Source organism: Stenotrophomonas sp. NLF4-10 (assembly GCF_022359915.1).
GTDB lineage: Bacteria > Pseudomonadota > Gammaproteobacteria > Xanthomonadales > Xanthomonadaceae > Stenotrophomonas > Stenotrophomonas daejeonensis.
The window spans coordinates 900,001-1,126,096 of record NZ_JAKSEE010000003.1 but is presented as its reverse complement, the minus strand read 5'-3'; the positions used below and the strand labels follow the sequence as shown (position 1 = coordinate 1,126,096).

Genomic DNA, 226,096 nt, shown 5'->3' with positions numbered 1-226,096 from the left:
TCCAGCCCAGCACCGGGCGACCGACGCACAGTGCCTCCAGCACGGTGCGACCGAAGGCCTCGGGCTTGTCGGACAGTTGCAGTACCAGGTCGCTGGCCGCATAGGCCCGGGCGATGCGCACGGTGGGCTCGGTGATCGCCAGCGCCGCGCCGATGCCCAGCGTCGCGGCCTGCCGTTCGAGTTCGCGCACGTAGGCCTCGCGCCCCGGCTCGCGTGCGCCGGGCATCCACAGCCGCGCCGGCAGGCCATCGGCATGCAACCGCGCCAGCAACTGCAATGCATGGGCATGGCCCTTCAGGCGCGTACCGCGGCCCGGCAGCAGCAACAGCGGCCCATCACCGGCCAGTTGCGGATGCCGTTCTGCCACCGCCAGCCGCGGCCGGCGATCGCTGCGGGCCACGTGCGGGAATTGCGCCGCATCCACCCCTCGCGGGATCACCCGCAGGCGTTCCGGCGCGGTATCCGGGTAATGGCCGAGCAGGTAGTCGCGCACCGTCCGCGACACGCAGATCACCCGCTCGCCGCTGGCCATGATGGCGCTGTAGCGGCCCGGCGAATTCAAGCCGTGCATGGTCGTCACCCAGTGCGGCCGCCGTGCCTGCGGCAAGCCACGCAGCGCATGCCAGCCCAGCCACGCCGGCAGCCGCGAACGCGCGTGCACGATGTCGGCGCCGGTTTCGGCGAACAGCCGCCGCAGCGACGCCACGTGCCGCAAGGTCAGCAGGGATTTACGGCCAATGTCCAGCGTCAGGTGCTCGGCGCCGCTGTCCAGCAACGGCTGGACCAGGCGGCCGCCGGCGGAAACGACGATGGCGCGGTGGCCGGCCGCCGCCAGCGCCTGGGCGATTTCGAGGGTGGAACGCTCGACGCCGCCGGAGTGCAGTGCCGGCAGCAACTGCACCACGGTCAGGCGGCGCATCGTCGCGCTCAGTCGACCAACACGTACACCGCGCCGCAGTACGGGCAGGCGGCTTCGCCGCTGGGCTCGTCCTCGATCGGCAGGTAGACGCGCGGGTGCGAGTTCCACAGGGCCATTTCCGGCGTCGGGCAGCTCAACGGCAGGTCGGCGCGGTGCACGTCGTAACGCTTCTCGGCATTGGCGGGCGCGGTGGCGGTATGGCTCATGGCGTCATTCACACGGAAAATCGGGACCGGGCAATTCTAGCAGCGCCGGCGCCGGCAATATGCCGCCGCTACGTGCAGCTGCGGTTGCCCCGCGTCACAGCGGAACGGCCCGTCGCCGGGCGGTTGGGCACCCGGCCGGAAACGACAAGGCCGGCATCGGCCGGCCCTGTCATTGCGATCGCCTCTACCCGCTCAGCTGCCGCGTTCGGCTTCCATCTGCTTGCGGATCTGCGCATCGACCGCGGCGATGGCGGTCATGTTGAGGATGCGGCGGGCGCTGGCGCTGTTGGTCAGGATGTGCACCGGCTTGGAGGTGCCCATCAGGATCGGGCCGATCGCCACGCCGTCGGTGAACACGCGCACCAGGTTGTAGGCGATGTTGGCCGCCTCCAGGTTCGGCAGCACGAACAGGTTGGCGCGGCCCTTGAGGCTGCTGTCGGGCAGCAGCTTCTCGCGCAGCGCCTCGTCCCAGGCGGTGTCGCCCTGCATTTCGCCGTCCACGTTCAGCCGCGGGTTGCGCTTGAGCAACTGCTCGCGCACCTGCCGCATCTTCAACGCATCCCTGGAATCATGGCTGCCGAAGTTGGAATGCGACAGCAGCGCCACCTTCGGCTCGATGCCGAACAGCTTCATGCGGTAGGCCGCCTGCAGCGTGGACTCGACGATCTGCTCGACGCTGGGGTCTTCCTGCACGTGGGTATCGACGAAGAAGAACACGCCCTGCGAGTTGATCACGCCGGTCATCGCCGAGGTCGAGCTGACCCGCGGCTCCAGCGGGATCACGCTGCGCACGTAGCCCAGCTTCTTGTGGAAGCGGCCGACCACGCCGCTGAGCATGGCGTCGGCCTCGCCGCGGGCGACCATCACCGCGGCGATCAGGGTCGGCCGCGAGCGCAGCAGGTTCTTGGCCGCGGCCACGGTGACGCCCTTGCGACCGGTCAGGCCGTGGTAGTACTGCCAGTAGTCGTTGAAGCGCGGGTCGTCGTTGATGTTGGTGATCTCGAAGTCGACGCCCGGCTTCATGCGCAGGCCCATGCGCTCGATGCGCGCCTCGATCACGTCCGGGCGGCCGATCAGGATCGGGAAGGCCACGCCTTCGTCGATCACGTTCTGCACCGCGCGCAGCACCACCTCTTCCTCGCCCTCGGCATAGGCCACGCGCTGCTTGTCCGCGCGCGCCTGGTCGTGCACCGGCTTCATCAACAGGCTGGTGCGGTAGACGAACTGCGCCAGCTTCTGCCGGTAGGCAGCCATGTCGGCGATCGGCCGGGTGGCCACGCCCGAGTCCATCGCCGCCTGGGCGACGGACGAGGACAACTCCACCAGCAGGCGGCGGTCGAACGGGCGCGGGATCAGGTAGTCGCGGCCGAAGCTCGGCGTCTCGCCACCATAGGCCGCGCCAAGGTCGGAAGCCTCCTTGCGCGCCAGCGCGGCGATCGCGCGCACGCAGGCGATCTTCATTTCCTCGTTGATGATGGTCGCGCCCACGTCCAGCGCGCCGCGGAACAGGTACGGGAAGCACAGCGCGTTGTTGACCTGGTTCGGGTAGTCCGAGCGGCCGGTGCCGATGATCGCGTCGGCGCGCGCGGCGCGCGCCTCCTCCGGCATGATTTCCGGGGTCGGGTTGGCCAGCGCGAAGATCACCGGGTCGCGGGCCATGCTCCGCACCATGTCGGCGCTGAGGATGCCCGGCGCCGACAGGCCGAGGAAGATGTCCGCGCCCTCGACGACCTCGGCCAGAGTGCGCTTGTCGGTGTCGCGCGCGTAGCGCGCCTTCTCCGGGTCCAGCCCCGGGCGGCCGGTGTGGATCACGCCGTCGCGGTCGAAGGCCAGCACGTTCTCCGGCTTCACCCCCAGCGACACCAGCATGTTCACGCAGGAAATGCCGGCTGCGCCCATGCCGGTGGTGGCGACCTTGACCTCTTCGATCTTCTTGCCGGTGATGTCCAGCGCGTTGAGGATCGCCGCGCCGACGATGATCGCGGTGCCGTGCTGGTCGTCGTGGAACACCGGGATGTTCATGCGCTCGCGCAGCTTGCGCTCGACCACGAAGCATTCCGGCGCCTTGATGTCCTCCAGGTTGATGCCGCCGAAGGTCGGCTCCAGCGAGGCGATGATGTCGATCAGCTTGTCCGGGTCGTTCTCGTCGATCTCGATGTCGAACACGTCGATGCCGGCGAACTTCTGGAACAGCACGCCCTTGCCTTCCATGACGGGTTTCCCGGCCAGCGGGCCGATGTTGCCCAGGCCCAGCACCGCGGTGCCGTTGGAGATCACCGCGACGAGGTTGCCGCGCGCGGTCAGCTCGCTGGCCTGCTGCGGGTCGTCCTGGATCGCCTGACAGGCATAGGCCACGCCCGGCGAGTACGCCAGCGACAGGTCGCGCTGGGTCAGCATCGGCTTGGTCGCGGCGACCCGGATCTTGCCCGGCGGCGACATGCGGTGGTAATCGAGGGCGGCCTGTTTGAAATCTTCTTTGGACATCGACGTCAGGGGGCTGAATGGGCAAGAGCGGGACGCAGGATGATACCCCCGTTGGCTGAGCGGGACCTGTTGCGGTCATGTTGCGAACGCACAATCCGGAGGCGCATGTCATCGCCGTGACCGCGGGTTGTCCCGTGGGCGTGGTGATGCGTCATTGCATCGCTGATGGATGACAGCGGGATGCATGCGCTGCGGTACGGGAAACCACCCGCGTGGCCGCAGGTATGCGCATGGACAATGCGGACAGCGCCTGTCCCCACGGCAACCGGGAAGAATCGGATTTCCTCGATGACCGCCCAATTATAAAGAAAATAATTTTCATACATTCCCATATCGTGCTAAATAGTGATCTTCCGAGAAAACAGCACCCGGGAACGCACAAGGAAAGTCCACGATGGAAAATTACTTTCAAACGGATCGACCGCTGTCCGGCAAAGGGTTGCCGGCCGGCGGCCCGTGGACGCCGTCATCCATCGCCGCGGCGGGCGGGTCCATCCTGGCCGAGGACGTCAGCCTGCCGGTCGCGGTGCTGGAGGAACCGGCGCTGCGCCACAACCTGGAATGGATGCGCCGCTTCACCGCCGCCTACGGCGTGCAGCTGGCGCCGCATGGCAAGACCACGATGAGCCCGGCGCTGTTCCGCATGCAGCTCGACGCCGGCGCGTGGGGCATCACCCTCGCCACCGCGCCGCAGGCGGTGGCGGCCTTCGAGCACGGCGTGCGCCGCGTGCTGCTGGCGAACCAGTTGGTCGGCAAGGGCAATTTCGAGCTGATCGCCGATCTGCAGGCGCGCGATGCCGGGTTCTGGTTCGCCTGCGTGGTCGATTCGGCCGACAACGTGGCCGCGCTGGGACGGTATTTCGCCGCGCGCGGGCAATGCATCAAGGTGCTGCTGGAAATCGGCGTCGAAGGCGGTCGTACCGGCGTGCGCGATGATGCGCAGGCGCAGGCGGTGCTGGCGGAAATCACGCGCTGGCCGGGTGCGGTCACGCTGGTCGGCGTCGAAGTCTATGAAGGCGTGGCCAGGGAAGAGGCCGGCGTGCGCGCGGTGTTGCAACGCACGCTGGCGCAGTGGCGCGCGATCCGCGATGCCGGCGGTTTCGCACAATTGCCGGCGATCCTGTCCGGCGCCGGCTCGGCGTGGTTCGACGTGGTCGCCGAGGAATTCGCCGCGCTGTCCGGCGATGCCGATGCACAGGTGGTGCTGCGCCCCGGCTGCTACCTCACCCACGACGTCGGCATCTATCGCCGGGCCGCCGCGCGCATCCACGCAGGCAACCCGGTCGCGCGCGACATGGGCGAAAGCCTGCGCCCGGCGCTGCGGCTGTGGGCCTGCGTGCAGTCGCGGCCGGAACCGGGCAAGGCGATCGTCGCGCTAGGCAAGCGCGATGCCGCGTTCGACGCCGGTTTCCCGGTACCGGCATTGCATTACCGGCCCGATGCGGCGGCGCCCGCCGAAGCGCCGGCGCACTGGCAGGTCACCGCGATGATGGACCAGCACGCCTTCCTCGACGTGCACGCCGGCGACGACCTGCGCGTGGGCGACCTGCTGTGCTTCGACATCTCCCACCCCTGCCTGACCTTCGACAAGTGGCGCCACCTGCTGGTGGTCGATGCCGCGCACCGCGTCGTCGGCGCGGTGGACACCTGCTTCTGAGCCGCGCACGGAGCCTGCCTACTACATGAGCAACGGGAACCTGCTGCTGGTCTACGCGGTGTTGTCGATCCTGGCGCTGGTCGTGCTGATCGCGCGCTTCCGGCTCAACCCGTTCATCAGCGTCACCGTGGTGTCGGTGGGGCTGGCGCTGCTGGCCGGCATGCCGGCGCCGGAGATCCTGCCGGCCTACGAGCAGGGCGTGGGCAAGACGCTGGGGCATATCGCGCTGATCGTGGCGCTGGGTACCATGCTCGGCAAGATGATGGCCGAATCCGGCGGCGCCGAGCGCATCGCGCGCACGCTGATCGCCCGCTTCGGCACCCGGAACGTGCACTGGGCGATGATGCTGGTCGCCTTCTGCATCGGCCTGCCGATCTTCTTCGAGGTCGGCTTCGTGCTGCTGATCCCGATCGTGCTCAACGTCGCCCGCCGCACCGGCGTGCCGCTGCTGCTGGTGGGCCTGCCGATGGTGGCGGGGCTGTCGGTGGTGCACGGGCTGGTGCCGCCGCACCCGGCAGCGATGCTGGCAGTAACCGCCTACGAAGCCGACGTCGGCCGCACCGTGTTCTACGCCTTGCTGGTGGGCCTGCCCACCGCGGCGCTGGCCGGGCCGCTGTTCGCGAAGGTCGTCGCGCCGCGGGTGCAACTGCCGGCGCACAACCCGATGGAGGCGGCGCTGCTGAACGAAGGCCACGGTCGCATTCCCGACGAACAGCTGCCGGGCTTCGGCATCACCATCGCCACCTTGATGCTGCCGGTGGCGCTGATGCTGCTGGGCGGCTGGGCCGACCAGATCGCCACGCCCGGCTCGCCGCTCAACCACGGCCTGCGCTTCCTCGGCCACTCGGTGGTGGCGCTGCTGCTGGCCACCCTGCTGAGCTTCGTCACCCTGGGCCTGATGCGCGGCTTCGACCGCGAGCAGATACTGAAGTTCTCGCAGGAATGCCTGGCCCCGACCGCCGCCATCACCCTGCTGGTCGGCGCCGGTGGCGGCCTCAACGGCATCCTCGTGCACACCGGCGTGGCCGCGGAGATCATCAACCTGTCGCAGCGCTTCGAACTGTCGCCGCTGCTGATGGGCTGGACGATGGCCGCGCTGATGCGCGTGGCCACCGGCTCGGCGACGGTGGCGATGACCACCGCCTCGGGCATCGTCGCGCCCATCGCCGCCGCCACCGGCTACCCGCACCCCGAACTGCTGGTGCTGGCCACCGGCGCCGGCTCGGTGGTGCTGTCCCACGTCAACGACGGCGGCTTCTGGCTGGTGAAGGAGTACTTCAACATGTCCGTGGCCCAGACCTTCAAGACCTGGACCGTGCTGGAAACCCTGATCTCCGTCACCGCGCTGCTGCTGGTGATGGCCCTGGCCACCGTGCTCTGAAACCGAAGAATCCCACCATGTTCGACATCGTCTACGAACTGCGCCAACGGCAGCACGAATTCAGCCCGGTCGAGGCGCGCATCGCCAGCACCATCCTCGCCGACGTCGACGCCGCCGCCCAATACGGCGTGACCGAGCTGGCCGAGCGCGCCGGGGTCAGCGCCGCGGCGATCTCGCGCTTCGCCAAGGCGCTGGGCTGCGAGCACGTGCGCGAACTGCGCGCGCGGCTGGCCTCGGCCAGCGCGGTCGGCAAGCGCTTCCTGGAACAGCAGAACGCGCCGCCGGTGTCGGCGCTGTTCGCGCAGATCTGCGACGACATCCAGACCTGCCTGCAGCACAACCTGGCCGGCCTCGACGAAGAGGTGGTGCAGCAACTGGCCGACGCCATCTGCCGGGCGCGGCGCGTCCACGTGTTCGGCATCGGCGGCTGCTCGACGGTGTTCGCGCAGGAAATGCAGAACCGGCTGATGCGCTTCGGCCTGCCGATCGTCGCCTGCAACGACGCGGTGGTGATGAAGATGACCGCGGCCATCACCGGCCCGCAGGATCTTGTATTGGCGCTGTCGGTCAGCGGCATCACCCCGGAAATGGTGTCGGCAGTGGAGATCGCCCGCGGCTACGGCGCCCGCATCGGCGCCATCACCCGCGCCGGCACGCCGCTGGCGTCGTTGAGCGACTGGCTGCTGCCGATCAGCATCGAGGAGACCGATTTCGTGTTCAAACCTTCCGCGTCGCGCTACGCGATGATGCTGGCCATCGACGTGCTGGCCACCACCACCGCGCTCAACGGCGCCGGCGACAACCACGAGCACCTGCGCCGCATCAAGCTGGCGCTGGACCGCTACCGCGGCGGCGACTCGCGCCTGCCGCTGGGCGACTGAACGGATGTACGACGTACTGATCCGCAACGCGCTGGTGCTCGACGGCAGCGACCGGCCCGGCACGCACGGCGACGTCGGCGTGCGCGATGGCCGCATCGTCGCGGTCGGCGCGCTCGACGGCGGGGCCGTGCAGGTCATCGACGCCGCCGGCCGCGCGCTGGCGCCGGGCTTCATCGACGTGCATACCCACGACGACATCGAAGTGATCCGGCAACCGGCAATGACCAGCAAGCTGTCGCAGGGCGTGACCACCGTGGTGGTCGGCAACTGCGGCATCAGCGCCAGCCCGGTGCGCATCCGCGGCGAGGTGCCCGACCCGATGAACCTGCTCGGCGATGCCGGCGACTTCCGCTACCCGGACTTCGCCAGCTACCGCCGTGCGGTGGAAAACGCGCGACCGGCGGTGAACGTGGCCGCGCTGGTCGGCCACACCGCGCTGCGCCAGAACCACATGGACCGGCTCGACCGCGCCGCCACCGCCGACGAGATCGGCGCGATGCGCGCGCAGCTGCGCGAAAGCCTGCAACAGGGCGCGCTCGGCCTGAGCAGCGGCCTGGCCTATGGCTCGGCCTTCCACGCACCATCCGCGGAAGTGGCCGAACTGGCGCGCGAACTGCCGGCCGGCGGCCTGTACGCCACCCACCTGCGCGACGAGTTCGCCGGCATCCTCGACGCAATGGAGGAAGCCTTCGGCGCCGCACGCGCGCCACGCGCCGCGGTGCGCGTCTCGCACGTCAAATGCGCCGGCATCGGCAACTGGGGCCGCAGCCGCGAGGTGCTGCGCCATCTGGACGATGCCGCGCATACGCAGGACGTGGCCTGCGACTGCTACCCGTATGCGGCCAGCGCCTCGACCCTGGACCTCAGGCAGGTCACCGACGCCTACGACATCCTGATCACCTGGTCCGAACCGGAACCGGTGCAGGGCGGGCGCCTGCTGGCCGACATCGCCGCCGACTGGGGCGTGCCGCTGCTGGACGCGGCAACGCGCCTGCAACCGGCCGGCGCGGTCTACCACTGCATGGACGAGGCCGACGTGCGCCGCTTCCTGCTGCACCCGCTGACGATGATCGGCTCGGACGGCCTGCCGCGCGACCCGCGCCCGCACCCGCGGTTGTGGGGCACCTTCCCGCGCGTGCTGGGCCACTACGCGCGCGACGAGGAGCTGTTCCCGCTGCACACCGCCGTGCACAAGATGACCGGCCTGCCGGCCAGCCGCTTCGCGCTTGGCGCGCGCGGCTTCATCCGCCCCGGCGGCTGCGCCGACCTGGTGCTGTTCGACCCGGCGCGGGTGCGCGACATGGCCAGCTTCCACGACCCGGTGCGGGCCGCCGAGGGCATCGATGCGGTGTGGGTCAACGGCGAGCTGGCTTATGACGGCAGCGAAGTAATCGCGCGTCCGGGGCGGTTCATCGCGCCGAACAACTGACCCCTTCTCCCTCCGGGAGAAGGTGCCCCGAAGGGGCGGATGAGGGTACGGGCGAAGCTCCATGCAATCAGGTTATTGCGAGGCTTCGCCCCTGCCCTCTCCCCAACCCCTCTCCCGCCGGGAGAGGGGCTTTGACCATCGCATGAAGGAGCATTCATGACCGACATCAAACGTTACGGCGCCGAAGGCGGCGTCGGCCAGGGCAAGCAGCACATGCCGTTCTCGCGCGCGGTCGAGGCCGATGGCTGGCTGCATGTGTCCGGGCAGGTACCGATGCGCGACGGCGAGCTGGTCGGCGGCACCGTCACCGAGCAGGCGCACGTGGCCATCGGCAACCTGCTGTCGATCCTCGCCGAGGCCGGCTACGGCCCCGAGCACGTCGTGCGCTGCGGCGTATGGCTGGACGACGCCCGCGACTTCTACGCCTTCAACACCGTGTTCAGGCACTACTTCGGCGAGCACCCGCCGGCCCGCGCCTGCGTGGAAAACCGCATGGTGGTGGACTGCAAGGTCGAGGTGGACTGCATCGCCTGGAAGCGCCCGCAGCGCTGACCCGGCAACAACCCTCGCAGGAGCGACGCCAGTCGCGATGGGGCTTTCCCGGTAGAGCCCGGTCGCGACTGGCGTCGCTCCTACCGATCCTTGGAGGCGAGCGGCAAAGCCCCATCGCCCACCCTGTCCATCCGTATCCGGTTGGCGAACAGCGAGAACGCCAGCGCACCAGCCAGACCGTTGGCGCGCTGCAGCCACGGCGGCAACCAGCGCGGCGGCGCCAGCACCCCAGCCTCGAACAGCGGCGCCAGCGTCTGCGCATCGTCCAGCGTCATCTTGCCGGCGAACAGCCAGTGGCAGGTCTTCAATTTCTCGTCGCGCAGCATCTGCCGGAAGAAGGTGTGCACCGACACCAGCCCGCGCAGGTACACCGTGTCCTTGTTGAACGCGCCGCCACCGGACGTGGGCACGCCGCGAAACACCCGCTGCGCCGAGGCGAAGCTTTCCTCCGGCGTCTGCCCGGCGTCGCGGAAATAGCGGAACACCGCGATGAAGTCGGCGCCGTCGCGCGCCATCGCGATGGCCTCGATGCGCAGGCTGACGCGCTTCAGGCGCTGGATGTCGATGCTGCCGGTGATCTGCTCGGCGAAGGTCGCCAGACCTTCCTGGGTCGCGGTGGTGCGCGGCGAGGACAGCGCCAGGCTTGGCAGCACCGTTTGTTCGCGGCCATTGAGCGCGGTCAGCGAATGCACCAGCGCCTCGTGGTGGAACAGCTGTGCGCGGTCGTAGGCGCTGAAACCGGCGCCGCTGCGCAGGCGGATGCGGGTGGCGCCGGCGGCGGCCTTGGCCACCAGCGCCGGGTCCAGCTCCACGCTGATGACGCGCGCGTCGAAGAAGTCGTCGAGGTCGTTCTGCAACTGCAGTTGCAGGGCCACGGCCGACACCGGCACCTGCTCCTCCGGCGCCAGCAGTTCGTGGTCCAGCTCCTGCGCGATGTCGATGAAATGCCGCGCCGCCTCGCGCGTGGCCGGGCCATTGCCGGGCATGGCTTGCTCCGGCGTGCCGAACAACTGCGCCGACAACGCATCGACCTCGTGCGTCCCCAACGCTTCCAGCAGGCGCGCGGCCAGTTCCCAGCTCTGCACCGAATCGCGCAGGTAGCGGCCCAATGGATGCGAGGCATCGGCGGCATCGGCGATCGCGGCCAGCTCGCGCCGCGCATCGGCGAAATCATGCTTCGGGTAGTCCACCCGCGGCAGCACCGGGTTGCCGCGCGCCACGCTGTCGAGGAACGGCGCCTGCGTCGATGCCGGCCAACTGGCCAGCGTCAACAGCCTGATGCCGCGCACCGCCTTGACCAGCCGCGCATCGAGCGCGGCGTGGTGGGTGATGGCCGGGTCGGAGGCAACGGCATTCATGCCCGCACCATACCGTAGGTCGGGGCTACGCCCCCGACACATCGCTTGCCTCAAGCATGCGCGCGTCGGGGGCGTAGCCCCGACCTACCGACACTATGTCGACGGCCTCCCTGCAGTTGCCGGCCAGCGGCCGGCACTATCGCTCAACGCCGCTTCGGTTTTCCCGCCGGCCGCCACTGCGCGCCACGCCCGGCGCTCCGGCGCTCGCTGGCCTGCTCGGCCTGCCGCTGCGCCAGCTTGGCCGCGGCCGCGGCCACTTCCTCGCGCAGCTTGAGGTAGTTCAGCAGGCGGCTTTCGTCGATCTCGCCACGCTCGATCGCCGCGCGCACCGCGCAGCCGGGTTCGTGCTGGTGCGAGCAGTCGCGGAAGCGGCATTGCTCGGTCAGCGCCTCGATATCGGCGAAGCCGCCTTCGGCCAGGGTTTCCTCGCCGGTGGGCTTGAGCTCGCGCATGCCCGGCGTGTCGATCAGGCAGGCGCCGGCCGGCAGCGGCAGCAGCGCGCGGTGGGTAGTGGTGTGGCGCCCGCGCGAATCGCTGCCGCGCACCGCGCCGGTCTTCATCCGGTCATGCCCGAGCAGGGTGTTGGTCAGCGTGGACTTGCCGGCGCCGGAGGAACCCACCAGCACCACCGTGCGGCCCGGCCCCAGCCACGGCGCCAGCGCGGCGGCGCTGGCCGGGTCCTTGCCGTTGATCGCCAGCAGCGGGATGTCCTGCGCCGCCAGGTCCTCCAGCACCGCCAGCGCATCGGCGCCGTATTCGGTCTGGTCGGCCTTGGTCAGCACCACCACCGGCGCGGCGCCGCCGCTGCCGGCCAGCATCAGGTAGCGCTCGATGCGCCGCGGGTTGAAGTCCGCATCCAGCCCGCAGACGATGAACACCGTGTCGATGTTGGCCGCGATCACCTGCTGGTGGTAATGCTCGCCGGCCGCACCACGCTTGACCGAGCTGCGCCGCGGCAGCAGCGCGACGATGCGCGATTCCTCCAGCAGCACCCAGTCGCCCACCGCCGCACGCTCGTGGCTGGGAAAGCGGGGCCGCTGCCACTCCGGCAGCGACTCGGCCTTGCGCGCGGCATCGGCGGCATCGGCCACCACGTAGCCGGAGCGGTGCTGCTCGACCACCCGCGCCGGCCGCGCTGCCGGATGCGCGGTGAAGGCGGCCTGCCACGCCGCATCTTCCGGCGGGCCGGGCCAGGGCCAGCCGATGGGGCGCAACGCGGCGAAATCGATCATGTCCGTCATCGGCCAATTCTAAGCGGCGCGACGGCCCCAGCCGCCTGCCGGCGGCCACTCGGTTCCGCCCGGAACCATTGCCCCGCAGCGCAGCAATTCCGCTACCATGCGGCTTCCACGCCTGTACGGCCCCGCGCAAATGTCAAGCCCCAAACCGCTGCCCACCCGCGAACGCCTGTCCGAAGTGCGCTACGAGATCCGTGGCGAGCTGGCCCGGCGAGCCCGCGAGCTGGAGGCGCAGGGGCGCAGGCTGATCAAGCTCAACATCGGCAACCCCGGCAATTTCGGCTTCCGCGCGCCGGAGCACCTGCAGCACGCCATCGCCGACGACATGGGCCGCACCGACCCCTACACCCACCAGCAGGGCCTGCCGGTGGCGCGCGACGCCATCGCCGCGGCCTATGCCCGGCGCGGCATGCCCGACGCGCAGGCCGAGCGCGTGTTCGTCGGCAACGGCGTGTCCGAACTGATCGACCTGTCGCTGCGCGCCCTGCTCAACCCCGGCGACGAGGTGCTGGTGCCCTCGCCCGACTACCCGCTGTGGTCGGCCGCCACCATCCTCAACGACGGCCGCCCGGTCTATTACCGCTGCCGCCCCGAGAACGGCTTCCAGCCCGACCCGGTGGAGATCGAGACGCTGGTGTCCTCGCGCACCCGCGCCATCGTGCTGATCAACCCCAACAATCCCAGTGGCGCCAGCTACCCGCGCGAGCTGCTGGAAAAGATCGTCGCCGTCGCCCGCCGCCACAACCTGCTGCTGCTGGTCGACGAGATCTACGACCAGATCCTCTACGACGGCGCCGCCTTCCAGCCGCTGGCGCCGCTGGCCGGCGACCACCCGTGCCTGACCTTCAGCGGCCTGAGCAAGGTGCACCGCGCCTGCGGCTGGCGCGTGGGCTGGATGTTGCTGTCCGGCAACGCCGCGCAGCTGGGCGAGTTCCGCGCCGCGCTGGACCTGCTCAGCGCGCTGCGGCTGTGCGCCAACGTGCCCGGCCAGTACGCCATCGACGCGGCGGTCAACGGCCCGGACACCATCACCGCGCTGTGCTCGCCCGGCGGCCGCCTGTACGAGACCCGCCGCGCGGTGATAGACGCCTGCGCCGCGAGCGAACACCTGGAGCTGGTCGCCCCGGCCGGCGCGCTGTACGCCTTCCCGGCCGTGACCGGGCCGGCCGCGCAGGGCTTCGACGACCACGGGTTCGCGCTGGAACTGATGGACGACGAGGGCGTGCTGGTGGTGCCCGGCTCCAGCTTCAACGTGCCCTACCGCAACCACTTCCGGGTGACCCTGCTGCCCGACGCCGACACCATGCGCGACGTGTTCGGCCGCATCGACCGCGTGCTCGCGCGCCGTGCCGAACGGGTGACCAAGGTAGTGCCGCTGAAACCCCGCAGCGCGGTCGGCTGATGAGCGAGGAACGAGTGGAGAGGAACGAGGAACGAGTGAAATCCGGAGCAGCGACGGCTGTCGCCTTCCCTCGTTCCTCGTTCCTCTCCACTCGTTCCTACCTGGCCCTGGGCGATTCCTACACCATCGGCGAAGGCGTGCCGGCCGCGGACACCTGGCCGTTCCTGCTGGCCGCGGCACTGCGCGGGTGCGGCATCGCGCTGGACGACCCGCAGGTGATCGCCACCACCGGCTGGACCACCGACGAACTGGCCGCCGCCATCGACGCCGATCCACCGCAGGGAACGTTCGCGCTGGTGAGCCTGCTGGTCGGGGTCAACAACCAGTACCGCGGGCGGCCGCTGGCCGAGTACCGCCAGCAGTTCGAGCAACTGCTGCAGCGGGCCATCGCGCTGGCCGGCGAAAACGCGCGGCGGGTGCTGGTGCTGTCGATTCCCGACTGGGGCGTGACCCCGTTCACGCAGGCGCAGGCGCGCGACGCCGCCACCGTCGCGCGCGAGATCGACGACTTCAACGCCGCCGCCCGCGCCTGCTGCGGCGACTACAACGTCGCCTTCGTCGACATCACCCCGGCCAGCCGCGAACGCGGCGCCGAAGCGGCGATGCTGGTCGATGACGGCCTGCACCCTTCCGCGGCGATGTACCACCTGTGGATGGAGCAGGTGCTGCCGGTCGCGGCGGACATGCTGCTGGCTGCCCCCCACGCTTGAGCCGACAATGGCTCCCTTCCCGCCGTCCCACCCGGGCCGGCGCCATGACGAGAATTCCGTGAGAAAAACCTACCGCCTCGATATCGAAGGCAAGCATCCCGAACGCCTGCTGGAAGCCGGCAAGCACGACATCCGCAGGTACATCAAGCGCGAGCGCGGCAAGGCGCTGCCGGCGGACGCCGATTTCTGGGACTTCGACAGCAAGGCCGGCATCGACGAAGCCAGCGCGCAGCCGGTGCCGTTGGCCGGACTGATCCGCGCGGTGGATGCGCTGGTCGCCGCTGGCAACACGCAGTTCTACGTGGAAGTGCTGCGCAGGCCCGGCAAACGCGCCCCGCGCCCGATGGTCGAAACGGTCGTGCCAGCGGAAAGCGATTTCGAGGATTGACGGCAATGCCCGGCGGCAGCGTTACCGCTGGAACCATCGCCGGGCGGATCCTGCCCTACGGAATGCGGATGCCGGGACAAGCCACGCTGCGAAGCGGCGTTGGCTTGGATGAATTGTCAGGCCCCACTCGCAGTTCCCCCGACTGATGGCCCTTTGAGCTCGATCACGTTGCCATCCGGGTCCAGGAAGTACAGCGATAAACCGTCGCCCTCTGCGCCAAAATTGATCCCGGCGCTGCCCAGCGGCGCAAGACCGTGGCGCTCGAGATGAGCAACCAGATCGGATTCATCGAATGGCTCGATGCGCAGGCACAGGTGATCCACGTTCCTCGCTTCCTTCCCGGGCGCAGCACCACCGCGGGAGCCAAGCGTCCCGTCCACGCTCACGAGATCGATCATCGAAGCGCCTGCCCGCAAGTGGACAAGACCAAGGTGCTCACGTTGCCTGACGACGTCACAGCCAAGCACGGATCGATAGAAGTCAACGCTTCTGCCCAAGTCACCGACCCGAAGGACCACATGGTCGATGCGTTGCACGGAGAATGGTTTTGTCATTGGCGACTCCATGAGATTTCCGTGGGGCCCGGAGCATCCGAACAAGCCGCATTGCGAAGCAACGCCGGCCTCCATGGACTCCGGAGCTTACCCGACAACACCGACGCCCCGGCGCCTGCGGGTCCCGGCTGAACCCTCAATCTGCCGCCGCAGCCGCAGCGCGCAGCCGGTCCTTCCTGCTGGGCCGGCGACCCTTGATGCCGCCGCTGCCATCGGCCACCCGTGGCGTCGGCGCGGCCATGTCCATCGGCTCGAAACCGGGCCGCACGGCAGGCTCCATTTGCAGGCCATTGCGCTTGCAGATCAGCCGCCAGTGCGCCAGCCCGGCGGCATCGACGAAACTCACCGCCAGCCCTTTCCCACCGGCCCGGCCGGTACGGCCGATACGGTGCGGATAATCGACCGGCGAGCGCGGCAGTTCGTAATTCACCACCACCGGCAAACCGGCGACGTCGATGCCGCGCGCGGCCACGTCGGTCGCCACCAATACCTGCAACTCACCGTCCTTGAACGCCTGCAGCGCGCGCACGCGGCGGCCCTGCGAAAGCTCACCATGCAGCGCCTGCACGCCGATGCCGCGCTTGCGCAGCACGCCTGCCAGGCGGTCGCCCTCGCGGATGCTGCCGACGAACACCAGCACCTGCCGCCATTGCGGGTCGTCCAGCAGCGACAACAGCAGTTCGCCGCGACGGCCGGCATCCACGCGGATGGCGCGTTGCTCGACGTCCGGCTGCGCCTGCGCGACGGCCTGCAACCACCGCGGCGCACGCAGGCCGGCGGCGGCCAGTGCCTCGATCTGCCCGGGGAAGGTGGCCGAGAACAAGGCCGTCTGCCGCCGCGTGGGCAGTTCGGCGAGGATCTGCCGCAATTCCTCGCCAAACCCCAGTTCCAGCAGGCGGTCGGCTTCGTCCAGCACCAGCAGCTGCACGTGCCGCAACGACAACGCGTTGTGCGCCAGCAGGTCGAGCAGGCGCCCCGGGGTGGCCACCACCACGTCGGCACCGCCACGCAACGCCATCATCTGCGGGTTGATCGACACCCCGCCCACCGCGCACACCACCCGCGGCTGCCGTGGCAGCTCGCGGCCCAGCGTGGCGAACACGTCGGCCACCTGCAACGCCAGCTCGCGCGTCGGCACCAGCACCAGTTGCCGCAGCACCCGCGGCTTGCGCGGCGGCGCGTCGAAGAAGCGTTGCAGCGCCGGCAGCACATAGGCCGCGGTCTTGCCCGAACCGGTCGGCGCCAGCGCCACCACGTCCCGTCCCTCCAGCAGCACCGGCACCGCCTGCCGCTGGATCGGCGTGGGTGCCCCATAGCCGGCCTGCCGCAATGCCCGCTGCAATGCCGGCAACGCACCAGGGGACAAACCGAGTGTGGAAAAAGGCATCGTGCGGTTCCGGGAGCGGCGGCGTGGCGGGGGCGAGTCTATGCCGTTTCCAGCGGCAGGCGCGCCTGCAGGCCACGCGCCTGCAGTTGCCGCAGCACCGCCTCCACGATGGCGGCGTTGTGCCCATGCGCCGCGCCTTCATGCAGCAGCACGATCGCGCCGGGTGCGAGCCCGCCGGCAATGCGCGCCACCACGGTTTCCGGCGTGCAGCCGACGCCGTCGAATCCGCGCGCGCTCCAGCCCACCCGCGCCAGCCCATGCCGATGCAGCACGGCGGCGACGAACGGGTTGGTCATGCCGACCACCGAGCGGTACCAACGTGGCGGCGCGCCGGCGATGGCCGCCAGCACCTGCTGGCAGTCGCCGATTTCCCGCGCCAACGCCCGCGGCCCCAACGCCCAGAACCGCGCCTGCGGGTGCGACTGGCTGTGGTTGCCCAGCCCGTGCCCGCGCCGCAGCACCTCGCGCACCAGTTCCGGCCGCGCCGCCGCCCGCGCGCCGACCATGAAGAACGTCGCGCGGGCATCGTGCCGGTCGAGCGCATCGAGGATGGCGAGGGTGTCGTCCGAAGGGCCGTCGTCGATGGTCAGCCACACCGCCGGGCCGGGCAGCCGCGCCAGTACCGGCGCGTAGAAACGGCTGTTGGGCAGGAACACCGGCAGCAGGAACAGCGCGTGGCTGGCCAACAGCAGCGGCAACCCGGCCTTCCAGCCCAGTTGCCACCAGACCAGCGCCACCAGCGCCTGCGACGCCAGCAACCACGGCACCCAGCGCCAGGGATGGACCGGAATGCGATGCAGGGTTCCCGTGGCGGTCATGCCCCATGATGCCATGCGGCGTAGAATCGCCTTCCGTCTCCGACTACTTCCACGAGTTCACGATGTCCCTGGATCCCGCCCTGCGTGCGCGCATCGAATCCCTCCTCGGCGCCAACCGCGCCGTCCTGTTCATGAAGGGCCAGCCGTCGATGCCGCAGTGCGGCTTCTCGGCCAAGGCCGTCGGCGCGCTGCAGGACCTGGGCGTGGACTTCGCCCACGTCAACGTGCTGGCCGACGGCGAAATCCGCGAAGGCATCAAGCTCTACGGCGACTGGCCGACCATCCCGCAGCTGTACGTGGACGGCGAACTGGTCGGCGGCAGCGACATCATCCTGCAGATGGCCGGCAGCGGCGAGCTGAGCACCCTGCTCGGGCTGGCGCCGCCGGACCGCACCCCGCCCAGCATCACCATCACCCCGGCCGCCGTGGAAATGCTCAAGGGCGCGCTGGCCGACGCCCCCGGCGCCGCGCTGCAGCTGGGCATCGACGCCCGCTTCCAGCCGAACTTCCAGCTGGCCCCGTTCGACGCCAACGCCATCGCCGCCGAATCCAACGGCCTGCGCGTGCAGTTCGACACCGCCAGCGCGCGCCGCGCCGAAGGCATCACCATCGACTGGGTGGACGACATCCGCGGCAAGGGCCTGGCCATCGACAACCCCAACGCGCCCAAACCGGTGCAGGAACTGGACGTGCGCAGCGTCGACGACCAGCTGCGCGCCGGCACCCTGACCGTGGTGGACGTGCGCCCGGCCGACGAGCGCGCCATCGCCGCCATCGGCGCGCCGTTCGAGACCTTCGACGGCGACAACCGCGCCCGGCTGGAAGCCCTGCCCAAGGACACCCCGCTGGCCTTCCTGTGCCACAAGGGCGGGCGCAGCGCGCAGGCCGCCGAGGCGTTCCGCGCACTGGGCTTCACCCGCGTCTCCAACGTCACCGGCGGCATCGATGCGTGGGCGCAGGAAGTGGACAACGGCGTGCCGCGCTACTGATCGCGGGCACGCCCTTGCACCACGGGAAGCGCCGGCGAAAGCCGGCGTTTTCGTTCCGGTAGTGCCGGCCGCCGGCCGGCATCCGCAGGATGTAGGCCGGGGCCACGTCCCCGGCGCTCCGTAGCCATGGCGTCGGGGGCATAGCCCCGACCTACCCGGCGAACCCGCCCTCAGCCAGGTAGTGCAGCTCTTCCGGCGTCGGGATCCGCCCCAGCACCGCGTTGCGGTGCGGGAAGCGCCCGAAGCGGCGGATGATGTCACGGTGCAGTTCGGCGAAGCGCAGGTACTCCAGATCGCCGAGCACCTCGAACATCGCCACCGAGCGCTCCTGGTCCTGCAGGTTCTCCGAGTGCTCGAACGGCAGGTAGATGAAGGCGCGCAGTTGCGGCGTCAGCTCGCGGTCCAGCCCTTCCTCGATGGTGCGCATGGCGTAATGCCGCGCCAGCCCGTCGGTGGCATAGGCATGGGCGGTGCCGCGGAAACAGTTGCGCGGGAACTGGTCGAGCAGGACCTGCAGCGCCAGCGCGCCCTCGCCGCTGTGCAGCCAGTCCTCGCAGCCGCGCTCGGCGGCAGTGAAATGGGCATCGAGGAAGCGCAGGCGGAATTCGTCGTCGAACGCGTCGTCGCGGGCAAACCACCGCCGTGGCCCCGCCGCACGCCAGAATTCCACCACCGCCTGTACTGCTTCCATCACACCGCCTCTCGTCGCAGGGTCCCGGCCATCCGGAGCGCCGGCGCAGCTTAACCCGCGCGGGGCGCCAGACGGCGTGGCCCGCGGGCCCGGCACGGCCCCGCATGGGCGCGCCGCCGGCCCCGTTTTCGGTTAGGGTTGCCGGTGGATACGAACCATCGGGGAGAACCGGCCATGCGCATCGGGATCGTCGTGGATTCGGCCTGCGACCTGCCGGCCGACTTCATCAGGGAACACAACATCGTGCTGCTGCCGATCACCGTGCGCATCGGCGAAGCAGTGCTGGCCGACCACCGCGAGGAAGACGCCACCCTCAACTTCCTGCACACCCACGTGGCCGAGCGCGGCGCCGAGGCCGAAACCATCCCCTACAGCGTCAACCAGATCCGCGACCTGTTCCTGGACCACCTGGTCATCGACTACGACCACGTGTTCTGCATGACCATCACCAAGACCCGCAGCCCGATCCATGACAACGCGCTGCAGGCCAGCTTCGCCATCCTCAACGAATACCGGCCGATCCGCCAGGCCGCTGGTCACAATTCGCCGTTCGCGCTGCGCGTGATCGACACCCAGAACCTGTTCGCCGCGCAGGCGGTGACCGCGGTCGAGGCGGTGCGGCTGCGCGACGAGGGCGCCAGCGTGGCGCAGATGCGCGAGCAACTGGAGAAGCTCGCCGGCAACGTCCACGGCTACATGATTACCCGCGACCTGTACTACATCCGTGCCCGCGGCCGGCACAAGGGCGACCGCAGCGTCAGCCTGTTCAGCGCCGCCCTCGGCAGCGCGCTGGACATCAAGCCGGTGCTGCATGGCTACCGCGGCGAAACCGCGCCGGTGGCCAAGATCAAGGGCTTCGACAATGCCGTGCAGCAGTTGTTCGACTTCGCCAGCCGACGCGTGGTCCACGGGCTGCTGACGCCGGTGGTGTGCATCAGCTACGGCGGCCCGCTGGACGAACTGCGCGCCCTGCCCGGCTACGCCGGCCTGCGCGACACCTGCGGCGCCAAGGGCGTGCAACTGCTGGAAAGCGTGATGAGCCTGACCGGCATGGTCAATGTCGGCAAGGGCGCGGTGACGATAGGGTTTGCCGACGAGCCGCACGAATTCGACGCCTGAGCCACGCAACCCGGCGCCGCCACGACGCTTTCCAGGAGAACACCACATGCCCGTGCACTACTCGATCTCGCTCCCCGACCCGGCCGCCGCGCGCGGCGCCGACCCGCGCCTGTCGTTCACCGCCAACGGCGCCGACACCTTCGCCGAACAACTGCAGGACGCGCTGCGCACGCCGGCGTTGTTCGAGCGCTGGAAGGCCACCCAGGACGAGCCCGACGACGTCGACCCCGCGCTGGGCATCACCGATCCGGAGGCCACGGTGATCGGCCGGCAGTCGGACCTGCGCATCGACCTGGTCGCCATCACCCGCATCCCCGGCGACGTGCTCAAGCAGCGCCTGCGCCTGCTGGCCGGGCGCCACTGGGAACTGCGCGACGTGCGCTGACCCGTGCTTCCGGTCCTGTTGTGCTGGAGCGGCGGCAAGGACGCAGCATGGGCCTTGCACACGCTGCGCCAGCGCGACGACACCCGCGTCGTCGCACTGCTGAGCACGCTGACCGAAGGCCACGGCCGCGCCTCGATGCAGGGCGTGCGCGAGGATGTGCTGCAGGCGCAGGCCGATGCCGCCGGGCTGCCACTGCTGCGCGCGTGGATACCGCAGGCCTGCGACAACGCCGTCTATCTGCAGCGCATGGCGCAGGCACTGGCGGCGGCGCGGCAACGCTGGCCGGCATTGCGCACGCTGGCGTTCGGCGACCTGCTGCTGGAGGACATCCGCCAATGGCGCGAGCGGCAGTTCGCCGGGCTGGGCTGGGACTGCCGGTTCCCGTTGTTTGGCGACGACACCGGCGCGCTGGCGCGGCGCATGATCGACGGCGGCCTGCGCGCGCACCTGTGCTGCGTGGACACGCAGTTGCTGGATGCCGGCTTCGCCGGCCGCGCCTTCGACCATGCCCTGCTCGACGCCCTGCCCGCCGGCATCGACCCCTGCGGCGAGAACGGCGAATTCCACACCTGCGTCGGCGCCGGGCCGATGTTCGCCACGCCGCTGCGCCTGCAACAAGGCGAAAACGTGCTGCGCGAGAACCGCTACGCCTATACTGATTTCATGCCAGCCTGATTTGGCACCCACCATGCAATCCCGGTTGCCCCACAGCGACGCAAGTCGCGATGAGGCTTTGCCGATAAAGCCCCACCGCGACTTACGTCGCTTCTACACGCACGCGCGCAGGAGAGCCCGCTGACTGCCGCAACACACTTCGCTTTCAGTCGCGCAATGCCGCGGCGTGGTGAGCGATGTGCTCGTCGATGAAGCTGGCAATGAAGTAGTAGCTGTGGTCGTAGCCCGGCCGCAGGTGCAGTTGCAGCGGATGGCCGGCGGCCTCGCAGGCAGCCTGCAGCAGCTGCGGGCGCAGTTGCGTGTCGAGGAATTCGTCGGCCCCGCCCTGCTCGACCAGCAGCGGCAGGCGTTCGCTCGCACCGGCGATCAGGGCGCAGGCGTCGTACTGCTTCCACGCCTCGCGGTCCTCGCCCAGATAGGCGGCGAACGCCTTCTCGCCCCACGGCACCTGCGACGGCGCCACGATCGGCGAGAATGCCGACACGCTGCGGTAGCGGCCGGGATTGCGCAGTGCGATGGTCAACGCACCATGCCCGCCCATCGAATGCCCGCTGATCGCGCGCGCGCCGCTGGCCGGGAAGTTGGCCTCGACCAGCGCCGGCAACTCCGCGGCGACGTAGTCGTGCATCCGGTAGTGCCGCGCCCACGGCTGCTGCGTGGCGTTGACGTAGAAGCCGGCGCCCTTGCCCAGGTCGTAGCCTCCGGCGTCGGCCACATCGTCGCCACGCGGGCTGGTGTCCGGCGCGACCAGGATGATGCCGTGCTCGGCCGCATGGCGCTGCGCGCCGGCCTTGGTGATGAAGTTCTGCTCGCTGCAGGTCAGGCCGGAAAGCCAGTACAGCACCGGCAGCCGGGCGCCGGTTTCCGCCTGTGGCGGCAGATAGACGGCGAAGTCCATCTCGCAGCCCAGCACCTCGGAGCGGTGGCGATACACGTCCTGCCAGCCGCCGAAGCAGGCGCGGTGTTCGATGCGTTTCATGTTGGTTCTCCCGTCTCGCGAAAAACCGGTAGGAGCGCACCTTGGTGCGCGATGGGGCCTTACCGGCGAAGCTTCATCGCGCACCAAGGTGCGCTCCTACGGATCATCAGAAGTGGACGACGCTGCGGATCGACTTGCCTGCGTGCATCAGCTCGAAGGCTTCGTTGATCTTCTCCAGCTCCATCGTGTGGGTGACGAACGGCGCCAGCTCGATCTCGCCCTTCATCGCGTCCTCGACCATGCCCGGCAGCTGGCTGCGGCCCTTGACCCCGCCGAACGCGGTACCCATCCACTTGCGGCCGGTGACCAGCTGGAACGGGCGGGTGGCGATTTCCTGCCCGGCACCGGCCACACCGATGATCACGCTCTGGCCCCAGCCGCGGTGCGCGCATTCCAGCGCCGCGCGCATCACGTTGACGTTGCCGATGCACTCGAACGAATGGTCCACGCCCCAGCCGGTCATCTCCACGATCACCTGCTGGATCGGCTGGTCATGGTCCTTCGGGTTCACGCAATCGGTGGCGCCGAACTGGCGCGCCAGCTCGAACTTGGACGGGTTGGTGTCGACGGCGATGATGCGCCCGGCCTTCGCCTGCCGCGCGCCCTGGATCACCGCCAGGCCGATGCCGCCGAGGCCGAACACCGCCACCGAATCGCCTTCGGCCACCTTCGCCGTGTTGTGCACTGCGCCGATGCCGGTGGTGACGCCGCAGCCGAGCAGGCACACGTGCTCCGGGTTCGCCTGCGGGTTGACCTTGGCCAGCGACACCTCGGCGACCACGGTGTATTCGGAGAAGGTCGAGCAACCCATGTAGTGGTAAATAGGCTCGCCGTTGTACGAGAAGCGGGTGGTGCCGTCGGGCATCACGCCCTTGCCCTGGGTGGCGCGCACCGCGGTGCACAGGTTGGTCTTGCCGCTCTTGCAGAACAGGCACTGCCCGCACTCGGCGGTATACAGCGGGATCACGTGGTCGCCCGGCTTCACCGAGGTCACGCCCTCGCCGACCTCGACCACGATGCCCGCGCCTTCATGGCCGAGCACGCAGGGGAACAGCCCTTCCGGATCGTCGCCGGACAGGGTGAAGGCATCGGTGTGGCAGACGCCGGTGTGGGTGATCTTCACCAGCACCTCGCCAGCCTTGGGCGGGGCGACGTCGATCTCGACGATCTTCAGTGGTTCGCCAGCGGCGAAGGCGACGGCGGCACGGGATTTCATGGGGGTTCTCCTGTAGCAGTTGTTCGTATGCGTGCATGTAGGAGCGACGTGAGTCGCGATGGCTTTCCCGGGAAAGCCCCCCCCTGTGCGCCGGTGGGGCTTGCAATGGAGGCCCCATCGCGACTCACGTCGCTCCTACTTGAGGTAGGAACGGATCAGGCCGGACATCTCGGCCACGCGCGCGCTGCGCTGCGCCTCGGACTGCGCCGGCTGGCCGAATTCCTCGCGCAGGTGCGCTTCCATCACCTCGGACATCAGCCCGTTGACCGCGCCACGGATGGCGGCGATCTGCTGCAGCACCGGGCCGCAGTCGGCGCCGGCTTCCAGCGCGCGCTCCAGCGCGTCGCACTGGCCGCGGATGCGCCGTACCCGCGCCAGCACCTTCTTCTTTTCCTCGGGGGAATGCGGCATGCGCGCCTGATCCTGCATGTACTGGGGGGTAGTATATGGCAAGCCCCGCCGCACGCAAGCAGGCCGATGCCCCGTCCCTCCCGGCCACACTGCGCCCGCCGCCACACATGCCCTAAAGTAGGCGCCCCTTTCCGCGGAACCCGCCATGTCCTACATCGCCGATCCCGCCCGCTACGACGGGCGCATGCCGCAACGCCGCGTCGGCCGCAGTGGCCTGACCCTGCCGGCCATTTCGCTCGGGCTGTGGCAGAACTTCGGCGGCGTGGACGTGTTCGAGACCGGCCGCGCCATGCTGCGCCGCGCCTTCGACCGCGGCGTCACCCATTTCGACCTGGCCAACAACTACGGTCCGCCGTTCGGTTCGGCCGAGGAGAACTTCGGCCGCTGGTACGCCGCCGATTTCGCCACGCACCGCGACGAACTGGTGGTTTCCACCAAGGCCGGCTGGGACATGTGGCCCGGCCCCTACGGCGGCCCCGGCGGCTCGCGCAAGCACGTCATCGCCAGTTGCGAGCAGAGCCTGCGGCGCATGGGCCTGGACCACGTGGACATCTTCTACTCGCACCGGGTCGATGCCGACACGCCGCTGGAAGAGACGATGGGCGCGCTGGCGCACCTGCACCGCCAGGGCAAGGCGCTGTATGTGGGCATCTCCTCGTATTCGCCGGAACTGACCCGGCAGGCCGCCGCGATCCTGCGCGCCGAGGGCGTGCCGCTGCTGATCCACCAGCCCAACTATTCCATGCTCAACCGCGACATCGAGGCCGGCCTGCTGCCGGCGCTGGGCGAGCTGGGCGTGGGCTGCATCGCCTTCTCGCCGCTGGCGCAGGGCATGCTGACCGACAAGTACCTGCACGGGGTGCCGGCCGATGCCCGCGCCAGCCGCAACGGTTCTCTCAAGCAGAGCATGCTCGGCGAGGCCAACCTGGCGCGCATCCGCGCGCTCAACGCCATCGCCGCCGCACGCGGGCAGTCGCTGGCGCAGATGGCCATCGCCTGGGTGCTGCGCGACGCACGGGTGAGCTCGGCGCTGATCGGCGCGCGCAACGTGGCGCAGCTGGACGATTCGCTGGATGCCGCGGCGCGGCTGGACTTCAGCGCCGAGGAACTGGCGCTGATCGAGCAGCACACCGGCGACGGCAACGTCGATATCTGGCGGGTGTCCTCGTCCATCGGTCGCGACGGGGGCTGACCCCATCGGCAGCGCTCGCCGATCCGTGCCGGGCAAGCCCGGCACCTGCGCGAAAACATCGCTCGTGGATGCGGGGCTTGCCCCGCATCCACAACAGCCAACCGTAGGTCGGGGCTATGCCCCCGACGCCGCGTGCGTACCACCGTCGGGGGCATGGCCCCGACCTACGTACTCACGAAATTCGCGACGCAACGACCGTAGGTGCCGGGCTTGCCCGGCACGGGAGCTTCACCAGCAAGACTTCATGCGGGGCTTGCCCCGCATGCCCCTCAGTAAGCGAATTCGCAGAACAGCGGATCGACGCTGCCGTACCACTCGCCGTGGAACAGCTCCAGCTTGCGCTCGGCGGCGGTCTTGCCGGAATCGACGATCTCCTGCAGCACGTCGAGGAAGCGGGTTTCGTCCTGGCCGTCGGCATTGAGCGCGGCGCGGCGGCGCAGGCCCTCGCGCGAGATTTCCAGCGCGTGCCGCGCGAGGTCGCGCACCGTGCCATCGCGGAACGGCAGCTTCATCGCCAGCTTCGGCACGCCATCGCGCAGGGCGTGGCGCTCGGCCATGCTGAAGTCCTTGACCAGGTCCCATGCCGCCTCCAGCGCCGCGTCGTCGTACAGCAGGCCGACCCAGAACGCCGGCAGCGCGCAGATGCGGCTCCACGGGCCGCTGTCGGCACCGCGCATTTCCAGGTACTTCTTCAGGCGCACTTCCGGGAACGCGGTGGTCATGTGGTCGGACCAGTCGCGCAGCGTCGGCAGCGCACCGGGCAGCACGTCCAGCTCGCCGCGCATGAACCTGCGGAACGACTTGCCGCTGGCGTCGATGTAGCGGCCATCGCGGTAGGAGAAATACATCGGCACGTCGAGCAGGTAGTCCACGTAGCGCTCGTAGCCGAAGCCGTCGGCGAACACGAAGTCGAGCATGCCGGTGCGGTCGGCGTCGGTGTCGGTCCAGATGTGCGAACGGTAGCTCAGGTAGCCGTTGGGCTTGCCTTCGGTGAACGGCGAATCGGCGAACAGCGCCGTCGCTATCGGCTGCAAGGCCAGCGACACGCGGAACTTCTTCACCATGTCCGCTTCGCTGGCGTAGTCGAGGTTGACCTGCACCGTGCAGGTACGGGTCATCATGTCCAGGCCGAGCGCGCCGACTTTGGGCATGTAGTTCTTCATGATCTGGTAGCGGCCCTTGGGCATCCACGGCATGTCCGCGCGCGCCCACTTCGGCTGGAAGCCCATGCCGAGGAAGCCCAGCTGCAGCTCGCCGGCCACCTGCGCCACTTCGTTGAGGTGGGTGCCGGTTTCCACGCAGGTCTGGTGGATGCTCTCCAGCGCCGCGCCGGACAGCTCCAACTGCCCGGCCGGTTCCAGCGTCACCGAGGCGCCGTCGCGCAGCAGGGCGATGGTGTTGCCCGGCCCTTGATCGACACGTTCCTGCACCGGCTCCCAGCCGAAGCGGGTCAGGCCGTCGAGCAGCGCGTTGATGCCGCGCGCGCCCTCGAACGTCGGCGGGCGCAGGTCGTCCAGCCTGAAACCGAACTTCTCGTGCTCGGTGCCGATGCGCCATTGCGCCTTGGGCTTCTCGCCCGAGGCGATGCTCTGGACCAGCTGGTCGCGGTCGGTGATGGGGGTATCGGCGACGTGGCTGGGGCTGGACAAGGGCGATCTCGCGTGGATTCGGGTGGGGCCGGATGTGGGGTTGCAGCCCCGTCACCGCAAGCCGGAACTATATCGTGCGGCCCCGTGCGCCACGTTGCCGGCCACGGGTTTCAGCATCCTACCGGCGCAGGCTTGACCCGCATTCGCGAGCGCGGCTGCATATCATTCCGCCACGGCCCCGCGCCCGTTGCCTAAACTGCCCGGCATGCAACGACACCGCCACAAGGAAATCCACCGCTCCGAACGCGTCGGCTGGCTGCGCGCTGCCGTGCTCGGTGCCAACGACGGCATCGTCTCGGTGGCCGGGCTGGTGGTGGGCATCGCCGCCAGCGGCGCCTCGGCGGCCACCATGCTGGCCACCGGCGTCGCCGGCACCGTGGCCGGGGCCATGTCGATGGCCGCCGGCGAATACGTCTCGGTGCAGTCGCAGGCCGACGCCGAGCATGCGGACCTGGCGACCGAGCGCCGCGAGCTGCACGAGGACCCGCACGACGAACTGGAGGAACTGGCCGGCATCTACCGCCGTCGCGGGCTGTCGCCGGAACTGGCGCACGAGGTGGCGGTGCAGCTCACCGCGCACGACGCGCTGGCCGCGCATGCGCGCGACGAGCTGGGCATCACCGACGAACTGCGCGCGCGCCCGTTGCAGGCGGCCGCCGCCTCGGCCAGCGCCTTCGTCGCCGGCGCGGCGCTGCCGGTGCTGACCGCCCTGCTGGCCCCGGCCCCGCTGGTCACGGCCGCCACCATCGGCTCCACCCTGGCCGGGCTGAGCATCACCGGCGCCCTGGCCGCCCATGCCGGCGGTGCCGCGCCGGTACGCGGCGCGGTGCGCGTGGTGTTCTGGGGCGCCTTGGCGATGGCCGCGGCCACCGCCATCGGCCGGTTGTTCCATGTCGCGCCCTGAGCCGGTGGACACCGGCGCACGGCGCGCGCCTGCGGCAACCAACGGCGGTGCCAGCCGCTGAACCGCCGCGTGGGCGGGGGATCGTCAGCCGGCCGGCGCTACAGCCCCAGCCAGCCGCCGATCACCGCGCGCGCTTCCTCCACGCCCTGCTTCGACTCGCCGGAGAAGGCCTGCACGCTCACCGTGTCGCCAAACGCGGCGGACAGCTCCTTGCGCACCTTCTGCAGGGTCTGCATCTGCTGGCCGCGGCCGAGCTTGTCGGCCTTGGTCAGCAGCGCGTGCGCCGGCAGGCCGCGCTGCACCGCGTAGGCCAGCATCTGCCGGTCGTAGTCCTTCAGCGGGTGGCGGATGTCCATCACCACCACCAGCCCCTTGAGCGCCTCGCGGCTGCGGAAATAGTTGTCGATGAAGGCCTGCCAGTGCGCCTGCAATTCCAGCGGCACCTTGGCGTAGCCATAGCCGGGCAGGTCGACGAGGTGGGCCTCGGGGGTGACCTGGAAGAACACCAGTTGCTGGGTGCGGCCGGGGGTCTTGGAAACCCGGGCCAGCGCGTTCTGCCGCGTCAGTGCATTGAGTGCGCTGGACTTGCCGGCGTTGGAGCGGCCGGCGAAGGCCACTTCGGCGCCCGCGTCCGGCGGCAACTGCCGGGCGTTGTGGGCGGAAAGCTGGTAGCGGGCGCGTTCGAGGAGCTGTGACATGCGCATAGGATCGCACGCCGGGCCGTCGCGCGCCGGCCCGCAGGCGCCTGTTACCGGCCGTTTCCGCCCGCTTTCTGCCACCTCCGCAGGGTTTTGTTGCAGCGCTGCGTTGACCCTGCCCTGAATCGGCGCCGATAATTCACGCGATGCCGGCCGAAACCCGCCCGGCCCGGTCCACACGGAGCTTTCCGCATGCGCCACGTTCGCGCTCTTGCCATCACCGCAATAGCAGCCCCCCTCATCGCCATCGTTGCGTATGCGCAGAGCTCGGTCACCCCGATGCCCGAGGAAGCGCAGGTACAGGTCGCGCCGCTGGAGATCGACCTGAGCAAGGCCCTGCCCGGCGATGCCGCGGCCGGCGAGCAGAAGGCGCAGGTCTGCGCCGCCTGCCACGGCGCCGACGGCAACTCGGCCATCGAGATGTACCCGCGCCTGGCCGGCCAGAGCGAGCGCTACATCGCCCAGCAGCTGGCGCTGATCGCCAGCGGCCAGCGCACCGAGGGCATGGTCGCGGTCATGCTGCCGTTCGTCGAAGGCATGACCCCGCAGGACATGCGCGACCTCGGCGCCTATTTCGCCACGCAGAAGTCCGGCGCCGGCGTCGCCGACGATGCCGAGGTCGCCGACGGCACGTATGCCGGCATGAAGTTCTACGAGATCGGGCAGGCGCTCTACCGCGGCGGCGACGCCAAGCGCGGCATCCCGGCCTGCATGGCCTGCCACGGCCCCAACGGCGCCGGCAACCCCGGCCCGGCCTACCCGCACATCGGCGGCCAGCACGCGGCCTACACCGCCCAGCGCCTGCAGTACTACCAGGCCGGGCAGACGCAGGAAACCGACCCGGCCCACTTCCGTATCATGGAACAGGTCACCCATTCACTGACCGAACAGGAAATCCAGGCGTTGTCCAGCTACGTGCAGGGCCTGCACGCCCGCGCCGACGACGTCGACGCTGCGCCCGCGCAGCCCTGAGCCACCCGTCGCCGCCGCGACCGGTGCAGTGCCGTCCCGGAAACGCCGGCCCCCGCAGGCCGGCGTTTCCATTTCCGCTGGAGCTTTCCCGATGAAATTCGCCTCGCGCCTGATGACCCTGCTGCTGGTCCTGCTGCCGCTGGCCGCCTGCGCCGCTTCCACGTCCGAGCCGGTGGAAGGGCGGGACTACGACCTGATCGCCGACCCCGGCCCGTTCGCGCCACTGGCCGGCAGGATCGAGGTGGTGGAGATGTTCGGCTACACCTGCCCGCACTGCGCCCATTTCGAACCGATGCTGGAGGCATGGGCCGCCAAGCTGCCGCGCGACGTGCGTTTCACCGCGGTACCGGCCGCCTTCGGCGGCTACTGGGACGCCTATGCCCGTGCCTACTACGCCGCCGAGCAGACCGGCGTGCTCGCGCGCAGCCATGCCGACGTGTTCAAGGCGCTGCACGAACAACACAGCCTGCCGATGCAGAACGTCTCGCCGCAGGAACTGGCCACCTTCCATGCCGTCTATGGCGTGGAGCCGCAGGCCTACATCGACGCGCTGCGCGGCGAGCAGGTCGAGGCCAGGGTCAAGGCCGCGCGCGAGTTCGCCATGCGCACCCGGGTACCGGGCACGCCGGCGCTGATCGTCAACGGCAAATACCTGGTCAAGGGCAACAACTTCCAGGAACTGCTGCGCAACGCCGACGCGCTGATCGCCCGCGAGCGCGCCGCCGCCCGCCCCTGAGCCACCCACCGCGCGCCACCGGTTCAGCCGGGCCGGTGCAAAGTGGCATCATGCGCACCGGTCGCCGCCCGGTGGCCGCCGTACCGACGAATCCGCTGGAGATCCCCCGATGAAGATCCGCCTCGCCCTGGTCCTGACGGCCCTGCTGCCGCTGATGGTCGCCTGCACGCCGCAGGACGGCTCGGCCGACGCCACCGCACCGGCCACGCCGGCCGCCGCCACCCCCGCGGAGGCCCCGGCCGCCGATGCCGCCGCACCGGCCGATGAAAGCGCAACCCTGGCCGCGGAGCCGGCTGGCGAAGCCACCGCCGCACCCGCCGAAGACAAGGTCCCGGTACCGGCGCAGGCACGCCTGGTCGGCCCCGAACCGGTGGCCGGCACCGACTACGTGGCCATCGAAGGCGGCCAGCCGATCCAGCCGGCCGCCGGCAAGATCGAGGTGGCCGAGGTCTTCAACTACGTCTGCCCGGCCTGCGCCCGCTTCCAGCCGATGGTCGCCTCGTGGAAGGCCGGCCTGCCCTCGGACGTGAACTTCGTCTACGTCCCGGCCATGTTCGGCAGCTACTGGGACGACTACTCCCGCGCCTACTACGCCGCCGAGGCGCTGGGCGTACAGGAAAAGACCCACGACGCGCTGTATGCGGCCATCCACATCGAGCACTCGCTCAACGGCGAGCTGGGCAGCCACGATTCGCCGCAGGACATCGCCAACTTCTACGGCAAGCACGGCGTCGACGCCAGGACCTTCCTCGACACGATGGGCAGCTTCTCGGTGGTCGCCAAGGCCAACCGCGCCAAGCAGTTCATCCAGCGCAGCAAGATCACCGGCACCCCGTCGCTGATCGTCAACGGCAAGTACCTGGTCAAGGGCAAGAGCTACGAGGACATGCTGCGCATCGCCGACCACCTGATCGCCCGCGAGCGCGCCGCCAACGCCCGCTGACGAGAACGAACCCGGGCCCCGCCCCGCGCGAGGCCCGGCTGCATGCCGTGAACGCCCCCACCCGAACCCTGCGACTGCTGACGGCCAACATCCAGGCCGGCTCCAGCACGCGCCGCTACAGCGACTACGTGACCCGCAGCTGGTCGCACGCGCTGCCGGCCGGCAGCAAGCGTTCCAGCCTGGACGCCATCGCCAAACTGGCCAGCGGCCGCGACATCGTCGGCCTGCAGGAGGCCGACCCCGGCAGCCTGCGCTCGGGCTTCACCAACCAGACCCACTACCTGGCCGAACGCGCCGGCTTCAACTACTGGAGCCACCAGCCCAACCGGCGCATGGGCGGCGTGGCCTCCAGCGCCAACGGCCTGCTCAGCCGGCTGGAACCGGTGGAAGTGCAGGACCACGCCCTGCCCGGCCGCATCGGCGGGCGCGGCGTGCTGCTGGCGCGCTTCGGCGACGACCGCGAAGGGCTGACCGTGGCGGTGGCGCACCTGTCGCTGGGCGTCGGCTCGCGGATGGCGCAGCTGGATTTCATCGCCGACCTGCTGACCGACCACCCCAACGCGGTGCTGATGGGCGACTTCAACTGCAAGGCCGAGCGCCCGGAAATGCAGGTGCTGTACCGCAAGACCCGGCTGCAACCGCCGGGCTGCCTGGTGCCGACTTTCCCCAGTTGGCGCCCGGACCGGGCCATCGACCACATCCTGGTCAGCAGCAGCCTGCAGCAACGCTCGGTGGAAGCGGTGCCGGCCGCCTTTTCCGACCACCTGGCGGTGGCGATGTCGATCGACGTGCCAGCCAACGCACTGCGCTGAATGTGCCGGCCGGCGGCCGGTATGCGCCATCGCTGCGCGCTGTCGCCCCACGGTTTGCGCCGCAGACCGCGGGCCCCGTCTTGCGTCATCCACACCCCGCGCCTTCGGCGCGCCCCCTGACTCAGGGGGCTTTGCTCCAGACACATCCGGGAGTGCCGGCCGCTGGCCGGCATCCATACCATGTCGCGTAGGTGCGGGGCTTGCCCCGCACGGGGCTGGACCGGGAAGGCTTCATGCGGGGCAAGCCCCGCATCTACGAGATGTCGGACATACGAGGTTGCCGAGCAACGATCGGGCGCTATCGCGACCGCCGCGCGGTGAGCGTGCTGCCTGCCGAAGCCAGCACCGTGCAGCCGATCGCCAGCCATTGCAGGCCGCCGAGCCGCTCGTGCAGCAGCAGCAACGCCCACAGCGCCGCCACCGCCGGCTCCATGCTGATCAGGATGCCGAAGGTTTCCCTGGGCAGGCGCTTGAGCGCCATCATCTCCAGCGATATCGGGATCGCGCTGGACACCACCGCCACCACCGCCCCGGCCAGCAGCACCCGTGGTTCCAGCAACGCCATGCCGGCATGGGCCACGCCCACAGGCACCACCACCAACGACGCCGCCAGCAGCCCCAGCGACACGCTGTGTCCGGCGTGCAGGTGCCCGGCGCGCTTGCCGAACACGATGTACAGCGCCCAGCATGCCGCCGCGCCCAGCGCATACAGCACGCCCGCCGTATCCAGCGCCGGCCCGCCGGCCACCGGCAACAGCAGCAGCAACCCGGCCACCGCGCAGCCGACCCAGACGAAGTCGATCGGCCGCCGCGAGGACAGCATCGCCACCGCCAGCGGCCCGGTGAATTCGATGGCCACCGCGATGCCGAACGGAATCGTGTCGATGGCCATGTAGAACAGCAGGTTCATCACCCCCAACGCCAGGCCGTAGCGCAGGATCGCGATGCCGTCCGCGCGGCTGGCATGCCAGCGCCATGGCCGCCACAGTGCCAGCAGGAACAGCGCCGAGAAGCCCACGCGCAGCGCGCTGGTGCCCTGCGCGCCGATCAGCGGGAACAGGTGCTTGGCATAGGACGTGCCGATGGCCAGCGACGTCACCGACCCCAGCACCGCCAACACCGGCAGCAGCGGTGCGAATCGGGAAGTTTGCATGTGGAAGCGAGGAACGTAGTGAGAGCAACAAGGAACGAGTGAAGACGGGAGCATCAGCCCTCTCCCGGCGGAAGAGGGACCGGGGCGAGGGGGCGATGGCATCCCGATGGTTCGACCATCACGGACTTCGCTCGCCCCTCGTCCGGCGTAGCACGCCGGGCGTTCGGACGTGTGCGAGCCGGTGGCTCGCAAGCAACACGTCCTCACCTCACAGGAAGAAGGAAGCCCGGAAACCCCCTTCCCACCAACCGGGACCGGATTATCGCCTGTCTCACCCGTCCCCGTTCATCCGCGAGCCGGTATTGCCACGACGACGCCGACAGGGCCCCGGCTATGCTTTGCCGATGAAACGACGCACCCCACTGCTGCCGTTTGCGGCATCGCTGCTGCTGGCCGCCACAGGCGCCTGCGCACAGGACCTGGACGCCCGGCGCCCGCTGATGCGCATGGCCATCGACAACGCCGAACGCGGCCAGTTCGACGCCGCCGCCGCGGCCACGCTGCGCGACCACCCGCTGTACGGCTGGCTCGAATACAGCGCCCTGCGCCGCGGCATCGACAGCCTCGACGGCACGCGGGCGAGCGATTTCCTGCACCGCTACCAAGGCCAGCCGGTGGCCGAAACCTTCCGCGCCACGTGGCTGGCGGAGCTGGCGCGGCGCCGGGACTGGCCGGCCCTGCTCGGCAACTGGCAGCCCAGCCGCGACCCGGCGCTGCAATGCGCCGAACTCAACGCACGGCTGGCCACCGGCAAGGCCGATGCGCAGTGGACCGGCGACGTGCAGACACTGTGGCGCGGCAGCGGCAAATCGCTGCCCGATGCCTGCGACCCGGTGTTCGCCGCGCTGGCCGAACGCGGTGGACTGACACCCGCGCTGCGCTGGGAGCGCATCGACGCGGCCGCCGACGCGCGCCAGCCGGCGGTGATGCGCGCCGCCGCGCGCGGCCTGCCCGCCGCCGAACAGGCGCAGGCCAACGACTACGCCGTCTTCGTCGGCAAGCCCGACGCGCGCGCGTTGAACTGGCCGAAGAACGAGCGCAGCCGCCGCATCGCCACCGATGGCCTGGAGCAGCTCGCCAAGGCCGACCCGGACGCGGCCGAGCGGCAGCTGCCGCACTACGCGCAGGCGCTGGGCCTGGACGCCACGCAGCAGGCCCGCGTGCGATACCAGATCGCGCTGTGGACCGTAGCCTCGTACGGGCCGGACTCGGCACGGCGGCTGGCCGCGGTGCCCGAGGCGGCCTACGACGAGCGCCTGCACGAATGGCGCACGCGCGAGGCGATGGCGCGCGGCGACTGGCCGGCGGCACTGGCCGCGATCCGCAGGATGCCGGCGTCGCAACGCAACGACTCGCGCTGGCGCTGGTTCGAGGCGCGGCTGCTGGACAAGACCGGCAAGCCCGCCGAAGCGCTGCCGCTGTACCGCGCCGCCGCCAACGCAGCCACCTTCCACGGCTTCCTCGCCGCCGACAAGCTGCAGCAGCCCTATGCGCTGTGCCCGTGGACGCCAAACGACGACGCGCAGGCGCGCGCCGCCGTGGCCCGCGACCCGGCGCTGGTGCGCGCGCTGGAACTGTTCAAGATCGACCGCCCGACCTGGGCCGCGCGCGAATGGGCCGACGCCCTGTCGCGCTTCGACGACACCCAGCGCCGGCTGGCGGTGGAGGTGGCCGGCGCGAACGGCTGGTTCGATCGCGCGGTATTCGCCCTGAAAGGCGCGCAGGAAATGCGCCTGTACGCGCTGCGCTTCCCCTTGCACCACGGCGACGGCATCCGCCGCGAAGCCGCGCGCAATGCGCTGGACCCGGCGTGGGTGGCGGCCGAAATCCGCGCCGAAAGCATCTTCAACCCGAACGCGCGCTCGTCGGCCAACGCGATGGGGCTGATGCAGGTGCTGCCGGCCACCGGCGCCAGCGTCGCGAAATCCATTGGCCTGAGCGGCTACGGCGGCGCCGCCAGCCTTTACGACGCGGATACCAACATCGCCATCGGCAGCGCCTACCTGCGCCAGCTGCTGGACAAGTACGGCGGCCTGCCCTACGTCACCATCGCCGCCTACAACGCCGGGCCCACCCCGACCGCGCGCTGGCAGTCGCAGCGCCCCGGCTTCGATGCGGATTTCTGGATCGAGACCATCAGCTACAAGGAAACCCGCGAATACGTCGCCCGCGTGCTGGCCTTCAGCGTCATCTACGACTGGCGCCTCAACGGCAAGGCGGTGCCACTGGTCGAGCGCATGCAGGGCCGGTTGGAAACACCGGCCAAGGCGTTTGCCTGCCCCGGCTGAGGCAGGCATGCTTCCGGCTCTCCGTCCCGGGACCGACAGCATGCCCAAGCTCCGTGCCGTAGTGATCGCATTCACCGCCTGTGCCCTGCTGCCCCTCGCCACACTGGCCGCGCCACCCGCGCGCGGCGAGGCGCAGCGGGCCTACGACGCCGGCGAATACGCCAGCTGCGCCGCGCTCTATGCACAGGTGGCCGACGCCGAAGGCGGCACCCGCGCGGACGGCTACAACGCCGCCTGCTGCCTTGCCCTCGCCGGCAACGCCGACGCCGCGTTCGAGCGCCTGCGCACGACCATCACCACCCATTTCACCTCGGTCGCGGACCTCCAGCAGGACGAGGACTTCCGCAGCCTGCGCGACGACCCGCGCTGGGAACCGATGCTGGCACTGGCGCGGCAGGAGGAAGACCGCCACCTCGCCGGGACCGACCGCACGCTGCGCCGCGAATTGTTCGAGCGCCTCAACCGCGACCAGGAAATCCGCGACCGGCTGATCGCCGCGCCGGAGGACAAGGCGCTGATCGCCGAAGTGCAGGAGATCGACAACGACAACACCACCTGGCTCAAGCAGGTGGTCGCCAGCCGTGGCTGGCCCGGCTACAAGCTCGTCTACAAGGACGGCGCGCAAGCCGCGTGGCTACTGGTGCAGCACGCCGACCAGGACCAGGCCTTCCAGCAGCAAGCACTGGAACTGCTGGAGAAAGCAGTACTCGACAAGGACGCCAATCCTTCGCACCTGGCCTACCTGACCGACCGCGTGCGCACCGGCCGCGACGAAAAGCAGCTGTACGGCACGCAATTCATCAAGGCCGGCGACGACTGGGTACCCGCGCCGATCGAGGACGAGGCACACGTGGACGAGCGCCGCCAGCGCATCGGGCTCGGCACGCTGGCCGAATACGCCGAGCAGATCCGCGCCGCCTATTCGCGGTGACGGCCGAGGATGCGGGGCAGGCCCCGCATTTACCGCGCGCCGTTTTGCCACCGCGGCCTTTGCACGCATCATGTCGCGCATGAAGACCTATCTCGTCGGCGGCGCGGTCCGCGACTCCCTGCTTGGCCTCGAAGCGGGCGACCGCGACTGGGTGGTGGTCGGCGCCACCCAGCAGCAGATGGAGACGCAGGGCTTCAAGGCCGTGGGCCGCGACTTCCCGGTGTTCCTGCACCCGCATACCGGCGAGGAACATGCGCTGGCGCGCACCGAGCGCAAGAGCGGGCGCGGCTACCGCGGCTTCGTGGTCGACGCCGATCCGTCGGTGACGCTGGAGGAAGACCTGCAGCGCCGCGACTTCACCCTCAACGCCATCGCCCGCGACGAGGCAAGCGGCGAACTGGTCGATCCGTGGGGCGGCGTGCGCGACATCGAACAGCGCGTGCTACGCCACGTCGGCCCGGCCTTCATCGAGGATCCCCTGCGGGTGCTGCGCGCGGCGCGCTTCATGGCGCGCTTCGCCCCGCTGGGCTTCACCCTCGCCCCGGAAACCGCCGCGTTGATGCGGCAGGTCGCCGCCAGCGGCGAACTGGATGCGCTGGTGCCCGAGCGCATCTGGCAGGAGCTGCGCAAGGCGTTGCGCGCGGCGCGGCCGTCGGCGTTCCTGCGCACGCTGCACGACACCGGCGCGCTGGGCGCGATCCTGCCGGAAGTGGAGGCACTGTACGGCGTGCCGCAGCGCGCCGAGTTCCACCCGGAGGTGGACACCGGCATGCACCAGGAAATGGTCAGCGACATGGCCGCAAGGCTGGCGCTGGGCGACGACCTGGTCGGCTTCGCCGCGCTCACCCACGACCTCGGCAAGGCGCTGACCCCGGCGGACGAACTGCCGCGCCACGTCATGCACGAACAGCGCGGGCTCAAGCCACTGGCCGCGTTGTGCGAACGCCTGAAGGTGCCGGCCGACCACCGCCTGCTCGCCGAGGCGGCGTGCCGCGAACACCTCAACGTGCACCGCATCGACGAACTGCGCGACGCCACCGTGCTGGAGCTGATCGCGCGCTGCGACGGCCTGCGCCGTCCCGAGCGCATCGCGCAGATGGCGCTGGTGTGCGAGTGCGACAAGCGCGGCCGGCTCGGGTTCGAGGACAGCGACTATCCGCAGCGCGCCACCCTGCTGCGCCTGCATGCCGCCGCGCTGTCGGTCAACGCGCGCGACATCGCCACCGCCGGGTTGCAGGGCCCCGCCATCGGCGAGGCATTGCGCAAGGCGCGGGTCAAGGCGATTGCCGATGCGCGCACCAAGACCCCGTAGATGCGGGGCTTGCCCCGCATGGAGCTTTCCCGGTGAAGCCCGTGCCGGGCAAGCCCGGCACCTACGTGGCGTGGAATCCGGAGTGGATGTGGGGTAAACCCCGCACTTACGGCTGCACGGTCTCGACGATCTCCAACCCATAACCGGCCAAACCAACCTGCCGGCGCGGGGTACCGAGCACGCGCAGCTTGCCCAGACCGAGGTCGGACAGGATCTGCGCACCGGCGCCGTTGCGGCGCCACTGGCCCACGTCCTTGTCCTTGCCGGCCGGGCGCACTTCCGGCTCGCGCCGCAACCGCGCCAGCAGCGCGTCGGTATCGCGCGGCGCCGACAGCACCACCATCACCCCCTGCCCTTCGGCGGCGATGGCGCGCAGCGCGTCGGTGGCGGCCACGCCGAAATCGTCGCGACGCCAGTGCAGCAGGTCGGCCAGCGGGTTCTCCACCTGCACCCGCACCAGCGTCGGCACGTCGCGCTGCGGCGTGCCGCGGACCAGCGCGAAGTGCAGGTCGTGGGCGATGCGATCGCGGTAGGTGAGCAGCCGGAACGCACCGAACTCGGTGTCGATCTCGCGCTCGTCCACGCGCTCGACGGTGTGCTCGGTGGCCAGCCGGTAGGCGATCAGGTCGGCGATGGAACCCATCTTCAGCCCGTGCTCGCGCGCGAACACCTCCAGCTCCGGGCGGCGCGCCATGCTGCCGTCGGGGTTGAGGATCTCCACCAGCACGCCGGCCGGCTCCAACCCGGCCAGCATGGCCAGGTCCACGCCCGCCTCGGTATGGCCGGCGCGGGTCAGCACGCCCCCCGGCTGGGCGATCAGCGGGAAGATGTGGCCCGGCTGGTGCAGGTCCGACGCCCTGGCGTTGGGCTTGACCGCGGTACGGATGGTGTGGGCGCGGTCATGCGCGGAAATGCCCGTGGTCACGCCTTCGGCCGCTTCGATGCTGACGGTGAAGTTGGTCTGGAACTGCGCGGTATTGGCCTGCACCATCGGCGCCAGGCCCAGGTCGGCGGCGCGGGCGCGGGTCAGCGGCAGGCACACCAGGCCGCGGCCGTGGGTGACCATGAAGTTGATGTCGCTGGGCTTGACCAGCTCGGCGGCCATGATCAGGTCGCCTTCGTTCTCGCGGTCCTCGTCGTCGACGATCACCACCATGCGGCCGGCGCGGATTTCTTCCAGCAGTTCGGGGACGGGGGCGAAGTTCATGCGTTGGCTCCTTGGCCGGATAGATGCCGGCCGTTGGCCGGCATTCCGATCAGTTTTTCCACGTAGCGCGCCACCAGGTCGATTTCGAGGTTGACGGCATCGCCGACGCCGGTATGGGCGAAGCGGGTATGGGCGACGGTGTGCGGGATCAGCGCCACCTCGAAGCCCTCGCCATCGGCCTCGTTGACGGTCAGGCTGACGCCATCGACGCAGATCGAGCCCTTCTTCGCGATGTATTTCAGCAGCGCTTGCGGCGCGGCGAAGCGCCAGCGCTGCGCGCGGGCGTCATCGATGACCGACAGCACCTTGCCGATGCCATCGACGTGGCCGCTGACCAGATGCCCGCCGAGGCGGTCGCTCGGACGCATCGCGCGTTCGAGGTTGATCGCCGCGCCGACGGGCAATTCGCCCAGCGTGGTCAGGCCCAGCGTCTCGGTGGAGGCGTCGGCCCGGAAGCTGTCGCCGTCGAAGGCGATGACGGTCAGGCACGTGCCGTTGACCGCGATGCTCTCGCCGAGCCGCACGTCATCGAACGGCAGGCTGCCAACGTGGAAGGTGAAGCGGACATCGCCGCCGAGGGGTTCGCGCGCGGCCAGGCGGCCGACGCCTTCGATGATGCCGGTGAACATCAGTGCACCCCCGGCATGCAGGTGCGGGTATTGCCGTGTTTCTTCATTACGTTTCTCGCGTTGGAGGCCAGCGAAAAACGCCGCAAGGCAAACAGGCGCACGCATGGCGCGATGCCATGCGTGGCCGTCTTCTTTCATCCGGACTATACCGTCGGCTCCGGCATCGGACCGGATCTGCTGACCCTCGGCCAAGCGGAGCCCGCATCATGATGCGCAACCCCCTCGGCCTCGGCGCTCGCGGGCTCGCGCGTGCATTCCATCGGAATGGCCGCGCCTACCGCCGGTGGGGAATCGCACCCCGCCCTGAAGACGTTCGTGGTTGCCGGCGAACCGGCGCGGGCATTGTACCAGCCCGGTCCGGGCGGGCTTGTCCGGTGGATGGATGGCAGTGTTCCGTGGCGTGGTGCAGCGTCCTGCTGGCAAATCGCCGGGAAGCTGGCCACGAGGTAGGCCGGGACTACGCCCCCGGCGACACGTGCGCGAAACGTCGGGGGTGTAATCCCGACCTACGGGCGCAGCAGCAGGCGCAGGTCCTTGCCGACACTGCGCAGGTCAGCCACCTCCAGCGGCCGCGCCTGCGCCATCGTGTCGATGCCCAGCCCGGCCAGCAGCGGCCGCGCGCTCTCGCCCATCAGCAGCGGCGCGAGGTACAGCAGCACTTCATCGGCCAGCCCGGCCGCGAGCAGGGCACCGCACAGGGTCGGCCCGGCCTCGACGTGGACCTCGTTGATGCCGCGCGCGGCCAACAGCGTCATCACCGCATGCAGGTCGAAACGGCCGTCGGCCAGCAATGGCGCGGCGGCGAATTGCGTATCCTCCAGCGCCGGCGGTGCCAGCGCCGGATCGTGCAGGTACAGCGTGGGCGCGCCGCCTTCGCGCACCCGCGTGTGCTCCAGCGTGCGCAGGCGCGCGTCCAGCACCACCCGCAGCGGCGGCAGGAACTCGCCGGCTTCGGCGCGCGCGGTCAATGCCGGGTCATCGGCCAGCACCGTCGCCGCGCCGGTCAGGATCGCCCCGGCACGGGCGCGCCAGCGCTGCACGTCGGCGCGCGCGGCCGGCCCGGTGATCCACTTCGATTCGCCGCTGGCCATCGCCGTGCGTCCGTCCAGGCTGGCGGCCAGCTTGACCCGCACGAACGGCCGCCCGCGCTCGATACGCGACAGGAAGCCGCGGTTGAGTTCGCGTGCCCGTTCTTCCATCAAGCCCACCGCCACTTCGATGCCTGCCTGCCGCAGCAGCGCGAAGCCACCGCCATCGACGCCGGGGAACGGGTCGCCCATTGCCGCGACCACCCGCGCCACGCCGGCCTCGACCAGCGCCAGCGCGCATGGCGGCGTGCGGCCGTAATGCGCGCAGGGTTCGAGGGTGACGTAGGCGGTGGCGCCGCGCGCGCGCTCACCGGCCGCGCGCAGCGCGAATACCTCGGCATGCGGGCCGCCGGCGCGCTGGTGGAAACCCTCGCCGACGACCTCCCCGCCCTGCGCGATCACGCAGCCGACCATCGGGTTGGGTCGCGTCGTCCACGCACCACGCTCGGCCAGGCGCAGCGCGCGGGCCATCAATCGGTGGTCGGTGGCGGTGAAATCGGGCATCGGAAACCTCGCGGGAGCGGCATTGCATGCCACCGGCCGCGGCATGCGTCATCGCCCCTCAGTATAGATACCGGCTGCGCAGCCATTACCGGCGCCGACGGCGTCAGCGGGCAGTCTTCCCGCGCTGCCGCCCGCCGCCCGTATCCAGCAGCGACAACTGCCCTTCGTCGGCGGCATGGTCGCGTTCGAGCTTCTCGATCTCGTCGCGGAAATCGGCCACGTCCTCGAAGCTGCGGTAGACCGAGGCGAAACGCACGTAGCCGACGTGGTCGAGCTTGCGCAGCTCGTCCATCACGAACTCGCCGACGCGGATCGAAGGCACCTCGCGCTCGCCGCTCATCCGCAGCTGGTGCACCACCGCGCGCACCGCCGCCTCGATCCGCTCTTCCGACACCGGCCGCTTCTGCAGCGCACGATCGAAGCCGACCCGCAGCTTGCGCGCATCGAACGCCTCGCGCCCGCCATCGCTCTTGATGATGACCGGCAGCTTGAGCTCGATGGTTTCCAGCGTGGAAAAGCGCTCGCCGCAGGCCTCGCAACCGCGGCGGCGGCGGATGGTGGCGCCGTCGTCGGAAACGCGCGAGTCGATGACGCGGGTATCGGTGTGCTGGCAGAAGGGACAGTGCATCAGAGAGGCTGGGAATGGGGAACAGGGAACGGGGAATGTGACATCCCGGTGTCTTGTGCGTCTTTGCGTTGCAGCGACTTTCTCATTGTCTGCAATTGGATGGAGACGGCTCGCTACTGCTCAAACTGAATCGCTCGTCGGCCGGAAACCCGGCTGCAAGCTCACAAGCTTTCTCGACCAGAACCATCGCCTCTTCCCACACCCGCAGATCGCGGAAATCCGTCGCCATGACAACTCCCTGTCATACGGACAGGCTGCAGCAGCCTGTCATTCCCTGTTCCCACGTACCCCGTTCCCGGCTTTTCAGCCGTAGACCGGGTACTTCCTGCACTGCGCGCTCACCGCCTCGCGCACGCGGGCGATGACCGCCTCGTCGCCCGGCGCGTCGAGCACGTCGGCGATCCAGTTCGCCAGCTCCACGCAGTCGGCTTCCCTGTAGCCACGGGTGGTGACCGCCGGGGTACCCAGGCGCAGGCCCGAGGTCACGAACGGCGAACGCGGGTCGTTCGGCACCGAGTTCTTGTTGACGGTGATGTGGGCCTTGCCCAGCGCCGCTTCCGCGTCCTTGCCGGACACGTCCTTGCCGATCATGTCCACCAGCATCAGGTGGTTCTGGGTGCCGCCGGAGACGATCTTGTAGCCGCGCGCGATCAGCGTGTTGGCCATCGCCTGCGCGTTCTTCACCACCTGTTGCTGGTAGTCCTTGAACGCCGGCTCCAGCGCTTCCTTGAACGCCACTGCTTTCGCAGCGATGACGTGCATCAGCGGGCCGCCCTGGATGCCGGGGAAGACGATGGACTGCAGCTTCTTCTCGATCTCCTCGCCGGCGCCCTTGGCGATGATGATGCCGCCACGCGGGCCGCGCAGGGTCTTGTGGGTGGTCGAAGTCACCACGTGCGCGTGCGGCACCGGGCTCGGGTAGACGCCGGCGGCGATCAGGCCGGCCACGTGCGCCATGTCCACGAACAGATAGGCGCCGACCTTGTCGGCGATGGCGCGGAAGCGCGCCCAGTCGATCACCTGCGAATACGCCGAGAAACCGGCCACGACCATCTTCGGCTTGTGTTCCAGCGCCAGCCGCTCGACTTCGTCGTAGTCGATCAGGCCCTGCTCGTTCACGCCGTACTGCACGGCGTTGAAGATCTTGCCGGAGGCATTGACCTTGGCGCCGTGGGTGAGGTGGCCGCCATGCGCCAGCGACATGCCGAGGATGGTGTCGCCCGGCTGCAGCAGCGCGAAATACACCGCCTGGTTGGCCTGCGAGCCGGAGTGCGGCTGCACGTTGGCGTAGTCGGCATCGAACAGCTGCTTGAGGCGATCGATGGCGAGCTTTTCGGCCACGTCCACGTATTCGCAGCCGCCGTAGTAACGCTTGCCCGGGTAGCCTTCGGCGTACTTGTTGGTCAGCTGGCTGCCCTGCGCTTCCATCACCAACGGGCTGGCGTAGTTCTCGCTGGCGATCAGCTCGACATGGTCTTCCTGGCGCTGGCACTCGGCGGCAATGGCCTTGGCCAGTTCGGGATCGTAGGACTCGATACGGGCATCGCGCGGGAACATCAACGGCTCCTGGGGGTGTGGGCGGGGGGAATGGCCGATTGTAGCGCTTCCTCCCTGCCCCGGCCGCCGGCGCCGGCGCGGGCCATGGCGGCCTGCCCGGAAACGACGAAGGCGCCCGTCGGGGCGCCTTCGTGGCGGGCATCGCGGCCGGCTCAGTGATGCAGCACGATGTCGGCGATGATGCCGGTGGCGATGGCCACCATCAGCAGGTTGCCGCGGTCGTCGCGGATCCAGCGGTGGCCGTAGGGCGGGCGGCGCACGTGATAGCGGCCGTAGTCGTTGACCACGTAGACCGGGCCACCGTAGTAGTGGGTGTAGCGGTAGCCACGCTGGAACCCGTAGGGGTGGTAGACCACGCGCGGCGGCGGGGCGTAGCGGCGGGCATCGCGGCGGCCGTCCCGGTAGCCGGCGTTGTAATGGCGGCGGTCGTCGCGACGGTCGTTGTGGCCGTGGCCACGGCCACGGTCGCTCCAGCCGTGGTGGCCGCGGTCATGGCCACGGTCGCCGGCGGCGAAGGCCGGTGCGGTGGCGCCGAAGGCAAGCAGGGTGGTCATCGCGGCGACAACAAGTCGGTGCATCTTCATGGTGGCCCTCGCGGTGTGGTTGGCGGTTTCCATCATGCTCACGCGATCTGAACGGATTCCGGCTGGAAACGGTTACGCCCGGCGCCGTTCACCTGCCGGCAAGCCAATGGCAGCGGCCCGGCCGCGACGGGCTTGCGGCTATAATTGCCCATTCCCTTTTGCCCTGGGCCTGTCCGCCATGCGGACCGGGCACGGGCGTGCGCTACGGAGACGTCATGTCCTCGCAATACATCTACACCATGAACCGCGTCAGCAAGGTGGTCCCGCCCAAGCGGCAGATCATCAAGGACATCTCGCTGTCGTTCTTCCCGGGCGCCAAGATCGGCCTGCTGGGCCTGAACGGCGCCGGCAAGTCCACCGTGCTCAAGATCATGGCCGGCGTCGATCAGGACTTCGAAGGCGAGGCCCGCCCGCAGCCCGGCATCAAGGTCGGCTATCTGGCGCAGGAGCCGGAACTGAACCCGGAACACAGCGTGCGCCAGGCCGTGGAAGAAGGCGTCGGCGACGTGCTGCAGGCGCAGGCCGCACTGGAAGCGGTGTATGCCGCCTATGCCGAGGAAGGCGCCGACTTCGACGCGCTGGCCAAGGAGCAGGAGCGCCTGGAAGCCATCCTCGCCGCCGGCGACGCGCATACCGTCGAACAGCAGCTGGACGTGGCCGCCGACGCGCTGCGCCTGCCGCCGTGGGACGCGGTGATCGGCAAGCTTTCGGGTGGTGAAAAGCGCCGCGTCGCGCTGTGCCGCCTGCTGTTGCAGAAGCCGGACATGCTGCTGCTCGACGAACCGACCAACCACCTCGACGCCGAATCGGTGGAATGGCTGGAGCAGTTCCTGCACCGCTACACCGGCACCGTGGTGGCGGTCACCCACGACCGCTACTTCCTCGACAACGCCGCCGAGTGGATCCTCGAACTGGACCGCGGCCGCGGCATCCCGTGGAAGGGCAACTACACACAGTGGCTGGAGCAGAAGGACGAGCGCCTGAAGCAGGAAGAGAACCAGGAAAAGGCCCGCCAGAAGGCGATCCAGAAGGAACTGGAGTGGTCGCGGCAGAACGCCAAGGGCGGCCGCTCCAAGGGCAAGGCGCGCCTGGCGCGGCTGGAGGAATTGCAGTCGGTCGATTACCAGAAGCGCAACGAGACCAACGAAATCTTCATCCCGCCGGGCGAGCGCCTGGGCAACTCGGTGATGGAGTTCAAGAACGTCTCCAAGAAGTTCGGCGACCGCCTGCTGATCGACAACCTGTCGATGATCATCCCGCCGGGCGCGATCGTCGGCATCATCGGCCCGAACGGCGCCGGCAAGTCCACGCTGTTCAAGATGATCACCGGGCAGGAGAAGCCGGACTCGGGCGAGATCGTGATCGGGCCGACGGTGCAGCTGTCCTACGTGGACCAGAGCCGCGAGAAGCTGGAAGGCAACCACAACGTGTTCCAGGAAATCTCCGGCGGCCTGGACATCCTCAACATCAACGGCACCGAGATCCAGTCGCGCGCCTACATCGGCCGCTTCAACTTCAAGGGCCAGGACCAGCAGAAGATGGTCGGCTCGCTGTCCGGCGGCGAGCGCGGGCGCCTGCACATGGCCAAGACCCTGTTGCAGGGCGGCAACGTGCTGCTGCTCGACGAACCGTCCAACGACCTCGACATCGAGACCCTGCGCGCGCTGGAAGACGCGTTGCTGGAGTTCCCCGGCAACACCTTCGTCATTTCGCACGACCGCTGGTTCCTGGACCGCATCGCCACCCACATCATCGCCTTCGAGGGCGACTCGCACGTGGAATTCTTCCAGGGCAACTACCGCGAGTACGAAGAGGACAAGAAGCGCCGCCTCGGCGACGACGCCGGTCCCAAGCGCCTGCGCTTCAAGGCGTTGAAGTAAGCAGCAACCGGACGGCCGCAGCGATGCGGCCGTCTGCTTTCTCGAACCCCTCTCAAGCTGCTTCAGCCCCTCTCCCTCCGGGGTGAGAGGGGCAGCTTACGAACCACCGGTTCGTTGCCCCTGGAACGCCCTTGTGTCAGCACAAGGGCCGGGGCGCGAAGCGGGGGTTGGGGTGAGGGGCAATGGAGTCCCGTTGGTTCAACCATCATGGACTCCGTTCGCCCCTCATCCGCCCTTCGGGCACCTTCTCCCGATGGGAGAAGGATTACTTCCCCAGCATCCCAAATTCCCCCATGCTCTTCCTCGACCGCCTGTTCAAGCTCAGCCAGCACGGCACCAACATCCGCACCGAGGTGCTGGCCGGGCTGACCACCTTCCTGACGATGTCCTACATCGTCTTCGTCAACCCGGACATCCTCGGCACCACCGGCATGGACCCGGGCGCGGTGTTCGTCGCCACCTGCCTGGCCGCGGCGATCGGCTCGGCGGTGATGGCGCTGGCGGCGAACTTCCCGGTCGGCATGGCACCGGGCATGGGCCTGAACGCGTTCTTCGCCTTCACCGTGGTCGGCGCCGCCGGGCTGCCGTGGCAACAGGCGCTGGCGGCGGTGTTCATCTCCGGCATCGTGTTCCTGCTGCTCTCGCTCAGCGGCATCCGCGCGTGGCTGGTGGCCGGCATCCCGACCTCGCTGCGCTCGGCGATCGTCGCCGGCATCGGCCTGTTCCTGGCGATCATCGCCTTGCAGAAATCCGGGGTGATCGTCGCCAACGCCGACACGATGGTGGCGCTCGGCAAGCTCGATGCCGCGCCGCCGCTGCTGGCACTGGGCGGTTTCCTGCTGATCGCGGTGCTGGAAGCGCGCAAGGTGCATGGCGCGATCCTGATCGGCATCCTCGCCGTCACCGCCGCCGGCTGGTTGATCGGCGACGTGCGCTACCACGGGCTGGTATCGCTGCCGCCGAGCCTCGCGCCGACCTTCCTGCAGCTGGACCTGCCCGGCCTGCTGCACCACGACGGCGGCGCGCCGCTGGCGGTGCTGCTGCAGGTGGTGCTGGTGTTCGTGCTGGTCGAAGTGTTCGACGCCACCGGCACCCTGTACGGCGTGGTCGGTCGCGCCGGCCTGCTGGACCTGGCCGATGGCAGGAAGCGCTTCGGCCGCGCGCTGCTGGCCGACAGCACCGCAATTGTCTCTGGCTCGCTGCTCGGCACCAGTTCCACCACCGCCTTCGCCGAGAGCGCCTCGGGCGTGCAGGTCGGCGCCCGCACCGGCTTGACCGCGCTGGTGGTCGCCGCACTGTTCCTGGCCGCGCTGCTGTTCTCGCCGCTGGCGGCGATGGTGCCGGCCTACGCCACCGCGCCGGCGCTGCTGTTCGTGGCCGGGCTGATGCTGCGCGAACTGGTCAACGTGGAATGGGGCGACCTGACCGAATCGGTGCCGGCGGCGTTGTGCGCGCTGGCGATGCCGTTCACCTACTCCATCGCCAACGGGCTGGCGTTCGGCTTCATCGCCTATGCCGCGCTGAAGGCGGGCACCGGCCGCTGGCGCGAGGCGCGGCCGGCGCTGTGGCTGGTGGCGGGATTGTTCGTGCTGCGCTTTGCATTGGTGTAAGACACAAGCATCATGGCCGGCACGGCCCCTCCTTCCCATTTCCGTCCGGGAACAGCAAGCATGTCACCGAACCGCGATGATCCAGGCTTGAGTTCACGACAACGGCGCCAGTTGCTGCGTGCGGCCTTGCTGCTGCCGGCGGCAGCGGCAATGGCCACCCTGCCGGGCTGCTCGCCCTCGGAGCGGGTGGATGGCAGCTTCCTGCAACCGTGGCGCGAGCACCTGCAATGGAAAATGGCCGACTGGCAGCGCTCGGTGTCACTGATGCGCCGGATTGGCTGCCGGCAGGTGGTGCTGCAGTGGACCGGCATCCGCGGCGGTGACGACGGCGACTGGGAATTGCCCGACACCAGCCTGCGCATGCTGTTCACCGCCGCCGGCGAAGCGGGCATGACCGTGCGCGTGGGGCTGCCGTTCGAGCAGCGCTGGTGGCAGGCCATCGGCGCCGACGACGCGGCGTTGCAGTCGTTTTTCGACGACAGTCTGGGATACGCGCGGCAATGGCTGGCCCGGGCTCCGTGGCCGCGCCTGCAGGCATTCGGTGGCTGGTATCTGCCCCATGAGCTGGAGCAATACCACTGGGCCACCCCGGCGCGACAACAGCAATTGGCGCAATGGCTGCATGGCCTGCAGCAGGCGGCAGCCGAGCGTGGCGGCGACTGCGCCGTCTCCACGTATTTCAGCCGGTTGCCCACCCAGGGCAGCCTGGTCGCACTGTGGGAATCGTTGTTGGCGCGGGCAAGCCTGCGGCCGATGGTGCAGGATGGCGTCGGCATCGCCGGCATGGACAACCAGCAACCGCTGCAGCCCTTGCTGGAGCTGTTCGCCGCCACGGGCACGCCATTCGACATCATCGTCGAGCTGTTCAGCCAAATCCCCGATCCGGCACGCGACGGCGGCCTCCACTTCCAGGGGGAAAGCGCCGATTTCGAGCGCATCCGCCAACAGTTGCAATGGGCACGCGGCAGCGGCGCGGACCATGTGCTGGTTTACGCAGCGGATCCGTGGCTGTCGCAGGACACGCCACAGGCACGGCTGCTGCGGCGACACTGGGGCATCTAGCCCGTCGATGCCATCGGCCGCTACAGCGCGCGGCCGATGATCTCGCGCAGGATCTCGCTGCTGCCGCCAAAGATGCGCAGCGCACGAGCATCGGCCCACGCGCGGCCGATGCCGTATTCGCTGCTGTAGCCATAGCCGCCATGCAGCTGCAGCAGCGCATCCAGCACCTGTCCCTGGATCTCGGTGGCGTTGAGCTTGGCCATCGCCGCCGTGGTCGCATCCAATTGGCCCTGCATCTGCCGGCCCAGGCACTGGTCGAGGAAGCTGCGCAGCATTGCCAGCCTGGCCGCGGCGTCAGCCAGTACAAAGCGCGTGTTCTGGTGGTCGATGAGGTTGCGGCCGAAGGCCTTGCGCTGGCGCACGTAGGCCGTTGTCTCCTCGAGCATGCCCTCGGCCGAGGCCGCCGCGCGCAGGGCGATGGCCAGTCGTTCGCCCGCCAGTTGCTCGGCCATGTACTCGAAACCGCGCATTTCCTCGCCAACCAGCGATGCGGCAGGCAGCCGCACGTTGTCGAAGAACAGCTCGGAGGTGTCCTGCGCGTGCTGTCCTATCTTGGCCATCGGCGCGCCGCGAGCAACACCGGGCAGGCGCATGTCCACGCAGAACAGCGACAGGCCGCGCGCACCCAGTTCCGGGGCGACGGTGGCCGCAACGATCACCATGTCGGCATTGCAGCCATTGGTGATGAACGTCTTCTGGCCATTGAGCAGGTAATGGTCGTCCTGGCGCTCAGCGCGGGTCCGGATCGCCTTGAGGTCGCTGCCGGCACCCGGTTCGGTCATGGCGATGGCGCCGATCGCCTCGCCCCTCGCCATCGCCGGCAGCCATGCCTCGCACAGCGCTTGGCCGCCGTATTGCATCAGGTATGGCGCGACCATGTCCGAATGGATCGAGAAACCAATGCCGAGGTAGTTGGCACGCGCCAGTTCCTCGATCACGCAGGCGGCATGGCCGTAGTCACCCCCCAGGCCATAGGGCTCGGGCAGTTGGCAGTTGAGCAGGCCCGCATCGCCGGCGGCCCGCCACAGGCTGCGCGGGGTGATGCCCTCGCGCTCCCATTGCGCGTAGTGCGGCGCGATGCGCTCGCCGATGAAGCGGCGCACCTGCTCGCGAAAAAGCATGTGGTCCTCGCGGAAGACGGGGCGCCCGGCCACCTGCTCAACGCCCCACCGCATCGGTGCCACTGAGCTGGCCCTGCAATGCCGGCGCGCCGACGCTGCCGGTCAGGAACAGGCTGTAGTGGTCGCCGGGTTGCAGCGCAGGCAATTCGAACGCCGCGCTGTCCTTGCCACCGCAGCCGGCCACCAACCGTGCCTTGACCGGGTTGATCGCACGCGCGCTGCTCTTGCCCGCGGCCACCGAGGCAAACACCACCGGGCCGTCGGCCGCCATCGCCAACCGCCCCTGTGGGCAACTGGCGGCCAAGTTGTAGAAACGGATCTCGGCCTTGAGCGCATCGCTGCTGCCGCCGCCATCGTCCAGTGCGACCGGCGGCCGTTGCGGGGAGGTGGGGTCCAGCACCAGCGTGGTGAAGCTGCCTGCCGCCACCGGCGGCTGCGCATGCACTCCGCCGGCCACGCGCACGTTGAACGGCTTGCCACCCTCGACGATGGCATAGCGGGTGGCGCGCATGGCCGGGCCGATGCGCTGTTCGGCGCCATTGGCGACGCCAACCGCGAGCGCGCTGCCGCCCGGGTTGACCACCCGCACGAATGCCGAACCCGCCGGTGGGCGCGGCGCGTACAACTGCGCCAGGCGTCCTTCCCCCGCTTGCGGGGCACCTGCGGCCAGCGGGGACAGCGCCGCGGCCAGCACGGCAAGGGCCATCGCGGTCATCTTCATTGCGTTTTCTCCTTGCTGCGGAGCGTGCGTGCCAACTGCTGGTAGCGGTGCTCCAGTTGCTTGCGATCGACCTTGTTGCTGATGGTGGTGGGCAGGGCATCCACTGCGAACAATTCGGACGGGATCATGTAGGGTGGCATGTAGCGCTCGAGCTGTTGTTTCCAATCGTGCAGCGATGCAGGCAGCGATTGCAGTGCACCCGGCCCTGGCTGTGCTGGCTCGACGAAGCCGACCATGCGCACCAGGCTGCCGTCGGGACGGCGCAGCACCACCGTCGCGCCAGCGACCACGCCCTGCAACCGGGACAGGCCCACGTCCACCTCGGCCAGCTCGATGCGGTAGCCATTGAGCTTGATCTGGTCATCCCGGCGGCCGCGGAAATAGAAGCGCCCCTGCGCGTCCACCTCGCCGAGGTCGCCGCTGCGATAGGCGCGCTTGCCGTCATGTTCGAACAGGACGCCCGCGTCCAGGTCCGGGCGTTCCAGGTAGCCGCGCATGACATGGTCACCGGCCATGCATATCTCGCCATCGTCCAGGAACACCTCGGCATAGGGTTTGGCCACGCCGATCGGGAACGGGTTGGGAGCGGCCGCGCGCAAGGCCGGGTCGATTTCCACCCAGGTGGTGGAACAGGTAGCCTCGGTGGGGCCGTAGGAATTGACGATGCGCGCCTGCGGGAAGCGCGCCCACAGTTCTTCGGCCACGCGTGACGTCAATGACTCCGCGCCGAACACGAACACCCGCAGCGCCGGCAGGTACCCGGCGTTGAAGCGCGGGTTGAGCATCTGCTGGCGCACGAACGAAGGCGTGGACGCCCAGACCGCCACGTCCGATTCGCGCAAGTGGTCGATGAAACGTTCGCTGTCGGCAATCACCTCGCGCGGGCACAGCACGCAGCAGCCCCCCGACCCCAGCGCGCCGCACAGGTCGAACAACGAGAAGTCGAAGCTGAAGAGCATCTGATTCATGAACGCCGGCGCCTCTCCCAGCGCCAGGCAATCGCGGATCCAGCCGGTGAACAGCGCCACGCTGTCGCGGCCGATCTGCACCCCCTTGGGGTCGCCGGTGCTGCCGGAGGTGAACATGATGTAGGCCAGGTCCGGCACGGCCAGCGGCCGCGGCGCCGTGGCGCCTGGCAGGAAGGTATCCGCCGCCGCGTCATATACCGCGATGGCGTGCACCAGCTCGGTGATGCGCCGCAACCGCGTCGGCGGGTTGATGGTGTCCACCGGCACGTAGGTCACGCCCATCCGCAGGCAACCGAGCATGGCCACCACGAAGGCGGCCTGCTTGTGCCCGGAGATCGCCAACGCATGGCCGGGCCGCACGCCGGCTGTCGTGGCACGCGCCATCCACCCCTCCGTGGCGCTGCGCAGGCCAGCCCAGTCCAGCGTGCCTTCGGCGGTATGCAGCGCCGGCGCCCGCGGCGCGGCTTCCACGTCGGCGAACCGGCAATTGTCGAAATCGAAACGCATGGCGCGGCTCCGTGCGGGATGGGGGCGGTCAGGGCTTGCGGTGCGTGGCCACGTAGTCGGCCAGTACCTGCACCGACTCGACCAGCGCGTCGATCTCGTCCACCGGCAGGGTCACGCCCAGGCGGTCCTTCACCTCGACCATCAATTGCACCTTGGACATCGAGTCGAACAGCGACTCCATGTACTCGTCGGCCTGCACGCGGGCACCGATCACGGCCTCGACGATTTCGATCAACTGGTTCTGGAGAGCTTGCATGTCCATGGGGCGGTCCACCTTTTGTCAGAACTGGAAATAAAGGAAGCGGGTTTCTTTGTGCAGGTTCAGCAGGCACAGCGCCAGCAGGACCAGCATCGCCAACAGCCACCCGACGTTGGGCTGCCAACGCATCCATGGCCGCGGCGCCGGATCGGGCTTGGCCAGCGAAGCCCCGTACACGCCCATGATCTGGTGCGCGTTGGGAGCCAGCCAGACGATGGCCAGCATCGCCGCGATGTACGCCGCCTGCAGGTGGTGGCCCACCAGCAGCCGCCATCCATCGGCCAGCCCCAGGCCACCCAGGTGGCCGAGGTTCCCCAGGCTTTCCCAACCGCGCACGCCGGCCATGCCCTGCACCAGTTGCCACGCATCGGCCACGCCATCGGCACGGAAGAAGGCCTGTGCCACCAGCACCGCGCCGAAGGTCAGCAGCAGGCAGGCCACGTGCTGCAGGCGCCCGCCGCGCTGCGCCCCCGGCTTACGGCCGTTGCCGAAGATGCGCCAGGCGTGGTTGACGACGAGGTAACCGGCATGCAGCAGGCCGAAGATCAGGAATTGCAGGCCGGCGCCATGCCAGATGCCGGCCAGCCCCATTGCCCATACTGTGGGCAGTACGATCAGCGACGCGAAGCCGTTGGCGGTGGCCACCGCGCCGGGACCATTGGGCAGACCGCCGCGGCTGCGCCAGCGCGACACCGCCATCGCCACCGGGTAGTACAGGTAGGCGGTGATGTAGCGGGTCAGGGTGATGTGCCAGCGTGCCCAGAAGTCGATGATGCTGGTCGCCTTGTACGGTGAGTTGAAATTGAGCGGGAAGCGGATGCCGAACATCCGTGCCAGTCCCAGCGCCATGTCCGAATAACCGGAGAAGTCGAAATACAGTTGCAGTGCATAGCTGGTGGCGGCGGCCCATGCCCCCCAGAACTGCACTTGGCCGGTGGCGGCGAAGCCGGCATCGGCATAGGGCGCGATGCTGTCGGCCAGCAGCACTTTCTTGGCCAGGCCGATGGCGAACAGCATGCCGCCCACCGACAGGTTGTCGGAGTGGAAGCGGTAGCTTTCGCGCTTGCTGAACTGCGGCATCATCTCCTTGTGGTGCAGGATCGGGCCGGCGATCAGGTGCGGGAAGAAGGTCACGAACAGCACGTAGCTGAGCGGACTGCGATCGTTGACGGTGCCGGCGCGGCAGTCGAGCAGGTAGCCGATCTGGGTGAAGGTGAAGAAGGAGATGCCCAGCGGCAGGATCAGCGTGTCCATCGGGCCGATGGCCAGGCCCATGTCGTGGACGAAGTTCACCATCGCCGCGAAATACTTGTAGTGCACCAGCAGCAGCAGGTCGGCGGCCACGCCCAGCGCGGTGGCCAGCAGTTGCAGTCGCGGCCGCCCGGCCAGCGCCAGGATCACCAGGCTGACCAGGTAATTGAAGGCGATCGAGCCGCCCAGCAGCACCACGAACTGCGGGTTCCACCAGCCGTAGAACACGATCGAGGCCACGCACAGCCACAACGCCGCCAGCCGCGGCCGCAGCGCGCCCAGCAGGTAGTGCACGCCGAGCGTGACCGGCAGGAAGATCAGCAGGAACAGGAAGGAGTTGAACAGCATCGTCGGTCGGCGCTCAGTCGATCTCGGCCAGCGTCGCCTGCTCGCCGTCGGTCAACGGCAAGGACAGGGCCATTTCGGAAAATTCCCAGACCACCAGCTTCAGCGAAGGCGGCCATTGCGCGCGCTGCGGCCATGCCGCCAGCAGCGCACCGGAAAACTGGCCGCCGTCCATGCTCTGGTTCCAGACCTCGCGGCCGAGGGCGTTGCCCAAGCGCTCGGCGAACAGGCTGCGGCGACCATTGGAACTGCCCAGCAACAGCACTTCCACCGGCGGCGTGTCGTCGAGCAGGCCGCCGCCGCGGACCGGCACGATCGCCTGCTCCGGCTCCATGTCCAGCGCTGGTCGCCACGCCGGCGGGGCATGCTCCAGCCCGGCCAGCACGATCAGGTCGCCCATGCGCGGCCCGGGCGCACCGATGCCCCCGACGTCGAAGGCCTGCCCGCCCCTGCCGCCCAGCAGCGGCAGGGCCGCGGCCGCCACCGCGTCGGCCGCGCGCTGTGCCCCGACGCCGTTCATGTGCACGTCGGTGCGGAAGAACACCGGCTGCGGCGCACCTTCCAGCGCTTGGCGCAGGTCCACCGAGGGCACCCCGGCCTCGGCCAGCGCATGCTGCCAGGCATCCAGGCGTGCGCGCATCGGCGCCGAATGGCGCAGACCGCAGGTATGCGCCTGCTCGACGCGCGACTTGTCCGGCACCGCCACGACCAGCAATTGCACGCCTTGCGCGCGCAGTTGCGCAGCCCAATGCCGCATCAGTCGCATACGCTGCCCGAATACGTCGCCATGCGCGGCGGGCGAAGGCCGCAGGCCGTCACGGTAGAACAGCCAGCCCGGGCAGCCAAGCGCGACCTGTTCGCCGAGGTCGCCCAGCAGCCGGTAGCGCAGCGCGGCGCCGACCAGGTCGGCCTGCGCCTGCACCGGCAGCTTCAGCGCCTCGTTGATGGCCTTGCCCGCCTGGCCGTCGGCCCATTGCGCCGGCGCCAGCCGCGAGGCCGGCAACTGGGCGCGCGACAGCATCCATGCACCCGAGCACAAGCCCACGACCAGCAACACGACCACCGTTGCCGCGGTAATGCGATGGACCACGGGCGGCACCGGGGGCGGCAAGGGTGCCGGGGCACCGGGACGCGCGTTCATCGGCTCACTGCCCCAGCGCCTTGCGCAGGCGCGCCAACCACTGTTCCGAAGTCATGACCGAGGCGTTGTCCCACAAGCCGCGGGCATCGGGACCTTGCGCATAGGTTGGTCCGAACATTTGCCACACCAGCACCTGCGGCTTGTGCTGGCGGAACTCGCCCGACTCCAAGTATTCGAGCAGGACGATCCAGTGGCCGACGTTGCCCGGCTTCCAGTTCACCGATACCGGCCGGTCGATCAGGTTGGACAGCTTCTGCGGGAAACCGAAGTACGGTTGCACCATGCTGTGGCCAGTGACGTGCACCGGCGCCGGCGCGTCGTCCAGCAGGGATTGCTGCTCGGCCTGGCGGCGCACGGTGAAGGTGTCGCGACCGATGGCCTTGCGTTGCTCCCCGGTAAGGAACAGTTCGGCCAAGTCGCCGAAGCGGCGCTCCCTGATCTCGCTGCCCAGCGGCATGCCGCTGCCGTCCCGGCCGTCCAGGCGCGGCACCTGCTGGCGCACCTGCACGGCGACCTCGCCGGCCACGGCATCGGCCGCGGCCTGGGTCCAGTGCTGGTCGCTGCGGTAGAACACCTCTTGCCCACCCTGCTTGACCCGGCGCAGCACCTGCAGCGCATCGACCGCCGGGATCCCGGCCCCGGCCAGCCCGTCATGGATCAGCGCATAGCGACCGCGCACCGCGTCGCCCAGTTGCCTGCCCTCCGGCAACCGGTCTTCGTAGAACAACGCCTTGTCCGGCAGCACCAGCACCTCCAGCCGTACCCCGACGGCGGCCAGCGCCTGCCGTGCCTGCACCACCAGCCGGGTGTTGCGGTCGATCGCCGCGGCATCGACCTCGGTCAGGCTGCCCCATGCCGGGAACAGCCAGCCGTCCTTGCCGACCAGCACGATCGATGAATCCTGGGCGGCGGCCGGCGCGGGGGCCGCCTGGGCAAGCACAGGCGCGGGAACATGGCAGGCGAGAGCGCACAGCCCGGCCAGCAGCAACGGCCGGAGCCACTCGGAACGGCGCTCTGTACGGGCGTCGGTCATCGGCGATTCCTCATTCGTGGTCAGTAGTACAGGGTGGCGGTAGCGAACAGGCCCTTGGCGCGCTGGTCGTCGCCGCCCCCGAGGGCGAAGCGGTATTGCAGGTTGAAATCCAGGTAGGAGCGCGCGGCGTTGTAGTGGTCCTCGCGGAACCAGTAGCGCACGCCGACGCCCGGGCCGGCGCCCAGCGACCAACTGCGGCGGGTATCGGACAGGGCGAAGGACTGCCGTTGCATCGACGGGTACTCGATGCCGCGCACGCGCGAACGTTGGTCGATCCAGTCGGCGCCGACCGCCAGCGAGGTGGTCAGGACCCAGCGGGTCTGGTCGCCGCCGGGGCGGAAGCTGCGGCCGACGCGCAGCTCGGCGGCGGCGAACAACTGCTCGCGGTGCAGGCGGCCTTCCGACTCGAGCAGGCGCTCGGCCGGCGCACCATTGCCGTCGAGCCGGTCGATGCTGAAGCGCGCGCGATTGTCGTCCCAGCTGTAACCGGCCTGGGCGTAGCCACTGACCGTCCACCACTGGCGCACATCGGTACGCACTCCGGTACCGTGGTAGAAGCCGTAGGTCAGGTAGGACATCCAGCCACCGGCGTCGCTGCCCAGCCGGTAGCGCGCCAGCAGGTTGGCTTGCAGTGGTTGGCTGGATTCCCGCTGGATCCGGCACTGCATATCCGCCGACCCGGGATAGACCCCGCCCTGCCGGGTGGCGCTGCCGAGGAACTGGCGGCGCTCGATGCCGGCACTGATGCCGGTGCGGCCGAAGGCGTAGCGCACGCCGAGCGAGCCGACCGTGGACGGCCATCCGGCGATCGAGCGCGAATGGCCCAGGCGTTCGGCGCGGTTACGGGCATCGGACGTGGCCTCGCCGGTGCACGGGTCCACCGCCAGCAACGATTCGTACAACCCTCCCTCGTCGTACAGGGTACCGGCCAACCGTGCGTAGGCCTCCAGCGTGCCGTGGCGGTTGTTCAACGCCTGCGGCCGCCAGAATGCCTCCAGGGTGCCGAACACCGAATCGCCCGGCGTACTGATGGCCGCTCCACCCAGGCTCGTGGCGGCCTGGCGTGCGCCGCGGAAACCGGCCGAAGTGATCACGCCCCACTCGCGCGAGAGGTTGGCGATGGAACTGCGCGTGTTGTAGCGCTGCGCCTTGTCCAGCGGCAGCGTGCCCAGGTCGGCGCTGTCGATGGCGCCACGCAGCAGGGTCACTGCCTGGGGGCTGTCGCCGGTGGCCGCGTGGGCATAGGCCTGGTCGAGCACCACCGTGGGCGGGGCCTTGCCGGTGGCCTCGGCGGCACGGAAGTCGGCCAGCGCCCGCTCGGGTTCGCCGGCACGCTGGTGCAGGTAGCCACGCTGCATCAGCAGGGCGGTATCATCCGGCCGCGCCGCCAGTGCCGCGTCCAGGCGCTGCCGTGCCTGTATCTGCTGCTCGCGGTCGCCGGCCGCCAGCACAGTGGTCAGCAGGCCCTCCAGCGTCGCATTGCCCGGGGTTTCCTCCACCGCTTGGCGCGCCTGCCGGATTGCCTCCTGGTAATCCTGGCGCCCATAAGCGGCATAGGCGCGCTGGGCGGGGCCGCCATCGCCCTGCAGGTCAGCCGGCATCAATTCGCACTGGGTGCCGTAGGGCGTGTCGCGGCACTGCTGGAACGGCGCCGGGTATGACGCCAAGGTCAATGGCTCATCGTTCCGCACGGCGCGCAACGCCTTCTCGCGGCGTGCCACCGCCTCGCCAAGGAGCTTGCGCGCCTCCTCGTCTTCGTCCACCGCCTGCGTGGCGTCCCGCAAGGACGCAAGCAACCGCACGGCGCGCGTGCGGTCACCCGCGGCGAGCGCGGCATCCACTGCCAGCAGGCGCACGTTGCGCTGTTGCTGGGCATCCAGCCAGTCATGCAGCAGGGCGGCGTCGAAGTCGGCATTGGCTTGCGCGGTGCGGGACTGCCGCTGCCGCAGGTAGCCGCGCATGACCAGGGCCACGGTGTCCTCGTCGTCGTTCTCTAGCGCCTGGGTGGCGGCGGCCTCTGCCTCGACCAGACGGCCATCGAGCATCAACGCAGTGATCAGCAGCAGACGGTGCGAGGCGACGTCCGGGGCGCGTTCCACCGCCTGCTGCGCGAACTCGACTGACGCTTTGAAATCCTGCGCGATCAGCGCCTGGTAGCCATCCTGTGCCGGCTTCACCGCACGCTGCCGGCCCAGCGCCACACGCTTGGCCTGCAGGTCGACCACGTTCGGTGCCCCCAGCCGCAGCGCAGTCGCCACCGCGGCGTCGGCCTCCTCCAGTCGTTGCCCGGCCTCCAGCGCGGCGATCCACAGCATCGCCCAGGCGCCCTGTTGCGGCTGCTGCCGGAACGCCTGCTCGGCCTTGGCTGCGGCCTCGGCCATGCGGTCGTTGTTGTAGGCATCGTAGGCGTCGGTCGCCACTGCAAAAGCTCGCTGGTACGCCTGTTCGGCCGCATCCGGGCGAACATCGTGGGCGGCGACGGCCGGCGCTGCAGCCAGGGCAGGCAGCGCCGGATCGTCCAGGCCATCCCGCAGCGCGCGGCGCGCCTGCGCGCGCGCCTCGTCGGCCCGTCCCAGCTTCTGCAGGGCATATATCTGCAGCAGCCGCAGCCGTACCACGTCCGGGCGCAACCGCGCCGCTTCCGCCGCCTGCCGGTAGGCGGTGGCATGGTCGCCGCGGTCGTAGGCGGCGAAGGCCTGCTCCGCCATGCGATAGGCCGCGCCGGACAGCGGCAACGGTTCCTGTGCCTGCACCGGCAACGCGACGCCGGTCAGGGCGATGGCCATGACGCTGGAAAGCAACGTGGTCTTCATGCCTGTTCCGTTTCTGCCCGGGTCGACTGCAGACGCGCCGAACGCAGCCGCTGTTCCTCCATTGCCCGCGCCACCGCCTGCTCGGTGGCCACGCCCTTGCGCACCAGGTAGTCACCGATGCGGCCGTCGCGCTGCGGGCGGTAGTCGCTCAGCACCATCTCGAAGCGGTCATGGTCGATCAGCTTCATTTCCACCAGCAGGTCGCCGAGCAGTGGCACGCTGTCGATGCGCCAGTTGTCGCCGTTGATCAGGCGCAGCCCGGCGTTGATCTCGCTTTCGCGGGCCACTTCCTGCTCGACCCGGGTGGCGCCGGCCAGTTGCCGCAGCTGCTCCAGCGTGGCCTCGGCCAGCGGGTTGGCCACGGCCACGCGCAATACGTCCGTGGTTTCGGTCGGCAGCGGCAGCAGGCGCCAGTGCACGCAGTTCTCGACCGGCAGCGGGAATTGCCCCTGCCGCAGGTAGTCCACGTCGATGCTGGCGCGGTGCAGGTCACCCTGGAAGGCAATGGCCTCGGCCAGGGTCTCGTCGTCCAGCCAGCCCTGCGATACGAGGATCCGCCCCAGCGGCTGCTGGCGCCCGCCTTCCTGTTGCTGCAGGGCCTGCTCCACGCGCTCGGGGGCAATGGCCTGCCAGGTGGTGAGCAGTTCGCCCAGGCGCTTGCGCGTATGCACCAGCTGCGACGCCGACGGGAAGTCGTGCATGGTCTTGTCCCACACCATGCGCTTGCCGAACAGCAGGTACAGCAGGAACACGCGCCACGCGCGGGCGGCGGCCATGAAGTTGACCACGTTGCCGACCACCATCCGCGGGATCGACATCAACGCGTGTTCCCAGCCGTACAGCCGGTTGACGAAGTAGAAGCGCTGCACCACCCGCATCGCCAGCGCGGCGGTGGTGAACAGGGCGATGTTCATCTGCCAGGTGCCGGCCTGGAAGATGGTCGGGAACTGCAGGCTCCACAGCCCGGCCGCGCGCAGCGCCCAGAACAGCAGCAACTGCAGGAAGATCACGTAGGCGACGATGCTGACGAACGAGGTGACGATGCCCTTGCGGTCGCGCGCCAGCAGGTACTTGGTCGCCAGCGAGCCGCGCCAGCCCAGCGTCTCCCAGCTCTGCAGGCCGATGCCCAGCACCCAGCGCGCCTTCTGCCGGTAGGAGGCGCGGAAGTTGTCGGGGAAATACTCGCGCACGCACAACGCCATGCTCACCGTGCGCTCGCGCACCGGGCCCCAGCCGAACCACGACGGCCGCCGCACGCGGAACTGCACCGGGAAGCGGGCGAAGATCGACTGCATGCCCATCGCCGCCAGGCGCGCGCCGACGTCGTAGTCCTCGGTCAGGCTCTCGGTGTTGAACGGCTGGTTGCCGGTCTGCTCGCTCAGCGCCAGCAGCGCCCGCCGCGAGAAGCAGGTGCCCACGCCGGCCGACGGCACCATGCCGGACACGCTCTCGCGCACCACCAGGTCCTTGGCGTGCCATTCGGCGAACTCGTCCATGTAGACGCCGGCCACCAGTTCGTACCACTCGCGGTCCAGCGAGGTTACCGGCAGCTGGATCATGTCCTTGCGCGGCAGCAGGTAGTTGAAGAACTTCAGCTCCATCGGGTGCAGCACGTCCTCGCTGTCGTGCAGGATCACGCCGGCGAACTCGACGCCGTTGCGCCGCTCGTACTCGAAGATCGCCAGCACCAGCCAGTTCAGGCAGTCGGCCTTGCTGGTCGGGCCGGCGTGCGGCACCTGCACCCGTTGCAGGCGGCGGTAGCGCCGCTGCATGCGCTCCACCTCGGCGATGGTCTGCGCGTCGTTGGGGTAGGTGCCGACGAAGACCACGTACTCGTGGTAATCGAGCACGTCGATCATGTTCTCGACCATCTGCGCGATGACGTCGTATTCCATCCACGCCGGCACCATGATCGCCAGCGGCTGCTCCGGCCGCTGCAACAGGTCCTGCTGGGTCAGCGGCCGGTAGCCCGCGCGCTTCTTCAGCGTCAGCGTGCGCCAGCTTTCGCGGACCCAGTACCAGGCGTCGATGAACAGGTCATCGAGGCTGGAGATCAGGATCAGCACGGCAACCACCACCGCCACCGATTCGAGGGCGGCGTAGTAGTTGCCCAGCCAGACGTTCCAGAACAGGCTGCTCACCGCCGGTCAATGCCCCTGGCTGGCGGCGGCGCGGCGACGGCGCACCTGGGCCACGCGCGCGGCCAGCAGCATGAACACGACCACGCCGACCAGCAGCAGCAGCCACACCATGTGCTGGCGCCACCACGGCTGCGGGTCGCCTTCGGCGGCCATGCGCGCGCCGTAGGGGTCCTGGCTGTCGAAGTCGCTGACCCGGCCGCTGCCGTCCAGCACCGCCAGGTCGCCGCGCAGCAGCCGGAACGGCTCGTCCAGCGACGGCGCGCTGCTGCCCAGGGTGTTGTAGAGCACGCCGGTGTGGCCGCCGGCCGACACCACCTGCACCACGGCGGCATGGTCCAGCCCGGCCAGGTCCAGCAGCGGCTGCGGCTTGCCGGCCACCACCAGGTGGCCGCCGTCCAGCGCCGCCGGGGTGACGCCCGACGGCGCCAACGCGAATGCCACGTACGGGTGTTCCGGCTTGATCGCCGCGCCGGCCTCGGCCACCTGCATGCGCGCCGCTTGCGGCGAGACGCCGGTGGCACTGGCGATGGCGATCACCGTGGACAGCGACGCCGGCGCCTGCTGCAACCAATCCTTGGGCACGAACACGTCGTTCGTGTGCGCCAGCCGGCTGGCGGCGGCGACGAAGCTGTTCCCCAGGTCGCGCTTGGCCAGCTTGAGGTGGCTGCTGGGCAGGATCGACACCGGGAAGGCCGTGGCCGGGTCATGGCAATACGGGCGCGCGGGTTGGCGCAGGAAGCTCACCCGCACTTCGTTGCGGGCCGCCAGCACGTAGGCGGGCACCCGCGCGACCAGCCGCTGCGGCTTGCCGTCGGTGTTCAGGACCCGCGCGCCGAGCAGGAAATCGTTGAAGTAGATCGTCGCCACCGCGCCCTGCCCGGCCGCGTTCGGCGCCGCCGACACGTCGATCACCACCTGCTCGGGCAGGCGCCCGTCGGCCGACAGCGCACCCAGCTCGAAGGTGGCGGTGCGGTCGCCGCGCGCGATGATTTCCAGCGTGCCGGCCATGCTGCCGCCCAGGCGGCTGAGCAGAACGCTGTCCTCGCTCACCGGCGGCGTATTGGCCTGCTCGACCTGCAGCGAGCGGCCCAAGGCATAACTGCGCCACTGCTCGCCCAGCAGGCCGGCCACTTCGGCGCCGGCGGCGGGATTGACCAGCAGGGTCGGCCGGCCGGCGACCGGGGCCACGCCCACCGAACTCTCGCCCGTGCCTTTCTCCAGCGACGACATGGATGCCGCGCGCCAGGCGGCGAAGGCATCGCTATCGGCAGAGGCAATCTGGGCGGCCAGCGCATCCAGCGCCGCGCGGACGGCCGCGCGCAGCGGCTCGCTGTCGATCACCACGTCCGCGGCCAGCGGGCCGTCGCCATGCAGGGACAGCAGCGCGCCCACTTCGGCCAGGTCGGCGATGCGATGGTCGCGGCCGCCGCTGGCCAGTGCCGCATAGGCGGGAATGCCGCGCAGGCTGGCCGGGACCGCCACGCCGCCCAGGTCGACGCTGCCACCGACCACCGGCATCGCCACCACGTCCACGCGCTTGCCGCCATTGCGCAGCGCGGTGCCGATGCGCCAAGCGGCATCGTAGACCGGCGCCTGCAGCGCCTTGCCATCCACCAGCAGGCGCACGCGCGGCGGCAGTGCGCCCCACGCCTTGGCCACGGTGTCCACCGCACGGCTGTCGAAGCGGTAGCTGAAGCGCGAATCCGGCGACAGCCGCAGCACGTTGGCCGGCGCACTCTGGTCGGCGCAACGGTAGTCGGACACCACCGACCACCAGCCCACGCCGACGCGCACGAAACCGTTGTCGCGCGGCAGGCCGTCGATGCCCAGCAACTGGCTGGCGTCGCCCTGCGCATCGGTGATCGAGCGCGCGGCGACCGGGTCGCCGTCCACCGACCACAGCCCCGAGGTGCGCCCGGTGTGGCCGCGCACGTAGCGGCCATCCAGCTGCAGCTGCGCCCCGCGGGTCGGCACCCCGACCGGCACCGGCAGGTAGATCTCGCGCTTGTCCTCCTGCCCGCTGAGCGTCAGCGGCTGGCGGAAACCGAGGTCGCGCAGCGTCATCTGCCGGGTCACGACGTTGTCGCCGGCCCATTCGCCGAACTGCGCCGCGGCCGTGTCGGCGGCGCGGGCCGGCGAAGCGGCAACCAGCAGCGAGGCGGTGGCAAGGGAGAGGAGGAAATGTCGGCCGGTCTGGGTCATGGCGTCACTTCATGCAGGGAAAGGGATGGCGGCAACGCGGGATGCGGGCCGGAACTCGGTGAACGGCTGCTCGAGCAGGGCAGCGACGATGCGGTCGCTGGCGTGGCCGTCGCCATAGGGGCTGGCGCCGGGATCGAACCCGGTGGCGGGCGGCGGCGCGGAAATCGCGTCGATCACCGCGTCGATCACCGCGGCGACGATGCGCGCGGATTCGGTGCCGACCAGCCGCACCACGCCGGCCTCCACGGCCTCCGGGCGCTCGGTGACGTCGCGCATCACCAGCACCGGCTTGCCTAGTGCCGGCGCCTCTTCCTGCACGCCGCCGGAGTCGGTGAGGATCACGTCGGCGCGCTGCATCAGGCGCACGAAGCTCAGGTAGTCCTGCGGCGGCACCAGGTGCACGTTGCGCAGGCCGCCCAGGTGCGCGTTGACCGGCCCCTGCACGTTGGGATTGAGGTGCACCGGGTAGACGACCTGCAGGTCGTCACGCGCCGCCAGCTCGGCCAGCGCGCGGCAGATGTTCTCGAAGCCGCTGCCGAAGCTCTCGCGGCGGTGGCCGGTCACCAGCAGCAGGCGGCGCCGCGGGTCGAGCATGCCGAACGGCGCATCCACCGCAGCGCGCAGCGCGCCGTCGCCATCCAGCCGCGCCACGGTCTGCCGCAGGGCGTCGATGACGGTGTTGCCGGTGACGACGATGCGGCCGCCGAGGTGCTCGCGCTCCAGGTTCGCGCGCGAGCTGGCGGTGGGCGCGAACAGCCAGTCGGAAACCACGTCGATCACCCGGCGGTTCATTTCCTCCGGCCAGGGGCGCTGCACGTCGCCGGTACGCAGGCCGGCCTCGACGTGACCGACCGGGATGCGGCGGTGGAAGGCCGCCACCGCCGCGGTCATCGCGGTGGTGGTGTCGCCATGCACCAGCACGCGGTCCGGCTTCACCTGTCCGTAGAGCGCGTCCAGCCGTTCGAACAAGCGCGAGCACAGCCCGTTGAGGGTCTGGTTGGCGACCATGACGTCGAGGTCATGCGCCGGGACGATGCCGAACAGCGACATCACCTGGTCCAGCATCGCCCGGTGCTGGCCCGTGGTGCAGACGATCGATTCGATGTGTTGCGCTTCCCCGAGCGCCCGGACCAGCGGCCCCATCTTGATTGCTTCCGGACGGGTGCCAAAAACGGAAAGAACCTTCACCAACGATGCTCCGTGCGGAATAATTGTGATGTCCGTCACGCAAATTCTAGGGCAAGTGCTTCGCCTGCGCCAGTAGGCCATACGGCCAGCCCGCTTCTGGTGATAGTGACGCGATCCGTCACTTGCCGTCGGTCCGCAATCGCATGCGGGCGCAACCATCTCCCTTCAGGGTGGCAATGCGCGGATGACGGCGCGGCCACGCGCATGCATGAACGCCCCTTCTCCGGGAAGGGAGTGACGATGCTAGGGCGCCACCGTAAGAGACCGCCGGCGCGCGCGCGGATCGATGTTCCCCACCCGCTTCACCTGGCATCGTCCAGGCCGAACACCTGTCGCAGGTAGGCCAGGTAGCCAAGGTCGTCGCACATGCTCTTGCCCGGCGAGTCGGACAACTTCGCCACCGGCTGGCCGTTGCAGCGGACCATCTTGATGACGATGTTCAGCGGCGTGGGGCCGAGGTCGTTGGTGAGGTTGGTGCCGATGCCGAAGGCCACCTGGCAGCGGCCACGGAAGTAGTCGTACAGCCGCATCACCTTGTCGATGTCCAGGCCGTCGCTGAACACCAGGATCTTGCTGGCCGGGTCGGTACGGTTGGCCCTGAAGTGCGCCAGCATGCGGTCGCCCCACGCGAACGGGTCGCCGGAGTCGTGGCGCACGCCATCGAACAACTTGCAGAAATACATGTCGAAGTCGCGCAGGAAGGCCTCCAGCCCGACCACGTCGGACAGCGCGATGCCGAGGTCGCCGCGGTATTCGCGCGCCCATGCCTCCAGCGCCGCCACCTGCGAATCGCGCAGGCGCGGGCCCAGCGCCTGGAAGGCCTGCAGGTATTCGTGCGCCATCGTGCCGTGCGGGGTCATGTCGTACAGCCGCGCGAAGTGCACGTTGCTGGTGCCGACGAACTGCGCACCGAGCGCATCGCGCAGCAGCGGCAGCATGTGCCCGTGCCAGTGGCGCGAATAGCGGCGGCGGCTGCCATAGTCGGCGATGCGGCAACTCTCGAAACCGGGCGTGTCGCGCAGCAGCGTAGCCTTGGCCTGCAGGCGGCGCTCGCCCTCGGCGAAATCCGGCTCGCTGGTGTTGCGGAACCAGACCTCGTTGATGATCGCCAGCAGCGGCACCTCGAACGGGATGGTGTGCAGCCACGGCCCGCTGATGTCCAGTTCGATCTCGCCGGGCACGCTGGCCGACGGGCGCAGGTCGATGTACTTGCGGTCCAGGTGGAACAGGCCGAGGAAATCGACGAAGTCCGGCTTCAGGTAGCGCAGGCCGCGCATGTAGTCCAGTTCCTCGACCGTGAAACGCAGGCTGCACAGGTGGTCGATCTCGGCGCTGATCTGGTCGATGAAGCGCGCCAAGTCGATGCCCGGCGTGCGGCACTTGAACCGGTACTGGACGATGGCGCCGGGGTGCTGGTGCAGCACCGCCTGCATCATCGTGAACTTGTAGAGGTCGGTGTCGAGCAGGGACTGGATGATCATGGCGGCATTATGCGCCGCTGCCCTGCACTCGCAGGTCGGGGCTACGTCCCCGACGCTTTCGGGCATGGTGCGTCGGGGACGTAGCCCCGACCTACCTTCGCAGCAGCAGCCGCGGCAGCTGCGCCGCCGCATGCGCCCAGATCACGCACCACACCGCCACCCGCACCGGCAGGCTGCGCCGCGGCGCCTCGAACTTGCCGAAGTAGCGCCACAGCCCGCGGTGCTTGTGCCATTCGACGAAGAACGGCCGCGCGCGGCTGGACACGCCGCGCACGTGCAGCACCTTCAGATCGTTGGCGATGGCGACCGTGGCCCCCGCCGCGCGCGCGCGCCGGCACAGGTCCAGGTCCTCGGCATGCAGCCGGTAGCCGGCGTCCCAGCCGCCGAGGCGGTCGAACAACGTGCGCGGCATCAGCAGCAACGCGCCGGACAGGGCCGGCACCACCTGCAATGGCTGCGCCGGATCGGCAGCCAGCGCCAGCCGCGAACCGGCAGCCGGGCTGCGCAGCATCGCCGAGAAATCCGGGTCGCGGCGGCGCACCGCGGCATCGGCCCGGCCCTGTTCGTCCACCTGCTCGACGCCGAGCAGGCATGCTCCCAACGGCTGGCCGAGGTCGCGCAGCCGCGCCAGCGTGTCCGGCTCGACCATCAGGTCCGGGTTGACGAAGACCAGCCACGGCGCGTCGCAGTCGTGCGCGCCCTGGTTGCAGGCGGTGGCGAAGCCGGGGTTGTCGGGATTGGCGATGAAACGCACCCGCGCGTCGGCCAGCGCATGGCGCTGGGCGATGGCCAGCGAACCGTCGCACGAGGCGTTGTCCACCACGCGGATCTGCGCCACGCCATCCGCGGCGCGCAACCGTTGCAGGCATTCGTCCAGCGTGCCTTCGCTCTGGTAGCTGACCACGACGGCGGCAATCGCAGCGCTCATGGCTGCTCCTGCCCCGGCGTGGTGCCGGCATCGAACAGGTCGCGCTGCGGCTCCGGCAACGGCGCCTGCGCGTATGCCTGCTGCAGTTGCAGACGGTGCGCATGCAGCGGGTCGTCCATCAGGAATTCCGCCAGCCGCGCCGTCCAGGTCGGCCAGCGGTTGGCCAGCAGTTCCATGTCGCCCTCGGCGGGCCGGCCCTCGTCGCGGCGGCCGACGAAGGCGTCGTCGCACAACACGTTGCGCCAGCCCAGCCCGCTCATGCGCAGGCTCAGGTCTACCAGCGCCGCGTACCACGAGCCATAGCTGTGCGTGTCCAGGCCACCGGCGCGGGCACGCGCGCTGCCGCGGATCAGCACCGCGTGGGTGATGGCCGAGGGCAGTTCCGGATGCAGCAGCGGCATCGTCGCGCAGGCGTGCGCCAACCGCTCGATGTCGGCCGGCAACGGATTCAGTTCGCCGGCGCGCGGCCACGCCACGGTTTCGCCGGCGTTGCTCCACGGCGTGGCGGTGGCGATGGAGGCATCGCGCGCCAGGCAGTCGGCCAGTTGCTGCAGCCAGCCGGGCAGCGGCAGCGCGTCGGGCGCCAGCACCGCCACGTCGGCGTCGCCGCAAGCCCGCAGCATCTCTTCCAGATGCGCCGATTCGCCGATGGCGCGTGGGCGCCGGGTGTATTCGGCCTGCAGGCGGGTATGCGCCAGCCAGTGCTCGATCACCGCCTGCACGCGCGGGCCGCCCTGCGCATCGTCGGCCAGCCAGATCGGCGTACCCGCCGGGGTGGTGGTTTCCAGCGCGGCGAGGCAGGCATCGAGCGCGGCGTCGTCGACGCCCACCGGCAACAGGATCACCGGCAGGGTCATGCGCGGCACCGGCGCTGGGGAGCATGGCGTGCGATGGAAGATGCGCTGTTGGTCACGACCCTGCTGGCCCGGTTGCTGACCTGCCGAACTCTAGCAGTTCGTGGTTGCGAACATGGCTGGGGCCGAGTGCGGTTTGCGCGGCGGGCATGGCCGGTGCAGTCGAGTGCGGTGAGCACCAACCGTGGGTCAGCACCATTGGTCAATTCCATCGAAATTGCCCGGTGCGTTGTGCTGCTCGGGAATGTTTGGTGGGTCAAGACCCACCCTACGCGGCCGGCATGGGGTGGGCCTTGGCCCACCACTCCACATCACTGCCCGACCATTGGTCGGACGCCACCGCAAACCATGATTTCCGTAGGAGCGCACCTTGGTGCGCGATGGAGCTTTCCCGGTAGAGCCTCATCGCGCACCAAGGTGCGCTCCTACGCCAACCGCCTCAGCCGCACCACACCCGCGCGTTGCGGAACATGCGCAGCCACGGCGAATCCTCACCCCAGCCCTTCGGCGCCCAGCTCAGGTTGATGCTGCGCGGGGTGCGCTCGGGGTGCGGCATCAGGATGGTGACGCGGCCGTCGCGGGTGGTGAGGCCGGTGATGCCGTCCGGCGAGCCGTTCGGGTTCAGCGGGTACTGCGTGGCCACCTTGCCGTCGCCATCGACGTAGCGCAGCGCAATGTTCGCAGCGGCCTGATCGACCGCACCGTCGAACTCGGCGCGGCCCTCGCCGTGCGCCACCGCCACCGGCAGCCGCGAGCCGGCCATGCCGCGCAGCAGGATCGACGGCGACTCCACCACCTCCAGCAACGCGGTGCGCGCCTCGAACTGCTCGCTGCGGTTGCGCAGGAAGGTCGGCCAGTGCTCGGCGCCGGGGATGATGTCCTTGAGCTGGCTCATCATCTGGCAGCCGTTGCACACGCCCAGCGCGAAGGTGTCCGGGCGCGCGAAGAACGCGGCGAACTGCCCGCGCAGCGCCGGGCGTTCGAGGATCGAAGTCGCCCAGCCGCGGCCGGCGCCGAGCACGTCGCCGTAGCTGAAACCGCCGCAGGCGGCCACGCCGCGGAAATCGGCCAGTTGCACGCGGCCTTCGATCAGGTCGCTCATGTGCACGTCATAGGCATCGAAGCCGGCGCGCTCGAAGATGTTGGCCATCTCGATCTGGCCGTTGACGCCCTGCTCGCGCAGGATCGCCACCTTCGGCCGCGTACCCGTGGCGATGAAGGGAGCGGCGACGTCTTCCGAAGGGTCGAACGCCAGCTTCGGCTTCAACCCCGGCGCGTTGAAGTCGCGCGCGATGGCGCGCTCCTGCTCGGCCGCCTCCGGGTTGTCGCGCAGCTTCTGCATGGCATGGGTCACCGACCACCACGCGTCGAACAGCTCCTCCCAACGCCACTCGACCAGGCTCTCGCCCGCCAGTTGCACGCGCACCACCGGCGCGGTGGTCGGCCGCGCGATGCGCTGCGCGCATTCGGTCAGCGCATGACGCTCGACCAGGTCGGCGAAGGCGGCGCGGTCGTCGTTGGCGACCTGCACGATCGCGCCCAGTTCCTCGTTGAACAGGCTGCGGAACGGGTCGTCGCCCCAGGCGTCGAGCACGATGTCCAGGCCGCGGCGCGAGGCGAACGCCATCTCGCACAGCGCGGCGAAGGCACCGCCGTCGCTGCGGTCGTGGTAGGCCAGCAGCAGGCCGGCTTCGCGCGCGTCGCGGATCAGCTCGAAGAACGCACGCAGGCGCTCGGGATCGTCCAGGTCCGGCACCTCACCGCCGAATGCCGGCAGCGACGAATGGTCGGCCTGGGTCTGCGCGAGAATCGAACCGCCCAGCCGTTGCTTGCCGCCGCCGAGGCCGATCAGCCACAGCTCGCTGTCGGCCTCGCGGTCGAGCAGCGGCGTGAGCTGCCGGCGCGCATCGACCACCGGTGCGAACGCGGAGATCACCAGCGACACCGGCGACACCGACTTTTCGGTCATGCCATCGGCCTGCCACTGCGCCTGCATCGACAGCGAGTCCTTGCCCACCGGGATGCTGATGTCCAGCGCCGGGCACAGCTCCATGCCCACGGCCTTCACCGCGTCGTACAGCAGCGCGTCTTCGCCACCGTGGCCGCAGGCGGCCATCCAGTTGGCCGACAGCTTCACCGTATCCAGCGACGTGACCGGCGCGGCGCACAGGTTGGTGATCGCTTCGCCCACCGCCATGCGCGCCGAGGCGGCGGCGTCGAGCAGCGCCAGCGGGGTGCGTTCGCCAATGGCCATCGCCTCGCCTGCATGGGTGTCGAAACCGGCCAGGGTGACGGCGACGTCGGCCATCGGCAGCTGCCACGGGCCGATCATCTGCTCGCGCGCGGTCAGGCCGCCGACGCTGCGGTCGCCGATGGTGACGAGGAAGTTCTTGGCCGCCACGGTCGGGTGCGCCAGCACGCGCAGGCCGGCCTCGCGCAGGTCGATGCCGGCGGTCTTCAGCTGCGGCCAGCGTGGCGCGGCCGGGTGCGCGGTATCGCGGTGCATCTTCGGCGCCTTGCCGAACAGCACGTCCATCGGCAGGTCGATGGGGTGAGGATGAGCCGCTTGCGCGGCACTGCCGCGCGGCTCGTCCGAACGCCCGGCGCGCTGCGCCGGGCCGGGGGTATCAGTCGCGGCAGCGCTGCCATAGACACTTTCAACCGTTGCGCCATACCCCACCACCAGCCGCTCCTCGGCGGTGGCCACGCCGACCGCGGCGAACGGGCAGCGCTCGCGCGCGCAGATCGCGGCGAACTCGTCCAGCCGTTCGGCCGGGATGCCGAGCACGTAGCGTTCCTGCGATTCGTTGCACCACAGCTCCAGCGGCGACAGCGAGGGATCGTCGGTGGGCACCTTGCCCAGGTCGATCACGCCACCCACGCCCGAGTCGTGCAGCAACTCCGGGATCGCGTTGGACAGGCCACCGGCGCCGACGTCGTGGAAGAACTTGATCGGGTTGCCTTCGCCCATCGCCACGCAGCGGTCGATGATTTCCTGGCAGCGGCGCTCCATTTCCGGGTTGTCGCGCTGCACGCTGGCGAAATCCAGGTCCTCGGCGCTCTCGCCCGAGGCCACCGACGAGGCGGCGCCACCGCCCAGGCCGATCAGCATCGCCGGGCCGCCGAGCACGATGACGACGTCGCCATCCTGCAGTTTCAGCTTGTCCACCTGCACGCGGTCGATCGCGCCGAGGCCGCCGGCGAGCATGATCGGCTTGTCGTAGGCGCGGGTGATGCCGTCCTCGGGCAGCTCGAAGCTGCGGAAGTAGCCCAGCAGGTTCGGGCGGCCGAACTCGTTGTTGAATGCGGCGCCGCCGAGCGGGCCGTCGAGCATGATGTCCAGCGCCGGGGCCATGCGCGGGTTCAGCGCGCGCGGCGCTTCCCACGGCTGCGGCAGTGTCGGGATGCGCAGGTGCGACACCGAGAAGCCGGTCAGGCCGGCCTTGGGCTTGCCGCCGCGGCCGGTGGCGCCTTCGTCGCGGATTTCGCCGCCTGCACCGGTCGATGCGCCGGGGAACGGTGCAATCGCGGTCGGGTGGTTGTGGGTTTCCACCTTGATCTGGAACGCGCTGGGCACCACCGCTTCGCTGCGGTACTGGCCAGTGGCCGGGTCGGGGCGGTAACGCGCCGCCGGTTCGCCTTCGATCACCGCCGCGTTGTCGCTGTAGGCGCTCAGCGTGTGCTGCGGGGTCTGCTGGTGGGTGTGCTTGATCATGCGGAACAGCGAGCGATCCTGCGCCTGCCCGTCGATGCTCCAGCTGGCGTTGAAGATCTTGTGCCGGCAGTGCTCGGAATTGGCCTGCGCGAACATCATCAGCTCGACGTCGGACGGGTCGCGGCCCAGTTCGCCATAGCGCGTGCGCAGGTAGTCGATCTCGTCCTCGGCCAGCGCCAGCCCGAGGCGCTTGTTGGCGCTTTCCAGGTCGGCCAGTGCGATGCGCTCCAGCGGTTTGCGCGCCGGGCTGTCGAACAGCGCCTGCGCCTGGGCGATGTCGGCCAGCAGCGACTGGGTCATCGGGTCGTGCAGCAGCTTGGCGACGGCAGCCTGCCGGCCCGGGTCGGCGGGCCAGCCCGTCAGGTCGATGCGGGTACCGCGCTCGACGCGCTGGATCGGCAGGCCGGCGCCACGCACCAGCTCGGTGGCCTTGCTCGACCACGGCGACAAGGTGCCCAGCCGCGGCACCACGTAGCGCGACACCGCGCCGGCGGCGCGTTCGGCCGGCTGCGGCTGGCCCTGCAGGATGCGGCCGAGCGTGGCCCGGTCGACGGCTGCCACGTCGGCGGCCCGGGTGAAATAGACGTGCCAGGCCCCGGTGATGCGCAGATCGGCGGCGATGGACTGCAGGCGGGATTCAAGACGTTCGCGGCGGAACGGCGAAAGGGCGGCTGCGCCCTCGAGGACGATCATGTCCGGCTAACTCATGTGGGAGTCGGGCCGGTCATTGTACCGGAGCCGGCACCGTGAGCTGGAACACCCGCCGGCGACATCTTGCAGATGCGGGGCTTGCCCCGCATGGGGCTCTGCCGGGAAAGCTTCATGCGGGGCAAACCCCGCATCTACGGGGAAGGCGCCTGGCAGACGTGCCGCCGCCATCGCCCACCGATGGCCCGAAGGATTGCCGCCACCGATAGCGACAACCCGAACAGCATCACCCAGCTGCCGTGTCCCGGTTCAGGGGCGGCCGGCCGCGCCGGGCAGCTTTTCCAGCGCCGCCTTGAGCTGCGCCGGCGGCAGGTAGCCGCCCAGCTGCGAGCCATCGGCGGCGAAGATCGCCGGGGTGCCGCTGATGCCCAGCTGCTGGCCGACGTTGTACTGCATCGCCACCGGGTTGGTGCAGGACTTCGCCGCCACCGGCCGGTCGGCCTTGGCGGCGGTCAGCGCCGCCTTGCGGTCGTCGGCGCACCAGACCGAGATCATGTCGGTGTAGTCCTTGCTGCCCAGGCCCATGCGCGGGAAGGCGAGGTACTCGACCGCGATGCCCTGCCGGTTCAGCTCGGCGACATCCTGGTGCAGCTTGCGGCAGTAGCCGCACTCGATGTCGGTGAACACGCTGATGGTGTACTTGGCGTTCGGCGGCGCGAACACGATGCGGTCGGCATGCGGCAGCGAGGCCAGCAGCGTGCGGCGGTGGGCCAGCAGGCCGGTGCTGGTGGCCATCGCCCGCTTCTCGATGTCGTAGGGCTGGGACTGCATCAGGTAGCGGCCGTCGTCGGTGACGTACAGCACCTGCCCGGACACCACCACCTCGCGGAAGCCGGGGAACGGCGCGGCTCCGATGTAGTCCGGCGCGAAGTTCGGGTCCAGCTGCTTGAGGGCCTCGCGCACGCGCTTGTCGGCGGCGCTGTCGGCGGCCGGTGCGGTCGCGCCCGCGGGGGATGCGGGCTGCTGCGCGCAGGCGGAAAGGCTGATCGCGCCCAGCAGCGCGGCAATGGCAAGACGGAACATCGGCAACCCACGGTGGAGGAACCGGCGGATTCTCGCACACCTCGGGTGACGGGACGGTCTGCCGTTCATCGCTGGCGCGCGAAAGCCGTATCCTCGCGCGATGACCGACGCCGCCATCCCCGCCCCCCGCCCCTCGCCATTGCTGATCCGTCGCCTGCTGTCGCTGTTCTACGATTTCTGGCCGTCACTGGCCCTGTGGATGCTCGTCGCGGTGCCGTTCGTGCTGCTGGACGTGGCCGTGAACGGCGGCGACACCCACCACAACATCGCCCCCTACAGCCTGCTGGGCTGGCTGCTGTGGCTGTGCTGCTGGGCGGTGAGCGGGCTGTACGCCACCTTCAGCTGGAGGCTCGGCGGCCAGACCCTGGGCATGCGCCCGTGGCGCCTGCAGTTGCACGCGGCGAGCGGGCAGGCGCCGACGCGGGCCATGCTGTGGAAGCGCTACGCGATGGGCACGCTGTCGCTGCTGTGCGGCGGGCTGGGGTTCTGGTGGGCGCTGTTCGACCGTAACAGGCTGACATGGCACGACCGGTTCAGCGGCACCCGGCTGGTGCGCATACCCAAGGAGGATTGACCTTGCGGGTTTTCGCAGGAGCGACGTGAGTCGCGACCGAAGCTTTCCCGGGAAAGCCCATCGCGACTCACGTCGCTCCTACATATGCGGGTTCGTCAGCTCGAGCGCCGCCGGAACAGCCACCCGGACACGGCCAGCATCACGATCGGCGGCAACGCATAGGCGATGCGGTAGTCGAACTTCAACGCGCCGGCCATGCGCCCGAAGAACATCTGCAGCAGCAGGAAGCCCAGCGCGAACAGCATGCCCAGGAACAGGCGCTTGCCCATGCCGCCGCTGCGCAGCGAGCCGAACGCGAACGGCACCGCCGCCAGGCACAGCGCCAGCACGTTGAGCGGGTAGAACCAGCGGCTCCAGTAGGTGTCCTCGTAGTCGCGCGCATCCAGGCCGTTGCGCTTGCGGTATTCGATGTTGCTGCGCAGTTCGGTGGCGCTCAGGCTGCGCGGCTTGACCAGCCCGGAAGCCAGCGCTGCGGCGTCCAGTTGCGAATCCCAGCGCTCGCTGGCCACCGCCTGCCGCGTCGCCGAACGTTCGCCGAAACGGTCGTGGCGTACCTGCTCCAGCGTCCAGCCATTGGCGTCGTGCCGTGCGGTGGCGGCATGGGTCAGGCTCGCCAGGCGGCCGTCGGCATCCAGCCGGTACAGGCGCACGTCGTGCAACAGCAGGCGGCTCCTGCCGCCTTCATCCACTTGTTCCTCGCCGGTCTGTGCATTGAGGAAGGTATTGCCCTCGCGCGCCCACAGGCCCGAATAGCGGGCCACCGCCATGTCGGTCTGGTACTTGGCGCTGCCCTTGAGCAGGTCGGCCTTTTCCTGCGCCCACGGCGCCAGGGTTTCCCCGTTGACCACCATCATCGCGGTCAGCAACGACAGCGCGATGGCCACCGAAAGCGCGATGCGCCGTCGCGACAGGCCAACCGCGCGCAGCGCGGTCAGCTCCGAGGTCGCCGCCAGCTGCCCCAGCCCCATCAGCGCGCCGATCACCGCCGCCATCGGGAACAGCGTGTAAGCCCGGCGCGGGACGGTATAGGCGGTCCACGCCACGGCATGGCCGAAGGTGTAGCTGCCGGTGCCGATGTTCTTGGCCTCGCCGGACAGCGCCAGGGTCGCGTCCAGCCCCAGCAGCACCAGCCAGACCACCAGCACGGTGGCCAGCACGTTGCGGCCGACGTAGAGGTCGTGGATGCGCGGAGCGAGGGCCAGCCTCATGCGCCGGCCCTCGCGCGGCGGCGGCGCAGGCGGCCGTCGCGGAAGTACAGCCAGGTCGCCAATGCCAGCAACGGCAGCGTCAGCCACCACATCCCGGCCTCCGGCGGCAGCTTGCCGGTCGCCAGCCATTGCCGGCCGCTGATCATCAGGCTGACGCCCACCACGTAGGCCAGGAAGGCCAGCATGATGCTGCCATAGCGCTGCTGCCGCGGTGCGCTGCGCGCCAGCGGCAGGGTCAGCAGGGCAAAGCCCAGCGCCAGCAGCGGCGGGGTGATGCGCCAGTGCAGCTGCGCCTGCGCCGCCGGGCGCTCGTCACCGAACAGGCGCGTGGTCGGCAGCATCTCCGGGTCATCCTGGTTGCGCGGCTCGTCGCGGTCGGGCAGGGCCACCTCGTTGCTGGCGTAGCGCATCAGCCGGTAGTCCAGTTCGCCATCGGCCGGGCCTTCCAGCCGGTAGCCGTCCTCCAGTCGCAGGAAGCGCTGGCGTTCGCCCTCGAAGAACATGGCGCCGCGGTTGGCGGTGACCACGTCGATGCGCCCGTCCTTCTGCCGCTGCATGAAGATCTTGCCCAGCGTCGTGCCGTCCTCGCTGAGCGAGGACAGGTAGACGATGCCGCCACCGGACAGCTGGGTGAACTTGCCCGGCTCCAGCCCGGCCACCACCACGCTGCGGCTGGCGTTCTCGATCATCGTCTCGGCGCTGCGGTCGGCCCACGGCCCCAGCCACAGCGAGCAGGCGCCGATCACCGCCACCACCGGCAGCACCAGCATCAGGATCGGCCGCAGCAGCCGCTTCGGGCCCACGCCCACCGCGGTGAGCACGGCCATCTCCGAATCGCGGTACAGCCGGGCGATGGCCAGCGCCAGCCCCAGCAGCAGCGCCAGCGGCAGGATGATCGGCAGGTAGACGATGAACTGCAGGCCCAGCTGCGACAACAGCAGGCCGGCGGGCAGGCGGCCATCGGCGATGCGGCCGAGGATGTCCACCAGCACCCCGCCCACGCTCACCACCAGCAGCACGGTCAGGGTGGCCAGAAAGCTCTGGACGAAGTCGCTCAGCAGGTAGCGGTCAAGCTTGGACATGGGGGCGGTGGTTTAAACTCCCGGTTTCGTTCGCGGCGCGCCCGGCCGGTTGGTCGGGGGAAACAGTCCGCGATTGTACGGATTTGGCAATGGAATCTGATCAATGGCTCTGCAATTCACCCTGAACCACGCCGCCCCGGCCAACGCCGGCTTCGACTGCATCGTCGTCGGCGCCTTCTCCGACAAGTCGCTGTCGCCGGCCGCGCAGGCGCTGGATACCGCTTGCGGCGGTCGCATCGCGGCGCTGGTGGAGCGCGGCGACGTCGGTGGCAAGACCGGCAACACCGCGCTGCTGCACGACCTGCCGGGCGTCACCGCCCCGCGCGTGCTGGTGCTCGGCTTGGGCGAGGCGGCCAAGTTCGGCGTGGCGCAGTACCTCAAGGCGGTGGGCGACGCCGCCCGCGCGCTCAGGACCGGGGCGACCCGCAGCGCGCTGTTCACCCTGTCCGAGCTGGCGGTCGCCGGCCGCGACGCGGCCTGGAACATCCGCCAGGCGGTGATCGCCGCCAACCACGCCAGCTACCGCTACACCGCCACGCTGGGCAAGAAGAAGCCCGAGGCGCCGGGGCTGGAAACGCTGGCGATCCACGGCAGCGACGAAACCGCACTGGCGCAGGGCCAAGCCATCGCCGCCGGCGTCGAGTACGCCCGCGAGCTGGGCAACCTGCCGCCGAACCTGTGCACCCCGGCCTACCTGGCCACCTCCTCGGTCAAGTTCGCCGCCGAACACGATGGCGCCGAGGCCGAGATCCTCGACGAGCAGCAGATGGAAGCGCTCGGCATGGGCTCGCTGCTGGCTGTCGCCCGTGGCTCGGCCAACCGGCCGAAGCTGGTGGTGCTGAAGTGGACCGGCCTGCCGCAGGCCGACGGCGCCAAGCCCTACGTGCTGGTCGGCAAGGGCATCACCTTCGACACCGGCGGCGTCAACCTGAAGACGCAGGGCGGCATCGAGGAAATGAAGTACGACATGTGCGGCGGCGCCAACGTCATCGGCACCTTCGTCGCCGCGGTCAAGGCCAGGCTGCCGCTGAACCTGGTCGTGGTGGTGCCGGCGGTGGAGAACGCCATCGACGGCAACGCCTACCGCCCGTCGGACGTCATCACCTCGATGTCCGGCAAGACCATCGAGGTCGGCAACACCGACGCCGAGGGCCGCCTGATCCTGTGCGACGCGCTGACCTACGCGCAGCGCTTCGAACCGCAGGCACTGATCGACGTGGCGACCCTGACCGGCGCGTGCATGGTCGCGCTGGGCCACCAGACCGCCGGCCTGATGAGCAAGCACGACGACCTCGCCAACGAACTGCTGGCCGCCGGCGAACACGTGTTCGACCGCGCCTGGCGCCTGCCGCTGTGGGACGAATACCAGCCGATGCTGGATTCGAGCTTCGCCGACGTCTACAACATCGGCGGCCGCTGGGCCGGCGCGATCACCGCCGGCTGCTTCCTGTCGCGCTTCGCCGAAGGCCAGCGCTGGGCGCACCTGGACATCGCCGGCGTCGCCAGCGACGAGGGCAAGCGCGGCATGGCCACGGGCCGCCCGGTGGGCCTGCTGGCGCAGTGGCTGCTCGATAGGGTGGCTTGAAGCGGGGAATGGGGAACAGGGAACGGGGAATGAAAGTTCCCCGCGCCGGTTCCCCAACCCCACCCTTGTGCTTTCATTCCCTGTTCCCCGTTCCCGGTTCCCCGCCTTGACCATCCGCGCCGACTTCTACCTGATCGCCAAGCCCCGCTTCCTGACCGAGCCGTTGAAACTGGTCTGCGAGCTGGCGCGCAAGGCCAACGACGCCAGCCAATACACGCTGGTGCTGGCACGCGACGCGGCGCAGGCCGAGGAACTGGATGAACTGCTGTGGTCGTTCGACCCGGACGCCTACATCCCGCACCAGATCGTCGGCGAGGACGTGGACGAGGAAGAGGCCCTCGTGCTGATCGCCACGCCGGGCGCCGACGCACCGCAGCGGCCGCTGGTCATCAACCTGCGCGATGAACCCTACCTCGGCGCCTGCGAGCGGGTGCTGGAAGTGGTGCCGGCCGACCCGTCCGCGCGCGAACCGCTGCGCGAGCGCTGGCGCCAGTACAAGGCCGCCGGCTACGCGCTCACCAAACACGACATGTAAGGAGCCGCCCATGCGCCTGCTGATTGCCCTGCTGCTGCCGTGGCTGGCCTTCTTCACCATTGGCCGGCCGATCGCCGGCACCGTCTGCCTGATCCTGCAGATCACCCTGATCGGCTGGGTGCCGGCCGCGATCTGGGCCGCCTACGCCGTCAGCCAGTACCACACCGACCAGAAGATCAAGCGCGCCCTGAAAACCGGCGCGTTCCGCTGATCCCTCCCCCAGCATTCCACCCGGTTTCCCCGCATGACCCAACTCGCCTCCAGCTACGACCCGAAATCCTTTGAAACCGCGCTGTACGAGGCGTGGGAGAAGGCCGGCCACTTCAAGCCGTCCGGCAAGGGCGAGCCGTACACCATCCTGCTGCCGCCGCCGAACGTCACCGGCACCCTGCACATGGGCCACGCGTTCCAGCAGACGCTGATGGACGCGCTGATCCGCTACCACCGCATGCGCGGCTACGACACGCTGTGGCAGGTCGGCACCGACCACGCCGGCATCGCCACCGAAATGGTGGTCAGCCGCAACCTGGCGCTGGAAGGCAAGGGCGAAACCCGCGACTCGCTGGGCCGCGACGGCTTCATCGGCAAAGTGTGGGAGTGGAAGGCGCACTCGGGCAACGTGATCGAGGGCCAGATGCGCCGCCTCGGCACGTCCGCCGATTGGTCGCGCAGCACCTTCACCATGGACGAAGGCCCGAGCGAGGCGGTGATCGAGGCGTTCGTGCGCTGGCACGAGCAGGGCCTGATCTATCGCGGCCAACGGCTGGTCAACTGGGACCCGGTGCTGAAGACCGCCATTTCCGACCTGGAAGTGGAAAGCGTGGAAGAAGATGGTTTCCTGTGGTCGATCGCCTACGCGCTGGAAGATGGCGCCAGCTACGAGCATGTCGAGGTCGATGCCGACGGCAACGAGACCGTGCGCGAAACCCGCACTTATCTGGTGGTCGCCACCACCCGCCCGGAAACCCTGCTCGGCGACACCGCGGTGATGGTGCACCCGGAGGACGAACGCTACGCTCACCTGATCGGCAAGCGCGTGACCCTGCCGCTGACCGGCCGCAGCGTGCCGGTGATCGGCGACGACTACGTGGACAAGGCCTTCGGCACCGGCGTGGTCAAGGTCACGCCTGCACATGACTTCAACGACTACCAGGTCGGCGTGCGCCACGGCCTGCCGATGATCAACCTGTTCACCGAAGTCGCCGCGCTCAACGAAAACGCCCCGGAAAAATACCGCGGGCTGGATCGCTACGAGGCACGCAAGGTCGTGCTCGCCGAGCTGGAAGAACTCGGCATCCTGGTCGAAACCAAGGCGCACAAGCTGCAGGTGCCGCGTGGCGATCGCACAGGGCAGGTGATCGAGCCGTACCTGACCGACCAGTGGTTCGTGAAGATGGACGCGCTGGCCGAGCGCGGCCTCGAACTGGTCGAAAACGGTTCGATCAAATTCGTGCCCGGCAACTGGATCAACACCTACCGCCACTGGATGGAAAACATCCAGGACTGGTGCATCAGCCGCCAGCTGTGGTGGGGCCACCGCATCCCGGCGTGGTTCAACGCCGAGGGCAAGTGCTACGTCGGCCGCAACGAAGCCGAGGTGCGCGCCAAGCACGGGCTGGGCGATGACGTCGTGCTGCATCAGGACAGCGACGTGCTGGAGACGTGGTTCTCCTCGCAGCTGTGGCCGTTCTCCACGCTCGGCTGGCCGAACGAAACGGCAATGGCGCAGCGCGGCTTCGACCGCTACCTGCCCTCGAACGTGCTGGTCACCGGCTTCGACATCATCTTCTTCTGGGTGGCGCGCATGATCATGGCCACCGACAGCTTCACCGGGCAGATCCCGTTCAAGGACGTCTACATCACCGGCCTGATCCGCGATGCGCAGGGCCAGAAGATGTCCAAGTCCAAGGGCAACGTGCTCGACCCGCTGGACATCATCGACGGCATCAGCATCGACGACCTCGTCGCCAAGCGCACGCACGGGCTGATGCAGCCGAAAATGGCCGAGAAGATCGAGAAGGCCACGCGCAAGGAATTCCCGGACGGCATCATCGCCCACGGTGCCGACGCGCTGCGCTTCACCATCGCCGCGCTGGCCACCCACGGCCGCGACATCAAGTTCGACATGGGCCGCGCCGAGGGCTACAAGAACTTCTGCAACAAGCTGTGGAATGCCAGCCGTTTCACCCTGATGAACACGGAAGGCTGGGATCAGGGAACCGGGAACGGGGAATGGGCGAAGCCCGCACCCGTCACCGATGCGGAGAAATGGATTCTTTCGCGACTGGCGAAGGTCGCGGCCGAAGCGCAGCAGCACTTTGCCGACTACCGCTTCGACCTGCTGGCGCAGGCGCTGTACGAATTCGTCTGGAACGAGTTCTGCGACTGGTTCCTCGAACTGACCAAGCCGGCGCTCAATGGCAACGATGCCGCTGCTGCCGACAGCACCCGCCACACCTTGCTGTACGTGCTCGAAGCCGTGCTGCGCCTGCTGCACCCGCTGATCCCGTTCGTCACCGAACAGCTGTGGCAGCAGGTCGCCCCGCGTCTGGGCATCGCCGCCGATACGTTGTCGCTGCGCGCTTACCCAACCGCCGACGAGTTCGCCGGCGACTACGCGCAGGCCGAGGCCGACGTCGAATGGTTCAAGACGATGGTCAGCGCCCTGCGCCGCGTGCGCAGCGAGTTGAACGTACCGCCGTCCAAACAGGTGCGCCTGCTGTTGCAGGCCGGCAGCGAAGCCGACCGCACCCGCATTGAACGCTTCGCCTCGCAGCTGCGCTTCCTGCTGAAGCTGGAAAGCATCGACTGGCTGGCCGGCGACGCGCAGACCCCACCGGCCGCGGCCGCCATCGTCGGCGAACTGAAGCTGCTGGTGCCGCTGGAAGGACTGGTCGATCTGGACGCCGAACGCGCGCGCCTGGACAAGGAAATCGCCCGCGTCAGCGCCGAGAAGGAAAAGAGCGAAACCAAGCTCGCCAAGTTCACCGACAAGGTGCCAGCCGCGGTGGTCGAGCAGGAGCGCGTGCGCCTGGCCGACTGGAACAGCCAGTTGGCTGGCCTGCAGGAGCAGCGCGCCAAGCTGTAAAAGTCAGATCGCCGGTGGGTGCCGACCGTTGGTCGGCACTGCCTTTGCCCCGCAGGAGCGCACCTTGGTGCGCGATGGAGCTGTACCGGTAAAGCATCTCGCGCACCAAGGTGCGCTCCTACAACATCCGATTACAGCCCGTAGGTCGGGGCTACGCCCCCGACGGCGACATGCACGAAACGTCGGGGGCGTAGCCCCGACCTACAACGGCGGCATCGTGGCGATATCCGCGTCCACCAGCTCCATCGCCATCACCAGCGCATCCTCGCGGCCGTTTTCGGCCGGGTAGTAGCGCGGGCGGCGGCCGATCTCGTTGAAGCCCTCGCTGTGGTACAGCGCGATGGCCGGGTGATTGGACGGGCGCACTTCGAGGAAGACCCGCACTGCGTCGCGCTGCCGCGCCAGCCATACCAGTTCGCGCAGCAGGCGCCGGCCCAGCCCGTGCGACTGGCGATGCGGATCGACGCAGACGTTGAGCACGTGCGCCTCGTCGGCGGCGATGCTCAGCATCGCGTAACCGGCAAGGCAGCCATCCAGCTCCAGCACGCGCCCGGAGTAACCGGCGCGCAGGCAGTCCTGGAAGATGCCGCGCGTCCACGGGAACGGATAGGCGCGGCGCTCGACCTCCATCACCGCGTCCAGGTCGCCCTCGTGCATCGGGCGCAGCAGCGGCGCCGGTGCCACCGCCAGCGCATTCATTGCCGTTGCTTCCGCCGCAGCGCGCGCAGCTGCGGCCACAGCGCGCGCTTGGCCGCCGGGTTGGCGCGCAGCTCGGCCAGCGGCCAGCCTTCCATCAGCGCGCGGGTCTGCGGATCGTTGGGGTTGCAGCCGGAAGCCCGCAGCAGGGCGATCTGCAGGCGGTCGGGCAGGCGCGGGCCGCCGCCCCGACGCGGCGGCGCGGTGCGCTTTTCCGGTGCGGTGGCCGGCACCTCCGGCGAAACCCGTGGGGCCGGTTCACTGCGCGCAGGCGCGCGCGGGCGCTCGGGCACGGCTTCGGGCGCCACTACCACAGGCACCCCGGCCTGCACCGGCGGCAACGCATCCAGCGCGCCACCCTCCAGGTACACCGCATACCCCATCGCCTGCAGCCACGCCTGCTGCGATGCCGACCACACGGACACGGGCGATGCGTCGTTCATTCCACCGCGGCCGGCTGGCGCCAACGCTGCCACAGCCACATCGCCGGCCCGGACAAGGCGTAGATCACGCCAACGACGAACAGCACCCGCGGCGGGTCGGTCACCATGATGGCGATGACGATCGGCACCAGCGCCAGCACCACGAACGGCACCCGCTCCGAACGCGCGCCCTTGCCGTTGCCGCCCTTGAAGCTCCAGAAACGGATGCGGCTGACCATCAGCAGCGCGGCGAGGATGGTCACGCCCAGCGCCACGTAGCGCAGTTCCTCGCCGTTCCAGCCCAGGCCGCCATCGGCGAACGCCCAGACGAAGGACATCATCAGCCCCGCCGCCGCCGGGCTGGCCAGGCCGACGAACCAGCACTTGTCCACCACGCCCACCTGGGTATTGAAGCGGGCCAGCCGCAGCGCCGCGCAGGCCGCGTACAGGAAGGCGGCCGCCCAGCCCACCCGGCCCATCACGTCGCCATCGAACTTCAGCGAGGACAGCGCCCAGTGGTACATCACCAGCGCCGGCGCCATGCCAAAGCTGACCAGGTCGGCCAGCGAGTCGTACTGCACGCCGAATTCGCTGCTGGTGCCGGTCAGGCGCGCCACGCGGCCGTCCAGGCCATCCATCACCGCGGCCACGAACACGGCGATGCTGGCGTTGACGAACTGACCGTTGGCCGCGGCGATGATCGCGTAGAAGCCGGCGAACAGGCCGGCGGTGGTGAACAGGTTGGGCAGCAGGTAGATGCTGCGCGAACGTGGCGGTGGGCGGTTCTGGTCCATGTCCGGAAGTTTAATCGACTTGCATGACGAGTCACCGGATGCTGCAATCGGCCGATCCCAAGCATCCGGAGCCGCCATGCGCGCCCTGCCCAGCCTCTGCTGCCTGCTGCTGTTGACCAGCGCCACCGCCGTGGCCGGCCCCCTGTACAAGTGGAAGGACGCCAACGGCGTCACCCAGTACTCCGAGCGTCCGCCGGAGGGGCAGAAGTACGAAACCCGCCGCATCACCGACAACGGCGACCCGGTGGCCGAGGCCGAGCCGGCCAAGGCCGAAGCGTCCCCGCAGTGCACCTCGGCGCGCGACAACCTGAAGTTGCTGGCCGGCAGCGGCCCGGTGATGCAGGACACCGACGGCGACGGCAAGCCCGACGCGGAACTGGACGAGGCCCAGCGCGCGGCGCAGAAGCAACTGGCCGAGGCCGCCGCCGCGGTCTACTGCAAGTAGCGGCACGGCTCGCCCCGCCGGCGCCTGCCGGGCAAGCCCGGCAGCTACGGTAAAGTCCGGCGGCCACGGGGAAGTTCCCATGCCCCACCGGGGCTTCTGGCAAAATGGCCGGCCCGCCGTTTCGCGACCCCCGCCATGCGCCTTTCCCGGTTCCACCTGCACACCACCAAGGAAACCCCCGCCGACGCCGAGCTGGTCAGCCACAAGCTGATGCTGCGCGCGGGCATGATCCGCAAGCTGGCCTCGGGCCTCTATACCTGGTCGCCATTGGGCCTGCGCGTGCTGCGCAAGGTGGAGGCCATCGTCCGCGAGGAAATGAACCGCGCCGGCGCGGTGGAACTGCAGCTGCCGACCATCCAGCCGAAGGAGCTGTGGGAGGAAACCGGGCGCTGGGAGAAATTCGGCAACCAGTTGCTGAAGATCCGCGACCGCAAGGAGCAGGAATACTGCTACAGCCCCACCGCCGAGGAAGCGATCACCGATTTCGCGCGGCAGGAGCTGTCCAGCTACAAGCAGCTGCCGGTCAATTTCTACCAGGTCCAGACCAAGTTCCGCGATGAAATCCGCCCGCGCTTCGGGGTGATGCGCGCGCGCGAATTCCTGATGAAGGACGCTTATTCCTTCCATCTGGACGACACCAGCCTGGTCGCCGAATACGAGAACATGAAGGCGGCCTATACCCGCATCTTCACCCGGCTGGGGCTGGAATTCCGCGCGGTGCAGGCCGATTCGGGCGCGATCGGCGGCGATGCCTCGCAGGAATTCCACGTGATCGCCGATTCCGGCGAGGACGCGCTGGTGTTTTCCACCGGTTCGGATTACGCGGCCAACGTCGAGGCCGCCGTCGCCGCCGACCCGGCCCCGCGCGCGGCTGCCGGCGAGGAACTGCGCAAGGTCGAAACCCCGACCCAGAAAACCTGCGAGGACGTGGCCGCGCTGATGGGCATCGCGTTGCTGCGCACGGTCAAGTCGGTGGCGGTGATGACCGCCGAAAACGACCTCGTGCTGGCGCTGGTGCGCGGCGACCACGACGTCAATGAAATCAAACTGGCCAAGGTCGCCGGGCTGGCCGATTATCGCATGGCCAGCGAGGCCGAGATTGCCGACTACCTCGGCAGCGAGCCGGGTTTCCTCGGCCCGCTGAATCCGCGCAAGGCCATCCGCATCGTCGCCGACCGCGACGTGGCGGCAATGGCCGATTTCGTCGTCGGTGCCAACGAAACCGGTTTCCATATCGCCGGCGTCAACTGGGGCCGCGACCTGCCCGAGCCGGAAGTGGCCGATATCCGCAACGTGGTGGCCGGCGACCGTGCCCGCGACGGCGGCGAACTGAAAATCGCGCGCGGCATCGAGGTCGGCCACGTATTCCAGCTCGGCCGCAAATACGCCGAGGCGCTCAAGGCCACGGTGCTGGACGAGAACGGCAAGGCCGCAGTGATGGCGATGGGCTGCTACGGCATCGGCGTATCACGCATCGTCGCCGCGGCGATCGAGCAGAACCACGATGCGGCCGGCATCGTCTGGCCGGCGGCGATGGCACCGTGGCAGGCGGTGGTGTGCATGATCAACCCGAAGCAGGACGCGGCCGTCACCGCCGCCGCCGAGGCGCTGCTGGCCGAACTGCAGGCCGCCGGCATCGACGCGGCGCTGGACGACCGCGGCCTGCGCCCCGGCGCGATGTTCGCCGACATGGAGCTGATCGGCATCCCGCACCGCATCGTGGTGTCCGAGCGCGGCCTGGCCGCCGGCACCTTTGAATACCGCGCCCGCAGCGCCAGCGAGGCGGAGAATCTGGACAAGGCGGCGATACTGCAGAAAATCGCCGGTTAATCCACGGGGCCGGGGCAATACCCCGGCCTTTTCATGTCCGCCCTGCCTTTCCGGAATACGAAGGGGGTTTGTCAAGCGCGCCCCGATGCCGTTATGCTCGCGGCGCCGCCACGGAATGGCGATACCCCCTGCCCCATTATCCGGAGTAACCGATGAGTATTGACCTGAGCGGCCTGTCGGCCAAAGAACTGGCCTCCCTGATCCGCGACGCGCAGAAGCGCAAGACCGTGGTTTCCAAGCGCCAGCCCATCACCAAGGTGCGTGCGCAACTGGTGAAGGCCGCGCAGAAGGCCGGCTACAGCATCGACGAACTGTTCGGCGCGGGCGCCCCCCGGGCCACCCGCGCACCGCGTGCCGCCAAGGCCGCGAAGAACCCCAACAAGGGCACCAAGATCGCCCCGAAGTATCGCGACCCGGCCAATGCCGCCAATACCTGGACCGGCCGTGGCAAGCAGCCGCGCTGGCTGGCCGAATACACCGGCAACGGCCGCAAGGTCGAGGATTTCCTGATCCAGAAGTGATCCGGGGAATACCTCGCTGAAAAAACGCCGGCAAATGCCGGCGTTTTTTTTCGGGACTGGGTTCGGCAAGCCAGCCTGTGCAGGAGCGACGTCAGTCGCGATGAAGCTTTACCGGTAAAACCCGATCGCGACTGACGTCGCTCCTGTGAATGCGTTCCAAGCCTTCAGAGATTCTTCCGCGCCGGAATCAGCAGGTTGCCGAACAGCAACCCGGCCACCAGCGCCATCACCACGTTCATCACCGTCAGCAGCGCCGATTCACCGGCATTCACGTTCTGCTGCTGGACCAGGCTCAATACCCCGCGCAGGCTGATGCTGCCGGGCACCAGCATGATGATGCCGGGCAGCCTCACGATGGCACCGGGGCGCTGCACCACGCGACCGAAGAGGTTGCCGGCCGCGGCCAGCGCCATCGCCGCCAGGAAGATGCCGACCGGGCCGCCCCATTGCTGGCCGCCGTACCGGGAAATGGCATAACCGGCCAGCGAGGCGGCCATCACCCACGGATAATCGCGCCACGCGGCGCGGAACAGCATCGCGAAGGCGAACGACGCCAGCACCACCGAGCCCCATTCCACCCATTCCGGCTGCGGCCGCAGCGCGCGTATCTGCGGCTCCAGCCCCAGCAGCCGGGTAATGGTCACCGCGATCATCGCGCCGACGGTGAGTTTCATGATCGTGGTCAGCGCGCCGGCGAAGCGCGCCGTGCCCGATACCCAGTGCTGGCTGGTCAACTCGTTGACCGCGTTGGTCAGCGTCATGCCCGGCACCAGCACCACCAGCGCGGCGATGATCACCGAGTTCTGGTTCAGCGGGCCGATGAAAGTGGCCACCAGCACCACCACGAAACCGGCCAGCATCGCGGCCAGCGCTTCGCCGGCCTCGCGGGTGGCGACGCGGCGGTCGGCATAGAACAGCAGCACGCCGATCAGCAGCCCGGTGATGCCGGCGGTGACCACGTCCAGCCACGGCAGCCGCCACATGCCCGCCACGCCGGCCGAGCCGAGGCCGAAGGACAGCAGCATCTGCGTGTTGTCGCGCCAGGTCGGGTCGCGGTCGAGCTGGCGCAGCGCGGTATGGCCCTGGGCGATGCTCATCTGCCCGCTGGCCACCGCATCGGCGATCTGGTCGGCCATCGCCAGCTTGTGCAGGTTGTTGTCGCCCGGCCCGAGCCGGATCACGCGGGTGATGTCGCTGGAACCGATGGCCTGGGTCGGGTCGCTGAAACTCAGGATCAGGCCGGTCGGGTTCGACCACGGTTCGCAGTCCAGGTCCAGTTGCTGCGACAGCGCCACCACCGCCGCTTCCAGCCGCTGCGCGGTGGTGCCGTAGCTGTGCAGGCGGCCTGCGATCTCCGAGACGAACGCCACGCGCTGGGCGTAGGTGGCACGGTTGGGAAGAAGGGCGGTCGGGTCGGCGGACATGCGCGTTAGTATCACCCGGAAGCGGCCGCCGTACTCGCCCGCAGACAACGGAATGACAGGTTATGCTCGGCCACGGATGCCCGCGATGAAACAGCCCCGACCGCCCCATTGCGCGATGGACCCCGATGCCGACGGCCAGCTCAGGTTGTCCGGCAACTGGACGCTGTCCACCGCGCTGCAGTCGGCGCAGCTGCTGCGCGCGCTGGACACCTCGCCGCAGGCGCTGGACGCGCGTGGCATCGACCAGCTGGATTCGGCCGGCGTGCTGCAGCTGCTGCGCTTCGCGCACCGCGCCGGGCTGCCCGACGAGGCGCTGCTGTTCCGCGATGACCACCGCGCGCTGGTCTGCACCATCGAGGAAGTGGCCGACGAACGCCCCAAGCCGCAGCGCGACTACGGCGTGGCCGCGGCGCTGGAGCGGCTGGGCCGCTCGATGCACGCCATCGGCGGCAACGTCGTGGTGCTGCTGGGCTTCTTCGGCGAGAACCTGTCCAAGCTGGCGCGGCTGCTGCGCCAGCCGCGGCGCCTGCGGCTGACCGCCACCGTGCACCAGATGGAGGAAGTGGGGCTGGACGCGGTGCCGCTGATCGCGCTGCTGTCCTACCTGGTCGGCGCGGTGATCGCCTTCCTCGGCTCCACCATCCTGCGCGACTTCGGCGCGGAAATTTACGTGGTGGAGCTGGTCAACATCGCCTTCCTGCGCGAGTTCGGCGTGCTGCTCACCGCCATCGTGCTGGCCGGGCGCACCGCCAGCGCCTTCACCGCGCAGATCGGCGCGATGAAGGCGCGCGAGGAGATCGACGCCATCCGCACCCTCGGCCTGGACCCCGTCGACCTGCTGGTGCTGCCGCGGGTGCTGGCGCTGCTGGTGATGCTGCCGCTGCTGACCTTCATCGCGATGATCGCCGGCCTGGCCGGCGGCGTCACCGTCGGCGCGTTCGACCTCGGCATCCCGCCGCAGATGTACATCGCGCGCATGCACGACACGATGGAAGCCCGGCACTTCCTCGTCGGCCTGTCCAAGGCGCCGGTGTTCGCGGTCATCATCGCCCTGATCGGCTGCCTGGAAGGGCTGAAGGTGGAAGGCACCGCGCAATCGGTGGGCGAGCGCACCACCTCCAGCGTGGTGCAGACCATCTCGCTGGTCATCATCCTCGACGCGCTGGCAGCGTTGTGGTTCATGCACATGGATTGGTGATGATGAAGCCGGGAACGGGGAACGGGGAACGGGGAATGGAGGACGCCGCTGCTCCGGCGAAGACCGGGGCTGCCACCGTTCCCGATGGCGACGACGCCGTCATCAAGGTGCGTGGGCTGGCCAACCGCTTCGGCAGCCAGACCGTGCACGACGGGCTGGACCTGGACGTGCGCCGCGGCGAGATCCTCGGCGTGGTCGGCGGCTCGGGCACCGGCAAGTCGGTGCTGATGCGCTCCATCCTCGGCCTGCGCCGGCCCGATGCCGGCCGGATCGAGGTGCTGGGCGAGGACGCGCGCTCGGAACAGCCCGCCGCGCGCCTGCACATCGAGCGCAACACCGGCGTGCTGTTCCAGGACGGCGCGCTGTTCTCCTCGCTCACCGTCGGCGAGAACGTGCAGGTGCCGCTGAAGGAGCACTACCCGGAACTGCCGGAAGCCTGGCACTACGAACTGGCGCTGCTGAAGGTGAAGCTGGCCGGGTTGCCGGCCGACGCCATCAACAAGCTGCCCTCGCAGCTGTCCGGCGGCATGCGCAAGCGCGCCGGGCTGGCGCGGGCGCTGGCGCTGGACCCGCCGCTGCTGTTCCTCGACGAACCCACCGCCGGCCTCGACCCGATCGGCGCGGCCGCGTTCGACCGGCTGATCAAGGCATTGCAGGAGGCGCTGGGCCTGACCGTGTTCCTGATCACCCACGACCTGGACACGCTCTACGCCATCTGCGACCGGGTCGCGGTGCTGGCCGACCACAAGGTGATCGCCTGCGCGCCGCTGCCGGACATCGAACGCCTCGACCACCCGTGGATACGCGAATATTTCCACGGCCCGCGCGCGCGGGCGGCGCGTGAAAGCGGGGAACGGGGAACGGGGAAACGGGAATGAACCGCTCCCGTTGCCTCGCCACCACCGCACCGCTGGAATACTCCGAACACCTGCCCGCCGCAGGTGTGGGGCTTGCCCCACACCGAGCCATCCCGATAACGCCCCATGCGGGGCAAGCCCCGCATCTACTAAACCTGACCCATTCCCGGCCGTGACCCCATGGAAACCAAAGCCAATTACGTCCTGATCGGAGCCTTCACCCTCATCGTCGGGCTGGCGCTGCTCGGCTTCGGCCTGTGGGCGGCCAAGTATTCCTCCGACCGCACCTGGCAGGAGTACCGGGTGGTGTTCGACGAGGCCGTCACCGGCCTGTCGGTGGGCAGCCCGGTGCAATACAACGGCATCGCCGTCGGCTCGATCACCGAGCTGACGCTGGCGCCGGACGACCCGCGCAAGGTCATTGCCAAGGTGCGGCTGAACTCCACCACCCCGGTCAAGACCGACACCCGCGCCAAGCTGGCCATCACCAGCCTCACCGGCCCGTCGATCATCCAGCTCAGCGGCGGCAGCCCGCAGGCGCCGGCGCTCACCACCGCCAGCCGCGAGCCGGTGCCGACCATCCTGACCACGCCCTCGGCGCTGCAGAACATCACCGACGTGGCCAACCGCGTGGTCGAGCGCATGGACGAACTGCTCAGCGACGACAACGTGGACCGCATCTCCAACACCCTGGCCCACCTGGAAACCATCAGCGGCGGGCTGGCCGACCGCGACCAAGGCACCCAGGCGCTGCTGGTCGAGGCGCGCGACGCCGCGCGCAACCTCAACACCACCCTGGCCACCGCCAACGGCACCCTCCAGCACCTGGACCAGAACATCGTGCGGCAACTGCCGGCCACGCTGGAAAAGCTCGACGCCAGCCTGGGCAAGCTCGACTCGGCCGCCGGCAACGCCGACGCCATCCTTGGCGAGAACCGCGCCGCCATCAACAGCTTCGCCAACGACGGCCTGGCCCAGCTCGGTCCCACCCTGACCGAGCTGCGCGGGCTGATCCGCGACCTGCGCCGGGTCAGCGACCGCCTCGAAAACAACCCCGCACGCTACCTGCTCGGCCGCGATGCCCCCAAGGAGTTCGAACCGAAATGAAGCGCTCCCTGCCGACACGCCTGTTCGCCCCGTTCTGCCTGCTGGCCCTGGCCGGCTGCTCGTTGCTGGCCAGCAACGACCGCCACCCCATCACGATCTACGCGCCACAGGCGCGCATCAGCGCCGACCCGGCCTGGCCGCAGGTGGAATGGCAGCTGGCCATCGCCAAGCCGGCCGCGGCGCGGATGGTGGACAGCCCGCGCATCAACGTGCGCCCCACCCCTGCGGAACTTGAGGTCTACCGCGGCGCAACCTGGTCGCAGCCAGCCACCGACATGCTGGAGGACGCGCTGCTGCGCGGCTTCGAGGATTCCGGCCGCATCGCCGCGGTGGCGCGCATCGCCAGCGGCATCCGCGCCGACTACAAGCTGAGCATCGACCTGCGCCGTTTCGAGTCGGACTACGCGGGCAACGCGCGTCCGGCGGCGACCATCGAACTGAACGCCAAGTTGATCCACAGCCTCAATCAGCGCGTGGTGGCCTCGCGCACCTTCCTGCTGGCCGAACCGGCCGCCGGCACCGAGGTGGCCAGCGTGGCGGCGGCATTCGAAACCGCGCTGGGCAGGACCACCACCGAACTGGTCGGCTGGACGCTGGCCGCCGGGCAGGCCGACTGGCAGGCCAGCGCCGACCGGCGCTGAACCGGCGGGCAAGTCCCCGCGCTCATTCCGCCGCCGTCCACTGCGCATGCCACGCCGCATACGGCGTGTTCTTCACCAGATGGCGGTTGTAGTCCGGCGCGCCATCGTCCCACCAGACCGGGCCACGCTCGCCGAGCGCGCGCTTGGCGGCATCGACCGCCGCCCCGGCGCGCGCCAGTGCCTCGCGGTCGCCATGCCGGCGGGCAAGACCCACCTCCCGTCGCGCCGCCATCAACTGCCGCACCCACGACTGGCGCTTCGCCTCCGGCAGATGCGGGTTGGCGGCACGCCACAGCCGGCCGCGCGCCACCAGATAGCGGCCATCGGGCGTGCGCGGTGGGGACGGGGCCATGCGGCGGCTCTCACGGTTGGAAAAGAACCGCGACGATCACCGCCCATGCGTGCACGCCGCGTCGATGCCCTCGCCACCAGCGTGCATGCCATGCATCAGGTCAATGCCGACGTGGATTCATAGGGCAACGGCCGCAGGCCAAGCCCGGCGATGGCCGGGCCGGCGACCTCCAGCACCTCCGGTTCGCCATCGACCACGATCAGGATGTTGCCCGCCTCGATCTCGTCGTCGAACGCCTGCCGCACCGGGTCGGGCACGGTCGCGCCCAGCAGCGCCGCCGCCAGGCTGCCGACCAGCGCCCCGGCCACGCCGACGGCCGCCGCGCCAGCCAGGGTGATACCCAGCGGCGGCACCGCCACGGCGACCAGACCCGCCAGCAGGCCGGTGGCCGCGCCATAGCCGGCACCGCGGCCGGCGGCGGTGATCAGGTCGGTGTCGGCCATCTTGCGCTTGTCGGGGATCACGTATTTCTCGATGTCCGAGCGCGCCACCAGCAGGATGTCGTCGTTGTCCACGCCGGCACGGCGCGCGGCCACCACCGCCGCCTCGGCCATCGGCAGGCTGGATGCACTGAATACATGCCGCTTCTTCATGGCGATACCTCCTCTGTCGGATACGCCGCCAGCGGGCGGCTGTCACGCCGGATTGGCCCTGCACGCGGTTGTTGCTGCACCTGGTCGGTGTTGGGGTGGCGGATCATCACGCGGTCTCCACGACGCGACACCTGCCGCACGCCCAGCCTCCACCGGCAGCGGTTAGGGCGGCGTGGCCATGCGTGGCGGAATGGATACAAAGATGACCGCGTGCCCACTGCGGAAAGGTCGGTTCTTCTCGTCAACCGCGGGAAACGCACGTCCGCCGGGGCCGCCCTTGGGGAGCCCCGTAGGTGCCGGGCTTGCCCGGCACGGGGCTTCACCGGGAAAGCCCCATGCGGGGCGAGCCCCGCATCTACAGGAACACCCGGTCCCATGCGTGCCACGCCACCGCCATTGCTCCGGGCATGATTCCCGCGCCCGGGCAAAGAACCGGGATTCCTTGCCACGGGCAAGGCACGAACCCGCGCAAACCCGGGCGCTGCCGCTACCCTAGCTTCATCACGACACCATCCCGTGCCCTGCCCGTCCCCCAATGAACACCGACCACCGCGTCCAAGGCCTCGACAACGACGAGGTGCCCGCCGACTGGCCCGCGATCAGCGAACGCGAGGTCGCATGGCTGCGCGGGCGATTCCCGCAGCTTGAAGGTGCCGGCGCCACGCTGTGGCACAGCCCGCGCCCGATGTCGGCGGCCGCCATCGTCGAGGGCGCGGCGGGGCAGGTCTTCATCAAGCGCCATCACCACGACGTGCGCAACGCGGCGAGCCTGGCCGAGGAGCATCGCTTCATCGCCCACCTTGCCGGCGCGGGCGTGCCGGTGGTCGATGTGCTGCGGGACCGCGACGGCGCCACCGCCGTCGAGCATGGCGACTGGACCTACGAACTGCATGCCGTGGCCGACGGGCAGGACCTGTACCGCGACATCCCCTCGTGGACGCCGCTTGCCGAGCACGACCAGGCATGGGAGGCCGGCAGGATGCTGGCCACGCTGCACCTGGCATCGGCGAGCTACGGCGCCCCGCAGCGCAGCACCCACGTGCTGGTCGCGCGCGACGACCTGATCCGCGCCACCGACCCGATCGCACGGCTCGAACGCGACTTCGGCGAACGCCCGGCGCTGGCCGACTACCTGTCGCGCAAGCCGTGGCGGGACGGCCTCCGGCAGACCGTGCTGCCATGGCACGCGGGCCTGCACCAGCGCCTGCAGGCCGAACCGCGGCTGTGGGCGCACAACGACTGGCACGTCTCCAACCTGCTCTGGCGCCGCGAAGGCGATGCCATGCGCGTGGCGACCGTGCTCGATTTCGGCCTGGCCTCGCCCACCAGCGCCCTGTTCGACCTGGCCACCGCGATCGAGCGCAACGCGGTGGCGTGGCTGGAGCTGGAGCACGGCATGCAGGCCGTGCATGTCGATACCGCGCTCGCCCTGCTCGACGGCTACCGGCAGGTACGGCCGCTGTCCACCGCGCAGGTGCACCTGCTGGCCGACCTGCTGCCGGTGGTGCATTTCGATTTCGCACTGTCGGAGGTCGAATATTTCCACGGCGCCACCGGCTCGACCGCGAACGCCGACGTGGCGTGGCACACCTTCCTGCTGGGCCACGCCGAATGGTTCGGCACCCGCGCCGGGCAGGCATTGCTGGCCGCGCTGCACGCCGCCGCCTGAACGCGCACGCGGGGCAAATCCGTACCGTTTATGGTCAAATACGCCCCTGAAGCGGGGGTGCCTGACCAGTCAGGCTGAGAGAGTCCCTTGGAACCTGATCCGGTTTGCACCGGCGTAGGGAGCTTTGAGCAGCAGGCACACCGCCTTCGTGGCCGGTTGCGCATGCGCGCCTTCGCTTCGTCTCCCCCACCGGCCGATGACGAACCGAATGAACCGCTGCTACCGACTCTCGCTATTGACCGCTGCCCTGGGCGCGGCGCTGCCGCTGCATGCCAGCACCCCCGAAACCGACGCCAACGACACCCAGACCCGCTCCACCACCGAGCTGGCCGCCGTGCGCGTGCAGGCCAGGCAGCCCGGTGCCAGGGACACCCAATCCAACAGCTTCGGCAGCGGCGACTGGAAGAACACCCCGGCCTCGGTCAGCGTGCTGGACCGCAGCCTGCTCGACAACCGCCACGTGCGCACGCTGTCCGAGCTGGCCAGCAACGACGCCTCGCTGGGCGACAGCTACGCGCCGGTGGGCTACTACCAGAACATAGCCATCCGCGGCTTCGCGCTGGACACCGCCACCGGCTACCGCTTCAACGGCATGACCCTCGCCGGCGAACAGCGGCTGGCGCTGGAGAACGTGCAGCAGGTGGAAATCCTCAAGGGCGAAGCCGGCCTCGCCGCCGGCGTGATCGCCCCCGGCGGCGTCATCAACTTCGTCGGCAAGCGCCCGGCCGAAGTCCGCAGCGTCACCCTCGGCACCGATTCGGAAGGCTCGCGCCACGCCGCCGTGGACGTGGGCCACTGGCTGACCCCGCGCATCGGCGTGCGCTTCAACGCCGCATGGGAAGACGGCAACTCGTATGTCGACCATGCCGACGGCCGCCGCAACTTCTATTCGCTGGCCACCGACTGGCTGCTCGGCGAGCACGGCAAGCTGGAAGTGGACGCCAACTACCAGACCAGCGCGCAGCGCTCGGTCTCGGGCTACCAGCTGCTGGGTGCCACCGCACTGCCGCGCGACGTGGACCGCAAGCAGATGCTCGGCTACCAGCGCTGGCAGCAGCCGGTGGGCATCGACAGCACCAACATCACCGCCTTGCACACCTACGACTTCAGCCCGGCGTGGCAGTCGCGCGTGTCGGCCAGCCACAGCCGCTCGGTGATCGACGACAACGTCGCCTTCGCCTATGGCTGCTACTACGCAGAGTCCTGCTGGGACGGCAGCGTGCTGGGCAACTACTTCGCGCCCAACGGCGACTACGACATCTACGACTACCGCAGCCCGGACGACACCCGCCGCAACCAGCAGCTGCGCGCCGAACTGCGCGGCCGCTTCGCCACCGGTGCGGTGGACCACCAGCTCACCGTCGGCGCGGATTACTTCGATCGCTCCGTGGACAAGCGCCTCAACGTCAACGAGTACGTCGGCACGGGCAACATCCACGACCAGCAGGTGCCGCAGTTCGATCCCTCGCCACTGCAGCCCGGCGCATCGGTGCGGCGCCTGGACAGCCGGCAGAAGGCGCTGTTCGTGCTGGACCGCGTGAACCTCGCCGACGACTGGCAGTGGCTGGCCGGCGGCCGCTTCGTGCGCCTGGACGAGCGCGACTGGGACAAGCGCGGCAATCCCGAGCGCGAGAGCCGCGTGTCGCACTTCCTGCCGCAGACCGCGCTGATCTGGAGCGCGACCGATCAGCTCAACGTCTATGCCAGCTACGTGCGCGGCATCGCGCTCGGGCAGGAAGCGCCGTTCTGGACCAGCAATGAAGGCAACTTCCTGCCTTCGGTGCTGTCGCGCCAGATCGAAGTAGGCGCCAAGTACGCACCATCGGATTCCCTGACGCTGGGCGCCGCGCTGTTCCGCATCAGTCGGCCGTTCCAGTACGCCAAGCCCGACGACAGCGACTACGGCTACACCTTCGTGCAGGAAGGCCAACAGACCCACACAGGCCTGGAACTGAGCGCGCAGGGGCGCGTCGGCGAACGCCTGCAACTCACCGCCAGTGCCAGCGTGCTGCGGGCACGCGCGCACGATACCGGCACGCCTGCCTACGAAGGCCACCCGCTGGTCAACGTGCCGGCCACGCGCGCAAGCCTGCATGCCGACTACCAACTGCCGTTCGCCCCCGACCTCGGCATCACCGGCGGCTGGCGCTACGCCTCCTCCAACGTCGCCACCGTCGATGGCCGCGTGCGCGCGCCCGGCTACAGCGTGGTGGACGCCGGCCTGCGCTTCCGGCACCAGTTGCAGGGCCACGCGCTGGACTGGAACCTGTCGGTGGACAACGTGTTCAACCGCTTCTACTGGCGCGACACCGGCAGCAGCGCCGGCGACTACTACCTGTTCCCCGGCGCCCCGCGGCAGGCGCGCCTGTCGGTAACCATCGCGCTATGAACCCCGCGATCCTCGAATGGTCCGCCGTCGCCTTCAGCATCCTCGGCGTATGGCTGATGGCGCAACGGCGGATGCTGGCCTGGCCGGTCGGGCTGGTTTCCGTCGGCCTGTACGCGCTGGTGTTCTTCGAGGCCCGGCTGTATTCGGACACCCTGCTGCAAGGTGCCTTCGCCGCGTTCCTGCTCTACGGCTGGCTCAACTGGCACCGGCAAGACAAACCCGACGGCCGCATCGTCGTCGCGCCACTGGCGCCTAGCCATTGCGCACGCGACCTCGGCCTGGGCATCGCCTTCGGCCTGGCCCTGGGCGCGGGCATGCACACCTGGACCGACGCCGCCCTGCCCTGGCTGGACGCCATGCTCGCCGCCCTCAGCCTGGTCGCGCAGTGGTGGCAGGCGCGCCGGCACGCCGCCGCGTGGTGGCTGTGGATCGCGGTGGACCTGGTCTACGTGGGCATGTATGCGGTGAAGTCGCTGCACGCCACGGCCGGGTTGTATCTGCTCTTCATCGGGCTGGCGGTGATGGGGTTGCGGGCCTGGACAAGTGCCGGCAAGCAAGCAGCCCTCCCCCGGTAGCGACAGACGCAGGTCGCCTCCCGCCGGGTAATTCCCCTACTTCCAGGGGCCGATAGAACGATCAGGGTCAAAGGCATGGAAACTCGGTTCTTCCCCTGCCTTCTTCCTGCTTTCCCCCCATCGAAGCCGGGCTGGGTAGTATCACCAGCCCCAGAAAGAGCAGCCGCCCCCATAAGCAAAAGCTGGCCCCATGGAAACCCGCCCATGCGTCCTGCTTTTCGTCACCCCATCTGCATCGGGGCATGGGTTTGCGCGACTACGGGCTCACTCTGGGCGGCCGGCGCGCGCTCCTGTTGAGCCTGAATGATCTGCTCGACCTTTACGTATGACTGCTCCACAGGCATCCGCGCCGCAGCATCGACGGCCACTGATGCCCTTACATGGGCCGGATTGTCGAGATCACCCTGCACTACGAACAGGCGCTGTCTTGCGCCATCGCTCGGTGCACTGCCCAGGACCACGTGGTCAACACGCTCCAGCCCATTCTCCTTGGCCACCGCCAGCAGGCCGACAGAAATTCGTTCGCTGGTACCGTCGTACTCTCGACCATGCTGCTGATCGATGCCTGCGACCTGTTCACGGATCACGTCAAGCATCTCGCGATCTTTGTCGGGCAGCTGCTCTTCGCTGATGAGGCGTTGCATGATGGTGCGCTCCGGCATGCGGTTGTAGTGCTCCGTGTTCAACTCGCTGTCGGGGAATGGGGCGCGAATGCTGCGGATGTATTCCACATTGCTAAGTGGTTTGAGCCCGCCCTGAAAATCCTTGTCCTGCACGAACAGGAGGTTCGTACGGTGCAGCCCGGCGTGGTTCAGCGCGCCCCAGGTGAAGTCGATGCAGCTGTTGGTGGCGCCGTGGTATTTCGTGTCGAACCCATGCTCCTCAGGCTTTGCACCAAACTCAGTCAGCTGCGCATATTGTTCCTCGCTGATTTCCATGGTGCGCTGGTAGAAGGGCTTCTGGTACTGATCGACATCATCGTGATAGATCTTTCCCGGGCCGGTCATAACGCCATGTTCGACAGGCGCGAACCCGAAGCTTGTTTGTTCGTCACCATGCGCGACCGTGTAATAAACATGTCCGGCCGTCGAGGTTCCACCCGCGAGCAGCGGCGTTCCTGGCGCGGCGACAAAGACCGTCACTGTGTACTTTTCATCCATGAATAGTCCCTATTTGGATTTGTGTCGATAAGCGACCAGCAGCTCCGACCTGATCGACATCAGCTGCCCGGGAGGATTGAGCAACCTGATGCTCAGTTGGTACTTCCCAGGCTGAACATCCTGAGCCCAAGCCAGCGCCAGCGGTGAGTAATGGCTGTCAACAGATTCCAGCCCGGCCGACTGGAGCGATAGATTGTCCACACCATCCAGCCATCCGCCCGGCACGCGGCCATCGGATCCCACGGCGACGATCCGTGCGGGCACCCCTACATGCGATTCCACACGCACCAGCGGCACATTGACGGCTTCCTGCCCATCGAGCCGCTTCAGTACCAGCTCCGCTTCCAGCCCGGACCTGCGCACCTCCTGCGCGGATTGCAACGATTTCAGCCCATCATTCCCGCCCACGCGAATGCCCAGGAACAGGGTGGCCGTCGCGTTCTTGCCGGGGGGCAGCAGCTCGAAATCGACCACCATGGGTTCTGCCATGGCCACCATCGGAAGCGATCTGACAAAAGGCACAGCATCTTCACGAATGGTGGATGAGGGCTGATCCGGAGTGCGGCTCGTCTGCGCCTGGCAGCTGCCAAGCAATAGTCCAGCAAAACAGATCATCCCGCAGAACAGTATTCTTCCCTGGACCGGCATCGACGCTCCTTGATTACAGTTTCCACTGCTGATTTGGGGGAACGAATCTCCGGACAAATCAAGTCCTGCCAAGATCTCTGTATCTTTATACTCCCCCACAAGCAAGGGGTCCGAGACAGGGTTCACGTGGCAGGGTTCACCCCCGTTTTCACGGACACTTACGAGAAGGCCGATCGAGGCCTGAGGAGTGTTCATGTCGAAGCGAAGGAAGTTCAGCGCCGAGTTCAAGCGCGGTGCTATTGAGCAGGCCAGCCAGCCGGGTGTGAGCTGTGCCCAAGTGGCTCGGGAGTTGGGGATCCGCGACACCCTGTTGACCCGCTGGAAGCGGGAAGCCCAGAGCCAGGGGGTGGTGGCTTTCGGCGGCAGCGGGACGCCCCGGGACGAAGAGCTGGCCCGCCTCAAGCGCGAGCTGGCCCGGGTGAGGAAGGAACGGGATTTTTTGCGAGAAGCGGCGACGTTCTTTGCCAAGGGATCATCCTGAGGTATCAGGTGATCGAACGTTGCCGCGACGCGTTTCCGGTTCGACTGATGTGCCGCTGCCTGAAGGTGTCGGCCAGCGGTTACTACGACTGGAGCCAGCGACTGCCCAGCGCCCGACAGCGCGACAACCAGCGCCTGGCCGCGCGAATCCGCGAGATGCACGAGGACAGCCGTGGCACTCTCGGCGCCGGTCGCATGCACGAAGACCTGGTCGATCAGGGCGAGTCGGCCAGCTTGAACCGCGTGGCGCGACTGATGGCGGCCGAGGGTTTGCAGGGCTGGCCGCGCCCGAAGCGGCGCGGTCAGCGCGGACGGCCGGCGCTCACGCCTCCGGGCGTGCGCAACCTGCTGGAGCGGGACTTCACCGCACTGGAGCCGGAGACCAAATGGGTCACCGACATCACTGAGATCAAAACAGGACAAGGCAAGCTGTATCTATGCATCGTGCTGGATTTGTTCGACCAGCGCGTGGTGGGTTGGTCGATGCACCACAGGCAGGACCGGCACATGGTGATCCGGGCGGTGCAGATGGCGGTATGGCAGCGGCAAGGCGCGGAGCCGGTGATCCTGCATTCCGATCGCGGCAGTCAATTCCGAAGCGGCGACTACCAGCGGTATCTGTCGAGAAACGGCCTGGTCTGTTCGATGAGCGCGGTGGGACACTGCGGCGACAACGCGGCCTGCGAAGGGTTTTTCGGCGTGCTCAAGCGCGAGCGGATCTACCGCACGAAGTACCTGACACTCGATGCAGCGAAGACTGATGTGTTCGAATACGTCGAGCGGTTCCATAACCCGAGGATGCGGCGAAGAGTCGCCAGGCGCGATCGGGAGTTCCAAGCTCTTTCACAACCGTCCGTGATTTCGGGGTAGAACCCTGTTCGGTTTAGGCGTCACGTGCGAAGCGCCTATGACAAGACCTGCGCCGTTACCGGCCTGCGCCTTATCAACGGCGGCGGCCGCCCAGAAGTGGAGGCCGCACACATCCGCCCCGTTGAGAATGATGGTCCAGATACGGTGCGCAACGGCATTGCGCTAACGGGAACAGCGCACTGGCTATTTGATCGTGGCCTGATGAGCTTTTCGGATAACTATGACATCCTGCTCTCGCCACATGGTGTCCCTGATGGCCTAGACAAGCTGATTCGCCCAGAGCGGAAGCTCATCATTCCAGACAACCCTGCATGGCGGCCGCATCCGATCTATCTCCAGTGGCACCGCAAGGAAAAATTCAAATACTGAAAGCAAGAAGGCGACCGATAGGCCGCCTTCTTGCTTACTTTCTTTGAAACCGAATCAAACCCCAACCGGATTCGCCTTCTCCGGATCAATGTTGTACTGCTTGATCGCCCGTGCAACATCCTTCGCCGTCATCTTGCCGTCCTTCGCCAGCGCCGCAATCGCAGCATGCGCGATGTAGTACCGATCCACCTCGAAGAACCGCCGCAGGTTGGCGCGGGTATCCGAGCGGCCGAAACCGTCGGTGCCCAGTACCGAGTAGGTCATCGGCACGAAGGCGCGGATCTGGTCGGCATAGGCACGCACGTAGTCGGTGGCGGCGATCGCCGGGCCTTGGCGGCCTTCCAGCAGTTCGGTGACGTAAGCCTTGCGCTGCTCGCCTTCCGGGTGCAGGCGGTTCCAGCGCTCGGCGTCGAAGCCATCGCGGCGCAGTTCGTTGAAGGCCGGGCAGCTCCAGATGTCGGCGGTGACGCCGAAGTCCTTGTCCAGCAGTTCGGCCGCGGCGATGGCCTCGCGCAGGATGCTGCCGCTGCCCAGCAGCTGCACGCGCAGCTCGCCCTTCTTCGGCTTGCCGGCGTCCTTCAGCAGGTACATGCCCTTGATGATGCCCTCGGCCGCGCCATCCGGCATCGCCGGGTGGGTGTAGTTCTCGTTGAGCAGGGTGATGTAGTAGTACTCGTCGACCTGGTCTTCGAGCATGGCTTTGGTGCCGTGCTGCAGGATCACAGTGACTTCGTAGCCGAAGGTCGGGTCGTAGCTGCGCACGTTGGGGATGCCGCCGGCCACGAGCTGGCTGAAGCCGTCCTCGTGCTGCAGGCCTTCGCCGTTGAGTGTGGTGCGGCCGGAGGTGCCGCCCAGCAGGAAGCCGCGGGTACGCATGTCCGCCGCCTGCCAGGCAAGGTCGCCCACGCGCTGGAAGCCGAACATCGAGTAGTAGATGTAGAACGGCAGCATCGGCACGTCGGACACCGAGTAGCTGGTGCCGGCGGCCATCCACGAGGCGATGGCGCCCGGTTCGCTGATGCCCTGCTGCAGCACCTGCCCGCTCTGGTCCTCGCGGTAGTACATCAGCTGGTCGGCATCGACCGGCTTGTACTTCTGGCCGTACGGGGCGTAGATGCCGATCTGGCGGAACAGGCCTTCCATGCCGAAGGTGCGCGCCTCGTCGGCGACGATCGGCACCAGCCGCGGGCCGATCTCCTTGTCGCGCAGGGTGATGTTCAGCGTCTGCACGAAGGCCATCGTGGTCGAGTAGGTGCGCTCGCCGGAATCCTTGAGCAGGCGCTCGTAGGTTTCCAGGCGCGGGGCGACGAACGACTTGCTGGCCTTGCGGCGGCGCGCCGGCAGGTAGCCGCCCAATTCGGCGCGGCGCTGCTTGAGGTACTGCACTTCCGGCGAATCCGGGCCGGGGTTGTAGAACGGCACTTGGCCGTCCTTGAGCTGCTCGTCGGTGACCGGGATGTTGAAGCGGTCGCGGAAGTGGCGCACCGCCTCGTCGTCCAGCTTCTTGGTCTGGTGGGTGGGGTTGAGCGCTTCGCCGGCGCTGCCCATGCCGTAGCCCTTGACCGTCTTGGCCAGGATCACGGTGGGCTTGCCCTTGGTGTTCACCGCCTGCTGGTAGGCGGCGTACACCTTGTGCGGGTCGTGGCCGCCGCGGTTCAGGCGCCAGATGTCGTCGTCGGACAGGCTGGCCACCATCGCCGCGGTCTCCGGGTATTTGCCGAAGAAATGCTCGCGGGTGTAGGCGCCGCCGAAGGCCTTGCAGTTCTGGTATTCGCCATCGACGGTTTCCATCATCAGCTTCTTGAGGACGCCGTCGGTGTCCTTGGCAAGAAGCGGATCCCAATAGGAGCCCCACAGCAGCTTGATGACGTTCCAGCCGCCGCCGCGGAACACGCCTTCCAGTTCCTGGATGATCTTGCCGTTGCCGCGCACCGGGCCGTCAAGGCGCTGCAGGTTGCAGTTGACCACGAAGATCAGGTTGTCCAGCCCTTCGCGGCCGGCCAGCGCGATGGCGCCGAGGGTTTCCGGCTCGTCGCTCTCGCCGTCGCCGATGAAGCACCAGACCTTGCGGTCGCTCTTCTCGATCAGGCCGCGATGCTCCAGGTACTTCATGAACTGCGCCTGGTAGATCGCCGCCAGCGGGCCCAGGCCCATCGACACGGTCGGGGTCTGCCAGAAGTCCGGCATCAGCCACGGGTGCGGGTAGGAGGACAGGCCGCCGCCGTCCACTTCCATGCGGAACTTGTCCAGCTGCTGCTCGTCGATGCGGCCTTCGAGGAAGGCACGGGCATAGATGCCCGGCGAGCTGTGGCCCTGGATGAACAGTAGGTCGCCCGGGTGGTTCTCGCTGGGGGCGCGCCAGAAGTGGTTGAAGCCCACGTCGTAAAGCGTGGCGCCGGAGGCGAAGGAGGCGATGTGGCCGCCGAGGTCACCGGGCTTGCGGTTGGCGCGCACCACCATCGCCATCGCGTTCCAGCGGATGATCGAACGGATGCGCCATTCCAGCTCGGCGTTGCCGGGGCTCTTGGCCTCCAGCTGCGGCTCGATGGTGTTGACGTATTCGGTGGTCGGGGAGAACGGCAGGTACGCGCCCGAACGTCGGGTCAGCTCGACCATGCCTTCCAGCAGTTGATGCGCGCGCTCGGGGCCCTCGACATCGATAACGGCCTTCAACGACTCGATCCACTCCTGGGTTTCCAGTGGGTTCGGATCGTTGTTCAGCACCTCGTTCAACCAGTTCATTGTCGCTCCCAGTTACTGCACGCACGCGCGCGCTTGTTCGTTAGTTTCGAGCCGCAAAGTGTAACGCACCCGGTTGCCCGCAAAGCTGGCTACGCATACGTATGGAGGCGTGGAAAGCCGCTGTCCGCAAGACATCCGCGACAGGCCACGGACGCCATGCGGGGACAATCCGGGCACCCTGCCCGCAGCCGGCCGATGGCGATGAAGCACACCGTCCCGATGCCGCCGATGGCGCCGGCAGTTGGCCGGCGAAACAGGCGGGACCACGGCATCGACTCCCCAAGCTGAACGGGACCCTTCATGGCTTGATTTCCGCATTGGCATTCCACGCTTTTAGATATATCTTTTCGTCCACACAAATAGATATATCTAAAAATGAAGGACACTGAATCCCATCATCACCACCACGCACATCCCTTCTTCCGCCCCGAAAGGCATCCCTTCCACCGGCCGCATGCCCGCGATGGTGCGGACGCCGATGGTCCGCACCCGCACCATCGCGGGCACCACGCCGGCCACATCCACTGCAGCGGCGAAGGGCATGGTGGCCCGTACCGGCGCGGCATGCGCATGGAAGGCGGCCACCGGGGCCACGGCGAACACGGCCACGGCGGCGCCCATCCCGGGCACCGCGGCGGTGGCGGACGCGGGGGCCGTGGCGGCGACGGCGGCTCGCGCCGGCCACTGGGCCGCGGCGACCTGCGCCTGCTGCTGCTGGCACTGATCGAACAACAGCCGCGCCACGGCTACGAGCTGATCCAGCTGATCGGCGAACTGTTCGGCGGCGCCTATGCGCCCAGCCCCGGCGTGGTCTACCCGACGCTGGCGCTGCTGGAGGACATGGGCCTGATCGCCGCCGAGCAGGACAGCAGCCGCAAGCGCTACGCCATCACCGACGCCGGCCGCGAGCAGATCGACGCCAACCGCGAAATGATCGATGCCGCGCAGGCACGCACCCGCGACAGCGCCCGGCGCATGGCCAAGGCCACCATCCCGCCGCCGGTGCGCGAGGCGATGGAGCAGCTGAAGCGTGCGCTACTGGATCGCCAGGGCCTGTGGACCGAAGAGGAAGCCGCGCGCATCGCGGGCATCCTGATGCAGGCGCACGGCCGCATCGATGCCGACGATGCGACGGCCTGAGCCGGCCACCGCACCAACACCCGCCGCGGCCGCTGGCCGTGGCGCTCCCGCATTCCCCACCCTGCGCAGGATTCCCGATGTCACGCCATGAAACCCGACTGGTCCGCCTCACGCCCCGCTTCCGCCACCTGCAGGTGCTGCGCAGCGAGCGGCTGACGCCCAACATGCAGCGCATCGTCGTCGGCGGGCCGGCGCTGGAAGGCTTCGACAGCCGTTCCCCGGACGACCACGTCAAGCTGTTCTTCCCCAACGGCGAAGGCGAGTTCGTGCTGCCGGAACTGACCGAACAAGGTCCGCGCTACCCGCAGGGCAAGCCGCCCTCGCCCGCCCGCGACTACACCCCGCGCCACTACGACGCAGCGGCCGGCGAACTGGTGCTGGACTTCGTGCTGCACGGCGATGGCCCGGCCACGAGCTGGGCGGCCGCCGCCGCCCCCGGCGACGCGCTGGTGGTGGCCGGCCCACGCGGCTCGCACGTGGTGGCCGACGACTTCGATGCCTACGTGCTGATCGGCGACGAAACCGCGCTGCCGGCCATCGCCCGGCGGCTGGCGGAACTGCCCGCGCACGCCGTGGCCGAGGTGTTCGTCGAGATCCCCGAGGAAGGCGACCGCCAGCCGCTGGAAAGCACCGCGCAGGTCAACGTGACGTGGTTCGAGCGCAACGGCTTCGACGCGGCCGGCAGCACCCTGCTGGAGGACGCGCTGGTGGATTTCGAGGCGCCCGACGGCGATGCGTTCTACTGGATCGCGGTCGAGTCGCGGCGCGCGCGGCTGATGCGCAAGTTCGTCGAAGGCCACCTGCAGGTGCCCAAGGAGTGGATCCGCGCCACCGGTTACTGGAAGGCCGATCCCGACGACGCGGAATAGGCGGCGGGATCGGCAAAGGACGAACGCGGGCTCACACGCCCAGGAAGCGGAACGGTGCGGTTTCCTCGAACTGCGCATTGGCTTCGCCCGAATGGATGGTGCGCTGGTACTGGCCCAGGTCCAGCCGCCGGGTCCTGCCGGTTTCCGGCGAGAAATCGATCTTCTTCAGGTCCACCCAGAACACGTTGGGCGCCAACGCCGACTCGAAGAAATACAGCCTGCGCGTCTGGTCGGCCACGCTGCGCCAGCGCGTGGAGGCGATGTTCGGCTGGTCCGGCGTGGTGATGCCGTAGGGCACCGACACGTTGCGGATCACGCCGAAGGCCGAGGCGACGGATTCGACCGGGTCGGCGGACTTGGGGATCGCGTTGACGTAGAACGAGGCGCGCGCGAAGCGGTCGGCGGCGCGGTTGGTGCCCGGCAGCATCACCGTGCCGCCGATCGCCCGCCAGTATTCGTTCAACGCCAGCTGTTCCTCGAAGATCGGCGAGTTGGTCATCACCTGGTAGTCGCGGCCGTGGTGGATGACCTGCTTGCCCTTGATGTACTCGATGATGGCGCTGTCGCCGCTGGCGTCGGACAGGGACAGGTGCAGCGTGGCCAGGCGCTGTTCGCCCGGCGGGCTGTCGGTGATCAGCGTGAACGGCTCGTCGGCCAGCGCCTTCACCGCCTCGTCGACGCTGGCGAAGTTGTCGAGCATGTACTGCGTCCACGCCGAGATGCTCAGGCCGGGCTTGCCGCTGTCGCGGTCCGGGTATTCCGATTCGGCCAGCCACAGCAGGTTGGCGACCAGCCCGGCCTCGTTCATGCCGTCGGTGGTGGCGATGTCGTAGGCGCTGGCGATGACGCTGCCGTAGCGCGAGGTCCACCGCAGGGAATTCGCGCCGGCCTCGCCGGTGCGCTGCATGCCGCGCGGGAACATCCACAGGTGGGTGCCGGTATCGACCTTGTAGTCCATCGAACGGCCGGTGATGACCTCGTTGCCGGCGCCGCGGTAGACGAAACGGGTGCAGGCGTCCGCCTGCTGGCCCAGGCCGCCGGCGACGAGGGCGATGCACGCCGCGATGATGGATTTCCCCGGATTCTTCATGGCTGCAAGCTCCCCTTCCGCCCTGTTTCGGTGATGGTTCCGGGCGACGCTAGGACAAGTGCCGTCCCGCAGCCGTGAACGCCCGCGCCGTTTCCCCCGTGCCGCGATGTGCGCCGCCGGCCCGGCATGCCCGGGGCCGTGGCTGCTATGCTTCCGGCGGTTCATCCGGTTGCCTGCCATGACCCCACGGTTCCCCCGCCATTTCCGTTCCTGCGCCAGCGCCGCGCTGCTCGCCGCGGGCCTGTCCGGCTGCCTGAGCACGCCCGGCCCCACCGTCGCCGGCGACGGCCAGTGCGATGCCTCGCAGTCGCAGTGGGCGGTAGGCGAGCCCGGCAACGAGGCGAACATGCGCCGGCTGTCGCGCGAGAGCGGCGCCGGGCTGGTGAACCCGGTCGGCCCGACCACGGTCGTCTCCCGCGATTTCCGCCGCGACCGCCTGCGCGTGTACCTCGACGCCGGCAACACCATCACCGCGGTGCGCTGCGAATAAGCCAAGCGGCAGGCAAAGAAACGACGTTCCCTGGCACCCCAACGAGCAACGCCGTTGCAGGTGCCGGGCTTGCCCGGCACGGGGCTCACTGGGAAAGCTTCATGCGGGGCAAGCCCCGCATCTACAAGATGCCTCGTAGGTGCCGGGCTTGCCCGGCACGGGAGCTGCCCCGGTAATGCCCCATGCGGGGCAAGCCCCGCATCTACGGACATGCCCTCGCACTCCAACTGCGTGTCGATGCGACAATCGCGCCCGGTCACGGTGAAACAGGCGATGGCGTGGGCAAGCTGACGATGGCGGGACTGGAAGCCCTGCGCGAGCGCATGGCCGCGGACGCGCACTGCGACACGGCGCTGGCCGGCTTGGTCGGCTTGGTCCGGCCGCAGGCATTGCGCGAGCCGCTGCGTGCGTTGGTGCGCGCGCAGCACCTGCTGCTGCAGGCCGAACATGACGTCGACCAGGTGGCGGACGTGCTGCGCCGCGACCAGAAGTACGCGCCTGCGGGACGGCCGTCGATCCACATCGTGCAGCTGCGCAAGCAGCAGGCCGCGGCCCGGCAGGTCATGCTGGTCGCGCGCCAGCGGTTGGCGCAGGCCGCGCAGACGTTCGTGCAGGCCAGCGGGCTGCCGGTGAAGGCCGGGCAGACGCCCAGCACTGCCGCCGCCGCGTGGCTGCAATCACTGGGCTGAGGCACGGCAGCCGGGCCATGCACCCCCGGAAAGCAGAAGGCCCGCCAATGGCGGGCCTTCGTGCATCGGCAATTGCCGGGCTTACTCGGCCTTCGGGATCGACGCTTCGGTGGTGATGCGCACCTTGACCTCGTCGCTCACCGCCGGCGCATAGGCACCCACGCCGAAATCGCTGCGCTTGAGCGTGGTGGTGGCGTCGAAGCCCACCGACGGCACCTTCATCATCGGGTGTTCGCCGGCGCCGTTGATGGTCACGTCCAGCGTCACCGGCTGGGTGATGCCCTTGACGGTCAGGTCGCCGGTGACGGTGAGCTTGTTGGTGCCAGCCGCTTCCACCCTGGTGCTCTTGAAGGTGGCGGTCGGGAACTGCGCCGCGTCGAAGAAATCGGCGCTGCGCAGGTGCTCGTCGAACTTGGCGGTGAAGCTGTTCAGGCCCGACAGCGGCAGGGTCACTTCCACGCTGGACTTGCCCACGTCGTCGGCGTCGTAGACCAGGGTGCCGTCGGCATCGCCGAAGTGCGCGCTCGGGTTGGAATAGCCCATGTGGTTCCACTGCACCAGCACGTCGGTGTGGCTGGGATCGAGCTTGTAGGTGCCGGATGCCACCTGGAAGGCCTCGGCTTCGGGAACGGCGGCGGTTTCGGCCGGCGCGGCGGTGGCGGCATCGACGGCGGCGGCCGGTTCGGCCGGCTGGGAGCAGGCGGCGATGGCGGTGGCCAGGGCCAGCGGGAGCAGCAGTTTCATGGTCTTCATCGGTCTCTCCGGTACGGGTCTGGATGGGTGGAGGAAGGTGCGGGGGTCAACAGGGCCGGCATCCACGGGCGGCGGCGCCGGCTGCGGCAGTCAGGCGATGCGCGCGGCCTCGTCGAAGGACAGCCGCGGCAGGCGCGGGAATACGCCGGCGGGATCGCCGTAGCCGAGGTTGACGAGGAAATTGGACTTGATCGCGGTGCCGGCGAAGAAGGCCTTGTCGACCTTGGCGTTGTCGAAGCCGGACATCGGGCCGGCGTCCAGCCCCAGCGCGCGCGCGGCCAGGATCAGGTAGCCGCCCTGCAGGCTGCCGTTGCGGAACGCGGCCTCGTGGCGGCCTTCGCGCGGGCCGTCGAACCAGCTCTTGGCGTCGGTGTGCGGGAACAGGTACGGCAGCTTCTCGTGGAAATCCAGGTCGAAGCCGACGATGACGGTGACCGGCGCGGCCATCGTCTTGGCCAGGTTGCCCTCGGACAGCGCCGGCGCCAGCTTCTGCTTGGCCTCGGCCGACTTGACGAACACGAAGCGCGCCGGCGTCGCGTTGGCCGCGGTCGGGCCCCACTTCAGCAGCTCGTACAGCGCGTGCAGCTGGCTGTCCTCGACCGGGCGGTCCTGGAAGGCATTCTGGGTACGGGCGGTGCGGAACAGCTGGTCGAGCGCGGCATCGTCGAAAACGTCGGACATGGAAACTCCAGGGCGAATGGGCTGCGGCCGTGGCATTGCGCGATGAAGGCCGCAACAATGGCACAACGAACAAGTGGCCGCAGTGTAAGGGGCCACGACCGCTGCAACCCCAGGCCCGATTGAAACGAATCAATGCCACACGCAGAACAATCGACACTTCCCTGGACGATTACCGACGGCCGCGCCGGCAACCTGCGCCAGGCCGTGGCGCTGGCATCGGCCTTGCGCCTGGGCGGGCAGCAGCGCCTGCAACTGCAACCGCGCGCACCGTGGCGCTGGCTGGCGCCACGGTGGCTGCCCGGCGCCACGCAGGGCTACGGGGAAGGCTTCACGCGGCTGGCGGCGAACCCGCCGGCGCTGGCGATCGGCTGCGGGCGGCAGGCCGCCGGCGCGTTGCGCGTGCTTGGCCGGCGCGGCACGCACACCGTGCAGATCCTCGACCCGCGCATCGCCCCGCGTCATTGGCAACTGCTGGTGGTGCCCGAGCACGACCGCCTGCGCGGCGACAACGTGCTCACCCTGCTCGGCAGCCTGAACCCGGTGAACGACGAATGGCTGGCCTGCGGCCGCGCCGCGTTTTCCAGCTTCGAGCAACTGCCCGGCCCGCGCACCGCGCTGCTGGTGGGTGGCCCGACCGAGCATGCGCCGTGGCGCGAGCAGGAGATCGCGCCCTTGCTGGCCGAGCTGGCCGCATGCATCCGCGGCGAAGGCGGCAGCGTGCTGGCGACCACCTCGCGGCGCACCCCGCGCACAGTGACGCAGGCGCTGCTGCGCGCCTTCGACGATGTCCCCGGCGTGATCTGGAGCGATGGCGGCGACGGCTCCAACCCGTATGCCGGCCTGCTGGGCTGGGCCGACCGCATCGTCTGCACCCCGGATTCGGTGAACCTGCTGTCCGAGGCCTGCGCCACCCGCGTGCCGGTGGGCGTGCTGCTCGGCACGCGCGCGCAGGCGCGGATGGCGCGCTTCCAGCAGTCGCTGCGCGTGCGCGGCCGCCTGCTCGACGCACGGGATGCACTGGCGGCCGGCCCGCAACCGGCCATCGAGCCGCTGCGCGAAACCCCGCGCATCGCCGCCGAAGTGAAGGCAAGGCTGGGGTTGTAGCTGCGGGGCTTGCCCCGCATGGAGCCTTCCCGGTACCTGATCAGCACCGACTTTCAGCTTTTCCCTTCTCCCTCCGGGAGAAGGTGCCCCGAAGGGGCGGATGAGGGTTCCGGCGAAGCCTGGTGCAATCAAATACCACGCGGCTTCACCCCATGCCCTCTCCCCAACCCCTCTCCCTTAGGGAGAGGGGCTTGAAATTGAAACTTCGTACCAATCAGGTCCTGGCAAAGCCCCGTGCCGGGCAAGCCCGGCACCTACGTGATACAGAGCCATTCGCGCGAGGCATTCGCCTCCACCGGAGGCACACACGATCGCGCCCCACGCCGCAAGCCACCGGCATGCGCCCACGCCTGATTCAGGCCCGGCGTTTACAATGCCCGGCCCCGCGCCTGCCGGTTCCGGCAGGGCGGTTTCCCCTTCCGATCATTCCCCGGTGCCCCTGGTGCCGGCATTGCCGTCCATGTCCCTGCATCCGCCCATCCGTTTCGCCCCGCTGACCCCCACCTCGCTGCTGCTGGCCGTGCTGGCGATGGGCGCGGTGGTGCTGGGCTCGAACGTGCTGGTGCAGTACCCGATCAACGACTGGCTGACCTGGGGCGCCTTCAGCTACCCGGTGGCGTTCCTGGTCAGCAACCTGATCAACCGCCGCTTCGGCCCGCGCGCCGCGCGGCGCGTGGCCTGGGCCGGTTTCGCGGTGGCGGTGGTGCTGTCGCTGTGGATCGCCACGCCGCGGATTGCCATCGCCTCGTGCATGGCCTTCATCTGCGCGCAGCTGCTGGACATCACCGTGTTCGACCGCCTGCGCGCCGGCAACTGGTGGCGCGCGCCGGCGGTGGCCACCACCTGCAGCGCGACGCTGGACACGGCGATCTTCTGGTCGATCGCCTTCGCCGGCTCGGCGTTGCCGTGGCTCAGCTGGGCGGTGGGCGACTGGCTGGTGAAGCTGGGCATCGGCCTGTGCCTGCTGGTGCCGTTCCGCGCGCTGCTGTGGAAGATGGCGCCGGCACGGATGTAACGCCCTTTCTCCCTGCGGGGTGAAAGCATGTTGCTCGCGAGCCACTGGCTCGCACACGCTTGAACGCCCGGCGCGCTGCGCCGGGCCGGGGCGCGGAGCGAGGTGCCCGAAGGGCGGATGCGGGGCAAACGCAGTCAGCGACGCCTGAACCATCGGGACTCCATTGCCCCTCACCCCAACCCCTGCTCCGCACCCCGGCCCTTGCGCTGGCGCAAGGGCGTTCAAGGGGCAGCGAACCCGTGGTTCGCAAGCTGCCCCTCTCACCCCGGAGGGAGAGGGGCTTTTCACGCACCCGGCTCGAACGGCAGCCCTTTGGCGATCGCCGCCGCGGTGATCGCCGCGCATGCGGCTTCGATTTCCGGCGTCGGTGCGGTGATGCGCGGGCGCCGGTCCAGGGTGCAGGACAGGCCCGCGTCGAGCAGGTCGGCATGCGCCGCGTGCAGGGCCGCAGCGGTATCGGCCGGCAGCCAGCCACTGGCGGCCAATGCGTCGACCAACCGCGGCGTCTCGCGCGGTCCGCACAACGCCGGCTGTTGCGCGGCGCCGGCCAGCACGCCGGTCTGCAGCACGAATTCCAGGTCGACCAGCCCGCCGGCACCCTGCTTGAGGTCCAGCCGTGCCGCATCGCTGCGGTCCAGTTCGGCGCGCATGCGTGCGCGCATCTTCAGCACGTCGCCGAACAGCGTATCGGGGTCGCGGGTGCGCGCCAACGTGGTGCAGCGTACCCGCTCGAAGTCGGCCAGCAGGGTGGCGTCGCCGGCGATGCCGCGGGCGCGCACCAGCGCCTGGTGCTCCCACGTCCATGCGCGCTCGCGCTGGTAGTCGGTGTAGCTGGCCAGCGAGGACACCAGCGCGCCCTTGCCGCCGTCCGGGCGCAGGCGCACGTCGATGTCGTACAGGCGCCCGGCGGCGGTCACCGCCGACAGCAGCGCCATCACCTTCTGCGCCAGCCGCGCGAACCAGCGGCTGCTTTCCAGCGGGCGCGGGCCATCACTCTCCTCGGCCGCGGCCGGGTGGTCGTACAGGAATACCAGGTCCAGGTCCGAACCGAAGCCCAGTTCCAGCCCGCCCAGGCTGCCGTAGCCGATGATCGCGAAACGGCCGCCGGGCACTTCGCCATGCGCGGCGGCAAGGTCGGCGCGCGCCATGTCCAGCACCGTCACCACCACCGCGTCGGCCAGCTGCGCCAGCTGGCGGGTGCAGTCCACCGCGCGCTGGCGGCCGTCGTGGAAGGCCAGCGCCATGCGGAAGCTCAATGCCAGCCGGGTTTCGTTGAGCGTGCGCAGCGCCGCTTCCGGGTCGTCGATGGCCAGCGCGGCGGCGCAGGCGGCATGCATTTCCGGCGCCTCCGGCAGCGGCCCGGCCACGCGCGTGTCCAGCAGTTCGTCCAGCAGCAGCGGGAAGGCCATCAGCCGTTCGGACAACAGGGCACTGCGCGCCAGCACGTTGACCAGCCGGGTCAGCGCGCTGGGTTGTTCGTCCAGCAGGGCGAGGTAGCTGGTGCGGCGCAGGATCGCCTGCAGCAGGCCGAGCACGCGGCGCAGCGCGGCATCCGGCTGCGGCGAGCGGGTGGCGGCATGCAGCAGCGCCGGCAGCACCCGGTCCAGCCGGGCGCGGGCATTGTCCGACAGCGATTTCACGCCCAGCGACTGGGCGAACTCGCGCAGCGACTGGTCGGCGCCGTTGGCATCGGCGAAACCGGCCTCGGCCAGTACCGTGGCATCACCTCCGCCGGGCAGCACCCGCCAGTAGCTGGACAGCACGTCCGGCGCGGCCTGGCCGCGGCGCGGCGCCAGCAGCGCGGCGAACTCGGCGCCCACGCAGCGGCGTTGTTCGTCCAGGGCCTGCAGCAAGGCGTCGCGGCCCGGGTAGCCCAGCCCGTGCGCGATGCGCCCGGCGTCCAGTGCATCGGCGGGCAGGCGATGGGTCTGCGCGTCGCGCAGCATCTGCAGGCGGTTCTCCAGCCGGCGCAGGAAGCGGTAGGCCACAGCCAGCGCCGCGCCATCGGCGGCATCCATCTGCCCGGCCGCCACCAGCGCCTGCAGCGCCGGCAGCAGGCGCCGCTCGCGCAGCGTCGGCTCGCGGCCGCCGCGGATCAGCTGCAGCGCCTGGGCGAGGAATTCGATCTCGCGGATGCCGCCCGGGCCGCGCTTGATGTCGTCGAAGCGGTCGCTGCGGGCGACCTCGGCGGTGATCGCCGCCTTCATCTCGCGCAGGCCGTCCAGCGCGGTGTAGTCGAGGTAGCGGCGGTAGACGAACGGGCGCAGCGTCTCCAGCCACGCCTCGCCGGCGGCGACATCGCCGGCCACCGCGCGCGCCTTGATCCACGCATAGCGCTCCCAGTCGCGGCCTTCGCGCTGGAAATACTGGTCCATGCCGGCGAACGACAGCGCCACCCGCCCGGCGTTGCCGAACGGGCGCAGGCGCAGGTCCACGCGGTGGCAGAAGCCGTCGGCGGTGGTTTCGTCCAGCAGCCGCGCCAGCCGCTGGCCGAGCCGGGCGAAGTATTCCTCGGCCGCCAGCGGGCGCGCGCCGTCGGACTCGCCGGCCTGCGGGTAGGCGTAGACCAGGTCGATGTCGGAGGAGAAGTTCAGCTCGCCGCCGCCGAGCTTGCCCAGCCCGAACACCACCAGCCGCTGCACGCTGCCGTCCCCGGCGCGGACCACGCCGTGGCGCTGGGCGAATTCCTGCTCCAGCGCGGCCAGCGCCAGTTGCAGGCAGTCCTCGGCCAGCCAGGTGGCGCCGCGCAGGGTGGCGTCCACCGCGTCCAGCCCGAGCAGGTCGCGCCAGACCAGCCGGGTGGAGGCGGCGGCACGGTGGCGGCGCAGTTGCGCCGGCCAGGCGCTGGGTTGCAGCGGGTCCAGCGACGGCAGCGGCAACGGCGGCGGGTCCGGCTCGGCCAGCAGCGCCAGCAGCTCCGGCTGCCGGCACAGGGTGTCGATGGCGAAATCGCTGGCGATGGCCAGCTGCCGCAGGTTCGCCTCGAAACCGGCGGCCGGCGGCCACTGCGCCGGATCGGGCAGCGCCAGCTTCAAGCGGGCGATGGCGCGGTCGGCCAGCGCAGCGAGGGCTTCGGACACAGGCAGGGTGGAAGTCGTCATGGGCCAATTCTGGCATTACCCGCCCCACGAACCGCGGCGGCGCCTGCAGGCGGGACATAAAAAAGCCCGCTGGCAGCGAACTGCCAGCGGGCTTTGCTCCCTCCCCCACGTCGGGATGCAGGGCGATCCTGCGGGCTCGACCGGCAAGTTGCACGCTGCAGTGCAAAAAGCCGCCGGGAGCAGCTTTTGACATCGCCCGCCGATGGCCCGCAGGGCACCCGCCAGGGATGGCGGGTGCCAAACGATACCCACGGGTATAGTTCCGGCCGGTGGTCGTTGCGCCGGATCAAGGACGCCCGGCCGCATGCATCCGACAATCGCGTCCCCAGGTAACGTCATCGCCATGTCCATCGACCGCATCCTCCACCCCGGCCTGCGCCAGCGCATCGTTTCGGCCGAGGCCGCCGCCACCCTGATCAACCCCGGCGAAACCGTCGCCATGAGCGGCTTCACCGGCTCCGGCTACCCCAAGGCGGTGCCACAGTTCCTGGCCCGGCGCATCGAACAGGCGCACGGGCGCGGCGAGGCGTTCCGCATCAACCTGCTCACCGGCGCGTCCACCGCGCCGGAGCTGGACGGCGCGCTGGCCAAGGTCGACGGCATCGCCATGCGCATGCCGTTCCAGAGCGACCCGGACGCGCGCAGGCGCATCAATGCCGGCAAGCTGGACTACCTCGACATCCACCTCTCGCACGTGGCCCAGCACGTGTGGTTCGGCTTCTACAACGAGATCGACACCGCGGTGGTCGAGGTTTCGGCGATCCATGCCGACGGCACGCTGGTGCCGTCCACCTCGGTCGGCAACAACAAGACCTGGCTGGACCTGGCGAAGAAAGTCATCATTGAAGTCAACCAGTGGCAGCCGGCCGGCATCGACGGCATGCACGACATCTACTACGGCACCGCGCTGCCGCCGCACCGCAAGCCGATCCCGCTGGTGCGCGGCGACGAGCGCATCGGCCAGACCACGCTGCGCTGCGACCCGGACAAGATCGTCGCGGTGGTGCTGACCGACGCGCCGGACCGCAACAGCCCGTTCAACCCGCCCGACGCCGACAGCCAGCGCATCGCCGGGCACCTGATCGAGTTCCTCAAGCACGAAGTGGCGCGCGGGCGCCTGCCGGCCAACCTGCTGCCGCTGCAGTCGGGCGTGGGCAACATCCCCAACGCGGTGCTGGCCGGGCTGGCCAGCAGCGGCTTCCGCGATCTTGAAGCGTTCACCGAGGTGATCCAGGACGGCATGCTCGACCTGCTCAAATCCGGCGTGCTGCGCTATGCCTCGTGCACCGGCTTCGCGCTCAGCCCGGAAGCGAGCGAGGCGTTCATGCGCGACCTCGACTTCTACCGGCAGCGCATCATCATGCGTTCGCAGGAGGTGTCCAACCACCCGGAGCTGGTGCGGCGGCTGGGCTGCATCGGCATGAACGGCATGATCGAAGCCGACATCTACGGCAACGTCAACTCCACCCACGTGATGGGCAGCAGCATCATGAACGGCATCGGCGGCTCGGGCGACTTCGCCCGCAACGGCTTCCTGTCGATCTTCCTGAGCCCGTCCACCGCCAAGAACGGCAGCATCTCGGCGATCGTGCCGATGGTCAGCCACGTCGATCACACCGAGCACGACGTGGCGGTGATCGTCACCGAACAGGGCCTGGCCGACCTGCGCGGGCTGCCGCCGCGCAGGCGTGCGCGCGCGTTGATCGACAACTGCGTGCATCCGGATTTCCGCGCGCAGCTGCAGGACTATTTCGACCGTGCCAGCCATGACAGCCACGGCAAGCACACCCCACACCTGTTGAACGAGGCGCTTTCCTGGCATCAGCGCTGGCTGGATACCGGCACGATGAAGGCCTGAATCAAGTAGATGCGGGGCTCGCCCCGCATGGGGTGTTATCGGCGAAGCCCGTGCCGGGCAAGCCCGGCACCTACGGCAACAACGGCGGCCGGCTGTCGTACCACTGCCGCGCGCCGCGCAGGTGGTACTTGCGGTTGCCGTCCTGCAGCTCCACGCCGATGCCGAGGATGCCCCACTTCAGGTGCAGGTCGCCGTGCCGGCGCGGGCCTTCCAGTGCCAGCCGTGCATCGACGGTGAAGCGTTCGTTCTGCGCGCGCGCCTGGTCCAGCACCAGCCGCTTGCCCTGCCACAGCCACTTGCCGCTCAGCCTCGCCTCGCCGGCATCGACCGCCTTGCCGACCCACGCCGGCAGGTCGGTGCGGTCGGCGAACATCGCCAGCAGGAAGCCGACATCGCGCATGCGCACCCGCAGGTTGCCGCTGGCCGAGGAAGGCGTCTTCCATTCGGCGCGGCCGCTGTCGATGTCCAGCGTCGCCCACCAGCCCGAATGGGTGGTGCCGCCGGGCTCGGTGAAGGCGACGTTGCGCACGCTGGCGCTGCTATCGCCCAGTTCGAATTCGCCCTTGTGCAGGTTGCCGCGTCGCAGCCGCGCATCCAATACCACGTCGCCGCGCAGGTCCATGCCGGCCACCGCCAGCCGCACCTGCCGGCCCTCGACGCGCAACGTGCCGCGCCCCACGTCGCCATCGCCGTCCAGCCGCAGGTCGCCACTGAGCATGCCGCTGCCGCCGGCGAAGCGCAGCGTGTCGTTGGGCAGGTGCGGGTTGAACACCACCAGTTCGGGAATGCGCGCGCGCTCGAAGCGCACCCGCGCCTGCATGCTTCCCTTCATGCGGTCCAGCCGTGCGTCGGCCAGCGTTTCCAGGCGCAGCCGTTCGCCAGTGAAATACGGCTTGCCCGGCGCATCCGAAGGCGCGGCGCTGAAGGCTTCCATCACCACGTCCAGCCGCGATTGCGGGTTGCCGGCGGCGTCGTTGGCGATACTCGCCTGCGCGCGCGCCTTGCCGCGGAAACGGTTGCCCAGCACGTCCGCACGCGCTTCGACGTCGCTCACCTGCAAGCGGCTGCCGTCGAGCAGACGCCCGTCGGCGAGCTTGAGGTCGGTATCGACGGTGCCGCTGCCTTCCAGCCCCATCCAGTCGGCCTGGGTGAACAGTGCGACCACGCCGCCGATGGACGGCAGATGGCCGTGCGCACGCACTTCGCCGCTGGCCGCCATCAGCCGCTCGTGCCAATCCTTCAACGGCAAGGCGATGCCGGGCACGTCGAGCGTGGCGTCGAGCGATGGATGCCGGCCGTCCAGGTCGGGCAGCGTGGCGCGCAGGTGCAGGGCGTCGTCCACCGTCGCGCGCAGGTCGAGCTGGTTGGCGACACGCGTGCCCTGCGCATCCACGTTCGACAATGGCAAGCGCAGTTGCAGCTGGCTGCCGGGCGCCAGCGTGCCGCGGTCCAGCGACAGCTTCGCCTGCAGTTCGCCATCGCCGGGCAGCACCGCGAAATCGTAGCGGCCTTCGCCATCCAGCGTGGACTGCAGGCCGATAGTGGTGCCGTGCAGGTCCAGCGTCGCGGCGAGCAGGTCGAGCTTGGCGAGGCCGGGATGCTCGGCCGATACATGCCGCGGCAGGGCGAAGGTGGAGGACAACCGCACATCGCGCAGCCACTGGATGTCGCCCCGGCTCACCCGCGCCGCATCGAAATGCAGCACGGAAGGGTGCAGTTCCATCGGCCCGCCACGCAGCTGCTTGCCGAAGCCGACTTCGGCGCGGCCATTGCCGGTGACCTGCCAGTCGCCCAGCGTGGCCCTGCGCAGGCTGCCGGTGGCGATGCGCCGGAAGTCCAGCATCCAGCCACCCGGCCGCGGCGGCGGTGCCGGCCGTTCCCGCGCGGCGCGCGTGAGCGAACCGGTGACGCCATCGGCCTCGACCCACGGCACCCGCAGTTCCTTGTGCAGCAGCGGCCACAATGCGATGCGCCCGCGCACCGCATCGGCCTGCGCCGACCATTGCACGCGCCGCACGTGCCCGCGCATGCGTACCTCGCGCAGCGTCACCCGTCCCGGCCAGAAGGTGCGGCCGCCGTTCCATTCCATCGTGAACGCCTCCGGCCTGCGGTTGAGCAGCTCGTGACCGAAATGGCTGTTGAGGAACACGTTGCCCGCCAGCAGGTACAGCGCATACCCAGCCAGCACCAGCAGACCGGCCAACCGCAGGGTTCTTCCATGCCGCGCAAAGAGGGTTTTCATGGGCGCAGGATAACGGCGAAGCCCACGGATCGCGTTAGCCCTTGATGCAGGAGCGATGTCTGTCGCGACAGGGGTTTTTGGGTAAAGCCCATGCGGGGCAAGCCCCGCATCTTGTGTCTTGAAGCCTGCCCCGATCAGGCAGACTTCCCCGGAGTGATCCGGGAGGTTCCGATGATGCCGTCTCCGCACTTGAGCCTTCGAGCTCGCACCGTAGATCCGGCACATCGGAACCCTTTTCCGCCCTGGAGCTTGAACGGTATCTTCGGCCCGCTTTTGCGAGAGCCAGCACGAACAAGGGTAAGCCAGGCGGTCACTGGATCCGGTTCGACAGCAGGAGACAGAGACATGCAGGTGATAGGCATCGACGTGGCCAAGGCCACCTTCGACATCGCCCTGCCACTGGGGCAGGGCAAGTACCGCACCCGGGGCAAGCTCGGCAACACCGCCGCGGGTTGGGAACAACTGCTGGCCTGGAGACAGGCTCACGCCCCGGAAGCGGCGGTGGGCATGGAAGCCACGGGTATCTACCACGAGGCGCTGGCCGAGCGGCTGGTCGCGGCCGGGGTCACCGTCTACGTGGTCAATCCGGCGCAGATCAAGGCTTACGGCCAGAGCGAGTTGCTGCGGACCAAGACCGACCGGACCGATGCCAAGCTCATCGCCCGGTTCTTGCAGTCGCGCCTGCAGGAGCCGGACCGGCTTCATCCCTACGTGCCGCCGACACCGGTCGAGCGCACGTTGCGGGCCTTGGTGCGCCGACGGGACGAGCTCAAGCAGATGCGGCAGATGGAGCTCAATCGGCTGGAGAGCACCCATGCGGCGTTGGCCGCGAGCATCGGCCAGGTCGTGGCGACGCTGGAACAGCAGATCACCCAGATCGAGAAGGCGATCAACGAGCACATCGACAATGACCCGGACCTGCGCGGACGGCGTGACCTGCTTACCACCATCCCGGGCATCTCCGGCACCACCAGCGCCTTCCTGCTGGCGTGTCTGGGCGAGCTGAACCAGTACAGCGACGTGGGCCAGATCGTGGCCCATGCCGGGCTGAATCCAGCCCGCCGGCAGTCCGGCACGCACGAAGGCAAGGTCCGCATCTCGCGTGTCGGCAATGCCACACTGCGCGCCAAGCTCTACATGCCGGCCCTGGTGGGCAAGCGCCACACCCCCGTGCTGGCCGCCTTTGCCCAGCGACTGGCCGAACGGGGCAAGCCACCCAAGCTCATCCTCTGCGCCTTGATGCGAAAGCTCCTGCACATCGTCTGGGGGGTGCTCAAGTCCGCTACGCCCTTCGATCCCCGAAAGGCCATTGCACACGCCTAAGCAAGACGGTATCTACGGTCGGGATTCACCGGCATGCAGCAGCCACGCCAGCTTGCGTTCGCGTGGCTGCTGCTTGATCTGCCATTCGGCGCGCGACGCCGCCGCGCGGTCGGCATACGCGCGCATGCCGAGGATGCGCAGCGGCGGATGCGCGCGCGTGTAGCGCGCGCCCTTGCCGGCAAGGTGCGCGCGGAAGCGGGCTTCCACGTCGGTACTGATGCCGGCGTAGTAACTGCCGTCGCGGCATTCGAGCAGGTACAGGAACCAGTGGCCCATCTTCCCCGCCCCGTCCTGCGTTACATGCTGGCCGCGTCGGCGATCTTGCACAGGCCCTGGCCAACGGCCTTGTTGGACGTCATCTGCCCGCCCTTGATGCTGAAACGCACTTCGACGCGGATGCTGCCGTCGTCCTGGCGGCGCACGGTGGTGCGCAGCGGCACGGTCGAACCACCGCCGCCACGCACCGGGTTTTCCGCGGCGATGTAGCCGGTCTGCTCGTTCGGCGATATCGAGACCATGCCTTCGGCCTCGATCGCGGCCACGGTCTTGGCGAAGGCATCGGCATAGCTGATGCCTTCGTGGTCGGTCGAGGCAAGGAACTGCTTGCCGGTGGTGAACCCGCCGGACACGGCAAGGTTCTGCAGGCAGCCGCTGCCCGAATCCTCGACGGGCTTGCGGGCGGCAAGCGCCAACGACGGCACCAGCGCCATCGCCAGTGCCACGGTGCAAATACGGGTACGCATCACTTCCTTACTCCCTGGAGCGGTGGTTTCATCGGCTTCCTGCCGGGCGAGGCGCTCTCCCTGTCTCCGCGGCAAGCGGGAGGCACGCCGCCTCCCGGCGGGTAAATTACTTGGACCGGCCAACGCATGCCAGTGCGACGCGGCGCGCCGGCATCGTCAGGCGGCGGCTTCCAGCTGCACGCGGCGACGCCCGCGCACCGCCTCGGCCAGCCGCTCCAGCACCTGCACGGTGCTGTCCCAATCGATGCAGCCGTCGGTGATGCTCTGGCCGTAGACCAGTGGCTGGCCTTCGACCAGATCCTGCCGGCCGCCGACGAGGTGGCTTTCGATCATCACCCCGACGATGCGCGACTCGCCCGCCTCCATCTGCGCGGCGACGTCTTCCAGCACCTGCGGCTGGTTCTCCGGCTTCTTGCTGCTGTTGGCGTGGCTGGCGTCGATCATCAGCCGCGCCGGCAGCTGCGACTTGCCCAGCACCTCGCTGGCCGCCTGCACGCTGGCCGCGTCGAAGTTCGGCGTCTTGCCGCCGCGCAGGATGACGTGGCAGTCCGGGTTGCCGCAGGTGGCGACGATGGCGCTGCCGCCCTCCTTGGTCACCGACAGGAAATGGTGCGGGTGCGAGGCCGCGCCCACCGCGTCGGCGGCGATCTTGACGTCGCCGGTGGTGCCGTTCTTGAAGCCGACCGGGCACGACAGCCCCGAGGCCAGCTCGCGGTGCACCTGGCTTTCGGTGGTGCGCGCACCGATCGCGCCCCACGCCACCAGGTCGGCGATGTACTGCGGCGATATGGTGTCGAGGAACTCGCAGCCGGCCGGCAGGCCCAGCGTGTTGATGTCGCGCAGCAGCCCGCGTGCCACGCGCAGGCCCTTGTTGATGTTGAAGCTGCCGTCCAGGTCCGGGTCGTTGATCAGGCCCTTCCAGCCCACCGTGGTGCGCGGCTTCTCGAAGTACACACGCATGACGATCTCCAGCTCGCCGCCGAGTGCGTCGCGCAGCGGGCGCAGGCGCCGGGCGTAGTCCAGTGCCGCCGCCGGGTCGTGGATCGAGCAGGGGCCGACCACCACCGCGAGGCGGTCGTCCTCGCCATGCAGGATGCGGTGCAGCGCGGCGCGGGCGTCGGCCACGGTCTGCGAGGCCGACTCGTCGCAGGGCAGCAGCGAGATCAGGTGCGCCGGCGGGGTCAGCGGTTCGAGCTTGTGGATGCGCAGGTCGTCGGTGTGGGGAGGCATGGGGGAATCTCCGGGTCGTTTTCGTGTGGGGGTTGCCCCGGCGATGGCGGCATGAAAAAAGCCGCCAGGTTCGCTGGCGGCTTTTCGGGAATGCGTCTGAAAGTTTCTTCAGGGTGAGCGCAGTCCTTCCTCCGCCAGCGGCTTCGGAAAGTAGTACCAAAAGTAAAAGCGGGCGCGGGCTGCGTTCATGGGGTGCATTGATAACACGCCCGTGGCGGCGATGCGAATGTTTCAGCGGCAACCGGACGCTTTCATCCGTGATGCAGCGGACCCGATGTAGAAGCCGGGCTTGCCCGGCTGAGGCCTTGCCGGGAAGGTGCCATGCGGGGCAAGCCCCGCATCTGCGGGAAGCACACACAAAAATCCCGCCTTGCGGCGGGATTTCTGCGGGGAGCGTGCCGACCAACGGTCGGCACCCACCCGTGGCTGCGTGCGTGGATCAGAAATCCATGCCGCCCATGCCACCCATACCGCCCATGCCTGCACCGCCGGCGGCCGGCTCGTCCTTCTTCGGGGCCTCGGCCACCATCGCTTCGGTGGTGATCATCAGGCCGGCGATCGAGGCGGCGTTCTGCAGCGCCGAACGGGTCACCTTGGTCGGGTCGAGGATGCCGAACTCCAGCATGTCGCCGAACTCGCCATTGGCGGCGTTGTAGCCGTAGCTGCCGGTGCCTTCCTTGACCTTGTTGAGGATGACCGACGGCTCTTCGCCGGCGTTGGCGACGATTTCGCGCAGCGGCGCTTCCATCGCGCGCAGGGCGATCTGGATGCCGTGGTTCTGGTCTTCATTGGCACCCTTCAGGCCGGCCAGCGCGGTGACCGCGCGCACCAGCGCGACGCCGCCGCCCGGCACCACGCCTTCTTCCACCGCCGCACGGGTCGCGTGCAGGGCGTCGTCGACGCGGTCCTTCTTTTCCTTCATCTCGATCTCGGTCGAAGCGCCGACCTTGATCACCGCAACGCCGCCGGCCAGCTTGGCCACGCGCTCCTGCAGCTTCTCGCGGTCGTAGTCGGAGGTGGTGTCCTCGATCTGCACCTTGATCTGCTTGACGCGCGATTCGATGGCCGCGGCATCGCCGGCGCCGTCGATGATGGTGGTGTTCTCCTTGGACACCTGCACCTTCTTGGCGCGGCCCAGGTCCTTGATCGTGGCCTTCTCCAGCGACAGCCCCACTTCCTCGGAGATCACGGTGCCGCCGGTCAGCACGGCCATGTCTTCCAGCATCGCCTTGCGGCGGTCGCCGAAGCCCGGGGCCTTGACCGCCACGACCTTGACGATGCCGCGGATGGTGTTGACCACCAAGGTGGCCAGCGCCTCGCCTTCGATGTCCTCGGCGACGATCAGCAGCGGCTTGCCGGCCTTGGCGACGCCTTCCAGCACCGGCAGCAGGTCGCGCACGTTGGAGATCTTCTTGTCGTGCAGCAGGATGAACGGGTCATCCAGGTCGGCGGTCTGCGCCTGCGGGTTGTTGACGAAATACGGCGACAGGTAGCCGCGGTCGAACTGCATGCCTTCCACGACGTCCAGCTCGTTCTCCAGGCCCGAGCCTTCCTCGACGGTGATCACGCCTTCCTTGCCGACCTTCTTCATCGCCTCGGCGATGATGTTGCCGATCGACTCGTCGGCGTTGGCCGAGATGGTGCCGACCTGGGCGATGGCCTTGTCGTCGGCGGTGGGCTTGGAGATGTTCTTCAGCTCGGCGACGGCGGCGATCACCGCCTTGTCGATGCCGCGCTTCAGGTCCATCGGGTTCATGCCGGCGGCAACGGCCTTGGCGCCCTCGCGGATCAGCGCCTGCGCCAGCACGGTGGCGGTGGTGGTGCCGTCGCCGGCGTTGTCGTTGGTCTTGGAAGCGACTTCCTTGACCATCTGCGCGCCCATGTTCTCGAACTTGTCGGCCAGCTCGATTTCCTTGGCGACGGAGACGCCGTCCTTGGTGATGGTCGGGGCGCCGAAGCTCTTCTCGAGCACGACGTTGCGGCCCTTCGGGCCCAGCGTTGCCTTGACGGCATTGGCGAGTACGTTGACGCCGCGCACCATGCGCGAACGGGCGTCTTCACCGAAACGGATATCCTTGGCAGCCATTGCTATACCTCAGTGGATCAGGGGTGTAAGGGGTCTTGGGGGTTCGGTCGCGGAAGCGCGGCTCAGCCGATGACGGCCAGCACGTCGTCCTCGCGCAGCACCTTGTACTCGACGCCGTCGGCCTTGTAGGTCGAGCCGGCGTACTGGCCATAGATGACCTTGTCGCCGGCCTTCAGCGCCGGGGCGCGGACGCTGCCGTTGTCCAGCGGCTTGCCGGGGCCGACGGCCACGACTTCGCCCTTGGTGGACTTTTCCTTGGCCGAATCCGGGATCAGGATGCCCCCGGCGGAGATTTCGTCGGCTTCGATGGGCTTGACCACGACGCGGTCGTGCAGCGGCTTGATGCTCATGTAAGACCTCTTGAGTTGTTGATTGGTCCGAAAAGTCCGGTGGTCGCCACCCCGTGCCGGGCAGCGGCGCCACGCGTAAAAACGCCCGTCGACCGGGCTTGGCTGGGAGATGGGGATCGCCGGGTGGCTTTCAAGGGCCCCTGCGCACTTCCGTTCCGGCCGGACCGGGGCAGCGGTCCCACTCCGTCAGCCTTGGGCCGGAGCCAGGCTCAACTTCCGCCCAGCCGGTACCGCACCGGGACCGGCATGGGGCCGGCGGCCGCAAAAGAAAAGGCGCGGACCGCCGGGAAACGGCCTGCGCCAGGCAGGGGAGAGAGCCGCCCCGGCTGGGTGCCGGGGTCTGATGGTTGTTTCAGAGGTAACGCGACCACAGCACCGAGGCAGTGGGCGGGCCGGCCGGGATCGCCGGGTTGCCGGCGCTGCAGACCGGGACGACGTTCAGGCTGCCGTCGCCGTCGGGTACGTCCACGGCGATGCCGCCGGCGGAGATGGTGGTGTCCGAGCGCTCGTTGCTGCCCACGGTCAGGCTGCCCTGGATGGTCACGGTGGCGCCGTTGGTGAACAGCTTCTTGCCCAGCAGCACGCTGCCCTTGATCGTCCAGCCGGCCATCGTCGCGTCCTCCTCGCTGACCACGGCGGTATTGGCGATGGGCAGGCCGGTGTAGACCTTGGGGTTGCCTTCGTCGTCCAGGTCGTTCGGGTTCTCCCAGGTCACGAAGCTGTCGCGGTCGGCGCACAGGTTGGCCGGGTAGAAGGCGCCGCCGCAGACCGCCGCCGCCCCGGCGAAGTTGGGGGCGACCAGGTCGCCGTGCCCCGAACCGGTCAGCGCGATGTCGCCGCGGTTGACCAGGGTGTTGAGCAGGTTGGTGCTGGTCCCGTCCACCGTCAGCTTCGCGTCGAACCAGAGCACGCCCGCGGGCATCTTGTTGACGCCGTGCAGCAGCCAGCTGCCGTCGCCCTGCCTGACGTTGAGGCAGCCCTTGTCGTTGGTGTTGTTGCAGGTCATCAGCTCCTGCAGGACCTGCAACTGGGCCGCGCTCGGGTTCTTCAGCGGGTACACGCCGTCGATGGACGAACCATCGGCGCGCTTGACGTGCTGGATGGTGAGCTGGGGCTGGCCGCCGACGGACTCGAAGATGTAGTTCGCCATGCCCTTGTAGTTGTCCGCGTCGATGGGCTTCACCCGCGCATCGCAGTAGGGCAGGCCCGGCAGGCCCGGGCTGGTGCCGGCCTGCCCGGCCAGCACGTTGGCGACGGGCTTGTTGATCGAGCCCGCCACCCGGCCGGAGCCACCCACCGACACGTCGTTGACCTCGAGGTTGCCGCCGCCGAGCAGGCTGCCGATGGTGCCCGAGACGATATCGATGTCGCCGTTGCCCCACAGCGTGTCGTACTTGCCGCTCCAGCCCTTGACCGAGACACGGTGCCCCCACAGCTGGCCGATGGTGAGGGTGAACAGGCCGGCATTGCCGCCGGTGATGGCGGTAGACCTGAATTCCAGCGCGTCCGGCAGCTGGCTGTCCTCCGCGCCCGCGAGCAGTTCGGCGGCCGCCGCCGCACCGGATACCGCGCCGGTGGCGTCGTCGATGACGACCTTGCCCATGTCCAGCAGGAACTGGCTGCCATCGGCCAGGGTGACGACCACGCGCCCGCTGGCGGCCGGCAGCACGGTGCCGGTGGTCCACGGGATGCCCCCGGTCACCGTGGAGGCGATCAGCCGGCCACCTACCTCCGACGTGCCGATGGCCTGATCGCCGTTGTGCACCGTCACCACGTAGGCACCGGCCTTGACCGCGACGTAGTTGCCACCGCTGACGCCATTGCCGATGTTGACGTTGCGCCCCCACAGCGTGGTGCCGCTGGGGTTGCCCATGCCGTCGATCTGGATGCTGCCTTCGGAATAGATGTGGCCGTTGTCGGTGATGCCGCCACCGCTCAGCTTCACGTCGCCCTTCATGCAGCCGGAGATGCGCGCGCTGGAGCCGCCGCCGACGGTCAGGTTGCCGGCCACCACGATGTTCTCGTAGGTGGTGGAATTGGTCACGTCCAGCTTGCCGCCGCTGTAGTCCAGGTTGCCGTTGAACACCATCGGCGCCGGCGGCAGGGAGGCGCACACCGGCGGCACGCCCGGCCCGCCGGCGCCCGGGCCCACGTCGTAGACCACCTCGACGGTGGCGGTGGTCAGGGCGCTGCCGACGCCGGCCTCGCCGGTGACCGTGGCGTTCACCCGGTACCGGTCCACGCCGTGGGGCGCGACGCCGACGATGGCCGCCGACCTGACGCCAAGCGCGCCCATGCCCTGCACGGGCCCTTGCAATGCTTCCAGCTCGGCCTTGTTCAACTGCAGCAGGTACAGGCGCAGCGCCTCCACGCCGCGCCAGGCCGCGGCCTGCGCGGCGGTGGCCGAGTGCGTGGTCAGCTGCCGCGACTGGGTGCCGCGCAGCGAATACACGGTGGCGGCCACCGTCACCGAGACGGCCAGGCCGACCACCAGCACGATCAACAGGGTGGCGACGCCGCGCTGGCGGCGGCGCGGCGGGGAGTACGGCTTCCGGTTCCTGTTCATGCGCGGGTTCCTTGGCGGTGTCGCGTGCCTGTCGGCAATGCGGGGGAGACGGTCGTCAGGTCAGGTTGGGCAGGCATACCGAGAACAGCTGCTTGCCGTCCGCATTCGCCAGCCGCACCCGCTGCGCCGCCGGCGCGGGCGTGCTGGCGTAGTCCTGTTGTCGGTAGGGCAGGCACGCGGCGGGTTCCTGCCTGAAGGTGTAGCCGGCCAGCGATGCGCCGCCTTCCTCGTCGGCGGCGAACGCGATCAGGTTGCCGTCCGGCGTGGTGGGCATCAGCGCCAGCGGCTCGCGCTGGTTCGCGGCCCACGCCGCGGCGGCGGCATCGACGCAACCCATCACGGGACGCAGGCGATAGATACCGTTCGCATCCACCCACAGGCCGGCGCACACGTCGTTGGCGCCGTCGTTGTAATGCCATGCCACCTGCTTGCCATCGTTGGAGATGGACAGGCGGTTGGCGAGCGGCGCGGCGGCCGGGTCCACGCCGAATCCGGCGGACTGCAGTTCGATCTGCGCGGCCAGCAGCCCGGCCGACACCTGCCCGTCGCGGCGGGCCGCCACCGATGCCTCGTTGGACACGCCCACCATCGTCTTGTACAGCGTCAGCATGGCGGCAATGGTGATCAGCGAGATCACCAGCCCCACCATCATGCTGACCAGGCTCTGGCCGGTCTGGCGCAGGCGCGGGGGGGCGGGAACGGGGCGCGGCTTCATGGTCATTGCCTCGACGACACGATCAGGGGCGCGTTTTCATCGCCGATGCCCAGGTCGGCGGCAGCGACCCGCAGCTCCACCCGCTGCGGCGCATCGATGGCGCGCGCGATGCCGGCCACGGTGATGTTGGCCGCGGCGACCTCGCAGTCCACGTCGACGATCTTGTCGCCGCCGGGCAGCCTGATGGTGACGGCGCCGCCGTCGCACAGGCTGATGCCGCCGCTTTCCAGTTGCGCGCGCAGCTGCTCGACGGCGATGTTCTCCACCTTCGCATCGCGCTGGCCGCTCAGCACGCGGCTGGCCACGTGCGCCAGCCCGGCACCGATGATGCTGGTGATCAGCACGCCCACCAGCGCTTCGAGCATCATGTCGCCGCGTTGCCGGCGGCGCGGATCAAAGCAGGTCGACATAGAGCGGCTCCTGGTCGTTGAAACCTATGGCGATGCGGGGGGTGCCAGCGGCCGCGGCGCAATCCGCGCCCGCGACCACGCGATGGCCGCGGTTGTCGAAGGCCACGCAGGTCCAGTCAGCCGGATTGATCACGTTGGCCGCGGTAGCCAGATGCAGCGTGCTGGTGTCGCCGCCGGGAAGGACGACGCTCTTCCACACCACCCGATCCGGGTTGGCATCGGGGTCGGGGACGCACGGAATGGCAGCGCCATCCGGCGCAACACCATCGACGCATGCCACCTGCAGGACGCCGGCGCCGGTGCGCTCCAGCCGGGCTGCCGGGCCGGCAGTGGTGCCGCCGGGGTTGCGCAGGGCCACCGCGCGCGACTGGGCAATGCCCTCCCACAGCAGGTTGCGGGCCTGCATCTGCCGGTTGCTTTCCATCCACGACTTGGCGAACGGCATGCCGGCCAGGGCCAGCACGGCCATGATCGCCACGGTCACCATCAACTCGATCAGGGTGAAGCCGGCCGCGCGCTTCATCACCACCCCGCCAGGCAGCCGGCGTCGCCCGTCGTGCCGTCCTGCGCCAGGGTCAGCGTGCAGCCGCTGAGCTTGCCGCTCGCGCCGCTGGCGGTGAGGGTGTAGCCATTGGCGTCGGAATTGGCCGAGAAGCCGAAATCGACGGACTTGGCCGCCGGGTTCCATGCCGGGAAGGCGGCCTTGACCGCGGCCGTGTCGGCGGGCGCCTCCACCGGGTAGAGCAGGGTGCGTTGGCGGTGGTTTTCCAGTGCCGCGGACAGCGCGCGCAGGTCGGCCTGCGCCGTGCGGATCTTGCTGCGCGCGACGTAATTGGCATAGGACGGCAGCGCGATGGCCGCCAGGATGGCCAGGATGACCACCACCACCATGACCTCGATCAGCGTGAAGCCCCGATTGTTGCGTCGATCCACGACATTCCCCCCTTGGATGCCATATCGGCGCGGGCAAGCGCGATCACTGTCACACTAAACCCGCCGCCTACTTTGCTCCGCAATCCTTGTCCAGTGATGACAACGATGTCAAATAACCAGAAGTAATGTAGGAAAAGAGCCCGCCGATTTCTGCGAAAATCCGGTGATGGACGCCCATGACGCCCGCCTGGTCTTCTGCACCTGCCCCGACACCCCCACCGCACAGTCGCTGGCCCGCCACCTGGTGGAGCGGAAACTGGCCGCCTGCGTGAACTTGTTGCCGCCGATGCAGTCTGTGTATCGCTGGCAGGGCCGGGTGGAACAGGCCGGGGAAGTGCAGTTGCTGGTCAAGACCTGCGCCGACCGGCTGGACGCGCTCACCGCCGCCATCACCCGCCTGCACCCCTACGAAGTGCCGGAGATCCTGGCGCTCACCCCCAGCGCCGGATTGCCGGCCTATCTGGACTGGATTCGGGCACAGACCCGTGAGGAAGACCCACGTTGAAGAGGTTGTTGCGACATTTCACCGCCCTGCTCGTGCTCGCCGGCTGCGCCCTGCCGGCATGGGCGATCAGCGAGAAGGACCTGCTGCCGGTCGACCAGGCCTTCGCCTTGCGCGTCGAGGCAGGCAGCCGCGACCGCATCGAGCTGCACTGGGACATCGCGCCGGGCTACTACCTGTACCGCCACCGCACCAGCGCCAAGGCCGGGCCGGGCTTCGACGCCGGCACGCTGCGGATGCCCGATGGCGAAAAGAAGCACGACGAGTTCTTCGGCGACGTGGAGACCTACCACCGGCAGTTGCAGGCCACCCTGCCCGGCACCGCCGCCCCCGGCACCGACACGGTGACGCTGGAAGTGCGCTACCAGGGCTGCGCCGACGCCGGCGTGTGCTATCCGCCGCAGAAGCGCACGCTCGAAGTGAAGCTGCCGGCCGCCACCGCCGGCAGCGCGCCCGCCAACCCGCTCGCGCGTGCCAGCGGTGGCGGCCTGAAGCTGCCCGGCGCGGCGGCCAGCCAGAACCTGCCGCTGCCCTCGGAGCAGGCGTTCGGCTTCGAGGCCATCGTCGATGACGGCAACCGCCTGCTGCTGCGGTTCTCGCCGGCGCCGGGCTACTACCTGTACCGCGACCGCACCTCGCTGGCACTGGAAGGCGTGGCCGGCATCCGCACCGGGCAGCCGCAGTGGCCGGCCGGCACCTCGCACCGCGACGAGCACTTCGGCGACGTGGTGGTGTATTTCGACCAGGTGGACGTGCCGCTGCCGCTGCGCCGCGAGCATGCCGGGCCCGCCAGCGCCACGCTGGTGGCCACCTTCCAGGGCTGCCAGACCGACGGCATCTGCTACCCGCCGATGACCCGCCGGGTGCGGCTGTCGCTGCCGGCCGGCAAGGTGTCGCACAGCGACGAGGCCATCGTCGTGCCGCGGGTGATCCCGCCGCTGCCCAGCCGCGACAAGGACGCGGCCGCGTCGTCGCCGGCCGCGGACCCGGGCGGCCTGCCGGCGCCGCAACCGCTGGTGATGCATGCCGCTCCCGGGGCCGGGGCGACCACGGCGGACGCCTCCGCCGACAACGACCGCCGCAGCCTGCCGCCGGCCACCGCCGGCCGCGCCGATTCGCTACTCTGGATCCTGCTGCTGGCGCTGGCCGGCGGCCTGGTCCTCAACCTGATGCCGTGCGTGCTGCCGGTGCTGTCGCTGAAGGTGCTGGGGCTGGCGCAGAGCGGCGAGAGCCGCCGCCACGCCCGCCGCCACGCACTGTGGTACACGCTGGGCGTGCTGGTCGCGTTCGCCGCGGTCGGGGCGCTGGTGCTGGCGCTGCGCGCGGCCGGACAGGCCGCCGGCTGGGGCTTCCAGCTGCAGCACCCGTGGTTCATCGCCGCGCTGGCCTACCTGATGTTCGTGGTCGGCCTGAGCCTGAGCGGCGTGTTCACCCTGGGCGGCAACCTCGGTGGCGTCGGCCAGTCGCTGGCGCAGCGCCAGGACGCGGCCGGCGACTTCTTCACCGGCGTGCTGGCCTGCGTGGTCGCCAGCCCCTGCATCGCCCCGTTCATGGGCCCGGCGCTGGCCTATGCCTTCACCGCACCGGCGGCGGTGGCGATGCTGGTGTTCCTGATGCTGGGGCTGGGGCTGGCGCTGCCGTTCCTGCTGATCGGCTTCGTGCCGGCGCTGGCGCGGCGCCTGCCGAAGCCGGGCGCGTGGATGGAAACCTTCAAGCAGGTGCTGGCGTTCCCGATGTACCTGACCGCGATCTGGCTGCTGTGGGTGCTGGGCAAGCAGCGCGGCATCGACGCCACCGCGCTGCTGCTGGCCGGCATGGCGGTGCTGGCGCTGGGCCTGTGGTGGTTCGAGCGCAGCCGCTGGCACAGCCGCCGGTTCGGCATGGCACTAGGCGCGGCGATCGTGCTGCTGGCGCTGGCGCCGGTATGGGGCGTGACCCGCATGCAGCCGCCGGCGCGCGCGGCCAGCGAGGGCACGGTGGCGTACTCGCCGGAGATGCTCGACCGGTTGCGCGCGGACAACCGCGTGGTGTTCGTCAACATGACCGCCGACTGGTGCGTGACCTGCAAGGCCAACGAGCGCAATGTGCTCGACCGCGCCGCCTTCCGCGACGGGCTCAAGCGGGTGGACGCAGTCTATATGCGCGGCGACTGGACCAACGTCGACCCGCAGATCAGCGCCTTCCTCGAGCAGCACAAGGCGGTGGGCGTGCCGCTGTACGTGGTCTACGGCCCCGGCGCGCCGCCGCGGGTGCTGCCGACCGTGCTGACCCAGTCCGTGGTCGAGGACGCGCTGCTGCGCGCGGCGCGCTGACATGCGCGCGCGGCTGTGGTGGGTGGCGGGAATCGCCGCGGCGGCCGGGCTCGCCGCCGGCGCCTGGCTGGGCCGCCCGGCCGTGCCCGGGCCGCTGCCGATGACCTCGCCCTCGACCGTCCCGCGGCCGGCGCCGCCGGTACCGGTGGCCCGCCCCGGCGAGCCGTTGCCGGCCTTCACCCTGCCCGACCTGGACGGCATGCCGGTGCGCTTCCCCGACCAGTTCAAGGGCAAGCCGCTGCTGATCAACGTCTGGGCCAGCTGGTGCGGCCCGTGCGTCGAGGAAATGCCGGAACTGGCGCGCTTCGCCGCCAAACACGCCGACAACGGCCCGCAGGTGGTGGGGCTGGCACTGGACACGCCCGAGGCGGTGCTCGACTTCCTCGGCAACGTGCCGGTGTACTACCCCATCGTGATCGACAGCCCCGGCCCGGCCGATGCCAGCGTCAGGCTCGGCAACACGCAGGGGTTGCTGCCCTACAGCGTGCTGGTCGATGCGCAGGGCCGGGTGGTGAAGCAGAAACTGGGGCCGTTCAAGGCCGGCGAGATCGAGGAATGGGTAGCAACCCCGTAGGAGCGCACCTTGGTGCGCGATGATGCTTTCCCGGTAAAACCCATCGCGCACCAAGGTGCGCTCCTACCCCGGCGGCCGCCCTCAAAATTCAAACATTCGATTAAATCGCCGCCAAGTTCGCCGAACTGGACAGCATTGCCGGCTTCGCTCAGACTCCCGCCCTTTCCCACCCACCGCTGGCACATGGCAAGACTGCTGGTCCTCCACGGCCCCAACCTGAACCTGCTCGGCAGCCGCGAGCCTGAGGTCTACGGGCACACCACGCTGGCCGGCATCGACGCGGCGCTGGCCGCGCAGGCGCTGGCCGCCGGGCACGTGCTGGAGAGCCTGCAGTCCAACGCCGAGCACGTGCTGGTCGAGCGGGTGCAGGCCGCCCGTGGCGACGGCACCGCCTTCATCCTGATCAACCCGGCCGCCTTCACCCATACCTCGGTCGCGCTGCGCGACGCGCTGGCGGCGGTGGCCGTCCCGTTCATCGAAATCCACCTGTCCAACCCGCACGCCCGCGAACCCTTCCGCCAGCACAGCTATTTCAGCGACAAGGCGGTCGGCGTGGTCTGCGGCTTCGGCGCGGACAGCTACCGCTACGCCCTGGACGCCGCCCTGCAGCGGCTCTGACCCCATTCCCCGGCGGCGGTGCGCGAACGCGCCGCCGCCGACAACACCCAAGAGGCTCTCTATGGACCTGCGCAAAATCAAGAAGCTGATCGACCTGCTGGAAGAGTCGAACCTGGCCGAGATCGAGATCAAGGAAGGCGAAGAATCCGTGCGCCTGTCGCGCACCCCGGTCGGCGGCTACGTGCCGGCGCCGGTGGCCGTCGCCGCGCCGGTCCACGCCCCGGCCCCGGCCGCGGCCCCGAGCATGCCGATGAACTCGCCGACCGAGGCCTCCACCGGCGGCACCGCCAAGCCGGGCAACGCCCTGCCGGACGGCCACGTGCAGCGCGCGCCGATGGTGGGCACCTATTACGCCTCCGCCGCCCCGGACAAGCCGCCGTTCGTCAGCGTCGGCCAGCAGGTCAAGGCCGGCGAGACGCTGGCGATCATCGAGGCGATGAAGATGTTCAACCCGATCGAGGCCGAGGTGTCCGGCACCGTGGTCGCCATCCTCGGCGAAAGCGGCAACCCGGTGGAGTTCGACCAGCCGCTGTTCGTGATCGCCTGAGGCGCCGGCCATGCTCGACAAGGTCGTAATCGCCAACCGTGGTGAAATCGCGCTGCGCATCCTGCGCGCGTGCCACACCCTGGGCATCCGCACGGTCGCGGTGCATTCCACCGTCGACCGCAACCTCAAGCACGTGGCGATGGCCGACGAGTCGGTGTGCATCGGCCCGGCGCCGTCGTCGGAGAGCTACCTCAACATCCCGGCGCTGATCGCCGCGGCCGAGGTCACCGACGCGCAGGCCATCCACCCCGGCTACGGCTTCCTGTCGGAGAACGCCGACTTCGCCGAGCGCGTGGAGCAGTCCGGCTTCATCTTCATCGGCCCCAAGGCCGACACCATCCGCCTGATGGGCGACAAGGTAGAGGCGATCCGCGCGATGAAGGCCGCCGGCGTGCCGTGCGTGCCCGGCTCGGGCGGCCCGCTCGGCGACGATGCCGCCGCCAACATCAAGATCGCCCGCGAGATCGGCTACCCGGTCATCGTCAAGGCCGCCGGCGGCGGCGGCGGCCGCGGCATGCGCGTGGTGCATTCGGAAGCGGCGCTGGTCAACGCCATCGCCACCACCAAGCAGGAAGCCAAGGCTGCGTTCGGCAACGACATGGTCTACATGGAGAAGTTCCTGGAGAACCCACGCCACGTGGAGATCCAGGTGCTGGCCGACGGCCAGGGCGGCGCCATCCACCTCGGCGAGCGCGACTGCTCGATGCAGCGCCGCCACCAGAAGGTGGTGGAGGAAGCGCCGGCGCCGGGCATCACCGCGGAGCTGCGCGAGGAAATCGGCAAGGTCTGCGTGGAAGCCTGCATCCGCATCGGCTACCGCGGCGCCGGCACCTTCGAGTTCCTGTTCGAGAATGGCCGTTTCTACTTCATCGAGATGAACACCCGCATCCAGGTGGAGCATCCGGTGACCGAGCTGATCACCGGCATCGACCTGGTCGCCGAGCAGCTGAAGATCGCCGCCGGGCACAAGCTGTCGATCAAGCAGAGCGACATCAAGATCAACGGCCACGCCATCGAGTGCCGCATCAACGCCGAGGACCCGGAGACGTTCTTCCCCTGCCCCGGCACCATCACCGGCTTCTACCCGCCAGGCGGCCCGGGCGTGCGCGTGGACACGCACATCTACGGCGGCTACCGGGTGCCGGCCAACTACGACTCGATGATCGGCAAGCTGATCGTGCACGGCCCGGACCGCGACACCGCCATCGCCCGCATGCGGGTGGCGCTGAGCGAGATGGTGGTCGACGGCATCAAGACCAACGTCGCGTTGCAGCAGCGGATCATGCGCGACAAGGGCTTCCAGGCCGGCGGGCAGAACATCCACTACCTGGAAAAGCGCCTGGCCGAGCGCAAGAACCAGTCGATCGCGCTGACCTGAGCCTGCGCCGGCCGACGTTGTGAAGAAGAAGGCGGGGAAACCCGCCTTCTTCCGTTTCGTAGGTCGGGGCTATGCCCCCGACGGCGACACGAATCGTCGGGGGCGTAGCCCCGACCTACCCCCGGTGGTGACGGCCGGCACCCGCCAACGTCCATGCATCCGCTTCGCCGCTCGTCTAGGATGCCCGCTTCCGTTCCGTCGTCGCCGTACCGCCATGCCCTTCCTCGAACTCACCCTGCGCTGCACCGAAGCCACCCAGCCCCGCTACGAGAACGCGCTGGAGGACGTCGGCGCGCTGGCGGTGACCCTGCTCGACGCCGATGCCGACACCGGCAACGAACACGCGATCCTGGAGCCGGGTGTGGGCGAAACCCCGCTGTGGAACGAGCTGGTACTGACCGCGTTGTTCCCCGCGGAAACCAATGCGCTGGCGTTGCTGGCCGCGCTGGAAGCCTTCGACGCCGGGCTGGACTGGAGCAACGCCGGCTTCCGCGCGGTCGAGGACGAGGACTGGGAGCGCGCATGGCTGGACCAGTTCCAGCCGATGCAGTTCGGCCGGCGCACCTGGATCGTGCCGTGGAACCACGAACTGCCCGCAGCCGCGCAGGCCGCCGACGCTGCCGTGGTGCGGCTGGACCCCGGCCTCGCCTTCGGCTCCGGCACCCACCCGACCACTGCGCTGTGCCTGCGCTGGCTCGACCAGTTGGCCGCCGACGGCGAACTGGCCGGCCGCAGCGTGCTCGATTTCGGCTGCGGCTCCGGCATCCTCGCGCTGGCCGCGCTCAAGCTCGGCGCCGCCAATGCGGCAGGCGTCGATAACGACCCGCAGGCGCTGCTCGCTACCGCCGACAACGGCGAGCGCAACGGCGTGCACATCGCCGCGTACCTGCCCGAGGACGAGCCGGCCGCCACCTACCCGGTCGTGGTCGCCAACATCCTCGCCTCGGCGCTGGACGCACTGGCCGAACGGCTGGCCGCGCGCGTGGCGCCGGGCGGGCGCATCGCCCTGTCCGGCATCCTGCACGGGCAGGAAGGCGAATTGCTGGAGCGCTATGCGGCATGGTTCGAGCAACTGCAAACCGCGCAGGACGGCGACTGGATGCGCATCACCGGCGTGCGCCGTGCTTGAATGGGGCCAGTCCCACGGCCCTCGATGCGCATGACCGCCGAAACCCCGCCCGACCGCCGCCCGCTCGCCACCTTCCTGCACGGCCCGCAGGCCGAAGCCGGCAACGCAGCCGCCGCAACCGGCGACACGCCGGCACCGGCCACGGATGAAACCGGCGACGAGGCTGGCGACGAAACCGGGGCCATCGCCGATGCCGCACCGACCGACGACGCCATTGCCGTCGAGGCGGCCACACCGGAACCGGCGGTACCGGCGGCGACCACCGCTGCCCCGGCCTTCCTCCGTGGCCCGCGCCCGGCGCTGCGCACGCCACGCTGGCAATGGGGGCTGGTCGCCGTGCTCGGCATGCTGCTGCTGCTGCAGATCGCCGTGGCCGACCGCGCCCGCCTTGCCGGCGACGCCCGCACCCGCCCGCTGATCGCCGCGGTGTGCACGGTGCTGCGCTGCGCCCTGCCGGCCTGGCACGAGCCGGCGGCCTACACCATGCTCCAACGCGAGGTGCGGCCGCTGGCCGGCCAGCCCGGCGTGCTGCAGGTACAGGCCAGCTTCCGCAACGACGCGCGCTGGGCGCAGGCGTGGCCGGCGCTGCGGTTGTCGCTGTCCGACGCCGACGGCCGCGTCATCGGCCGCCGTACCCTGCAGCCGGGCGACTACCTCGACCCCGCGCAGGGCCCGCGGCAGCTGCTCGAACCCGGCCAGAGCGCGCAGGTGGCGTTCCTGCTGCGCGAACCGTCGGCGGCCACCGTCGCCTATACCTTCGAGTTCCGCTGACCATACCGGCCGGCATGACGCCACCACGGCCCACGCGCTAGACTGCCCCCTTCCACCGCCGGCCGCGTTCGCGCCCCGGCCACGTCGAATCCGGGAATCCCCTTGAACGCTGCCCCCTCCCGTCCTGACAGCAGTCGTGGCGCTCCGAAGCCGCCGCTGCGCGAACACGTCGCCCAGTCCGTGCGCCGTTACCTGCGCGACCTCGACGGCTGCGAGGCCGACGATGTCTACGAGATCGTGCTGCGCGAAATGGAGATCCCGCTGTTCGTGGAAGTGCTCAACCACTGCGAGGGCAACCAGAGCCGCGCCGCGGCGATGCTCGGCATCCACCGCGCCACCCTGCGCAAGAAGCTCAAGGAATACGGACTGGCGTGAGGCGAGGGTAGCTCTCTGGTGGGTGCCGACCATTGGTCGGCACGGGCCATCAACCGCCCGGCGCTTCGCGCCGCCGCCGCGACCAACGGTCGGGCGCCACCGCATGGCCGCTGCGGCGGTCACCGCTGCAACCAAACCCCGGGGCCGCGGGCCGCTACAATACCGGCCCGTTTCCGCTTCCCCCGCACCTCATGTCCGCTGATCTGCTGCCCGTGCGCCGGGCCCTGCTGTCCGTTTCCGACAAGACCGGCCTGGTCGAACTGGCCCGCGCGCTGGCCGCGCGCAACGTCGAACTGCTGTCCACCGGCGGCACCGCCAAGGCGATCCGCGAGGCCGAGCTGCCGGTCAAGGACGTGTCCGACGCCACCGGCTTCCCGGAAATGATGGATGGCCGGGTCAAGACCCTGCACCCGGTGGTGCACGGCGGCCTGCTCGGCCGCGCCGGGCTGGATGATGCGGTGATGGCCGAGCACGGCATCGCCCCGATCGACCTGCTGGTGCTGAACCTGTACCCGTTCGAGGCGGTCACCGCCAAAGCGGACTGCACCCTGGCCGACGCGGTGGAGAACATCGACATCGGCGGCCCGGCGATGCTGCGCAGCGCGGCCAAGAACTTCGCCCGCGTCGCCGTGGCCACCAGCCCGGAGCAGTACGACGCGCTGCTGGCCGAGCTGGACGCCAACGACGGCAAGCTGTCCGCCGCCAAGCGCTTCGCACTGTCGGTGGCCGCGTTCAACCGCGTGGCGCAGTACGACGCGGCGATCGGCAACTACCTTTCCTCGGTCACCGACGCCAGCGCCACCGTGCCGGCGCGCGAGGCGTTCCCGGCGCAGATGAGCTCCACTTTCGTGAAGGTGATGGACCTGCGCTACGGCGAGAACCCGCACCAGCAGGCTGCGTTCTACCGCGACCTGCATCCGGCGCCGGGCTCGCTGGCGACGTTTACCCAGTTGCAGGGCAAGGAACTGAGCTACAACAACATCGCCGACTCCGACGCCGCGTGGGAATGCGTGCGCCAGTTCGATGCGCCGGCCTGCGTCATCGTCAAGCACGCCAACCCGTGCGGCGTGGCCGTCGCCGCCAGCGTCGGCGACGCCTACGAGCAGGCCTACGCCACCGACCCGACCAGCGCCTTCGGCGGCATCCTCGCCTTCAACCGCACGCTGGACGCGAAGACCGCGCAGACCATCCTCGACCGCCAGTTCGTCGAAGTGCTGATCGCCCCGGACTACGAACCGGCCGCGCTGGACTACGCGACGAAGAAAGCCAACGTGCGCGTGCTGCGCATCCCCACCGCGGCGGCGGCGCCGGGTTTCATCGACAGCAAGCGCGTCGGTTCGGGCCTGCTGCTGCAAAGCGCCGACGACCGCGTGGTCACGCGCGACGAGTTGAAGGTGGTGAGCAATATTGCACCCACCGAAGCGCAGTTCGCCGACCTGCTGTTCGCATGGAAGGTGGCCAAGTTCGTCAAGTCCAACGCGATCGTCTATGCGAAGGACCAGCGCACCATCGGCGTCGGCGCCGGGCAGATGAGCCGCGTGTATTCGGCCCGCATCGCCGGCATCAAGGCCAACGATGCGGGCTTGGTGGTACCGGGCTCGGTGATGGCCTCCGATGCGTTCTTCCCGTTCCGCGACGGCCTCGACGCCGCCGCCGAAGCCGGCATCAGCGCGGTGATCCAGCCGGGCGGTTCGATGCGCGACGCCGAGGTGATCGCCGCCGCCGACGAGCACGGCATCGCGATGGTGTTCACCGGCGTGCGCCACTTCCGCCACTGATGGAGCCGGGAACGGGGAACGGGAAACGGGGAATGGCCGCTGCCACGTGGCCCGCGTTGCCGCGCCCGCTATGCATGGCCCTGTTGCTGCCGCTGCTGGCCGCCTGCGGCAATGGCACGCTGGGCGATGCGCAGCGGCAGGCCATCGCCGCGCTCGGCAAACAGCTGCCCGCACCCTACCGTGACGGCCTGATCGTCGATGCCGTGCATCGGCACGGCGACGACCTGGTGTTCGTGATCCGTTCCCCCGACGCCACCGTGGCGGCGGCCAAGGCCAGGCCCGACGTATTCGCGGCCCTGCGGCGCGACGAGGCCGACGCCATCGCCGAGCTGTGCACGAATGCCGCACTGGCACCGGTCTACGCCGCCGGTGGTGGCGTGCGCCGCCGCTTCATCGACGCCGACGGCGCGCAGTTCTTCGAAGTGGCGCTGAAGGCGTCCGACTGCCGCTCCCCATGAATGCCCCCACAGGACTGACCCCATGAAGATCCTCGTCATCGGCTCCGGCGGCCGCGAACACGCCCTGGCCTGGAAGCTGGCGCAGTCGCCGCGCGTGGGCGAAGTGCTCGTCGCCCCGGGCAATGCCGGCACCGCGACCGAATCGAAGTGCCGCAACGTCGCGGTGAAGGTCACCGACATCGACGGCCTGCTGCAACTGGCCCGTGACGAGGCCATCGCGTTGACCGTGGTCGGCCCGGAAGTGCCGCTGGTGGCCGGCGTGGTCGACCGCTTCCGCGCCGCTGGCCTGCGCATCTTCGGGCCCACCGCCGCCGCCGCGCAGCTGGAGGGCAGCAAGGCCTTCGCCAAGGACTTCCTCGCCCGCCACGGCATCCCCACCGCGTTCTACGCGGTGCATACCGAGGTCGAGGCGGCGCTGGCCTACGTGCGCGACAAGGGCGCGCCGATCGTCATCAAGGCCGACGGCCTGGCCGCCGGAAAGGGCGTGATCGTGGCGATGACGCTGGACGAGGCCGAGGCCGCGGTACGCGACATGCTCGCCGGCAATGCCTTCGGCGACGCCGGCGCACGCGTGGTGATCGAGGAGTTCCTCGACGGCGAGGAGGCCAGCTTCATCTCGATGGTCGATGGCCGTGTCGCGCTGCCGATGGCGACCTCGCAGGACCACAAGCGCGTCGGCGACGGCGACACCGGCCCCAACACCGGCGGCATGGGCGCGTACTCGCCGGCGCCGGTGGTCACGCCCGAGGTACACACGCGGGTGATGCGCGAGGTGGTCGAGCCGACCGTGGCCGGCATGATCAAGGACGGCGTGCCGTTCACCGGCTTCCTCTATGCCGGCCTGATGATCGACGCGACCGGCGCGCCGAAGGTCATCGAATTCAACGTGCGCTTCGGCGACCCGGAAACCCAGCCGGTGATGCTGCGCCTGCAATCGGACCTGGTCGATCTGGTCGAGAAGGCCATCGACGGCGCGCTGGCCGGCGTCGAAGCGCAGTGGGACCCGCGCCCGTCGCTGGGCGTGGTGATGGCCGCGCGTCCGTACCCGGAAACGCCGGTCAGCGGCGACGTCATCAGCGGCCTGGACGACGTACCGGCCAGCGCCAAGGTCTTCCACGCAGGCACCGCGCTGGACGCCGCCGGCAACGTGGTCAGCGCCGGCGGCCGCGTGCTGTGCGTGGCCGCGCTGGGCGACAGCGTGTCCGACGCGCAGAAGCATGCCTATGCCGGCGTGCACAAGATCCGCTGGGCCAACGCGTTCCACCGCAACGACATCGGCTGGCGCGCCATCGCCCGCGAGCAGCAATGACGTAGGTCGGGGCTACGGCCCCGACGGCGCATGGATGGCGCCGCCGCGGCCCTGCGTGATGCGTGATGGCGTGTCGGGGGCGTAGCCCCGACCTACCGGTGCACGCTGCCGATGCTCGCCGCCGGATAGCGCGCCCCGGCGACCGCATCGACCGGGAACACCGCGTCGATCCGCGCCAGTTCATCGGCATCCAGCGCCACGTCCAGCGCGCCGAGGTTTTCTTCCAGATAGGCCAAGCGCTTGGTACCCGGAATCGGCACCAGGTCGTCGCCGCGCGCCAGCACCCACGCCAGCGCCAGCTGTCCGGCGCTGATGCCCTTGTCCGCGGCGATGGCGCGCACCTGTTCCACCAATGCCAGGTTGCGGGCGAAGTTGTCGCCCTGGAAACGCGGCGAATGGCGGCGGTAGTCGTCCGCGTCGAAGTCCTCCGGCGTGCGGATCGCGCCGGTCAGGAAGCCGCGCCCCAGCGGCGAGTACGGCACGAAGCCGATGCCCAGCTCGCGCACCGTAGCCAGCACGCCATTCTGCTCCGGTTCGCGCGACCACAGCGAATACTCGGTCTGCAACGCGGTGATCGGGTGTACCGCATGCGCACGGCGGATCGTCTCCGGCGCCGCCTCGGACAGGCCCAGCCAGCGCACCTTGCCCTGCTCGACCAGCCGCGCCATCGCGCCCACGGTGTCCTCGATCGGCACCTGCGGATCGACCCGGTGCTGGTAGTACAGGTCGACGTGATCGACGCCCAGCCGCTTCAGGCTGGCCTCGCAGGCCGCCTGCACGTACTCGGGGCGGCCATCGACGCCGCGCGCCTGCGGATCGGACGGGTCCAAGCGGACGCCGAATTTGGTGGCCAGGATCACCTGGCCGCGGCGGCCGGCGATGGCCCGGCCAACCAGCATTTCGTTGGTGTGCGGGCCGTACATGTCGGCGGTGTCGAGCAGGGTGACGCCGCGTTCCAGCGCGCGGTGGATCACCGCGATGGCCGCGGCATCGTCGCCACGGCCGCCGTAGAACGCGCTCATGCCCATGCAGCCGAGGCCGAGGGCGGAAACCGTGGGGCCGTTGCGGCCGAGGGTGCGGGTCTGCATCGCGATGCTCCGGGGGAAAGGGAGGGCCACTGTAGGACGTGGGCTTCAGGCGATAAATCAGGATAATCTTCAACTTCAATGAAGCATGACTTCACAATCAATCCTGCCCTGCTGCCCGCACTGGCGGCCTTCGCCTGCGTGGCGCGGCACGCCAGTTTCAGCCGCGCGGCCATCGAACTGGGCATGTCGCCCTCGGCGCTGTCGCAGTCGGTGCGCAGCCTGGAGCGGCGGCTGGGCGCGCGCCTGCTGCACCGGACCACGCGCCGGGTCGGGCTGACCGAATCCGGCGAACGGCTATTGCGCGAAACCCTGCCGGCACTGGCGCGCATCGGCGGCGCATTGCAGGCACTGGAGGAAAGCCGCGACGTACCCGCCGGGCACCTGCGCATCACCACGCCGCGGATCGCGGTCGAACGGCTGCTGCTGCCGCACCTGCCGGCATTCTGTGCGCTTTACCCGCAGGTGGAGGTCGAGCTGGAAGTGCAGGCGGCGCTGACCGACCTGGTCGCCGAGGGTTTCGATGCCGGCATCCGCCTCGGCGAATCGCTGGCCGACGGCATGGTCGCGGTGCCGCTGGGTCCGCCGCAGCGGCTGGTGGTGGTCGGCGCCCCCGCCTACCTGCAACGGCACCCGCCACCGGACACGCCCGAAGCACTGGCCGCGCACGTGTGCATGCGTTACCGCCGCAGCGACGGCCGGCTGATGCCGTGGGAATTCACCCGCAACGGCCAGGATTTCAGCGTCGAGGTCGGCGGCGGGCCGATCTTCAACGACAGCGGGCTGGGCCGGCGCATGGCCATCGCCGGGCTGGGGCTGGCGCAGGTGTTCGAGGCCGCCGCCGCGGACGACCTCGCCGCCGGGCGGCTGCTGCGCGTGCTCGACGACTGGCAGCCGCCGTTCCCCGGCTTCCACCTGTACTACCCCTCGCGGGAACAGCTGGCGCCCAAGCTGCGGGTGTTCGTCGACTTCATGCGCGAGGCCAACGGCGCGCCGCCGTAGGTCGGGGCCACGTCCCCGACGCTTAACGCAATACGTGCCGGATGCGCCGCGCGTCGGGGACGTGGCCCCGACCTACCCGCTCTCCGGAAGCCCCTCCCTCCCCGCACCATCACGCGCTTGCCCCCGCAATGCCTCGCACTGCAATCTGGCACCCCCCCGTCCTGCAATCTTCCGCCCCGGCATGCGCTCCTCCGAACGTCTGTTGACCCGCCTCTGGGCCCACGAAAAGGCCAGCTACGGGTTGCGCGTGTTCGTCGCGCTGTCCACCGTGCTGGCCGCGTGCTGGTACCGCGGCGACCTGCTGCCGCTGCCGTCGCTGTTCCTCGGCATCATCGCCAGCGCCATCGCCGAGACCGACGACAACGGCCGCGGCCGCGCCAAGGCGGTGCTGTTGTCGCTGCTGTGCTTCGTCACCGCGGCGGCGGCGGTGATCCAGTTGTTCGCGATGCCGCTGGCCTTCGTCGCCGCGCTGGCGCTGGCCGCGTTCGCGCTGACCCTGCTCGGCGCGCTCGGCGAACGCTACGCCTCCATCGGCCAGGCCACGGTGACGCTGGCGATCTACATGATGGTCGCCCTCGACCAGCAGCCGGACGCCGACGCCGCGCAGGCCTGGCGCGAGGCCTGGCTGCTGCTGGCCGGCGCGGCCTGGTACGGCCTGCTGTCGATCCTGTGGACGGTGATGTTCGCCAACCGCCCGGTGCGCGAGCGGCTGGCGCGGCTGTACGCCGAACTGGGCCGTTACCTGCAACTGAAGGCCGACCTGTTCGAGCCGGTGCGGAATGGCGGGCTCGAAGCGCGGCAACTGGCGCTGGCCGAGCAGAACGTGCGCGTGGTGCAGGCACTGGACGCCGCCAAGACCGCCATCCTCAGCCGCTTCGGCCGCTCCGGTCGGCCGGGCGTGCAGTCCGGCCTGTACTTCCGCCTGTACTACATGGCGCAGGATTTCCACGAGCGCGCCAGTTCCTCGCACTATCCCTACGAAGCGCTGACCGAGGCGTTCTTCCACAGCGACGTGCTGTACCGCTGCCGCCGGCTGCTGACCCTGCAGGGCCAGGCCTGCGCCGCGCTGGGCCAGGCCATCCGCCTGCGCCAGCCGTTCGACTACGGCGACAAGTGCCGGCAGGCCGGGCAGGACCTGCAACAGTCGCTGCGCTACCTGCGCGGGCAACCCGACCCGCGCTGGCGGCTGCTGGGCTCGCTGCAACTGCTGGAAACCAACCTGTCCAACATCGCCCGGCAGCTGTCCGAGGCCTCGCTGGCCGATACCCCGCTGGAAGGCATCGACACCCGCCTGCGCGACTCCTCGCCGCACACCCTGCGCGAAATGGCCACGCGCCTGCGCCAGGCACTGACCCCCGGCTCGCTGCTGTTCCGCCACGGCGTGCGCATCGCGCTGGCGCTGACCGCCGGCTATGCGCTGCTCAAGCTGGTGCACCCGCAGAATGGCTACTGGATATTGCTGACCGTCGTGTTCGTGTGCCGCCCGCATTTCGGCGCCACCCGGCTGCGGCTGGTGCAGCGCGTGGCCGGCACGCTGCTCGGCCTGGGCGTGACGTGGGCGCTGATGCAGCTGTTCCCGGGCACCGCGTTGCAACTGCTGCTGGCGCTGGCCGCCGCGCTGCTGTTCTTCGTCACCCGCAACGAGCGCTACGTCATCGCCACCGCCGCGATCACGCTGATGGCGCTGCTGTGCTTCAACCTGCTCGGCGACGATGGTTTCGTGCTGATCTGGCCGCGGCTGCTGGACACGCTGATCGGCGGCGCCATCGCGGTGGCGGCCTCGCTGCTGGTCCTGCCCGACTGGCAGGGCCGGCGCCTGCACCGGGTGATGGCGCAGGTGGCGGCCACCTGTACCGGCTACCTGGACGCGGTGCTGGGCCAGTACCGCAGCGGCATGCGCGACGACCTGCCCTACCGCGTCGCCCGCCGCGACATGCACAACGCCGACGTGGCGCTGTCGGTGGCATTGTCCAACATGCTGCGCGAGCCCAGCTACGCGCGCGGCAACCTCGACGCCGGCTTCCGCTTCCTGGCCCTGTCCAACACCCTGCTCGGCTACCTGTCGGCGCTGGGTGCGCACCGCGCGCAGGCGGCGGCGGTCGAAGGCGACCCGCTGATCGAGCAGGGCCACCGGCAGTTGCGGCAATCGCTGGCGCAGTTGGCCGACGCGCTGGAACAACGCCAGCCGGCGACACCGCAGGAAGACGAGGTGGCGCTGGCCGATGCGCTGGAACAGCTGCCCGACGACATCGACGACAAGCTGCGGCTGGTGCGCACCCAGCTGGCGCTGATGCTGCGGCTGCTGCCGAAGCTGCGCGCGGCGGCGGCCGAAGCCGTCGGCAACGCCACGTAGGTCGGGGCCATGCCCCCGACGGGCTTTGGCATCAAGACGTCGGGGGCGTGACCCCGACCTACCCTCCTGCCAACCCGGGACTCCTGCTAAGGTGCCGCGCAGAACGCAAGGAGACCCGATGGCCGGCCACAACCAGTTCGCGCTGCTGAAGCAGCGCCGCTTCCTCCCGTTCTTCATCGTCCAGTCGCTGGGCGCGTTCAACGACAACATCTACCGGCAGGCGATCATCGGCCTGCTGTTCTACCTCGGCGTCGGCACCGCCGAACGCACGCTCTACACCAACCTGGCGCCGGCGCTGTTCATCCTGCCCTACTTCCTGTTCTCGGCACTGGCCGGGCAGATCGCCGAGAAGCTGGAGAAGCAGCGGCTGATCGTCATCACCACGATGATGGAAATCGCGATCATGTCGCTGGCCGCCATCGGCTTCCTGCTGCAGAACATGCCGGTGCTGCTGGTGGCGCTGTTCTGCACCGGCCTGCAATCCACCCTGTTCGGGCCGGTGAAGTATTCGGTGCTGCCGTCGATCCTCAAGCCGGAGGAACTGACCGGCGGCAATGGCCTGGTCGAGATGGGCACTTCGCTGTCGATCCTGACCGGCATGATCGCCGGCGGCCTGGTGTTCGTGCTGGCCGGCAGCCACGGCCCGGTCGTGGCGGCGGTGGTGATCATCGCGCTGGCGCTGGCCGGCAACGCCGCCGCGCGGATGATGCCGCGCGTGGACGCCGGCGCGCCGGAGCTGAATATCCGCTGGAACCCGCTGTCCGAATCGCTGGCGGTGCTGCGGCTGGCGAAGAAGCAGGAGGCGGTGCGCAACGCCATCCTCGGCGTGTCGTGGTTCTGGTTCGTCGGCACCGTGCTGACCTCGCAGCTGCCCAGCTATGCGGTGGTCAACCTCGGCGGCGAACCCACGCTCTACATCTTCGCGCTGGCGCTGTTCTCCGTCGGCACCGGCACCGGCTCGCTGCTGTGCGAGAAGCTGTCGGCGCGCACCGTCGAAATCGGCCTGGTGCCGTTGGGCGCGTTCGGCATCAGCGCGTTCCTGCTCGACCTGTATTTCGCCCGCGCCGGCACCGCCACCGCGCAAGGCCTTTCGCTGGCGCAGTTCGTGCAGCAGCCGGGCAGCGCGCGCATCATCGTCGACCTGCTCGGCATCGGCCTGTTCACCGGCTTCTTCGTGGTGCCGCTGTTCGCGCTGATCCAGAGCCGCACGCCGAAATCGGAGATGTCGCGCGTGTTCGCCGCGCTGAACATCCAGAACTCCGGCTTCATCGTGCTGGCCGCGGTCATCGGCCTGCTGCTGCAACTGAAGCAACTGACGCTGTTCGGCCACACCGTGCCCATGCCCGGCCTGAGCATCCCGCAGCTGTTCCTCGCGCTGGCCATCGCCAACACGCTGGTGGCAATCTGGATCTTCAGCATCGTGCCCGAGTTCCTGATGCGCTTCCTCAGCTGGCTGATGGTGCGCACGCTGTACCGGCTGCGCGTGCGCGGCATAGAGGCCAACGTGCCCGACGAGGGCGCGGCGCTGCTGGTCTGCAACCACGTCAGCTACATGGACGCGCTGATCCTGGCGGCGGTGGTGCCGCGCCCGGTGCGCTTCGTCATGTATTACCGGATCTTCAACATCCCGGTGCTGCGCTGGATCTTCCGCACCGCCAAGGCCATCCCCATCGCCAGCCCGAAGGAGGACGCCGGGCTGATGCAGCGCGCCTTCGACGCGGTGGACGCGGCGCTGGCCGAGGGCGAGCTGGTCTGCATCTTCCCCGAGGGTGCATTGACCCGCGACGGCGGCATCGCTGCATTCAGGTCCGGGGTGGAGAAGATCCTCGCCCGGCGCCCGGTGCCAGTGGTACCGATGGCGCTCAAGGGCATGTGGGCCAGCATGTGGAGCCGGCGCGACAGCCGGCTGGGGCGGATGCGCGTGCCACGCCGCTTCCGCGCCAATGTCGAAGTCGTCGCCGGCGCCGCCGTCGATGGCGCCGCCACCGACGCGGCGCAACTGGAGGCCGCGGTGCGCGCGCTGCGCGGCGACGATGCTTGAAGCCACACCCGGCCACTGGCTACGCTAGCGCCACGGTCGCGATGGACACGCCACGCAGACACCGACAAGGGGAAAACATGGACAACACCACGCCACCGCCGCCGCCCACGCCCGTCGTGGCGCCGCAGCAGGTGCACCATCACCACCACTACCCGCCGAAATCCGGCGGCACCGCCGCGTTGCTGGAGGCCCTGCCCGGCATCTTCCAGGTGTTCGGCATCGGCCACATGTACGCCGGCAACGTCGGCACCGGGCTGATCATCATGTTCGGCTACTGGGCGGTGGCCTTCGTCAACTTCCTGCTCTGCTTCGTGTTCATCGGCTTCATCACCGGGCCGCTGTGCTGGGTAGCCACGATGATCGTCTCGTCGCTGACCGCGGCCAACGCCTGCAAGACCCGCTGACCCCACTTCCAAACCAACCGGAGCCTTCCCGATGAGCGCAGTGCCCCCTTCCCCTTCCTCGTTCAACACCGCCAAGCCCGTTCCCAACCACCTGTTGTGGTCGATCCTGGTCACGGTGTTCAACTTCCTGGTCTGCTGCATCGCCTGCTGGAACTTCCCGGGCCTGATCACCGGCATCGTCGCCATCGTGTTTTCCTCCAAGGTCAACGCACGGCTCAATGCCGGCGACGTGGCCGGCGCGGAGCAGGCCTCGCGCAACGCCAGGATCTGGGCCTGGGTGACCACCGGCTTCCTGATCCTCGGCGTGCTGGCCTTCTTCATCTCGCTGGCCTTCATGGGCGGCACCGAAGGCTACATGGAGCGGATCGAGGAAATCCGCCAGCAGATCGAAGCCACCCGTTGATGCCCCCAAGGCGCACCCTGCTCCTGGCTGCACTACCGGCCGCCGCCCTGGCGGCCGGTGTCGGCATCTGGGCCCTGCGGACCTTCGACCCCAACCTGCCGGGCAATCCCTTCCCGCCCTGCATTTTCCTCACGCTGACCGGCCATTACTGCGCCGGCTGCGGCATCACCCGCGCCCTGCACGCACTGGTGCACGGCGACCTCGCCACCGCCCTGCGCATGAACGTGCTGGCGACCAGCCTGCTTGCGCTGGTGCCCCCGGTCGCCGCCTGGCATGCCGGCTGGAAGCCGGCAGCACTGCGCCCATTCGCCACGCTGCTGGCTTCGCCGTGGCTGTGGGGCGTGGTGCTGTTCGGGTTCTGGATTGCACGCAATCTGCCGTGGTACCCGTTCAACCTGCTGGCGCCGGGCTGAAAAGCCTCGTTTGCGCGGCGACTTCCCCATGCGCGGTGGCGCGCCGGACAAACCGGCACCTTCCTGCCTGCATGGCGCGGATCGCACGCAACATGCCTTGGTATCCATTCACTCCGCTCGCACCGGGCTGAAAACGCCGCTTCATCGCAGATGCGGGGCTTGCCCCGCATGCGGCCTTCCCGGTAAAGCCCCGTGCCGGGCAAGCCCGGCACCTACGAATCCGGGCCGATGCGAAGCCTGCCCGCATCGAAGCCGCAGTCAGCCAACCCAGCCGGCGATGATCATCAGCGCCAGCACCGCCATCCACAGCAGCAGCATCCGCCACACCACGCTCATCGCGTCGCGCAGCTCGGGGAAGCGCTCGTCGATGGGGACAAGGCCGGCCTCGCGCGCTTCCTCGGCCTCCTCGCCCAGTTCCATGCCGACGCCGGCGCGCGCCGCCTCGCCGAGGAAGTCCAGCTCCAGCGCCCAGCGGTTGCCGGCAGCGCGGCGCCATGCCGAAAACACCGTGTCGAAATTGCCCACCAGCGCCATCGACAGCGCCATCAACTGCGCCACCGGCCATTCCAGCACCGCCAGCGCCCGGCTGCCGCCCTCGTGGCTGGCGCCGGACAACCGCGCCGCCTGCGGCCCCTGCACCGCCTGCGCCAGCAGCCGGTATGCCGCCACGCCGAACGGGCCCAGCAGCAGGAACCAGAACAGCGGCGCGAACCAGCGCCGCAACGCGTTGAACATGACCGCATCGACCAGCGACGCCGCGTCCTCGCGCATGCTGCCACCGGCCGCACGCAGGTGCGCGGTCGCCTGTGCGCGGCTACCGGCATCGTCGGCATCGATCACCGCCTCGACGTCGCGGTCCAGGTCGCGCGGCCCCCAGCACAGCACCAGCACGACGATGCCGTACAACAGCGACGGCAGGCCGTAGAGGCGCTCGTCCAGCAGCCATTGCAGCAGGGCCACCGGCAGCAGCAATGGCACCAGCGCCGGCAGCAGGCCGAAGCGGCCGCGCGCCCACCCGCCCTGCGCCTGCAGCCATGCCAGCCAGCGCCCGAACCAATGCCAGTCGCGCATGGCGGCCATCACGGCCGGGGCCAGATGGCCCAGCACCAATGCCGCGATCACGGCTACCAGGGTAGTGAACATGGGTTACCTCCGCGCCCCGATTGTAGGCCCTGCGGCATCCGCCGACGGTCGCCCGGCCTCACGCCCGCTGCCGCCGGTACCAGTGCTCGACCAGGGTACTGGCGATCGAGATCGGCGGCGGCAGCAGGATGCCCTGGCCATCGTCGCCCTCGCTGCGGCGGCGCAGTGCGGCACCGACCTCCTCGACGTCGAACCAGCGGGCGTCCTCCAGCTCGCCATCCACGGTGGGCACGTCGTCATGCGCCTCGGCGTGGAAGCCGACCATCAGCGCGCCCGGGAACGGCCACGGCTGGGTGCCCAGGTAATGCGCGCCGGTCACCCGCACCCGGGTTTCCTCGAACACCTCGCGCGCCACGGTCTGTTCGAAGGTTTCGCCCGGCTCGACGAAGCCGGCCAGTACCGACCAGCGCCGCGGCGCCCAGGTGGCCTGCCGGCCCAGCAGCAGGCGGCCGCCGTTCTCGACCGCGACGATGACCGCCGGGTCGACCCGCGGGTAATGCTCGGTGCCGCACTGCCCGCAGCGGCCGATGAAACCGCCGCGGCCGAAGGCCACCGCACCGCCGCAGACGCCGCAGTAGCGGTTGCGCGAATGCCAGTACGACATGCCGCGCGCGTAGCAGAAGATGCCCGCCACCTCGGCCGGCCACTCGGCCGCGGCGCGGCGCAGGTCCAGCCGTTGCGGCGCCTGCAGCGTGACCGTGGCCGCTTCGACCACGAACCACGCCTGCTCCTGTTGCAGGCCGAGGAAGATGGCCGCGCCGGGCCCGCCTCCCAGCGCGTGGCCGCTGCTCAAAAACGGCTGGCCGGTTGCATCGGCGAACGCGGTGCCGTCGGTGTCGAGCACCAATACCCGCGCGTCGGGCCAGAGCCGGGCCAGCGCCTCGGCGTCGTCGCGCAGTGCATCGGCGCGGTCCAGCGGCGCGCCGACAAAGGCATGGCCGCGGAAGGAAACAACGGTATCGGACATCACCGGGACCTTGGAGAGACTACGGCCATTGTAGGAGCACCGCTTCTCCCTTCTCCCGCCGGAAGAAGGTGCCCGAAGGGCGGACGAGGGGCGAACGAAGTCCATGATGATTGGACCATCGGGACTCCATTGCCCCTCACCCCACCCCCCCCCGCTCCGCGCCCCACGCCAGCGGCGCGGGCACTCAACCGCACATGCGCCAGTGGCGCATAAGCCGTGCGGCCTCGCCCCGCAGGGAGAGGGGCTTGCAAAAACGTGGCACTACACCGTGAAACTGCTGCCGCAGCCGCAGGTGGTGCGCGCGTTGGGGTTGCGGATCACGAACTGGGCGCCGGTCAGGCTCTCGCTGTAATCGACCTCGGCGCCCATCAGGTACTGCAGGCTCAGCGGGTCCACCAGCAGGGTCACGCCCTCGGTGACGACGGCCAGGTCGTCGTCGGCGCGGTTTTCGTCGAACTCGAACCCGTACTGGAAGCCCGAGCAGCCGCCGCCCTGGATGTAGACGCGCAGGGCGAGGGCGTCGTTGCCCTCGTCACGGATCAGTTCGTGCACCTTGGCCGCCGCCGCCACGGTGAAGTTCAGCGGGCGGTCGAGGGACTGGTAGTCGGGCGCGGCCGGGGTGCCGGGCAGGGAGACGAGCGTGCTCATGCGCTCAGCATGGGGACGGGACCGCCGCGATTCAAGCCTCTCCGGACGCCGCTGCCACCGCCTGCGGCGCCGGCAGCGCGGCCATCGTGCCCGCGTGCAGCAGGCGGCCGTTGAGCTGCGCGCCGGCGCTCATTTCCACCACCTGGTAATGGACGTTGCCGTTGACCCGCGCGGTCGGCGCCAGTTCCACCCGTTCGTCGGCGTGCACGTCGCCGTCCAGGCTGCCGCTGACCACCACCACCGACGCGCGCACCTCGCCTTCGATATGGCCCTGCTCGGCCAGGGTCAGCGTTGCCCTGGCGCCGTCCTCGGCCACCACCTTGCCCTCGATGCGACCTTCCACGTACAACCCGCCGCTGAACATCACGTCGCCGCGGATCACCACCTGCGGCCCGATCAGCGCGTCCACCACCATCTGGCTGTCGCGGCTGGACTTGTTTCCGAACATGCTTACTCCCCTCTGCCGTTGCCGGCGAGTTTCCAATCGAATGTCTGGTTGGCGCTCCCCCCCGGGCCAGCCAACGAGATTCGCACACGTTGCGGTGTGAAATCCTTGGGCAGCATCACGCTGCCATCCAGTTGCTGGAAATAGCGGAAGGAATAGTCCTGCCCCGGCACCGCGCTGCGCTGGTGCAGTTCGTCCCAGTTCACCGTGACCAGCTTGCCGTCCCGGACCCCCTCCACGGCGAAGCGCATCTGCCCCTGGCTGATCGCGCCGCGGTTCAGGTTCTGGGTGAGCACCACGCTGTAGTGCCAGCTGCCGGCGGTTTCGGCGGCGAACTCGATCGAATGCGCATTCAGCCCCTTGCGCTGGCTGGTGGCACCCACCAGCCGTTCGTAGAACGCCACGTCCGCGCGCAGCCCGGCGATTTCCTCCTCGCGCTCGGCCAGCGAGGCCTGCACCTCGGTGGTGGCGGCGCGGCTGATCTTGTCGGAAGCCTCCAGCGTGGCCTGCCGCTGCCGCAGTTCCTCGATCTGCCCGAGCTGCAGCTGCGCCTGCTGCTCGCTCTGGCGCAGACGCTCGCGCAGGTTGCCGGCGTCGGGCGAGGCATGGCGCGAGGCCAGCCAACCCACCAGCAGCAGCGACAACAGCCACGACACGGCGATGGCCCACGACAGCCCACGCGAGTATCGCGGCGCGCCGCGCGGGGTGATCTGGAAACGCGAGGGACGGTTGTTCATGACAGTGGCGGCGGCAGCCCGCGGGCGCCGCCTGCGCTCCGGCTGAAACGGTCGGGCAGTGTAAACGACCCCGGCACCCACCACCCCGCCGGCAAGGCTGGCAATCGCCCCGGCCATCGCCGATAGTTGCCAGCCTGTCCCCGGTTTCCACTGGCGCCGTCCATGACCGAAGCCCACGTGTTCGTCATCGGCATCCTGCTGGCCTGGCTGGCCGGCATCCGCGTGTACCTGACCGTGTTCGGCGTCGGCCTGGCCGGCCTGCTGGGCTGGGTCGATCTGCCTCCGGCGCTGCAAGCCACGCAGTCATGGTGGGTGCTGGGTACCTCCGGCGCGCTGGCGCTGGTCGAATTCTTCGCCGACAAGATCCCCGGGGTGGATTCGATCTGGGACCTGCTGCAGACGCTGGCAAGGGTTCCGGCCGGCGCGTTCCTGGCCGCGGCCACGCTGTCGCCCGACGGCGAGCTGAGCACCGGCGTGCTGGTCGCCGGCGCCGGCGTGGCGCTGGCCAGCCACGGGCTGAAGGCCGGCACCCGCGCCCTGCTGAACACCTCGCCGGAACCGGCCAGCAACTGGATGGCGTCGGTCGCCGAGGATGGCGTGGTCATCGGCGGGCTGGCGCTGGCACTGGCGCACCCTTGGCTGGCGCTGGCGTTCGTGCTCGGCACCAGCCTGCTCGGCGCGCTGGCGGTGTGGCTGGCCTGGCGCATGCTCTGGCGCGGCCTCAAGCGCCTGTTCGCGCCGGCCGATAGCCACGGCGACGCATCGCGGCATTCGCTGCCACCGGCACCTTGACCGCATAATCCACGGCTCACGGGGAGTACCGATGGCACGCAGCGACACACCCAACCTTTCCGCCCGCCCGGTCCGCGCGGAAGTCCCGCCGGCCAACTACTGGCAACGCTGGAGCGTGGCGAGCGCCAAGCCGGCCGAGGCGGTGCGCGCCCAGCTCACCGAGGCGGCCGCCGGCGCGGCCACGCCCACCGTGCAGGCGCCCGGCCTGCAGGCCGCCAACGAGGCGCCGTACCGGGTGCTGATCGTCGAGGACGACCGCTCGCAGGCGCTGTTCGCGCAAAGCGTGCTGCACGGCGCCGGCATGCAGGCGATCATGCAGATGGAGGCCGAGGGCGTGCAGCAGGCCATCGACACCCACCGCCCGGACCTGATCCTGATGGACCTGCACATGCCCGGGCTGGACGGCATGCGCCTGACCACGCTGATCCGCCAGCAACCGGAGCAGCAACTGCTGCCGATCGTGTTCCTGACCGGCGACGCCGACCCCGAGCGCCAGTTCGAAGTGCTCGACAGCGGCGCCGACGACTTCCTGACCAAGCCGATCCGCCCGCGCCACCTGGTCGCGGCCGTGTCCAACCGCATCCGCCGCGCGCGCCAGCAGGGCCAGGGCGGCACCGGCGCCGGCCCGGCGATGAACAATCCCGAGACCGGCCTGCCCACCCGCCACAACCTGATGCTGCAACTGGATGCCGCGCTGGCCGGCAAGGAAAGCGGCGGGCTGATGTTCATCGAGATCGCCAGCGCCCTGGGCCTGCGCGAACGCTACGGCTACGCCGCCTTCGAACGGCTGATGGTGCAGGCCGGCCGGCGCCTGGGCGAGGCCGCGCGGCCGCACCCGCTGGCGCGGCTGAGCGACAACAGCTTCCTGCTGCTGGCGCGCAACATCGACGAGAACACCGTCGAGGCGCTGGCGCGCGCGCTGCGCGAATCGCTGTCGGCGCACCCGTTCCTGGTGCGCGAGGAGGAATCGGTGCACCTGCGCTGCGCCATCGGCCACGCCCACCTGTCGCAGGGCTTCGCCGACGCCGGCACCGCCGTGGAAGCGGTGGAACGCACCGCCCTGCAGGCGCGCCTGCTCCCCGACGGCATTGCCGCGCACCAGAGCGCCGCCGACGCTGCCGCGCAGGAACACCTGGCGCTGCTCGACGGCCACCTCGAACTGGCCTACCAACCCATCGTCGCCGTCTCCGGCAGCGACACCGCGCAGTACCAGGTGCTGCTGCGCATGCGCCGCAGCGACGGCGCCCTGCTCTCGGCCGGGCAGGTGATCCCCGCCGCCGAGGCCGCCGGGCGCATCGCCGACCTCGACCAGCAGGTGCTGGAACACGCGCTGGGCCTGCTGCACCGCTACCAGTTCGCCACCCCGCCGATGCGCCTGTTCGTCTCGCAGTCGCTGCGCACGCTGGCGCGCGAGGCCTTCGCCGACTGGCTGCTCAAGGCCATCGCCGAGCGCGGCATTCCCGGCAGCGCGCTGGTAATCGACGTGCGCCTGGCCGACGCCCTGGTCCACGCGGTGACGCTGCAGCAGTTCTGCGACCGCCTGATGCAGGCCGGGGTGCAGTTCTGCCTGAGCCAGTTCGAACCCGGCGCCGAAGCCAACGCGCTGCTCACCCAGCTGCCGCTGAGCTTTGTACGCATGGCCGGCCGCTACGCCGGCAGCCATGCCGACCAGACGCTGCGCGACGAGCTGCGCGGCGTCATCGATGCCGCGCACCGCGCCAACCTGCAGGTCATCGGCCAGCAGATCGAAGACCCGCAGGCCGCCGCCGCGATGTGGATGGGCGGCGTCGATTTCATCCAGGGCAACGTGGTGCAGTCGGTCGGCAGCGAACTGGACTTCGACTTCCAGAACGCGGTGCTGTGAACACCCCGGCAGGCGGCCGCTGGGCGCTGGGCGCCACGCTGCTTGCAGTCGCGGCCGCGGCCCTGCCGTGGTTGCCGGGCCCGGCGCTGCCGCCACTGGCGGCGGCCGCCGCCATCGGTGCCGCCCTGTGCGCCCTGCTGTCGCTGCGGGCCGCCCGCGGCCAAGCCCGCGCGGCCGACGAGCAGGCACGCCGCGCGCGCGACGCCGAACGCGAACTGCAGCGCCTGCGCCAGGAGCAGCAACGCCACAACCAGCTCGAACAGCAGCTGTTGCAGGCCAAGCAGGACGCCGAGGCGGCGATGCTGGCCAAGGGCGAGTTCCTGGCCACGATGAGCCACGAAATCCGCACCCCGCTCAACGGCATCATCCCGATGCTGGAGATGGTCGCGCAGGGGCCGCTGGCCACCGAACAGCGGCAGATGCTCGACACCGCCAGCGAGAGCGCGCACGCCCTGTTCCGCATCGTCGACGACATCCTCGACTACTCCAAGCTCGAAGCGCAGCGGCTGGAGCTGGAAATCACCACCTTCAACCTGCGCGAGCTGCTCGACTCGATGCTGCAGCTGATGCGGCGCTCGGCCGAGCACAAGGGGCTGGGCATCACCCTGCACCTGGACCCGGCGGTGCGGCTGGCGGTACGCGGCGACCCGGTGCGGTTGCGGCAGGTATTGAGCAACCTGCTGGTCAACGCCATCAAGTTCACCGAGCACGGTGGCGTCCAGGTCCACGTCCGCCGCCTCGGCGAGACACCGGTGCAGCACCGGCTGCGCTTCGAGGTACGCGACACCGGCATCGGCATCGACAGCGCGCGGCAGGAGCGCCTGTTCAACGCCTTCACCCAGGCCGACGCCTCCACCACCCGCCTGTACGGCGGCACCGGCCTCGGGCTGGCCATCTGCAAGCGCATCATCGACCTGATGAACGGCAGCATCGGCCTGTCCTCCGTGCCCGGCCAAGGCTCGACGTTCTGGTTCGAGATCCCGCTGCTGAAGGTGGTCGGCGACCTGCGCCAGCCCGGCCAGGCCCACGGCCAGCGGCCGCTGCTGCTGGTCACCCGCGAACCGCGGCTGCGCCAGCGCCTGCAGCTGCTGCTGCCGAACTGGGGCTTCCAGCCACGGGCGGTGGAGACGGTACAGGAGGCGCTGGACCTGCTGCGCGACGGCGCGACGCGCTGGCACGGCGTCATCGGCGACCTGGAATCCCTGCCCCACGGCGCCACCGCGCTGCAACGCGCGATCCAGCGCGACAACAACCGCGACGGCGTGCAACTGGTCTGGCTGCATGGCGAGGGCCCCGTACCGGTCGAACTGTACGCAGGCGCCACCGTCCTGCCCCGGCAATGCCCCGACGACGAACTGCGCGCGGCGTTGGCGAGCACCACGTCCAGTGCGCCCATCGCTGCCACCGCTCTCCCTGTCGAGCCGGCCGCCAGTTGGTCGCCCACCGGCGTGCGCGTACTGCTGGTCGAGGACAACCCGGTCAACCTGCTGGTCGCGCAGAAGCTGCTGGCCGCGATCGGCTGCCAGTCCGACGCCGCCGCCAACGGCGAGCTGGCGCTGGAAAAAATGCGCGGCAACGCCTACGCGGCGGTGCTGATGGACTGCCAGATGCCGGTGCTGGACGGCTACGGCGCCACCCGCCGCTGGCGCGAGCACGAGGCCGCCACCAGCGCCCCGCGCCTGCCGATCATCGCCATGACCGCCAACGCGATGGCCGGCGACCGCCAGCGCTGCCTGGACGCCGGCATGGACGACTACCTGTCCAAGCCCATCGTCCGCGACAACCTGCAGGCCTGCCTGCAACGCTGGTGCCAGAGCAGTGCCACGCCGCCACCGGCCAGCGTCGTGCCGGCCCCCGCGCCGATACCGGTACAGGCAGCAGCGCCAGCCCCGACCGAGGAGAACGCGAACGCGCAGGCCGCGGCTCCACCGATCCTGGACCGCGAAATACTCGACGAACTGCGCGAGATCGCCGGCAGCGAAACGGCCACCATCATCGACGTGTTCCTGGACGACAGCACGCCGTTGGTGCGCAGGCTCCAGGAGGCTGCCGTCGCGCCGGACCTGGAGCAGCTGCGCGAACTGGCGCACAGCCTCAAGTCGGCCAGCGCCAACGTCGGCGCGCTGGCCCTGTCGGCCGCGGCGCGGCGCGTGGAACTGGCCGCGCGCACCGGCGTGCTCGACCGCCCGGCGGTGATGGTGGCGCTGATCATCGCCGAGTTCGCCCGCGCCCGGCTGGCGCTGGTCGGCTACCAGGCCGAGATGCGCGCCGGGGCCGGCGCGCGCGGCTGAATCAGTCTTCCAGCTTGGTCAGCAGGTAATTCGGCTCGCCGATGCGCTCGATCAGGTCCAGCTGCGTCTCCAGCCAGTCGATGTGTTCCTCTTCCGAATCGAGGATCTTTACGAACAGCTCGCGGCTGACGTAGTCACCGATGCTCTCGGCGTAGGCCACCGCGTCGCGCAGCAGCTTCACCCCGTCGCTTTCCAGTGCCAGGTCGCAGCGCAGGATCTCGGTCGGGTTCTCGCCGATGCGCAGCTTGCCCAGCGCCTGGAAATTCGGCAGCCCTTCGAGGAAAAGGATGCGGTCGGACAGCATGTCCGCATGCTTCATCTCGTCGATCGACTCCTTGTACTCGTGCTCGGCCAGTTCCTTCAGCCCCCAGTTCTTCAGCATCTTGGCGTGCAGGAAGTACTGGTTGATCGAGGTCAGCTCGTTGTAGAGCGCCTTGTTGAGGAATTCGATGACCTTGGCGTCGCCTTTCATGGGTTGCTCTCGCACACGTTGAACGCGCGCACTGTAGCGCCATGCGGCGGACGATGAAGTAACGCGAATCGTGCTCATTGACCTTGCCGCATGCGGCAGTGGCGCACGCGCGGCATCGGCCACGGCGGAAGAGAGAACGGGGACGGGAAGCGCCGGGATGGCCCGGCCGCTCAGGCGGCCTTGCCCAGCTCCAGCATCGGCAGCGGCAAGCTGTGCGTGGCGCGCGCCTTGGCCAGCAGCTCGGCCGCCATGTCCAGGCAGGAACCGCAGGTCGAGCCGCAACCGGTACGCATGGTCAACTCGGCCACCGTGCTGCAGCCGTTGTCGGCGGCTTCGCGGATCTGGTGGTCGGTCACTCCGTTGCAGATGCAGACGTACACGGCGGGGATCGAAGGCAGGCAGGCCAGGAGCGGCCTGCCGGCATTTCACCGAAAACGAGAATGGTTGTCAATAATCTTCCTGAATCATTCTCGTCAAGCCCCGGCTCAGCTACCGGCGGGGCCTTCGCCCTGCACCTTCTTCGGCCAGTACCCACGCGCGCGCGAACGCTTGCGTGGCCGCTCGTGGCCGGCGGCATGGCCGGGCATCCAGGCCTCCTGCGCGCTCTGCGGCATCGCCGTGACCTCGCTGCCCGCCACCCCACGCGCCAACGGCGCCAGGTGCCGCAACGCCCGTGCATAGACGCCGCGCTTGAACATCACCACGTGCTCGACCGGGTACCAGAAATCCACCCAGCGCCAATGGTCGAATTCGGGGCTGTCGGTATGGTCCAGGCTCACGTGCGTTTCGTCGCCGGTCAGGCGCAGCAGGAACCAGACCTGCTTCTGGCCGATGCACACCTGCCGCTCGTTGCGGCGGATGGCGCGACTGGGCAAGCGGTAACGCAGCCAACCAGGCGTTGCCCCCAGCACTTCCACATGCTCGGGCAACAGGCCGGTTTCTTCCTGCAATTCGCGATACATGGCCTCGACCGGGGTCTCGTCGGAATTCATCCCGCCCTGCGGAAACTGCCAGCCGTCCCTGCGCACTCGCCGTGCCCAGAACACCTGCCCGTCTTCCCGCATCAGCACGATGCCGACGTTCGGTCGATAGCCGTCCGGATCGATCACGATGCGGACTCCTGAAGTTCTACTGTCCGGACTCTGCCACGGCCTTCGCCGCGCCACAAGCTCGGAAGAAAACTGTTGACAGGCATCCCCGCCATGCGCAGAATTGCGGGCTCCCTCGGGGCTATGTAGCTCAGCCGGTTAGAGCACAGCACTCATAATGCTGGGGTCGGTGGTTCGAGTCCACCCATAGCCACCACGGATGCCGGCATTGGCATCCCCTCGCAGGGAATGCGATAATCGTCGCTCACATTGCCCCGTCGCCAAGCGGTAAGGCACCTGACTCTGACTCAGGCATTCGGTGGTTCGAATCCATCCGGGGCAGCCAAACACGAAAGGCCCGATCGAAAGATCGGGCCTTTTTCTTGGTCTTCCGTCACCCTACCCAACCCTCTCGGGAAAGCCACATCGCGACTGGCGTCGCCCCTACGGCTTGCTTCCGTGAGCCATGGCCCGAACGACAAAAGCCCGGCCGAAGCCGGGCTTTTGCTCTTCCAACCAGCGGGACCCCGAAGGATCCCGGCCAAACGCGATGGATCAGCGCTTGGAGAACTGGGTGGCGCGGCGGGCCTTGTGCAGGCCGACCTTCTTGCGCTCGACTTCGCGGGCGTCGCGGGTCATGAAGCCGGCCTTGCGCAGCTCGGACTTCAGGCCTTCGTCGTACTCGACCAGCGCGCGGGCGATGCCCAGGCGGATCGCACCGGCCTGGCCGGTGGTGCCACCGCCGGCGGCGGTGACGACGACGTCGAAGCTTTCGGTGTTCTTGGTCAGCTCCAGCGGCTGGCGCACGATCATGCGCGCGGTCTCACGGCCGAAGAACTCGTCCAGCGGACGGCCATTGACGGTGATGTTGCCGGTGCCCTTGCGCAGGAACACGCGGGCGGTGGAGGACTTGCGGCGGCCAGTGCCGTAGTTTTGCGTGATAGCCATGATCAGATATCCAGGACTTGCGGCTGCTGGGCGGCGTGCGGATGTTCGGCGCCGGCGTAAACCTTGAGCTTGCGGTACATCTGGCGACCCAGCGGACCCTTCGGCAGCATGCCCTTGACGGCGATCTCGATCACGCGCTCCGGGTGGCGCTCCAGCGCCTGGGCCAGGGATTCGGTCTTCAGGTTGCCGATGTAGCCGGTGAAGCGGTGGTACATCTTGTCCTGCAGCTTCTTGCCGGTGACGGCAATCTTTTCTGCATTGATGACAACCAGGTAGTCGCCGGTATCGACGTGCGGGGTGTAGACGGGCTTGTGCTTGCCACGCAGGCGGCGGGCCAGCTCGGTGGCCAGACGGCCCAGGGTCTTGCCCGAGGCGTCGACGAGATACCAGTCGCGTTGGACGGTCTCGTTCTTTGCGGTGAAAGTGCTCATGAAAGAACTCAGGTTAGGTCGGGCTCATTGCGGCGCTGCACTGCCGGAACTCTGCCACGCGTTGTGAAGGTGGAACGCAAGAGGCGGGATTGTACTGGCCGCGCCACCTCCGCGCAACCGCGGGGCCCGCCGGCCTTGGCAGCCCCCATGCCAGCGGCGAGAATCCCGAGGACGCCCTTCCCGCCCGGATGCCATGACCATCACCCGCGCCCACACGCCGCTGGACCACCTGCTGACCGAGGCGCAACGCGCCTTGGACACCGTGTTCGGCAATCCCCCGGCCATGCGCCCGAACCCGGCCGGCAACACCCCGGAAATCACGCTGGAAACGCACGAGCGGCGGCACGCGGCCGGACTGATGCGCATCAACCACGTCGGTGAGGTCTGCGCGCAGGGGCTGTATTTCGGCCAAGCCGCGGTCGCGCGCGACCCCGCCACCCGCGCGCACCTGCTGGAGGCGGCGCAGGAGGAAACCGACCACCTGAGCTGGTGCGCCGACCGCCTGCGCGAACTGGACAGCCGCCCCAGCCTGTTCAACCCGTTGTGGTACGCGGGCAGCTACGCCATCGGCACGCTGGCCGGGCTGCGCGGCGATGGCTGGAACCTGGGCTTCGTGGTCGAGACCGAGCGCCAGGTCGAGGCACACCTGGACGAGCATCTGGAAACCCTGCCGCCGGCCGACCAGCGCAGCCGCGCGATCCTGCGGGTGATGAAGGCCGACGAGGCGCGCCACGCCGAGCATGCCGAACATGCCGGCGCCCGCGTGCTGCCGCAGCCGATCCCGACGGTGATGGCGCTGGCCTCCAAGGCGATGAAGACCGTCGCCTACCGGCTCTGATGCGGACCACTCGAAACCGCATCCTCGACCGTAGCTGCGGGGCTTGCCCCGCAGGGGGCCTTGTCGCGAGAACCCGTGCCGGGCAAGCCCGGCACCTACGAGGCGCGTCGCAACCGACTCACCGCTCCACTTCAGCCTGACGCCAGCTTCAAGCCGATCACGCCGGCCACGATCAGCGCCACGCAGGCCAGCCGCGCCGGCGAGGCGCTGTCGTTGAACAGGACGATGCCCAGCACCGCCACGCCCATCGCGCCGATGCCGGTCCAGATGGCGTAGGCGGTGCCGATCGGGACCTGCTTCATCGCCTGCGTCAGCAGCCACAGGCTGATGCCGGCGGCCACCACGGTGCCGACGCTCGGCCACAAACGGGTGAAGCCTTCGCTGTATTTCAGGCCCAGCGCGAAGCCGATTTCGAACAGGCCGGCCAGCAGCAGGTAAACCCAGGGCATCCGATACCTCCTTTCCTCAACCCCGCGCCGGATGCACGGCCGGTCGCGGGCAATCGCAAAAAGAAACGGCCCGATGCTTTCGCACCGGGCCGCCGTCGGCTGTGGTCCATGCCTTGCGGCATGGGGCGGGCCGTCCCGCCGTGTTTCAGTGGTGCAAGCCTAAGCGCCCGCACCCGAACCGCATGTAACCGTCACTCGGCCAGGTTGCGGCCGTGGAACAGTTCCTCGATCTCGCGGCGCAGCAGCGCCTCGATCTTCATGCGCTCCTTGAACGAGAGGTTCTTGGCCTTCTCCTCGAACAGGTACTGGTCCAGGTCGAAGTCCTTCAGGTGCATCTTGGTGTGGAAGATGTTTTCCTGGTAGACGTTGACGTCGAACATCTCGTAGCGCGACTTGATGTTCTTGGCCAGGAAGTTCTGGATCGAGTTGATCTTGTGGTCGATGAAGTGCTTCTTGCCCTTCACGTCGCGGGTGAAGCCGCGCACGCGGTAGTCCATGACCACGATGTCCGATTCCAGGCTCTCGATCAGGTAGTTCAGCGCCTTCAGCGGCGAAATGACGCCGCAGGTGGCCACGTCGATGTCGGCGCGGAACGTGGCGATGCCTTCCTGCGGGTGCGTCTCCGGGTAGGTATGGACGGTGATGTGGCTCTTGTCCATGTGCGCGACCACCGCGTCGGAGATCAGCTCCTTGCCGGCGGCCTTCTTGTCGATCACCGGTTCCTCGGAGATCAGGATGGTCACCGACGCGCCCTGCGGGTCGTAGTCCTGGCGGGCGACGTTGAGGATGTTGGCGCCGATGATCTCGGCCACATCGGTGAGGATCTGCGTGAGACGATCGGCGTTGTATTCCTCGTCGATGTACTCGATGTAACGCTGGCGCTCCTCTTCGGTTCGCGCATAGCAGACGTCATAGATGTTGAAGCTCAGCGCCTTGGTGAGGTTGTTGAAACCCTGCAACCTCAGGCGAGGCAACGGCTTGACCACGGCGGTCGATCCTGTGAATGGCGGGAAAGGGTCAATTATGGGGCAAACCGCCCCCCGGCGAAACGGCGGCCCCGCCCGGCCGGATTGCCCGGTGCGGACGGCCCCGTTAAGCTTGCTCGTTCGAGCTGAGTTCAGCCTTTTGTGAACAACTTCATGAATCCGGGAATCGCCAACACCGCTTCAGGCATGCGTCTTGCCTCCAGCCCGCTGACGCTGGACATCGCCACCATCGACCGGTTCCTCGCCCACAGCCACCGCCGGCGCTACCCGACGCGCACCGATGTGTTCCGTCCCGGCGACGCGGCCGGCACCATGTATTACGTGATCAGCGGCTCGGTGAGCATCATCGCCGAGGAAGAGGAAGACCGCGAGCTGGTGCTGGGCTATTTCGGCACCGGCGAGTTCGTCGGCGAGATGGGCCTGTTCATCGAGTCGGACAAGCGCGAGGTCATCCTGCGCACCCGCACCCCGTGCGAACTGGCAGAGATCAGCTACGATCGCCTGCACCAGCTTTTCCTCGGGCCGTTGTCCGGCGATGCGCCGCGGCTGCTGTACGCGATCGGCTCGCAGATTTCCCGGCGCCTGCTGCATACCAGCCGCAAGGCCAGCCGGCTGGCGTTCCTGGACGTGACCGACCGCATCGTGCGCACCCTGCACGACCTGGCCAAGGAACCGGAATCGATGAGCCATCCGCAGGGCACCCAGTTGCGCGTGTCGCGGCAGGAAATCGCCCGCCTGGTCGGCTGCTCGCGCGAAATGGCCGGGCGCGTGCTGAAGAAGCTGCAGGCCGACGGCCTGCTGCACGCGCGCGGCAAGACCATCGTCCTCTATGGGACGCGCTGAAAGCGCGCATACGCGCTTTCAGCGCCAAAGTTTGCGCAGCAAACTTCGGGCCCCGGCTTCTCAACCTCCAATTCCCCTGCGCCTGTCGGCGCGCCCCCCTTTACCAAAGGGGGGCTGCTTCAACCGATACATGGCTTCGCAAGCCTCAAGGCAACGCCATCGCCTTGCCAGCTTCCTTGACGCACCCGCCCCCACCCAGCAGGCTCCGTGAATGGAATTTGGAAGCGAGTTCTACTGGTTCATCCTGATCGGCATCGGCGCGCAGCTGGTCGATGGCGCGCTGGGCATGGCGTTCGGGCTGGTGTCGTCCTCGGTGCTGCTCAGCATGGGCCTGCCGCCGGCGGCGGTGAGCGCCAGCATCCACACCGCCGAGGTGTTCACCACCGGCGCTTCCGGGGTATCGCACCTGGTGGCCGGCAATGTCGACAAGCGGCTGTTCCTGCGGCTGGCCCTGCCCGGCGCGCTCGGCGGCGCGCTCGGCGCCTACGTGCTGACGCAACTGCCCGGCGACATCATCCGTCCCTTCATCTACCTCTACCTGCTGGCGCTGGCGATCTTCATCCTCGCCCGCGCATGGGGGCGCTTCACGCCCAAGCGCGAGGTGCAGCGTGTGCCGGTGCTGGGCTTCTTCGCCGGGCTGCTGGACGCCAGCGGTGGTGGCGGCTGGGGGCCGGTGGCGACCTCGACGCTGCTGGCGCGCGGCGGGCAGGCACGCACCACCATCGGCACCGTCAACGCGGCCGAGTTCATCGTCACCATCGCCATTTCCGCCACCTTCCTGCTGTCGATGGGCGTGCAGCACGCCAGCATCGTCGCCGGCCTGCTGGTCGGCGGCATGATGGCCGCGCCGGTCGCGGCCTTGCTGGTCAAGCGCCTGAAGGAGCGCTGGGTACTGATCGGCGTGGGCGTGATGGTGCTGTCGATCAGCCTGTTCCAGATCGGGCACGCGGTCGGCGGCTGGCTGGGCCGTACTCCGTAGGGGCGCACCCTGGTGCGCGACGGGGCCTTACCGGAAAAGTTTCATCGCGTACCAGGGTGCGCTCCTATGCAGGTTCGCCGCCGCGGTCCACGCAGCCCCAGTTGAGGATCGGCGTGCCGGCCGGCAGTACCTTGCGGAAGAATTCCACCCGTGCATGCTTGGGGTTGACCACCACCGGCGCCTTCGCGGCCTTCAGCAGCGGCAGGTCGGCGGTGCTGTCCGAATAGGCGATGGCGATGTCGCCGTAGCCGCGCTCGCGCAGCATGCGCATCTTCTCTTCGTTATGGCAGTGGCGGGTGGCGCCCATCGCGCCGAAGCGCGGGCCCACCGCGCTGCCGATCACGCTCACGTCCTGGTGCGCGACGAAGGCGAGGATCGCGCGCGCCAGTTCCGGCGGCGCGCCGGTGGCCACCACCACCTTGTCGCCGGCGCGACGGTGCGCGGCGAACACGTCCAGCGCCCGCGGCAGCAGGCGGGTGCGGATTTCCGCCTCGTGGGTGCGTACGTAGCGGTCGATGACGGTGTTGAACTGGCGCGCGCCGTGCAGGCCGAAGGTGGCGATCCAGACATAGCCGGAAATGCCGTGGCGGCGGGTCGGCAGCAGCGCCACCAGCGGCCCCAGCAGCGGCGTGGCCAGCAAGGCGGCCAGCAGCCGCAAGGGGTTGCGCTTGAGCAGCCAGGCGAACAGGTGGCTGCCGGAGTCGCCGTCGTAGAGGGTGTGGTCGAAATCGAAGACGACCAGTTGCGCGTCGTCACCGGGAACGGGGTAAGGATCGGTCATGCGCCGAAGAATAGCTGACGCAGGCCCTCGCCCGGCTCTTCCGCGCGCATGAAGGCTTCGCCGACCAGGAAGGCGTTGACGCCGGCGTCGCGCATCAGCTGCACGTCGGCCGGGCCGAGGATGCCGCTCTCGGTGACCAGCAGGCGGTCGCGCGGCACCGCGTCCTTCATCGACAGCGTGGTGTCCAGCGACACCTCGAAGCTGCGCAGGTTGCGGTTGTTGATGCCCACCAGCGGCACCGGCACCTGGATGGCGCGCTCCAGCTCGTCGATGTCGTGCACTTCCACCAGCACGTCCATCTTCAAGCGCATCGCCAGGTCGGACAGCTCGGCCAGCTGGCGGTCGTCCAACGCCGAGACGATCAGCAGGATGCAGTCCGCGCCCAGCACGCGCGCCTCGTATACCTGGTACGGGTCGATCACGAAATCCTTGCGCAGCACCGGCAGCGTGCAGGCCTCGCGCGCCTGCTGCAGGTAGGCATCGGCGCCCTGGAAAAAATCCACGTCGGTCAGCACCGACAGGCAGCTGGCGCCGCCGAACTCGTAGCTCACCGCGATCTCGGCCGGGCGGAAATCCGGGCGGATCACGCCCTTGGACGGGCTGGCCTTCTTGACCTCGGCGATCACCGCCGGGTCGCCGTTGGCGATGGCCGCGTGCAGCGCGCTGGCGAAGCCGCGCACCGGCGAGGCGTCTGCCACGCGCGCCTTCAGCTCGGCCAGCGGCACGCGGGCGCTGCGCTCGGCCACCTCCTGCGTCTTGCGGGCGAGGATGGTGTTGAGGATGTCGCTCATCGAATCTGCTTCCTGGGGTTCCGCTGCCGCGGGGGCTCAGAGTGTATGGGTGGCGGCCACGTACTGCTGCATGCGCGCGCGCGCGCTGCCATCGGCCAGCACCGCGCGCGCGCGCGCCAGGCCGTCGGCGATGCTGTCGGCCACGCCGGCCACATATAGCGCGGCACCGGCGTTGAGCGCGACGATGTCGTTGGCCGGGCCAGGCTGGTCGTCGAGCACGCCGCGCAGCATGGCGATGGACTCGGCCGGGTCGGCGACCTTGAGGTTGCGGCTGGCGGACATGGCGATGCCGAAGTCCTCCGGGTGGATCTCGTACTCGCGCACCTTGCCGTCGCGCAGCTCGCCGACCAAGGTGCCGGCGCCCAGCGAGATCTCGTCCATGTTGTCGCGGCCCCACACCACCAGCGCGCGCTGCGCGCCCAGTTCGCGCAGCACGCGCGCCTGGATGCCGACAAGGTCCGGGTGGAACACGCCCATCAGGATGTTGGTGGCGCCGACCGGGTTGGTCAGCGGGCCGAGGATGTTGAAGATGGTTCGCACGCCCATCTCGCGCCGCACCGGCGCGACCACCTTCATCGCCGGGTGGTGCATCGGCGCGAACATGAAGCCGATGCCGGTCCGTTCGATGGCGCGCGCCACCTGTTCGGGGCGCAGCTCGATCACCGCGCCCAGCGCTTCCACCGCGTCGGCGCTGCCGGACTTGGACGACACGCTGCGGTTGCCGTGCTTGGCCACCTTGGCCCCGGCCGCGGCGACCACGAACATCGCGCAGGTGGAGATGTTGAAGGTGTGCGAGCCGTCGCCGCCGGTGCCGACGATGTCGACCAGATTTGTCCTGTCGTCCACCTGCACCGGCAGCGCGAACTCGCGCATCACCGTGGCCGCGCCGGCGATCTCGCCGACGGTCTCCTTCTTCACCCGCAGGCCGGTGAGGATGGCGGCGGTCATGGTCGGCGAGACTTCGCCGCGCATGATCTGGCGCATCAGGTCGACCATTTCGTCGAAGAAGATCTCGCGGTGCTCGATGGTGCGTTGCAGGGCTTCCTGCGCGGTGAAGGTCATGGTGGCTCCGGTCAAATGACGATGTAGTCGCTGGCGCAGGCGATGCCGTCGTGCGCGCCTTCGCGCAGATGCACGTGCAGGCCGCCGATGGGACCGAGCGGAAGGCAGGCATCCACTTCCAGCAAGGCGTCGCGATGCGGCTTGAGCCAGTGCGCCCCGGCCTGCGCCAGCGCCTTGCGCTTGGCCTCGGCGGCATCGCCGGCGACGACAAGCAGGTTGTGGTGCGCCTCGCCGAACTCGCCGGCGACATAGCCGCCGAGGTTGACGAAGTAGAGCTTCGGCGAAGCTCCCGCTGGCGGTTCGACAGAAAAACGCACCTGCCATTGTTCGACGCCATCGACCGTCATCCACGAATCGATGTGCAGCCCGGCCGGTTCGCCGAACCACTGCCGGCGCAGTTGCTCGTGGGTCTGTCCGATGCCCGGCGCGGCCGCGAACACCACGTCGTGCACCTCGGTGTTGGCGCGCGCATGGCGGCCGCCGAGCATCACCACGAACAGGCGCAGTTCCTGCATGCTCACGGCTGGCCTCCCTGCGCGGCGGAACGGCATTTCATCGCGCACGTTCCAGGAAATTCTTCAGCAGCGCATGGCCGTGCTGGGTGAGGATGGATTCGGGATGGAACTGCACGCCTTCCACCGGATGCTCGCGGTGGCGCAGGCCCATGATCTCCTCCATCGAACCGTCGGCGTTCTCGGTCCACGCGGTGATTTCCAGCGACGCCGGCAGCGTGCTCTTGTCCACCACCAGTGAGTGGTAGCGCGTGGCCTCGTAGCCGTCCGGCAAGCCGGCGAACACGCCCTTGCCCTCGTGGCGGATCGGCGAGGTCTTGCCGTGCATGATATTGCCGGCACGGATCACGTCGCCGCCATAGACCTGGCCGATGCTCTGGTGACCCAGGCACACGCCGAGGATCGGCGTGCTCGCGCCGAGCCGGCGGATCACTTCCAGCGACACGCCCGCCTCGTTGGGCGTGCATGGACCGGGCGAAACGACGATGTGCGATGGCTGCAGCGCGGCGATTCCGTCGACGCTCAGCGCGTCGTTGCGCACCACCTTGACCTCGGCGCCCAGCGTCTGCAGGTACTGCACGAGGTTGAAGGTGAAGCTGTCGTAGTTGTCGATCATCAACAGCATGGGGATTCCTGCCTGTATTCGGTGACGGCGCGGGCTTACAGCCCCTGGGCGGCCTGGGCGACGGCGCGGAACAGCGCGCGGCCCTTGTTCATGGTTTCGTCCCATTCCTTCTCAGGGTCGGAATCGAACACGATGCCGGCACCGGCCTGCACGTGCAGGCGACCGTCCTGGATGACCGCGGTGCGGATGGCGATGGCGGTGTCGGCATCGCCATGCCAGCCGAGGTAGCCGATGGCGCCGGCATAGACATTGCGCTTGACCGGCTCCAGTTCGCGGATGATCTCCAGCGCGCGGATCTTCGGCGCGCCGCTGACGGTGCCGGCCGGGAAGGTCGCGCGCAGCACGTCGGCGTAGCTGAGGTTGTCGTGCAGGCGGCCGGTCACTTCGCTGACGATGTGCATGACGTGGCTGTAGCGCTCGATCACGAAGCGCTCGCCGACTTCGACGCTGCCCACCTGCGAGACGTGGCCGACGTCGTTGCGGCCGAGGTCGATCAGCATCAGGTGCTCGGCGCGTTCCTTCGGGTCGGCCAGCAGTTCGGCTTCCAGCGCCTGGTCCTCGGCCTGCGTCCTGCCGCGCGGGCGGGTGCCGGCGATGGGCCGCACCGTCACCTTGCCATCCTGCAGGCGCACGAGGATTTCCGGCGAGGAACCCACCACCTGGGTGCCGCCGACGTCGAGGAAATACATGTACGGCGACGGGTTCAGCGCACGCAGCGCGCGATAGACGTCGATCGGGCGGGCATGGAACGGCACGCTCATGCGCTGGCTCAGCACCACCTGGAAGGCGTCGCCGGCACGCACGTAGTCCTGCACCCGCTGCACCGCGTCGATGAAGCCTTCGCGGGTGAAGCCGCTGACGAAATCGGCCTCGTCCAATGCCGCCGGCTGCAGGGTTTCCGGGTAGCCGGCGCCGCCGTGGCGCAGCCGGTGCGCCAGTTCGTCGAGGCGGCGGTTGGCCCGCGCCCAGGCCTGCGGCTGCGACGGGTCGGCATGCACGATCAGGTACAGCCGGCCCTTGAGGTTGTCGAACACCGCCAGCTCTTCGGACAGCATCAGGTAGATGTCGGGGGTACCGAGTTCGTCGGGCTTGACGCCGGCGGCCAGGCGCGGCTCGATGTACTGGATGCATTCGAAGCCGAACCAGCCGACCAGCCCGCCAGTGAAACCGGGCAGGCCCTCGAAGCGCGGCACCGAATGCCGGGCGCGCAGGATTTCGACTTCGGCCAGCGGGTCGGCGACGTCGCGGTGCTCGACCACTTCGCCCAGTTCGCACACTTCCAGCGTGTGGCCGCGGAAGCCGTAGGTGCGCCGCGCCGGCAGGCCGATGATGGAGTAGCGGCCGAAGCGCTCGCCGCCTTCGACCGATTCGAACAGGTAGGTATGCGGGCCGTCGGCGAGCTTCAGGTAGACCGACAGCGGCGTGTCCAGGTCGGACAGCACTTCGCGGACGACGGGGATGCGTGTGTGGCCTTCAGCGGCCTGCTGCTGGAACTGCGCTTGCGTGATCAAGACGGTCTTCCTTCCGGGAATCGGCGGTGGCGGTACGGACGACGGCAACGGGCCACCATCGCCACCAGCGGCGAGCGGAAGAAAGGGAACGCCTGGTCGTCAGAGTGGGCACCGGCGCACTTTACCGCACTTCCGGCGGGCGTTGTGCATTGCCGCAGGCGGTGGATCGCTTGCAGGAGCAACGATCCGCGGCTGATGGCGCTTCCCCGCAGAGCGCACCTTGGTGCGCGAGGGGCATTGCCGGGAAAGCTTCATCGCGCAGCAAGCTGCGCTCCTACCGGGCAATGCGTGTCATGTTGCCGTCATCGGGCGCCCGGAGAATGGGAGGCCATGGCAGGGACGATGGATGGAGGCGGGATCAGCCTCCGACTGATTCCCCCGGCCGCAGCGGCGACGCTGCGGCTTTTCTTTTGGACTCGTCTCGCCGCGACACGCGAAGGGGTTTTCCCACACCCATCGAGAACACCCTCGTAGATGCGGGGCTTGCCCCGCATTGGGACTTTCCCGGTGAAGCCTCATGCGGGGCAAGCCCCGCATCTACAGGAGCGTCTTGCCTCACTCCTCTGCAAAACGCCGCAACGCCTCGCCTTCCAGCCGGTACACCGTCCACTCGTCCTGCGGTTTCGCGCCTGCCGCTTTGTAGAAATCGATGGCCGGCGTGTTCCAGTCCAGCACCGACCACTCGAAGCGGCCGCAGCCCTGCGCCACCGCCAGCCGCGCGATGTGCTGCAGCAGCGCCTTGCCCGCGCCGCAGCCGCGATGCCCGGGGCTGACGTACAGGTCTTCCAGATAGATGCCGTTGCGGCCCAACCAGGTGGAGTAGTTGTGGAAATAGACGGCATAGCCCACCGGCACGCCGTCAAGCTCGCAGACCAGCGCCTGTGCCTTGGCATCCGTACCGAACAGGCTGGCGCGGATGCCGGCCTCGTCGGTCCGCACCGACGATTCGGCTTTCTCGTAGATCGCCAGCTCGCGGATGAAGCGCAGGATCAGGCCGGCGTCGGCGGCGACCGCTGGGCGGATGCGCAGGCCGGCGGCCACCGCTCAGCCCCGCGCCGCGGCGACGTTGCCGCGCATCTGCGCGATCACCTGCGCATAGTCCGGCGCGTTGAAAATGGCCGAGCCGGCGACGAAGGCGTCCGCACCGGCGGCGGCGATCTCGCCGATGTTGTCGGCCTTCACCCCGCCATCGACTTCCAGCAGCACCGGCTTGCCGCGCTTGTCGATCATCGCCCGCACCGCGCGCAGCTTGTCCAGCGTGGAAGGAATGAAGGCCTGCCCGCCGAAGCCGGGGTTGACCGACATCAGCAGCACCAGGTCCAGGTCGTCCAGCACCCAGTCCAGTACTTCCACCGGCGTGGCCGGGTTCAGCACCAGCCCGGCCTTGCAGCCGTGCGACCTGATCAGCTGGATGGTGCGGTGCACGTGCTTCGACGCTTCCGGGTGGAAGCTGATCAGGCTGGCGCCGGCCTCGGCGAAGTCGGGGATGATGCGGTCCACCGGCTCGACCATCAGGTGCACGTCGATCGGCGCGGTCACGCCGTGTTTGCGCAGCGCCTGGCAGACCATCGGGCCGATGGTCAGGTTGGGTACGTAGTGGTTGTCCATCACGTCGAAGTGGACCCAGTCGGCGCCGGCGGCGAGCACGTTGTCGACCTCCTCGCCCAGCTTGGCGAAATTGGCCGAGAGGATGGACGGGGCGATGATGCAGTTGGACATGGCGGGGCCTTCAGCGCTTGCGCAGGGTTTTGATGCGGTCGTAGGCGGCATTGATCTGCCGGGCTTTCCTTTCGGCCTGGGCGCGCAGTTCGGGCGCGGCGCCGGCCACCTTGTCAGGGTGGTACTGCGAGATCAGGCGGCGGTAGGCCAGCTCGACCTCGGCGTCGCTGGCCTCGCGGGTCAGGCCCAGCTCGCGATACGGGGCGTCGCGGTTCAGCCGGAACCAGTCGCTGTCGAAGGCATGGCCGAGCAGCACGCCGAGCGCCGCGCCGAACAGCGGGTTGGGCCTGAACAGCAAGACGCCGGCGATGAATCCGAGCAGTTTTCCGTACCAGCGCATGGGCGGGCGCGCGTCCATCGACAAGGGGAATGGGCATTTTACACAGCGGCCCCGGACGGCCTTACACTAGGCCGCCCGCCGTCCAGCCGCGGGCCCCCCGGGTCCTGAGCGGACGGCTTCATCGCCAAGTTCCAGGAGTGCCCGTGCCAACCACGCTGCTGCAATCCGATCTTCCCGGCCTGCCCTTGCGCCACCGCGGCAAGGTGCGTGACGTGTTCGACATCCCGCGCGAACGCCTGCCTGCCGACACTCCTCCGGGCGACTACCTGCTGATCGTGGCCACCGACCGCCTGTCCGCGTTCGACGTGGTGCTGCCCGACCCGATCCCCGGCAAGGGCGAGATGCTGTGCCAGGTGTCGAACTTCTGGTTCGGCAAGACCGAGCACCTGATGCCCAACCACCTGACCGGCATCGACGTGGCCGGCGTGCTGCCCGAGGGCGTGGACCCGGCGCTGTACGCCAGGCGCGCGGTGGTGACCAAGAAATTGAAGCCGGTGCCGGTGGAGGCCATCGCCCGCGGCTACCTGATCGGCAGCGGCTGGAAGGACTACCAGCGCACCGGCAAGGTCAGCGGCATCGTGCTGCCCGACGGCCTGCGACAGGCGCAGCAGTTGCCCGAGCCGATCTTCACCCCGTCCACCAAGGCGGCGGTGGGCGACCACGACGAGAACATCGACTTCGACGCGATGGTCAAGGCAGTGGGCGCGGAGCTGGCCGAGAAGGTGCGCGACGCCACCCTGCGCATCTACAAGTTCGCCGCCGCCTATGCCGCCGAGCGCGGCATCCTGCTGGCCGACACCAAGTTCGAGTTCGGCACCGACGCCGACGGCCGCCTGTACATCATGGACGAAATGCTGACCCCGGATTCCTCGCGCTACTGGCCGGCCGACGAGTACCAGCTCGGCACCAGCCCGCCGAGCTACGACAAGCAGTTCGTGCGCGACTACCTGGAGACGCTGGACTGGGGCAAAAGCGCGCCCGGCCCGGAACTGCCGGCCGAGGTGATCGCCCGCACCCGCGACAAGTATGCCGAGGCGTTGCAGAAGCTGGCCGGCATCCGCATCGACTGAACCCCTGCGCGCCCGGCCGGGTGCGCCCTACTACCCGCCGGAGCAGAGGATGGACATGAGCACCGCACGCCCCATCGACCGCTGGTTCGCCAGCTACTCCGGCGACCATCGCAACGCCACCAACCAGGCCATCCACGTGTTCGCGGTGCCGGCCATCGCGTGGTCGGTGATCGCGCTGCTGTGGTGCATCCCGCCGCTGCTGCCGTGGTTCCAGTACGGCATCTGGGCGGCGCTGGCGATGTTCGGCACGTGGGCGTACTACAACCGCCTGTCGCGGCCGCTGGGCGTCGGCATGCTGATCCTGTTCTTCGTCGCCGGCTGCATCTGCCGGCTGCTCGAGGAGCGCTATGGGCTGCACGCGCTGCTGTACGCCGGCATCGGCGTGTTCGTGGTGGCGTGGATCGCGCAGTTCATCGGCCACCACATCGAAGGCCGCCGGCCCAGCTTCCTCACCGACCTGACCTACCTGCTGATCGGCCCGATCTGGGTGCTGGCCAAGCTGTACCGGCAGTTCGGCTGGAGGTATTGAGCGGCAGGTCCCGCCTGCGAAACGCGGGACTGTAGCTGCGGGGCTTGCCCCGCATGGGGCATTGCCGGGAAGGCTTCGTGTGGGGCAAGCCCCACACCTACGGGATGAGCATTTCCCGGGTTGGATTGAACCCCCGCGGGGCGTAGCCGAAGTCGCGCCGGGCCGGTTCGAGGTCGAACACCAGCGGTTCGCGCATGCGCGCCAGCGCCGCGGCATTCAGGCCGCGCAGGCGGCCGGCGGCGTGCGCCAGCGCCAGCGCGGCCCGGAACAATGGCGCCGGCACGCGCAGCAGGCGCGGTCGCGGGCGCAGCGCGGCCAGCACCCGCCGCACCATCTCGGCATAGCCCAGCACCTCGCCGCCGCCCAGCGCGTAGGCCCGCCCGGCCGTGGCCGGGTGCCGCGGCACCTGCAGCGCCGCGTCGGCCAGGTCCTGCACGTGCACCGGCTGGCGCAGGCCATCGGCGCCGGAAGGCAGCACGAACAAGCCGGTGCGCGAGGCCAGCGCGGCGATCGCGCTCAACGTGGCGTCGCGGCCGGCGCCATAGACCAGCGTCGGGCGCAGCACGGTCGCCGCCGCGCCACGTTCGCGCGCCGCGGCGAACAGCGTGGCCTCGGCCTCGCGCAGGCGGCGGGCGACATCGCGCTCGGCCGCTTCGCTGGAATCGCCCTTGACCTCGACGCTGGTGGAGCCGAAGGCCACCACGCGCGCGGCGCCGACGTCGGAGGCGGCATACCAGCGCGCGAAGTGGTCGAGCGGGCCGCAACTGAACACCGCATCGAACGATGCCGGCTCCTGCCACGCACCGGACAGGTCGCCCAACCGCCAGATCAGCCCGGGCGCCACTGCACGCGATGCACGCGATACCGCCGTCACCTGCCAGCCGGCCGCCAGCAGGCCGGCCAGCACGCGCTCGCCGATCTGCCCGCTGCCGCCGAACACCAGCGCATGCCGCGGCCGGTCTTCGCCACTTCGTTCCATTGCCATGCGGCAAGCATAGGTGATGCCGACGCCGCCGCGCCCACCGGGTAGACTCGAAGCAACCGCCATGCCGAGAGCGCCATGACGCACACCGCCCCGCCGCCCGCCGCCATCCTGCTCGCCACCGACCTGAGCGCACGCTGCGACCGCGCGCTGTCCCGTGCACTGCAACTGGCCCGGCAATGGGAGGCGCGGCTGGTGGTGGCGACGGTGCTGCCACCCGCACCGTCGCCGCAATCGTTCCTCGCCACCGGGCCCGCGCCCGACGTCGACCGGCTGGAACAACGCCTGCACCGCGACATCGGCGCGGACGCCGAGGGCGTCGCGCTGAGCGTGCGGGTGACCGAGGGCCACGTCGGCCGCGCGCTGCTGCAGCTGGCCGCCGAGGAAGGCTGCGGGCTGGTCGTCACCGGCATCGCCAGCGACCCGGCGTTCGAACTGCCGCTGCTGGGCTCCACCGTGCTGTGGCTGACCCGCCATTCGCCGCTGCCGCTGCTGGTGGTGCACCAGCGCGTGCGCGGGCCCTACCGCAGGCTGGCCGTGGCCACGGACTTCTCCGACAGTTCGGCCAACGCTGCCAACCGTGCGCTGGCGCTGTTCGGGCAGCCGCTGCAACTGGCGCTGGTGCATGCGCTGGAAACGCCCGGCAGCGCGCTGCTCGGCGGCGACCACGACGTCCTGCTGGCGCAGGCGCACGAACAGGCGCGGACGCAGGCGCGGGCCTTCCTCGCCGGGCTGCGGCCACTGCCTCCGCCGGAACGGATACGGCTGGTGATCGAGCCGGGCGACCCGGCGCCGCTGCTGCAGCGGCAGGCCGCCGAAGCCGAGCTGGTGGTGGTCGCCACGCACGGGCGCGGCGCCCTGTTCGAGCTGTTGATCGGCAGCGTCGCGCGCCGGCTGGTGGCGACGCTGGAAACGGACACCCTGCTGGTCCGCGACCAGCGCTCGCACCCGCCGCTGTAGCGCCCCGAACCCGAACGGCGCGTTCATGCAACGGGTTCCGGCGGGAAAAAGGTGCCTGCTAGACTCCGGTGCCTTGCTCGCGAATCCCGCATTCCCTGCATGACATCCGTTCTCCCCCTGCTGCTCGCGCTGCCGTTCCTGACGGCCGCGCTGATCGCCCTGCACGGCCGCCTGTCGCGTAGCGCCGGCGCATGGCTGGCCGCGCTGGCGCCCCTGCTGGGGCTGGTGCTGCTGGGCAGCATGACCCCGGCCGTGCTCGACGGCGCGGTGCCGCGCGCCGGCTGGCCGTGGCTGCCGCAGCTCGGGCTGGACTTCAGCCTGCGCCTGGACGGGCTGGCGTGGCTGTTCGCCGGGCTGGTGCTGGGCATCGGCGCGCTGGTGGTGCTGTACGCGCACTACTACCTGTCGGCGCAGGACAGCACGCGCCGCTTCTACAGCTGCCTGCTGCTGTTCATGGGCGCGATGCTGGGCATGGTGCTGTCCGGCAACCTGTTGCTGCTGGTGGTGTTCTGGGAGCTGACCAGCATCAGTTCGTTCCTGCTGATCGGCTTCTGGTCGCACCGCCGGGACGCGCGCGAGGGCGCGCGCATGGCGCTGGTCATCACCGCCGCCGGCGGGCTGGCGCTGCTGGCCGGCGTGCTGCTGATCGGGCGCATCGTCGGCAGCTTCGACCTGGACGTGGTGCTGGCCTCGAGCGAGCTGATCCGCGGCCACCGCCTGTACCCGTGGATCCTGCTGCTGGTGCTGGCCGGCATCTTCACCAAGAGCGCGCAGTTCCCGTTCCACTTCTGGCTGCCGCACGCGATGGCCGCGCCGACCCCGGTGTCGGCCTACCTGCACTCGGCGACGATGGTGAAGGCCGGCGTGTTCCTGCTGGCGCGGCTGCACCCGGCGCTGGCCGGCAGCGAGCTGTTCTTCTACGTGGTCAGCGGCATCGGCGCGGTCACCCTGCTGGTCGGCGCGTGGAACGCGATCTTCCAGCACGACCTCAAGGGCGTGCTGGCGTACTCGACGATCTCGCACCTGGGCCTGATCACCCTGCTGTTCGGCCTGTCCACGCCGATGGCGGTGGTCGCCGGCGTGTTCCACATCCTCAACCACGCCACCTTCAAGGCCTCGCTGTTCATGGCCGCCGGCATCATCGACCACGAGACCGGCACCCGCGACATGCGCCGGCTCGGTGGCCTGCGCAAGCTGATGCCGATCACCAGCGCGCTGGCGATCGTCGCCTCGCTGGCGATGGCCGGCATCCCGCTGCTCAACGGCTTCTTGTCCAAGGAAATGCTGTTCGCCGAGGCGCTGGCCACCGGCGGCCCGCAGTGGATGCGCGCGGCGGTCAGCGGCACCGCGCTGCTGGCCGGCATCCTCGGCGTGGCCTACAGCCTGCGCTTCGTCCACGACACCTTCTTCGGCAAGGGCCCGCTGGACATCGACGTGGCGCCGCACGAGCCGCCGCGCTGGATGAAGCTGCCGGTGGAAATCCTGGTGGTGATCTGCCTTGCGGTCGGCATCGTACCGGCGCTGACCGTGGCGCCGGTGCTGCGGGCCGGCGCACAGGCGATCCTCGGCCCGGCCCTGCCCGACTACAGCCTGTCGATCTGGCACGGCTTCAACCTGCCGCTGGCGATGAGCGCGGTCGGCGTGGCCGGCGGCATCGCGCTGTATTTCGGCCTGCGCCGGCTCACCGACCTGTACGCCGCGCGCAACCGCCCGCTCGGCAAGCAGGCCTTCCAGCGCGGCATGGACGCCCTGTTCGGCTTCGCCCAGCGCTGCACCCACGCACTGGCCAACGGCAGCCTGCAACGGATGCTGCTGGCACTGGTGCTGGTGGCGATGGTCGTGGCCGCCGCACCCCACCTGGCCGCCCCCGCATGGCCGGCGTGGCCGTCGCCGCAACCGATGCCGCTGCTGGGCTGGGCGCTGTGGCTGGTGATGCTGGCCTGCGCGCTCGGCGGGCTGTTCCTGTACCGGCAGCGCCTGCTGGCGGTGATCGTGATGGGCGGCACCGGGCTGATGGTGGCGCTGGCCTTCGTGTTCCTGTCCGCGCCGGACCTGGCGCTGACCCAGCTGATGGTGGAGATGGTGACGCTGGCGCTGATGCTGCTGGGCATGAACTACCTGCCGGCGCAGTCGCCGCCCGAGCACGGCCGCTGGCGCAAGCGCCGCGACGCGCTGATCGCCATCGTCGCCGGCGGCGGGCTGGCGGCGCTGGCCTACACGATGATGACGCTGCCGCCGGACACCGTGGCCGGCGAGATGCTGCGCCGCTCGCTGCCCGAGGCCTACGGCCACAACGTGGTCAACGTGATCCTCGTGGACTTCCGCGGCTTCGACACCTTCGGCGAGATCACCGTGTTCGGCATCGCCGCGCTGGTGGTGCACGCGCTGCTGCGGCGCTCGCGGATGGCGCCGGAGCAGATCATGCCGGGCCCGCCGATCAAGCTGCCGGTGCCGGCCGACCTGGCGCAGATCATGTTCCCGCTCACCCTCACCGTGTCGATCTTCCTGTTCCTGCGCGGCCACAACGCGCCCGGCGGCGGCTTCATCGCCGGGCTGGTGCTGGCGGTGCCGCTGCTGATCCAGTACGTGATCCAGGGCACCGCGTCGGTGGAGTCGCGCTTCGGCTTCGACTACATCCGCTGCATCGGCGCCGGCCTGCTGGTGGCGCTGCTGTCCGGCGCGGCCTCGCTGCTGTTCGGCGTGCCGTTCCTGACCAGCGGCCACGTCGTGCTGGACCTGCCGCTGGTCGGCGAGCTGGAGCTGGCCAGCGCGATGGGCTTCGACACTGGCGTCTACCTGGTGGTGTTCGGCGGGGTGATGCTGATCCTGTCGATGATGGGCACCATCAAGCCCTCGCGCACGCGCAACGCGCGCCACGGCGAGATCGACCTGCAACGCCGCTCGGCCCGCACCGGGGAGATGCACTGATGGAACTGGCGCTGGCAAGCGCGATCGGCGTGCTCACCGCCATCGGCATCTACCTGACGCTGCGCGCGCGCAGCTTCGACGTGATCCTCGGCATGACCTTCCTGTCCTACGCCACCAATCTGCTGATCTTCGCCGGCGGGCGGCTGGTCAGCGGCAAGGCGCCGGTGCTGCGCGACGGCATCCCCGCCGACCTCGCGCACCAGACCGACCCGCTGCCGCAGGCGCTGGTATTGACCGCCATCGTGATCGCCTTCGCCATGACCGCGATCAGCATCGTGCTGGCCATGCGCAGCCGCAGCGACAACCACAGCGACCACGTCGACGCGCACGAGCCGGACGAAGGCCGGCGCGGCGATGGAGGCGGCGCATGAACCACCTGGTGATCCTGCCGATCCTGGTGCCGATGCTCGGCGCGGCGCTGTCGCTGTTCGTCGAGCACCGCCGCTACGGGCCGAAGGTGCAGCGTGGCGTGGCCTGGGCCAGCCTGGCGCTGCTGGCATTGGTCGAATCGCAGCTGCTCGCGCGCACGCTGCAGGGCGAGGTGCTGGTCTACCTGCTCGGCGACTGGCCGGCGCGGCTGGGCATCGCGCTGGTCGCCGACCGCCTGGCCGGCTGGATGCTCGGCACCACGCTGCTGCTGGCCGCGGCCTGCCTGCTGCATGCCTGCACCGGCTGGGACCGGCGCGCGCCGCACTTCCACGCGCTGTTCCAGTTCCAGCTGGTCGGCCTCAACGGCGCCTTCCTGACCGGCGACATCTTCAACCTGTTCGTGTTCTTCGAGGTGCTGCTGATCGCCTCCTACGGCCTGCTGCTGTCCGGCGGCCGCGGCCTGCGCGTGCGCATCGGCCTGCACTACGTGGTGTTCAACGTCAGCGCCTCGACCGTGTTCCTGATCGCGCTGGGCATGCTCTACGCCACGCTGGGCTCGCTGAACATGGCCGAGATCGGCCAGCGCATCGCCACCCTGCCGCCCACCCACCTGAAGCTGGCCAAGACCGCGCTGGGGCTGCTGATGGTGGTGTTCTGCGCCAAGGCCGCGCTGCTGCCGCTTTACCTGTGGCTGCCGGAGTCCTATGCGCGCGCGCCGGCGGCGGTGGCCGCGCTGTTCGTGATCATGACCAAGGTCGGCCTGTACGCGCTGCTGCGGATCGGCACGCAATGGTTCGGCAACGAGGCCGGCGCGCTGGCCGGCTATGGCGCCGACTGGCTGCTATGGGCCGGGCTGGCGACGCTGCTGCTGGGTGCGCTGGGCGCGCTGGCCGCCACCCGCCTGCGGGTGCAGGTGGCCTACCTGGTGGTGGTGTCGGCGGCCACCCTGTTCATCGCCTTCGCGCTGGGCAACGCCGGCACCATCGCCGCCGGCCTGTACTACCTGCCGCACAGCACCTTCACCGCCGCTGCGCTGTTCCTGGTCGCCGACCTGATCCGCCGCCGCCGCTTCCGCGCCGGCGAGCGCGAGGGCCACGAACTGGCCGCGGCGCTGCCGGGCAAGACGGTGCCGGGGCTGCTGTTCCTGCTCGGCGCGGTGGCGATGGCCGGGCTGCCGCCGCTGGCCGGCTTCCTCGCCAAGGCGACGCTGCTGGCGGCGGTGCCTGACGCGCACGTCGGCGTGGTGTGGACGGCGGTGCTGGGCAGCGGCCTGCTGGTGATCATCGCGCTGGTGCGCAGCGGCATCCGCCTGTTCTGGCACGTGCCCGGCGACGATGCACCCCCCGTGCCCGATCCCGACGTGCCGGCGCGGCCGTTCGAGACCGCCGCCACCACCCTGCTGCTGGCCTGCACGGTGGCGATGAGCCTGTTCGCCGCGCCGCTGATGCGGCAGGCCGACGCCACCGCCGCGCAGCTGCTGTCGCCGCAGCACTACCTGCTCGACGTGCGCGGCACCGTGCCGCAATCGAGGTCGCCATGAACCCGCGCCCCGCCCCGTGGCGACGGCTGCTGCCCGCGCCCGCGCTGTCGCTGATCGTGGTCGCGTTCTGGCTGCTGATGTCCGACAGCTTCACCTTCGGCCAGCTGCTGCTGGGCATGCTGCTGGGCGTGGTGGTGCCGCTGTTCGCGGCGCGGCTGGACCGCGAGTTCGCCCGCATCGGCACGCTGCGGCCGTTGCCGCGGCTGCTGTGCGTGATGCTGTGGGACATCCTGGTGTCCAACCTCCGCGTCGCCATGCAGGTGCTGGGGCCGGAGAAGAGGCTCACCCCCGGCTTCATCTGGGTGCCGCTGGACATAGGCAACATCCACGGCATCGCCGCGCTGACCAGCCTGATCACGCTGACCCCCGGCACGGTGTCCTCGGCGCTGTCCGACGACCGCCGCCACCTGCTGGTGCACGTGCTGCACCTGACCGACGCCGATGCGCTGATCGCCGAGATCAAGACCCGCTACGAGGCGCCGCTGATGGAGATCTTCCCGTGAATGGCTCCCTGATTTTCGGAACCACGCTGGTGCTGTGCATGCACGTGGTCGGCGTGGCGATGCTGCTGGCGCTGTGGCGGCTGCTGCGCGGCCCGACCGTGCCCGACCGCATCCTCGCCGCCGACACGCTGTCGGTCACCGCCATCGCCGAGCTGATGCTGTTCGGCATGTACATCGACTCGGCCATCTACTTCGAGGCGGCGCTGGTGATCGCCATGCTCGGCTTCTGCAGCACCGTGGTGCTGAGCAAGTTCGTGCTGCGCCGGGACATCGTCGAATGACCACCTTCCTGCAGATCGCGCTGTCGGCGCTGCTGCTGTTCGGCTGCTTCTTCATCGTCGTCGGCGCGCTGGGGCTGGTGCGCTTCTCCGATTTCTTCAAGCGCCTGCACGCGCCGACCAAGGCCAGCACGCTGGGCGTGGGCTGCGTGCTGGCGTGTTCGGTGGCCTACCACATCTTCCTCGGCGAGGACCCGCAGCCGCGCGAGCTGCTGATCACCGTGTTCCTGTTCATCACCGCGCCGATCAGCGCGCACCTGATGGCCAAGGCGGCGCTGTCGCTGATGATGGAAAGCCGCCCGGAAGTGCCGGGCGACGACAGCGCGCGCAAGGAACAGCTGCCGCCGCCGGAAGGCCGCGCCGAGGACTGAGGTGCACGCGCCATCGCGGCCGGATGGCCACGGCTGCGCCTGTCATCGTGCTTTCACCCGCGGCCGGCAGGCTTGCGGCTCCGCGCCGCATTGCCCTTCCCCCATGCAACCGCGCAAGACCGACCTCGCACACGCCGCACTGCAGGCCCACCGGGCACCGCTGGACCTGCGCCAGCGCCGCGCCCTGATCCTGTGCGACGGCCAGCGCAGCCTGGCCGAGCTGGCCACCCTGCTCGGCGGCGACGCACCGGCGTTGATCGCGCAACTGCAGCGCGACGGCTATCTGCATGCGCCACCGGTCGCCACCCCGGCAACGATGGCAGCAGTGGCGCCGGGAACCACGGCACGGCGGCGCTCGCTGGCAGCCGCGCGCCTGTACCTGCTGGACATGCTTGCCCTGCAGCGCGATCCGGTCGCGGCACGGCTGCACCGCCTGCTGCAGGCCACGCGCGAGGAAGCGGACACGCTGCACGCCTTCCGGCTGGCGCTGGCGCAGTTGCCGGCGCTGGCCTCCGATGGCTACGTGCAGCGGGTACGCGAACGCCTGCGCGAAGTACTGCCCGAATCGCACCTGGCCGCCGTGCTCACCGGGGAGTGAGCCCGGCTCACTCCCGACCCGTCACCCGCGCCTGAAATTGGCGCGCAGCCCGCTCCAGCACGCCAGGTAATCGCGCTGGCGATGGGCGGCAGCGATGGCCTGCTCGGTCGGGCGGATCACCCCGCGGGTCTCGAACATGAAGGCCATCGTGTCGGTGACGACGTCCGGCCTGCTCAAGTCCGCGTTGGAGGCCTTGTCGAAGGTGGCCGCGTCCGGGCCGTGGCCGGTCATGCTGTTGTGGATCGAGCAGCCGCCGGGCACGAAACCCTCGGCCTTGGCGTCGTAGGCGCCGTGGATCAGGCCCATGAACTCGCTGGCGATGTTGCGGTGGAACCACGGCGGGCGGAACGTATCCTGCGCCACCAGCCAGCGCGGCGGGAAGATCACGAAATCCATGTTGCTGGTGCCGGCAGTATCGCTGGGCGAATGCAGCACCAGGAAGATCGACGGGTCCGGGTGATCATGGCTGATCGAGCCGATGGTGTTGAAGCGGCGCAGGTCGTAGCGGTACGGCGCGTAGTTGCCGTGCCAGCCCACCACGTCCAGCGGCGAGTGGCCGATATCGGCGCGCCACAAGCGGCCCTGGAACTTGGCGATCAGCTCGAACCGGCCTTCCACGTCCTCGAACGCGGCCACCGGGGTTTCGAAATCACGCGGGTTGGCCAGGCCGTTGCTGCCGATCGGGCCGAGGTCGGGCAGCTTCAGCAGCGCGCCGAAGTTCTCGCAGACGTAGCCGCGCGCCTGCCCGTCCGGCAGCTCGACCGCGAAGCGCACGCCGCGCGGGATCACCGCGACCTGCTGCGGCTCTACGTCGAGCACGCCCATTTCGGTGCGCAGCCGCAGCCGGCCCAGCTGCGGCACGATCAGCAGCTCGCCATCGGCGTCGTAGAACCAGCGCCCGCGCATGTCGGCATTGGCCGCGTACAGGTGGATGCCCGCCCCAGTGTGCGCCTCGGGCGAACCGTTGCCGCCCATCGTGAACAGGCCCTCGACGAAATCGGTAGGCGTGGCCGGCAATGGCAGCGGATTCCAGCGCAGTTGGTTGGGCGACACCGCACCGTGGCTGAAGTCGCCCTGCAGGTGCGGCTGCGCGAACGGCGCGAACTCGCCGTGCATCGCCGCCGGGCGGATGCGGTACAGCCAGCTGCGCCGGTTGGCCCCGCGCGGCGCGGTGAACGCGGTGCCGCTCAGCTGCTCGGCATACAGCCCATGGGCCACGCGCTGCGGCGAATTGCGCCCCACCGGCAAGGTGCCGGGCACCGCCTCGGTGGCGAACTCGTTGCCGAAGCCGGTCATGTAACCATCACTGTTCGGTGCATTCATCGTCGCGATGCCTTTGAGCCCCTCTCCCGCCGGGAGAGGGGTTGGGGTGAGGGGCAACGGAGGCCGCCATCTTAAAGATCGCTTCGGCCACCGCCTCGGTTTGGGTCAATGCTTCGTTATCCCAGAAGCGCAGGACCATGAAACCCTTCGATTGCAAATACCGGGTGCGCGCCCGGTCGCTTTCCTGAGTGTGCTGGGAGCCGTCCAATTCGACCACCAGCCGCATGGATGCACAAAAGAAATCCACGGTATAGGGCGGAATGGGACGCTGGCGGCGGAACTTCAAGCCACCCAACTGACCGCCACGCAGTATGTTCCACAGCATGCGTTCGGCATCCGTCGAACGATTGCGCAATTCTCGCGCTCGTTCCAATGCAGTGGATGCCATTGGTGGTCGGTGATGGTTCACCATCGCTGGGCCTCCTGCCCCTCACCCCAACCCCTCTCCCGATGGGAGAGGGGCTTTCGCAGCGCTTCCTTACAGCACGCCGCGCTTGATCTGGTCGCGCTCGATGCTCTCGAACAGCGCCTGGAAGTTGCCTTCGCCGAAGCCTTCGTTGCCCTTGCGCTGGATGATCTCGAAGAAGATCGGGCCGATGCAGTTCTGGGTGAAGATCTGCAGCAGCTTGCGCTGCTTGGTCTCCGGGTCGGCGTCGATCAGGATCTTGTTCCGGCGCAGGCGCTCCACGTCCTCGCCGTTGTCGGGGATGCGCAGGTCGACCACGTCGAAGTAGGTGTCCGGCGTGTCCAGGAACTCGATGCCGCGCGCGCGCATCGCCTCCACGGTGTCGTAGATGTTGTCGGTGAAGCAGGCGATGTGCTGGATGCCCTCGCCGTTGTAGGCGTCCAGGTATTCGTTGATCTGGCTCTTCGGGTCGGAGGACTCGTTGAGCGGGATGCGCACGATGCCGTCCGGCGCGGTCATCGCCTTGGACACCAGCCCGGTCTTGGCACCCTTGATGTCGAAGTAGCGGATTTCGCGGAAGTTGAACAGCCGCTCGTAGTAGTCCGACCACTGCTGCATGTTGCCCAGGTACAGGTTGTGGGTCAGGTGGTCGATGAAGGTCAGGCCGAAGCCGGCCGGGTTCTGCTCGGCGCCCTCGATCGGCGCGTAGTCGGCGTCGTAGATGCTGCCGGCCGCGCCGTAGCGGTCCACCAGGTACAGCATGCAGTCGCCGATGCCCTTGATCACCGGGGCCGGCACCGCGCGGGTGTCGGCCAGTTCGGCATGCTGCTCGGCGCCGTTTTCCAGCGCCGCGGCCAGCACGTCGGCGGCGGGCTTGCGGAAGCGGATGGCGAAGCCGCAGGCGCAGGGACCGTGCTTGGCGGCGAAGGCCGCGGCGAACGAATCCGGCTCCTCGTTGACAAGGAAGTTGACGCCGCCCTGACGGTATACCGTAATAGCACGCTGCCGGTGTCGCAGTACGGCGGTGAATCCCATGTTCCGGAAGTAGTCGTGCAGCCGGTCAGCCTGCCCGGCCGGTGCGGCGAACTCGACGAACTCGAAGCCGTCGATGCCCATCGGGTTCTCGAAGGTGGTGACCTGCATGCCCGGGTCGGGCGTGCCGGATGCGGCGGGGACGTGGATGTTCATGGCTGGCCTCCGGAAACGTGGGCCGCCACCGCCGGGGGGCGGCGACGAGGGGGATCAAAGGGGGTCCGCGGTGCGGATCAGAATCAAGAGTTGTAGTTTCACATGAAACGACCATCAAGGTGCAGTGCAACATGAGCTCTTCCGAATACAGCAAGTCCACCAGCTTCCGCGCTTCGCACGTGCTGCTCGACCTCGAGCAGTTCCTGCCCTATCGCATCAGCGTGTTGTCCAACCGGGTCAGCAGCAACATCGCCCGGCTGTACGGCGAGCGCTACGGCCTGTCGATCCCCGAATGGCGGGTGATCACCATCCTGGCGCTGTACCCGGGCTCGTCGGCCAGCGAGGTGTCCGACCGCACGGCGATGGACAAGGTGGCGGTCAGCCGCGCGGTGGCGCGCCTGCTGGAGCGCGGCTTCATCAAGCGCGAGACCCACGGCGACGACCGCCGCCGCTCGGTGCTGGCGCTGTCGGCGGCCGGGTTCGAGGTGTACGAGACGGTGGCGCCGATGGTGATGGAGATCACCCGCAAGCTGATGTCGGTGCTGACCGACGAGGAAGAGCAGGTGCTGGAAAAGCTGATCACGCGGCTGGCCGACGTCGGCCTGGCGCAGATGACCACGTCGGATTAAGCGCGAAGTTTCAGAATCCCTCTCCCATCGGGGCGGTGACGACCGCTTGCGAACCACCGGTTCGCGGCCGGCACCGCGCCCTCGCGGCAACGCGAGGGCCGTGGCACGGAGCGGGGATGGGGGTGAGGAGCAAACGGAGTCACGATGGGCCAACCATCATGGACTCCGCTCACCCCTCATCCGCCCTTCGGGCACCTTCTCCCGAAGGGAGAAGGGCAAGAATCACTCCACCGGCGCCTTCGCCGCCGCGCGCGCGGCCAGCAGGCGGTCGAGGATCGATTTCAGCGCCAACGGCCGCACCGGCTTGTGCAGCAGGGTCAGGCCCTGCTCCAGCACTTCGCGACGGGTGGCGAGGCTGTCGTCGGCGCTGAGGATCAGCGTTGGCCGTGCGCCGAAACGCCCGGCCAGGCGCGCGTGCAGGGCGGTGCCGGTGTCGCCGTCGTCCAGGTTGTAGTCGAACAGCCACAGTGCCGCCGGGGCGACCTTCATGGTCGCCACCGCGCCGGCATCGCCGCCCGCCTCAGCCACGTCGTAGCCCCAGCCGCGCAGCAGCCCGGCCAGCCCGGCCAGCGCCGCCGGGTCGTTGTCCACTACCAGCACGCGGGTGGCCACCGGCGTCGCCGCCGGTTCCGCCATCGCCAGTGCTGGCGACACTGCTTCCGCCGGCGCCGGCACGGTGGCCAGCGACACCGAGAACACGGTGCCGCGGCCCGGTTCGCTGTGCAGCCGCAACGGCGCCTGCAGCAGCCCGGCGATGCGGTCGGCGATGGCCAGCCCGAGGCCCAGCCCCTGCCCGCTGCTGTCCTCGCCGCGGCGGAATTCCTCGAAGATGCGCCGCTGCTCGCTGCGGGCGATGCCCGGCCCGGTGTCGTGCACCTCGATGCGCACGCGCCCGCCCTCGCGGCGCACGCCCAGCAGCACCCCGCCGCGCGCGGTGTAGCGCACCGCGTTGGCGAGGAAATTCTGCAGCACGCGGCGCAGCAGCTGCGGGTCGCTGTCCGTCCACGCGCGGGTCGGCACGTAGTGGAAGGCCAGCCCGCGCGCGGCGGCCAGCGCGCGGAACTCGGACGCCAGCGGGTCCAGCACCTCGGCCAGTGGCATGGCGCGCGGCTGCGGCACCAGCCCGCCTGCCTCCAGCCGCGACATGTCGAACAGGCCGGTCAGCAGCTGCGTGGTCGAATCCAGCGCGCCGCGTATCTGCACCACCGCCTGTTGCTGCGGCGGCGCGTCCACCTGCTGCGCCAACGTGTCGGTGAACAGGTGCGCGGCATGCAGCGGTTGCAGCAGGTCGTGGCCGATGGCGGTGAGGAAGCGGCTCTTGGCGTCGTTGGCGCGCTCGGCCTCGCGCTTGGCCGATTCCAGCAGCGCGGTACGCTCGTCCACGCGCTGCTCCAGCGTCTCGTTGCTGCGCTTGAGCGCCTGCTCGTTGCGGCGGAACTCGGTGACGTCGGTGAAGGTGGCGACGAAGCCGCCGCCGGGCATCGGGTTGCCGCGGATCTCGACGATGCGGCCATCGGGGAACACTCGCTCGGTCAGGTGCGCGGTGCCGGCGCGCATGAAGGCCAGGCGCCGGTCCACCGCGCGCTCGTCGCCGCCGCGCTCGGGCATCGCCTGCAGCGCCCAGCGGGTCAGGTCGATGATCGGCCGGCCGACCTGCAACAGTTCGTCGGGGAAGCCGAACAGCTGCGCGTAGGGCCGGTTCCACGCCACCAGCCGCTGCTCGCGGTCGATCACGCTGATGCCCTGGCTCATGTTCTGCAACGCCGCCTGCAACACCTGCTGGTTGAAGCGCAGGTCCTGCGAGGCCTCGCTGACGATCGCCGCCACCGTCGCCAGCTCGCCCTCCTCGCGGCGCGCGGCATCCAGCAGCAGCCGCGCCGAGGCCGCGCCCAGCACCGCCGACAGCTCGCGCTCGACGCTGGCCTCGATCCGCGCCGGCACCGGGCCATGGCGTGGTGCGTCGGCCAACAGGCGCTGCACTTTTTCATACGGCAGGAAACGGCGGCCGGCATCGCGCAGCGCATCGGCATCGAGGTTGCGGCGCGCGCGGTCGGGCGTGTCGCGGCGCCACGCCATCGCCAGCAGCGTCACCACGGTGCCGACGAACAGGCTGGCGCCCACCGCGCGCCCCAGCGCGCTCCAGCCGGTCAGGCCGAACAGCGCATCCGGCGCCAGCCAGCGCCAGCCGAACGGACCTTCGACCAGCCAGCCGGGCGCCATGCCGTTGCCCTGCAGCAGCGAGGGCAGCAGCAGCACCCACGCCCAGGTGACGAAACCGGCCAGCAGGCCGGCGATGGCCGCGCGCGGCGGCGTCTGCGGCCGCCAGATCGCGAAGCCCAGCACCGGCACCAGCGTGGCCATCGCCGAGAACGAGATGCCGCCGATGTCGGCCAGCACGTTGCCGCCGCCGATCAGCCGGCTGTAGGCCCACGCCAGTAGCATGATCACGCAGATGCCCACGCGCCGCAGCCACACCAGCTCGCGACGGTGGTCGCCGCCGGCGCGCGCCCAGGTGCTGCGCAGCAGGCCCGGCGCGAACCAGTGGTTGCCGATCATCAGGCTCAGGGTCAGCGTGCTGACCACCACCATGCCGGTGGCCGCGCTCAGGCCGCCGAGGAAGGCGAACAGCGCCACCCCGGTATGCCCGGCCGAGAACGGCAGCGCCAGCGTGTACATGTCGCTGGGCACGCTGGCGCCGAGCAGGGCGCTGCCGGCGCGCGCCAGCGGCAGGATCGGCAGCGCGATCAGCAGCAGGTACAGCGGGAACAGCCAGCGCGCGGTGCGGATGTCGGCCGGGTCGCGGCATTCGACCACGCCGACGTGGAACTGGTGCGGCAGCAGGAACATCGCCAGCGCGCCCAGCAGCACCAGCGGCATGAAGCCGCCGGCCGGCGCATCCACCGGCTGCGGCGCGGGCAGGTCGATGCCTTTCAGCCCGAACCAGACGAACACGCCCAGCGCCAGCATCGCGCCGAGCTTGAACAGCGACTCGGCCGCCATCGCCAGCACCAGCCCGCGGTTGTGCTCGGACACGTCGGCACGGCGCGCGCCGAACAGCATCGCGAACAGCGCCATCGCCAGCGCCACGTACAGCGCGCTGTCGCGCCACGGCGCCGCGTCCTGCACCGCGTCGGCCGAGCGCAGGGTGAGCATGCCGAAGCTCATCGCCACTGCCTTGAGCTGCAGGGCGATGTAGGGAATCAGGCCAAGCGCGGCGATCAGGGTCACCGTCGCCGCCAGCCACGCGTCGCGGCCCAGCCGCGCGGCGATCAGGTCGGCCAGCGAGGTGGCGTTGGTTTCGCGCGCCAGCCGCACCAGCCGCATCATCATGCCGATCGCCAGCGCGTAGAACAGGATCGCGCCGACGAAGGTCGGCGGCAGCGGCCAGCCGTAGCGCGCGGCCTGGGTCACCGTGCCGTAGAAGGTCCACGAGGTGCAGTGCACCGCCAGCGACAGTGCATAGACGTGGCGCCAGTGGCGGGCCAGCACCGCCGGCCGCCGCTCGCCGTACAGGGCGACGCCGAACATCAGCACCAGCCAGGCCACCCCGGCCAGCGCCACCGTCACCAGGCTCAGCATGCGTGTCGTTTCCCCGTGGGCAGGACCGGCAGGATAAAGCGAAGGGCGCGTGCCGGGGCCGGCAACGAAAAGCCCACCCCGCGCCATGTGCGGGATGGGCTTCGATCAAACCGGGGAACGGGCGGCGCGCCTGCCCTGCCCGTTCCCCGTGCCCCGCTCTCCGGTCAGAAGTCGTAGCGGGCGGTCAGCATGTACTGGCGCGGCGCACCGTAGAAGCCGGTCAGCACGCCCAGGCCGGCACTGACCAGGTTGTAGCCGGTGGTGCGGTATTCCTTGTCGGTCAGGTTGGTGCCCTGCAGCGACAGGCTCCACGCATCGTCGAGCTTCCAGATCACGCCGGCATTGAGCAGGCCGTAGCCGTCCTGGCGGATCTCCGGGCTCAGGTCGGTGGTCGGCCACACCTCGGACTGGTAGACGTAGCCCACGCGCGCGGACAGGTTGCCGCCGTTGGCCAGGTCGGTGCGGTATTCCACGTTCAGCGCACCGGAGAACTCGGGCGCGTTGGTGAAGTACTGCGTGTCGGCGATGTTGACGCCGCCGCTCATGAACTCGTCGTACTTGGCGTCCAGCCAGGCCAGGTTGCCGCTGACCAGCCAGTTGCGGGTCGGCAGCAGCTGGTACTCCACCTCCACGCCCTGCACCGTGCCCTTGCCGGCATTGGTGAAGTCGCCGAAGAAGCCGCCTTCCGGCAGCGCGGTGAACACCGACAGCTGGATGTCCTCGTACTTGTTGTAGAAGTACGCCAGGTTCAGGAACGCGCGCTGGTCGAGAAAGGCCATCTTGCTGCCGACCTCGTAGCTGTCCACCTTCTCGTCGTCGAACGGCTCGCCCGAGCGCGGCACCGCGGTGGTGTTGGCGCGGATGTTGTAGCCGCCGGACTTGAAGCCGCGGCTGGCCGAGACATAGCCCATGATGTCCGGGGTGAACTGGTAGTCCAGCGACACCTTCGGCGAGACGTTCTTGAAGTTGACGGTCTTGTCGAAGTTGGCCGCGACCACCCCGTTGGGCGTGGTGAAGCTGTCGTCGGTGTAGCCGATGTTGTAGGCGACGGCGTGCTTGTCCTCGTCGGTATAGCGCGCGCCGACGTCCAGCTTCAGCCGCTCGGCCAGGTCGAACGTCCAGTCGGCGTACAGCGCGATGCTCTTGGTGTTGACCACGCCCTGGGTGTCGCCGAGGCTCAGGTTGAAGAAGTTGTTGAGCACCTGGCCGCCGGCGTCGCCGTTGAACCAGTACAGGCCCATCACGCCGCGGGCGCGGCCGCCGCCGTCGAAGTTGGCCTGCAGCTCCTGGCTGACCTGGCTGTCGCTGTAGAACGCCTTCACGTCGGCGATCTTCTGCGGCAGCGTGTCGAAGTCGATGTTGGTCTCGGTGTCGGACTCGCGCTTGGCCAGCACGTACTTGAACGCCCAGTCCTCGCCCGGCCGCCAGTTCACCACCGCCGAGGCGCCCTTCATCGTGGTGTTGTTGACGTTGCGCATGCCGCTGCGGATGTCGTAGCGGTCGTCCAGCGGCGGGACGTCGGCCACCGGGATCAGCGGGTTGTTGTTCGGCGCCAGCATCTTCGCGCCGCGCACGCCGGACTTGTCGTCCATGTAGTCGAACGCGAACTGGACGTCGAAGTCGTCCTGCGAATACGCGCCGATCTGCAGGCGCGCGGCATTGATTTCCTTGTCGCTGACGTCCTGCCCGGTGAGCAGGTTCTCGCCGAAGCCGTCGCGGTTCATGCTGGCCATCGCCACCCGCGCGCGCAGCCCGCTGTCCTTGCCGCCGATCTCGCCGCCCAGCGCGGCCTTGACGTCGAGCTGGTTGTAGTTGCCCACGGTGACCGAGGCGAAGCCCGAGGTCTCCTGCGGCAGCCCGCGCGAGATGTACTTGATCGCGCCGCCGATGGTGTTCTTGCCGTACAGCGTGCCCTGCGGGCCGCGCAGCACCTCGATGCGGTCCACGTCGAACACGTCCAGCAGCGCGCCCTGCGGGCGGGCGATGTAGACGTCGTCCAGGTAGATGCCCACGCCCGGGTCGACGCCCCACAGCGGGTCGGCCTGGCCGATGCCGCGGATGTAGGCGGTGGCGGTGCTGGTGGAGCCGCGCGCGGCGTAGATGGTCAGGTTCGGCACCTGCGCACCGAGGTCGCCGATGTCGCGGATGTTCAGCTTGTCCAGCGTCTCGGGCGTGAACGCGGTGACCGCCACCGGCACGTCCTGCAGGGTTTCCTCGCGCTTGCGCGCGGTCACCGTGATCGAATCCAACGTGGTGGCCTGATGGCCCGCCGCCGGCTGCTGCTGTTCCTCGGCCTGCACGAATGCGGCCGGGGCCAGCAACGCAAAGCCCACGGCCATGCTCAGATACTTGCGCTTCATCGGTCTCCCTCCTCCCGGGTATGACACTGGCGGCGGCGTTGTTGGTGTATGGAATGCCGCCATGTCGCGCACGTTAACGGGGTGCCGGCAGCGCGCGTATCGTCCCTTCGTACAGTGGGCCGCCCCGGCCCGGCTCCCGATACTCCGCGGCAATGCAATGGCCGGGGAGCCGTGGATGTCGTTCCTGATCGTGTTGGCAGCCCTGTGCTTCCTGATGTACGTGGCCTACCGCGGCCACAGCGTGATCCTGTTCGCGCCGGTCGCCGCGCTCGGCGCGGTGCTGCTGACCGACCCGTCGCTGGTGCAGCCGATGTTCACCGGCCTGTTCATGGACAAGATGGTCGGCTTTTTGAAGCTGTACTTCCCGGTGTTCCTGCTCGGCGCGGTGTTCGGCAAGCTGATCGAGGTCTCCGGCTTCTCCAAGTCGATCGTCAGCGCCACCATCCGCCTGGTCGGCGCGCAGCGGGCGATGCTGTCGATCGTGCTGGTCTGCGCGCTGCTCACCTATGGCGGGGTGTCGCTGTTCGTGGTGGTGTTCGCGGTGTACCCGTTCGCCGCCGAGCTGTTCCGCCAGAGCGACATCCCCAAGCGGCTGATCCCCGGCACCATCGCGCTGGGCGCGTTCACCTTCACGATGGACGCGCTGCCGGGCACGCCGCAGATCCAGAACATCATCCCGGCCTCGTTTTTCGGCACCACCAGTTGGGCCGCACCCATGCTGGGCACGATCGGCGCGGTGGTGATCCTGGCGCTGGGCATGAGTTATCTGGAGTGGCGCCGCCGCGTCGCCGTTGCCAAGGGCGAGGGCTACGCCGGCAGCGGCGAGGAACTGCGCAACGAGCCGGAGCCCTTCCACGGCAACAAGCTCGCCCATCCGTTGCTGGCGGTGCTGCCGCTGCTGCTGGTGGGCGTGGCCAACTTCCTGTTCACCCACTGGATCCCGGGCTTCTACGGCGAGAGCCAGTCGTTCGTGCCGGCGGTGATCGGCAACCCGGCCCCGGTGGTGCAGGAGGTTTCCAGGGTCGCGGCGATCTGGGCGGTGCAGGGCGCGTTGCTGCTGGGCATCCTCAGCGTCATTGCGCTGGCATGGAAACCGGTGGTGGCCGCGTTCGCCGAAGGCACCCGGTCGGCGATCGGCGGGGCCATGCTGGCGTCGATGAACACCGCGTCGGAGTATGGCTTCGGCGCGGTGATCGCCGCCCTGCCCGGCTTCCTGGTCGTGGCCAACGCGCTGGGCTCGATCCCCAACCCGCTGGTCAACGAGGCCATCTCCGTGACCGCGATGGCCGGCATCACCGGCTCGGCCTCCGGCGGCATGAGCATCGCGCTGGCGGCGATGGCCGACAGCTTCATCGCCAACGCACAGGCCGCGGGCATCCCGATGGAGGTGCTGCACCGGGTCGCGGCGATGGCCTCCGGCGGCATGGACACCCTGCCGCACAACGGCGCGGTGATCACCGTGCTGGCCGTCACCGGCCTGACCCACCGCCAGTCCTACAAGGACATCTTCGCCATCACCTGCATCAAGACCCTGGCGGTGTTCGCGATCATCGGCGTGTACTACGCGACCGGGCTGGTCTGAGCCGCCGGGTCGCCGGTGCGGCCGCGCGGCGGCTTTCGTGGACACGGGGCCTGCCCCACGAAGCCTTCCCGGCGAAGCACCTCGCCGCGTCCAGCGGCCCAAAGAAAAATCGCCCGGCTGCACGTCACTGTGCAACACCGGGCGACCCACGTCCTTGTTGGCATCCTGCCTTCCCCCCTGCCTCCTGGCATGCCGGGATTCCTGGTGCGCGTCATCCCGACGCCGCACGCGTTGCGGTTTGCACTCCCTGTCAGCGCCTTTCAACCGGTTTGACCACCGCCGTCGTGGCGGGCTTCCTGGCGGTGGGGGCGGCTCCGGCCCTCACTTCGATCAGGTCTCGATTCCGTTCGACCGTCTTCAAGCCGATGCCCTTGACCAGCGCCAGTTCCTCGACGCTGCCGAAGGGCCCGTTTGCCTGCCGGTGATCGACGATGGCCTGCGCCTTGGCGGGGCCGACGTTCACCAGCACCTGGTCCAGTTCCGCCGCGCTGGCGGTGTTGATGTCGACCTTGTCCGTGGCTTGCGCCGATGCGGCCAACAACAACGTCAGGACCAGTGACTTCAGCATCACGGTGAAAAGCTTCATGGCTCACTCCCTGTGGTTTGGACGGGTATGCCGGCAATCCCCGCCGGCCAGACCAGTGTTCCGCGCCACATGAACGCAGCCTATCCGCCACGCCCCCTGCCCCGCAGCCGGCAAACCGCCCGACGCCCTGTAGGAAAATCCCTACAACACGGAGCGCGTAGAATGGTTGCATCTGAACCTTGCATCCAGGAGTTCCCGAATGGACAGCGCCAAGCTCGGCCAATTTCTCAGCGACAAATGGGACGACGACATCGTCCCGCAGCTGGTCGATTACATCCGCATCCCCAACAAATCGCCGATGTTCGACGCCAACTGGGTCGCCAATGGCTACATGGACCAGGCCGTGGCGCTGATGGAGAACTGGGCGAAGGCGCAGAAGATCCCCGGCCTGCAGGTCGAGGTGGTACGGTTGGAAGGGCGCACGCCGTTGATCTTCCTTGAAATCCCGGCCAGCGGCACGGAAACCGGCGACGACACCGTGCTGCTCTACGGCCACCTGGACAAGCAGCCGGAAATGACCGGCTGGGACGACGACCTCGGCCCGTGGAAGCCGGTGCTGCGCGGCGACAAGTTGTACGGCCGCGGCGGCGCCGACGACGGCTATGCGATCTTCGGCTCGCTGGCCGCGGTGCTGGCGCTGCAGGAACAGGGCCTGCCGCACGCGCGCTGCGTGATCCTGATCGAGGCCTGCGAGGAATCCGGCTCCTACGACCTGCCGGCCTACGTCGACCACCTGGCCGGGCGCATCGGCCAGCCGTCGCTGGTGGTGTGCCTGGATTCGGGCTGCGCCAACTACGAGCAGCTGTGGTGCACCACCTCGCTGCGCGGCCTGGCCGGCGGCAACTTCACCGTGAAGGTGCTCAACGAGGGCGTGCACTCCGGCGACGCCTCCGGCGTGGTGCCGTCGTCGTTCCGCCTGCTGCGCCAGCTGCTGTCGCGCATCGAGGACGAGAAGACCGGGCGCATCCTGCTCGACGGCCTGCACGTGGAGATCCCGGCCGAGCGCCTGGGCCAGGCCAGGCGTGCCGCCGAGGTGGTCGATACCGCCATCTTCGACAAGTTCCCGCTGGTCGATGGCCTGAAGCCGATGAACGACGACCTGTCCGAGCTGGTGCTCAACCGCACCTGGCGCCCGGCGCTGTCGGTGACCGGCATCGGCGGCATGCCGCCGCTGGATTCGGCCGGCAACGTGCTGCGCCCGGAAACCGCGGTGAAGCTGTCGCTGCGCCTGCCGCCGACCGCCGACGGCAAGAAGAGCGGCGAACTGCTGAAGGAAGCGCTGCTGCGCGACCCGCCGAACGGCGCCAAGGTCACCCTGGAACTGGAAAAGGCCTCCACCGGCTGGAACGCGCCGGCGATGGCGCCGTGGCTGGAGAAGGCCATCGACGATGCCAGCCAGGCGTTCTTCGGCAAGCCGGCGATGTACATGGGCGAAGGCGGCTCGATCCCGTTCATGGGCATGCTCGGCGAGAAGTTCCCCGGCGCGCAGTTCATGATCACCGGCGTGCTCGGCCCGCATTCCAACGCGCACGGCCCCAACGAGTTCCTGCACATCCCGATGGGCAAGCGCGTCACCGCCTGCGTGTCCAAGGTGCTGCTCGACCACCACGCGGCCAGCCTGCGCGGCGAGACCAGCGGCTCCAAGGTGCATGCCGACAGCGGCACCCGCCACGGCGACCACGGCTGCTGCTGAGCCACCGGCGGGCCTGATGACGGACGCAGCCCGGCCTTGCTAGGCTGCGTCTTTCCTTTTGGCGGACAGGCAGCGCATGAGCGGACTGTTTGGCAGCGGCAGCTGGCTTTACATCATCCTGATCGGTTTCATCGTCGGCCTGCTCGGGCGCTTCTTCATGCCCGGCAACAACCGCATGGGCTGCCTGCTGACCATCGTGCTGGGCATCGCCGGCGCGGTGTTCGCCGGCTGGTTCGGGCGCGAGATGGGCTGGTACGCCGCCGGGCAGCCGGCCGGTTTCCTCGGCTCCATCGTCGGCGCGGTGGCCATCCTCGCGCTGCTGCGGCTGGTCAGCGGCGGCAACAAGCGCTGACGCCCGCCGGCGCCATGCGCCGGTCATACCTCGCAGATGACTCCCGATCCTTCTTCCGATCCGCAGCGCGCGCAACAGCGCCTGCACTGGGCGCGCACCGCGCTGGGCGATGCCGCCGTCACGCTCGAACGCGCCTCGGTCGATGCCGGCTTCCGCAGCTACTGGCGCACGCGGGGCGTGGGCGCCAACCGCATCGTGATGGATTCGCCACCGGACCGGGAGGACGTGCGGCCGTGGCTGCGCATCCACGACCTGTTCGAGCGCCACGGCGTGCGCGTGCCGCATATCGAGCAGCGCGACGTCGACAATGGCTTCCTGCTGCTGGAAGACCTCGGCGGGCCGACGCTGGCGATGGTGCTGGACGCGGCCAACGCCGACGCGCACTTCGATGCCGCCATCGACCAGTTGCTGGCGATGCAGCGGATTCCCGCGCCGGACGGCATCGGCGAGTTCGGCGAGGCGCTGCTGCTGCGCGATGCCGGGCTGTTCGAGGAATGGTTCCTCGGCCGCCACCTCGGCATCACCCTGGATTGCGGCGGATCGGACCAGTTGGAACTGGCGCAGCGGCGGCTGATGGACAACGCACATGCGCAGGCCAGAGTGCTGGTGCACCGCGACTTCATGCCGCGCAACCTGATGCCGGTGGATGGTGGCCCGGCGGTGCTGGATTTCCAGGACACGGTGCTCGGCCCGGTCGCCTACGACGCGGTGAGCCTGTTCAAGGATGCCTTCCTGAGCTGGCCGCTGGCGCGCGTGGACGGCTGGCTGGCCCGCTACCACCAGCGCGCGCAGGCGGCCGGCATCCCGGTGCCGTCGTTGCCCGTGTTCCTGCGCGACGCCGATTGGCTGGGCGTGCAGCGGCACCTGAAGATCCTCGGCATCTTCGCGCGCCTGCACTACCGCGACGGCAAGTCGAAATACATCGCCGACGTGCCGCGCTTCATCGCCTACCTGGATGACGTGCTGCCGCGCCATCCGCAGTTGGCCTCGCTGGCCGAGCTGCTGGAAACCCGCATCAAGCCCGCGCTCGCGGCCAAGGCCGCCGCCGCATGAAGGCGCTGATCTTCGCCGCTGGGCTGGGCGAGCGCATGCGCCCGCTCACCGAGCACACGCCCAAGCCGCTGCTGGCGGCCGGCGGCAAGCCGCTGATCGCGTGGCATCTGGAAAAGCTGGCCGCGCTCGGCGTGCGCGAGGTCGTGGTCAACACCTCGTGGCTGGCCAGGCAGTTCCCCGCCACGCTGGGTGACGGCAGCCGCTGGGGCCTGCGGCTGCATTTCGTGCACGAAGGCGACACGCCGCTGGAAACCGGCGGCGGCATGCTCAACGCATTGCCGGTGCTGGGCGACGCACCGTTTCTGGCGGTCAACGGCGATATCTGGTGCGACTTCGATTTCGTGCGCCTGCCCGCCGAACCGGAGGGCGAGGCGCACCTGCTACTGGTCGATAACCCCGAACACCACCCCGAAGGCGATTTCGTGCTCGACGCCAATGGCCGCGTGCACGACGCCGGCGCCGCGCCGCGGCTGACCTTTGCCGGCATCGGCGTGTATCGCCCGTCGTTGCTGGCCGGCTGGCGGCAAGTGGTCGGCGATGCCGAAGGCGCCGATGCCGCGCCCCCACGCTTCAAGCTCGCCCCGCTGCTGCGCGCGGCAATGACCCGCGGTGCGGTGCACGGCCAGCATCATCGCGGACGCTGGACCGACGTGGGCACGCCGCGGCGGTTGCAGGCGCTGGACGCCGCCCTGTCCGGATGACGGGAGGTGCCGGAGGCTCCCGGCATAGGGTTTCACCTGGAATGCCCCATGCGGGGCAAGCCCCGCATCCACGGAAACCAACACGCAGGTGCCGGGCTTGCCCGGCACGGGCCTTCCCGTGGATATCCAGGCGGAACAGGCTCAGCTCAGGTACTTGCGGCGGATATAGACCCACGGCGCGGCCAGCGCGGCGATGGCGCCGCCGGCGAAGCCCAACGCCGCCGCCACCGCGGCGGCCTCGACGCGGCCCGGCAGGGCCAGCGCGGCGATCATCAGCAGGGCCACCGGCAGGCCGATGAACGAGGCCAGGAAGAAGCGCCAGCGCGGCACCCACGTATGCAGCTGCATCAGGCTGGCGCTGGTCCAGGCTTCGCCGGCCTGGCTGCGGCGGACCTTGTCCACCAGCCGCACCAGGTCCACCTGCACCACGGTCCGGCCCGGCGCGGCGCCGGCCAGTTCGGCCTCCACCTCCACCGGCGCCGGCCACGAGGCCGGCCATGCCTGCGGCGCGGCGACGCCGTAGGCGGTGAGCAGCGGTACCGTCAGCGACGGCGCCGACAGCGCGCGCAGCTTGCGGTTGTCCAGCACGCACCACACCTGCGTCCGCCCCGCCACCTGCACCTGGTACAGCGCCAGCTGCTCCGGCGCCGGATAGGGCAGCGCGGTGACCCGCGCGGCCAGCGAATCGACGCCCATCGCGCGCAGGAAGCCGACCCGGGCGCGCCCCACCTGGGTCCAACCCAGTCCCAGCGGCCCCAGCAGCATCACCTCGGCCGCATCGGTGGCGCCGGCGCTGGCACGCTCGTCGCTGGCCAGGTAGGCCGCAAGCGAATTCGGTTCGGCGACGTCGCCCTTGCCCCAGCGCTGCGACTGCCCCAGCAGGTATTTCAGCGGCACCCGCGCGGCGACGGTCTCGCCGCGCACGCTGTCGGAGGCGAACGGCACCACCGCCGCGACGAACGCGCGCAGTTCGTTGCCGGGCGCGCCGTTCCAGTCGGCCGGCAGCAGGCCGTCCAGCAGCCCTTCGCGTACCAGTTGGTCGATCCGCTCCTTCTGCGCGACCAGCCGCGCCACGGCGGCCTGCAGCTTGATGTCCGGCGGCACCGCCGCCGGCGGCAGCCGGTAACGGGGCGGCGGCGCGTCCGCCTCGCCCGGGGTCTCGTCCATCAACGCTTCCACCGTCGGCATGGCGACGCCGGGCGCCTCGGTGCCGGCATCGGCAACGGGGGGGACGGCGGCAGCGGCGGTGGTGGGCTGCGACATGCGGCACCGGGACACGGGAATGCTCCCGTTAGCGGCCGGTCGGCGCGGAAATTGAGGCCGCGATGCCGGCCTTCGCCCCAGCCGCGTCCCCGCAAACGACGACGGCGCCCTGCGGCGCCGTCGTCGTTGCATCATCCGCCCGGGGTCAGGGCGTCTGCGCGGGCGCCCATTCCTTCAGGAACGCGAAGAACTTCGCACGGTCGTAGCCCTTGCCCTTCTCCAGCTCGCCGGTGAACTGCGAATGCAGCAGCTCGCCATCGGCATCGAGCACGAACAGGTGCGGATAGCCGGTGATGGCCGGAAAACGCGACAGGAAGGCGGCGTTCTCGTTGTCTTCGCTGTAGTTGACCTTCATCCACACGTAATGGGCGTCGCGGAAGCGGCGCATCTCCGAGTCGCCCTCCATGAAGGCATCCAGCAGGTGGCACCACGAGCACCACTCGCCGCCGACGTCGAGCATGATCCGCTTGCCGCCGCGCTGGGCCTCGACCTTGGCCGTCTCCAGGTCGGCCACCGGGTCGCGCGCCGGGTCGAACTGCGCGTTGAGCGCCGCCACCGCGGCCACGTCGGCCGCGGCCGGGGTGTTGCCCGAGGCGACCGGCTGGCTGACGTCGGCCACCGGCATCTTCTGCTCGCTGGTATCCAGCGGCTGCGCCTTTTCCGGCGCCGGCGGCGGTGGCGGCGAACAGCCGGCCAGCGTCGCGCCCAGCAGCAGGGCCAGCGCCCCGGAACGCAATTTCATCGCCACGTCCTCACTTCACGCCATGCATCAGCTTCTGCACCAGCGGGGCGATCAGGAACAGCAGCACGCCCGCGCCCAGCAGCGACCAGAAGCCGAAGGTATAGCCCTTCAGCGCGGATTCCACCGTCATGCCGCTTTCACCGCTGACCACCGCGGCGAAGATGCCCGACAGGTTGTTGCCGATGGCGGTGGACAGGAACCAGCCACCCATCGCCAGGCCGATGACCTTCACCGGCGCCAGCTTGGTGGTCATCGACAGGCCGATCGGCGACAGGCACAGCTCGCCGACGGTCTGGATCACGTAGACCATGAACAGGGTCCAGAACGGCACCTTCAGCGTCTCCGGGTCGACCAGCGAGGACAGCGCGTACATCAGCAGCGCGAACGCCAGGCCGTTGAAGATCAGGCCGAGGCCGAACTTGCGCGGGATCGACGGATTGTTCTTGCCCAGCGCCACCCACAGCCACACGAACACCGGGCCGAGGGTGAGGATGGCGATGGAGTTCACCGACTGGAACCAGCCCACCGGGAACGTCCAGCCGCCGAAGTCGCGCTCGACGATGTTCTGCGCCAGGAAGTTGAACGAGCTGCCGGCCTGCTCGAAGAACATGAAGAACAGCACGTTGAACACGAAGATCACCAGCATGGCGAGGGCGCGGTCGCGCGCCACCTTGCCCTCGCGGATGCCCTCGACCAGGATCGACACGCACAGCGCCACGAACAGCGCGCCGAGGATCCAGCCGAGGATGCCGGCGTCGATGGTCAGCAGCCCGTAGGCCACCGGCACCGCCACCAGCGTGCCGACCAGCACCGCCAGGGTGCGGCCGAGCCCGGCGCCGGCCGGGGCCGCGCCGACGCTGCCGAGCTGGCGGCGACCGATCCAGAACCACACCAGGCTGATCAGCATGCCGACGCCGGAGGCGATGAACACGTACTTGTAGGCCGGCATCGCCTCGCTGCCGAACACGTTGTCGGCAAGGATGCCGGTCAGGATCGGGGCGATGAAGGCACCGGCGTTGATGCCCATGTAGAAGATGGTGAAACCGGAGTCGCGGCGGCTGTCGTTGAGCCCGTACAGCTGCCCCACCATCGTGGAGATGTTGGGCTTGAACAGGCCGTTGCCGGCGATGACCGTGGCCAGGCCGATGCGGAACACCTGCTCGTTGGGGATGGCGATCAGGAACAGGCCCAGCGACATCACCGCCGCGCCGATCAGGATCGAGCGCTGGTAGCCGATCAGGCGGTCGGCGACGAAGCCGCCGAACAGCGCCGAGGCGTACACCAGCGCCAGGTAGGCGCCGTAGAGCCGGTTGGCCGGCGCCTCGCCGGCGCCTTCGCCGCCGAAGAACTGCGAGACGATGTACAGCGTCAGCGCCCAGCGGATGCCGTAGAACGCGAAGCGCTCCCAGAACTCGGTCATGAACAGCATCCACAGAGGACGCGGGTGGCCTAGCAGGTCTTTGAACGCCGGCACGGGCGCCGGTGTGGATGCGGAATTCGGCGCGGCAGCGCTCATGCGGGGTTCCCCCAGTAATGCCGGTACGGTTAAAAAGGCGGGACCCCGGCACGGGCCGGGGCGCGGGGAGGATCACCGACCGCCCGGCCCGGCGTCAAATTTCGTTCATCTGCAACCATTGCCGTGGACAGCCGCCGGCAACCGGGCCGGCGCAGGCCACACTACGCCACGCCGATGCTGGTGCGCACCTCGAACAGCTCGGGGAAGAAGGTCAGCTCCAGCGCCTGCTTCAGGAAACCCACGCCGCTGGAACCGCCGGTGCCGCGCTTGAAGCCGATGATCCGCATCACCGTGCGCATGTGGCGGAAGCGCCACAGCTGGAACTGGCTCTCCAGGTCCACGAAGTCCTCGCACAGCGAGTACTCGCGCCAGTAGCGGTCGGTGTCGCGGTAGATGTTCTCGAAGACCGGGCGCAGCGCCGGGTCGCTGACGTGCGGCAGGGTCCAGTCATGGCCTTCATAGGTGGCCGGGACGGCATGGCCGAAGCGCGCCAGGTAGCGCAGGAATTCCTCGTACAGGCTCGGTGCCTCCAGCGCCTGCCGCAGCTTCGCCTGCCCGTCCGGGTCGTGCCCGAACACCAGCAGCATGTCCGCGTTCTTGTTGCCCAGCAGGAACTCGATGCAGCGGTACTGCAGCGACTGGAAGCCCGAGGACGGGCCGAGCACGTCGCGGAAGCCCATGTATTCGGACGGGGTCAGGGTTTCCAGCACCGACCACTGCTCGGTCAGCTGGCGCAGCACCTGCTTGCCGCGCGCCAGCACCTTGCGGCACTGCCATACTTCGTCGCGCTGCAGGTGGCCCATCGCCGCGCGTAGTTCGTGGTCGAGCAGCTTCAGCCACAGCTCCGAGGTCTGGTGCTGGATGATGAACAGCATCTCGTCGTGGTGCGCCGGGTTCGACAATGGCTGCTGCGCCGACAGCAAGCGGTCCAGGCACAGGTAGCCGCCATAGGTGAGCCGGCCCTGCAGGTCGGTGTGGATGCCGGCTTCGAGCTCACGCTGGTTCTGTTCTACGGTCATGGCCTTGCCATCTGCGCGGGGCGCAAAGGGTAACGCAGGCGGCGGGCGCGCAAACGGAAAGCGAACACTTGCAGGCGCAACCGGCGCGACAATGCCGCGCCTGCCCGCGACGAAGCTGAATGCGATGATTCGACCCACCTCGCGCGGCAGGCGGGCGCCGCCGCGCGCAATTCCGTGCTGCGGCGCAGGACGGCTTTTCCGGGCCGAGTCCTTACCATGTGCAATTCCTATCAATTGAAACCATCTGTTCGAAGGTGTTGCTGCAATGACGGTTTCCGCCCAGTTCCAAATCGAATACCTGCAGTACCTGGATGCCGACGGCAACCTGGTACGCGACGACCTGCCGGCCTCGCTGCGTGACCCACGCGCACTGTTGCCGCTGTTCCGGCAGATGCTGGCCACCCGGGTGTTCGACACCAAGGCCGTGGCCCTGCAACGCACCGGCAAGCTCGGCACCTTCGCCTCTTGCCTGGGCCACGAAGCGGCCCACGTCGGCATCGGCGCGGCAATGAAGCCCGGTGACGTGCTCGCCCCCAGCTACCGCGAGTACGGCGCCATGTTCATGCGCGGCGTGCGCCCGCGCGACGTGCTGATGTACTGGGGCGGCGACGAGCGCGGCAGCGACTACGACCGCGGCAGCGACGCCGCGCGCGACTTCCCGATCTGCGTGCCGATCTCCACCCAGTGCCTGCATGCGGCCGGCACCGCGCTGTCGTTCAAGCTGCAGGGCAAGCCGCAGGTGGCGGTGGCCGTGTGCGGCGACGGCGGCAGCTCCAAGACCGACTTCTACGCCGCGGTGAACTCGGCCGGCGCCTACACCCTGCCGCTGATCCTGTGCGTGGTGAACAACGGCTGGGCGATCTCGGTGCCGCGCTCGGCGCAGACCGGCGCCGAAACCCTGGCCCAGAAGGGCCTGGCCGGCGGCCTGTTCTGCCTGCAAGTCGATGGCAACGACCTGCTGGCGGTGCTGGCGGCGATGCAGCAGGCGCGCGAACGCGCGCTGGCCGGACAGGGCGGCACCGTGCTGGAACTGCTCACCTACCGCCTGTCCGACCACACCACCGCCGACGACGCGCGCCGCTACCGCGACGACGCCGAGGTCAAGGCGGCGTGGCAGAACGAACCGCTGATCCGCCTGCGCAAGTACCTGACCGCGCAGGGCGTGTGGAGCGAGGAGGAAGAGAAGAACTGGATCTCCGAATGCGGCGCGCGCGTGGACGAGGAGGTCAACGCCTACCTCAACTGCCCGGTGCAGCCGGTCGAGGCGATGTTCGACTACCTGTACGCCGACCCGCCGCCGGACCTACTGGCCCAGCGCACCGCCGCCATCGCCCTGGAGCAGCGCCATGGATGACCTCAAGCACAGCACCACCGGCTTGCACGCCACCCACGACCTCGTCAGCGACCACGGCGCGGCAGGCGCCAGCGGAGAGAACACCATGACCGCCACCCCCATCACCCTGATCGAAGCCGTGACCCAGGCGCTTGCGTGGGAAATGGAACACGACCCGTCGGTGCTGGTGCTGGGCGAGGACGTCGGCGTGAACGGCGGCGTGTTCCGCGCCACCGCCGGCCTGCAGCAGCAGTTCGGCCCGCAGCGCGTGCTCGACACCCCGCTGGACGAAACCACCATTGCCGGCCTCACCGTCGGCCTGGCCGTGCAGGGCATGAAGCCGGTGGCCGAGGCGCAGTTCGACGGCTTCGTCTACCCGATGGTCGACCACGTGATCTGCCACGCCGCGCGCATCCGCAACCGCACCCGCGGCCGCCTGCACTGCCCGATGGTGCTGCGCGTGCCGTGGGGCGGCGGCATCCGCGCGCCGGAGCACCACAGCGAGGCCAACGAGGCCATCTTCACCAACGTGCCGGGCCTGCGCGTGGTGCTGCCGTCCAGCCCGCAGCGCGCCTACGGCCTGCTGCTGGCCGCGATCCGCGAGCCGGACCCGGTGATCTACATGGAGCCCAAGCGCATCTACCGCCAGTACAAGGAAGTGGTCGCCAACGACGGCGAGGCGCTGCCGCTGGACGTGTGCTTCGTGCTGCGCGACGGCACCGACGTGACCCTCGTCGCCTGGGGCGCGCAGGTCAAGGAAGCGCTGGAAGCGGCCGACAAGCTGGCCGGCGAAGGCATCAGCGCCGAGGTGATCGACGTGGCCACGCTGCGCCCGCTGGACTTCGCCACCATCGCCGAGTCGGTGGCCAAGACCGGCCGCTGCGTGATCGTGCAGGAAGCGCCGAAGACCGCCGGTTTCGGTGCCGAGATCGCCGCGCGGCTGGCCGAGGAGTCGATGTACGACCTGCTGGCCCCGGTCGAGCGCGTCACCGGCTACGACACCCACATCCCGCTGTTCCGGCTGGAAATGAAGTACCTGCCGAGCGTGGAGCGCATCGTCACCGCCGCCAGGCGCGCGGTCGCGGCGGGTTGAGCATGCGCGCGCGCCTGCTCAGCGCCTACCGCAGCCAGTACCCCGATCCGCTCCGCTTCCACGCGGGGCAGGTCGTCGAACTGGGCGTGCGCGACGAGGAATGGCCGGACTTCGCCTGGGTGCGCACCGCCGACAACCGCGCCGGCTGGGCGCCGGTGGCGTGGCTGCGCGTGCTCGACGACGGCCACGCCGAGGCCCTGCGCGACTACACCGCGCAGGAGCTGGACGTGGACAATGGCGAGCTGGTGGAACTGCATCACGAACACGGCGGCTGGTGGTGGTCCGAACGCGCCAATGGCGCGCAGGGCTGGCTGCCGGCACGCGACCTTGAACTACTGGAAGAAACCCCCTGATGAGCCAGACCAAGAACTTCAACCTGCCCGACCTGGGCGAAGGCCTGCCGGACGCCACCATCGTCGAGTGGTTCGTCAAGGAAGGCGACGTCATCAAGCTGGACGAACCGCTGGTGTCGATGGAAACCGCCAAGGCGGTGGTGGAAGTGCCCTCGCCGGTGTCCGGCAAGGTGCTGAAGCTGGCCGGCGCGGCCGGCGACATCGTGGTGACCGGGCACATGCTGGCGCAGTTCGAGATCGACCCGAACCTGCCGCAGCGCGCCGAAGGCCAGGACACCGGCCACCACCACGGTGCGCCCGCCCCGGCTGCACCGGCACCCGCGGCGGCACCCGCCCCGGCAGCGGCCGCCGCCGAGCGCGCCGACGAAGGCACCGTGGTCGGCGCGATGGTCAGCTCCAACGCCGTGCACACCGAGCAGGCCGTGGCCGTCGGCGGCGTCAAGGCGATGCCGGCGGTGCGCGCGGTGGCGCGCAAGCTCGGCGTCGACCTGGCCCGCGTGCGCGCCACCGGCGCCGATGGCGCGGTGACGATGGACGACGTGAAGCAGGCGGCGGCGAATCCGGCTGCCCTGCTCCCCTCTCCCGCCGGGAAAGGGGCTGGGGGAGAGGGTGCGACGCGCGCGGTGGCTTCCCCATCCTCCGTACCCTCACCCCAACCCCTCTCCCAAAGGGAGAGGGGCTCAAGCGAGCGCACCCCGCTTTCCGCCGCCGGCAAGCCGATGCGCACCGCGCCTCCGGGCGTGGTCGCCAAGGGCCAGCCGGAGCCGCTCAAGGGCGTGCGCCGCAACATGGCGCGGGTGATGGCCGACGCGCACAGCAAGGTGGTGCCGACCACGCTCAGCGACGATGCCGACATCCACGCCTGGGCGCCGGGCAACGACATGACCTCGCGGCTGGTGCGCGGCATCGTCCGAGCCTGCCAGGCAGTGCCGGCGATGAACGCATGGTTCGACGGCGACAACCTCACCCGTACCCTGCACGCACAGGTCGACATCGGCATCGCCGTGGACACCGACGACGGCCTGTTCGTGCCGGCGCTGCGCAACGCCGACATGCTCGACGCACGCGGCGTGCGCGAGGGCATCAACCGCCTGCGCCAGCAGGTCGAGGATCGCTCCATCGCCCCGTCGGAGCTGACCGGCTACACCATCAGCCTGTCCAACTTCGGCATGTTCGCCGGCCGCTACGCCACCCCGGTGGTGGTGCCGCCGTGCGTGGCGATCGTCGCCGCCGGCCGCGCCCGCTTCCAGCTGACCCCGGTGATGGGCGGGGTGGAAACGCACAAGGTGATCCCGCTGTCGGTCACCTTCGACCACCGCGCCTGCACCGGCGGCGAGGCGGCACGCTTCCTGCGCGCATTGATCGACGACCTCGCGTTGGTCAATTAAACGAAAGCCATGCGGGGCAAGCCCCGCATCTACCTCGTAGGTGCCGGGCTTGCCCGGCACGGGGCTTCACCGGTAAAGCCGCATGCGGGGCAAGCCCCGCATCTACGACACCGGGTTTTTGCGATGAACCCGATGGATGCGGTGGGTTCGGTAGGTGCCGACCGTTGGTCGGCACTATCCATCGGCTTGCGATAAAGCCCCACGGCGCTACGCGCCGCCGCCACGACCAACGGTCGGGCGCTACCGTCCTCGCTGGCCCCAGCCCCACCATTGCTAAACTCGGCGCATGTTCACCACTTCCACGCTCACCGGCAGCAAGCCGGAACAGTACGCCCAGCTGCTGGCCCAGGCCCGCGCGCTGGTCCACGGCGAAAGCGACCGCATCGCCAATGCCGCCAACCTGTCGGCGCTGGTCTACCACGCGCTGCCGCAGCTGAACTGGGTCGGCTTCTATTTCTTCAATGGCACCGAGCTGGTGGTCGGCCCGTTCCAGGGCCTGCCGGCCTGCGTGCGCATCCCGCTGCACAAGGGCGTGTGCGGCGCGGCGGCCAGCAGTGGCCAGACCCAGCGCGTGGAGGACGTCAATGCCTTCCCCGGCCATATCGCCTGCGACTCGGCCTCGCGCTCGGAGCTGGTGGTGCCGCTGTTCCACGACGGCAGGCTGGTCGGCGTGTTCGACATCGACAGCCCGGTCCCCGCGCGCTTCGACGCCGACGACCAGGCCGGGCTGGAGGCCATCGCCGGGGCGTTCGTCGGAGCCTTGAAGTGAGCACGCTGAAGCTGCGCAACATCGGCCCCAAGAGCGCGGCATGGCTGCGCCAGGTAGGCCTGCGCAGCGCCGAGGACCTGGCCGCGGCCGGTGCGGTCGGCGCCTTCGTCAAGGTACGCCGCGCCGGCTTCAAGCCCAGCCTCAACCTGCTCTATTCGCTGGAAGGGGCATTGCTCGGCTGCCATTGGCAGGAAGTGCCCGAGCCGCGCCGCCAGCAGCTGGTCGCCGAATACGAAGCCGCGGCCGGCGCACTGTCGGCCGTGCCCAGCGCGCAGCGGCCCGGCCCGGTGCGGGAGCACCACGTGCAGGCCGAAGCCGAAGTGGAAGAAACCAGCGAACTTGGTTTCGACAAGAACCCGTAGATGCGGGGCTCGCCCCGCATGAAGCTTCACCGGGAAAGCGCCATGCGGGGCAAGCCCCGCATCTACGGCGCCAGTACCAAGGCCAGCAGCAGCAGGCTTTCGGTGACCTCGACGCTGGCGCCGAGGCAATCGCCGGAAATGCCGCCCAGCCGGCGCCGCCAGTAGAAGGCGACCAGCGGCACCAGCAGCAGGGCCAGCAGCAACGGCCAGGCCACGAACGCGGTGATTGCCGCCAGCAGCAGCGCCCACAGCCACAGCGACCGCAGGCTCAGCTGCCACGAAAAGCGCTCGGCCATGCCGGCGCCATGCAGCGACGGCAGCAGCCGGCTCCACCACAGCGTGCCCCAGCGCGCCCACGCCGGCACCAGCACGATGCCGTACCACAAAGGGCTCGTCGCCAGTTCGCCCAGCAGCACCAGCTTGAGCAGCAGCTGCATGACCAGCGTGACCACGCCGAACACGCCCATGTGCGGGTCCTTGAGCACCTCGAGGAAGCGCTGCGGGTCGCGGTGCGCGGCGCCGAAGGCGTCGGCCACGTCGCCCAGCCCGTCCAGGTGCAGCGCACCGGTCACCCACACCCACAGCAGCAGGGCCAGCGCGCCGGCCAGCCACGGCCGCCCGTCCAGCAGGTACAGCGGCAACATCAGCAGCGCGCCGATGATCGCGCCGACCAGCGGGTAGTACACCGCCGAACGGCTCAGGTCGTCGTTGCGGAAATCCTTCACCTGCGGCGTCGGCAGCCGGGTCAGGAACTGGATGGCCAGGATCAGGCGGCGCACGCTCATGGCTGGCACAGCTCCAGCAGTTCACCCCACAGCCGGCCATCGTCGTCGCGCTCCACGCGCAGGCGCAGGCGCGTGCCGTAGTCGATGCGCAGCGCCCACAGCGCCGCCAGCGGCATGCCGCACACGCACGACACCGCCAGCCGCAGCACGCCGGCGTGGCTGACCACCAGCACCGGGTCGCCGCCTTCGTCCTCGTCTTCGCCCTCGTCTAGCAGCCGTTGCAGCTGCGCTTCGATGCGCGCCTGGAATTGCTGCCAGCTCTCGCCGTTGGGCGGCACCTGCACATGCGGCGGGTCGTACAGCCCGGCCAGCTGCGCGGCGGGGATCTCGTCGTAGCGGCGGCCGTCCCAGTCGCCGAAGTCCAGCTCGGCCCAGTCCGGGTGGATCTCGCAGAACAGCTCGCGGCCGGCCAGCAGCGCGGTGGCGGTATCCAGCGCACGCCGGCGCGGCGAGGCGATCACCCGGCTCCAGCGGCCACCGCCGTGGCGTTGCAGCAGCGCATCCACCGCGCCGTCGAGCAGTGGCGGGTCGGTGCGGCCGTCGAGGTGGCCGTGGCGGCCGGTGGAAGCATGGCGCATCAGGTCGAGGATCACGGCGCGGCGCTCCGCTGCGCCACCGCCGCCTCGGCGAAGGTGGCCATGTCGTTGTGCAGCGCGCAGGCCAGCCGCAGCAGCGGCAACGCCAGTGCGGCGCCGGAGCCCTCGCCCAGGCGCAGGTCCAGTTGCAGCAGCGGCTCTGCCTGCAGGCAATCGAGCACGCGGGCGTGGCCGCATTCGGCCGAGCGATGCGAGAACAGCAGCCACGGCCGCAACGACGGGTTGATCCGCACCGCCGCCAGCGCCGCGGCCGAAACGATGAAGCCGTCCACCAACACCGGCACGCCACGCTGCGCGGCGGCGATCATGGCCGCGGCGAGCGCGGCGATCTCCAGCCCGCCGACGCGGCGCAGGGCCTCGCGACCGGGGATGGCGGCGGCGTCGACGGCAGCCCCATGCAGGGCCAGCGCCTGCGCGACGAGCTGCTGCTTGCGAGCGACGCGCGGCGCATCCAGCCCGGTCCCCGCGCCGACCATACCTTCCAGCGGCAATGGCCCGAGCACGGCGGCCAGCGCACTGGCGGCAGTGGTGTTGCCGATGCCCATCTCGCCGAGCAGCAGCAGGTCGGCGCCATCGGCGCAGGCCGCTGCCACCGCACGCTGCGCGGCCGCGAACGCGGCATCGAGGTCGGCCGGCGCCATCGCCGGGCCCACGCTGAAATCGTCGGTGCCGCGGCGCGGTTTGTCGCAGACCACGCCCGGCACCGGCGCATCGGCCAGGCTGCCGACGTCCCATACATGCAGCGGCAGCCCGAGCTCGCGCGCCAGCACCGCGATGGCGGCGCCGCCGGCGGCGAAGTTGCGCAGCATCTGCACCGTCACCTCGGCCGGATAGGCCGACACGCCCCGCGCGGCGATGCCGTGGTCGCCGGCGAATACCAGCACCGGCACCCGCGCGGCGCGCGGCCGCTCGCGGCCCTGCAGCGCGGCCAGTTCGATGGCGAGGGTTTCCAGCCGCCCCAGCGCGCCTTCCGGCTTGGTCAGCTGCCGCTGGCGGGAGATGGCCTGCTGCCGGTGCGCCGACGAGGGCGCGGGGCAGGCGCGGGTGAACCAGTCTTGCGTCACGGCTGTTCCGTTGCTGCGTTGCGGTCGCGCATTTTACGGTGGTGCGGGCGGGACGCAGGGCCCGCGCCTGCCTTCGCGGCGCCGATGGCATAGAATGCGCGCACTTTCGGGTGACCGGCTGGGACTTCCTCCCGCCGGTTGAAACGGGAAGCCGGTGCCGCGCATTGCTGGAGTTCCAGCCATCCGCCAGTCCGGCGCTGCCCCCGCAACGGTGAGCAGGACAGCCCAGACACACCGCCACTGTGCATCCATCGCATGGGAAGGCGTCTGGGCGGAAGCGGCCACGGCCGCTTCGCCTGCAAGCCCGGAGACCGGCCCGGAAGCCGACTGGTTGCGATGCGGAGGGCATGGCGGCGGCAGTGGCGCCGTGCGCGCACTCCGTCGTGGCGTCCTCTCCTGGCAACCCCCACCGTCTGTCCGCGCGGGAGCGCGCGGGTTGCAGGAGTTTCCCGATGAAGTTGTCCCACCACGCCCTTTCCCTCGCCCTGGCGCTCGCGCTGCCGGGCATCGCCGCCGCCGAACAGGCGCCCACCGAGTTCGACGACGTCTTCGTCACCGCCACCCGCACGCCGCTGTCCGTCGAGAGCAGCGTGGTGCCGGTGCAGGTGATCGATCGCGAGCAGATCGAGCGCAGCCAGGCGATCTCGCTGCTGGACCTGCTGCGCGGCCGCGCCGGCCTGGACTTCGCCAACCAGGGCGGCACCGGCAAGATCACCTCGCTGTTCCTGCGCGGCACCAACTCCAACCAGGTGCTGGTGCTGGTGGACGGCGTACGCGTGGGTTCGGCCACCTCCGGCATGGCGGCGCTGCAGGACCTGCCGGTCGACCAGATCGAACGCATTGAAATCGTGCGCGGCCCGCGTTCGAGCCTGTACGGCTCGGAAGCCATCGGCGGCGTGGTCCAAGTCTTCACCCGCAACGCCGGCAAGGGGCTGCAGCAGAACCTGTCGCTGACCGCCGGCAGCAACCGGCTGCGCCAGGCCAGCGCCGGCTTCAGCAACCGCGGCGAGCGCGGCTGGATCTCGGCCCAGGGCGGCTACCAGAAGACCGACGGCATCAATGCCTGCAACGGTTCGTCGCTGCTGTTCCAGGGCTGCTACGTCGAAGAGCCCGACCGCGACGGCTACCGCAACACCTCGATCAACGTGCGCGCCGGCTATGCGCTGACCGACGCACTGAGCCTGGAAGGCCACGTGCTCGACGCCAGCAGCTTCAACGAATACGACGGCAGCGTCTTCGGCGGCAACGAGGCCGAGAACCGCCAACAGGTCTACGGCGGCAAGCTGGCGTGGAAGGCCTCGGACACCTTCGGCCTGACCGCGCAGGTCGGCCGCAACCGCGACGAAGCCGACAACTACTTCGCCGACGCCGGCGGCCGCACCTTCGCCAGCGCCTTCGACACCCGGCGCGACACCGCCAGCGTGCAGGGCGATTTCCTGTTCGCCGCGGGCCAGCAGTTGAGCGCCGGCGTCGACTGGCAGAACGACCAGGTCACCAGCTCCACCGCCTATGACGTCGCCGACCGCGACAACACCGGCGTGTTCGTCGAATACCAGGGCCGGTTCGGCGCGCATTCGCTGCAGGCCAGCGTGCGCAACGACGACAACGAGCAGTTCGGCAACCACACCACCGGCAGCCTCGGCTACGGCTTCGCCTTCGGCAACGGCCTGCGCCTGACCGCCAGCGCCGGCACCGGCTTCAAGGCGCCGACCTTCAACGACCTGTACTACCCGGGCTTCAGCAACCCGGACCTGAAGCCGGAAGAGTCCAGGAGCCTGAACCTCGGCATCGCGCAGTACGCCGACGACTGGAACTGGACCTTCGACGCCTACGAGACCCGCGTGGACCAGCTGATCGGCTACGACAGCAGCTTCAACATCGTCAACGTCGCCGAGGCCCGCATCCGCGGCGCCGAACTGACCGGCTACCTGTCGCTGGCCGGTTTCGACATCAATGCCCAGGCCAGCTTCACCGACCCGCGCGACCGCACCGCCGGCGCCGCCACCTACGACAAGCTGCTGGCCCGCCGCGCGCGCAGCAGCGGCCGCATCGACGTGGACCGCGGCTTCGGCCCGCTGCGCCTGGGCATCACCGCCGCCGGCTACGGCCACCGTTTCGACAACGCCGCCAACACGGTGCGCCTGGCCGGCTACGGCACCGTCGACCTGCGCGTGGAATACGCCATCAACGACGCCTGGAGCCTGCAGGCGCGCGCGGCCAATGTGTTCGACCGCGCGTACGAAACCATCGCCTGGTACAACCAGCCGGGCCGCGAGTACCAGCTGACCCTGCGTTACCGCTCGGCCAACTGAACCGGCTACCCCGCGGGCGCCCGGCCGCCCGCGGGGCCACCCATGTCCGCCCCGGCGAACGGCACCACCATCGGCGTGCCGGTCACCGGGTCGGGCGCCACCAGCGCGCGCAGGCCGAACACCGCCGCGACCAGTTCCGGGGTGATCACCTGTCGCGGCTCCCCGGCGGCGAGGATCGCCCCCGCCTTCATCGCGATGACGTGGTCGGCGTAGCGCGCGGCCTGGTTGAGGTCGTGCAGCACCATGACCACGGTGCGTCCATGCTCGCGGTTGAGCCGGCGGCACAGTTCCAGCAGCTCGTACTGGTGGGCGATGTCGAGGAAGGTGGTGGGTTCGTCCAGCAACAGCAGCGGGGTGTCCTGGGCGATCACCATCGCCAGCCATGCGCGTTGCCGCTGGCCGCCGGAAAGCGACTCCACGGTTTGCTCGGCCAGGTCCTCCACGCCGGTCTGGCGCATGGCCTGGCGCACCATGCGCTCGTCCTGCGGCGACCACTGCCGCAGCAGCGTCTGGTGCGGGAAACGGCCGCGCGCGACCAGGTCGGCCACGCAGATGCCCGGGGGCGCCAGCGGTGACTGCGGCAGCAGGCCGAGGCGACGCGCCACTTCGCGCGGGGAATAGCCGCGGATATCGCGCCCTTCCAGCAGCACCCGCCCCGCCTGCGGCGCCAGCAGCCGCGCCAGCGCGCGCAGCAGGGTCGATTTGCCACAGGCATTGGGGCCGACGATCACCGTCACCTTACCGGCCGGGATGTGTACGTCCAGCGCCTCCGTCACCTGGCGCGCGCCGTAGCGCAGGGTCAGCTGCTCGCCGTACAGCGGGGAATCGTTCATTGCCGGTCCGTCCTCGTTCGTCCCATCGCCGCCTCAGCCACGCCGCCCGCGGCCCAGCAGCCATATCAGGTAGGCACCGCCGACGATGCCGGTCATGCGCCCGATGGGCAGGTTCAGCCGCCACGGCAGGGCCTGCGCGCCCAGGTCGGCCAACAGCAGCAGGCAGGCGGCCATCGCTGCCGCGGCAAGCAGCGGCAAGCGGCCTCCCCCGCACAGCCGCGCCGCCAACTGCGGCGCGGCAAGCGCGACGAAGGCGATGGGCCCGGCCGCGGCGGTGGCCAACGCGGCCAGCAGCACGCCGCAGGCGACGGCCGCCAGCCGCGTGCGCTCGACGCCGATGCCCAGCTGCATCGCCAGGTCGTCCCCCATTTCCAGCAGTTGCAGGCGCCGGCCCAGCAGCAGCACGCAGGGCAGTACCAGCACCACGCCGGCCATCAACGGCAGCGCATGGCCCCAGGTGCGCGCATCGAGCGAACCGGCGCGCCACAGGTTGGCCATGACCGCGTTGTCCAGGTTGCCCTTGACCAGCATCAGCCCGTTGAGCGCATCCAGGATCGCGCCCACCCCGACCCCCACCAGCACCAGCCGGTAACCGCCGCTGGCGCCGTCCTTCAGCGACAACAGGTACACCAGCGCCGCGGTCAGCAGGCCACCGCCGACCGCCGCCAGCGGCACCGGCACGCCACCGTGGCCGAACAGCACGATCTGCGCGATCGCGCCGGTGGCCGCGCCCAGGGTGAAGCCGATGATGTCCGGCGAGCCCAGCACGTTGCGCGACACCGACTGGAACACCGCCCCGGACACGCCCAGCGCGGCCCCGGCGAACAACGCCACCAGCGCGCGCGGCAGGCGGATGTCGAGCACGATCCGCTCGGCCACCCCATCCTCCTGCCCGAGCAGGGCCAGCGCCACCTGCTGCACGCCCAGCGCACTGCGACCGGCCAGCAGCTCGGCCGCCGCCAGCAGCAGCGCCAGCGCCGCCAGCGACGCGGCGACCACCCAGCCGCGCGGGTACAACCGCAGCGAATGGTCACCGAGGCGGAGGGTCCGCCAGCTGCCGATGCGCGCAGGCTGGCCGTTCACAGCCGCCCGATCCTGCGCCGCCGCACCAGCGCCACGAAGAACGGCCCGCACAGCAGCGCCACCATCACCCCCACGCCGATCTCGTCCGGCCGCGCCACCCAGCGGCCGAGGATGTCGGCCACCAGCACCATCAGCGCGGCCAGCAGCATCGAGTACGGCAACAGCCAGCGGTGCCCGGGGCCGGCCAGCGCCCGCGCCAGATGCGGCGCGGTCAGCCCGACGAAGCTCAACGGCCCGGCCGCGGCGGTGGCGGCGCCGGCCAGGACCACCACCGACAGCATCGCCAGCGCCCACGTCCGCCCCGGGTTGGCGCCCAGCGCCTGCCCCAGTTCGTCGCCCAGCATCACCGCGTCCAGCGGCCGCGCCAGCGCCCACGCCAGCCCGGCCCCGGCCAGCGTGGCCAGCGCCGCCGGCCACAGTACGCCCCAGCCGCGGCCCTGCAGCGAACCCACCGCCCAATGCCGGAACTGGTCGAACACCACGTCCTCGCTGTTGAGCAGGACCACCTGGGTCAGCGCCTGCAGCACCACGGTCAGGGCCACGCCGGCCAGCACCAACCGCACCGGATCGATGCCGCGGCGCGCGCCGCCGAGCAGGTAGACCGCGACCGCGGCCAGCGCGGCGCCGGCCAGCGCGAACCACAGGTAGCCGGTGATGTCGACGATGCCGAAGAACGCCACCGCCGCCACGATCGCCGCCGCCGCACCGCCGGTCACTCCGAGCAGGCCGGGGTCGGCCAGCGGGTTGCGGGTCAGCGCCTGCATCACCGCGCCGGCGGCGCCCAGCGCGCAGCCGACCACGATGGCCAGCAACGAGCGCGGGACGCGCAGCAGCCGCACCAGCAGGTGGTCGTTGTTGCCGGGGTCGAAGGCGTGCAGCGCCGCCCAGGTATCGGCCAGCGCGATGTCGCGGGTGCCCACGCAACTGCCGAGCACCGCCAGCGCCAGCAACAGCGCCACCCCCGACAGCAGGCCGGCGCCGCGATGGCGCAGGCGCCGCACCGCTGGGTCAACCGCCACGGCGTACCCGCCGCGATGCGTCAGCGGCCGAAACGGGCGTCGATGCCATCGACGATTTCCCCTGCGCTGTAATAGTCGACGCGGAACGAATTGCGGCCCAGGCCATGCACCTGCCGCGCGCACACCGAAGGCAGGTTGGCCAGCAGCGGATCGGCCAGGAAGCGGCCGGTGCCTGCATCGTCGACACCGAGCAGGAAGGTGGTGCGCGCCTGCAGCCGCGGCAGGTTCTCGTACGGCGCCCAGATGAAGTCCTTGCGCGTGGCGGTATTGGTCTGCCACGCCGGGTCCGGCTCCTCGAGGTCGAAGCCCAGCGCCGCCAGCAGGCGGCCGTGGGCGCTTTCGCCGGTGGCGACGGGGTTGCCCATGCCGGCTCCATTGAAACTGACGATGTTGGTCTTGCCGGCCGGTGGCACGATGCGCGCGCGCACCTGCGCCACCCGCTGGTCGAACTCGGCGATGCGTTCGGCGGCGCGTTGCTCGTGGCCGGTGGCCCGGCCCAGCTCCAGCGCCAGTTCCTGCCAGGTACGGTCGCCGTAGTCGAGCACGATGGTCGGGGCGATCCTGCGCAGTTCGGCCAGTTGCGGCATGGCCGAGTCGTTGCCGTTGAGCGCGACCACGATCAGGTCCGGGCGCACCGCATAGGCCGCCTCCAGGTTGACCGCGCCCACCGGCCAGGCGTTCTCGACACCGCGCGCACGGGCCACCGCGGCCCATTGCGCGAAATACTGGCCGCGGGCATTGGACGCACTGGCGACCAGCGGCGCATCGATCGCCAACAGCGTGCCGCTGATCGCCACCGAGGTGGACAGGATGCGCTGCGGCGCATGCGGGATGGCGGTGACGCTGCCATCGGCATTGGCGAAGCTGCGCCACGCAGGGCCGGTAACGCCGGCCTCGCCGCCAGCGCGGCCGCAGGCGCACAACGCCACCCCGAGCAGGAGCACCGCCATCCGGCGCAAACCACGTTCGATCATCGACATCCCGCACTTCATCCACGTTCTCCGGTGCGGCGGCAACCGCCGCCAGACTGCGGCACGGCCGGGGCGCGCCACCGCGGCCCCGGCCATGCGTCCTTACCTGCGCCTGACCTGCAGGCGGGTGATGCGGTCGCCCTTCGGGTCGTCCTCGCCGCGCGACTTGTTCACCGCGAACACCGCGCCGCTGCCATCGGCATGGACGTGGTTCGGGTAGGTGCCGCCATCCAGGTTGGCGACCAGCCGGCCATCGCGGTCGACCACCGCGATCGTGCCCGAGGCGCGGTTGCTGACGTAGGCCAGCCCGGACGCAGGGTCCACCGCCACGTTCAGCGGGCCGGCGCCGACGGCCACGTCATGCTCGACCTTGCCGCTGGCCGGGTCGACGACCAGCAGGTTGTCGCTGCCCTGCGCCACCACCAGCAGGCGCCTGGCGCCGCCGTCCCAGGCCACGCCGATCGCGCCGACCGCATGGCCCAGCGGCAGCACCTTCTCCACCGTGTCGCTGGCGGTGTCGATGACCACCGCCTCGGGCGCCGCCAGGTTCACCGAGAACAGCTTCCCACCCTCCGCGTCCAGCGCCAGGCTGGCCGGGGTGAACTCCTTGCCGCGCTGGCCGCTGGCCACCTCGATGTCGCCGACATGCTGCAGCGTGCGGGTGTCGAATACCGCGATGTGGTTGCCACCGGTGGCCGAAACGTAGGCCTTGCCGCGCTTCTGGTCGACGATCACGTCGCGCGAGTGCGGCACGCTGTCCTGCGGGAACTGCCTGACCAGCGACAGGTCCGACTGCCGGTACACCGCCACCGTATTCTGCCGGGTGTTGGTCACCCAGACGTTGCCGTTGGCATCGTCCACGCCCACGCCGTACACCGCATACACGCCCCCCTCGCGCGGCGGCTGGCCGGAGCGCGCGGCCGGTGCCGGTGCTGCCGGCGGGTTGGCGCTGGCGACGACCTTCAGCGTCTTCGGCTCGACCTTGAGCAGTTGCGATTCCTTCACCGGCGGGCGCCCCACCGCGGCGGTGACGAACAACGCGCCGCTGGCGGCACTGTAGGCCGATTGGTACAGGCCGCGCGGCAGCGGCTCGCTGTTGATGGCGAAGCCCTGCTGGCCGGACAGCGCCAGCTTCGGCGACACCTTCAGCTCGAACACCTGCGCCGCATCCGGCCCGTCCACCCGCACCAGCAGCGGGTGGCGGCCGATGGCGGCATCACCCGGCAACTGCAGGGCGGCCTTGAACCGGCCCTCGGCGTCGGCCCGGTAGGGCTGCGGGTTGAGCACCGTGGCGCCGCGTTGCAGGGTAACCGCCTGCCCGGGCTTGAAGCCCTCGCCGGCCAGTTCGACGCGGTCTCCGGGATAGGCCACCGGCGCCTGCAGGTTGATGCGTCCGCCGAAGCTGGTGTCCGGCGGCGTGAACGCCTCCTGCGCCAGCAGCGGGCCGGCCGAACCCAGCGCCAGTGCCAGTGCCAGTGCCAGCAACGCCGGGCGCAGCAGCCTGGAGGGACGGGAGGGGGACGTGCGGTACTTCATTGGCTTTCACCTCTTTCGGAATGGCGCCATCGGCGCCGGTGGGATCTGCCGTGGGTGTGCAAGCTGCCTGGGCAAACGGATGGAATGTCGGCACGGCGCGAGCCGCCGCGGCCACGACGCAAGCGGGCGCAGCCGCAAGCAAGCCGCGCTGCCGTTCATGGCGGCACCTCGCCACTGCGGTCGGCAATGCCGGCCACGGCATGCAACGCATGCAGCAGCGAAGCGCGCAGCATCGGCCCGTGGCCCAGGCCGGCGAACTCGCGGTAGCCCACGTCCAGCCCCGGCACTTGCCGCAGCCGCCCGGCCAGTTGTTCCAGCGCATCGGCGGGAACCGCCGCGACCCGCCGCAGGTGCGCCACCACCGCGGGGTCGTCCATGTCGCGGCCGCTGAAATCCGGATGGCGCTCGCCCTCGCCCAGCATCAGCAGCACCCTCGCCCGGCGCTCGCCCGCCCGTTCGACGAAAGCGCGTTCCGGCGCGCCCAGCAGCGCGCCGCCCGCCCACCACAGCGACGGGCTCGCCGCGGCGAAAGTGCGGAAACCGGCATCGCCGCGATACAGCGCATGCAACGCGAACAGGCCACCCAGCGAATGCCCCCACAACGCCTGCCGCCACGGGTCCAGCGGCACGCGCCGCGCCAGCTCGGGACGGATGCGGTGCGCAATGACGTCCATGAACGCATCGGCCCCGCCGCCCCGGGTGGCGCCCCCGTCTTCCTCGAAGCGGGCCGGCAGCGGGGTGTAGTCGCGCATCCGCGCCGCCGCATCGATCCGCAGCGGGTTGTCGTGACCGACGAACACCAGCACCTGCGGCGTGCCGCGCGCCAACCCGGCCAGCAATTGTTCATCGAACGCCTGCAGCGCGGCATTGCCGTCGAGCATCCAGAACGCGGGAAAACCGGCGGCCGGTGGCGGCGGCGCGGGAATGGCGAGGTTGACGCGATAGCGGCCGCCCCCGTCGTCGTCGGCGACGACGAAACGCTCGAAGCGGTAATGCGGCGATGCCTGGTCGGCCACGGTCCGGCCGATGACCTGCAGTGGATCGCGCCGCATCGGGCCCCCGCCGCGCTCGTTGGAGCGATTCACGGCCATGCCCGCCGTGGCCGGGCCGGCGCCGGGGGCGAAGGCACCCCCGCGGCCCCGATGAAGGACATCGGCACCGGGCTCGGAGAAATCGCGGAGAGGTAGGTCACGCCGGTTTGCCTGCTGGTGGAGAAACGGAATCCGCGGTCCGCGGCGGCACCGGGCCGCCACGGGTCCGCGGGCGGTCAGAAGCCCACGTTGATGCTGGCCCAGTACGCGCGGCCGGGCTCGTTGTAGGTGGCCGCGCCGGCCGCACTGCTGTTGGCCTCGCGGAACAGGCGCTTGTCGCCGAGGTTGTTCACGCCCAGGCCCAGGCTGACCTTGTCGGTGATCCGGTAGCGCGCGCTCAGGCTCCACAGGTCGTAGGCACCGCGCGGCTGCAGCACCGCGGTGCCATCGCAATCGGCGGTGCACTTGGGGTCGTTGTTCATGTCGCGGGTGGCCGGCTCCTGCCTGCCATAGAACGTGCCGGTCAGCAGCAGCGACAGGTTCGCGGTGGCCTGCCAGTCCAGCGAGGTGTTGACCGTGTACTCGGGGATGACCGACAGCGGCTGGCCGGTGGTCTTGTTCTCGTTCTCGACCATCCAGGTCAGGTTGGTGTTCCACTTCAGCACTTCGCCGCGCTCGCCCAACAGCGGCACGTTGAGGTTGCCCTCGAAGCCCTGCACCACCGCCTTGGGCGCGTTCTCCCAGCGGAACACGCGGGCCGGCGGGTCACCGGCGGTCTGCCCGACCGGGACGTAGCCGGCCTCGATCTTGTTCTCGTAGTCGTTGTGGAACCAGGTCAGCGACGCGTGCCAGCCGCTGTCCGGCGCCCATTCCACGCCGATCTCCTTGTTGATGCTGGTTTCCGCATCCAGCCCGGCGTTGCCCTGCACGTAGCAGCCGGCGCCCAGGCTCTGGTAGTTGTCCGGGCAGCCGTTGCCGCGGGTGTAGTACAGGTAGTTCGGGTTGGACTGGTACAGGTTGGGCGCCTTGAACGCGCGCGCCACGCCGCCCTTCAGCAGCCAGTTCCGCGCCAGTTCGAACTGCGCGTTGAGGCTGGGGCTGACGTTGTTGCCGAACTGGCTGTGGTGGTCCAGGCGCAGGCCCGGGGTGACGATCCAGCGCTCGCCCAGGTAGATGTTGTCCTCGACGAAGACGGCCGTGGTCTGCGCATCGGCCTTGCCGCCGCCGCGGTCCGGGTCCAGCCCGTCGATGCCGCCGCCGCTGCTGCCGCCCTGCGACACCGAGAACGGATCTTCCAGGTTGCTGTCGCGGTACTCGAAGCCCAGCGTCCAGACATGGTCGTGGCCACCCAGCATGGTCGGCAGGTTCAGTTCGCCATCGATGCTGTAGTTGCGCAGGCGCGAGGTCGACCAGCCCGCGCCGCTGATGCTGCCTTCGGCGCCGCCGGCCAGGCCCTCGTTCATGCGCTTGTTGTTGGTGCCCTCATAGGCCAGGGTCAACCGCGAGGAGTTGTCGCCCCAGCTGCCGCGGTGGGTCAGCGCGCCGGAGGTACGGTACATGCGGTTGGTTTCCGCGCCCTGCCCGGCCAGTTCGGTCAGCAGGTCGCTGCCGGTGCCGCTGACCGCACGGTCGCCGGCGTAGATGTTGCCCTGGCGGCTGAAGCCGGCCTCCAGTTCCAGCACGTGGTCCGGGTTGACGTCCCAGCGCAGCAGGCCGTTGACGTCCTTGTTGACCACACCCTCGCGGCCGGCCGGCGGGGTGACGCCGCTGGCATGGTCGCGGTTCAGGTCCAGCGAGTCGGCGTCGGTCCGGTTGAGGTTGCCGTACAGGCGGAACGACAGGTCCCCGCCCAGCGGGCCACCGAGGTTGAAGCTGGCGCGCTGGCTGCCACCTTCCTCACCATGCTGCGGCACCAACCCGTACAGGCCGAGCGAACCGCCCAGGTCGCCGGTCGGCTTCTTGGTGATGATGTTGACCACGCCACCGGAGGCGCCGGAGCCGTAGCGCGCCGCCGCCGGGCCGCGCAGCACGTCGATCCGCTCGATCATTTCGGCCGGCACCCAGTTGGTGTCGCCACGGGTGTTGCGCTCGCCGCTGCGGCCCATGCGGATCGAATCGCGCGAGCCCACCGGCTTGCCATCCACCAGCACCAGCGTGTTCTCCGGGCCCATGCCGCGCAGGTCGATCTGGCGGTTGTTGCCATACTGGCCCGAGGCGCTGTTGCCGGTCAGGTTGACGCCCGGCATGGTGCGCAGCAGTTCGGAGATGTCATTGGCCGGCGGCCGCTTCTCGATGTCCTCGGCGGTGATGGTCGAGGTGCCCAGCGCCTGCCGGGCGATCTGTTGCGCGGTGACGTGCACGGTATCGATGTCGGGGGCGTCGGGGGCGCCTTCGGCCAGGGCCGGGCCGGCCACCAGGGCGGAGAGCGCCAGGGCGGCAGCCAGGGGGTTGCGACGGAACAGGCGGGCGCGCGCGGACGCCCGCGGGATGCGGGTTGGGGACATGACGATTTCCAGAGGAGGGAGGAAACGCCTCTGGCAGCGGCTTGAGGCAGGTCTTTCAATGAGACGTTGGTCGCGCTCGCGCCAGCGTCCGGATACCGCCGATTCTACAACAAACGAGAATGATTATCGATTAATGAGAGGCACGCCTTGCACGCATGTCTCCGCAACCAGTTGCCGCAGGTCATCCACCACCGCCACGGCTCCGCTCGTTTCCGGGTCCAGTCCGCGCAGGTAGCCATAGCGCACCAGCACGATCGGCATGCCGGCCGCGTTGGCCGCACCGAGATCGGTGGCCGAATCGCCGACCATCAGGCAACGCGGCACCGCCTGCCCCAGCAGGTGCGCGGCATGCAGCAGCGGTTCCGGCGCCGGCTTGCGTTGCGGCAGGCTGTCGCCGCCGACGATGTGCGCGAAGTACGGCGCGATGCCCAGATGTTCCAGCAGCGGCGGCACCAGCGCCGACGGCTTGTTGGTGCAGATCGCCAGCGGCAGGCCACGCGCCTGCAATTGCGCCAATGCCTCGACCACGCCGTCATACAGGCGCGGGCTGCGCAGCAAGCAGTCGTGGTAGTGGCGCATGAAGCCGGGCATCACCTCGGCCGGCGTGTGCCCGCTGCCGGCGTGATGCAACGCGGTATCAACCAGGTTGCGCACGCCCTCGCCGATCCAGCCGCGCACGGTGGCTTCGTCCACCCGCGGCAACGAAAGATCGTCTAGCATGCGATTGACTGCCTCGGCAATGTCGGCGGCGCTGTCCACCAGCGTGCCATCCAGGTCGAATACCAGCGCCGCAATTTCCACGCATTACTCCCGTCTCGAAGGCCGCCGATTACACCACGCCCATCGCCGGCGCACAGGGCTCACTCCACCGGCAACCCACGGAACAGATCGCCCTGCACCGCCGAATCCTCGCGGTCGCGGAACCCCGACACGCCCACGCCCACCAGCCGGTAGCGCGTCTGCGGCGGCAGCTGCACGCGCTGGCACAGCGCCAGCGCGATGTCGCGCAGTTCCTCCACCGAGGCCGGCGGCACGTCCGGGGTGAAGCTGCGGGTGAGGATGCGGAACTGCGCGGTCTTGAGCTTGAGCACCACGGTATGGCCGACACGCTCGGTGCGCCCGCAGGCATGCCAGGTGCGTTCGGCAAGCTGCGCGATCAACTCGTCGAACTCGCCCAGCCGCAGGTCCTCGCTGAAGGTGTCCTCCGAGGAGATCGACTGCACCGGCTGGTCCGGCTCCACCGGCCGCTCGTCGATGCCGCGCGCACGCTGGTGCAGCCGCCGCCCGAACGCACCGAACAGCGCTTCCAGCTGCTCCAGCGGCAGGCCGCGCAGGTCGCCGACGGTGGCGATGCCCAGCGCCGCCAGCTTGCCCTGCATCACCTTGCCCACGCCCGGCACGCGGCTCACCGGCAATGGGGTCAGGAACCGCTCCACCCGCGCCGGCGGCACCACGAACTGGCCATCGGGTTTGCGCCAGTCCGAGGCGATCTTGGCCAGGAACTTGTTCGGCGCGATGCCGGCCGAGGCGGTCAGCGACGTGATTTCGCGGATCTGCGCGCGGATGGTCCGCGCGATGTCGGTGGCGATGCCGCCGCAGGTCGGCGAAGCGGTGACGTCCAGGTAGGCCTCGTCCAGCGACAACGGCTCCACCAGCGGCGTGTGCTGCAGGAAGATTTCGCGGATCTGCCGCGACACCGCCTTGTAGCGGGTGAAATCCGGCGCCACGAACACCGCGTCCGGGCACAGCCGCTCGGCGCGCAACGCCGGCATCGCCGAACGCACACCGAAGGTGCGCGCCTCGTAGGACGCCGCGCACACCACCGAGCGTGCCCCACGCCAGGCCACCACCACCGGGCGGCCGCGCAATGCCGGATCGTCCCGCTGCTCGACCGACGCATAGAACGCGTCCATGTCGATGTGGATGATCTTGCGCATGGGCGAACCGGGGACCCGCAACGGCAGGGACAGGGCCTGCAATGATAGCCCGCCGCGCCATACGCCCCGGTACGATCCGCTGCGAACGTGCTGGCTTTTCCCGCAAACACTACGCATGCGTACTGTTAAAACTGTTGATTGAAAGCATATCCATCAAGCATCCTTGGACGTTACGTTTTCCGTGCTTCGGGATTACCGCTTCGATGAACCGTCTCCATGCGTTCTCGCGCGAACAGCTGCTGGCCAGCGCACGCGGCGAGCTGTTCGGCCCCAACAAGGGCCGCCTGCCCAACGACCCGATGCTGATGTTCGACCGCATCACCGACATCCGGGATGACGGCGGCCCGCACGGCAAGGGCCTGGTGCGCGCCGAACTGGATATCCGCCCGGACCTGTGGTTCTTCGGCTGCCACTTCATCGGCGACCCGGTGATGCCCGGCTGCCTCGGCCTGGACGCGATGTGGCAGCTCACCGGCTTCTTCCTGACCTGGATCGGCGCCGAGGGCCGCGGCCGCGCGCTGGGCTGCGGCGAGGTCAAGTTCACCGGCCAGGTGCTGCCCAGCGCCAAGCGGGTGCAGTACGAAATCGACATCTCGCGCGTCATCAACCGCAAGCTGGTGATGGCGCAGGCCGATGCCCGCATGCTGGTCGATGGCCGCGAGATCTACAGCGCCAAGGACCTGCGCGTGGGCCTGTTCACCTCTACCGAGAGCTTCTGATGCGTCGCGTCGTCATCACCGGCATGGGCATCAACTCCTGCCTCGGCAACGACCTGGATACCGTTTCCAGTGCCCTGCGCGAAAGCCGTCCCGGCATCGTCTTCCTGCCCGACCACGCCGACGCCGGCCTGCGCAGCCAGGTCGGCGGCCGCGTCGAGGTCGACCTCGATGCGCAGATCGACCGCAAGCTCAAGCGCTTCATGAGCGACGCGGCGGCCTACAGCTACATCGCCATGCGCGACGCCATCGCCGACGCCGGCCTGGACGAAGCGCAGGTCAGCAATGGCCGCACCGGCCTGATCGCCGGTTCCGGCGGCGGCTCCAGCCAGTGGCAGGTGGAAGGCGCGGACCTGCTGCGCAACCGCGGCGTGCGCAAGATCGGCCCGTACATGGTGCCGCGCACCATGTGTTCGACGGTGTCGGCCAACCTCGCCACCGCCTTCAGCATCAAGGGCGTCAGCTACTCGCTGTCGGCCGCCTGCGCCACCTCGGCGCACTGCATCGGCGCGGCGGCGGACATGATCCGCCACGGCGCGCAGGACATCGTGTTCGCCGGCGGCGGTGAGGACCTACACTGGTCAATGAGCATGATGTTCGACGCGATGGGCGCGCTGTCCACCAGCTTCAACGACACCCCGGCCACCGCCTCGCGTCCCTACGACGCCAACCGCGACGGCTTCGTCATCGCCGGCGGCGCCGGCATGCTGGTGCTGGAGGACTACGACCACGCCGTTGCCCGCGGTGCCCGCATCCATGCCGAACTGGTCGGCTACGGCGTCACCTCGGACGGCGCCGACATGGTCGCCCCGTCCGGCGAAGGCGCCGTGCGCTGCATGAACATGGCGCTGGCCGACCTCGACCGCCCGGTCGACTACCTCAACACCCACGGCACCTCGACACCGCTGGGCGACATCACCGAACTGGGCGCGGTACGCGAGGTTTTCGGCGACAAGGTCCCGCCGATCTCCTCGACCAAGGCACTGTCCGGCCACTCGCTGGGCGCGGCCAGCGTGCACGAGGCGATCTACAGCCTGCTGATGCTCCGCGATGGCTTCATGGCCGGCTCGGCCAACATCGAAACCCTGGACGAGCGCGCGGCCGGCTTCCCGATCCTGCGGCAGACGCAGGAGGCGAAGCTGGACGTGGTGATGTCCAACAGCTTCGGTTTTGGCGGTACCAACGCGACGTTGGTCTTCGGCCGGGTGTAATTCCCCGCGGCCCTTGCTCCAATAAAGGCCCGGCATTGCCGGGCCTTTTCATATGCCATTGCTCCCGGAACGGCTTCATCGGTAGAGCGGGGCTTGCCCCGCTGAGGCTGTCTCGACAAAGCCCAGCGGGGCAAGCCCCGCTCTACGTTCGGTGGCGGTAGTTTCCCCGCGGGAGCTTGGCCTGCGTGTGCTTGGCGCCCAAAAGCAAACCCCCAGCTTATGGCTGGGGGTTTGGGGGAAAAGCCCCTGGCGATGACCTACTCTCGCATGGCTTGAGCCACACTACCATCGGCGCAGCTGCGTTTCACTTCCGAGTTCGGGATGGGATCGGGTGGTTCCACAGCGCTGATTTCACCAGGGAGAGGGTTGGAGGGTCGCTATCCGGTGGATTGGATGAAGCGCCAGCCTCTCGTAGGGACTTGTGACGTAGCGTGCACTTGGGTTCTATCGACATGTCATGTCGGCCAAGGCAACTTGAGGTTATATGGTCAAGCCACACGGATCATTAGTATCAGTTAGCTCAATGCATTGCTGCACTTACACACCTGACCTATCAACCACGTAGTCTACATGGTTCCTTCAGGGGGCTAGAGCCCCGGGAAGTCTCATCTTGAGGCGCGCTTCCCGCTTAGATGCTTTCAGCGGTTATCGCTTCCGAACATAGCTACCCGGCAATGCCACTGGCGTGACAACCGGAACACCAGAGGTTCGTCCACTCCGGTCCTCTCGTACTAGGAGCAGCCCCTCTCAAACTTCCAACGCCCATGGCAGATAGGGACCGAACTGTCTCACGACGTTCTGAACCCAGCTCGCGTACCACTTTAAATGGCGAACAGCCATACCCTTGGGACCGACTACAGCCCCAGGATGTGATGAGCCGACATCGAGGTGCCAAACACCGCCGTCGATATGAACTCTTGGGCGGTATCAGCCTGTTATCCCCGGAGTACCTTTTATCCGTTGAGCGATGGCCCTTCCATACAGAACCACCGGATCACTAAGTCCTACTTTCGTACCTGCTTGATCCGTCGATCTTGCAGTCAAGCACGCTTATGCCTTTGCACACAGTGCGCGATGTCCGACCGCGCTGAGCGTACCTTCGAGCTCCTCCGTTACTCTTTAGGAGGAGACCGCCCCAGTCAAACTACCCACCATACACGGTCCCCGACCCGGATTACGGGCCCAGGTTAGAACGTCAAGCACGACAGGGTGGTATTTCAAGGATGGCTCCACCACAACTGGCGTCATGGTTTCATAGCCTCCCACCTATCCTACACAGACGAACTCAACGTTCAGTGTAAAGCTATAGTAAAGGTTCACGGGGTCTTTCCGTCTTGCCACGGGAACGCTGCATCTTCACAGCGATTTCAATTTCACTGAGTCTCGGGTGGAGACAGCGCCGCTGTCGTTACGCCATTCGTGCAGGTCGGAACTTACCCGACAAGGAATTTCGCTACCTTAGGACCGTTATAGTTACGGCCGCCGTTTACTGGGGCTTCGATCAAGAGCTTCGCCTTGCGGCTGACCCCATCAATTAACCTTCCAGCACCGGGCAGGCGTCACACCCTATACGTCCACTTTCGTGTTTGCAGAGTGCTGTGTTTTTGATAAACAGTCGCAGCGGCCTGGTTACTGCGACCCTCCTCAGCTTTGACCCGCATGGGCCACCAAAGAGGGTGCACCTTCTCCCGAAGTTACGGTGCCATGTTGCCTAGTTCCTTCACCCGAGTTCTCTCAAGCGCCTGAGAATTCTCATCCTACCCACCTGTGTCGGTTTACGGTACGGTCTGCGTAAGCTGAAGCTTAGGAGCTTTTCCTGGAAGCGTGGTATCAGTGACTTCGCCTAAAAGGCTCGTCTCGGTGCTCGGTCTTGAAGGAACCCGGATTTGCCAAAGTTCCAAACCTACCGCCTTTCCCCGGGACAACCAACGCCCGGTACACCTAACCTTCTCCGTCCCTCCATCGCACTTACGCGAGGTGCAGGAATATTAACCTGCTTCCCATCGACTACGCATTTCTGCCTCGCCTTAGGGGCCGACTCACCCTGCGCCGATTAACGTTGCGCAAGGAAACCTTGGGCTTTCGGCGTGCGGGTTTTTCACCCGCATTATCGTTACTCATGTCAGCATTCGCACTTCCGATACCTCCAGCAGACTTCTCAATCCACCTTCACCGGCTTACGGAACGCTCCTCTACCGCGCATAACTAAAGTTATGCACCCCAAGCTTCGGTTCTGTGCTTAGCCCCGTTAAATCTTCCCCGCAGACCGACTCGACCAGTGAGCTATTACGCTTTCTTTAAAGGGTGGCTGCTTCTAAGCCAACCTCCTGGCTGTCTGTGCCTTTCCACATGGTTTTCCACTTAGCACAAAATTTGGGACCTTAGCTGTGGGTCTGGGTTGTTTCCCTTTTCACGACGGACGTTAGCACCCGCCGTGTGTCTCCCATACAGTCCGTCTCGGTATTCGGAGTTTGCAATGGTTTGGTAAGTCGCGATGACCCCCTAGCCATAACAGTGCTCTACCCCCGAGAGGATACATATGAGGCGCTACCTAAAT

The 226,096-nt window shown here is 69.3% G+C and carries 206 protein-coding genes, 2 tRNA genes, 2 rRNA genes, 2 pseudogenes and 3 riboswitches (2 of these 215 running past the window's edge); of the genes and pseudogenes, 100 read left to right on the top strand and 112 right to left on the bottom strand.

Annotation, left to right across the window (positions count from 1 at the left end):
* The 3 genes from MIC98_RS05370 to MIC98_RS05360 all read right to left on the bottom strand — a co-directional run.
* Positions 1-919 carry the 5' portion of a glycosyltransferase gene (locus MIC98_RS05370; protein WP_239736345.1) on the bottom strand. Its footprint begins 194 nt before the window's first position, so 919 of the gene's 1,113 nt are visible here — the first part of the coding sequence; its start codon is at positions 917-919; its stop codon lies beyond the left edge, outside the window.
* An 8-nt stretch (positions 920-927) separates the two neighbouring features.
* Positions 928-1,125, bottom strand: coding sequence for a zinc-finger domain-containing protein (locus MIC98_RS05365; protein WP_057641932.1), 198 nt, complete (start codon positions 1,123-1,125; stop codon positions 928-930).
* Between the two features lie 192 nt (positions 1,126-1,317).
* The gene (locus MIC98_RS05360; protein WP_239736344.1) at positions 1,318-3,609 is read right to left on the bottom strand and encodes an NADP-dependent malic enzyme; all 2,292 of its coding nucleotides are present in this window, start codon (positions 3,607-3,609) and stop codon (positions 1,318-1,320) included.
* 394 nt (positions 3,610-4,003) lie between these two features.
* Here MIC98_RS05360 and MIC98_RS05355 point away from each other — a divergent pair, with 394 nt between their 5' ends.
* From MIC98_RS05355 to MIC98_RS05335, 5 genes are all read left to right on the top strand, one after another.
* Positions 4,004-5,266 carry an amino acid deaminase gene (locus MIC98_RS05355; RefSeq protein ID WP_239736343.1) on the top strand — a complete coding sequence of 421 codons (1,263 nt, stop codon included), beginning with the start codon at positions 4,004-4,006 and terminating at the stop codon, positions 5,264-5,266.
* A 25-nt stretch (positions 5,267-5,291) separates the two neighbouring features.
* Positions 5,292-6,647, top strand: coding sequence for a gluconate:H+ symporter (locus MIC98_RS05350; protein WP_239736342.1), 1,356 nt, complete (start codon positions 5,292-5,294; stop codon positions 6,645-6,647).
* 17 nt (positions 6,648-6,664) lie between these two features.
* Positions 6,665-7,528 (top strand): MurR/RpiR family transcriptional regulator, encoded by an 864-nt coding sequence (locus MIC98_RS05345; protein WP_239736341.1) that lies wholly within the window; start codon positions 6,665-6,667, stop codon positions 7,526-7,528.
* A 4-nt stretch (positions 7,529-7,532) separates the two neighbouring features.
* Positions 7,533-8,957 carry a D-aminoacylase gene (locus MIC98_RS05340; RefSeq protein ID WP_239736340.1) on the top strand — a complete coding sequence of 475 codons (1,425 nt, stop codon included), beginning with the start codon at positions 7,533-7,535 and terminating at the stop codon, positions 8,955-8,957.
* Between the two features lie 156 nt (positions 8,958-9,113).
* The gene (locus tag MIC98_RS05335) at positions 9,114-9,509 is read left to right on the top strand and encodes a RidA family protein (protein ID WP_239736339.1); all 396 of its coding nucleotides are present in this window, start codon (positions 9,114-9,116) and stop codon (positions 9,507-9,509) included.
* An 80-nt stretch (positions 9,510-9,589) separates the two neighbouring features.
* Here the strand turns inward: MIC98_RS05335 and MIC98_RS05330 are convergent, their stop codons facing one another.
* Together MIC98_RS05330 and rsgA are read right to left on the bottom strand one after the other, a co-directional pair.
* The gene (locus tag MIC98_RS05330; protein WP_239736338.1) at positions 9,590-10,867 is read right to left on the bottom strand and encodes a flavohemoglobin expression-modulating QEGLA motif protein; all 1,278 of its coding nucleotides are present in this window, start codon (positions 10,865-10,867) and stop codon (positions 9,590-9,592) included.
* A 143-nt stretch (positions 10,868-11,010) separates the two neighbouring features.
* Complete coding sequence (gene rsgA / locus MIC98_RS05325; protein ID WP_239736337.1) at positions 11,011-12,108, bottom strand: ribosome small subunit-dependent GTPase A; 1,098 nt, start codon at positions 12,106-12,108, stop codon at positions 11,011-11,013.
* 130 nt (positions 12,109-12,238) lie between these two features.
* On the opposite strand from rsgA, the gene MIC98_RS05320 reads away from it, so the two are divergent.
* The 3 genes from MIC98_RS05320 (at position 12,239) to MIC98_RS05310 (ending at position 14,605) form a co-directional block, all read left to right on the top strand.
* Positions 12,239-13,507 carry a pyridoxal phosphate-dependent aminotransferase gene (locus tag MIC98_RS05320; RefSeq protein ID WP_239736336.1) on the top strand — a complete coding sequence of 423 codons (1,269 nt, stop codon included), beginning with the start codon at positions 12,239-12,241 and terminating at the stop codon, positions 13,505-13,507.
* A 101-nt stretch (positions 13,508-13,608) separates the two neighbouring features.
* Positions 13,609-14,217 carry an SGNH/GDSL hydrolase family protein gene (locus MIC98_RS05315; protein ID WP_239738038.1) on the top strand — a complete coding sequence of 203 codons (609 nt, stop codon included), beginning with the start codon at positions 13,609-13,611 and terminating at the stop codon, positions 14,215-14,217.
* Between the two features lie 58 nt (positions 14,218-14,275).
* Complete coding sequence (locus tag MIC98_RS05310; RefSeq protein WP_239736335.1) at positions 14,276-14,605, top strand: DUF6172 family protein; 330 nt, start codon at positions 14,276-14,278, stop codon at positions 14,603-14,605.
* A 116-nt stretch (positions 14,606-14,721) separates the two neighbouring features.
* Here the strand turns inward: MIC98_RS05310 and MIC98_RS05305 are convergent, their stop codons facing one another.
* The 3 genes from MIC98_RS05305 to MIC98_RS05295 all read right to left on the bottom strand — a co-directional run bounded on the left by MIC98_RS05305 (position 14,722) and on the right by MIC98_RS05295 (position 17,364).
* The gene (locus tag MIC98_RS05305) at positions 14,722-15,159 is read right to left on the bottom strand and encodes a VOC family protein (protein WP_239736334.1); all 438 of its coding nucleotides are present in this window, start codon (positions 15,157-15,159) and stop codon (positions 14,722-14,724) included.
* Between the two features lie 136 nt (positions 15,160-15,295).
* On the bottom strand, positions 15,296-16,546 hold the full coding sequence (locus MIC98_RS05300; protein ID WP_239736333.1) for a DEAD/DEAH box helicase: 1,251 nt from the start codon (positions 16,544-16,546) through the stop codon (positions 15,296-15,298).
* A 38-nt stretch (positions 16,547-16,584) separates the two neighbouring features.
* Complete coding sequence (locus MIC98_RS05295) at positions 16,585-17,364, bottom strand: polysaccharide deacetylase family protein (RefSeq protein WP_239736332.1); 780 nt, start codon at positions 17,362-17,364, stop codon at positions 16,585-16,587.
* A gap of 62 nt (positions 17,365-17,426) precedes the next feature.
* Here MIC98_RS05295 and grxD point away from each other — a divergent pair, with 62 nt between their 5' ends.
* Positions 17,427-18,353, top strand: a complete 927-nt coding sequence (gene grxD / locus MIC98_RS05290) for a Grx4 family monothiol glutaredoxin (RefSeq protein ID WP_057639786.1) — start codon at positions 17,427-17,429, stop codon at positions 18,351-18,353.
* Between the two features lie 151 nt (positions 18,354-18,504).
* On the opposite strand, the gene MIC98_RS05285 is transcribed toward grxD, so the two are convergent.
* Positions 18,505-19,044, bottom strand: coding sequence for a DUF924 family protein (locus tag MIC98_RS05285; RefSeq protein ID WP_239736329.1), 540 nt, complete (start codon positions 19,042-19,044; stop codon positions 18,505-18,507).
* A 174-nt stretch (positions 19,045-19,218) separates the two neighbouring features.
* Here MIC98_RS05285 and MIC98_RS05280 point away from each other — a divergent pair, with 174 nt between their 5' ends.
* From MIC98_RS05280 to MIC98_RS05270, 3 genes are read left to right on the top strand one after another with little or no spacing between them, the layout of a single operon-like run.
* Positions 19,219-20,163: a DegV family protein gene (locus tag MIC98_RS05280; RefSeq protein ID WP_239736326.1), complete on the top strand. Its 945-nt coding sequence runs from the start codon at positions 19,219-19,221 to the stop codon at positions 20,161-20,163.
* Positions 20,164-20,209: 46 nt separating this feature from the next.
* Entirely contained in the window at positions 20,210-20,548 is a 339-nt protein-coding gene (locus MIC98_RS05275) for a hypothetical protein (protein ID WP_057639759.1), read from the top strand.
* Positions 20,549-20,551: 3 nt separating this feature from the next.
* Entirely contained in the window at positions 20,552-21,223 is a 672-nt protein-coding gene (locus MIC98_RS05270; protein WP_345772149.1) for an ATP-binding protein, read from the top strand.
* A gap of 145 nt (positions 21,224-21,368) precedes the next feature.
* Here the strand turns inward: MIC98_RS05270 and fghA are convergent, their stop codons facing one another.
* The 3 genes from fghA to frmR all read right to left on the bottom strand — a co-directional run bounded on the left by fghA (position 21,369) and on the right by frmR (position 23,829).
* Positions 21,369-22,202, bottom strand: a complete 834-nt coding sequence (fghA, locus tag MIC98_RS05265; protein WP_239736321.1) for an S-formylglutathione hydrolase — start codon at positions 22,200-22,202, stop codon at positions 21,369-21,371.
* A 106-nt stretch (positions 22,203-22,308) separates the two neighbouring features.
* Positions 22,309-23,418, bottom strand: a complete 1,110-nt coding sequence (locus MIC98_RS05260; protein WP_239736318.1) for an S-(hydroxymethyl)glutathione dehydrogenase/class III alcohol dehydrogenase — start codon at positions 23,416-23,418, stop codon at positions 22,309-22,311.
* Positions 23,419-23,553: 135 nt separating this feature from the next.
* A complete protein-coding gene (frmR, locus tag MIC98_RS05255; RefSeq protein ID WP_057639787.1) occupies positions 23,554-23,829 on the bottom strand; it encodes a formaldehyde-responsive transcriptional repressor FrmR in 276 nt (91 codons plus the stop codon).
* A gap of 145 nt (positions 23,830-23,974) precedes the next feature.
* Here frmR and mgrA point away from each other — a divergent pair, with 145 nt between their 5' ends.
* The gene (gene mgrA / locus MIC98_RS05250) at positions 23,975-25,021 is read left to right on the top strand and encodes an L-glyceraldehyde 3-phosphate reductase (RefSeq protein WP_239736316.1); all 1,047 of its coding nucleotides are present in this window, start codon (positions 23,975-23,977) and stop codon (positions 25,019-25,021) included.
* A 269-nt stretch (positions 25,022-25,290) separates the two neighbouring features.
* On the opposite strand, the gene MIC98_RS05245 is transcribed toward mgrA, so the two are convergent.
* Positions 25,291-26,688 carry a glutamate--cysteine ligase gene (locus MIC98_RS05245; protein ID WP_345772170.1) on the bottom strand — a complete coding sequence of 466 codons (1,398 nt, stop codon included), beginning with the start codon at positions 26,686-26,688 and terminating at the stop codon, positions 25,291-25,293.
* A gap of 187 nt (positions 26,689-26,875) precedes the next feature.
* On the opposite strand from MIC98_RS05245, the gene MIC98_RS05240 reads away from it, so the two are divergent.
* A complete protein-coding gene (locus tag MIC98_RS05240) occupies positions 26,876-27,574 on the top strand; it encodes a VIT family protein (protein ID WP_239736314.1) in 699 nt (232 codons plus the stop codon).
* Positions 27,575-27,672: 98 nt separating this feature from the next.
* Here the strand turns inward: MIC98_RS05240 and yihA are convergent, their stop codons facing one another.
* On the bottom strand, positions 27,673-28,272 hold the full coding sequence (gene yihA / locus MIC98_RS05235) for a ribosome biogenesis GTP-binding protein YihA/YsxC (RefSeq protein ID WP_239736313.1): 600 nt from the start codon (positions 28,270-28,272) through the stop codon (positions 27,673-27,675).
* Positions 28,273-28,464: 192 nt separating this feature from the next.
* Between yihA and MIC98_RS05230 the strand changes: the two genes are divergently transcribed.
* From MIC98_RS05230 to MIC98_RS05215, 4 genes are all read left to right on the top strand, one after another.
* Positions 28,465-29,244, top strand: coding sequence for a c-type cytochrome (locus MIC98_RS05230; RefSeq protein WP_239736312.1), 780 nt, complete (start codon positions 28,465-28,467; stop codon positions 29,242-29,244).
* 91 nt (positions 29,245-29,335) lie between these two features.
* Complete coding sequence (locus MIC98_RS05225) at positions 29,336-29,980, top strand: thiol:disulfide interchange protein DsbA/DsbL (RefSeq protein WP_239736311.1); 645 nt, start codon at positions 29,336-29,338, stop codon at positions 29,978-29,980.
* A gap of 109 nt (positions 29,981-30,089) precedes the next feature.
* A complete protein-coding gene (locus MIC98_RS05220) occupies positions 30,090-30,923 on the top strand; it encodes a thiol:disulfide interchange protein DsbA/DsbL (protein WP_239736309.1) in 834 nt (277 codons plus the stop codon).
* A gap of 47 nt (positions 30,924-30,970) precedes the next feature.
* Positions 30,971-31,735 (top strand): endonuclease/exonuclease/phosphatase family protein, encoded by a 765-nt coding sequence (locus tag MIC98_RS05215; RefSeq protein WP_057639772.1) that lies wholly within the window; start codon positions 30,971-30,973, stop codon positions 31,733-31,735.
* 298 nt (positions 31,736-32,033) lie between these two features.
* Here the strand turns inward: MIC98_RS05215 and MIC98_RS05210 are convergent, their stop codons facing one another.
* Positions 32,034-32,888, bottom strand: coding sequence for an EamA family transporter (locus MIC98_RS05210; RefSeq protein ID WP_239736305.1), 855 nt, complete (start codon positions 32,886-32,888; stop codon positions 32,034-32,036).
* 344 nt (positions 32,889-33,232) lie between these two features.
* Here MIC98_RS05210 and MIC98_RS05205 point away from each other — a divergent pair, with 344 nt between their 5' ends.
* The 3 genes from MIC98_RS05205 to MIC98_RS05195 all read left to right on the top strand — a co-directional run bounded on the left by MIC98_RS05205 (position 33,233) and on the right by MIC98_RS05195 (position 37,419).
* Positions 33,233-35,176, top strand: a complete 1,944-nt coding sequence (locus tag MIC98_RS05205) for a transglycosylase SLT domain-containing protein (protein ID WP_239736302.1) — start codon at positions 33,233-33,235, stop codon at positions 35,174-35,176.
* A gap of 40 nt (positions 35,177-35,216) precedes the next feature.
* Entirely contained in the window at positions 35,217-36,107 is an 891-nt protein-coding gene (locus MIC98_RS05200; RefSeq protein WP_239736300.1) for a DUF6624 domain-containing protein, read from the top strand.
* Positions 36,108-36,186: 79 nt separating this feature from the next.
* Positions 36,187-37,419, top strand: a complete 1,233-nt coding sequence (locus tag MIC98_RS05195) for a multifunctional CCA addition/repair protein (RefSeq protein WP_239736298.1) — start codon at positions 36,187-36,189, stop codon at positions 37,417-37,419.
* Positions 37,420-37,525: 106 nt separating this feature from the next.
* Here the strand turns inward: MIC98_RS05195 and ribB are convergent, their stop codons facing one another.
* From ribB to MIC98_RS05160, 7 genes and pseudogenes are all read right to left on the bottom strand, one after another.
* Positions 37,526-38,626: a 3,4-dihydroxy-2-butanone-4-phosphate synthase gene (ribB, locus tag MIC98_RS05190; protein WP_239736295.1), complete on the bottom strand. Its 1,101-nt coding sequence runs from the start codon at positions 38,624-38,626 to the stop codon at positions 37,526-37,528.
* A complete protein-coding gene (locus MIC98_RS05185) occupies positions 38,623-39,255 on the bottom strand; it encodes a riboflavin synthase (protein WP_239736293.1) in 633 nt (210 codons plus the stop codon). Before MIC98_RS05185 ends, ribB begins: the two co-directional genes overlap by 4 nt.
* A 122-nt stretch (positions 39,256-39,377) precedes the next feature.
* Positions 39,378-39,570, bottom strand: a riboswitch (FMN riboswitch).
* A gap of 191 nt (positions 39,571-39,761) precedes the next feature.
* Positions 39,762-40,847, bottom strand: coding sequence for a bifunctional diaminohydroxyphosphoribosylaminopyrimidine deaminase/5-amino-6-(5-phosphoribosylamino)uracil reductase RibD (ribD, locus tag MIC98_RS05180; RefSeq protein WP_239736291.1), 1,086 nt, complete (start codon positions 40,845-40,847; stop codon positions 39,762-39,764).
* 178 nt (positions 40,848-41,025) lie between these two features.
* Positions 41,026-41,475 (bottom strand): annotated as a pseudogene (nrdR, locus tag MIC98_RS05175) (transcriptional regulator NrdR); the annotation flags it as partial.
* An 82-nt stretch (positions 41,476-41,557) separates the two neighbouring features.
* Complete coding sequence (locus MIC98_RS05170) at positions 41,558-41,704, bottom strand: four helix bundle protein (protein WP_239736289.1); 147 nt, start codon at positions 41,702-41,704, stop codon at positions 41,558-41,560.
* Between the two features lie 74 nt (positions 41,705-41,778).
* Positions 41,779-43,032: a serine hydroxymethyltransferase gene (gene glyA, locus MIC98_RS05165; protein WP_239736287.1), complete on the bottom strand. Its 1,254-nt coding sequence runs from the start codon at positions 43,030-43,032 to the stop codon at positions 41,779-41,781.
* Positions 43,033-43,184: 152 nt separating this feature from the next.
* Entirely contained in the window at positions 43,185-43,616 is a 432-nt protein-coding gene (locus tag MIC98_RS05160) for an RcnB family protein (protein WP_239736284.1), read from the bottom strand.
* 215 nt (positions 43,617-43,831) lie between these two features.
* Here MIC98_RS05160 and ettA point away from each other — a divergent pair, with 215 nt between their 5' ends.
* The 3 genes from ettA (at position 43,832) to MIC98_RS05145 (ending at position 48,168) form a co-directional block, all read left to right on the top strand.
* Positions 43,832-45,496: an energy-dependent translational throttle protein EttA gene (gene ettA / locus MIC98_RS05155; protein ID WP_057639782.1), complete on the top strand. Its 1,665-nt coding sequence runs from the start codon at positions 43,832-43,834 to the stop codon at positions 45,494-45,496.
* A gap of 293 nt (positions 45,497-45,789) precedes the next feature.
* Positions 45,790-47,106 carry an NCS2 family permease gene (locus MIC98_RS05150; protein ID WP_239736282.1) on the top strand — a complete coding sequence of 439 codons (1,317 nt, stop codon included), beginning with the start codon at positions 45,790-45,792 and terminating at the stop codon, positions 47,104-47,106.
* A gap of 60 nt (positions 47,107-47,166) precedes the next feature.
* On the top strand, positions 47,167-48,168 hold the full coding sequence (locus tag MIC98_RS05145; RefSeq protein WP_239736280.1) for a DUF4434 domain-containing protein: 1,002 nt from the start codon (positions 47,167-47,169) through the stop codon (positions 48,166-48,168).
* A gap of 20 nt (positions 48,169-48,188) precedes the next feature.
* Here MIC98_RS05145 and MIC98_RS05140 read toward each other — a convergent pair whose 3' ends face one another.
* The 16 genes from MIC98_RS05140 to MIC98_RS05065 form a co-directional block, all read right to left on the bottom strand.
* Entirely contained in the window at positions 48,189-49,289 is a 1,101-nt protein-coding gene (locus MIC98_RS05140) for an acyl-CoA dehydrogenase family protein (RefSeq protein WP_239736278.1), read from the bottom strand.
* 37 nt (positions 49,290-49,326) lie between these two features.
* The gene (locus MIC98_RS05135; RefSeq protein WP_239736276.1) at positions 49,327-50,010 is read right to left on the bottom strand and encodes an alginate O-acetyltransferase AlgF; all 684 of its coding nucleotides are present in this window, start codon (positions 50,008-50,010) and stop codon (positions 49,327-49,329) included.
* On the bottom strand, positions 50,007-51,485 hold the full coding sequence (locus MIC98_RS05130) for an AMP-binding protein (protein ID WP_239736274.1): 1,479 nt from the start codon (positions 51,483-51,485) through the stop codon (positions 50,007-50,009). The genes MIC98_RS05135 and MIC98_RS05130 overlap by 4 nt, the downstream gene beginning before the upstream one ends.
* A 28-nt stretch (positions 51,486-51,513) precedes the next feature.
* The gene (locus MIC98_RS05125) at positions 51,514-51,747 is read right to left on the bottom strand and encodes a phosphopantetheine-binding protein (RefSeq protein WP_239736271.1); all 234 of its coding nucleotides are present in this window, start codon (positions 51,745-51,747) and stop codon (positions 51,514-51,516) included.
* A gap of 18 nt (positions 51,748-51,765) precedes the next feature.
* Positions 51,766-53,343 (bottom strand): MBOAT family O-acyltransferase, encoded by a 1,578-nt coding sequence (locus tag MIC98_RS05120; RefSeq protein WP_239736268.1) that lies wholly within the window; start codon positions 53,341-53,343, stop codon positions 51,766-51,768.
* A gap of 13 nt (positions 53,344-53,356) precedes the next feature.
* Entirely contained in the window at positions 53,357-54,430 is a 1,074-nt protein-coding gene (locus MIC98_RS05115) for a cell division protein FtsQ (protein WP_239736266.1), read from the bottom strand.
* A gap of 55 nt (positions 54,431-54,485) precedes the next feature.
* Positions 54,486-55,514: a twin-arginine translocation pathway signal gene (locus MIC98_RS05110; protein ID WP_239736264.1), complete on the bottom strand. Its 1,029-nt coding sequence runs from the start codon at positions 55,512-55,514 to the stop codon at positions 54,486-54,488.
* A 20-nt stretch (positions 55,515-55,534) separates the two neighbouring features.
* On the bottom strand, positions 55,535-58,327 hold the full coding sequence (locus tag MIC98_RS05105; RefSeq protein WP_239736262.1) for a hypothetical protein: 2,793 nt from the start codon (positions 58,325-58,327) through the stop codon (positions 55,535-55,537).
* On the bottom strand, positions 58,324-60,468 hold the full coding sequence (locus tag MIC98_RS05100; protein ID WP_239736260.1) for a glycosyl transferase family protein: 2,145 nt from the start codon (positions 60,466-60,468) through the stop codon (positions 58,324-58,326). Before MIC98_RS05100 ends, MIC98_RS05105 begins: the two co-directional genes overlap by 4 nt.
* A 6-nt stretch (positions 60,469-60,474) precedes the next feature.
* On the bottom strand, positions 60,475-62,670 hold the full coding sequence (locus MIC98_RS05095) for a cellulose biosynthesis cyclic di-GMP-binding regulatory protein BcsB (RefSeq protein ID WP_239736258.1): 2,196 nt from the start codon (positions 62,668-62,670) through the stop codon (positions 60,475-60,477).
* A 9-nt stretch (positions 62,671-62,679) separates the two neighbouring features.
* Positions 62,680-63,858: a UDP-N-acetylglucosamine 2-epimerase (non-hydrolyzing) gene (gene wecB, locus MIC98_RS05090; protein WP_239736255.1), complete on the bottom strand. Its 1,179-nt coding sequence runs from the start codon at positions 63,856-63,858 to the stop codon at positions 62,680-62,682.
* A gap of 302 nt (positions 63,859-64,160) precedes the next feature.
* Positions 64,161-65,339, bottom strand: a complete 1,179-nt coding sequence (pncB, locus tag MIC98_RS05085; protein WP_239736253.1) for a nicotinate phosphoribosyltransferase — start codon at positions 65,337-65,339, stop codon at positions 64,161-64,163.
* Between the two features lie 91 nt (positions 65,340-65,430).
* Complete coding sequence (locus tag MIC98_RS05080) at positions 65,431-66,267, bottom strand: glycosyltransferase family 2 protein (protein WP_239736251.1); 837 nt, start codon at positions 66,265-66,267, stop codon at positions 65,431-65,433.
* Positions 66,264-67,124: a glycosyltransferase gene (locus MIC98_RS05075; protein WP_239736248.1), complete on the bottom strand. Its 861-nt coding sequence runs from the start codon at positions 67,122-67,124 to the stop codon at positions 66,264-66,266. The genes MIC98_RS05080 and MIC98_RS05075 overlap by 4 nt, the downstream gene beginning before the upstream one ends.
* A 436-nt stretch (positions 67,125-67,560) precedes the next feature.
* Positions 67,561-71,529 (bottom strand): phosphoribosylformylglycinamidine synthase, encoded by a 3,969-nt coding sequence (gene purL, locus MIC98_RS05070; protein WP_239736246.1) that lies wholly within the window; start codon positions 71,527-71,529, stop codon positions 67,561-67,563.
* Positions 71,530-71,793: 264 nt separating this feature from the next.
* Positions 71,794-72,567 carry a DsbC family protein gene (locus MIC98_RS05065; protein ID WP_239736244.1) on the bottom strand — a complete coding sequence of 258 codons (774 nt, stop codon included), beginning with the start codon at positions 72,565-72,567 and terminating at the stop codon, positions 71,794-71,796.
* 100 nt (positions 72,568-72,667) lie between these two features.
* Between MIC98_RS05065 and MIC98_RS05060 the strand changes: the two genes are divergently transcribed.
* On the top strand, positions 72,668-73,141 hold the full coding sequence (locus MIC98_RS05060; RefSeq protein ID WP_239736242.1) for an RDD family protein: 474 nt from the start codon (positions 72,668-72,670) through the stop codon (positions 73,139-73,141).
* Positions 73,142-73,236: 95 nt separating this feature from the next.
* Here MIC98_RS05060 and lptG read toward each other — a convergent pair whose 3' ends face one another.
* Positions 73,237-74,349, bottom strand: a complete 1,113-nt coding sequence (lptG, locus tag MIC98_RS05055; protein ID WP_239736240.1) for an LPS export ABC transporter permease LptG — start codon at positions 74,347-74,349, stop codon at positions 73,237-73,239.
* Complete coding sequence (gene lptF, locus MIC98_RS05050) at positions 74,346-75,431, bottom strand: LPS export ABC transporter permease LptF (protein WP_239736238.1); 1,086 nt, start codon at positions 75,429-75,431, stop codon at positions 74,346-74,348. The genes lptG and lptF overlap by 4 nt, the downstream gene beginning before the upstream one ends.
* A 103-nt stretch (positions 75,432-75,534) precedes the next feature.
* Here lptF and MIC98_RS05045 point away from each other — a divergent pair, with 103 nt between their 5' ends.
* The 4 genes from MIC98_RS05045 to MIC98_RS05030 all read left to right on the top strand — a co-directional run bounded on the left by MIC98_RS05045 (position 75,535) and on the right by MIC98_RS05030 (position 80,639).
* Positions 75,535-77,016 carry a leucyl aminopeptidase gene (locus MIC98_RS05045; RefSeq protein ID WP_239736236.1) on the top strand — a complete coding sequence of 494 codons (1,482 nt, stop codon included), beginning with the start codon at positions 75,535-75,537 and terminating at the stop codon, positions 77,014-77,016.
* Between the two features lie 112 nt (positions 77,017-77,128).
* Entirely contained in the window at positions 77,129-77,551 is a 423-nt protein-coding gene (locus MIC98_RS05040; RefSeq protein ID WP_239738036.1) for a DNA polymerase III subunit chi, read from the top strand.
* A 10-nt stretch (positions 77,552-77,561) separates the two neighbouring features.
* Positions 77,562-77,762, top strand: a complete 201-nt coding sequence (locus tag MIC98_RS05035) for a YqaE/Pmp3 family membrane protein (RefSeq protein WP_057641326.1) — start codon at positions 77,562-77,564, stop codon at positions 77,760-77,762.
* 33 nt (positions 77,763-77,795) lie between these two features.
* Positions 77,796-80,639 (top strand): valine--tRNA ligase, encoded by a 2,844-nt coding sequence (locus MIC98_RS05030; protein ID WP_239736233.1) that lies wholly within the window; start codon positions 77,796-77,798, stop codon positions 80,637-80,639.
* Positions 80,640-80,840: 201 nt separating this feature from the next.
* On the opposite strand, the gene rimI is transcribed toward MIC98_RS05030, so the two are convergent.
* The 3 genes from rimI to pssA are packed head-to-tail and all read right to left on the bottom strand — an operon-like array spanning position 80,841 to position 82,551.
* Entirely contained in the window at positions 80,841-81,338 is a 498-nt protein-coding gene (rimI, locus tag MIC98_RS05025; protein WP_239736222.1) for a ribosomal protein S18-alanine N-acetyltransferase, read from the bottom strand.
* Entirely contained in the window at positions 81,335-81,778 is a 444-nt protein-coding gene (locus tag MIC98_RS05020; protein WP_239736220.1) for an alanine acetyltransferase, read from the bottom strand. Before MIC98_RS05020 ends, rimI begins: the two co-directional genes overlap by 4 nt.
* Positions 81,775-82,551: a CDP-diacylglycerol--serine O-phosphatidyltransferase gene (gene pssA / locus MIC98_RS05015; protein WP_239736217.1), complete on the bottom strand. Its 777-nt coding sequence runs from the start codon at positions 82,549-82,551 to the stop codon at positions 81,775-81,777. The genes MIC98_RS05020 and pssA overlap by 4 nt, the downstream gene beginning before the upstream one ends.
* 76 nt (positions 82,552-82,627) lie before the next feature.
* Between pssA and MIC98_RS05010 the strand changes: the two genes are divergently transcribed.
* The 3 genes and pseudogenes from MIC98_RS05010 to MIC98_RS05000 all read left to right on the top strand — a co-directional run.
* Positions 82,628-82,996, top strand: coding sequence for a DUF4124 domain-containing protein (locus MIC98_RS05010; RefSeq protein WP_057641321.1), 369 nt, complete (start codon positions 82,628-82,630; stop codon positions 82,994-82,996).
* Positions 82,997-83,131: 135 nt separating this feature from the next.
* Positions 83,132-84,826 (top strand): proline--tRNA ligase, encoded by a 1,695-nt coding sequence (locus MIC98_RS05005; RefSeq protein ID WP_239736215.1) that lies wholly within the window; start codon positions 83,132-83,134, stop codon positions 84,824-84,826.
* Positions 84,827-84,978: 152 nt separating this feature from the next.
* Positions 84,979-85,344 (top strand): annotated as a pseudogene (locus MIC98_RS05000) (H-NS histone family protein); the annotation flags it as partial.
* A 167-nt stretch (positions 85,345-85,511) separates the two neighbouring features.
* Here the strand turns inward: MIC98_RS05000 and MIC98_RS04995 are convergent.
* Positions 85,512-86,771 carry a threonine/serine exporter family protein gene (locus MIC98_RS04995; RefSeq protein ID WP_239736213.1) on the bottom strand — a complete coding sequence of 420 codons (1,260 nt, stop codon included), beginning with the start codon at positions 86,769-86,771 and terminating at the stop codon, positions 85,512-85,514.
* Positions 86,772-86,856: 85 nt separating this feature from the next.
* On the opposite strand from MIC98_RS04995, the gene MIC98_RS04990 reads away from it, so the two are divergent.
* The 4 genes from MIC98_RS04990 to MIC98_RS04975 all read left to right on the top strand — a co-directional run bounded on the left by MIC98_RS04990 (position 86,857) and on the right by MIC98_RS04975 (position 90,574).
* Positions 86,857-87,969, top strand: a complete 1,113-nt coding sequence (locus tag MIC98_RS04990) for an ABC transporter permease (protein ID WP_239736211.1) — start codon at positions 86,857-86,859, stop codon at positions 87,967-87,969.
* Positions 87,970-88,004: 35 nt separating this feature from the next.
* The gene (locus tag MIC98_RS04985; protein ID WP_239736209.1) at positions 88,005-88,847 is read left to right on the top strand and encodes an ABC transporter ATP-binding protein; all 843 of its coding nucleotides are present in this window, start codon (positions 88,005-88,007) and stop codon (positions 88,845-88,847) included.
* A 159-nt stretch (positions 88,848-89,006) separates the two neighbouring features.
* Complete coding sequence (locus tag MIC98_RS04980) at positions 89,007-89,933, top strand: MlaD family protein (protein WP_057641315.1); 927 nt, start codon at positions 89,007-89,009, stop codon at positions 89,931-89,933.
* Positions 89,930-90,574: an ABC-type transport auxiliary lipoprotein family protein gene (locus MIC98_RS04975; RefSeq protein ID WP_239736207.1), complete on the top strand. Its 645-nt coding sequence runs from the start codon at positions 89,930-89,932 to the stop codon at positions 90,572-90,574. The genes MIC98_RS04980 and MIC98_RS04975 overlap by 4 nt, the downstream gene beginning before the upstream one ends.
* 22 nt (positions 90,575-90,596) lie before the next feature.
* Here MIC98_RS04975 and MIC98_RS04970 read toward each other — a convergent pair whose 3' ends face one another.
* A complete protein-coding gene (locus MIC98_RS04970) occupies positions 90,597-90,926 on the bottom strand; it encodes a hypothetical protein (RefSeq protein ID WP_239736204.1) in 330 nt (109 codons plus the stop codon).
* Positions 90,927-91,021: 95 nt separating this feature from the next.
* Positions 91,022-91,519: a hypothetical protein gene (locus MIC98_RS04965; protein ID WP_239736193.1), complete on the bottom strand. Its 498-nt coding sequence runs from the start codon at positions 91,517-91,519 to the stop codon at positions 91,022-91,024.
* Positions 91,520-92,054: 535 nt separating this feature from the next.
* On the opposite strand from MIC98_RS04965, the gene MIC98_RS04960 reads away from it, so the two are divergent.
* The 3 genes from MIC98_RS04960 (at position 92,055) to pnuC (ending at position 96,152) form a co-directional block, all read left to right on the top strand.
* Positions 92,055-93,188: a phosphotransferase gene (locus MIC98_RS04960; RefSeq protein ID WP_239736190.1), complete on the top strand. Its 1,134-nt coding sequence runs from the start codon at positions 92,055-92,057 to the stop codon at positions 93,186-93,188.
* 43 nt (positions 93,189-93,231) lie between these two features.
* Positions 93,232-93,326, top strand: a riboswitch (TPP riboswitch).
* A 70-nt stretch (positions 93,327-93,396) separates the two neighbouring features.
* Complete coding sequence (locus tag MIC98_RS04955) at positions 93,397-95,577, top strand: TonB-dependent siderophore receptor (protein ID WP_239736187.1); 2,181 nt, start codon at positions 93,397-93,399, stop codon at positions 95,575-95,577.
* The gene (gene pnuC, locus MIC98_RS04950) at positions 95,574-96,152 is read left to right on the top strand and encodes a nicotinamide riboside transporter PnuC (RefSeq protein WP_239736185.1); all 579 of its coding nucleotides are present in this window, start codon (positions 95,574-95,576) and stop codon (positions 96,150-96,152) included. Before MIC98_RS04955 ends, pnuC begins: the two co-directional genes overlap by 4 nt.
* 221 nt (positions 96,153-96,373) lie before the next feature.
* On the opposite strand, the gene MIC98_RS04945 is transcribed toward pnuC, so the two are convergent.
* The gene (locus MIC98_RS04945; protein ID WP_239736182.1) at positions 96,374-97,312 is read right to left on the bottom strand and encodes an XVIPCD domain-containing protein; all 939 of its coding nucleotides are present in this window, start codon (positions 97,310-97,312) and stop codon (positions 96,374-96,376) included.
* 9 nt (positions 97,313-97,321) lie between these two features.
* A complete protein-coding gene (locus MIC98_RS04940) occupies positions 97,322-98,155 on the bottom strand; it encodes a hypothetical protein (RefSeq protein ID WP_239736180.1) in 834 nt (277 codons plus the stop codon).
* On the opposite strand from MIC98_RS04940, the gene MIC98_RS04935 reads away from it, so the two are divergent.
* Positions 98,154-99,310, top strand: a protein-coding gene (locus tag MIC98_RS04935; protein WP_239734866.1) for an IS3 family transposase whose coding sequence is annotated in 2 segments (ribosomal slippage) — positions 98,154-98,394 and positions 98,394-99,310 — 1,158 coding nt in all. Because the reading frame shifts where the segments join, the coding sequence is not laid out codon by codon here. The genes MIC98_RS04940 and MIC98_RS04935 overlap by 2 nt on opposite strands.
* A 24-nt stretch (positions 99,311-99,334) precedes the next feature.
* Complete coding sequence (locus MIC98_RS04930) at positions 99,335-99,679, top strand: HNH endonuclease (protein ID WP_239736178.1); 345 nt, start codon at positions 99,335-99,337, stop codon at positions 99,677-99,679.
* 54 nt (positions 99,680-99,733) lie between these two features.
* Here the strand turns inward: MIC98_RS04930 and aceE are convergent, their stop codons facing one another.
* Positions 99,734-102,421, bottom strand: a complete 2,688-nt coding sequence (gene aceE / locus MIC98_RS04925) for a pyruvate dehydrogenase (acetyl-transferring), homodimeric type (RefSeq protein WP_239736175.1) — start codon at positions 102,419-102,421, stop codon at positions 99,734-99,736.
* Positions 102,422-102,790: 369 nt separating this feature from the next.
* Complete coding sequence (locus MIC98_RS04920) at positions 102,791-102,964, bottom strand: hypothetical protein (protein ID WP_239736173.1); 174 nt, start codon at positions 102,962-102,964, stop codon at positions 102,791-102,793.
* A 27-nt stretch (positions 102,965-102,991) separates the two neighbouring features.
* Between MIC98_RS04920 and MIC98_RS04915 the strand changes: the two genes are divergently transcribed.
* Together MIC98_RS04915 and MIC98_RS04910 are read left to right on the top strand one after the other, a co-directional pair.
* Entirely contained in the window at positions 102,992-103,561 is a 570-nt protein-coding gene (locus tag MIC98_RS04915) for a PadR family transcriptional regulator (protein ID WP_239736171.1), read from the top strand.
* A gap of 77 nt (positions 103,562-103,638) precedes the next feature.
* Positions 103,639-104,430: a siderophore-interacting protein gene (locus MIC98_RS04910; RefSeq protein WP_239736159.1), complete on the top strand. Its 792-nt coding sequence runs from the start codon at positions 103,639-103,641 to the stop codon at positions 104,428-104,430.
* Positions 104,431-104,461: 31 nt separating this feature from the next.
* Here MIC98_RS04910 and MIC98_RS04905 read toward each other — a convergent pair whose 3' ends face one another.
* On the bottom strand, positions 104,462-105,520 hold the full coding sequence (locus tag MIC98_RS04905; RefSeq protein ID WP_239736157.1) for a linear amide C-N hydrolase: 1,059 nt from the start codon (positions 105,518-105,520) through the stop codon (positions 104,462-104,464).
* Positions 105,521-105,698: 178 nt separating this feature from the next.
* On the opposite strand from MIC98_RS04905, the gene MIC98_RS04900 reads away from it, so the two are divergent.
* Entirely contained in the window at positions 105,699-106,010 is a 312-nt protein-coding gene (locus MIC98_RS04900) for an I78 family peptidase inhibitor (RefSeq protein ID WP_057641299.1), read from the top strand.
* 182 nt (positions 106,011-106,192) lie between these two features.
* Complete coding sequence (locus tag MIC98_RS04895; protein ID WP_239736155.1) at positions 106,193-106,699, top strand: hypothetical protein; 507 nt, start codon at positions 106,193-106,195, stop codon at positions 106,697-106,699.
* 81 nt (positions 106,700-106,780) lie between these two features.
* On the opposite strand, the gene MIC98_RS04890 is transcribed toward MIC98_RS04895, so the two are convergent.
* Both MIC98_RS04890 and MIC98_RS04885 read right to left on the bottom strand, forming a co-directional pair.
* The gene (locus tag MIC98_RS04890) at positions 106,781-107,452 is read right to left on the bottom strand and encodes a YceI family protein (protein ID WP_239736153.1); all 672 of its coding nucleotides are present in this window, start codon (positions 107,450-107,452) and stop codon (positions 106,781-106,783) included.
* Positions 107,453-107,542: 90 nt separating this feature from the next.
* Entirely contained in the window at positions 107,543-108,133 is a 591-nt protein-coding gene (locus tag MIC98_RS04885; protein ID WP_239736151.1) for a malonic semialdehyde reductase, read from the bottom strand.
* Between the two features lie 132 nt (positions 108,134-108,265).
* Here MIC98_RS04885 and MIC98_RS04880 point away from each other — a divergent pair, with 132 nt between their 5' ends.
* Positions 108,266-109,237: a mitochondrial fission ELM1 family protein gene (locus tag MIC98_RS04880; RefSeq protein WP_239736149.1), complete on the top strand. Its 972-nt coding sequence runs from the start codon at positions 108,266-108,268 to the stop codon at positions 109,235-109,237.
* A 460-nt stretch (positions 109,238-109,697) separates the two neighbouring features.
* Positions 109,698-110,252 (top strand): queuosine precursor transporter, encoded by a 555-nt coding sequence (locus tag MIC98_RS04875; RefSeq protein ID WP_239736147.1) that lies wholly within the window; start codon positions 109,698-109,700, stop codon positions 110,250-110,252.
* Positions 110,253-110,536: 284 nt separating this feature from the next.
* On the opposite strand, the gene glnE is transcribed toward MIC98_RS04875, so the two are convergent.
* Positions 110,537-113,353 carry a bifunctional [glutamate--ammonia ligase]-adenylyl-L-tyrosine phosphorylase/[glutamate--ammonia-ligase] adenylyltransferase gene (gene glnE, locus MIC98_RS04870; protein ID WP_239736144.1) on the bottom strand — a complete coding sequence of 939 codons (2,817 nt, stop codon included), beginning with the start codon at positions 113,351-113,353 and terminating at the stop codon, positions 110,537-110,539.
* Between the two features lie 343 nt (positions 113,354-113,696).
* On the opposite strand from glnE, the gene MIC98_RS04865 reads away from it, so the two are divergent.
* Positions 113,697-115,211 (top strand): acetyl-CoA hydrolase/transferase family protein, encoded by a 1,515-nt coding sequence (locus MIC98_RS04865; RefSeq protein WP_239736142.1) that lies wholly within the window; start codon positions 113,697-113,699, stop codon positions 115,209-115,211.
* Between the two features lie 70 nt (positions 115,212-115,281).
* On the opposite strand, the gene MIC98_RS04860 is transcribed toward MIC98_RS04865, so the two are convergent.
* The gene (locus tag MIC98_RS04860) at positions 115,282-117,453 is read right to left on the bottom strand and encodes a hypothetical protein (RefSeq protein WP_239736140.1); all 2,172 of its coding nucleotides are present in this window, start codon (positions 117,451-117,453) and stop codon (positions 115,282-115,284) included.
* A 345-nt stretch (positions 117,454-117,798) separates the two neighbouring features.
* On the opposite strand from MIC98_RS04860, the gene MIC98_RS04855 reads away from it, so the two are divergent.
* The gene (locus tag MIC98_RS04855; RefSeq protein ID WP_239736138.1) at positions 117,799-118,776 is read left to right on the top strand and encodes an IS110 family transposase; all 978 of its coding nucleotides are present in this window, start codon (positions 117,799-117,801) and stop codon (positions 118,774-118,776) included.
* 12 nt (positions 118,777-118,788) lie between these two features.
* On the opposite strand, the gene MIC98_RS04850 is transcribed toward MIC98_RS04855, so the two are convergent.
* The 10 genes from MIC98_RS04850 to MIC98_RS04805 form a co-directional block, all read right to left on the bottom strand.
* Positions 118,789-119,052, bottom strand: coding sequence for a GIY-YIG nuclease family protein (locus tag MIC98_RS04850; RefSeq protein ID WP_239736136.1), 264 nt, complete (start codon positions 119,050-119,052; stop codon positions 118,789-118,791).
* 20 nt (positions 119,053-119,072) lie between these two features.
* Positions 119,073-119,519, bottom strand: coding sequence for a hypothetical protein (locus tag MIC98_RS04845; protein ID WP_152979494.1), 447 nt, complete (start codon positions 119,517-119,519; stop codon positions 119,073-119,075).
* Positions 119,520-119,675: 156 nt separating this feature from the next.
* Positions 119,676-120,749, bottom strand: a complete 1,074-nt coding sequence (locus tag MIC98_RS04840; protein ID WP_239736134.1) for a 3-deoxy-7-phosphoheptulonate synthase — start codon at positions 120,747-120,749, stop codon at positions 119,676-119,678.
* Positions 120,750-121,188: 439 nt separating this feature from the next.
* Positions 121,189-122,835, bottom strand: a complete 1,647-nt coding sequence (gene groL, locus MIC98_RS04835) for a chaperonin GroEL (protein WP_057639963.1) — start codon at positions 122,833-122,835, stop codon at positions 121,189-121,191.
* A 62-nt stretch (positions 122,836-122,897) separates the two neighbouring features.
* Complete coding sequence (locus tag MIC98_RS04830) at positions 122,898-123,185, bottom strand: co-chaperone GroES (RefSeq protein ID WP_057639964.1); 288 nt, start codon at positions 123,183-123,185, stop codon at positions 122,898-122,900.
* 352 nt (positions 123,186-123,537) lie between these two features.
* The gene (locus MIC98_RS04825; RefSeq protein WP_239736131.1) at positions 123,538-125,751 is read right to left on the bottom strand and encodes a hypothetical protein; all 2,214 of its coding nucleotides are present in this window, start codon (positions 125,749-125,751) and stop codon (positions 123,538-123,540) included.
* 55 nt (positions 125,752-125,806) lie between these two features.
* Positions 125,807-126,466, bottom strand: a complete 660-nt coding sequence (locus MIC98_RS04820; protein WP_239736129.1) for a hypothetical protein — start codon at positions 126,464-126,466, stop codon at positions 125,807-125,809.
* A 2-nt stretch (positions 126,467-126,468) separates the two neighbouring features.
* Positions 126,469-126,876: a hypothetical protein gene (locus MIC98_RS04815; RefSeq protein WP_239736128.1), complete on the bottom strand. Its 408-nt coding sequence runs from the start codon at positions 126,874-126,876 to the stop codon at positions 126,469-126,471.
* Complete coding sequence (locus MIC98_RS04810) at positions 126,860-127,399, bottom strand: prepilin-type N-terminal cleavage/methylation domain-containing protein (protein ID WP_239736125.1); 540 nt, start codon at positions 127,397-127,399, stop codon at positions 126,860-126,862. Before MIC98_RS04810 ends, MIC98_RS04815 begins: the two co-directional genes overlap by 17 nt.
* The gene (locus MIC98_RS04805; RefSeq protein WP_345772148.1) at positions 127,399-127,809 is read right to left on the bottom strand and encodes a prepilin-type N-terminal cleavage/methylation domain-containing protein; all 411 of its coding nucleotides are present in this window, start codon (positions 127,807-127,809) and stop codon (positions 127,399-127,401) included. The genes MIC98_RS04810 and MIC98_RS04805 overlap by 1 nt, the downstream gene beginning before the upstream one ends.
* A 166-nt stretch (positions 127,810-127,975) precedes the next feature.
* Here MIC98_RS04805 and cutA point away from each other — a divergent pair, with 166 nt between their 5' ends.
* The 12 genes from cutA (at position 127,976) to purD (ending at position 139,560) form a co-directional block, all read left to right on the top strand.
* Complete coding sequence (cutA, locus tag MIC98_RS04795) at positions 127,976-128,314, top strand: divalent-cation tolerance protein CutA (protein WP_057639970.1); 339 nt, start codon at positions 127,976-127,978, stop codon at positions 128,312-128,314.
* 8 nt (positions 128,315-128,322) lie between these two features.
* Positions 128,323-130,623 (top strand): protein-disulfide reductase DsbD, encoded by a 2,301-nt coding sequence (locus MIC98_RS04790; RefSeq protein ID WP_239736112.1) that lies wholly within the window; start codon positions 128,323-128,325, stop codon positions 130,621-130,623.
* 1 nt (position 130,624) lies between these two features.
* Entirely contained in the window at positions 130,625-131,197 is a 573-nt protein-coding gene (locus tag MIC98_RS04785; protein ID WP_239736110.1) for a TlpA disulfide reductase family protein, read from the top strand.
* 183 nt (positions 131,198-131,380) lie between these two features.
* On the top strand, positions 131,381-131,815 hold the full coding sequence (gene aroQ / locus MIC98_RS04780; protein WP_239736108.1) for a type II 3-dehydroquinate dehydratase: 435 nt from the start codon (positions 131,381-131,383) through the stop codon (positions 131,813-131,815).
* A 61-nt stretch (positions 131,816-131,876) separates the two neighbouring features.
* Positions 131,877-132,362 (top strand): acetyl-CoA carboxylase biotin carboxyl carrier protein, encoded by a 486-nt coding sequence (gene accB / locus MIC98_RS04775; RefSeq protein ID WP_057639973.1) that lies wholly within the window; start codon positions 131,877-131,879, stop codon positions 132,360-132,362.
* A gap of 10 nt (positions 132,363-132,372) precedes the next feature.
* The gene (gene accC, locus MIC98_RS04770) at positions 132,373-133,740 is read left to right on the top strand and encodes an acetyl-CoA carboxylase biotin carboxylase subunit (RefSeq protein ID WP_057639974.1); all 1,368 of its coding nucleotides are present in this window, start codon (positions 132,373-132,375) and stop codon (positions 133,738-133,740) included.
* A 214-nt stretch (positions 133,741-133,954) separates the two neighbouring features.
* Complete coding sequence (gene prmA, locus MIC98_RS04765; RefSeq protein WP_239736106.1) at positions 133,955-134,869, top strand: 50S ribosomal protein L11 methyltransferase; 915 nt, start codon at positions 133,955-133,957, stop codon at positions 134,867-134,869.
* Between the two features lie 30 nt (positions 134,870-134,899).
* Positions 134,900-135,640 (top strand): DUF3426 domain-containing protein, encoded by a 741-nt coding sequence (locus MIC98_RS04760; protein WP_239736104.1) that lies wholly within the window; start codon positions 134,900-134,902, stop codon positions 135,638-135,640.
* 102 nt (positions 135,641-135,742) lie between these two features.
* Entirely contained in the window at positions 135,743-136,015 is a 273-nt protein-coding gene (fis, locus tag MIC98_RS04755) for a DNA-binding transcriptional regulator Fis (protein ID WP_057639977.1), read from the top strand.
* 191 nt (positions 136,016-136,206) lie between these two features.
* The gene (gene purH / locus MIC98_RS04750; protein WP_239736101.1) at positions 136,207-137,793 is read left to right on the top strand and encodes a bifunctional phosphoribosylaminoimidazolecarboxamide formyltransferase/IMP cyclohydrolase; all 1,587 of its coding nucleotides are present in this window, start codon (positions 136,207-136,209) and stop codon (positions 137,791-137,793) included.
* Positions 137,794-137,825: 32 nt separating this feature from the next.
* Positions 137,826-138,251, top strand: coding sequence for a hypothetical protein (locus tag MIC98_RS04745; RefSeq protein ID WP_239736097.1), 426 nt, complete (start codon positions 137,826-137,828; stop codon positions 138,249-138,251).
* Positions 138,252-138,273: 22 nt separating this feature from the next.
* Complete coding sequence (purD, locus tag MIC98_RS04740) at positions 138,274-139,560, top strand: phosphoribosylamine--glycine ligase (RefSeq protein ID WP_239736095.1); 1,287 nt, start codon at positions 138,274-138,276, stop codon at positions 139,558-139,560.
* A 92-nt stretch (positions 139,561-139,652) separates the two neighbouring features.
* On the opposite strand, the gene MIC98_RS04735 is transcribed toward purD, so the two are convergent.
* Positions 139,653-140,648 carry an aldo/keto reductase gene (locus MIC98_RS04735; protein WP_057639981.1) on the bottom strand — a complete coding sequence of 332 codons (996 nt, stop codon included), beginning with the start codon at positions 140,646-140,648 and terminating at the stop codon, positions 139,653-139,655.
* 78 nt (positions 140,649-140,726) lie between these two features.
* On the opposite strand from MIC98_RS04735, the gene MIC98_RS04730 reads away from it, so the two are divergent.
* The 6 genes from MIC98_RS04730 to MIC98_RS04705 all read left to right on the top strand — a co-directional run bounded on the left by MIC98_RS04730 (position 140,727) and on the right by MIC98_RS04705 (position 147,261).
* Positions 140,727-141,647: a LysR family transcriptional regulator gene (locus MIC98_RS04730; protein WP_057639982.1), complete on the top strand. Its 921-nt coding sequence runs from the start codon at positions 140,727-140,729 to the stop codon at positions 141,645-141,647.
* Between the two features lie 202 nt (positions 141,648-141,849).
* Positions 141,850-144,000: a YccS family putative transporter gene (gene yccS / locus MIC98_RS04725; protein ID WP_345772147.1), complete on the top strand. Its 2,151-nt coding sequence runs from the start codon at positions 141,850-141,852 to the stop codon at positions 143,998-144,000.
* 118 nt (positions 144,001-144,118) lie between these two features.
* Positions 144,119-146,041, top strand: a complete 1,923-nt coding sequence (locus tag MIC98_RS04720) for an MFS transporter (protein ID WP_239736091.1) — start codon at positions 144,119-144,121, stop codon at positions 146,039-146,041.
* 77 nt (positions 146,042-146,118) lie between these two features.
* Complete coding sequence (locus MIC98_RS04715) at positions 146,119-146,445, top strand: hypothetical protein (protein ID WP_239736090.1); 327 nt, start codon at positions 146,119-146,121, stop codon at positions 146,443-146,445.
* Between the two features lie 31 nt (positions 146,446-146,476).
* Positions 146,477-146,848: a CD225/dispanin family protein gene (locus MIC98_RS04710; RefSeq protein ID WP_083490171.1), complete on the top strand. Its 372-nt coding sequence runs from the start codon at positions 146,477-146,479 to the stop codon at positions 146,846-146,848.
* Entirely contained in the window at positions 146,848-147,261 is a 414-nt protein-coding gene (locus MIC98_RS04705) for a DUF2752 domain-containing protein (RefSeq protein ID WP_057641422.1), read from the top strand. The genes MIC98_RS04710 and MIC98_RS04705 overlap by 1 nt, the downstream gene beginning before the upstream one ends.
* A gap of 258 nt (positions 147,262-147,519) precedes the next feature.
* Here MIC98_RS04705 and ampE read toward each other — a convergent pair whose 3' ends face one another.
* From ampE to MIC98_RS04680, 5 genes are all read right to left on the bottom strand, one after another.
* Positions 147,520-148,404: a regulatory signaling modulator protein AmpE gene (gene ampE / locus MIC98_RS04700; protein WP_057641421.1), complete on the bottom strand. Its 885-nt coding sequence runs from the start codon at positions 148,402-148,404 to the stop codon at positions 147,520-147,522.
* 58 nt (positions 148,405-148,462) lie between these two features.
* Positions 148,463-149,371 (bottom strand): NAD(+) diphosphatase, encoded by a 909-nt coding sequence (nudC, locus tag MIC98_RS04695; protein ID WP_239736088.1) that lies wholly within the window; start codon positions 149,369-149,371, stop codon positions 148,463-148,465.
* 261 nt (positions 149,372-149,632) lie between these two features.
* Positions 149,633-150,019, bottom strand: coding sequence for an iron-sulfur cluster insertion protein ErpA (gene erpA / locus MIC98_RS04690; protein ID WP_057641160.1), 387 nt, complete (start codon positions 150,017-150,019; stop codon positions 149,633-149,635).
* 31 nt (positions 150,020-150,050) lie between these two features.
* On the bottom strand, positions 150,051-150,467 hold the full coding sequence (locus MIC98_RS04685) for a polymer-forming cytoskeletal protein (RefSeq protein WP_057641161.1): 417 nt from the start codon (positions 150,465-150,467) through the stop codon (positions 150,051-150,053).
* Positions 150,468-150,469: 2 nt separating this feature from the next.
* Positions 150,470-151,201, bottom strand: coding sequence for a DUF6776 family protein (locus MIC98_RS04680; RefSeq protein ID WP_057641162.1), 732 nt, complete (start codon positions 151,199-151,201; stop codon positions 150,470-150,472).
* A gap of 162 nt (positions 151,202-151,363) precedes the next feature.
* On the opposite strand from MIC98_RS04680, the gene MIC98_RS04675 reads away from it, so the two are divergent.
* From MIC98_RS04675 to MIC98_RS04665, 3 genes are read left to right on the top strand one after another with little or no spacing between them, the layout of a single operon-like run.
* Positions 151,364-151,993, top strand: coding sequence for a DUF4126 domain-containing protein (locus MIC98_RS04675; RefSeq protein ID WP_239736085.1), 630 nt, complete (start codon positions 151,364-151,366; stop codon positions 151,991-151,993).
* A gap of 31 nt (positions 151,994-152,024) precedes the next feature.
* Positions 152,025-153,857: an EAL domain-containing response regulator gene (locus MIC98_RS04670; protein WP_239736084.1), complete on the top strand. Its 1,833-nt coding sequence runs from the start codon at positions 152,025-152,027 to the stop codon at positions 153,855-153,857.
* Positions 153,854-156,148, top strand: a complete 2,295-nt coding sequence (locus MIC98_RS04665; RefSeq protein ID WP_239736081.1) for a hybrid sensor histidine kinase/response regulator — start codon at positions 153,854-153,856, stop codon at positions 156,146-156,148. The genes MIC98_RS04670 and MIC98_RS04665 overlap by 4 nt, the downstream gene beginning before the upstream one ends.
* Position 156,149: 1 nt before the next feature.
* On the opposite strand, the gene bfr is transcribed toward MIC98_RS04665, so the two are convergent.
* The 3 genes from bfr to MIC98_RS04650 all read right to left on the bottom strand — a co-directional run bounded on the left by bfr (position 156,150) and on the right by MIC98_RS04650 (position 157,729).
* A complete protein-coding gene (bfr, locus tag MIC98_RS04660; protein WP_057641166.1) occupies positions 156,150-156,620 on the bottom strand; it encodes a bacterioferritin in 471 nt (156 codons plus the stop codon).
* A 170-nt stretch (positions 156,621-156,790) separates the two neighbouring features.
* The gene (locus tag MIC98_RS04655; protein ID WP_239736079.1) at positions 156,791-157,000 is read right to left on the bottom strand and encodes a bacterioferritin-associated ferredoxin; all 210 of its coding nucleotides are present in this window, start codon (positions 156,998-157,000) and stop codon (positions 156,791-156,793) included.
* A 105-nt stretch (positions 157,001-157,105) separates the two neighbouring features.
* On the bottom strand, positions 157,106-157,729 hold the full coding sequence (locus MIC98_RS04650; protein ID WP_057641167.1) for an RNA pyrophosphohydrolase: 624 nt from the start codon (positions 157,727-157,729) through the stop codon (positions 157,106-157,108).
* Positions 157,730-157,848: 119 nt separating this feature from the next.
* On the opposite strand from MIC98_RS04650, the gene MIC98_RS04645 reads away from it, so the two are divergent.
* Together MIC98_RS04645 and MIC98_RS04640 are read left to right on the top strand one after the other, a co-directional pair.
* Positions 157,849-157,925, top strand: a tRNA-Met gene (locus MIC98_RS04645).
* 54 nt (positions 157,926-157,979) lie between these two features.
* Positions 157,980-158,054, top strand: a tRNA-Gln gene (locus MIC98_RS04640).
* A 209-nt stretch (positions 158,055-158,263) separates the two neighbouring features.
* Here MIC98_RS04640 and rpsI read toward each other — a convergent pair.
* Together rpsI and rplM are read right to left on the bottom strand one after the other, a co-directional pair.
* Entirely contained in the window at positions 158,264-158,656 is a 393-nt protein-coding gene (gene rpsI / locus MIC98_RS04635; protein ID WP_057641168.1) for a 30S ribosomal protein S9, read from the bottom strand.
* Between the two features lie 2 nt (positions 158,657-158,658).
* The gene (rplM, locus tag MIC98_RS04630) at positions 158,659-159,087 is read right to left on the bottom strand and encodes a 50S ribosomal protein L13 (RefSeq protein ID WP_239736076.1); all 429 of its coding nucleotides are present in this window, start codon (positions 159,085-159,087) and stop codon (positions 158,659-158,661) included.
* A gap of 193 nt (positions 159,088-159,280) precedes the next feature.
* Here rplM and coq7 point away from each other — a divergent pair, with 193 nt between their 5' ends.
* Positions 159,281-159,925 (top strand): 2-polyprenyl-3-methyl-6-methoxy-1,4-benzoquinone monooxygenase, encoded by a 645-nt coding sequence (gene coq7 / locus MIC98_RS04625; RefSeq protein ID WP_057641170.1) that lies wholly within the window; start codon positions 159,281-159,283, stop codon positions 159,923-159,925.
* Between the two features lie 131 nt (positions 159,926-160,056).
* On the opposite strand, the gene sugE is transcribed toward coq7, so the two are convergent.
* Both sugE and speD read right to left on the bottom strand, forming a co-directional pair.
* Positions 160,057-160,374, bottom strand: coding sequence for a quaternary ammonium compound efflux SMR transporter SugE (gene sugE / locus MIC98_RS04620; RefSeq protein WP_239736073.1), 318 nt, complete (start codon positions 160,372-160,374; stop codon positions 160,057-160,059).
* 191 nt (positions 160,375-160,565) lie between these two features.
* On the bottom strand, positions 160,566-161,360 hold the full coding sequence (speD, locus tag MIC98_RS04615; protein WP_057641172.1) for an adenosylmethionine decarboxylase: 795 nt from the start codon (positions 161,358-161,360) through the stop codon (positions 160,566-160,568).
* A 186-nt stretch (positions 161,361-161,546) separates the two neighbouring features.
* Between speD and crp the strand changes: the two genes are divergently transcribed.
* Complete coding sequence (gene crp / locus MIC98_RS04610) at positions 161,547-162,203, top strand: cAMP-activated global transcriptional regulator CRP (protein ID WP_239736070.1); 657 nt, start codon at positions 161,547-161,549, stop codon at positions 162,201-162,203.
* Between the two features lie 211 nt (positions 162,204-162,414).
* A complete protein-coding gene (locus MIC98_RS04605; RefSeq protein ID WP_239736061.1) occupies positions 162,415-163,182 on the top strand; it encodes a sulfite exporter TauE/SafE family protein in 768 nt (255 codons plus the stop codon).
* A gap of 64 nt (positions 163,183-163,246) precedes the next feature.
* On the opposite strand, the gene MIC98_RS04600 is transcribed toward MIC98_RS04605, so the two are convergent.
* From MIC98_RS04600 to MIC98_RS04560, 9 genes are all read right to left on the bottom strand, one after another.
* Positions 163,247-163,963 (bottom strand): haloacid dehalogenase-like hydrolase, encoded by a 717-nt coding sequence (locus MIC98_RS04600; RefSeq protein WP_057641174.1) that lies wholly within the window; start codon positions 163,961-163,963, stop codon positions 163,247-163,249.
* Positions 163,960-164,754, bottom strand: a complete 795-nt coding sequence (trpC, locus tag MIC98_RS04595) for an indole-3-glycerol phosphate synthase TrpC (protein ID WP_057641175.1) — start codon at positions 164,752-164,754, stop codon at positions 163,960-163,962. The genes MIC98_RS04600 and trpC overlap by 4 nt, the downstream gene beginning before the upstream one ends.
* Positions 164,755-164,790: 36 nt before the next feature.
* On the bottom strand, positions 164,791-165,816 hold the full coding sequence (trpD, locus tag MIC98_RS04590) for an anthranilate phosphoribosyltransferase (protein WP_239736060.1): 1,026 nt from the start codon (positions 165,814-165,816) through the stop codon (positions 164,791-164,793).
* Positions 165,817-165,827: 11 nt separating this feature from the next.
* Positions 165,828-166,331, bottom strand: coding sequence for a DUF1543 domain-containing protein (locus MIC98_RS04585; protein WP_239738031.1), 504 nt, complete (start codon positions 166,329-166,331; stop codon positions 165,828-165,830).
* A gap of 37 nt (positions 166,332-166,368) precedes the next feature.
* Positions 166,369-166,953, bottom strand: a complete 585-nt coding sequence (locus tag MIC98_RS04580) for an aminodeoxychorismate/anthranilate synthase component II (RefSeq protein ID WP_239736058.1) — start codon at positions 166,951-166,953, stop codon at positions 166,369-166,371.
* Positions 166,954-166,988: 35 nt separating this feature from the next.
* Positions 166,989-168,464: an anthranilate synthase component I gene (gene trpE / locus MIC98_RS04575; RefSeq protein WP_239736056.1), complete on the bottom strand. Its 1,476-nt coding sequence runs from the start codon at positions 168,462-168,464 to the stop codon at positions 166,989-166,991.
* 555 nt (positions 168,465-169,019) lie between these two features.
* Positions 169,020-169,505, bottom strand: coding sequence for a GNAT family N-acetyltransferase (locus MIC98_RS04570; protein WP_239736054.1), 486 nt, complete (start codon positions 169,503-169,505; stop codon positions 169,020-169,022).
* Between the two features lie 3 nt (positions 169,506-169,508).
* Positions 169,509-170,183: a ribulose-phosphate 3-epimerase gene (gene rpe, locus MIC98_RS04565; protein WP_239736052.1), complete on the bottom strand. Its 675-nt coding sequence runs from the start codon at positions 170,181-170,183 to the stop codon at positions 169,509-169,511.
* 10 nt (positions 170,184-170,193) lie between these two features.
* A complete protein-coding gene (locus MIC98_RS04560) occupies positions 170,194-170,523 on the bottom strand; it encodes a DnaJ domain-containing protein (protein ID WP_239736049.1) in 330 nt (109 codons plus the stop codon).
* Between the two features lie 143 nt (positions 170,524-170,666).
* Between MIC98_RS04560 and MIC98_RS04555 the strand changes: the two genes are divergently transcribed.
* Complete coding sequence (locus MIC98_RS04555; protein ID WP_239736048.1) at positions 170,667-171,593, top strand: phosphoribosylaminoimidazolesuccinocarboxamide synthase; 927 nt, start codon at positions 170,667-170,669, stop codon at positions 171,591-171,593.
* Positions 171,594-171,642: 49 nt separating this feature from the next.
* On the top strand, positions 171,643-172,122 hold the full coding sequence (locus MIC98_RS04550; protein ID WP_239736046.1) for an Mpo1-like protein: 480 nt from the start codon (positions 171,643-171,645) through the stop codon (positions 172,120-172,122).
* 97 nt (positions 172,123-172,219) lie between these two features.
* Here the strand turns inward: MIC98_RS04550 and MIC98_RS04545 are convergent, their stop codons facing one another.
* Complete coding sequence (locus MIC98_RS04545) at positions 172,220-173,107, bottom strand: NAD-dependent epimerase/dehydratase family protein (protein ID WP_239736044.1); 888 nt, start codon at positions 173,105-173,107, stop codon at positions 172,220-172,222.
* A 75-nt stretch (positions 173,108-173,182) separates the two neighbouring features.
* On the opposite strand from MIC98_RS04545, the gene MIC98_RS04540 reads away from it, so the two are divergent.
* From MIC98_RS04540 to MIC98_RS04505, 8 genes are all read left to right on the top strand, one after another.
* The gene (locus MIC98_RS04540) at positions 173,183-174,064 is read left to right on the top strand and encodes a universal stress protein (RefSeq protein WP_239736042.1); all 882 of its coding nucleotides are present in this window, start codon (positions 173,183-173,185) and stop codon (positions 174,062-174,064) included.
* A gap of 99 nt (positions 174,065-174,163) precedes the next feature.
* Positions 174,164-176,992 (top strand): monovalent cation/H+ antiporter subunit A, encoded by a 2,829-nt coding sequence (locus MIC98_RS04535; protein WP_239736040.1) that lies wholly within the window; start codon positions 174,164-174,166, stop codon positions 176,990-176,992.
* On the top strand, positions 176,992-177,363 hold the full coding sequence (locus tag MIC98_RS04530; protein ID WP_057641187.1) for a Na+/H+ antiporter subunit C: 372 nt from the start codon (positions 176,992-176,994) through the stop codon (positions 177,361-177,363). The genes MIC98_RS04535 and MIC98_RS04530 overlap by 1 nt, the downstream gene beginning before the upstream one ends.
* A complete protein-coding gene (locus tag MIC98_RS04525; protein WP_239736038.1) occupies positions 177,360-178,901 on the top strand; it encodes a monovalent cation/H+ antiporter subunit D in 1,542 nt (513 codons plus the stop codon). Before MIC98_RS04530 ends, MIC98_RS04525 begins: the two co-directional genes overlap by 4 nt.
* Entirely contained in the window at positions 178,898-179,404 is a 507-nt protein-coding gene (locus tag MIC98_RS04520; protein ID WP_239736035.1) for a Na+/H+ antiporter subunit E, read from the top strand. Before MIC98_RS04525 ends, MIC98_RS04520 begins: the two co-directional genes overlap by 4 nt.
* 38 nt (positions 179,405-179,442) lie before the next feature.
* Positions 179,443-179,685: a K+/H+ antiporter subunit F gene (locus tag MIC98_RS04515; protein ID WP_239738029.1), complete on the top strand. Its 243-nt coding sequence runs from the start codon at positions 179,443-179,445 to the stop codon at positions 179,683-179,685.
* Positions 179,682-180,053, top strand: a complete 372-nt coding sequence (locus MIC98_RS04510; protein WP_057641190.1) for a Na+/H+ antiporter subunit G — start codon at positions 179,682-179,684, stop codon at positions 180,051-180,053. Before MIC98_RS04515 ends, MIC98_RS04510 begins: the two co-directional genes overlap by 4 nt.
* 103 nt (positions 180,054-180,156) lie before the next feature.
* Positions 180,157-180,651: a hypothetical protein gene (locus MIC98_RS04505; RefSeq protein ID WP_239736033.1), complete on the top strand. Its 495-nt coding sequence runs from the start codon at positions 180,157-180,159 to the stop codon at positions 180,649-180,651.
* A 21-nt stretch (positions 180,652-180,672) separates the two neighbouring features.
* On the opposite strand, the gene hmgA is transcribed toward MIC98_RS04505, so the two are convergent.
* The 3 genes from hmgA to hppD form a co-directional block, all read right to left on the bottom strand.
* On the bottom strand, positions 180,673-181,974 hold the full coding sequence (gene hmgA, locus MIC98_RS04500) for a homogentisate 1,2-dioxygenase (RefSeq protein ID WP_239736031.1): 1,302 nt from the start codon (positions 181,972-181,974) through the stop codon (positions 180,673-180,675).
* A complete protein-coding gene (locus MIC98_RS04495; protein ID WP_239736029.1) occupies positions 181,955-182,386 on the bottom strand; it encodes a DUF559 domain-containing protein in 432 nt (143 codons plus the stop codon). Before MIC98_RS04495 ends, hmgA begins: the two co-directional genes overlap by 20 nt.
* Before the next feature lie 66 nt (positions 182,387-182,452).
* Positions 182,453-183,568, bottom strand: a complete 1,116-nt coding sequence (gene hppD / locus MIC98_RS04490) for a 4-hydroxyphenylpyruvate dioxygenase (RefSeq protein WP_239736026.1) — start codon at positions 183,566-183,568, stop codon at positions 182,453-182,455.
* Between the two features lie 131 nt (positions 183,569-183,699).
* Here hppD and MIC98_RS04485 point away from each other — a divergent pair, with 131 nt between their 5' ends.
* Positions 183,700-184,197 (top strand): MarR family winged helix-turn-helix transcriptional regulator, encoded by a 498-nt coding sequence (locus MIC98_RS04485; RefSeq protein ID WP_057641195.1) that lies wholly within the window; start codon positions 183,700-183,702, stop codon positions 184,195-184,197.
* A gap of 222 nt (positions 184,198-184,419) precedes the next feature.
* Here the strand turns inward: MIC98_RS04485 and MIC98_RS04480 are convergent, their stop codons facing one another.
* On the bottom strand, positions 184,420-187,776 hold the full coding sequence (locus MIC98_RS04480; RefSeq protein WP_239736015.1) for a PAS-domain containing protein: 3,357 nt from the start codon (positions 187,774-187,776) through the stop codon (positions 184,420-184,422).
* A 164-nt stretch (positions 187,777-187,940) separates the two neighbouring features.
* Positions 187,941-190,136, bottom strand: coding sequence for a TonB-dependent receptor (locus MIC98_RS04475; RefSeq protein WP_057641197.1), 2,196 nt, complete (start codon positions 190,134-190,136; stop codon positions 187,941-187,943).
* Between the two features lie 175 nt (positions 190,137-190,311).
* Between MIC98_RS04475 and MIC98_RS04470 the strand changes: the two genes are divergently transcribed.
* Complete coding sequence (locus MIC98_RS04470) at positions 190,312-191,718, top strand: GntP family permease (protein ID WP_239736013.1); 1,407 nt, start codon at positions 190,312-190,314, stop codon at positions 191,716-191,718.
* A 250-nt stretch (positions 191,719-191,968) separates the two neighbouring features.
* Here the strand turns inward: MIC98_RS04470 and MIC98_RS04465 are convergent, their stop codons facing one another.
* A complete protein-coding gene (locus MIC98_RS04465) occupies positions 191,969-192,304 on the bottom strand; it encodes a ComEA family DNA-binding protein (protein ID WP_239736011.1) in 336 nt (111 codons plus the stop codon).
* A 199-nt stretch (positions 192,305-192,503) separates the two neighbouring features.
* On the opposite strand from MIC98_RS04465, the gene MIC98_RS04460 reads away from it, so the two are divergent.
* The 4 genes from MIC98_RS04460 (at position 192,504) to murU (ending at position 196,103) form a co-directional block, all read left to right on the top strand.
* A complete protein-coding gene (locus tag MIC98_RS04460; RefSeq protein WP_239736009.1) occupies positions 192,504-193,997 on the top strand; it encodes a M20 family metallopeptidase in 1,494 nt (497 codons plus the stop codon).
* A 76-nt stretch (positions 193,998-194,073) separates the two neighbouring features.
* Complete coding sequence (locus MIC98_RS04455; RefSeq protein WP_057641200.1) at positions 194,074-194,349, top strand: GlsB/YeaQ/YmgE family stress response membrane protein; 276 nt, start codon at positions 194,074-194,076, stop codon at positions 194,347-194,349.
* A 36-nt stretch (positions 194,350-194,385) separates the two neighbouring features.
* Positions 194,386-195,402, top strand: coding sequence for a phosphotransferase (locus tag MIC98_RS04450; RefSeq protein WP_239736005.1), 1,017 nt, complete (start codon positions 194,386-194,388; stop codon positions 195,400-195,402).
* Positions 195,399-196,103: an N-acetylmuramate alpha-1-phosphate uridylyltransferase MurU gene (murU, locus tag MIC98_RS04445; RefSeq protein ID WP_239736003.1), complete on the top strand. Its 705-nt coding sequence runs from the start codon at positions 195,399-195,401 to the stop codon at positions 196,101-196,103. The genes MIC98_RS04450 and murU overlap by 4 nt, the downstream gene beginning before the upstream one ends.
* A 141-nt stretch (positions 196,104-196,244) precedes the next feature.
* Here the strand turns inward: murU and MIC98_RS04440 are convergent, their stop codons facing one another.
* The 4 genes from MIC98_RS04440 to MIC98_RS04425 form a co-directional block, all read right to left on the bottom strand.
* On the bottom strand, positions 196,245-197,366 hold the full coding sequence (locus MIC98_RS04440; RefSeq protein ID WP_239735999.1) for a hypothetical protein: 1,122 nt from the start codon (positions 197,364-197,366) through the stop codon (positions 196,245-196,247).
* A 145-nt stretch (positions 197,367-197,511) separates the two neighbouring features.
* On the bottom strand, positions 197,512-198,108 hold the full coding sequence (locus tag MIC98_RS04435) for a thioredoxin family protein (protein ID WP_239735997.1): 597 nt from the start codon (positions 198,106-198,108) through the stop codon (positions 197,512-197,514).
* A 10-nt stretch (positions 198,109-198,118) separates the two neighbouring features.
* Complete coding sequence (locus MIC98_RS04430; RefSeq protein WP_239735995.1) at positions 198,119-199,624, bottom strand: oligopeptide:H+ symporter; 1,506 nt, start codon at positions 199,622-199,624, stop codon at positions 198,119-198,121.
* A gap of 161 nt (positions 199,625-199,785) precedes the next feature.
* Positions 199,786-200,643, bottom strand: a complete 858-nt coding sequence (locus MIC98_RS04425) for a tryptophan 2,3-dioxygenase family protein (RefSeq protein ID WP_057641206.1) — start codon at positions 200,641-200,643, stop codon at positions 199,786-199,788.
* A 265-nt stretch (positions 200,644-200,908) separates the two neighbouring features.
* On the opposite strand from MIC98_RS04425, the gene pdhA reads away from it, so the two are divergent.
* From pdhA to MIC98_RS04395, 6 genes are all read left to right on the top strand, one after another.
* Positions 200,909-201,997: a pyruvate dehydrogenase (acetyl-transferring) E1 component subunit alpha gene (gene pdhA / locus MIC98_RS04420; RefSeq protein ID WP_239735986.1), complete on the top strand. Its 1,089-nt coding sequence runs from the start codon at positions 200,909-200,911 to the stop codon at positions 201,995-201,997.
* Positions 201,990-203,069 carry an alpha-ketoacid dehydrogenase subunit beta gene (locus tag MIC98_RS04415; protein ID WP_239735984.1) on the top strand — a complete coding sequence of 360 codons (1,080 nt, stop codon included), beginning with the start codon at positions 201,990-201,992 and terminating at the stop codon, positions 203,067-203,069. The genes pdhA and MIC98_RS04415 overlap by 8 nt, the downstream gene beginning before the upstream one ends.
* Before the next feature lie 2 nt (positions 203,070-203,071).
* On the top strand, positions 203,072-203,422 hold the full coding sequence (locus MIC98_RS04410; RefSeq protein ID WP_057641209.1) for an SH3 domain-containing protein: 351 nt from the start codon (positions 203,072-203,074) through the stop codon (positions 203,420-203,422).
* Positions 203,422-204,810, top strand: coding sequence for a dihydrolipoamide acetyltransferase family protein (locus tag MIC98_RS04405; protein ID WP_239735982.1), 1,389 nt, complete (start codon positions 203,422-203,424; stop codon positions 204,808-204,810). The genes MIC98_RS04410 and MIC98_RS04405 overlap by 1 nt, the downstream gene beginning before the upstream one ends.
* A gap of 286 nt (positions 204,811-205,096) precedes the next feature.
* Complete coding sequence (locus MIC98_RS04400; RefSeq protein WP_239735980.1) at positions 205,097-205,579, top strand: GAF domain-containing protein; 483 nt, start codon at positions 205,097-205,099, stop codon at positions 205,577-205,579.
* A complete protein-coding gene (locus MIC98_RS04395) occupies positions 205,576-205,941 on the top strand; it encodes a TfoX/Sxy family protein (protein ID WP_239735970.1) in 366 nt (121 codons plus the stop codon). The genes MIC98_RS04400 and MIC98_RS04395 overlap by 4 nt, the downstream gene beginning before the upstream one ends.
* A 62-nt stretch (positions 205,942-206,003) precedes the next feature.
* Here the strand turns inward: MIC98_RS04395 and cobS are convergent, their stop codons facing one another.
* The 3 genes from cobS to cobT are packed head-to-tail and all read right to left on the bottom strand — an operon-like array spanning position 206,004 to position 208,386.
* On the bottom strand, positions 206,004-206,726 hold the full coding sequence (gene cobS, locus MIC98_RS04390) for an adenosylcobinamide-GDP ribazoletransferase (RefSeq protein ID WP_239735968.1): 723 nt from the start codon (positions 206,724-206,726) through the stop codon (positions 206,004-206,006).
* Positions 206,723-207,319 (bottom strand): histidine phosphatase family protein, encoded by a 597-nt coding sequence (locus MIC98_RS04385; RefSeq protein WP_239735965.1) that lies wholly within the window; start codon positions 207,317-207,319, stop codon positions 206,723-206,725. The genes cobS and MIC98_RS04385 overlap by 4 nt, the downstream gene beginning before the upstream one ends.
* Positions 207,316-208,386: a nicotinate-nucleotide--dimethylbenzimidazole phosphoribosyltransferase gene (cobT, locus tag MIC98_RS04380; RefSeq protein ID WP_239735963.1), complete on the bottom strand. Its 1,071-nt coding sequence runs from the start codon at positions 208,384-208,386 to the stop codon at positions 207,316-207,318. Before cobT ends, MIC98_RS04385 begins: the two co-directional genes overlap by 4 nt.
* A gap of 91 nt (positions 208,387-208,477) precedes the next feature.
* Positions 208,478-208,721: riboswitch (cobalamin riboswitch) on the top strand.
* A 117-nt stretch (positions 208,722-208,838) separates the two neighbouring features.
* On the opposite strand from cobT, the gene btuB reads away from it, so the two are divergent.
* Positions 208,839-210,698 (top strand): TonB-dependent vitamin B12 receptor, encoded by a 1,860-nt coding sequence (btuB, locus tag MIC98_RS04375; RefSeq protein ID WP_239735955.1) that lies wholly within the window; start codon positions 208,839-208,841, stop codon positions 210,696-210,698.
* Positions 210,699-210,703: 5 nt separating this feature from the next.
* Here btuB and MIC98_RS04370 read toward each other — a convergent pair whose 3' ends face one another.
* The 9 genes from MIC98_RS04370 to dinB form a co-directional block, all read right to left on the bottom strand.
* Entirely contained in the window at positions 210,704-211,531 is an 828-nt protein-coding gene (locus tag MIC98_RS04370) for an ABC transporter ATP-binding protein (protein WP_239735953.1), read from the bottom strand.
* Positions 211,532-211,564: 33 nt separating this feature from the next.
* Positions 211,565-212,614 carry an iron chelate uptake ABC transporter family permease subunit gene (locus MIC98_RS04365; RefSeq protein WP_239735951.1) on the bottom strand — a complete coding sequence of 350 codons (1,050 nt, stop codon included), beginning with the start codon at positions 212,612-212,614 and terminating at the stop codon, positions 211,565-211,567.
* A complete protein-coding gene (locus MIC98_RS04360) occupies positions 212,611-213,633 on the bottom strand; it encodes an iron ABC transporter permease (RefSeq protein ID WP_239735949.1) in 1,023 nt (340 codons plus the stop codon). Before MIC98_RS04360 ends, MIC98_RS04365 begins: the two co-directional genes overlap by 4 nt.
* 20 nt (positions 213,634-213,653) lie before the next feature.
* The gene (gene fepB / locus MIC98_RS04355; RefSeq protein WP_239735947.1) at positions 213,654-214,613 is read right to left on the bottom strand and encodes a Fe2+-enterobactin ABC transporter substrate-binding protein; all 960 of its coding nucleotides are present in this window, start codon (positions 214,611-214,613) and stop codon (positions 213,654-213,656) included.
* Positions 214,614-214,706: 93 nt separating this feature from the next.
* The gene (locus tag MIC98_RS04350) at positions 214,707-216,140 is read right to left on the bottom strand and encodes a YncE family protein (RefSeq protein ID WP_239735945.1); all 1,434 of its coding nucleotides are present in this window, start codon (positions 216,138-216,140) and stop codon (positions 214,707-214,709) included.
* 155 nt (positions 216,141-216,295) lie between these two features.
* Positions 216,296-217,192 (bottom strand): alpha/beta hydrolase-fold protein, encoded by an 897-nt coding sequence (locus MIC98_RS04345; protein WP_239735943.1) that lies wholly within the window; start codon positions 217,190-217,192, stop codon positions 216,296-216,298.
* A 215-nt stretch (positions 217,193-217,407) separates the two neighbouring features.
* On the bottom strand, positions 217,408-219,675 hold the full coding sequence (locus MIC98_RS04340) for a TonB-dependent siderophore receptor (RefSeq protein ID WP_239735941.1): 2,268 nt from the start codon (positions 219,673-219,675) through the stop codon (positions 217,408-217,410).
* Between the two features lie 123 nt (positions 219,676-219,798).
* On the bottom strand, positions 219,799-220,476 hold the full coding sequence (gene gph / locus MIC98_RS04335; protein WP_239735939.1) for a phosphoglycolate phosphatase: 678 nt from the start codon (positions 220,474-220,476) through the stop codon (positions 219,799-219,801).
* A gap of 59 nt (positions 220,477-220,535) precedes the next feature.
* Positions 220,536-221,612, bottom strand: coding sequence for a DNA polymerase IV (gene dinB / locus MIC98_RS04330; RefSeq protein ID WP_057641222.1), 1,077 nt, complete (start codon positions 221,610-221,612; stop codon positions 220,536-220,538).
* Positions 221,613-221,815: 203 nt separating this feature from the next.
* Here dinB and fabA point away from each other — a divergent pair, with 203 nt between their 5' ends.
* Both fabA and fabB read left to right on the top strand, forming a co-directional pair.
* Positions 221,816-222,331 (top strand): 3-hydroxyacyl-[acyl-carrier-protein] dehydratase FabA, encoded by a 516-nt coding sequence (gene fabA / locus MIC98_RS04325; protein ID WP_239735937.1) that lies wholly within the window; start codon positions 221,816-221,818, stop codon positions 222,329-222,331.
* Positions 222,331-223,539, top strand: coding sequence for a beta-ketoacyl-ACP synthase I (gene fabB / locus MIC98_RS04320; RefSeq protein ID WP_239735926.1), 1,209 nt, complete (start codon positions 222,331-222,333; stop codon positions 223,537-223,539). Before fabA ends, fabB begins: the two co-directional genes overlap by 1 nt.
* A gap of 244 nt (positions 223,540-223,783) precedes the next feature.
* On the opposite strand, the gene rrf is transcribed toward fabB, so the two are convergent.
* Positions 223,784-223,898 (bottom strand): 5S ribosomal RNA (gene rrf / locus MIC98_RS04315).
* A 125-nt stretch (positions 223,899-224,023) separates the two neighbouring features.
* A 23S ribosomal RNA gene (locus MIC98_RS04310) occupies positions 224,024-226,096 on the bottom strand; it runs 806 nt beyond the window's last position.

Excerpts from the sequence above, each read along its gene's own strand:
- MIC98_RS05365 (WP_057641932.1), bottom strand. The coding sequence starts at position 1,125 with ATGAGCCATACCGCCACCGCGCCCGCCAATGCCGAGAAGCGTTACGAC.
- MIC98_RS05360 (WP_239736344.1), bottom strand. The coding sequence starts at position 3,609 with ATGTCCAAAGAAGATTTCAAACAGGCCGCCCTCGATTACCACCGCATG.
- MIC98_RS05355 (WP_239736343.1), top strand. The coding sequence starts at position 4,004 with ATGGAAAATTACTTTCAAACGGATCGACCGCTGTCCGGCAAAGGGTTG.
- MIC98_RS05350 (WP_239736342.1), top strand. The coding sequence starts at position 5,292 with ATGAGCAACGGGAACCTGCTGCTGGTCTACGCGGTGTTGTCGATCCTG.
- MIC98_RS05345 (WP_239736341.1), top strand. The coding sequence starts at position 6,665 with ATGTTCGACATCGTCTACGAACTGCGCCAACGGCAGCACGAATTCAGC.
- MIC98_RS05340 (WP_239736340.1), top strand. The coding sequence starts at position 7,533 with ATGTACGACGTACTGATCCGCAACGCGCTGGTGCTCGACGGCAGCGAC.
- MIC98_RS05335 (WP_239736339.1), top strand. The coding sequence starts at position 9,114 with ATGACCGACATCAAACGTTACGGCGCCGAAGGCGGCGTCGGCCAGGGC.
- MIC98_RS05330 (WP_239736338.1), bottom strand. The coding sequence starts at position 10,867 with ATGAATGCCGTTGCCTCCGACCCGGCCATCACCCACCACGCCGCGCTC.
- rsgA (WP_239736337.1), bottom strand. The coding sequence starts at position 12,108 with ATGACGGACATGATCGATTTCGCCGCGTTGCGCCCCATCGGCTGGCCC.
- MIC98_RS05320 (WP_239736336.1), top strand. The coding sequence starts at position 12,239 with ATGTCAAGCCCCAAACCGCTGCCCACCCGCGAACGCCTGTCCGAAGTG.
- MIC98_RS05305 (WP_239736334.1), bottom strand. The coding sequence starts at position 15,159 with ATGACAAAACCATTCTCCGTGCAACGCATCGACCATGTGGTCCTTCGG.
- MIC98_RS05300 (WP_239736333.1), bottom strand. The coding sequence starts at position 16,546 with ATGCCTTTTTCCACACTCGGTTTGTCCCCTGGTGCGTTGCCGGCATTG.
- MIC98_RS05295 (WP_239736332.1), bottom strand. The coding sequence starts at position 17,364 with ATGACCGCCACGGGAACCCTGCATCGCATTCCGGTCCATCCCTGGCGC.
- grxD (WP_057639786.1), top strand. The coding sequence starts at position 17,427 with ATGTCCCTGGATCCCGCCCTGCGTGCGCGCATCGAATCCCTCCTCGGC.
- MIC98_RS05285 (WP_239736329.1), bottom strand. The coding sequence starts at position 19,044 with ATGGAAGCAGTACAGGCGGTGGTGGAATTCTGGCGTGCGGCGGGGCCA.
- MIC98_RS05280 (WP_239736326.1), top strand. The coding sequence starts at position 19,219 with ATGCGCATCGGGATCGTCGTGGATTCGGCCTGCGACCTGCCGGCCGAC.
- MIC98_RS05275 (WP_057639759.1), top strand. The coding sequence starts at position 20,210 with ATGCCCGTGCACTACTCGATCTCGCTCCCCGACCCGGCCGCCGCGCGC.
- fghA (WP_239736321.1), bottom strand. The coding sequence starts at position 22,202 with ATGAAACGCATCGAACACCGCGCCTGCTTCGGCGGCTGGCAGGACGTG.
- MIC98_RS05260 (WP_239736318.1), bottom strand. The coding sequence starts at position 23,418 with ATGAAATCCCGTGCCGCCGTCGCCTTCGCCGCTGGCGAACCACTGAAG.
- frmR (WP_057639787.1), bottom strand. The coding sequence starts at position 23,829 with ATGCCGCATTCCCCCGAGGAAAAGAAGAAGGTGCTGGCGCGGGTACGG.
- mgrA (WP_239736316.1), top strand. The coding sequence starts at position 23,975 with ATGTCCTACATCGCCGATCCCGCCCGCTACGACGGGCGCATGCCGCAA.
- MIC98_RS05240 (WP_239736314.1), top strand. The coding sequence starts at position 26,876 with ATGCAACGACACCGCCACAAGGAAATCCACCGCTCCGAACGCGTCGGC.
- yihA (WP_239736313.1), bottom strand. The coding sequence starts at position 28,272 with ATGTCACAGCTCCTCGAACGCGCCCGCTACCAGCTTTCCGCCCACAAC.
- MIC98_RS05230 (WP_239736312.1), top strand. The coding sequence starts at position 28,465 with ATGCGCCACGTTCGCGCTCTTGCCATCACCGCAATAGCAGCCCCCCTC.
- MIC98_RS05225 (WP_239736311.1), top strand. The coding sequence starts at position 29,336 with ATGAAATTCGCCTCGCGCCTGATGACCCTGCTGCTGGTCCTGCTGCCG.
- MIC98_RS05220 (WP_239736309.1), top strand. The coding sequence starts at position 30,090 with ATGAAGATCCGCCTCGCCCTGGTCCTGACGGCCCTGCTGCCGCTGATG.
- MIC98_RS05210 (WP_239736305.1), bottom strand. The coding sequence starts at position 32,888 with ATGCAAACTTCCCGATTCGCACCGCTGCTGCCGGTGTTGGCGGTGCTG.
- MIC98_RS05205 (WP_239736302.1), top strand. The coding sequence starts at position 33,233 with ATGAAACGACGCACCCCACTGCTGCCGTTTGCGGCATCGCTGCTGCTG.
- MIC98_RS05200 (WP_239736300.1), top strand. The coding sequence starts at position 35,217 with ATGCCCAAGCTCCGTGCCGTAGTGATCGCATTCACCGCCTGTGCCCTG.
- MIC98_RS05195 (WP_239736298.1), top strand. The coding sequence starts at position 36,187 with ATGAAGACCTATCTCGTCGGCGGCGCGGTCCGCGACTCCCTGCTTGGC.
- ribB (WP_239736295.1), bottom strand. The coding sequence starts at position 38,626 with ATGAACTTCGCCCCCGTCCCCGAACTGCTGGAAGAAATCCGCGCCGGC.
- MIC98_RS05185 (WP_239736293.1), bottom strand. The coding sequence starts at position 39,255 with ATGTTCACCGGCATCATCGAAGGCGTCGGCCGCCTGGCCGCGCGCGAA.
- ribD (WP_239736291.1), bottom strand. The coding sequence starts at position 40,847 with ATGCCCGATTTCACCGCCACCGACCACCGATTGATGGCCCGCGCGCTG.
- MIC98_RS05170 (WP_239736289.1), bottom strand. The coding sequence starts at position 41,704 with ATGGCGACGGATTTCCGCGATCTGCGGGTGTGGGAAGAGGCGATGGTT.
- glyA (WP_239736287.1), bottom strand. The coding sequence starts at position 43,032 with ATGTTCCCGCGCGATGCCCGTATCGAGTCCTACGATCCCGAACTGGCC.
- MIC98_RS05160 (WP_239736284.1), bottom strand. The coding sequence starts at position 43,616 with ATGAAGATGCACCGACTTGTTGTCGCCGCGATGACCACCCTGCTTGCC.
- ettA (WP_057639782.1), top strand. The coding sequence starts at position 43,832 with ATGTCCTCGCAATACATCTACACCATGAACCGCGTCAGCAAGGTGGTC.
- MIC98_RS05150 (WP_239736282.1), top strand. The coding sequence starts at position 45,790 with ATGCTCTTCCTCGACCGCCTGTTCAAGCTCAGCCAGCACGGCACCAAC.
- MIC98_RS05145 (WP_239736280.1), top strand. The coding sequence starts at position 47,167 with ATGTCACCGAACCGCGATGATCCAGGCTTGAGTTCACGACAACGGCGC.
- MIC98_RS05140 (WP_239736278.1), bottom strand. The coding sequence starts at position 49,289 with ATGCTTTTTCGCGAGCAGGTGCGCCGCTTCATCGGCGAGCGCATCGCG.
- MIC98_RS05135 (WP_239736276.1), bottom strand. The coding sequence starts at position 50,010 with ATGAAGATGACCGCGATGGCCCTTGCCGTGCTGGCCGCGGCGCTGTCC.
- MIC98_RS05130 (WP_239736274.1), bottom strand. The coding sequence starts at position 51,485 with ATGCGTTTCGATTTCGACAATTGCCGGTTCGCCGACGTGGAAGCCGCG.
- MIC98_RS05125 (WP_239736271.1), bottom strand. The coding sequence starts at position 51,747 with ATGGACATGCAAGCTCTCCAGAACCAGTTGATCGAAATCGTCGAGGCC.
- MIC98_RS05120 (WP_239736268.1), bottom strand. The coding sequence starts at position 53,343 with ATGCTGTTCAACTCCTTCCTGTTCCTGCTGATCTTCCTGCCGGTCACG.
- MIC98_RS05110 (WP_239736264.1), bottom strand. The coding sequence starts at position 55,514 with ATGACCGACGCCCGTACAGAGCGCCGTTCCGAGTGGCTCCGGCCGTTG.
- MIC98_RS05105 (WP_239736262.1), bottom strand. The coding sequence starts at position 58,327 with ATGAAGACCACGTTGCTTTCCAGCGTCATGGCCATCGCCCTGACCGGC.
- MIC98_RS05095 (WP_239736258.1), bottom strand. The coding sequence starts at position 62,670 with ATGACCCAGACCGGCCGACATTTCCTCCTCTCCCTTGCCACCGCCTCG.
- pncB (WP_239736253.1), bottom strand. The coding sequence starts at position 65,339 with ATGATCATCCAGTCCCTGCTCGACACCGACCTCTACAAGTTCACGATG.
- MIC98_RS05080 (WP_239736251.1), bottom strand. The coding sequence starts at position 66,267 with ATGAGCGCTGCGATTGCCGCCGTCGTGGTCAGCTACCAGAGCGAAGGC.
- MIC98_RS05075 (WP_239736248.1), bottom strand. The coding sequence starts at position 67,124 with ATGACCCTGCCGGTGATCCTGTTGCCGGTGGGCGTCGACGACGCCGCG.
- purL (WP_239736246.1), bottom strand. The coding sequence starts at position 71,529 with ATGATCGTCCTCGAGGGCGCAGCCGCCCTTTCGCCGTTCCGCCGCGAA.
- MIC98_RS05065 (WP_239736244.1), bottom strand. The coding sequence starts at position 72,567 with ATGTTCCGTCTTGCCATTGCCGCGCTGCTGGGCGCGATCAGCCTTTCC.
- MIC98_RS05060 (WP_239736242.1), top strand. The coding sequence starts at position 72,668 with ATGACCGACGCCGCCATCCCCGCCCCCCGCCCCTCGCCATTGCTGATC.
- lptG (WP_239736240.1), bottom strand. The coding sequence starts at position 74,349 with ATGAGGCTGGCCCTCGCTCCGCGCATCCACGACCTCTACGTCGGCCGC.
- lptF (WP_239736238.1), bottom strand. The coding sequence starts at position 75,431 with ATGTCCAAGCTTGACCGCTACCTGCTGAGCGACTTCGTCCAGAGCTTT.
- MIC98_RS05045 (WP_239736236.1), top strand. The coding sequence starts at position 75,535 with ATGGCTCTGCAATTCACCCTGAACCACGCCGCCCCGGCCAACGCCGGC.
- MIC98_RS05035 (WP_057641326.1), top strand. The coding sequence starts at position 77,562 with ATGCGCCTGCTGATTGCCCTGCTGCTGCCGTGGCTGGCCTTCTTCACC.
- MIC98_RS05030 (WP_239736233.1), top strand. The coding sequence starts at position 77,796 with ATGACCCAACTCGCCTCCAGCTACGACCCGAAATCCTTTGAAACCGCG.
- rimI (WP_239736222.1), bottom strand. The coding sequence starts at position 81,338 with ATGAATGCGCTGGCGGTGGCACCGGCGCCGCTGCTGCGCCCGATGCAC.
- MIC98_RS05020 (WP_239736220.1), bottom strand. The coding sequence starts at position 81,778 with ATGAACGACGCATCGCCCGTGTCCGTGTGGTCGGCATCGCAGCAGGCG.
- pssA (WP_239736217.1), bottom strand. The coding sequence starts at position 82,551 with ATGGACCAGAACCGCCCACCGCCACGTTCGCGCAGCATCTACCTGCTG.
- MIC98_RS05010 (WP_057641321.1), top strand. The coding sequence starts at position 82,628 with ATGCGCGCCCTGCCCAGCCTCTGCTGCCTGCTGCTGTTGACCAGCGCC.
- MIC98_RS05005 (WP_239736215.1), top strand. The coding sequence starts at position 83,132 with ATGCGCCTTTCCCGGTTCCACCTGCACACCACCAAGGAAACCCCCGCC.
- MIC98_RS04995 (WP_239736213.1), bottom strand. The coding sequence starts at position 86,771 with ATGTCCGCCGACCCGACCGCCCTTCTTCCCAACCGTGCCACCTACGCC.
- MIC98_RS04990 (WP_239736211.1), top strand. The coding sequence starts at position 86,857 with ATGAAACAGCCCCGACCGCCCCATTGCGCGATGGACCCCGATGCCGAC.
- MIC98_RS04985 (WP_239736209.1), top strand. The coding sequence starts at position 88,005 with ATGGAGGACGCCGCTGCTCCGGCGAAGACCGGGGCTGCCACCGTTCCC.
- MIC98_RS04980 (WP_057641315.1), top strand. The coding sequence starts at position 89,007 with ATGGAAACCAAAGCCAATTACGTCCTGATCGGAGCCTTCACCCTCATC.
- MIC98_RS04975 (WP_239736207.1), top strand. The coding sequence starts at position 89,930 with ATGAAGCGCTCCCTGCCGACACGCCTGTTCGCCCCGTTCTGCCTGCTG.
- MIC98_RS04970 (WP_239736204.1), bottom strand. The coding sequence starts at position 90,926 with ATGGCCCCGTCCCCACCGCGCACGCCCGATGGCCGCTATCTGGTGGCG.
- MIC98_RS04965 (WP_239736193.1), bottom strand. The coding sequence starts at position 91,519 with ATGAAGAAGCGGCATGTATTCAGTGCATCCAGCCTGCCGATGGCCGAG.
- MIC98_RS04960 (WP_239736190.1), top strand. The coding sequence starts at position 92,055 with ATGAACACCGACCACCGCGTCCAAGGCCTCGACAACGACGAGGTGCCC.
- MIC98_RS04955 (WP_239736187.1), top strand. The coding sequence starts at position 93,397 with ATGAACCGCTGCTACCGACTCTCGCTATTGACCGCTGCCCTGGGCGCG.
- pnuC (WP_239736185.1), top strand. The coding sequence starts at position 95,574 with ATGAACCCCGCGATCCTCGAATGGTCCGCCGTCGCCTTCAGCATCCTC.
- MIC98_RS04945 (WP_239736182.1), bottom strand. The coding sequence starts at position 97,312 with ATGGATGAAAAGTACACAGTGACGGTCTTTGTCGCCGCGCCAGGAACG.
- MIC98_RS04940 (WP_239736180.1), bottom strand. The coding sequence starts at position 98,155 with ATGAACACTCCTCAGGCCTCGATCGGCCTTCTCGTAAGTGTCCGTGAA.
- aceE (WP_239736175.1), bottom strand. The coding sequence starts at position 102,421 with ATGAACTGGTTGAACGAGGTGCTGAACAACGATCCGAACCCACTGGAA.
- MIC98_RS04920 (WP_239736173.1), bottom strand. The coding sequence starts at position 102,964 with ATGCCCTTCGCCGCTGCAGTGGATGTGGCCGGCGTGGTGCCCGCGATG.
- MIC98_RS04915 (WP_239736171.1), top strand. The coding sequence starts at position 102,992 with ATGGAAGGCGGCCACCGGGGCCACGGCGAACACGGCCACGGCGGCGCC.
- MIC98_RS04910 (WP_239736159.1), top strand. The coding sequence starts at position 103,639 with ATGTCACGCCATGAAACCCGACTGGTCCGCCTCACGCCCCGCTTCCGC.
- MIC98_RS04905 (WP_239736157.1), bottom strand. The coding sequence starts at position 105,520 with ATGAAGAATCCGGGGAAATCCATCATCGCGGCGTGCATCGCCCTCGTC.
- MIC98_RS04900 (WP_057641299.1), top strand. The coding sequence starts at position 105,699 with ATGACCCCACGGTTCCCCCGCCATTTCCGTTCCTGCGCCAGCGCCGCG.
- MIC98_RS04895 (WP_239736155.1), top strand. The coding sequence starts at position 106,193 with ATGCGGGGCAAGCCCCGCATCTACGGACATGCCCTCGCACTCCAACTG.
- MIC98_RS04890 (WP_239736153.1), bottom strand. The coding sequence starts at position 107,452 with ATGAAGACCATGAAACTGCTGCTCCCGCTGGCCCTGGCCACCGCCATC.
- MIC98_RS04885 (WP_239736151.1), bottom strand. The coding sequence starts at position 108,133 with ATGTCCGACGTTTTCGACGATGCCGCGCTCGACCAGCTGTTCCGCACC.
- MIC98_RS04880 (WP_239736149.1), top strand. The coding sequence starts at position 108,266 with ATGCCACACGCAGAACAATCGACACTTCCCTGGACGATTACCGACGGC.
- MIC98_RS04875 (WP_239736147.1), top strand. The coding sequence starts at position 109,698 with ATGTCCCTGCATCCGCCCATCCGTTTCGCCCCGCTGACCCCCACCTCG.
- glnE (WP_239736144.1), bottom strand. The coding sequence starts at position 113,353 with ATGACGACTTCCACCCTGCCTGTGTCCGAAGCCCTCGCTGCGCTGGCC.
- MIC98_RS04865 (WP_239736142.1), top strand. The coding sequence starts at position 113,697 with ATGTCCATCGACCGCATCCTCCACCCCGGCCTGCGCCAGCGCATCGTT.
- MIC98_RS04860 (WP_239736140.1), bottom strand. The coding sequence starts at position 117,453 with ATGAAAACCCTCTTTGCGCGGCATGGAAGAACCCTGCGGTTGGCCGGT.
- MIC98_RS04855 (WP_239736138.1), top strand. The coding sequence starts at position 117,799 with ATGCAGGTGATAGGCATCGACGTGGCCAAGGCCACCTTCGACATCGCC.
- MIC98_RS04850 (WP_239736136.1), bottom strand. The coding sequence starts at position 119,052 with ATGGGCCACTGGTTCCTGTACCTGCTCGAATGCCGCGACGGCAGTTAC.
- MIC98_RS04845 (WP_152979494.1), bottom strand. The coding sequence starts at position 119,519 with ATGCGTACCCGTATTTGCACCGTGGCACTGGCGATGGCGCTGGTGCCG.
- MIC98_RS04840 (WP_239736134.1), bottom strand. The coding sequence starts at position 120,749 with ATGCCTCCCCACACCGACGACCTGCGCATCCACAAGCTCGAACCGCTG.
- groL (WP_057639963.1), bottom strand. The coding sequence starts at position 122,835 with ATGGCTGCCAAGGATATCCGTTTCGGTGAAGACGCCCGTTCGCGCATG.
- MIC98_RS04830 (WP_057639964.1), bottom strand. The coding sequence starts at position 123,185 with ATGAGCATCAAGCCGCTGCACGACCGCGTCGTGGTCAAGCCCATCGAA.
- MIC98_RS04825 (WP_239736131.1), bottom strand. The coding sequence starts at position 125,751 with ATGAACAGGAACCGGAAGCCGTACTCCCCGCCGCGCCGCCGCCAGCGC.
- MIC98_RS04820 (WP_239736129.1), bottom strand. The coding sequence starts at position 126,466 with ATGAAGCCGCGCCCCGTTCCCGCCCCCCCGCGCCTGCGCCAGACCGGC.
- MIC98_RS04815 (WP_239736128.1), bottom strand. The coding sequence starts at position 126,876 with ATGTCGACCTGCTTTGATCCGCGCCGCCGGCAACGCGGCGACATGATG.
- MIC98_RS04810 (WP_239736125.1), bottom strand. The coding sequence starts at position 127,399 with ATGAAGCGCGCGGCCGGCTTCACCCTGATCGAGTTGATGGTGACCGTG.
- cutA (WP_057639970.1), top strand. The coding sequence starts at position 127,976 with ATGGACGCCCATGACGCCCGCCTGGTCTTCTGCACCTGCCCCGACACC.
- MIC98_RS04785 (WP_239736110.1), top strand. The coding sequence starts at position 130,625 with ATGCGCGCGCGGCTGTGGTGGGTGGCGGGAATCGCCGCGGCGGCCGGG.
- aroQ (WP_239736108.1), top strand. The coding sequence starts at position 131,381 with ATGGCAAGACTGCTGGTCCTCCACGGCCCCAACCTGAACCTGCTCGGC.
- accB (WP_057639973.1), top strand. The coding sequence starts at position 131,877 with ATGGACCTGCGCAAAATCAAGAAGCTGATCGACCTGCTGGAAGAGTCG.
- accC (WP_057639974.1), top strand. The coding sequence starts at position 132,373 with ATGCTCGACAAGGTCGTAATCGCCAACCGTGGTGAAATCGCGCTGCGC.
- prmA (WP_239736106.1), top strand. The coding sequence starts at position 133,955 with ATGCCCTTCCTCGAACTCACCCTGCGCTGCACCGAAGCCACCCAGCCC.
- MIC98_RS04760 (WP_239736104.1), top strand. The coding sequence starts at position 134,900 with ATGACCGCCGAAACCCCGCCCGACCGCCGCCCGCTCGCCACCTTCCTG.
- purH (WP_239736101.1), top strand. The coding sequence starts at position 136,207 with ATGTCCGCTGATCTGCTGCCCGTGCGCCGGGCCCTGCTGTCCGTTTCC.
- MIC98_RS04745 (WP_239736097.1), top strand. The coding sequence starts at position 137,826 with ATGGCCGCTGCCACGTGGCCCGCGTTGCCGCGCCCGCTATGCATGGCC.
- purD (WP_239736095.1), top strand. The coding sequence starts at position 138,274 with ATGAAGATCCTCGTCATCGGCTCCGGCGGCCGCGAACACGCCCTGGCC.
- MIC98_RS04735 (WP_057639981.1), bottom strand. The coding sequence starts at position 140,648 with ATGCAGACCCGCACCCTCGGCCGCAACGGCCCCACGGTTTCCGCCCTC.
- MIC98_RS04730 (WP_057639982.1), top strand. The coding sequence starts at position 140,727 with ATGAAGCATGACTTCACAATCAATCCTGCCCTGCTGCCCGCACTGGCG.
- MIC98_RS04720 (WP_239736091.1), top strand. The coding sequence starts at position 144,119 with ATGGCCGGCCACAACCAGTTCGCGCTGCTGAAGCAGCGCCGCTTCCTC.
- MIC98_RS04715 (WP_239736090.1), top strand. The coding sequence starts at position 146,119 with ATGGACAACACCACGCCACCGCCGCCGCCCACGCCCGTCGTGGCGCCG.
- MIC98_RS04710 (WP_083490171.1), top strand. The coding sequence starts at position 146,477 with ATGAGCGCAGTGCCCCCTTCCCCTTCCTCGTTCAACACCGCCAAGCCC.
- MIC98_RS04705 (WP_057641422.1), top strand. The coding sequence starts at position 146,848 with ATGCCCCCAAGGCGCACCCTGCTCCTGGCTGCACTACCGGCCGCCGCC.
- ampE (WP_057641421.1), bottom strand. The coding sequence starts at position 148,404 with ATGTTCACTACCCTGGTAGCCGTGATCGCGGCATTGGTGCTGGGCCAT.
- nudC (WP_239736088.1), bottom strand. The coding sequence starts at position 149,371 with ATGTCCGATACCGTTGTTTCCTTCCGCGGCCATGCCTTTGTCGGCGCG.
- erpA (WP_057641160.1), bottom strand. The coding sequence starts at position 150,019 with ATGAGCACGCTCGTCTCCCTGCCCGGCACCCCGGCCGCGCCCGACTAC.
- MIC98_RS04685 (WP_057641161.1), bottom strand. The coding sequence starts at position 150,467 with ATGTTCGGAAACAAGTCCAGCCGCGACAGCCAGATGGTGGTGGACGCG.
- MIC98_RS04680 (WP_057641162.1), bottom strand. The coding sequence starts at position 151,201 with ATGAACAACCGTCCCTCGCGTTTCCAGATCACCCCGCGCGGCGCGCCG.
- MIC98_RS04675 (WP_239736085.1), top strand. The coding sequence starts at position 151,364 with ATGACCGAAGCCCACGTGTTCGTCATCGGCATCCTGCTGGCCTGGCTG.
- MIC98_RS04670 (WP_239736084.1), top strand. The coding sequence starts at position 152,025 with ATGGCACGCAGCGACACACCCAACCTTTCCGCCCGCCCGGTCCGCGCG.
- bfr (WP_057641166.1), bottom strand. The coding sequence starts at position 156,620 with ATGAAAGGCGACGCCAAGGTCATCGAATTCCTCAACAAGGCGCTCTAC.
- rpsI (WP_057641168.1), bottom strand. The coding sequence starts at position 158,656 with ATGGCTATCACGCAAAACTACGGCACTGGCCGCCGCAAGTCCTCCACC.
- rplM (WP_239736076.1), bottom strand. The coding sequence starts at position 159,087 with ATGAGCACTTTCACCGCAAAGAACGAGACCGTCCAACGCGACTGGTAT.
- coq7 (WP_057641170.1), top strand. The coding sequence starts at position 159,281 with ATGACCATCACCCGCGCCCACACGCCGCTGGACCACCTGCTGACCGAG.
- sugE (WP_239736073.1), bottom strand. The coding sequence starts at position 160,374 with ATGCCCTGGGTTTACCTGCTGCTGGCCGGCCTGTTCGAAATCGGCTTC.
- crp (WP_239736070.1), top strand. The coding sequence starts at position 161,547 with ATGCGTCTTGCCTCCAGCCCGCTGACGCTGGACATCGCCACCATCGAC.
- MIC98_RS04605 (WP_239736061.1), top strand. The coding sequence starts at position 162,415 with ATGGAATTTGGAAGCGAGTTCTACTGGTTCATCCTGATCGGCATCGGC.
- MIC98_RS04600 (WP_057641174.1), bottom strand. The coding sequence starts at position 163,963 with ATGACCGATCCTTACCCCGTTCCCGGTGACGACGCGCAACTGGTCGTC.
- trpC (WP_057641175.1), bottom strand. The coding sequence starts at position 164,754 with ATGAGCGACATCCTCAACACCATCCTCGCCCGCAAGACGCAGGAGGTG.
- trpD (WP_239736060.1), bottom strand. The coding sequence starts at position 165,816 with ATGACCTTCACCGCGCAGGAAGCCCTGCAACGCACCATCGAGCACCGC.
- MIC98_RS04585 (WP_239738031.1), bottom strand. The coding sequence starts at position 166,331 with ATGCAGGAACTGCGCCTGTTCGTGGTGATGCTCGGCGGCCGCCATGCG.
- MIC98_RS04580 (WP_239736058.1), bottom strand. The coding sequence starts at position 166,953 with ATGCTGTTGATGATCGACAACTACGACAGCTTCACCTTCAACCTCGTG.
- rpe (WP_239736052.1), bottom strand. The coding sequence starts at position 170,183 with ATGTCCAACTGCATCATCGCCCCGTCCATCCTCTCGGCCAATTTCGCC.
- MIC98_RS04560 (WP_239736049.1), bottom strand. The coding sequence starts at position 170,523 with ATGCGCTGGTACGGAAAACTGCTCGGATTCATCGCCGGCGTCTTGCTG.
- MIC98_RS04550 (WP_239736046.1), top strand. The coding sequence starts at position 171,643 with ATGGACATGAGCACCGCACGCCCCATCGACCGCTGGTTCGCCAGCTAC.
- MIC98_RS04545 (WP_239736044.1), bottom strand. The coding sequence starts at position 173,107 with ATGGCAATGGAACGAAGTGGCGAAGACCGGCCGCGGCATGCGCTGGTG.
- MIC98_RS04540 (WP_239736042.1), top strand. The coding sequence starts at position 173,183 with ATGACGCACACCGCCCCGCCGCCCGCCGCCATCCTGCTCGCCACCGAC.
- MIC98_RS04535 (WP_239736040.1), top strand. The coding sequence starts at position 174,164 with ATGACATCCGTTCTCCCCCTGCTGCTCGCGCTGCCGTTCCTGACGGCC.
- MIC98_RS04530 (WP_057641187.1), top strand. The coding sequence starts at position 176,992 with ATGGAACTGGCGCTGGCAAGCGCGATCGGCGTGCTCACCGCCATCGGC.
- MIC98_RS04525 (WP_239736038.1), top strand. The coding sequence starts at position 177,360 with ATGAACCACCTGGTGATCCTGCCGATCCTGGTGCCGATGCTCGGCGCG.
- MIC98_RS04520 (WP_239736035.1), top strand. The coding sequence starts at position 178,898 with ATGAACCCGCGCCCCGCCCCGTGGCGACGGCTGCTGCCCGCGCCCGCG.
- MIC98_RS04515 (WP_239738029.1), top strand. The coding sequence starts at position 179,443 with ATGCACGTGGTCGGCGTGGCGATGCTGCTGGCGCTGTGGCGGCTGCTG.
- MIC98_RS04510 (WP_057641190.1), top strand. The coding sequence starts at position 179,682 with ATGACCACCTTCCTGCAGATCGCGCTGTCGGCGCTGCTGCTGTTCGGC.
- MIC98_RS04505 (WP_239736033.1), top strand. The coding sequence starts at position 180,157 with ATGCAACCGCGCAAGACCGACCTCGCACACGCCGCACTGCAGGCCCAC.
- hmgA (WP_239736031.1), bottom strand. The coding sequence starts at position 181,974 with ATGAATGCACCGAACAGTGATGGTTACATGACCGGCTTCGGCAACGAG.
- MIC98_RS04495 (WP_239736029.1), bottom strand. The coding sequence starts at position 182,386 with ATGGTGAACCATCACCGACCACCAATGGCATCCACTGCATTGGAACGA.
- hppD (WP_239736026.1), bottom strand. The coding sequence starts at position 183,568 with ATGAACATCCACGTCCCCGCCGCATCCGGCACGCCCGACCCGGGCATG.
- MIC98_RS04485 (WP_057641195.1), top strand. The coding sequence starts at position 183,700 with ATGAGCTCTTCCGAATACAGCAAGTCCACCAGCTTCCGCGCTTCGCAC.
- MIC98_RS04480 (WP_239736015.1), bottom strand. The coding sequence starts at position 187,776 with ATGCTGAGCCTGGTGACGGTGGCGCTGGCCGGGGTGGCCTGGCTGGTG.
- MIC98_RS04475 (WP_057641197.1), bottom strand. The coding sequence starts at position 190,136 with ATGAAGCGCAAGTATCTGAGCATGGCCGTGGGCTTTGCGTTGCTGGCC.
- MIC98_RS04470 (WP_239736013.1), top strand. The coding sequence starts at position 190,312 with ATGTCGTTCCTGATCGTGTTGGCAGCCCTGTGCTTCCTGATGTACGTG.
- MIC98_RS04465 (WP_239736011.1), bottom strand. The coding sequence starts at position 192,304 with ATGAAGCTTTTCACCGTGATGCTGAAGTCACTGGTCCTGACGTTGTTG.
- MIC98_RS04460 (WP_239736009.1), top strand. The coding sequence starts at position 192,504 with ATGGACAGCGCCAAGCTCGGCCAATTTCTCAGCGACAAATGGGACGAC.
- MIC98_RS04455 (WP_057641200.1), top strand. The coding sequence starts at position 194,074 with ATGAGCGGACTGTTTGGCAGCGGCAGCTGGCTTTACATCATCCTGATC.
- MIC98_RS04450 (WP_239736005.1), top strand. The coding sequence starts at position 194,386 with ATGACTCCCGATCCTTCTTCCGATCCGCAGCGCGCGCAACAGCGCCTG.
- murU (WP_239736003.1), top strand. The coding sequence starts at position 195,399 with ATGAAGGCGCTGATCTTCGCCGCTGGGCTGGGCGAGCGCATGCGCCCG.
- MIC98_RS04440 (WP_239735999.1), bottom strand. The coding sequence starts at position 197,366 with ATGTCGCAGCCCACCACCGCCGCTGCCGCCGTCCCCCCCGTTGCCGAT.
- MIC98_RS04435 (WP_239735997.1), bottom strand. The coding sequence starts at position 198,108 with ATGAAATTGCGTTCCGGGGCGCTGGCCCTGCTGCTGGGCGCGACGCTG.
- MIC98_RS04430 (WP_239735995.1), bottom strand. The coding sequence starts at position 199,624 with ATGAGCGCTGCCGCGCCGAATTCCGCATCCACACCGGCGCCCGTGCCG.
- MIC98_RS04425 (WP_057641206.1), bottom strand. The coding sequence starts at position 200,643 with ATGACCGTAGAACAGAACCAGCGTGAGCTCGAAGCCGGCATCCACACC.
- pdhA (WP_239735986.1), top strand. The coding sequence starts at position 200,909 with ATGACGGTTTCCGCCCAGTTCCAAATCGAATACCTGCAGTACCTGGAT.
- MIC98_RS04415 (WP_239735984.1), top strand. The coding sequence starts at position 201,990 with ATGGATGACCTCAAGCACAGCACCACCGGCTTGCACGCCACCCACGAC.
- MIC98_RS04410 (WP_057641209.1), top strand. The coding sequence starts at position 203,072 with ATGCGCGCGCGCCTGCTCAGCGCCTACCGCAGCCAGTACCCCGATCCG.
- MIC98_RS04405 (WP_239735982.1), top strand. The coding sequence starts at position 203,422 with ATGAGCCAGACCAAGAACTTCAACCTGCCCGACCTGGGCGAAGGCCTG.
- MIC98_RS04400 (WP_239735980.1), top strand. The coding sequence starts at position 205,097 with ATGTTCACCACTTCCACGCTCACCGGCAGCAAGCCGGAACAGTACGCC.
- cobS (WP_239735968.1), bottom strand. The coding sequence starts at position 206,726 with ATGAGCGTGCGCCGCCTGATCCTGGCCATCCAGTTCCTGACCCGGCTG.
- btuB (WP_239735955.1), top strand. The coding sequence starts at position 208,839 with ATGAAGTTGTCCCACCACGCCCTTTCCCTCGCCCTGGCGCTCGCGCTG.
- MIC98_RS04370 (WP_239735953.1), bottom strand. The coding sequence starts at position 211,531 with ATGAACGATTCCCCGCTGTACGGCGAGCAGCTGACCCTGCGCTACGGC.
- fepB (WP_239735947.1), bottom strand. The coding sequence starts at position 214,613 with ATGTCGATGATCGAACGTGGTTTGCGCCGGATGGCGGTGCTCCTGCTC.
- MIC98_RS04350 (WP_239735945.1), bottom strand. The coding sequence starts at position 216,140 with ATGAAGTACCGCACGTCCCCCTCCCGTCCCTCCAGGCTGCTGCGCCCG.
- MIC98_RS04345 (WP_239735943.1), bottom strand. The coding sequence starts at position 217,192 with ATGCGGCGCGATCCACTGCAGGTCATCGGCCGGACCGTGGCCGACCAG.
- MIC98_RS04340 (WP_239735941.1), bottom strand. The coding sequence starts at position 219,675 with ATGTCCCCAACCCGCATCCCGCGGGCGTCCGCGCGCGCCCGCCTGTTC.
- dinB (WP_057641222.1), bottom strand. The coding sequence starts at position 221,612 with ATGCGCAAGATCATCCACATCGACATGGACGCGTTCTATGCGTCGGTC.
- fabA (WP_239735937.1), top strand. The coding sequence starts at position 221,816 with ATGAACCGTCTCCATGCGTTCTCGCGCGAACAGCTGCTGGCCAGCGCA.
- fabB (WP_239735926.1), top strand. The coding sequence starts at position 222,331 with ATGCGTCGCGTCGTCATCACCGGCATGGGCATCAACTCCTGCCTCGGC.